This is a genomic window from Actinoplanes sp. NBRC 103695 (assembly GCF_030269485.1).
GTDB lineage: Bacteria > Actinomycetota > Actinomycetes > Mycobacteriales > Micromonosporaceae > Actinoplanes.
This window is the reverse complement of the sequence record NZ_BSTL01000010.1, coordinates 1-209,343: the sequence shown is the minus strand read 5'-3', so window position 1 is coordinate 209,343 and position 209,343 is coordinate 1. Positions and strand designations below refer to the sequence as shown.

The window sequence follows — 209,343 nt, the reverse complement described above, 5'->3', positions numbered from 1 at the left end:
CGCGCCCGGAGGGTGACCACGCACGCAGAACGAAGGGTGCGCTCGGCCGTTCTGGACGCGCCAGCGGCCAGGCTGAGTGGGCCCGGCCTCGGCGGGAGCGACGGTCAGCACCACCCACCCAGGCACGACATCGATCTTCCGAACTTGATCTCGAACTTGATCTCGATCTTGATCTACACCCAGTCGACCGTGGGCGTCCGATGGAAGGCGATGCCCGCCTCCTGCCAGCGCGGGGCGTAGGTGGCGACGCGGCGGCGGAACGACTGCCAGTCGCGCGCCGACCTCGGTGACCAGCCGATCTCGGCGATCGCCGGCAGCCTCGGGAACGTCATCGTCTGCACGTCGGCCAAACTGCGCAACGTCTCCGACCACAACGCCGCCTCAACCCCGAGCAGGGCGTGCTCCGGTACGCCGGGCAGCCGGTCGGCCGGATCCCAGTCGTAGGCACGGTCCAGCTCGACACAGCCGGCCCAGTCGAGGCCCAGGCGGAAGTCCGGGTCGTACTTCATGTCCAGGTAGGTGCGGTCGGCGGGCGACATGATCACCTGGCTGCCGGAGGCGACGGCTCGGGCGGTGCCCTCGTCGGCTGCTTCGGTACGCCAGAACTGCGGCACCGCCGTGTCGGGCAGATCCACCGCGGCCATCTCGTGCCAGCCGACGGCCCGCTTGCCGTACTTGCCGACCAGGGGCAGGACCCGCGTCATGAAGGTGCGGTAGTCCTCGGCGGCGGTGGCCTGCGCCTCGTCGCCGCCGATGTGCAGGAACGGGCCGGGGGTCAGGGCCGCCACCTCGCGGATGACGTCCTCGACGAAGGCGTACGTGGTCTCCGACCCGGCGACCAGGGAGCTGTAGCCGACCTCGGTGTCGGTGCGCTGCGCGATCGGCTGCCCGTCGGCGGTCAGCGACGGGTACGCGAACTGCGCGGCGTTGACATGCCCCGGCATGTCGATCTCGGGGACGATCGTCACGAAGCGCTCGGCGGCGTAGCGGACCAGTTCGGTGTAGTGGTCGCCGGTGTAGAAGCCGGGCCCTTCGCCGTCGACGCCGGTGCCGGACTGCCCGCTGACCTCGGTGAGGCGCGGCCAGCCCGCGATCTCGAGGCGCCAGCCCTGGTCGTCGCTGAGGTGCAGGTGCAGATGGTTGATCTTGAAGGCGACGATCGCGTCGATGTACGCCTTGACCTCGTCGACGGTGAAGAAGTGCCGGGCCACGTCGAGCATCACGCCGCGGTAGGCGAACCGCGGCCGGTCGGCGATGCGGCCGCCGGGCAGCGTGCCGTCGTCCCCGCGCAACTGCTTGATCGTCTGGACGGCGTTGAAGAGACCCGCGGGGGCGGGCGCCGTGACAGCCACCCCGCCCGCCGTGATGTCCAGTTCGTAGGACTCGTCGGGGCCGTCCCCGCCGAGCGCGAACCGTACGACGCCGTCCTCCGACAGCGGCAGGCCGAGGAAGGCGGCAACCTCGGCAGCACCGGGGCCCGCCTGGACACGCGTGTCCGCGGTGATCGTGAAGTCCGCGCCGTCGGCGGGAGTCACGGAGACGGGCGCTGGGATGACGTCATCGAGTCGTCGCACGAGCACGACTCTAAATGCTGTTTCCAGTTAATGGCGTACCGCGAGGTCGTGACGTGTGTCGCGGCGGGGCCTGTCCTAGGCTTCGCGGACATGGGGATCGAGATCCGCCGCGCGGCGGTGAGCGACACGGCCGAGTTGCACGACGTGGCGGCCAGGACGTTCGCACTGGCCTGCCCACCGGAGACGACGCAGGCCGACGTCGACGAGTTCGTGGCCGCGCACCTGTCCGTGGCGCGCTTCGAGGAGTACCTGAAGGACGACCTCCGGGTCCTGCTGATCGCCGAGTCGGACGGCGAACCGGTCGGCTACGCGATGCTGGTGAGCGGCCCGATCGCGGACGAGGACGTGCGCCGGGTCGTCGAGCAGGACGGCAGTGTCGAGCTGAGCAAGTTCTACGTGCTGCAGGACCGGCACGGCTCGGGCATCGCGCGGGAGCTGATGGCCGCCACGCTGGAGGCGGCCGCCGCGACCGGCGCGACGCTCTGCTGGCTGGGCGTCAACCAGCTCAACGCGCGGGCGGCCAGGTTCTACGAGAAGAACGGATTCACCGTCCGCGGCACCAAGCACTTCCGGGTCGGCGCGCAGTGGCACGACGACCACGTGCGCGCCCGCCCGCTGGGACACGGCCCACACTAGAAACTCTTCGCAGTGGAGGTCTGGTGAGGGCTCGCTTTGCCGGATCTTTCCGGTGCGCGCGCTTGCTGCCGACGCTTCCGCCGGGCATGGGGTCGGCCGGATTGCCAGGGTCCGGAGTGCCAGGGTCCGGTCGCCAGGGTCCGGGTTGCCAGGGTTCGGTTGCCAGGCGGCCGGGCTGCCCGCTCACCGTCGCTGCCGCGCTCGCGGTGGTAGGACCGGGCGCTATCCCGCCTGACTGACCGCTCCTGGCTACCACGCGCGCGGACAGTGGTAGCTCAGCGCGGCATTTCGGGCCGAATACCGCCCTGGCCCACCACTGCGTGCCTGGTCCTACCACTCACGCCTGCTCCTACCACCGACCGCGCCCCGCCACGGCCACGAGCGGCGGCAACAACAGCGACCAGGCAACCCCGGCGCCTGGCAAACCCGACCGAACCCCGCACCGGCCAAGCGGCACCAAACGGCGACCGGACACCCCCGGACGCCCGGCGGAACCGTCAGAGAGCGCACCCAAGGATGGCCCGACCTACCCCCGAACCCCGAAGGCCCTCAGACCCCGGCGTCGGAGAACCAGGTGCCGGGCTGGAGCGCGCACTCGATGCGGTGCTTGCCCAGATCGCACAGCGGCGGCAGGTCGTCGAGCGCGAACCACCCGACGGCCAGCGACTCGTCGTCGTTGACCCGGGCCTCGCCGCCGACCGCCCGGCACCGGAACGTGATGTCCACGTACTGGACCTGGTCGTCGTTGGGGTAGGTGGTCGCCGGCTGGGTGAGCACGCTGGTGATCCGTTCCGGGACGATGCGCACCGCGGTCTCCTCGTAGACCTCGCGCACGATCGTCTCGGCCGGCTGCTCCCCCGGCTCCATCACCCCGGCCGGCAGCGCCCACCGCCCGTTGTCGGCCCGCTCGCCGAGCAGGATGCGCCCGGCGTCGTCGAACACGACCGCGGTCACGCCCGGCAGGAGCAGCAGCCGGTGCCCGATGTCGTTGCGCAGGTCCTTGATGAACGGCGAAATCGGCATGTCGGACAAGATACGTGAATCAGTCAACCAACGGGCGGACCTCCTCGGCGACGAACCGCAGGAAGGCGTGCAGGTCGGGCTCGTCGGCATCCGGCTCGATGATCACCGAGGTGGCGCCCGCCTCGACATACTCCCGGACGCCGTCGGCCACCGCCTTGGCGTCGCCGGTGCGCCCGCGCGGGTGCGGCGCGAACATGATGATCTTGTGGGCCGGGTCGCCGATCAGCTCCCGCGCCTCGCGGACGCCGTCGGGCGTGACGCTGCTGACCAGGATCGTCGCGTCGGCCAGCTCGCCGGCCAGCTTGAGCGTCTTGGGCCCCATCGCGCCGACCACGATGGGCGGCGGGGTGGCCGGCGGCCAGTCCAGCTTGACCCGGTCGAGCGAGACGTACTTGCCGGTGACCGTGACCTCCTCACCGGCGAGCAGCGGGCGCAGGGCGGAGAGCCACTCGCGCAACAGCGTCAGCGGGGACGCCGCGCGGGCGCCGACCTGACCCATCCACTCCTGCACGCCGTGGCCGACCGCGACGATCGCCCGGTCGCCGAACATGCGGCTGAGCGTGGCGATCTCCATGGCCTCGGCGGCGACGTTGCGGAACGGCACCGGGGTGAGACCGACGCCAACCCGGACGCGCTCGCTCCAGGCCAGCGCGGCGGCGGTCGCGGAGATGCCGCCGTTGAGGAAGCAGTCCTCCCACAACCAGAGCTCCTCGATGCCGAGCGCGTCGGCGAGCTTGACGGCGGCGCGGAGGTCCTCGGGAGGGTTCTGCGGGCGGAAGGTGGCACCGAGCACTGTCATGGTGAACATCCTGCCCGGCGCCTACGACAAAATTCCGCGCAGGATCACGGCGAGTGGGTGGTCCAGCTCTTCCAGATGCGTACGCGGATCCCGCGCGTAGACGACCGCGTCGGCGGGTGCCCCGTCCACCAGTCCGGCCAGTCCGAGGAATTTCCGGGCCACCCAGGAGGCGGCGCCCAGCGCGGTGTGCGCCGGCACCCCCGCGGCCACCAGCGCCCGTACCTCGCCCGCGATCCCGCCGTGCGGGCGCGAGTCGGTGCCGGCCAGCAGCGTCACGCCGGCCTCGGCGGCCGCCGCCACCAGGGGCGGGTGCGCGGCGACCCCGTCGAGGTACCAGGTGCGCATCGGGCTGTTCGGGCGTTCCCGGGCCCGGGCGCCGCCGCCCTCCAGGACGGACAGGGTCGGGGTGAAGGCGACCCGGTTGGCCACCATGCGGTCGAGCGCCGACGCGTCCAGGCCCATCCCGTGCTCCACCGAGTCGACGCCGGCGTCCACCGCGGCCGTACCCCCGGCAAGGTGCTGGGAATGCACCGCCACGCGGCCGCCGACGGCATGGACCCGCTCGGTGACCGCGCGCAACGTCTCGAACGAGAGCGGCTCGGACTCCAGCGTCCAGTCGGCGATGATCTTCGCCCAGCCGGAGCGGGCGGCCTGTGCGGCGGCCAGCTCGGGCAGCTCGGACGGCTCGGCGCGACGGCCCCAGCCGTCGAAGAAGGCGCCGTGCCGGGCGATCCACGGACCGGCGTGCACCGCCCGCGGCACGTCGTCGTCGCGGCCGAACCACGCCGGCGGGTCACCGGCCAGCCCGGGCGAGCGGATCAGCGTGACGCCGCTCGCCACGTGCCGGCGCAGATCGTCGCGCAGCACCGCCTCGTCGAGCGGATCGCCGGGCTGGACCGCGCCGGGATGAGTGTGCACATCGACCAGTCCGGGCAGGACCCAGCCCTCGGCGACCAGTTCGGCGCCGCGGACCGGCTCGGTCGTCCAGCGGTCCCCGTCGGCGTAGAGGTCGATCGTCTCGCCGTCGGGCAGCCCGATCCCGCGTACTCGAAGCACCGTCATGGCCCCACAACCTAGCCCGAAAATGTCGTACCCCGCCGGTAGGTTTTGGGTGCGGATGGGCGCCACGGGGGCGCCCATCCGTCCAATCACGACGGCGCGATCCCCCTGAGCAGCGCCTCGCCCGCGCGCCGCACGGCGTCGGTCAGCTGCGGCGGCGACTCCACGGTGAAGGGCGCGGCGATCGTGCCGAGCACCATCACCGGCCAGTGGAGGTCGTCCACACTCATCCGCAGCCGGCACGATGCCTCCCCGGTCTCCTCGACCGTTCCCCAATAGCCGACGGTCGCCCGCAGCCGCTCGGCCGGCGCCTCGATGAGCACCGACACCTCGTGCCGGGTCTGCACCGACGCGATCCGCGAGCGCAGCCACGTCACCGGGTCGCCACCGGGGATGTCGCGCGGCCGGAACCGCGCTCCGGTCAGCGTCGGCTCGCTCATCCGGTCGACCCGGAAGCTGCGCCAGTCGCCGCGCTCCAGGTCCCACGCCATCAGGTACCAGCGCCGGCCGAGTGACACCAGCCGGTGCGGCTCGACGTGCCGCCGGGTCTCCTCGCCCTCCCGGGCGGTGTACGCGAAACGCATCCGCTCCTCGCCCCGGCAGCCCATCGCGATGGTGGTCAGCGCCGTCGCGTCCAGGGTCGGTCCACCGCCGAAGACGCCCGGGCTGGTCATCGCCTGCAACGCGTCGATGCGCCGGCGCAGGCGGGGCGGCAGCAGCTGGATCACCTTGGCGAGCGCGCGTACCGAAGTCTCCTCGAAGCCGGACACCGCACCCGCCGCCGCCGTCCGCAGGCCGATCGCGATGGCGACGGCCTCCTCGTCGTCGAGCAGCAGGGGCGGCATCGCCGCACCCGCCTGGAGTTGATAGCCGCCGGCGACCCCGCGCGAGGCGTCCACCGGGTAGCCCAGCTCGCGCAGCCGGTCGACGTCCCGGCGCAGCGTCCGCGAGCTGACCTCGAGCCGGTCCGCGAGCTCGCCGCCCGGCCAGTAGCGATGCGTCTGCAGCAGGGAGAGCAGCCGCAGCATCCGCGCACTCGTGTTCGCCATGACCTCAGACTCCCCGCGATTGCGGCCAGGAAATGACCGGAAGCCACCCTAGCTTGGGTCCCATGATTCAGACGAACGGACTGACCAAGCACCTCACGATCATCATCAGCATGGTGCGGCCGCTGGTGTTCCTGGGGCTCTTCGCGCCGCTGCTCCCCGACGTCGAGGGAGGTTCGGCGCTGCAGACCGCTGCCAAGTTCAACCCTTTGACGTACGTGGTGGACGCCGAGCGCGCGCTCTTCAACGGCGACATCTGGGCGAGCACCACGGTGACCGGGGCCGTGTCGGCCGTGCTGGTCGCCGCGCTCGGCCTGGCGGTGGGCGTGCGTGCGATGCAGAAGGACGCCTGACCGCTACGTTCTTCTCCCATGATGTACCGGTGGTTGCGGGACCTGGTCGGGCCCGGGCGTGCTGCGGTGTCCGCCCAGGTCCGGCTGTCCGCGAACGATGTCGTGGACTGCGCGGTGTACACGCAGGGCCGCCGCCGCCCGGGTGAGCTGACCTTCGTCCAGGCCGCGCGGGAGATCCGCCGCCGCGGCGACGGTTTCGTCTGGCTGGGCCTGCACGAGCCCGACGTGGTCACGATGACCGCCGTCGGGCAGGCGTTCGGGCTGCACGAGCTGACCGTCGAGCAGGCGATGACCGGCGGGCACCGGCCGGCCGTCGAGATCATCGGCGACGTGGTGCGGATGGTGCTGCGGACCGCCGGGTACGTGGAGCACGAGGAGCTCACCGAGACCTCCGAGGTGGTCGACACCGGCGACGTGACGTTGCTGGTAGGCGAGCGGTTCGTGATCTCGGTCCGGCACGGCTCGCCGGGCGCTCTCAAGGACGTGCGCAAGGAGCTCGAGCAGCGGCCGGCGCTGCTCGGGCTCGGCCCGTGGGCGGTCGCCCATGCCGTGTGCGCGGCGATGGTGGACGGTTACCTGGAGGTCGCCGGCCACGTCGAGCGGGACATGGAACGCCTGGAGGAGACCGCCTTCACCCACGACCGCAAGCCCGGGATCTCGCACATGTACCAGCTGAAGCGGGAGATGGTCGAGTTCAAGCGGGCGGTGCTGCCGCTGCAGGAGCCGCTGCACCGGATCCTCGACTCGGACCGGCTGCCGGCGGGCATCCGGCCCTACTTCGTCGACGTGCGTGGCCGGCTGGCCCGCACCGTGGAGCGGGTGGCCGGGTTCGACGACCTGCTGAACTCGATCATGCAGGCGCGGCTGGCGCAGGTCTCCATCGACCAGAACAACGACATGCGCAAGATCGCCTCGTGGGCGGCGATCGCGGCGGTGCAGACCGCGATCGCCGGCATCTACGGCATGAACTTCGAGCACATGCCGGAGCTGGGCTGGACGTACGGTTATCCCGCGGTGATCGCCCTGATGCTGGGCGCCGCGGTCCTGCTGTACCGCCGGTTGAAGCGCGTCGGCTGGCTGTGAAGGTCGCTGACACCGTCCGTCACGTCGGAGAGACAAATCACACACGAAACCGGCGATAGCGTTGTGACCAGGCAAAACGCATGGGACCTCAGGCCTACCAAAGGTCGGCCGAACGGGCCACCATGATCGCTCGTCGGTGCGCTTTCTCGGACCGCTTCGCGGTACCGCCCCATTACTTCCAGTAACTACCTTTTGCTGGTCGATCATTTGGGGGAACGAGTGACCGCAACCGAGGCCGTGCCTCAGAGCGCAGCACACCAGCCGTCCACGCCGCGGCGCGGGATCGTCGGCAGGCTGCGCGGGCACATCGATCTCTTCCTGAACGCCGGCTCGCTGATGGCCACCACCGCGATCACGTCGCTGTTCGGGTTCGCGTACTGGTGGGTGGCGGCCCGTACCGCGCCCGCCGAGGCCGTCGGCGAGGCCTCCGCCGCGATCTCCGCGATGACCCTGATCGGCACCATCGGCATGTTCGGCATGGGCACCATGCTGATCTCCGACCTGCCGCGGCTGACCGGCCGCAGGTGGGAGCTCATCTCCACCTGCCTGCTGGTCGCGGGCAGCGCCGCCACGGCCGGCGGCCTGATCTACGTGGCGCTCGCGCACCTGGCCATCCCCGGTCTGAAGGACGCACTCGGCACCACGACCGCGACCGTGCTGCTGGTCTTCGGCATCGCCCTGAACGCGATGACGCTGGTCCTGGACGAGGCGCTGGTCGGGCTGCTCGCCGGGCCGTTGCAGCTGATGCGCAACGCCTGGTTCTCGGTGATCAAGCTGATCCTGCTCGGCCTGCTGGTGGTGCTGCCGCTCAACATGACCGGCGGCACGATCCTGCTCACCTGGCTGGCCGGCATGGTGCTGTCGGTCGCCATCCTCGGCCGGGCGCTGCGCCGGCGCGGCATGATCGACTCGGCCCGGCCCCGGTTGAGCCTGATGCGCGGCCGCGGCCAGGCCACGTTCGACCACAACCTGCTCAACCTCGCCACCTACCTGCCGCGCGCCGCGCTGCCTCTGGTGGTCGTGGCCACGCTGTCCGCCGAGGCCAACGCGTCCTTCTACACCGCGTTCATGGTCACGTCGTTCCTGGCCATGGTCCCCGGCAACGTGGCGCTCACGCTCTTCGCCGTGGCCAGCGGCGACCGTGCCGCGCTGCGCTCCAAGGTTCGCGTCGGGCTGCTCATCTGCCTGGTCGTCGGCCTGCCGGTGTCGATCTTCGTCGCGGTGTTCGCCGACTGGGTGATGAGTCTCTTCGGTTCCGGGTACGCCGCGACCGCCGGTCCCGCCTTGACGATCCTGGCGCTGACCTACATCCCGTTCGTGTTCCACCACTTCTTCCTGGCCATCTCCCGGGTCCAGGGCAAGGTCCGCGGCGCCGGCATCTTCTCGGTGTTCGCCGGCGTCGCCGAACTGGTCGCCGCCTGGTACGGCGGCTCCCGCGGCAGCCTGACCGAGCTGGTCGCCTGGGTCGCCGCCGTGATGGCCCTGGAGATGATCATCGTCGCGCCCATCGTGCTGCGCGTCGTCCTGCCGTCCCGGCGGGACGACGCCGCCGAGCTCCCGGAAGGAACCATGTCCGCCACTCGCCTCACCCTGCATGAACGCGCCTGGCTGCCGCTCGAGTACATCCGTACCGTCGGCCCTCTGACCGGGGTCACCGCCGAGCGGGTCCGGGCCGCCCTGATCGGGTTGCACGCGGCCGATCCCACCCACCGTGCCGTCTCCCGGCTGGACCGGGCCGGCGGCCGCTGGCTGCACCTGGACGCGCCGACGTTCGCCGGGTTCGTGACCGAGGCCGTCACCGACCTGGGCGATCGCCCGGCCGACTTCGACGCGATGACCCGCGAGCTGCAGTCCGAGCAGCGGGCGGACCACCCGGTGCGGTTCCTGGTCGGCGGCGGCTACGTGGCGATGAAGGTGGCGCACTCGTACGGCGACGCCGGGCCGGTGAACACGCTGCTGCGCGAGGTCGTGCGGGCGGCCGGCGAGGAGCGGGCGGCCGCGATCGAGCCCATGCCACGCCGGTTCGCGCTGCCGGGCGCCTGGTGGAACACGTTCGGCAAGCACCCGGGCAGGTGGCGCGACGCGCTGAAGATGGCCCGCACGCCGCACTTCGAGACCGGCGCCGAACGGCCGTGGACGGCGAACCTGACCGTGCAGACCGCGCGCTCGGCCGACGTGCTCGGCAAGATGCGGGTGTGGCGTGACCAGCACGCGCCCGGCGTCACCACGTCGGCGATCACGTTCGCGGCGTTCACCGCGGCGCTGCACGAGCTGGGCTTCCGCCCCGACCTCTCGGGCGCCACGTTCCTCGCCGACGCCCGGCGCTACCTGCCCGAGGGCGTGACGGTGGGGAGCAACTTCTGCTTCGGGCCGTACCTGTCGCCGGCGTCGCTGACCGACCCGGTGGCGATCCACAAGACGTTGAAGGGCGAACTGGCCACCGGCGGGATGCTCACGATGATGCTGCTGCGCGAGACCAAGCTCGCGGCGACCGGCGCGCCCGGGCTGCCCGATCCGTACCCCGCGTCGGCGCCGGCCGATCCGCTGGTCCGGCTCACCTTCAGCAACCAGGGGCGGCACGACGTGCTGGCCGACCTGCCCTGGGCGACCGATCCGGCGCACCGGGTGAATCAGAGCGTGCCGACGCTGAACGGCCCGGAGGGCATCACGTTGACCACGTCGGAGATGGGCGGGGTGCTGCACCTGGAGGCGACGTTCCACGCCTCGACGTACGACCCGGCGATGGTGGGCCGGGCGCTCGATCTGGTCTGCACCGACCCGGCCGCGCTGATCATGGCGGCGGCGGGTCGCTGAGGAGACGTGCGCGCGGCCGGACGCCCCCGCCGGCCGCGCGCATCTCGTTCAGATCAACGGTTCGGACGACCGCCGCCGTTGGGACGACCGTCCTGGCCGCCACCGTTCGGGCGACCGTCCTGGCCACCGTTGGGGCGACCGTCCTGGCCACCGTTCGGGCGACCGTTGGTGTTACGGACCGTCAGGATGACGTCCTGCGTCTTGTGCTGGACCCGCCGGGCCGGACCGAACCGGCAGTTGTCGTAGACGATGTGCGCCTTCAGGAAGCGCCACCCCGTCTGCATGGTCGGGCCGGTCCGGACCCAGAACGAGGCGTAGTCGGTCTCGCCCCGCCAGAGGGTGGCGTCCTCGCTCAGTGAGGTGAAGTGCCCGTTGCGCGGGTACGAGACGTTGACGCCGCGACCCGAGTCGAACCACAGCTTGAAGTTGCACGCCGTCCGGTCGGTCTTGAACCAGAGGCTCTGCCGAGCCACAGACTGCTCGTTCTGCGTCAGGAACGGCCAGACCGCCTTCGGTCCCTGGTCCCTCGGCTGGGCGGCGGCGGCGGGAGCTGCGCTCGCCGTCATCGCCATGCCGGTGGCTGCCACCGTCGCCAGTACCATCGCACCGATCCGCCGGAACTTGTTCATGCCGAAGCCTCCTGTGAATGTGCGGCCACCCCCGTGAGCGACCGACAAGAAACAGGCTATTCGGACTTTAGGGATTTTTGGGGATTTTGGCCCCTTCTACAGTTTCTTGTACATTACGTGGAGCCCCACTAGGCCGTTCGTAGGATGCCGGAACGACTCGGGAACCGTGCCGATGATCTTGAAACCCAGCGCTTGCCAGAGGCGTACGGCCGCCGCGTTCGTCTCGACCACCGCGTTGAACTGAATCGCGTGATATCCCGCCACGCCGAGCCACCGCACCACGTAGTCACCGAGCGCCCGGCCCACACCTCTGCCCTGCGCGGCGGGATCCACCATGAAGCTGGCCGTGCCGACGTGCGCGCCGCGCCCGGGCCGGTTGGGGCCCATCTTGGCGCTGCCCAGCACCCGGTCGCCCTCGACGGCGACGACGACGTGGCTCGGCGGTCCCTCCATCCACAAAGCCTCGGCGTGATCGCGGCTCAGCGCCTCGGGATAGGCGTAGGTCTCCCCCTCGTCCACGATGCGCGCCCAGAACGGATAGATCTGCGGCCAATCCACGGCCGCCGCTTCCCTGATCTCCACCCGCCCACCCTAGATAAGCCCGCGCTTTGCTCTGCTTACCAATAGGAAGCGCATTGCGGATCGCAAGATCATCTTTAGGGAATGGGCGCGATCCGGTCGTTGCGGAGGTGTTCGTAGACGACCGAGGTGCGGACGTCGGCGACGTGCGCGTGCTCGGTGAGACGGTCGATGACGAAGGCGTAGAGGGCGTCGTTGTCCGGGACCGCAACGTGCAGGAGGAAGTCCTCCGAGCCGGAGGTGACGAAGACGCCCAGCGTGTCGGGGAGGGCGCCGGCCCAGTTGCGGAAGGCCTCGATGTTGCGGCGCGACGGCGGGCGGATGCGGACCGCGATCAGGGCCTGGACCGGGCGGCCGATGGCGTGCAGGTCGACCCTGAGGCTCGCGCCCTGGATCACCCCTCGGTCGCGCAGCGCCCGGGTGCGGTCCAGGGCGGTGGTCGGCGACACCCCGACGGCGGCGGCGATGTCGCGGTTGGTCCGCCGTGCATCGTGCTGCAACTCGCGCAGGATGGCCGTATCAAGTTCGTCCAGATCCGCCATATAAGCATGCTAGCCGAATTAAGTACGGATCTGTTGCTGCCAAGTCGTCACAATGCCTAGCGTTCCAGAGCATGAGCGCACCTCGTCAGGTCGGCTTCGAGCCGGCGGAGATCCGTACCGAAGAATCCACCCGGACCGCCCGCCTCAAGTGGGTGATCGTCGTCGACGAGCGGCTGCCGAAGGGCCGGGCCGCGAACGCGGCCGTCTGCGTCGCCGCCGCGACCAGCGCGGCAGTGCCCGGGCTGCTCGGGCCGGACGGCAAGGACGCCACCGGCAGCGTGCATCCCGGCATGCCCTGGATCGGGTGCAGCATCCTCGGCGCGACAGCGGATCAGCTCGCGGAGATCCGGGCCAAGGCCGGCGAGGACGTCCACGTCGCCGACATGCCGGAGGTCGCGCAGGCCACCCGGGTGTACGACGACTACCTGCGGCAACTCGGCGAGGACGAGGCTCCGGCGTACCTGGCGATCAGTCTCGTCGGGCCGCGGAACCGGATCGACAAGCTGGTCAAGCGCCTGCCTCTCCTGCAGTAAATTCGCATTCAATCACCCCGAACCCTCCGAAGAGCGACGATAGGCATGTAGCTCGAGGACGGAGGGAAGCGGCATGTCGCTCAGCGGCGCACACCGGGCGGCGTTCCGGCGCGAAGCACCCCAGGAAGGGCGGGTCTTCTCGATCCGGGACGCGGGTGGCTTCCCGGTGGCGAAGGACCCGGACGGGACGATGACGCTCCCGTTCTGGTCGAAGTCGTCGCGTGCCCAGAAGGTGGTCGGACAGGTCGCCGCCTACCGGAAGTTCGACGTGGTGGAGATCGACCTGGCCGACTGGCTGAACCGCTGGTTGCCGGACCTCACGCGGGAAGGTTTTCTGGTCGGTGTCAACTGGGCCGGGCCCAAGGCCACCGGCTACGACATATCCCCTGGTCAGGTGGCCGGGTGGTTCTCCGAGACTCCATGACGCCGCAGCCAAAACCTTTAGTGGCTCTCCGCGGGACCGATACACATTGCGACAGGCCGACCATGCCGGCGCAATCAATCGCGGCTTCCCAGAAGGAGATCACGGATGCTCATCACCCTTCTGCACGCGATGGCAACGCGCGTCTCCTCGCGCCGTGCCGAGGGCTGTGCCGTCGACGACGAGGGCGCGACCGCGGTCGAGTACGCGCTGCTCGTGGGTCTCATCGCGGTCATCATCATCTCCTCGGTGACGCTGCTGGGCGGCAACATCGACGCCATGTTCGACGACATCGCGAACCAGCTGGGTGGCGGCGCCAGCACCACCTAGGCCGGCAGGAGGGTGCGGCCGCCGTCGAGATGGCGATCGTCCTGCCCCTGCTCCTGCTGATCCTGTTCGGGATCATCGACTTCGGGATGCTGCTGAACCGGCAGATCCTGCTCACCGAGGCGGCCCAGGCCGGCGCCCGGGCCGCCGCGTTCGGCGAGCCCGACGTGACCGGCCGCGCCGCGTCGGTGCTCGGTGACCAGCCCACCTCCGTCTCCGTCACGTCCTGCCCGGCGAACGCGGACACGAGCGCGGACGCCCGCGTCACCCTGACCTACCGCTACCAGGCGAAGACGCCGCTGGGCAGCCTGATGCTGCTGTTCGGCCAGAACGCCGCGGACAGCTTCGAGCTGCGCTCCACGGGTGTGATGGCATGCGTCGGCTAGACGACGAGGGCGCCGTCGCGGTTCTCGTCGCCATCCTGTTCGGCGGCGGCGTGCTGCTGGGCATGGGCGCCCTGGTCATCGACGTCGGGCTGATCGCACACGAGCGCGAACAGCTTCAGGGCGGTGCGGATGCGGCCGCGTGGGTGGTCGCTGATTCCTGCACGCGTACGCCTGCCACGTGCGCCGGCCAGGCCCCCCTCGCGCAGCGTCAAGCCGACGGCAACGCCCGCGACGGCCGGTCCGCCGCGACGCTGACCGTGTGCACCACCGGCTGCGGCACCGTGGCGCGCGCCCGTACCGAACCCTGCCCTGCTCTGCCCCCCGCCCTGACCTCGCCCTTCGCCGAGGTCCGCACCACCACCCGGGAGGCGGACGGCGGCACGCTGCTGCCCCCGGTGCTGGCGCAGGCCCTGATCGGCGGCTACGCGGGCACGCCGGTGACCGCCTGCGCCCAGGTGGCGTGGGGCAGCCCGGCGACCGGAACCGTGCTCGCCCTCGGTGTCTCGCACTGCGCCTGGGCCGCGGCCACCTCCGGCGGCGCGGACTACCCGTCGCCCTCGGGAGTTCTGCTGCCGGGCGCCACCCAGCCGGACACCTGCGGCGCCGCCGTGCCCGCGGGCTGGGAGGCACCGACCGGCTACACCTCGTTCGCCGTGGACCCGAGCTGCGAGCGGACCTTCGGCACCGCCGGCACCGTGCCGAAGCCCGCGACTTCGCCGAGCTGCACCGCCGCGCTGTCCGCGGCCCGCGTCCAGGGCGAACCGGTCCTGCTGCCGGTCACCGACGCGGTACGCGGCGACCAGTACCGGGTCAGCGGCTTCGCGGCGTTCGTGGTCGAGGACGACGACCCGTTGACCGGGCACTTCGTCCGGCGGATCACGCCGGTGAACGGCCAGTCGCCCGGGGACGGGCAGGACTACGGCGCCACCTACATCACCCGGATCGGATAAGGAGGATTCCCATGCGCCGACGGGTTCTCATCGTGGTGTTCGCCCTGTTCCTGGGCGGGCTGAGCGCGATGGCCGTGGTGGTCTACGCGCGCGGCGCGGACCGCCGGGCGGTGGCCGACCGCGAGGGCGTGTGGGTGCTGCTCGCCCAGGACCGGATCCCCCGCGGCACCACCGGCGCGCAGATCCGCTCCGGCAACCTCGCCGAACGGGTGCTGATGCCGGCCGCGACGGTGCCCGAGGGCGCGCTGGACGCCATCGACGGCAAGCTGATCGGCCTCCGGCTGAGCGCCGACCTGGCGCCCGACCAGATGCTGATGCGGGGCCTGTTCGCCGACGAGGACGACATGTCCGCCGCCCGGGCCGGTGTCCCGGACGGCAAGCTGGCCGTCAGCGTCGAGGTGACCATGGCGCCGGGCGTGGCGGAGAAGGTCACCGCCGGGGACACGGTCACCGTCTTCGTCACGTACCCGAAGGACTACCCGCCGAGCTCGCAGAAGACCCGGGTGCTGCTGCCCGAGGCGACCGTGATCAGCATCGCGACCGGGCCCCCGAGCGACGTCACGCCCAGCCCGGCCACGAGCTCGCGGCTCTCGTTCTCCGGGCGGAGCAACCGGCAGGCCGCGTCGTACCCGGCCACGCTGGCGGTCGACCAGGGCCAGGCGACCGGGCTGGTGCACGCCGCGCAGACCGGCTCGATCTACCTGGGCCTGGTCGGCGTGGACGCGACGGTCGGCCCGTCCGCGGCCGTCGACTACGACAACATCTGGCCGAAGGCGGCGACCCGGTGACCTATTACGTCTACGTGGAGCCGGATCCGGAACGGCGCACCGCCGCCGGCGCGGCCTACGCCGACGACAGCTTCGACGTCGTGCACCAGATGTCCGACCTGGACGAGCACCTGCAGCGGAACCCGGAGACGCTGCTGGTGGTCATCGGCGCCACGGTCGACCTGGAGGAGGCGCTGAGCTTCGCCGCGTACCAGCGGGTGCAGCGGCCTCTGCTCGGCGCCCTGCTGCTGCGCCCGTCGGTGGAGCCGGACGTGCTGGCCCGGGCGATGCGCTCGGGGATCCGCGAGGTGATCCAGGAGCTGGACATCGAGGGCATCCGCGCCTCGGCGGCCCGATCGGTGGACCTGTCCAAGGCGCTGAGCACGACGATGCGCGGCACCGACGGCACACTCAACGCCAAAGTGATCACGGTGTTCGCCGGCAAGGGCGGCTGCGGCAAGAGCGTGGTGGCCACCAACCTGGCCGCGGCGCTGTCCGCCCAGGGCACCCGCCGGGTCCTCCTGGTCGACCTGGACCTGCAGTTCGGCGACGTGGCGATCATGCTGCAGCTGCCGCCGGCGCGGAGCATCACGGACGCGATCGGGATGGCCGGCCGGCTGGACGAGACCGGGCTGCGCTCGGTGCTGACCGCGTACCGGCCCAACTTCGACGTGCTGCTCGCCCCGGCCAGCCCCGCCGAAGGCGAGCACGTGAGCCGCGAGCTGGTCAGCGAGGTGCTCGAGGTGGCCCGCGGCATGTACGACTTCGTCGTGGTGGACACCCCGCCGTTCGTCACCGACCAGGTGCTTGCCGCGCTCGACCTGTCCGACTGGTTCGTGCCGATCGTGACGCCCGACCTGCCCACCCTGAAGAGCATCCGGCTCACCGTGGAGATGTTCGACCTGCTGGAGTACCCGCGGGAGCGTCGCCTGGTGGTGTTCAACCGCGCCGACTCGCAGGTCGGCCTGACCGTGAAGGACGTCGAGGAGGCGGTCGGCGCCCATCTGTCGGTGCACATGCCGTCGTCCCGGGACGTGCCGGTGTCGGTGAACAAGGGCATCCCGATCACCCTGGACGACCCGACCCACCCGGTGAGCCTGGCGATGCGCCGGCTGGCCGACCGCTGCGCCGGCACGGCCGCCGCCGAGCCCCCGCCCAAGCGGCGGATGTTCGCCTTCGGGCGGAAGCGGTGAGCCTGGCGGCGCGGATCGGCAGCCGCGCCAGGACACCCGAGGCCGCCCCGCCGCTGGACGAGACGCCGGTCTCGGTGACCACCGAGCGGTACCGCACGGCCGGCCTGTACGCCGGGGACAACGTCACCGAGGTACGGCTGCGGATCCAGCGCCGGCTCGCCGACGAACTCGGGCCCACCCTCTACTCGGCCAACGCGCCCGCCGAGGAACTGGAGGCCCGGGTCCGCACCACGCTGGCCGAGCTCATCTCCCGCGAGGAGACCCCGCTGGCCGGCGCCGACAAGGCCCGGATCATCCGCGAGGTCACCGACGACGTGCTCGGCCACGGCCCGATCGAGTCGCTGCTGCGCGACCCGTCGGTCAGCGAGGTCATGGTCAACGGCCACGACCACGTCTGGGTGGAGCGGTACGGCCGGTTGGAACGCGCCGAGGTCGAGTTCGACGACGAGGCTCACCTGCGCCGGATCATCGACCGGATCTGCTCCCGGGTGGGCCGCCGGGTGGACGAGGCGAGCCCGATGGTGGACGCCCGCCTGCCCGACGGCAGCCGGGTCAACGCGGTGGTCCCGCCGATCGCGCTGGACGGTTCCTCTTTGACCGTACGCAAATTTGCGGTCTCGCCCTTGACCGTCGCCGACCTGATCGGGTTCGAGACGCTGACCCGCAACACCGCCGACTTCCTGGAGGCCTGCGTCCGCGGCCGGCGCAACGTGGTGGTCAGCGGCGGCACCGGCTCCGGCAAGACCACGATGCTGAACATCCTGTCCAGCTTCATCCCGGACGACGAGCGGATCGTCACCATCGAGGACGCGGCCGAGCTCCAGCTGCGTCAGGACCACATCGTGCGGATGGAGTCCCGCCCGATCAACTCCGAGGGCCGCGGCCTGATCGCGATCCGCGACCTGGTCCGCAACGCGCTGCGGATGCGCCCCGACCGGATCGTCGTCGGCGAGGTCCGGGACGCCGCCGCGCTGGACATGCTGCAGGCGATGAACACCGGCCACGACGGCTCGCTGACCACGCTGCACGCGAACGCGCCGCGGGACGCCATCTCCCGGATGGAGACGATGGTGCTGATGGGCGGCATGGAGCTGCCGGTCCGCGCCATCCGCGACCAGATCGCCTCCGCGGTCGACCTGATCATCCAGGTCAGCCGGCTCAAGGACGGCAGCCGGCGGATCACCCACATCAGCGAGGTGGTCGGCATGGAGGCCGACGTGGTGAGCCTGCAGGACCTGTTCCTCTACGACTTCAAGTCGGCCAAGGGCGGGCTCAAGCCGACCGGGCTGCGGCCCCGGTTCACCGACGACCTGGCCATCTACGGCGTGACCGTGCCGCCGTCGCTGTTCACCGCGAGGCCCCGATGACCTTGGACGGCTTGGTGCTGGCCATCGGGCTCGTCGCCCTGGCGGCCGCGGTGGCCGCGGTGGCCTGGGTGCTGCTCGACAGCCTGCTCGGCCGGACCGCGTTCCAGCGCCGGCTGACCATCCTGACCCGCTTCTTCGTCCAGCGCCCCGAACGCAAGGGCCGCCTGCTGGCCGCGGTCCGGGCCGCCGCCACCCGGGCCGGCGGGGGCCTGACCCGGCTCACCCGGCTGGACAACCAGGACCTGCTGGACGCCGCCGCGGTGCCGATCCGGCCGAGCGAGTGGCTGGTGATCCGGGCCGGCTCGGCGCTCGGCCTGGCCCTGCCGCTGTCCCTGCCGCTGCCCTGGTGGCTGGGCCTGCCGGTCGGCCTGCTCGCCGGGTTCCTGGTACCGAACGCGTGGCTCACCGTCCGGATCGACCGGCGCAAGCGGACCTTCGCGCAGGACCTGCCGGACACCCTGCAGATGGTGGTCAGCTCGCTGCGCGCCGGGTTCACCCTGCAGCACGGGATCGAGGCCGCGGTGCGGGACAGCACCGGGCCGGTCGCCGCCGAGCTGCGCCGGGCGCTGTCCGAGACGCGGATCGGCGGTGAGCTGGAGGAGGCGCTGGTGCGGGTCGGTGTGCGTACCGGCAACGCCGACATGAAGTGGCTGACCATGGCCATCAAGCTGCAGCGTGAGGTCGGCGGCAACCTGTCCGAGGTGCTGCAGACCACCGCCGACACCATGCGCGAGCGGGAGCAGCTGCGGCGCAGCATGCGGGCGCTGAGCGCGGAAGGCCGTCTGTCGGCGACCATCCTGGTCGCGATGCCGGTGCTGATCGGGGCGTGGATGTTCCTCTTCCGCCGGGAGTACATGCGCCCGCTCTACACCGAGCCGCTGGGTGTGGTGATGCTCGGTAGCGGCGGACTGCTGATGGTCGTCGGCATCCTCTGGCTGCGCCGCGTGATCCGGGTCGAGGTCTGACATGGTCACGCTGGTCGTGCTCGTCATCGCCGCTGTCGCGGCAGCGGCCTCGGTGAGCCTGCTGGCGCTCGCGGTGGCGCTGCCGCCGACGCGCGGCGAGCGGTTGCTGCGGACGCTCGCGGAGTTCGGGCGTACGCACGGGAAGCTGATCGACGACCGCGGCCCGCGCTGGGACGAGCGTGTGCGCCTGGCCTGGGTGGACGGGATGAACCGGCTGGGCCGGGCGGTCACGCCGCCGGGGGCGCGGGCCCGTCTGAGCCGCCTGCTGGACTACGCCGGCAACCCGGACGACCGCCCGATCGAGGTGGTGATCCGCCGCCGCGGCCTGCTGCTGATCGGGGTCGGCGCGGTCGGCGCGCTGTTCGGCACGATCCTGGCCGGACCGGTCGGCGCGCTGCTCGGCGGACCGGCCGGCGCGGTGCTCGGCCTGTTCGTGACCGATCTGGCCATCCACGAGCTGGGCGTGAAACGGCAGCGGGAACTGGCCGCCTCGCTCCCGGACGTGCTGGACGCCATGGTGATCGGGGTGGAGGCCGGGCTCAGCCTGGACGCGGCGATGCAGCAGGTGGCCGAGAGCCTGTCCGGGCCGATGCCCAGCGAGGTGAACCGGGTGCTCCAGGAGATGCGGATCGGCATTTCACGTACGGAGGCACTCCACGCGCTGTCCACCCGCACCACGATCCGGCCGCTGCGGAGCTTCGTCACCGCCCTGGTGCAGGCCGGCGAGCTGGGCGTGCCGATCGCGAACGTGCTCCGGGAGCACGCTCGCGACCAGCGGATGAAGCGCCGTCAGGCGGCCGAGGAGAAGGCCCATAAGGTGCCGATCAAGCTCCTGTTTCCGGTGCTTTTTTGTCTTTTTCCCGCAATTTTTGTAGTGATCCTGGGTCCGGGGGTGCTTCGCTTGCTGGCGGCGCTGGCTCGCTGAACTGCGGCTTCGGTTTTTCCTGCTCCTGGTGGACTTCCGGCAACGGCCGCGTGTCGACCGTCTTCTCCGGCAGGTCGAACTTCCAGCCGTCGTCGATCAGCTCCGGGATCAGCTTCTTCAGCGCCGCGACGGTCTGGCCGCGGTCGCCGCCGCCGTCGTGGACCAGCACCACCGCGCGCTCGGTCAGCTGCTCGTCGATGCGGTCGCGGATCACCCCGGCGCCGGGCATCGTCCAGTCGTCCGGGTCGACCACCCAGCCCAGCGGCGTCATGTGCATCGCCACGCCGGCCTTCGCCGACGCGCCCCAGCTGCCGAACGGCGCCCGGAACCAGGTGACGGTCTCCCCCGGCACCGCCTTCGCCAGCGCGTCCTGCGTCCGCTGGATGTCGGCCCTGGCCTCGGACTGGGACATCACACCCAGGTCGTCGTGCTTCCACGAGTGGTTGCACAGCTTGTGGCCCCCGGCGACGACCCGGCGGACCATCTCCGGATTCTCCGTCACCTCCTCGCCGACCATGCAGAAGACCGCCTTGATGTCGTACTCGGCGAGCAGGTCCAACACCTCCCCGGTGTACGCGGACGGGCCGTCGTCGAAGGTCAGCGCCAGCCGCTTGCCCTGGTGGGCGGTGTGGACCACCGGGGACGACGGGCCGAGCGGCTTGGCCGCCATGCCGCCCTTGGTCCCGGTGCCCGGCTTGGTCCTGCCCGCGTCGCCGTTGTCGGTGCGGCCCACGTTCGCCGGACGTGGCAGCGGTTCGACCGGCTTCCCGTCCAGCGCCGCGGCGGTGAACGACTGCCACAGCTTCGCCGGGAGTGTGTCGCCCTGGATCGGCTGGCCGGCCGCGTCCCGGATCGGGCCGGGCTTCTCCTTGCCCAGCCAGATCGTCGTTGCCAGCTCCGGGGTGTAGCCGGCCATCCAGGCGTCCTGGTTCTCCTTGGTGTTGCCCCACGCCTGGGTGCCGGTCTTGCCGGCGGCGGGCCGGGAGGACGGGACCACGCCGTCCCGCTTGACCACCGAGCTGAGCACGGTGCTGATGTCGGCGGCCACCCTCGGGCTCAGCACGAGCCGGCCCCGCGGCACGGTCCGGTGCAGCACCTTGCCGTCGGCGGCGGTGGCCGACTCGACGAAGTAGCGCTCGTACCGGGTGCCGCCGGAGGCGAACGTGGCGTACACGGTGGCCAGGTCGACCGGGGCGACGGCGTACCGGCCGATGGCGATGTCCGGCCGGGTCTTGCCGGGCGCCGGGTCACCCTTGACGTCGACCATCGAGACCTGGTCGCCGTACTTGTCCGGGATGCCCAGCCGGACCGCCATGTCCCGGACGCTGGCCGCGCCGAGCTGCTCGGTGACCGCGTAGAACGGCGTGTTCAGCGACTCCACCATCGCCGTCTCCAGCGTGCAGTTCGGGCATTGCAGATCGCCGTGGTTCTTCAGCGGCACGCCGTTGCGTCCCGGGAAGATCCGCGGCGAGCTGCCGTCCCACCGGGAGTTGTAGCCGATGTCGTGCTCCAGCGCGACGCCCAGCACGATCGGCTTGAACGTGGAGGCCGCCGGATGCAGGGCGGTCGCGTAGTCGTAGTAGCCGCGGCCCTGGTCGCTGCCGAAGTAGGCACGTACCGCGCCGCTCCGCGGGTCCAGCCCGACCAGCGCCGCGCGCAGCCCGGCCGGCTGGATGTTGAGCTGCTGGGTGACCTGCTGCACCGCGGCCGGCTGGGCGACCGGGTCGAGAGTGGTGACGATGGACAGACCCTTGGTGTGCAGGTCCTGCGGGCTGATCCCGCGCGCCTTCAGCTCGTTCTCCACCTGGTCGACGACCACGCCGTTCTTGCCGCCGACGTTGGTCCGGGAGAGATTCACCGCCGGGTACGCGAGGTCGGCCGGCAGCCACTTCACCTCGGCGGCGGCGTTGACGATCCACCGGAACCGGTTCTTCGCGCCCCGGGCGTCGACCGCCGGGTCGAAGTGGTACGGGTCCTTGATGACGGCGGCGAGCACCACGCCCTGCGCCCCGGTCAGCTGGTCGGTGCGCACCCCGAAGTACGCGTTCGCCGCCGCCGCGATCCCGTACGCGCCCCGGCCGAAGTAGATCGTGTTCAGATAGCGCTCGAGGATCTCGTCCTTGCTGAACCTGCGCTCCAGCTTGACCGCGATGGCCATCTCCCGCGCCTTGCGGTCGACCGAGAAGTCCTGGGTGAGGTACGCGTTCCGGGCGAACTGCTGGGTGATCGTGGACGCGCCCTCACGGTTGCCCTTGAGGTCGGAGACCAGCGCCCGCAGCACACCGCGCACCGAGACGCCGCCGTGGTCGTCGAAGTCGCGGTCCTCCGCGGCCAGCACCGCGTGCCGCACGTCCATGGGCACCGCGGACAGTGGCACCTCGTTGTGGTCGGCGGTGCCGACCCGGGCCAGGATCGTCTTGCCGTCGCGGTAGTAGAGCACTGAGGCCTGCGGTCCCGGTGGGACATCCGTCATCGGGACGCTCGAGATGTACGCCTCCACGGCACCCCAACCGGCGCCACTGAGGAGCAGCACGACCACCAGCGTGCGGATCATGACCCGCTTCCAGCGAGGTAGTCCTTTCAGGCGCAAACGTCGGATGAGGTGAGGGATGGGGGGAGTTCGTCTCACGTGACCCAGGACGTGAACGGCGTTCGTTTCGGTGGCCTCCGCAGTGCGACTACCGCCGGCGACCACCCGAACACGCTCGATCGGTCACTGTTGAGCTGCTGTTACACGTTCGTTGCACGCGGGGCATATGAAACATGTCTCGATCCGCGCACCGCCACGGACCGGTGACAAGGCGACGGGTGGCGATGGAAGCGGGCCCCGGCGGAGCCCTATGCTTGCGCCACTGCAAACAAGGGAGAAGTCGGGTGCGGAGCCTCCAGATCCTCGTCGTCGACGATGACGACGCCGACGCGCTCATGATCGAGGAGGCACTCGACGCCGCCGGCCGCAACACCACGGTCGCCCGCGTGGCGGACGGTCGCGAGGCGCTCGACTACCTGCACCGTGAGGGCCCGTACGTCGACGCGCTCCGTCCCGACCTGATCCTGCTCGACCTCAACATGCCCCGGATGGACGGCCGCGAGACGCTCGCCGCGATCAAGAGCGACGAGGAACTCAAGGCGATCCCGGTGGTCATCCTGACCACGTCGGGCGCCGCGCCGGACATCGTGTCGAGCTACCAGCACCGGGCCAACGCCTACGTGACCAAGCCCTTCGGCCTGGACGACTTCGAGGCCACGGTCCGTCAGATCGACCGGTTCTACCGCGAGGTCGCCGTCCTCCCCCACAAGGACTGACTCATACGCGGGCTCAGCCTTGCCAGCGCAGGACCGAGGCGCCGACCGCCATGCCGCCGCCGAATCCGGCCAGCAGCACCAGCTCGCCCTCGTGCACCGCGCCGGACCGGACAGCCACGTCCAGCGCGACCGGCACCGAGGCGCTGCCGACGTTGCCGTAGCGGCCCAGGGTCAGGTGCGTGGTCGCGCCGTCCAGCGAGGCTAGGTCGACCAGCTCGCGCAGCATCACGCCGTTGGCCTGGTGCGGCACGAAGTGGTCGACGTCCTTGGCGTGCAGCCCGGCCCGCTCCAGCATCGCGGCCAGCACCGGCGGCACGTGCTCGGCGACGAACTCGCGTACGCCCCGGCCGTCCATCCGGAAGAAGTGCTCGCCGTTGTCCACGGTCTCGTGCGACGCCGGCTTGCGGCTGCCGCCCGCCTCGACCCGGATGAGCTGGTGCGCGGCGCCGCGGCTGACCAGCTCGGTGTCCAGAATGCCGTAGCCCTCGGGCACCGCGCCGACCACCGCCGCTCCGGCGCCGTCGCCGAAGAGGACGGCCGTGCGCCGGTCGGAGAAGTCCAGGATGCGCGAGTACACGTCCGAGGCAATCACCAGAACCTTGGCGCCCGGCTGCACGGCCACCAGGCTGCGCGCCATGGAGAGCGCGAAGACGAAGCCGGCGCAGACGACGTTGATGTCGAAGCAGGCGGCCCGGTCGGCGCCGATCAGCTCCTGCACGAGGGTCGCCGTCGGAGGTTGCGGAGAGTCACCGGTCGACGTGGAGACGATCACGTAGTCGAGGTCGGACGCGGTGATGCCGGCGGCCTCCAGGGCCGGGAACGCGGCCTTGGCGGCGAGGTCCGAGGCGGCCTCGTCCGGTGCCGCGAACCGGCGCGCCTCGATCAGCGTCTTGCGCGCGACCCACTCCGGGTCAGCGCCTGGGACCAGGGTGGCAAGTTCGGCATTGGTCACCTCCCGGGACGGGAGGTACGAACCGGTGCCGAGGATTCCGACGCCTTTGGGCATGCCCACCACCTACGCGACAAGGACGGCAGTCCACCGAACGCTGCCGTCCCTTCGATCGTCGATCAATGGTCACCCAGAGTCATCACCCGCAAGGTCATCCCGGTCGTCCGGACGGTTCCCGGTTCACGACGACGGGGCGGCCGGGATAGACCCGCGACCAGCGGAATTCGGAGAAGGAGCCAGCGGCAACCCTCCGGTCGCACGCCGGAAACACAACGCCTCCGCTGACCATCTGGTCAGCGGAGGCGTGTTCTACGTTCGGCTACTTCTCGGCGCGATCGCGGAACGTCCAGCTGCTGTCCGGGTTCGGCATCCGGCGTGGGGCCGGCTGCCCGCCGAGCCGCCGGGTCTCCTCGTCGCCGTCCGCCCGGGCCTGGGCCGCCGCCTGGGCCTGCTCCCGCTGCAGCGAGCCGAGCCGTTCGCCGAGCGACGGCGCCGAGCCGACCTGCTGCTGCTGTGGAGGCCTCTGCGGCTGGCGCTGTTGTGGCGGCGCCTGCCGAGCGGCCGGCGGCATCGGGCGCTGCGGCTGCGGCGCAGGTGCCGGCGCCGAGCGCTGCTGGGGCACTCCGCCGAAGGTGGGCCGGGCCGGTGCGGGCGCCGGGACGTCGTCGACCTCCTGCCGCGCGGCCAGGTACGCCAGCCCGGCACGGTCCTCCTCGGTCGGCGCCGCCATCAGCGCGTAGACCAGGCCGAGCACGCCGAACACCACGGCCAGCCCGATCGGGAGGAGCAACTGCGACGCGGTGGCGCCGTTGAGCGCGGTGACCGGCTGTTCGAGGCGTACCGACATGGCCGACATTCCGGTGAAGTGCATGCCGTTCACGGCCACGCCCATGATCAGGGCGGCGGCCAGGATGGCCAGTGGCTTGCGGACGGTCACGGCCAGCCAGAGCGCGACGGCCGCGGCGACCACGGCGATGCCGACCGACATGCCGACCCGGGTGGCGCTGTAGTCGATGGTGCCGTCCAGCCGCATCGCGGCCATGCCGGTGTAGTGCATCCCGGCCACACCGAGGCCGGCCAGCACCCCGCCGCCGATGATGCGCAGCTGCTGGGCCGCGGTGCCGTTGAGCGCGATCGCCAGGCCGATGCCGACCGCCACCACGGCCAGGAGCGCGCTGGCCGCGGTCAGGCCGACGTCGTAGCGGATCGGGCTGCCGACCACGTCGAACCCGAGCATCGCCACGAAGTGCATGGTCCAGATGCCGGTGCCGCCGATCGCGACCGCCGCCAGGATCAGCCAGAAGTTGCGGGCACCGCGACTGTTCGCAGTCCGGAACCGGACCGCGCAGGTGAGGCCCAGCAAGGAGCCGAGCACCGAGAGCACATAACTAACGGTGGGCGTCACCCATCCATGAGCCAGGTGATGGATCTCCGCCATGATCCAGCTTCCCCTTCGTTCGTCAACCGGATGCATGATGCCTGCACCGGCCCCCATCTGCACAACTGTGGGATGCATCCAGATCAGAATCAAGACTTTGGGCCAGGTACGAACCACCGTTCGCATGGGTCAGGGCATCGTTATATAAGGCAGCCTTGATACGGTCGGACCATGCACGCGTTCGACGTCCTCGGTGATCCGGTCCGGCGCCGGATCCTCGAACTGCTGGCCGACGGCGAGCAGTCCTCGGGGGCGGTCACCACGGTCGTCCGGGCCGAGTTCGGCATCACCCAGCCGGCGGTCTCCCAGCATCTGCGGGTGTTGCGGGACAACGGATTCGCCACCGTACGCGCGGAGGGCACCCGCCGCCTCTACACCGTCGACGACAGCGCGCTGCGCGTGGCGGACGAGTGGCTCGGCCGTTTCCGCAGGCTCTGGACGCCGCACCTCGACGCGCTCGCCACCGAGGTCGCCCGGGGTAAGCGAGAGCGGCGCCTGGCGGCGGATCCCGGCGATCCCGCACCGGGCTGACCGGCAACTCGCCCCGCGAGAATTCACCTGCGATTTACCGGCCCCGAACATCGCACCAGGTCATCACCCGGTCACTGGGGATTACCAAGACCGCGCCGAGGACGTATGGTCACCGGCGTGAGCAAGGCCGAGGGTGCGCTCCTCCGGCACGTGCATGTGGCCGGGCCGCTCACCCGTGCCGCGCTCGCCGAGCGGATGGGCGTCAACCGCAGCACAGTCCTGGCACTGACCTCCCGCCTGGCCCGGGCCGGCCTGGTCCACGAGCATGCGCCGCCGGCGAACCGTCGCGTCGGCCGCCCCTCGCTGGTGGTCGCCCCGGCCGCCGAGCGGGTGTACGCGCTGGCCTTCGACGTCGCGGTCGACCGGCTGACCGCGGCGCGGGTCGCGCTGGGCGGGCAGGTGCTGGCCCGGCGCGCCGTGCCGCGGCCCCGGGCCGGCGCGGACCTCGAGGTGGTGGTCGAGGCGCTGGCAAGCATGGGTACGGAACTCCATCGCACCGCCCCGCCCGGTTCAGTCTGCGCCGGGGTGGGCGCGTCCTACTGCGGCATGATCCGGCGCGCCGACGGCATGGTCCGGTACGGCCCCGACCTGGGCTGGGTCGACCAGGCCTTCGGCGCCGCGCTGGGCGCCCGCCTCGGTCTCGGCCTGCCGGTGACGGTCGGCAACGAGGCGCACCTGGGCGCGATGGCCGAACACGTCCGCGGCGCCGGCGCCGGCCTGCGGAACCTGATCTACCTGCACGGCGACGTCGGTGTCGGCGGCGGCATCATCGTCGGCGGCGAGTTGCTGGACGGCGACGGCGGCTACGGCTGCGAGCTCGGGCACATGCTGGTCAACCCGTACGACGGCCGGGTCTGCTCGTGCGGGTCGCGGGGCTGCCTGGAGGCCGAGGTGGGCGAGCGGGCGCTGCTGGACGCGGCCGGCCGCCCGGCGGACCGCATCGGCCGCGACGAGGTGCGGTCGGTCATCGCGGACGCCGCCGCCGGTGACCGGCAGGCGGCCGCCGCGGTCCGCTCGATCGGCGACTGGCTGGGCATCGGCGTGGCCACCCTGATCAACCTCTTCAACCCCGGCCTGCTGATCTTCGGCGGCATGATGAGCGACGTCTACCTGGCCGCCGCCGACCGGGTCCGGGCGCGCATCGCGATCAACGTGCTGCCGGTGTCCCGCGAACGCGTCCGCCTCTGCACCCCGGTCCTCGGCGACGACACCACCCTGGCCGGCGCGGCCGAGCTCGCCTTCGCCGACCTGCTCGCCGACCCGCTCGGCCAGGGCGCCCTCGCCCCGACGGCATAGCCGCCCGCACCTCACCTCAGCATCCGCATCGACCCACCACCGCTTTGCTCTGCTTACCCGTACGCATCGGCTGCCCAGCCCTGTGGACAGTTCACTTTTCCGCCACAGTTCCTCGCTACGGTTGCCGCCCACCCAGTGACTGGGTGGGGGCGGTGGCGGCGCCGCGCAAAATCTCGAAATGCGCGACGTCGATGCGTGGGTGTAAGCAGAGCAAAGGGTCAGTCGGAGCGGCGGCCGAACTCGACGTTGTCGAGGTCGCCGTGGAACTGGTCGGTGTCGACGTCGGACTGGGCGGCGTTGATCCGCTTGCCGCCGATGACCACGTTCCCGGTGGGCAGGATGCCGGCCATCTGCACGGTCTGGATCCGGGGCAGCGCCAGCGGCCGCCCGGTGGCGGGGTCCTCCACCCGGGTCGAGAAGAAGACGCGTGCCTTCCGGCTGCACGTGACCCGGTACCAGCGGCCGACGGTCATCTGCCAGCCCTCGGGACCGGCCGGGAGCAGCACCACCTGCGTCCCGTCGGACCACCGGCAGGACGGGCGGCCGTAGTCGACCTGCAGCTTCCACTGGCTGAGCCCGGCGCCGGCCGCCCCGAACTGGAACACGTTCTGTCCGGCGTCCGGTGACGGCGGCGCGGTCAGCCGGATGTCCGCGCCGTACACGAACCGCCCCTCCCCCTCGTTGCCGGGCACCAGCGTGACCGTGCTGGTCGGGCGGATGATCCCCTGCGGGCAGGGCGCCGTGGTGCAGCTGCCGCCCGGGAAGCGCAGGAACTGGCGGCCGTTCTCGGTCACCGGCGTCACGGTGCCGCCCCCGCCGGTCAGGACGGCGCCGTGCACCTCGTTGCCGCTGCTGTCCCTGACCAGCGCCGGCGCCTGCAACTCGCCGGTGTAGCGCAACTCCAGCCGGAGCCAGGGGAAGGTGGCCGAGGCGGGCTGGGCCGTGGTGAGGACAAGGACGGCGGCGCTCGCGGCGCCGATCAGGACGGTACGTAAAGACCTCATGTGAGGAGTGCAGTCCACGACGGCCTCGACGCGACGACAATTTGTGCGCTTGACACCACTCCATACTGCATACAGGATACTGAAATGACGGACGCGCTGTGGTCGTACGACGTCAATCTGTCGATGCTCTTCACCGAGGTGCCCCTGCTCGAACGGCCCGCGGCAGCGCGTGCCGCCGGCTTCGAGGCGGTCGAGTTCTGGTGGCCGTTCGCCACCGCCACCCCCGCGGAGGCCGAGGTCGACCGCTTCGTCGACGCCATCGGCGAGGCCGGTGTGCGGCTGGTCGGGCTCAACTTCTTCGCCGGCGACATGGCCGCTGGCGATCGGGGGCTGGTCTCCTGGCCGGAACGCACCCGCGAGTTCCTGGACGGCGTCGACGTCGCCGTGGCGATCGGCGTGCGGACCGGGTGCCGCTCGTTCAACGCGCTCTACGGCAACCGGCTGCCCGGCGTCGACCCCGGCCGGCAGGACGACATCGCGATCGAGGCGCTGGCGCACGCCGCGCACTACGCCGCCCGGATCGACGCGCAGGTGGTGATCGAGCCGCTCAGCGGCGTGCCGCTCTACCCGCTGCGTAAGGCCGCCGACGCGCTCGCCGTGATCGACCGCCTCCCTCGCCGGGACAACCTGCGGCTGCTCGCCGACCTCTACCACCTGGCGGTCAACGGCGACGACCTGAGCACGTTGCACCAGCTCACCCAGCGGATCGGCCACGTGCAGATCGCCGACGCGCCCGGCCGGCACGAGCCCGGCACCGGCGAGCTCGATCTGATCGGCGTGGTCGAGCGCCTCATCGCGCACGGCTACCGAGGCCACATCGGACTGGAGTACGCCCCCAGCACCACCACCGCCGACACCTTCGGCTGGCTCACCAGGGAGGCCGTTTCATGACCGACATCGGGTTCATCGGGCTGGGCATCATGGGGTCGCCCATGGCCAGCCACCTGATCGCGGCCGGGCACCGGGTGGCCGGGTTCGACGTGCAGCAGGAGGCCCGGCAGCAACTGGCGGCGATCGGCGGGCGCGTCGCGGAGAGCGTGGCCGACGCGGTGGCCGGCGCCGAGGTCGTGATCACCATGCTGCCCGACCATCCGCAGGTCGAGCAGGTCGCGTACGGCGACGACGGGATCCTGGCCCGGGCCAAGCCGGGCACGCTGCTGATCGACATGAGCACGATCCGCCCGGAGACGTCGATCGCGGTGGCCCGCGCCGCCGCGGAACGCGGCATCCGGGTGCTGGACGCACCCGTCTCCGGCGGCGAGGTGGGCGCCAAGCAGGCGGCTCTGTCCATCATGGTCGGGGGTACGAAGGACGACGTCGCCGCCGCGCGCCCGGTCCTGGAGGTCCTCGGCCGCACCGTCGTGCACGTCGGGGCGCACGGCGCGGGTCAGGTCGTGAAGGCCGCCAACCAGCTCGTGGTGGCCGGGATCTACGCCCTGGTCGGCGAGGCGATCGTGCTGCTCGAGGCGTCCGGAGTGGACCCGGCGAAGGGCCTGGACGTGCTCGCCGGCGGGCTGGCCGCGAGCCGCGTCCTCGACCTCAAGCGCGAGTCGATGATCGCCCGGGAGTTCGCGCCCGGCTTCCGGATCGACCTGCACCACAAGGACATGGGCATCGTGCTGGACGCCGCCCGCCGCGCCGGGGTGGCCCTGCCGCTCTCCGGGCTGACCGCGCAACTCGTCGCCGCGGCGCGCGCGATGGGCCACGGCGGCGACGACCATTCCGCCCTGCTGACCGTGACGACAACGCTCTCCGGAAGGGAATGACCCCATGCCTCGAATCCCCGCCATGCAGGCCGTCGTCGAGGTGCTCCGCTCGGAGGGCGTCACCACGGTCTTCGGCTGTCCCGGCGCCGCCATCCTCCCGCTCTACGAGGCGATGGAGACGGACGGCCGGATCGAGCACCTGATCGTGCGCCACGAGGAGGGCGCCACCCACATGGCCGACGGCTGGTCGCGCACCACCGGCGACGTGGGCGTGGCGATCGGCACCTCCGGCCCGGCCGGCACCAACATGATCACCGGGCTGTACACGGCGCAGGCCGACTCGGTGCCGATCATCTGCATCACCGGCCAGGCGGTCTCGTCGAAGCTGCACCAGGAGGCGTTCCAGGCGGTCGACATCGTGGCGATCGCCCAGCCCGTCACCAAGTGGGCGGTGCAGGTCAAAGAGGCCGCGCAGGCGCCGTGGATCCTGCGGAAGGCGTTCCAGGTGGCGCGGTCCGGCCGGCCCGGCCCGGTACTCGTCGACCTGCCGCTGGACGTGCAGAAGCAGCTGATCGAGTGGGATGCGTCAGTGGACGCGCGGCTGCCCGTCACACCCGTACGCCCGCATCTGCCCCGGGTTGAAAAAGCTCTTGATCTGCTCCTGGCCGCGGAACGCCCGCTGATCCTGGCCGGTGGCGGCGTGATCCTGGCCGACGCGGCGGTCGAACTCCGCGACCTGGCCGAGCATCTGCGGGTTCCGGTGCAGGTCACCCTGATGGGCAAGGGCGCGCTCGACGACGACCATCCGCTGCACGCCGGGATGACCGGGATCCAGACCTCGCAGCGGTACGGCAACGCGTCGTTCCTGGAGTCCGACCTGGTGCTGGCGGTCGGGGCACGGTTCGGCGACCGGCACACCGGGGCGCTCGACGTCTACCGCGGCGACCGGAAGTTCATCCACGTCGACGTCGAGCCCACCCAGATCGGCAAGGTGTTCGGCCCCGACCTGGGCGTGGTGTCGGACGCCCGGATCTTCCTGCGCGAGTTGCTCGCCGCGGCCCGCCGCCGCCAGGCGTCCTGCGGCACGAAGGCGTGGCTGGCCCGCATCGACGACCTGAAGAAGCAGCTCACCCGGCGCGAGGACTACGACGACGTGCCGGTCAAGGCGCCGCGCGTCTACAAGGAGATCAACGAGATCTTCGGCCCGGACACCTACTTCGTCACCGCGATCGGCCTCTACCAGATCTGGGGCGGCCAGCATCAGAAGGTGCACGAGCCGCGCCGTTACCAGGTGTGCGGGCAAGCCGGGCCGCTCGGCTGGGAGATCCCCGCCGCGATCGGCGTGAAGAAGGCGGCGCCGTCGGCCGAGGTCGTCGGCGTGGTCGGCGACTACGGCTTCCAGTTCCTGGTCGAGGAACTCGCGGTGGCCGCCCAGTACGACATCCCGTTCGTCCTCATCATGCTGAACAACGAGTACCTCGGGCTGATCCGGCAGGCCGAACTCCCGTACGGCATCAACTACGAGGTCGACATCCACTACGACACCTACGGCACCGACAACGTCAAGATCATGGAGGCGTACGGCTGTTCCGGCCGCCGCGTCGTCGACCCCGGCGACATCCGTGACGCCATCGAGTGGGCCCGCAAGGAGGCCGCCCGCACCAGCCGCCCCGCCCTGGTCGAGATCATGATCGAACGTGAGGCGAACACCCCGCACGGCCCGTCCATCGACGCGGTCAAGGAGTACTCGTGAGGTAGCTGGTCAGCATCCGCACCATCTCGTCCTCCAGCCGCGCCGTGTCGACCGGCTCCGGCCCGGCGGCCAGCAGGTGCACCACCATCTCGACGGTGGCCACGACCAGCTGGGCCGCGATGCCGGTGTCGGCGACGCGTACCTCCGGGTGGCTCTCCAACAGCTCCCGCATCTCACCGACGCGTTCCCTGTGGTGACGGTCGAGCCGCCCGACGATCTCCTGCGACCACGGAGCCCGCTCGATCAGCATGCGCAGCAGCTGCGGATCGTCGCGGTGGTTGTCGATCACGGCCCGGACCCGCTGCCGGACGATGTCGCCCAGCTTTTCCGGATGCTTGCCCTGCTTCGTGGCCATGCCCGCGTCCAGGTGCCGGACCAGCAGGCTGGCCAGGATCGCGTCCTTGTTCGGGAAGTACTGGTACAGCGACCCGATCGACACGCGGGCCCGCTCGGCGATCCGGTTGGTGGTGCCGGCGGCGTACCCGTACTCGGCGAAAACGTGAGCAGCCGCCGTCAGGATGCGTTCCCGGGTGAGCTCCGCCCGCACCTGTCGTGGCTGCTTACGAGGCTCCAGCTGCCGCACGCTCCCACTCCCGTCAAAAGCGAGTTTCCAAGAAGGCGAGTAATTGCTCAGAATTTTGCCATGAGCTGGGACATCTTGCCGAAGGTGCAGTTGCCTTCCACACGCCGCATGATCACCTTGACGGTCCGGCGAACGGAGCAGACCACCCCCGCCTTCCGCACCGTCACGCTCGGCGGCCCCGACCTCGACAACCTGACACCGACCGGCTTCGACCACACGGTGCGTCTGTTCTTCCCCCGCGAGGGCCAGCCCGCGCTGCGCATGCCGACCCTCAACAGCGAGGCTTGGATGGCCCAGACCTTGCTGCTGCCCAAATCGGTGCGCCCTTGGGTACGCAACTACACGATCCGCCGCACCCGCCTCGACGTGAACGAGGTCGACATCGAGTTCGCCCTGCACGCCGACGGCCCCGCGTCGAGGTGGGCTTCACACGCCCGCCCCGGCGACCCGGCCGGCATCTGGGACATGGGTATCAGTTACCTGCCGCCCGCCGAAGCCGAGTGGCATCTGCTGGTAGGCGAGGAGTCAGCCGTGCCGGCAATCCTGTCCATCCTGGAGCACGCTCCGTCATCCCTGGCAGCGGAGGTCTTCCTGGAGGTCCCGTCGTCCGCCGACATCCGCACCGACGTCACGGCCCCACCCGGCGCGCGCATCCACTGGCTCCCCCGCAGGGACGGCCCCGGCCTGCCCGGCGCGCTGGCCCTGGCCACGGTGAAGGAGGCCGCACTCCCGCCGGGCCGCTTCTACACGTGGGTGGCCGGCGAGTCCAAGCTCCCGACGGGCCTGCGCCGCCACCTGGTCAACGACCGCGGCATCGCCAAGTCCGACATAGCCTTCTTCGGCTACTGGCGGAACGGCCGCTCCAGCCCCGGCTGACTCCCTGGCCGCCGCTGATCGTGGGCAGGTACTGATCCACCTGGGCCAGGCCGAAATCGGCGGCGGGTGACCACCGGATCCGGTTGACTCTCGTGGGTGGAGATGCGACCCAGTGAACGATGGCGGGAACTGCTCGACGAGCGGGTGGCTGAGGCCGCCCGGCTGCTCGGATCGGCCGGCGGCGTGCACGGGCTGATCGTCGGCGGGAGTGTCGGGCGGGGTGAGCCGTGGCCCATGTCCGACATCGACCTGCTGCCGATCTACCTCAGGTCGCGGGACGACGACGCACAGCTCGAGGCTCGCCGGGCCGAGCTGGTCGACTGGTGGACCGGGTCCGGCCGGGCGCAGGCCCTCGATGTCGGCAAGCTCGCCTTCACCGTCGGCGAGGTGCGGGACGCCATGCGCCGCACGCCGGAGCAGGTCGTCGGGCTGCTCGGTGATCAGCGGTGGTTCCACGGGCTGGACAAGGCCTACGGTGGCCGCGCCGCTGACCTGGGCGATGAGCTGACCTCGGGATTCGTCGCCTGGATCAATGTTGTTCGCTTCCACCCGGCGATCGTCGCGGCCCGGCGGGAGACCTGGCGCACGACAGCCGCCGAGGCCGTCGCCACCGCGGCGACGGCCGAGCCGGCGCAGGCGACCTACCTGGTACGGGAGGCAGCCCGCGCCCTGCGCATGGACCTGTTGGAGAGCTGGGGTGAGCGCCTCGGCTCGATGGGGCGGGAGTGGACACGGTTCGAGCGGATGGCCCGCCGGCACGGGCAGCAGGAGGCGGCGCGGCGGCTGGCGGTGCTGGCCGGTGCTGATGTCGAGACGGCCTCGCGGCGGGCCGAGGTGGCGCCGGTCTGGTTGCGGGAGCGCATCGACCTCTGCCTGCGCGCCCGCCTGGCCGTCGGTGAGGAGGTCACCGCGGCGGAGAACGCCCGGGACCAGTTGGTCGCGTACACGTTGCATGTGGTCCGTAAACGGCCGGACCTGGACGGGCCCTGGACCGGGTCGCCCGAGCCGCGGCTCGACCGGTTCTTGACCGAGCTCGGCCGGTAGCGGCCGCGCCGCGCACCCACCCCCGGCGATCCGCGCGCCATCGGGGGGCGATCGCGAAACCTGCGAGACCACCCTGTGGTGGACGAACGCTACAGCGACCCGATGACCGCCCGCATCAGCCGGGCGGTCTCCGACGGCGTGCGTCCGACCCGCACGCCGGCCGCCTCGAGGGCGGCCTTCTTGGCCTCCGCCGTGCCGGACGAGCCGGAGACGATCGCGCCCGCGTGGCCCATGGTCTTGCCGGGCGGGGCGGTGAATCCGGCGATGTAGCCCACCACCGGCTTGGTCACGTGCGAGGCGATGAAGGCCGCGGCCCTCTCCTCCGCGTCGCCGCCGATCTCGCCGATCAGCACGATCGCCTTCGTCGCGGGGTCGGCCTCGAAGGCGGCCAGGCAGTCGATGTGCGTGGTACCGATGATCGGGTCGCCGCCGATGCCGACGCAGGTGGAGAAGCCGATGTCGCGCAGCTCATGCATCAGCTGGTAGGTCAGGGTGCCCGACTTCGACACCAGCCCGATGGGGCCGGCGCCGGTGATGTCGGAGGGGATGATGCCGGCGTTGGCCCGGCCGGGGCTGATCAGGCCGGGGCAGTTCGGGCCGATGATGCGGGTCGCGCTGTTGCGGGCGCGCGCCCACACCGTGGCCGTGTCGAGCACCGGCACGCCCTCGGTGATGACCACGGCCAGCGGAATTTCGGCGTCGACCGCCTCGAGGACGGCCGATTTCGTGTGCGCCGGCGGCACGAAGATGACGGACACGTCCGCGCCGGTCTCCTTCACTGCCTCACCCACCGAGGCGAAGACCGGCAAGGACGTGTCCTTGACCTGGACCAACGTCCCAGCCTTGCGTGGGTTCACGCCGCCGGCCACGTCGGTGCCGGCGGCCAGCATCCGGCGGGTGTGTTTGAGGCCCTCGGCGCCGGTCATGCCCTGCACGACGACGCGGGATTTCTCGGTCAGCCAGATCGCCATCTCGTCACGCTCCCAATCCGGCGGCCCGCGCTGCGGCACCGTCCATCGTGTCCACCTGTTCGACCATCGGGTGTGCGGCCTCGGCCAGCAGTGACCGCCCGGCCGCCGCGTTGTTGCCGTCCAGCCGGACCACGATCGGCCTGGTCACGGCGTCGCCGAGCAGTTCCAGCGCCTGGATGATGCCGGTGGCCACGGCGTCACAGGCCGTGATGCCGCCGAAGACGTTCACCAGCACCGATTTCACGGCGGGATCTTCGAGTACGACGGACAGCGCGTCGGCCATGACCTGTGCGCCGGCTCCTCCCCCGATGTCCAGGAAGTTGGCGGGCCGAGCACCCGCTCCGGCCACCACGTCGAGCGTCGACATGACCAGCCCGGCGCCATTGCCGATGATGCCGACCGTCCCGTCGAGCTTCACGTAGTTGAGGCCGAGTGCGGCCGCCCGCTGCTCCAAAGGATCTTCAGCCTCGGTGGAATAGTCCGAAAGGTCCTGACGGAAGAACGCGTTGTCGTCCAGCGTCACCTTGCCGTCGACCGCCAGCACCTTCCCCGATCGGTCCACGATCAGGGGGTTGACCTCGACCAGGGTGGCGTCCGACGCGACGAACACCTCCCACAGTTTCGCCGCGACCGGCTGCAGGGCCTCGGGAAACGCCTCGGGCGGCAGGCCGGCGGCGGGGTCGATGGGTGTGCGGACGATGGCGGAGGCGGGCACCTGCTCGATGTCCATGCCGCCGGACGCCGAGAACATCGCGAGGATGCCCCGGTCGGCCCGGTCGATCAGGAAGGCGAGGTAGTACTCCTCGACGATGTCGGACGCCTCGGCCACCAGCACCTGGCGTACCCGATGGCCTTTGATCTCCATTCCCAGGATCTCCCCGGCGAGAGCGGAGGCGGCCTCCGGGGAAGGAGCCAGTCGCACCCCGCCGGCCTTGCCCCGGCCACCGGCCTTGACCTGAGCCTTGATCACGGTGGGCCGGCCGATGCGGGCGGCGATCGCGGCGGCGGCGGACGGGCTGGCAGCGACATCACCGGCGGGGACCGGCACCTGATGCGCGGCGAACAGACGCATGGCTTGGTGCTCGTACAGATCCATGCTCGGAGCATACTGTATGCAATATGTGGTCTACCATAGTCTGGACAAGCCAAAGTGAACCGGCGAGGATGGACGGCATACGGTATGCAGTCTTCACCTGGAGGGACCATGACCCAGACCACCACCGAGTCATCCACGGAGAAGATCCTGCGTAAGCCCAGCGAGGATCCCGACACCGTCTCCGGCGGCCATCTCGTCGCCAAAGCGCTCAAGGCGGAGGGCGTGGACGTCATCTTCACCCTCTGCGGCGGCCACATCATCGACATCTACGACGGCTGCGTCGACGAGGGCATCGCGGTGGTCGACGTACGCCACGAGCAGGTCGCCGCGCACGCCGCCGACGGCTACGCCCGGATCACCGGCAAACCCGGCGTGGCCGTGGTGACCGCCGGCCCGGGCACCACCGACGCGATCACCGGGGTGGCCAACGCGTTCCGGGCGGAGAGCCCGATGCTGCTGATCGGCGGCCAGGGCGCGCTCAGCCAGCACAAGATGGGCTCACTGCAGGATCTGCCGCACGTCGACATGATGCAGCCGATCACCAAGTTCGCCGCCACCGTCCCGCACACGTCACGCAGCGCCGACATGGTCTCGATGGCGTTCCGCGAGTGCTACAACGGCGCGCCCGGACCGTCCTTCCTGGAGATCCCGCGCGACGTGCTGGACGCCGAGGTCAAGTTGGCCGACTGCACGATCCCCGCACCCGGCCGATATCGCGCGAGCACGAAGAGCGCCGGCGACCCCGCGGCCATCGAGGCGCTGGCGGCCCTGATCGCGCGGTCGGAGAAACCGGCCATCCTGCTCGGCACCCAGGTGTGGACCGGCCGCGGCACCGACGCCGCGATCGACATGGTCCGCAGGCTCAACGTGCCGGCGTTCATGAACGGCGCCGCCCGGGGCACCCTGCCGCCCGGCGACCCGCACCACTTCCACCTGTCGCGGCGCTACGCGTTCAACAACGCCGACCTGATCATCATCGTGGGGACGCCGTTCGACTTCCGGATGGGGTACGGCCGCCGCCTGCCGAAAACCGCGAAGGTGGTCCAGATCGACATGGACTACCGGACGGTCGGCAAGAACCGCGACATCGACCTGGGGATCGTCGGTGACCCGGGCGCGGTGCTGGCGGCGGTGACACGGGCGGGTTCTCGGAAGGACCGCAAGGCGTGGTTCGACGAGCTGCGCGCCGAGGAGACCGGGGCGTACGAGAAGCGTCTCCCCCGCCAGCTCTCCGACGCCGACCCGATCCACCCGCTGCGCCTGGCCCACGAGATCAACGAGTTCCTCACCGAGGACTCGATCTTCATCGGCGACGGCGGCGACATCGTCACGTTCTCCGGCGGCGTGGTGCAGCCCAAGGCGCCGGGCCACTGGATGGACCCGGGCCCGCTGGGCACGCTCGGCGTCGGTGTCCCGTTCGCGATGGCCGCCAAGTACGCCCGTCCCGACAGCGAGGTGGTCTGCCTCTTCGGCGACGGCGCGTTCAGCCTCACCGGCTGGGACTTCGAGACGATGGTGCGCTTCAACCTGCCGTTCGTCGGCGTGGTCGGCAACAACTCGTCGATGAACCAGATCCGCTACGGCCAGAAGCGCAAGTACGGCGAGGCGCGCGAGCGGGTCGGCAACACCCTGGGCGACGTGCACTACGACAAGTTCGCCGAGATGCTCGGCGGGTACGGCGAGGAGGTGCGCGACCCGAAGGACATCGGGCCGGCGCTGCAGCGGGCCCGCGAGTCGGGGCTGCCGTCGCTGATCAACGTCTGGGTGGACCCGGACGCCTACGCCCCGGGCACGATGAACCAGACGATGTACAAGTAGTTACGCAGAGAACGAACGGTCTTTCTCCGGAGACTGACCGTTCGTTCTCGCCAGTGCCCACCGCGCGGGCGGCGGCTCACTCCGGGCTTGCCGCCCGCTGCTCGTAGATCTTCCGGGTCCGCTCGGTGTGCTTGCGCATCAGCTCGCCGGCCCGGCGCCCGTTCCCGCTCGCGATCGTCTCGATCAGCTCGCGGTGCTCGTCCCAGGCTTCCTTGCCGCGGGCCCGGGCGATCGGACGGTAGTACCACCGCACCCGCCGGTCGACCATGCCGATCAGCTCGGCCATGATCTTGTTGCCGGACATCGTCAGGATGTGCTGGTGCAGCGCCGCGTTGGCGGCCACCATGCCGGCCTCGTCGTCCTTGGCGACCGCCTGCTCGCCGGTGGCCTGGAGCTTCCACAGCTGCTCGACCGTCTCCGGCGTCGCGTTGACCGCGGCCAGCCGGGCCGACTCCGCCTCCAGCAGCGTGCGCGCGCCGAGCAGCTCGTCCGCCTCCTTGGGCGTCGGGCTGTGCACGAACGCGCCCAGCGCCGGTCGCAGGTCGACCCAGCCCTCGGCGTGCAGCCGCTGCAACGCCTCGCGGACGGGCTGGCGGCTGACCCCGAGCTGCGCGGCGAGCTCCTGCTCGACGAGGTGCTCGCCGGGCTGGAGCTCGCCGTTGATGATCATGTCGGAGATGACGTCGGTGACCGCCTGGCGCAGCGGCACAGGCCGCTCCAGCGGCTGCCGCACCGCCCTGGTCCGCCGCGTGGTGCTGTCGGGCATCGAGTTCCTCTTCAGTGAGACTGCTTTTAGCATACAGTCGCCCAAATACAGGCTTGTTTTCAGGCTGGCGGATAGCTCGAGTAGGACGGGAAGTTCCCGTAGAGCGGAGCCTCCCCCACCGTCACCGAGTGGACGAGCAGCGAACCGCCCACGAAGGCCCCGCGCCACGATGCGCCGCGTCCGCCGAACACCTCGTCCCGGTCCCCGCGCGACCGCGGCCGGTTGATGCCCACCTTGAACGCCTGCACGTCAGCGGCGAGACGAGTCGCCAGCCGAATGTCGTCGCAGGCGAGTGACGCCACCAGCGAGCCGTTCGAGGCGTTCATCGCGGCCAGCAGCTCGGCCTCGGTGTCCACCAGCACGATCGTGTCCACCGGCCCGAACGGTTCGGCGTGGTGCAGCGGCGACGACCGGGGCGGCGCCAGCAGGGTCACCGGCGGCAGGTACGCGTCCGTCGGCTGCCCCGGCAGAAAGTGCCCGTCGGCGAGCGAGCCCCGATGCAGCGGCACGCCGCCCCGGGCGATCGCCACCTCGACGATGTCGTTCAGTTCCTTCGCCTTGGCGTGGTTGATCAGCGGGCCGTACTCGAGATCGGGCAACTCGGAGGACGGCGACGAGACCGCGAGCGGATGCCCGAACCGGACCTCACGGACCGCGGGCAGATACGCCGCCAGGAACGCGTCGAAGAGCTTCCGCTGCACGACGTAACGCGGGTAGGCGGTGCAGCGCTGTTTCCCGTACTCGAAAGACTTGCGCACCAGACCGCCCAGCAGCTCCCACTGGCTGAACTCCCACACACCCCAGCAGTTGAGTCCCTCCTGCTCGAGCACGTGCCGCTTGTCCGAGTCGAGCAGCCGGGCCGCGACCTGGCCGCCGACATCACGCCCGCCGACGAACGACACGCACCCCACCTCGGGCGCGCCGACCAGCACCGACGACAGTTTCGCGCCGCTGCCGCTGATCAGGGTGAGCGGCAGTCCCTCGCGGGCGGCCAGCGCGACGGCCAGGGTCAGGCAGCTCACACCGCCGTCGGTGGGCGCCTTGCCGATCGCCGCGTTGCCGGCCAGCACCTGCACCAGCATCGCGTGCATCAGGACGCTCATCGGGTAGTTCCAGCTGGCGATGTTGCTCACCGGCCCGGGCAGCGGCGCCCGCCCGTCGAGCATGCCGTCGATCTCCTCGGCGTACCACCGAACCCCGTCGATGCACCGGTCGACGTCGGCGGTGGCCAGCCGCCACGGCTTGCCGATCTCCCAGACCAGCAGCAGGGACAGCAGTTCGCGATGCTCCTGCAGAGCGTCGAGAGCGGCGAGCACGCGCGCTTTTCGTTCGCTCAGAGATTGGTCACCCCAGGCGCGATGCTGGTCGTACGCCGCCCGCACGGCGGCCGTGGCCGTCAGCTGGTCGACGGCCGGCGCCCCGGCGATCTCGGTGCCGTCCACCGGGGACACTCCCGTCGTGACGGCACCGCCGGAGCGCCAGAGCCCGCCCCAGTAGTTGGCGAGCCCGTCGGGCAGGAAGGCTTGGGGCGCCACCGAGCGGCAGCGCGCGTAGAGAGTTGGCCAGTCAGTTCCGGACTTGAGCAGCATGTCACTCCCGAAGTGGGGTGGAGTGGTAGCCCAGCGCGGCATCCGGGCATCGGATGCCGCTCTGGGCTACCACTGCGCGAAGCTCAGCCGACGAGGCGAGCGGCCTCGGCGGCGAGCGGGTCCAGGGGCGCCGCCTGATCGGCGAGCGCCTGCAACCGGGCCCGCATGCGCGGATCCCAGAACCGGCGGACGTGCGAGGCGATGGCCTCGGCAGCCTCGCCGGGTGGCAGATGGCGGAACTGCCGGGCGATGTCGTTGATCATCCGCAGTTCCGCCGGGACGGTGCCGGTCATGTCAGGCCTGGCCGCTGATCGCGTAGGTCTCCTCGGTGGCGTGGCGCACCAGGGGTTGGGCGAGCGAGACCTGGACCGCGGTCACCTTGTACTCCGGGCAGTTGGTGGCCCAGTCGGAGTTCTCGGTGGTCACCACGTTCGCGCCGGTGACCGGGTGATGGAAGGTCGTGTAGACCACACCGACCGGCATGCGGTCCGCCACGCGAACGTGCAGCGTCGTCTCCCCGACCCGGCTGGCCAGCGTGACCAGGTCCCCGTCGGAGATGCCGCGGTCCTCGGCGTCGTGCGGGTGCACCTCGAGCACGTCCTCGGGGTGCCAGGCGACGTTGCCGGTGCGCCGGGTCTGCGCGCCGACGTTGTACTGGCTCAGGATCCGGCCGGTGGTCAGCACCAGCGGGAAGCGCCGGGTGGTGCGCTCCTCCGTCGGGACGTACTCGGTCCGGACGAACTTGCCCTTGCCCCGGACGAACTCGCCGATGTGCATGACCGGGGTGCCCGCCGGCGCGTTCTCGTTGCACGGCCACTGGACGCTGCCCAGCTTGTCGAGCAGCTCGAAGGAGACGCCGGTGAAGGTGGGTGTCACCGAGGCGATCTCGTCCATGATCTCGCTGGGGTGGGTGTAGGACATCGGGTAGCCCATCGCGGTGGCGATGTCGCAGATGATCTCCCACTCGTGCTTGCCGGACCGGGGCGGCATGACCGAGCGGACCCGGTTGATCCGCCGCTCGGCGTTGGTGAACGTGCCGTCCTTCTCCAGGAAGGACGCGCCGGGCAGGAAGACGTGCGCGAACTTGGCGGTCTCGTTGAGGAAGAGGTCCTGCACGACGACCAGTTCCATCGAGCGCAGCGCCGCGAAGACGTGCTGCGTGTTGGGGTCGGACTGGGCGATGTCCTCGCCGTGCACGAACAGGCCGCGGAAGCTGCCGTCGATCGCGGCGTCGAACATGTTGGGGATGCGCAGGCCGGGCTCCTTTTCGATGGTGCGGCCCCAGAGCCCTTCGAACAGGCCGCGGACGGCCTCGTCGGACACGTGCCGGTACCCGGGCAGCTCGTGCGGGAACGAGCCCATGTCGCAGGAGCCCTGCACGTTGTTCTGCCCGCGCAGCGGGTTCACGCCGACGCCGTCGCGGCCGATGTTGCCGCATGCCATCGCGAGGTTGGCCATGCCCATCACCATCGTGGAGCCCTGGCTGTGCTCGGTGACGCCCAGGCCGTAGTAGATGGCGCCGTTGCCGGCCGTGGCGTAGAGCCGGGCCGCCGCGCGCAGGTCGGCAGCCGGCACGCCGGTGATCTCCTCGACCGCCTCCGGGCTGTGCTCGGGCTGTGCGATGAACGTCGCCCAGGTGTCGAAGTCCTCGCAGCGCTCGGCGACGAAGTCCCGGTCGACCAGCCCCTCGGTGACCGCGACATGCGACATCGCGTTGACCACGGCCACGTTCGTTCCCGGCCGTACCGGCAGGTGGTAGGCCGCCTCGATGTGCGGCGAGCGGACCAGGTCGATCCGGCGCGGGTCGACCACGATCAGCTGGGCGCCCTCGCGCAGGCGGCGCTTCATCCGGGACGCGAAGACCGGGTGCCCGTCGGTCGGGTTGGCGCCGATCACCACGATCACGTCGGCCTGGGCCACCGACTTGAAGTCCTGGGTGCCGGCCGACTCGCCGAAGGTCTGCTTGAGGCCGTACCCGGTCGGCGAGTGGCAGACCCGGGCGCAGGTGTCGATGTTGTTGTTGCCGAAGGCGGCCCGCACCATCTTCTGCACCACGAAGACCTCCTCGTTGGTGCAGCGCGACGACGAGATGGCGCCGATCGAGGCGGCGCCGTGCCGCTGCTGGATGTCCAGCATCCGGCTCGCGACCGTGCCGATCGCCTCGTCCCACTCCACCTCGCGCCACTCGTCGTCGATGGTGTCGCGCACCATCGGCTTGAGCTTGCGGTCCGGGTGGCTGGCGTAGCCGAACGCGAACCGGCCCTTCACGCACGAGTGGCCCTCGTTCGCGCCGCCGTCCTTGTGCGGCACCATCCGCACCAGCTCGTTGCCGCGCAGCTCCGCCTTGAACGAGCAGCCCACCCCGCAGTACGCGCAGGTGGTGATGACCGTGCGGTTCGGCATGCCCAGCTGTACGACGGACTTCTCCTGCAGCGTGGCCGTCGGGCAGGCCTGCACGCACGAGCCGCAGGAGACGCACTCGGACTCCATGAACGAGCCGCCGGCGCCGGGCGACACCTTGGACTCGAAGCCGCGGCCCTCGATGGTCAGCGCGAACGTGCCCTGCACCTCGTCGCACGCGCGGACACAGCGGGAGCAGGCGATGCACTTGGAGGCGTCGAAGTCGAAGTACGGGTTGCTGGTGTCGGTCGGCGCGTCCAGGTGGTTCGCGCCCTCGTACCCGTAGCGGACCTGGCGCAGGCCCACCGCGCCGGACATGTCCTGCAGCTCGCAGTCGCCGTTGGCCGAGCAGGTCAGGCAGTCCAGCGGATGGTCGGAGATGTAGAGCTCCATGACACCGCGGCGCAGCCGTTGCAGGCGGGGTGTCTCGGTGGCGACCCGCATGCCCTCGGTGACCGGCGTCGTGCACGACGCGGGGGTGCCGCGCCGGCCGTCGATCTCCACCAGGCACAGCCGGCACGAACCGAACGCCTCCAGGCTGTCCGTCGCGCACAGCTTGGGAATGCCGATGCCCGCTTCGCCGGCCGCGCGCAGGACCGAGGTGCCCTCAGGCACGGTGACCGGCAGGCCGTCCACTTCCACGGTGACGGTTGCCGGGCCGGGACGCCGGGGCGTTCCGTGGTCGGGTTCCTTCAGCAGAGTCATGGCTGCCTCGCCTCGAAGTCCTCAGAGAAGTGGTTTATCGCGCTACGCACGGGCATCGGGGTGAGCCCGCCCATCGCGCAGAGGGATCCGTCGGTCATCAGCTCGCACAGGTCCTCGAGCACGGCCAGGTTCTCGTCGCGGTCCACGCCGGTACGGATCCGGTCGATCACCTCGACGCCGCGCACCGCGCCGACCCGGCACGGCGTGCACTTGCCGCAGGACTCGGCCGCGCAGAACTCGAAGGCGAACCGGGCCTGGGCGGCCATGTCCACGGACTCGTCGAACACCACGATGCCGCCGTGGCCGACCATCGCATTCGCCTTGGCGAACGCCTCGTAGTCCATCGGCAGGTCGAACTGCGACGTCGGCACGTACGCCCCGAGCGGCCCACCGACCTGCACCGCACGTACCGGGCGGCCGGTGCGCGTGCCGCCGCCGTACCCCTCGACCAGCTCCCCCAGCGTGATGCCGAACGCGGTCTCGACGATGCCGCCACGCGCGACGTTCCCGCCCAGCTGGAACACCTGGGTGCCACGCGAGCGCTCGACGCCGAGCGACTGATAGGCGTCCGCGCCGCCGGCCAGGATCGTCGGCACGGTCGCCAGGGTGAGCACGTTGTTGATCACGGTCGGCTTGCCGAAGAGCCCCTCGAACGCCGGGATCGGCGGCTTCGCGCGGACCATGCCGCGCTTGCCCTCCAGGCTCTCCAGCATCGAGGTCTCTTCACCGCAGATGTACGCCCCGGCGCCGACCCGGGTCTCCAGGTTGAAGCCGTCCAGCCAGGGCTCAGCCCTCTTGATGGCCTCGCGCATCGTCGCGATGCCGTCCGGATATTCCGAGCGGATGTAGATGTAGCCTTCGGTCGCCCCGACCGCGTAGGCCGCGATGGCCATGCCCTCGATCAGCATGAACGGGTCGCCTTCCAGGACCATCCGGTCGGCGTACGTCCCGCTGTCGCCCTCGTCGGCGTTGCAGCAGACGAACTTCAGGCCGTCCGGGCAGTCCATGACCGTCTTCCACTTGATGCCGGCCGGGAAGCCCGCGCCGCCACGGCCGCGCAGTCCCGACTCGGTCACCTCGGCGACCACCTCGGCCCGCGTCATCGTGCGCGCCCGGCGCAGCCCCGCCATTCCGCCGTTCGCCAGATAGTCGTCCACCGACAACGGATCGGTGCGGCCCATCCGCGCGAACGTCACCCGCTGCTGCGAGGCCAGCCACGGGTGTTCGTCCACCACGCCGATGCTCTCGGCGGTGCCCGCGAGGATGCCCGGCACGTCGGCCGGGGTCACCGAGCCGTAGCCGATCCGGCCTTCGGAAGAGGAGATCTCGACCAGGGGTTCGAGCCACAGCATGCCGCGCGAGCCGTTGCGCACGATGGTCAGCGACGGGTCCGCCTCGGCGAAGGCGGCGGCCACCTCGTCGGCCCCGACCGAGCGGGCCGCCGAGTCCCGGGGGACGTAGACCGTGGTCATGCCAGCACCTCACGCAGTCGTGACGCGGTCATCCGGCCATACACCCGGCCGTCGATCGCGACCGACGGACCCAGCGCGCAGTTGCCCAGGCAGAACACCTGCTCGACGGTGCCGCAGAGGCCCGGCGCCGCGGCGAAGAGCTCCTCCGCGCCGACCGCCTGACAGGCCTCCGCCCGGCACACCTGCACCTTGGGGCCGAGAACCGGCGACGGCTTGAAGTCGTGATAGAAGGTGATCACGCCGTGCACCTCGGCGCGGGAGAGGTTGAGCTCCTCGGCCAGCACCGGCACCGCGTCCTCGGGCACGTGCCCGAGCGTCCGCTGGATCTCGTGCAGGATCGGGATCAGGTTGCCGCGCTGCTCGCGGCAGGCCGCCACCGCGGCGCGTACGGGCGCGGCGATCGCGGGGTCGACCAGTGAGGCGGGGCTGGGCGCCGCGGCCTCCCGGCGCTTGCGACGGGGACGGTCCGGCTCTGACGTCGGCGGCTCTGACATGGGCGGCACCTCCGGTGGCGAAGTCGTCATCGCGCGCCCACCGGGGACGGACCGGTGACCGTGCGAGCGAGCAGGTCCACAGCGGCGTACACGTTGCGCAGCGTGGGTGCCGGGACGCCGGTCATGTCGGCCAGCTCGACCACCGCGCCGATGATCGCTTCGAGTTCCAGCTCCTTCCCCGCCTCCAGGTCCTGCAACGTCGATGTCTTATGGTGCCCCACCTTGGCGGCCCCGTCGATGCGCCGCTCGACCGAGATGGAGGGCCGGCACCCGGCGGCCGTGGCCACCGCGACGGTCTCCCGCATCATCTCGGCGACCAGCTCACGAGCGCCCGGGTGGCCGCACATGTCGGCGAGGGTCGCCCGGGTCAGCGCGCTCAGCGGGTTGAACGCGACATTGCCCATCAGTTTGATCCAGATGTCGTCGCGGATGTCCGTCTCCACCGGGCATTTCAACCCGCCGGCCACCATCGCCTCGCTGAACGCCCGGCAGCGCTCGGAGCAGGAGCAGTCCGGCTCTCCGATGGAGAACCGGGTGCCCTCGAGATGCCGGATCACGCCGGGGCTCTCGATCTCGGTGGAGCAGTAGACGACGCAGCCGATCGCCCGGTCCACCGGCAGGACGGCGGTGGTGGCGCCGCCCGGGTCGACCGACTCGATCCGCCGGTCGGCGAGCGGGTGGCCGGCCAGCCCGTGGAAGTACCACCAGGGGATGCCGTTCTGCGCGGCCACGACCGCGGTCCGCGGGCCGAGCAGCGGGGCGACCAGGTCGCCTGCCGTCGCGTACGAGTGAGCCTTGAGCCCGAGGAAGACGTAGTCGACGGGGCCCACCTCGCGGGGGTCGTCGGTGGCCCGGGCCCGGGCGATGAAGTCGCCACGCGGGCTGTGCACCCGGACGCCGTCGCGCCGGATCGCCGCGAGGTGCGGGCCGCGGGCGATCAGGTGGACCTCGACACCGGCCCGATGCAGTGCCGCGCCGACATACGCGCCGATGGCGCCGGCGCCGAGAACCGCGATTCGCACGCCGTCTCCTCTCGTCGTGTGTTCTGTATACAGTATGGCGTGAGAGTAGGACAAGCGGCCGGACCACCTGGGCTGTCGCCTTATCTCACATTCACTTCCGAGGCGCTTCATCGCGAGGTGAATGTGGAATGGGGCGTCGGCGGTCCGACCGCTTGCGGAGACGTCGACGGGACTAACCCACGGTGGCGCGGGTCATCGGGACCGCATCGACGTCGGGGCCCGATCCGGATCGGCCGGGCTGCTTGAGCATGAAGGACAGCGCACCGGTGAAGAGTCCGATGCAACCGGCCAGCACGAACGCCCCGCCGTAGCCCCAGACCCCCACGACCACCGCGCCGAGGCCGGAGCCGACCAGGCCGGAGACCAGCTTGGAGCTGTACACCATGCCGTAGTTGGAGGCGTTGTTGTTCTCCCCGAAGAAGTCCGCGGTCATCGCCGCGAACAGCGGGAAGATCGCGCCGCCGCCGAAGCCGGAGATCATCGACGCGAGCAGGAACAGCGGCATGTTGCCGAGTGAGCCGGACAGGAAGACGGCGAACTGGGCCAGGCCGAGCACCCAGCAGACGATGGTCAGCGTCTGGCGGCGGCCGTACCGGTCGGAGATCCAGCCGATCACCCCGCGGCCGGTGCCGTTGACGATCGCCTTGAGGCTCATGGCCAGGGCCACGATCCCGCCGGCGAAGCCCATCTCCTTGCCGAACGGCACCTGGAACGCGATGCCGAAGATGTTCACGCCGGCCGTCATCAACAGGCAGACCCACATCAGATAGAGCACGGGAGTACGCGCGGCTTCCCGAGGCGTGTACTGCTTGACCGCGGGCGGGTTCTTCGAGAGCGAGCGCCGCACCTTCGGGTCGTCGGCCACCTTCAGCGGGTCGACGTGCGCCGGCCACCAGTTCTTCGGCGGGTCCTTGAAGAAGAAGCCGGTCGCCGCGACGGCCACGGCCAGGAAGATGCCGACGCCCACCAGGACGGGGCCGTAGTTACCGACGTCCATGTAGTTGGTGAAGATGAAGATGAAGGGCACCGAGCCGTACGCGAAGCCGCCGTTGACGAAGCCGGTCTTGCCACCCTTGCGTTCCGGGTACCACTTGCCGACCATGTTCACGCAGGTGGCGTAGACCATGCCGGCGCCGAGCCCGCCGAAGACCGAGAAGCCGAGGTAGGCGACCAGGACGTGCGGCGCGTAGGCCAGGGCGAGGTACCCGATGATCGTGCCGGCGGCGCCGCACATCATCGCGGCCTTGGCCGACAGGCGCCCGCTCTCCCGCAGCTTCCCGGTCGGGAACGCGATCGCCGCCTGGAAGAAGACCCAGACACCGAGCAGCCAGAAGATGTGTGCGCCATGCCAGCCGTGCGCCTCGGAAAGCGTGTCCTCGGCGGAGGTGAAGGCGTACTCCGACGAGCTGATCGCCATCATCGCGGCCCACGGGAGGAACACCATCCAGCGGCGGGATCGGCCCATCAGCTGACGGTCGGTCTCGCCGAGCCGATACAGCCGGCCGTTTCCGTCGATGATCTCCCGGTATCCGGTCACTGTGGTGTTTGTCGCGTTGCCGGAATCATTATCCGGGATAGAATTCCGGGCAGGTGGACGGTCAGGTGTCGAGACCATGACTGGACCTCCTTGAAAAGGGCAGAGTTGCGTGGTCTGCGACGGGCTGGTCCAGACCTGGCTGTTCTTGCTGTGGCTGCCGTCCGACGTTGGCGCGTCGGGCGGCAGCCACTCCTCATCTAGGGCTTGACCAGGCCCGCGGCGCGGGCCCAGCGGTACTTCGCACCGAGTACCGCCACCGGCTTCTCCGTGGTGTACGGGTAGGCGACAATGCCGTGGCGATAGAGGTGTTCACTCGCCTCCTCGACCTCCACGTCGCCGGAAAGACTGGCGACGATCGGCTTTTCGATGCCCTTGGCGCGGAATTCCTCGACGACGTCGACGACCAGTTCGGCAAAGGTCATCGGCGGCGTCACGATCGTGTGCCAATAGCCGAGGATCAGGCTGTGCACCCGGTCGTCGGAAAGACCGAGCGCGATCGTGTTGCGATAGGTGGACGGGGGCTCGCCGCCGGTGATGTCGACCGGGTTGCCGGCCGCGCCGAACGGCGGGATGTAGGCGCGGAACGCGGTGTCCAGATCCGGCGGGATCGCCATCAGGTTCAGGCCGTTGTCCACACAGGCGTCCGACAGCAGCACGCCCGAGCCTCCGGCGCCGGTGATGATGACGACGTTCTCACCCTTCGGCGTGGGCAGCAGGGGCACGCCCCGGGCGTACTCGAGAAGGTCGTTGAGACCCGGCGCCCGGATCACCCCGCTCTCGCGCAGGATGTCGTCGTAGACCTTGTCGTTGCCGGCCAGCGCGCCGGTGTGCGAACCCGCCGCCTTCGCACCCTGGTCGGTGCGGCCGGCCTTGAGCACCACGACCGGTTTACGGGCCGAGACCCGCTTGGCGACCTCGGCGAACGCCCGGCCGTCCTTGAGGTCCTCCAGGTGCATCGCGATCAGGTTGGTGTTGTCGTCCTGCTCGAAGAAGGTGAGCAGGTCGTCCTCGTCGATGTCGGCCTTGTTGCCGACGCCCACGATGGCCGACACACCCATGCCCGCCGAGCGGCTGAAGCCCAGGATCGCCATGCCGATGCCGCCGCTCTGCGACGACAGCGCCACTCCCCCGCGCACGTCGTACGGCGTGCAGAAGGTCGCCGACAGGTTCTCCGGCGTGTAGTAGTAGCCGTAGATGTTCGGGCCGAGGATCCGCACGCCGTGCCGCCGGGCGATGGCCAGCACCTCGTCCTGCAGTTCCTGGTTGCCGGTCTCGGCGAACCCGGACGGGATCAGGATCGCGCCGGCCACCCCCTTGGCGCCGGCCTCGTCCAGCGCCCGCGCGACGAACTTCGCCGGGATCGCGAAGACCGCCACGTCCACGTCGCCCGGCACGTCCGCGATGGACTTGAACGCCTTCAGGCCTCCGATTTCGTCGGCCTTCGGGTTGATCGGGAAGATCTGGCCGGCGTACCCGCCGTTGACCAGGTTCTTCATCACCGAGTTGCCGATCTTGCCGGCTTCCGCGGACGCCCCGATGACCGCGATCGCGGCCGGCTTCATGATCCGGTTCATCGAGGCGAGGATCTGCTCGGTGGTGAAGGTGTCGGGCCGCTTGGGCGCGGCCCGGTCGATCAGGATGCGTACGTCCACCGCGATGGCCGAGTCCCCGGTGGCGAGCACCGGGTTGAGGTCCACCTCGGCCAGCTGCGGGAAGTCGGTGACCAGCTGCGACACCCGCACGATCAGGTCGGTGAGCAGGTCGCGGTTCGCCGGTTCGGCACCGCGTACGCCCTTGAGGATCTCCGCCGCGGCGATGCCGTCGAGCATGGACGCCGCGGTCTCCGGCGTCACCGGCGCCAGCCGGAACGTGACGTCCTTGAGCACCTCGACGAGCACACCACCCAGCCCGAACGCGACGATCTTGCCGAAGCTGGGGTCGGTCACCGCCCCGACGATGACCTCGTGACCGCCGCTGAGCTGCTTCTGGATCTGCACGCCGCGCACGTCGGCGCCGGGCACGTGCGCCAGGACCGAGGACATGATCTTCTCGTACGCCCAGCCGACCTCGGCCACGCTGCCGACCCCGACGATCACGCCGCCGGCCTCGGTCTTGTGCAGCACGTCGGGCGACACGATCTTCATGACGACCGGGAAGCCGATCGCCTGCGCCAGCCTCTCCGCCTCGTCCGGGCCGGTGGCCAGGCCTTCGGCGGGGGTGCTGATCCCGTACGCCTCAGCGACAGCCCTGCCCTCCGGCGCCGTGAGCGCCGAACGGCCGTCCGCGATCGCCTGGTCGAGAATCTCCCGCACCTTGCTCTTGTTCATCGGGCCTCCCCTAGATGGCGCCGGCGGCGCGCAGTTCGGCGGCCCGGCCTTCGAAGCCGATCTCCGCGAGAATCTCTTCGGTGTGCTCGCCCAGCAGCGGCGAGCGCTCGATGTCGACGGGCGAGTCGGAGAGCTTGATGGGGCAGCCCACCGTCTTGAACGTGCCGCGTTCCGGGTGCTCGACCGAGACCACCGAGCCGAGCTTCTGCAGGGTGTCGTCCTCGATCAGCTCCCGGGTGGACAGCACCGGCCCGCAGGGGATGTTGTGCGAGTTCAGCTCCTCCATCACGGTCCACTTGGTGTGCTTGGAGGTCCACTCCTCGATCAGCTGGAACGCCTTGCCCAGCTTGTCGAGCCGGGCCTTCGGCGTGTTCCACTCGGGGTCGTCGGCGAGCTCCGGACGGCCGATCAGCTCGGCGATCGGGGCCCAGCCGGTGGGCTGGATGATCACGTAGATGTAGTCGTTGGGTCCGCCGGGCGCGCACCTGACCGCCCAGCCGGGCTGGCCGCCGCCGGAGGCGTTGCCGGACCGCGGGACCTCGTCGCCGAAGTTCTCGTTCGGGTACTCGCCGAGCGGGCCGTGTGCCAGTCGCTGCTGGTCGCGCAGCTTCACCCGGCACAGGTTGAGGACCGCGTCCTGCATGGCGACCTGCACCCGCTGTCCCTTGCCGGAGCGGGTCCGGTGCAGCAGGGCCGCGAGGATGCCGGCGACCAGGTGGATGCCGGTGCCCGAGTCGCCGATCTGCGCGCCGGTCGCGGTGGGCGGCCCGTCCTCGAAGCCGGTGGTGCTCATCGCGCCGCCCATGGCCTGGGCGACCACCTCGTACGCCTTGAAGCCCGCGTACCGGCCGGGGCCGAAACCCTTGATCGACGCGTACACCAGACCGGGGTTGATCTCCTGCATCCGCTCCCACGAGAAGCCGAAGCGGTCGACGACACCCGGTCCGAAGTTCTCGACCAGCACGTCCACCTCGGACAGCAGCTTGGTGAAGACCTCCTTGCCCTGGTCATTCTTCATGTTCAGCGTGATACTGCGCTTGTTGCAGTTGAGCATCGTGAAATAGAGGCTGTCCACGTCGGGCAGATCGCGGAGCTGGCTCCGGGTGATGTCGCCGTGGCCGGGAGCCTCCAGCTTGATCACGTCCGCACCGAGCCATGCGAGCAACTGGGTGGCGGACGGGCCGGACTGGACGTGTGTCATGTCGAGAACGCGGATGCCCTCGAGCGCCTTTGTCATCGTGATCCTCCTGTACGACGCTGAACCGGTCGCGGAGACGAAAGCGGTGCTCCAACGACGGACCTGAGTAGCGGTTGGATTGCATACCGTATTTCGTAGTCAGTATGTTGTCGCATGTAACAGCCATGTGTCCAGAGCGTGCTCCAAAGACATTGATAGGGATGCTGAATGGCCGCGTTTCCGCAGGCCAGCGATGCTGTGCGGCCGCCGGTCAGCGCGGCAGGGTGAGCAGCGGGCGGCCCGGCTGGCGCAGACGATAGGCCAACAGAGCACCAACCAGGCCGACGAGACCGGCGACCGCCTCCGGCGCCGCGGCCGCGGCCAGGCCGATGCCGAGGACGCCACCGACCGCCTTGCCGGTGTAGACGACGGCATAGTTGGACAGGGTGGCCTCGTCCCCGAACCAGTCGCGGACCAGGCTGACGAGCAGCGAGTAGCCGGCCCCGGTGCCGACGCCGGCGAGCACGACGGCGATCGGGTTCTCCACCGTCACGATCAACGCGAACTGCGCCAGCGCGCCGATCATCAACGCGTACGCCAGGGTGCGGCGGCGGCCCAGCCGGTCGGACAGCCGGCTGCTCGCCCAGCGCCCCAGCCCGGTCGACAGAGCCAGCACGGCGATGAGCACGGCCGGCCACCTGCTCGTGGCGAGCAGGGCGATATCGAAGAACGCCATCACCGCCGTGAGCACCACGACGACGAACAGGACGGGCAGCACGCCGGTGCGGACGGCCGCCCGGAACGAGAAGTGCCGCAGGGCGGGCTGGTTGTTGGGGATGCTGGTGTTCAGGGTGCGGTCGACCGCCCAATGGTGCGGATCCAGGTGGGACGGCCACCAGTGCGCGGGCGGGCGGCGGATGAGCAGGGCGGCCGTCACGAGCACGCCGGCGACGACGACGGCGGTGACGTCGAGCAGGGCGCCGTTCAGGAACAGACCCGTGAGGAGCACGAACGGCAGGGCGCCGTAGCCGAACGCGCCACTGACCGCACCGGCGGCCGGCGCGATCCGTTCCGGGAACCACTCCGTCACGACGCCGATGCTGACCACGTACGCCAGACCGGTGCCCAGACCGCCGTAGATCGCGTACCCGAAACCGCTGGACTCGTGGGCGAGCGAGACGAGTCCGGCGGCACAGAGCGCGGCCGCCACCAGGAGCAGGAGCTCCGGGTTGCGGCCGGATCGGCGGTACAGCCATGCCGCCGGGGCGGCCGAGCCAGCCTGGCAGAGCACCCAGACCGCGAGGACGAGCAGGGCGTGGCGGGCGGTCCAGCCGTTCATCTCGATGAAGGCCGGGAGGGCGGCGGCGTACCCGTACTGGAAGAGACTCACCGCGGCCATCACGGCCCAGGCCGCCCGTTTCATCCAGACGCGTGGCCGGCCCAGCAGCTCGACATCCGACTCGCCCACCCGGTATCGACGCCCGTAAACATCCGTGGATATCTGTGACACGAGACACCTCCTGGTGGTCTACTGTATGCAGTATGTCACAGACGGTGCTGTTGAGAGAGCTCGAATATCTCGTCGCGCTGGCCCGTGAACGCCACTTCGCCCGGGCGGCCGCCGCCTGCCACGTCTCCCAGCCGTCGCTGTCCACCGCGATCCGCAAACTGGAACGCGAGCTCGACGTGCAGATCGTCCTGCGTGGTCACCGCTTCGCCGGCCTGACACCGGAGGGCGAACGGGTGCTGCTCTGGGCGCGGCGCATCCTGGCCGGCGCCACCGCCCTCCAGCAGGACCTCGCGTCGATGCGCGGCGAACTCTCCGGCACCCTCCGCCTCGGCGCCGTCCCCACCGCCCTGACCGCGGCGTCCCTGCTGATCACGCCCCTCTGCACCAGGCACCCCGAGGTGCACGTGACGCTGACCTCGCTGACCTCCCGCGAGGTGGCCGCGCAACTGGCCGGCTTCGAGCTCGACGCCGCCCTCACCTACCTCGACGACGACGCCCTCGTCGGGATGAAGACCTTCCCGCTGTACGAGGAGCGCTACCTGCTCCTCACCCCGGCCGAGGGCCCGCTCGCCGACCGGCCGTCGGTGTCCTGGGCCGAGGTGGCCAAGCTGCCGCTCGTCCTGCTCACCCCGCGCATGCGCAACCGCCGCATCATCGACGGCCTGTTCGCCGCGCACGGCCCGGTGCCCGCCCCCGCCGTCGAGACCGACACCGTCGACGCCCTGTACGCCCACATCGCCACCCGGCGCTGGTCCAGCATCATCGCCCACGCGTGGCTGCACACCTTCGGCGTCCCCGACGGCATGCGCGTGCTCCCGCTGACCGGGCGCTCCGGCGGATCCCGCATCGGCCTGGTCGTGGCCGGCCGTGAGCCCGAGCCGTACATCGTCAAAGCCCTGCTCGATCTCCTCCCCGCCATCGACGTCCGCGGCGTCCTCCACCGGCTCCTCCGCGATCACCTCTCAAATCCCGGTGCGACCCGCCGAACAGTCCGGTGACCGGCGTCATGGACTGAGGAGTCGTGGTGGGAGCGTTTCGGACTGGTCTGCTACCTCATGTCCGTTTATCGGATGCCCAGTTCCGGTCCCGGCACCAGGCACTCCGGCTGATCCTGTGGATGCAGATCCCGATCCTGGCCACCGTCGGCGTGCTCAACGACCCCTTCGGTCAGGAAGCCGTGCACCACGCGACGTGGGCGCTCCCGGTGATGGGCATCGCCCACATGGCCTGTGCGATCGGCAGTCTCTTCGTCCGCTCCCGCCGGGCCGGGTCCTTCCTGGTGTCCCTGGGACTGCTGTTGTCCGCGGCGCTGCTGGTGTCGCTCGGCGGCGGGCGCACCGAGCTGCACTTCGCCTTCTTCCTGACCGTCGGGCTGATCAGCCTCTACCAGGACTGGCTGCCACTGGCCCTGTCGGTGGCGCTCGTGGTGGGCCACCACCTGCTGGTCGGACACGTCGCGTCGGCACTGCTCTACTCCGACCCGCCCAGCACGGTGCGGTTCATCCAGTACGCGCTCATCCACGGCGGCTTCGTCCTCGGCGGCTGCGCGGTGCAGATCGTCTACTGGCGGTTCACCGAACAGGCGCAGAACGAGTCCGCCCGGATCCGTGCCGAGGCCGAGCAGGCCCTGCGGCGCAGCGCCGAACGGTACGAGGCGCTGGTGCAGGACTCGTCCGACGTGACCGTCGTGGTCGGCGGCGACGGACTGGTGCTCTCGGTCAGCGCCGCCATGGAACGGGTGCTCGGCCACCGCCCCGACGACCTGGTCGACACCGATTACAACCAGCTGATCCACCCCGGCGACGTCGCCCGCCTGCGCTCGGCGCTGGGTGACGGCCGGGAAGAACACCGGACCGAGGTACGCGTCCGGCACGCCGACGGCGACTGGCGCTGGCACGAGATGGCGCTGCGCGACATGACCGGGCACACCGCGGTGTCCGGCTGGGTGATCAACCACCGCGACGTCACCGAGCGGCGGCTGGCACAGGACCGGCTCGCGTACGAGGCCTCGCACGACGCCCTGACCGGGCTCGCCAACCGCGCCGAACTGCTCCGCGCCCTCGAACGCGAGGGCGCCGCGGCGGTCTCCGGAAACACCGGGATGGCCGTCCTCTACCTCGACCTCGACCGCTTCAAACAGGTCAATGACATGTACGGGCACGAGGCCGGCGACGTCCTCCTGGCCTCGGTCGCCCGCAGCCTGCACCGCTGCGTGCTCGGATCGGACACCGTCGGCCGGCTGGGCGGCGACGAGTTCGCCGTGGTGCTCAGCCAGATCGCCGAGCCGGACGACGCGGTCACGGTCGCCACCCGGATCCTTGCCGAGCTCTCCCTGCCGGTCGACGTGGACGGCGTCCGGATCGTCCCGGGCGCCAGCATCGGCATCGCGCTGTCCACCCCCGGCCACCGGGCGGACGACCTGCTGCGCCGGGCGGACACCGCGATGTACCACGCCAAGCGGGACAGGAGCGGCTGGCGGGCGTACGTGGAGGGAATGCACGACCCCAGCACACCCACCGCGACCCTCGAGGACGATCTCCGCGGGGCCGTCGCCGACGGCCGTCTGCGGCTGGTCTACCAGCCGGTCCTCTCCCTGATCACCGGCGAGGTGACCGCGGTCGAGGCGCTGGTCCGCTGGGACCACCCGGACCACGGCCTGCTGCTGCCCGACGCGTTCGTGCCGCTCGCCGAACAGTCCGGGCTGATCGAGTCGATCGGCGAATGGGTGCTCACCGAGGCGTGCCGGGAGATGCGGGCCTGGCCCGGGGTGCGCCTCTCGGTCAACCTGTCGCCGCGCCAGCTGGACACGCCGGAGTCGGCCGACCGGCTGCTCGCGGTGCTGGCCCGGACCGGCTTCGACCCCGGCGACCTGACCGTGGAGATCGCCGAGAGCGCGTGCATCGACGCGCCCGAGATGGTGGAGCGGCTCGCGGAACTGCGCGAGGAGGGCGTACGCATCGCGCTCGACGACTTCGGCACCGGCCACTCGTCGCTGCGCCACCTCACCCGGCTGCCGGTCGACATGCTCAAGCTCGACCAGTGCTTCGTCTCCGAGCTGAACGGCACGCAGGCCGGGTCGGCGGTGGCCGAGGCGGTCATCCGGCTCGGCCGCATCCTCGAGCTGGAGACGGTCGCCGAAGGGGTGGAGACCGCCGCGCAGGCCGCCGAGCTCACCCTGCTGGGCTGCCGCTCCGGCCAGGGCCACCTCTACGCGCACCCGATGGCGGCCACCCCATTGGCGGAATTCCTCCGAGCGCATCACGTGGCCGCGAAAATGTCGTAGGGCTGCGCGATGATGCCTCGTGTTACTCAACTCGTATCACTCAACGAGGAGGGATCATGAGCCGCGTCCGACTACTCGTGGGCACCCGCAAGGGCGCCTTCACCCTGACCGCCGACGGCGCCCGCAAAGACTGGACGGTCGAGGGACCGTTCTTCGGCGGGTGGGAGGTCTACCACGTGGCCGGTTCGCCGGCCGCGCCCGACCGGCTCTGGGCCTCCGCCTCCGGCGGCTGGTTCGGCCAGGTCATCCACCGCTCCGACGACGGCGGCCGGTCGTGGGGGGCGGTGGGCAACGACTTCGACTACCGCGGCGCCGTCGGCGAGCACCTCTGGTACGACGGCACGCCCCGCAAGTGGGAGTTCAAGCGCATCTGGCACCTGGAGCCGTCGCGCACCGACCCCGACACCGTCTACGCCGGCGGCGAGGATGCCGCGCTCTACCGCTCCACCGACGGCGGCCGGGAGTGGACCGAGCTGAGCGCGCTGCGCAACCACCCCACCGGCCCGCAGTGGCAGCCCGGCGCCGGCGGCATGTGCCTGCACACGATCATCCTCGACCCGGCCGACCCACGCCGGATCTACGTGGCCATCTCCGCGGCCGGCGCCTTCCGCACCGACGACGGCGGCGACTCCTGGCAGCCGATCAACCGCGGCCTGCGCAGCGGCGGCATCCCCGACGAGGACGCCGAGGTCGGCCACTGCGTGCACCGCCTGGCCCAGCACCCCACCCGCCCCGACACCCTCTTCATGCAGAAACACTGGGACGTGCTGCGCACCGACGACGCCGGCGGCCAGTGGCGCGAGATCAGCGGCAACCTGCCCACAGACTTCGGCTTCCCGATCGCGGTCCACGCCCACGAGCCCGAGACGATCTACGTCGTCCCGATCACCAGCGACTCCGAGCACTACGTTCCCGAGGGCAAGCTGCGCGTCTACCGCAGCCGCACCGGCGGCGACGAGTGGGAGCCGCTGACCGAGGGCCTCCCCCAGCAGCACTGCTACGTCAACGTCCTCCGCGACGCGATGTCCGTCGACACCCTCGACGACTGCGGCATCTACTTCGGCACGTCGGGCGGCCAGGTCTACGGCTCATCCGACAGCGGCAACACGTGGACCGCGATCGTCCGCGACCTCCCGGCGGTCCTCTCGGTCGAGGCCCAGGTCCTGCCGTGAGTCCCACCGACCCAAGCCGCCGCTCCACCTCCAGCCACCCACGCCGCCGCTCCACCTCCGACGGGCCGCACCACCGCTCCACCTCCGGCCGGCCACACCACCGCTCCACCTCCGGCCGGCCGCACCACCGCTCCACCTCCGGCCGGCCACACCACCGCTCCACCTCCGGCCGGCCGCACCACCGCTCCACCGCCGGCCGGCCGCACCACCGCTCCACCTCCGGCCGGCCACACCACCGCTCCACCGCCGGCCGGCCACACCACCACTTCACCGCCGGCCGGCCACACCACCGCTCCACCGCCGGCCGGCCACACCACCACTTCACTGTCGAGGGGCGGCTGTCGTGACGGTTCGCGTGATCTTGCCGCCGCACCTGCGGACGCTCGCCGGGGTGACCGGTGAGGTCGAGGTGGAGGTCGACGGGCCGGCGACGCAGCGAACCGTGCTGGACGCGGTCGAGCAGCGTTTCCCCATGCTGGTCGGCACGATGCGCGACCGGCAGACCGGAAAGCGCCGGCCGCTGGTCCGCTTCTTCGCCTGCGAGGAGGACCTCTCCAACGACTCCCCCGACGCCCCTCTTCCCGAAGCTGTCACTACCGGAAAGGAGCCCTATCTGGTCGTCGGCGCCATGGCCGGCGGCTAAGTCCTGGCATCGGCACGCCCGTGGCACTCGCGCCGATACTGCCACGGGCTTCAGGCTGAAGGTCTGGCCTCACCGGCGCGGCCACTTCTGCCGGGCCGCCGCGGCCACTTCTGCCGGGCCGGGGATTGGGCCTGGTTGCCGGGTCGGTGTCCACTCATGGGTCGCGGCAGCCGACATCGCCGGCAGCAAGGGCACGCACCACAAAGGCCTGGCGATGCGAGCCGATGTCAGACCCTCACCGCGACAGTTCCGGCGACGGCGAGCAACGCGGGGTGGTTCGGAAATCGAGAGTGGGCGTTCGCGAGATGGGATAGATGAACGTCCATGATCGACGACGGTCGTTGGTAGCGTCCGATCCGTTACACGGACATTACAGATCGTCTATATCGGAGACGCCATGACCCGTTCCAGCGCCGTCGTCAGAAGAGCAGTCGCCGGGCTGCTGGTCGCCTCGATCGCCATGGTCACGCCCGCCTCGCCCGGCGCCGCCGCCTCCACACAAGCCGCCTCGCAAATCGCCTCCGCGCAAACCCGCTTAACGCAAGCCGCTCGCGCCTCGCAAGCCCCCTCCACGCAAGCCCCCTCCACGCAAGCCCCCTCCACGCAAGCCCCCTCCACGCAAGCCCCCTCCACGCAAGCCGCTGCGGTCGGGCGCGCCTCGCCGGCGGGTGCGGCTGAGCCCGACTACACGATCACCGTCGGGCCGGAAGCGGACGGGCCGGAGATCTCCGATCGCATGTACGGCGTGTTCTTCGAGGACATCAACAACGCGGCGGACGGGGGGCTGTACGCCGAGATGGTGCGGAACCGGTCGTTCGAGTTTCGGCCGGTGGACAACGCCTCGTACACGGCGATGACCGGGTGGGCTCGGAGCGGCGGCGTGGGCACGGTCGGGGCGGTCGACGACGACGGGCGACTGAACGCGCGTAACCGTACGTACCTCAGGATGGGTCTGGACAGTGAACCGCTCAGGGTGACCAACGGCGGGTTTGCCGCAGGGATGGCGGTTCACCAGGGCGGACGGTACGACTTCTCGGTGTGGGCCCGCAGCGACGCGGCCGGCGGGACGCCACTGACCGTGACGCTGCACGACGCCGCGGGGCGGGCGCTGGCCAGACCGCTCGCGGTGACCGCGGCCGGGGACACCTGGACCAAGTACGCGGGCGTGTTGCGGGCCACCGGGTCGAGCGACGCGGGACGGCTGAGCGTGACGGCGGCAGGCGCGGGGACGCTGCGGCTGGACATGATCTCGCTGTTCCCGCGGGACACGTTCCACGGCCGGCCCAACGGGCTTCGGGCCGACCTCGCGCGGAAGGTCGCGGACCTGCGGCCGTCGTTCGTGCGGTTCCCGGGCGGGTGCCTGGTCAACACCGGCAGCATGTACCCCTACGACGAGGCGAACGGGTTCCCGCGTGCGCGCGCCTACCAGTGGAAGGACACCGTCGGGCCGGTCGAGACGCGGGCCACGAACGCCAACTTCTGGGGCTACAACCAGAGCTACGGGCTGGGCTACTACGAATACTTCCAGTTCAGCGAGGATATCGGGGCGATGCCGTTGCCGGTCGTTCCGGCGCTGGTCACCGGCTGTGGGCAGAACCGGGCCACCGATGATGAGGCGCTGCTGCGGCGGCACATTCAGGACACACTGGACCTGATCGAGTTCGCCAACGGGCCCCAGACGTCGACGTGGGGGTCGCTGCGGGCGCGGATGGGGCACCCGCGGCCGTTCGGGCTGACCGCGCTGGCCGTCGGCAACGAGGAGAATCTGCCGGACCAGTATTTCGCGAACTTCCAGCGGTTCCGGGCGGCGATCGAGTCCGCGTACCCGGAAATCACCGTGATCGGCAACACCGGGCCGGACGATCAGGGTGTCACGTTCGACCGGCTGTGGGCGCTGAACCGGGCGGCCGGCACCGAGATGGTCGACGAGCACTACTACAACAGCCCGGCCTGGTTCCTGCAGAACAACAGGCGCTACGACTCGTACGACCGCGGCGGCCCCCAGGTGTTCCTCGGCGAGTACGCGTCGCAGAACAACCGGCTGTTCAACGCGCTCAGTGAGGCCGCGTTCATGACCGGGCTGGAACGCAACGCCGACGTGGTGCGGCAGGCGTCGTACGCGCCGCTGCTGGCCAGCGTGGACAGCACGCAGTGGACGCCGGACATGATCTGGTTCGACAACGATGACTCGTGGGGCTCGACCAGCTACGAGGTGCAGAAACTCTTCATGAACAACGTCGGGGACCGGGTGGTGCCGAGCCGCGCCACCGGCCGTGTCGTCGAACCGCAGCCGATCACCGGCGCCATCGGCCTGTCCACGTGGGCGACCGCCGCGCGCTACGACGACGTCAAGGTGACCGCCCCGGACGGCACCGTGCTGTTCGCCGACGACTTCTCGGCCGGCGCCGGCAACTGGACCCCGCTCGCCGGGCGCGGCACCTGGTCGGTGATCGACGGCGCCTACGCCCAGACCGATGTCACGGCCGAGAACACGCTGGTCAAGGGCGGTCCGACGCTGCCTTCAGAATATGACCTGACGCTCACCGCGACGAAGACGGCAGGCAACGAGGGTTTCCTGGTCGCGTTCGGCCTGAAGGACGTCGACAACTGGTACTGGTGGAATCTCGGCGGCTGGAACAACACGCAGGGCGCCGTGGAGAAGGCCAGCGGCGGCGCCAAGGAGCAGCTGCTCACCCGCCCGGACCGCATCGAGACGGGCAAGACCTACAACCTCAGGGCAGAGGTACGCGGTACGCGCGTGCGCCTGTTCGTCGACGGCGAACTCTGGGGCTCGATTGCCGACGATCGCGCCACCGAGCCGTTCGCGCAGGTCGTCACGCAGGATGGCCGCGACCTGATCGTCAAGGTGGTGAACGCCCAGGACACCCCGGCCACCACCACCATCGACCTGTCCGGCCGCGACGTCGCGCCCCGCGCCCGGATGACCGTGATCACCGGCGACCCGCAGGCTCAGAACACCGGCACCGCCCACCCGATCGCTCCCGTGACAACGACCCTGAAGGGCGTCGCGTCAACGTTCACCCACACCTTCCTGCCCAACTCGGTCACTTTCCTGCGCATCCGGCAGCGGTGACGCCCCGCGAAGCCGAAGCAGCGCGGCCGCGAGCCGGCGGCCGTGCTGCGTGGTCAGGACGTTGCGGACCATGAACTTGGACCAGCGACCGGTCCTCTCCTCGGCCGCCACCCTGGTCTCCGAGGGAGTGGGCACACCGGCGTCGTTGAGCAGGTTGGCAACTCCCTGCAACGACTCGCCGCCGCTGACCAGAAGCACGATCGCCCGGACCGTCCGAGCCGCGACGAGACGCGGCCGCCCCCGGCGTCGCCGCTCAGCACCCGAGTTGTCCGGCGAAGCGACGGCCGGCGGCTCTTCCTCCTGGCGACTCCGCCGACGGTCGGACTTGGGTGAGACGGCGTGGGCGCTGCTGCGAGGTGCGCCGGCGGGTCGCTGCCGAGGACGTTTGCCCGAGTTGTGACAAGGCCCTGACCTACCTGCTGGACGGTCCACCTCAGGCGGCGATCCGGGTCCGCCTGATGACCCGGCGGCCTGCGGACGCGGCCCGTCGTCGAACGGGCCGCTCAGCCACGCGACCCGTCTCAGCTCGTCCCCCGAGCCGGGCCGGTCGCCCATCGGCAGTGGCCCGGCGGCCACCAGCCCGGTGGACGACGGAAGCAGAACGATGCGCTGCGTGATCCCGTTCATGCGACTCACCCTGCCCGGCGGCCGCCGGGGTGCGCTATTTCATGTCTGGAATTTCGCTCAGGGCGTGCGGCGGACGACCGCCCTCTGGAGGAGGACGAAGACGAACAGCAGGCCGCCGATGAAGATGCGGGTCCACCAGCTGCTCAGGTTGCCCTGGAAGGTGATGATCGTCTGGATCAGCCCGAGCACCGTGATGCCCAGGACGGTTCCCAGCACGTAGCCCGACCCGCCGGTCAGCAGCGTGCCGCCGATGACCACCGCGGCGATCGCGTCGAGTTCCATGCCGATCGCGTGCAGCGGGTCGCCCGAGCTCATGTAGAAGCTGAGCAGCAGGCCGCCGATCGCCGAGCACAACCCGCTGATCGTGTAGACCCCGATCCGGGTACGCCCGACGCCCAGCCCCATGAGCATCGCCGAGTTCGCGTTGCCACCGATGGCGTAGACCGTGCGGCCGAACCGGGTCCACGCCAGCACCACCGCCGCGATGACCACGACCAGCCCCGCGATCACCACGCTCGGGGTGATCGTGAACGTGCCGACGCCGATGCGTTCCTGGGCCGTCGTCTTCCAGAACGGCGCGTCGATGGAGATCGACGACGTGCTGATCACGTAGCAGAGGCCGCGCGCCAGGAACATGCCGGCGAGCGTCACGATGAACGGCTGGATCTCGAAGAAGTGGATCACGCAGCCCATCAGGAAGCCGAGCAGAGCGCCCATCACCAGGACGGCGATCATCGCGGCCGGCGCCGGCCAGCCGTCGTTCAGCAGCGTCGCGCACACCATCGTGGTCAGGGCCACCACCGAGCCGACCGACAGGTCGATGCCGCCGGTCAGGATCACGAAGGTCATGCCCACCGCGACGACCAGCAGGAACGAGTTGTCGATGAAGATGTTGAGCAGGATCTGGGTGTTGTAGAAGCCCTCGTAGTTGACGATCCCGATGCCGTACATGATCACCAGCAGCACGAGCGTGCCGAGGATCGGTACGTACTTGCGGATCGTCCAGGCCCGGCGCCGGGGAGCGAGAACAGAGGTCATGCGGGAACCGTCCTCAACACCTTGCGCCGGAAGGCCGGCGACTGGATCAGGCAGATGACGATCACCACGACCGCCTTGAAGAGCTGGGTGGTCTGTGCCGGTACGCCGGTCGTGTAGATCGTCGTGTCCAGCGCCTGGATGAGCAGCGCCCCGATGACCGTGCCGGCGATCGAGAACCGGCCGCCGGCCAGGGAGGTGCCGCCGATGACGACGGCGAGGATGGCGTTCAGCTCGATCAGGCTGCCGACCGCGTTGCCGTCCGCGCTGGACACGTTGGCGGTGGCCATCAGGCCGGCGATGCCCGCGGCGACACCGGTGAAGGCGTACACGCCCCAGATGAGCCGCCGCGAGTGGATGCCGGAGAGCCGGCTGGCCCGCGGGTTGCCGCCGACCGACTCGACCAGCATGCCCAGCGCCGTACGCCGGGTCAGCAGCGCGGTGAACGCGACCACCACCGCCGCGATGATCACCGCGAACGGGAAGGTCAGCAGATAGCCGGCGCCGATGAACCGGTAGGGCGGCGAGTTCACGGTGATGATCTGGCCCTCGGTGATCAGCTGGGCGAGCCCGCGCCCGGCGACCATCAGGATCAGCGTGGCGATGATCGGTTGCAGCCCGACGACCGAGACGAGGAAGCCGTTCCAGAGGCCGAGGACCAACGCCAACGTCACCGCGGCGACACAGGCCAGCAGGACGCCCGACAGGCCCGGATTGTCCACAACGATCAGACAGGCCAGGGCACCGGCCACCGCCATCACGGAACCGACGGACAGGTCGATGCCCCCGGTGGCGATCACCAGGGTCATGCCGAGAGCCACCAGGATCAACGGCGCCGACAGGCGGAGGATGTCGATCAGGCTGCCGTAGAGCTGCCCGTTGCGAATCTCGATGGAGAAGAAGTGCGGCGTGAAGATCAGGTTGCCGAGCAGCAGCACGATCAGCGCCGCCGACGGCCAGAAGAGGCGGTGCTTCAGAACCCCGGTCACGCGGTCACCCCGGTGGCGATCGTGTTCATGATGCTGTTGGCGTCCACCGCGTCGGTGTTCTCGACCTGGGCCACGACCGCCCGGTCGCGGAGCACCACGATGGTGTGGCTGAGCCGCAGCACCTCTTCCAGCTCGGCGCTGATGAACAGCACGGCGAGCCCGTCACCGGCGAGGCTGACCACCAGCCGCTGGATGTCGGCCTTGGCGCCGACGTCGATGCCGCGGGTGGGCTCGTCCAGGATGAGCAGCCGCGGCTCGGTGATCAGCCAGCGGGCCAGCAGCACCTTCTGCTGGTTGCCGCCGGACAGGTTGCGCACCACGGTCTGCGGGTCCGCGGGCCGGATGCGCAGCGCCTCGACGTACTTCGCGACCAGCTCGTCCTGCTGCCGGCGTGGCACCGGACGCGCCCAGCCGCGGTTCGCCTGCAAAGCCAAAATGATGTTCTCGCGTACGGTGAGCTCCTCGATCAAGCCCTCCGTGCGGCGGTTCTCGGAGAGGTAGGCGATGTCCCGTTCCATCGCGGAGCGTGGCCCGCGCATCGTGACGGGCCGGCCGTCCACCCGTAGCTCGCCGGAGTCGGCCTTGTCCGCGCCGAACAGCAGCCGGGCCAGCTCGCTGCGACCGGACCCGAGCAGTCCGGCCAGCCCGACGACCTCGCCGGCGTGGATGGTCAGGCTGAACGGCGCGATCGCCCCGGTCCGCCCGACCCCCTCGGCCACGAGCAGCGGCGAAGGGTCGCGCAGCTGAGGTTTGGCCTGTTCCTCGATGCTCTCCAGCGCGGAGAGCTCCTTGCCGATCATCTTCTCGACCAGGTCGCGCTGGGACAGCTCGGCGGTGCGGAACTCGCCGACGAGCCGCCCGTTGCGCAGCACCGTGATCCGGTCCGAGATCTCGTAGACCTGGTCGAGGAAGTGCGTGACGAAGACGATCGCCAGGCCTTGTTCGCGCAGATCGCGGATGACCCGGAAGAGCTGGGCCACCTCACCGGCGTCCAGGCTGGACGTCGGCTCGTCGAGGATGAGCACCCGCGCCGAGATGTCCACGGCGCGGGCGATCGCGACCATCTGCTGCACCGCGATCGAGTGCCCGGCCAGCACCGAGCCGGGGTCGATGTCGATGCCGAGCGAACCCAGCAGTTCGGCGGCCTTCGCCCGCATGGCGCGGAACGAGATCATGCCGAACCGCCGGGGTTCGCGGCCGATGTAGATGTTCTCCGCCACCGACAGGTTGGGGCAGAGGTTGATCTCCTGGTAGACCGTGCTGACGCCGGCGTGCTGCGCCTGCTGGGGGCCGGAGAACAGCACCGGTTCGCCGTCCAGCTCGATCGCGCCGTCGTCGATGTCGTAGACGCCGGTCAGGATCTTGATCAGCGTGGACTTGCCGGCGCCGTTCTCCCCCATCAGGGCGTGCACCTCGCCGGGGTGGAGGCGGAAGTCCACGCCGTCGAGCGCGGTCACTCCGGGGAACCTCTTGCCGATGCCCCGCATCTCGAGGATCGGCGTGGTCTCCGCCATCGTCAGTACTTCCGGTTGGGCAGGGCTTCCTTAGCCTGCGCCTGGGTGAACGTGGTCTCCTCGGTGAGGATGCGCGGCTCGACGGTCTCGCCGGCCTTCACCTTCTTGACCAGCTCCATCAGCTGTGGGCCGAGCAGCGGGCTGCACTCCACGATGAAGTTGATCTTCCCGTCGGCCAGGGCCTGCATGCCGTCCTTGACCGCGTCCACAGTGATGATCTTGATGTCGACGCCGGGCTTCTTGCCGGCCGCCTCGATGGCCTCGATCGCACCGAGCCCCATGTCGTCGTTGTGCGCGTACAGCACATCGATCTTGGGGTTGGCCTTGAGGAAGGCCTCCATCACCTCTTTGCCGTCGGCGCGGGTGAACTTGCCCGTCTGCGAAGCGATGATCTTGAACTTGGGGTCGGCCTTGATCTTCTCCTCGAAGCCGGACTTGCGGTCGTTCGCCGGCGCCGAGCCCGTCGTGCCCTCGAGCTGCACGATGTTCACCGGGGCGGTCTTACCCTCGTACTCCTTGACCAGCCATTCGCCGGCCTTCTGACCCTCGACCACGAAGTCCGAGCCGATGAAGGTCTTGTACAGCGTCTTGTCCTGCGAGTCCACGGCGCGGTCGGTCAGGATCACCGGGATGTTGGCGGCCTTGGCCTCCTGCAGCACGGCGTCCCAGCCGGTCTCCACCACCGGCGAGAAGGCGATCACGTCGACCTTCTGCGTGATGTAGGACCGGATCGCCTTGATCTGGTTCTCCTGCTTCTGCTGCGCGTCGGCGAACTTGAGGTCGATGCCCGCACTGGCGGCGGACTCCTGGATCGACTTGGTGTTCGCGGTGCGCCAGCCACTCTCGGCGCCGACCTGAGAGAAGCCGAGCGTGATCTTGCCGTCGTCCGTGCCCGAGGCACCGCCCACTTCATTGCCATTGCCGCAACCGGCGGTCATGGCGGCGAGCAGTACGACGCCCGCGGCGGCGGCGGACATCCTATGCAGAATCATTTTTCCTCCTGGCGAAGAGATTCCGATGACGTCCCGACGCAGCCACAAGCCGCCGGAGAGGGGTGTCTACCGGCGCCCGGACGTTGTGGATGGCGGGGTGAAGGCGTGATGAGTTTCGATAGTGTTAACGCTCTCATGCCGGTGCGTCAAGGCTCAGTCACGCAACGCGGACGACTGAGGCGGAAAATGTTATCGCTCACAACACGCCCTCACCCAGAGTGAGCAATGTCGATCTTGGTGAGGACGCCGGCCGGCCGGTCCGGAAGTAGCAATCGCACTAATAGAAATGGTCCCCTAGGGCTGTTGCCGCCACTTCCCCTAATCCCCTAATCCGGTCACCCGCCGAGATCCCCCGGCAGCCCCCATTGCCTGGTCACAGCGCTTTCCCGCCGACATGTCGCGGCGTCCGGGAAAAGGGGTGATTGGACATTGACGAAGCACCAATTAAAGTGGCGTCGCCTCTACTCCGGACATTGCCGCAACGCCATGAGTCTGCCCGCCGAACGAGGATGCCCATGACCGAGACAGCACCTTCCGACACGCGACGGGATCCTGACGCCAACCCGCTGCCAGGCCAGCTGGCCTGGCTGATCGCCCTGCCCTCGGTGGCCACGGTCACGCTGTACGCCGTCACGATCGGTTATCTGCGCGGCGACGCCAGGACGTCAACCCTGGTCCTGCCGTACCTGATCGCCATCGGCGCCATCATGATCGCCGCGGCGTACGCCATCGGGCTGATCCGGCGCACCGGGGTCCGGACCGCCGCACTGCGGGCGTCCACCGTCGATGCCCGGGCCGCTCTCGCCGAGCGCCACGCGGAGCTGGCCGAGGCCCGGTCCGAGCGGGACCGCATCGCCGAGCTGCTGCTCGAGGCGCAGACGCGCCCCGCGGCCGCCGCGGCCTCGGAGGCGCACGCGGCCGGTCGCCAGGTGGAGGTCTTCGTCAACCTCTCCCGGCGGCTCCAGTCGCTGGTGCACCGTGAGATCAAGCTGCTCGACGCGCTGGAGAACGAGGTCGAGGATCCCGACCTGCTGAAGGGCCTGTTCCAGGTGGACCACCTGGCGACCCGGATCCGGCGGCACGCGGAGAACCTCGCCGTGCTCGGCGGCTCGGTGTCCCGCCGGCAGTGGAGCCGCCCGGTCGCCCTGATCGAGGTGCTGCGGTCCGCGATCGCCGAGGTCGAGCACTACTCCCGGGTCAAGCTGGTGCCACCGATCGAGGGCACCGTGCCGGGGCACGTCGTCGCCAGCGTGATCCACCTGGTCGCCGAGCTGATCGAGAACGCGACCATGTTCGCGCCGCCGCAGACCCACGTCATCCTGCGCGCGCAGCAGGTGGCGGCCGGCGTGGCCATCGAGGTGGAGGACCGCGGCCTCGGCGTGCAGCGCCCCGACCAGGACCGCCTCAACAAGCTGCTCGCCAACCCGGAGGACATCAACCTCGACGACCTGCTGCGGGACGGCCGCATCGGGCTCTTCGTGGTGTCCATGATCGCCCGCCAGCACGGCATCCTCGTGCGGCTTCAGACCAACATCTACGGGGGTACGCAGGCAGTCGTCATCCTGCCGCAGGTGCTGATCGCACCCCCCGTGGAACCCGAGCGGCACGCCCGGCCGGAGACCCTCGCCCAGCACACGATCGAGTTCGCGCAACCCGCGAGCTGGTCGGCCTTCACACCGCGAGGCGAGGCGACCCGGCCGGGCGTGCATAACGGCCAGAACGGCCACAACAGCCCGAACGGCCAGAGCAGCCACAACGGCCACAGCGGCCAGATCAGCCAGAACGGCGACCACCCGGATCCGCCGGCCCTCCGGCCGACCGCCCCGGCCATGGCGGACGTGCCGCCCACGACTGAACGTCCGCCACTCCCCCGGCGCCGCAGTCAGACCCACATGGCGCCGCAGCTCCAGCTCGGTCCGTCCGCGCCGCCCGACGATCCCGCAGGCGAGCACGACACGGGCCTGATGGCGTCGTTCATGCACGGCGTGTCCATGGGTGAGAAGGACCAGCGCACCCCAGCACAACAGGAAGGGCCCCGCCCCCATGTCGAGCATTGATCCGGCACGTTCGTCCCAGGACCTCGTCTGGCTCCTGTCCGGCCTCGTCGACCGCGTCCCCGACACCCGCAGCGCGCTGCTCCTGTCCTCCGACGGGCTACGCAAGGCGGCTCACGGCCTCGACACCGACGGCGCGGACCACCTCTCCGCGGTCGCCTCCGGCATGTTCTCGCTGGCCCGCAGCGCCGGCGCCCGGTTCGGCGGCAGCGAGGTGGTCCGCCAGGTGGTGGCCGAGCTCGACGACTCGCTGCTGTTCGTGTCGGCGGCCGGCTCCGGCGCCGTGCTCGCGGTCATCGCGGCCAAGACGGCCGACCCCGGCGTGCTCGGGTACGAGATGGCGCAGCTGGTGAAGAGCGTGCGGCCGTATCTCTCCACGCCCACCCGGCGCGAGGCTGATTTCCCGGTTCTCAACGGCCGCTGACCATGCCCGGCACCCCTCCTCGCGGGACGCCCGACGACGAACACTGGTTCGACGACGCCGCGGGCAAACTGATCCGGCCGTACACGGTGAGCGGCGGCCGCACCGAGCCGACCATGCGGATGGAGCTGCTGTCGATGGTGATGGCCACCGGGCGGCCCGTGCACAACCAGCTCGGACCGGATCACTCGATGGCCCTCGGGCTCTGCGCCGAGGCCACCACCGTCGCCGAGATCGCCGCCCGGCTGAGGTTGCCGGCCGTGGTCACCAAGATCCTGCTGTGCGACCTCGTCGACTGCGGCGCCGTGGACACCCGCGCGCCCGACCCGTTGGCCGACCCCACCAATCCGGCGGTACTGGAGACCATCCTCAATGCCCTACAAAGAAGGCTCTGAGTTCTTCTCGACCGCGCTCAAGCTGCTGATCGCCGGCGGCTTCGGGGTCGGCAAGACGACGTTCGTGGGTACGGTCAGCGAGATCGCGCCGCTGCGTACCGAAGAGATCCTGACCACCGCGAGCATCGGCACCGACGACCTGTCCGGCGTCGAGCGCAAGTCCACCACCACCGTGGCCATGGACTTCGGCCGAATCACGATCAGCAGCGAGTACGTGCTGTACCTGTTCGGCACGCCGGGGCAGGAACGGTTCTGGTTCATGTGGGACGAGCTGTCCAACGGCGCGATCGGCGCGGTGGTGCTGGCCGACACTCGGCGCCTGGAGGACTGCTTCGCGGCGGTGGACTTCTTCGAGTCCCGCGGCATCGACTTCCTCGTCGCGGTGAACGAGTTCGACCCCGACTACCGGTACGAGCCCGGCGACGTCCGTGGCGCGCTCGACCTCAAGCCGGAGATCCCGGTGATCTTCTGCGACGCCCGCGACCGCAAGTCCGCCACCGGCGTGCTGATCAGCCTGATCAAGTACCTGCTCGAGACCCACGTCGACAGCCCCTCGCTCGAGAACGGAGCCCCGGCATGATCTACGACTTCTCCGGCCACCACCCCCTGACGCCGACCGACCCGGAGGTGGGCGGCCGGATGCGCCGGCTGACCGAACTCGGGCTGGGCGAGCAGCCGGTCCCGGAGTTCGACGAGTTCGCGCGCAAGCTCAGCGAGGTGACCCGGGCGCCGTACGCGATGGTGAACTTCATCAGCGAGGACCGGCAGTACTTCGCCGGGCTGCACGTCGCCGCCGCACCCTCCGGCGCCGCGGCCACCGCTCAGCCCGGCCGGGTGATGGATCGCGACCACGGGTACTGCCCGCACGTCGTGGTTCGCCGCAAGGCGCTGGTGCTGGACGACGTCTGCGACTACCCGCGGTTCGCCGGCAACCCGGTGGTCGACGAGATCGGCATCCGCTCCTACCTGGGTGCGCCGCTGATCGACCGGACCGGCACCGCGCTCGGCACGATCTGCGTGGTGGACGTCGAGCCGCGCCCGTGGGGCCGGCCCGGCCTGGAGACCATCAAGTCACTGGCCGCCGAGCTGATCAACCAGATCCACAGCCGGGAACGGTGAGCGTCTCAGCCAAGGCCCGCGGTGATCTGCGGGCCCAGCTGCTCGGACCACTGCCGCTTGGCCGTACCCAGAGCCACCTCGGCCAGGCGGAGCAGTTGCACGTCGGAGGTGCCGGCCGGGGCGTAGATGTGGTGCGCGTCCCGCAGGTAGCGCTCGACCTGGCGGCTGGGGTCGAGCCCGCACGCGCCGTGCACCTCCATCGCGTTGCGGGCCGTGTCCAGCGCGTACTCGACGTTGATGAACTTGGCGTTCATCAGCTCGGCGTCGCACGGCAGGCCCTCATCGAGCAGATGCACCGCGTGGTAGGCGGCCAGGCGTGCGGTCATCAGCCGGGACTGCATCAGCCCGAGCTTCAGCTTGATCGACGACAGGTCGGCCAGCGGACCGCCGTACCGCTGGCGCTTCGCGGCGAACGCGGTGGTCTCCTCGACCAGGGCCTGGTGGATGCCGAGCGCGACGGCCGTCAGGTTGGGCCGGCCGTAGAGGACGCTCGACGAGTACGCGACCGCCAGGCCCTGCCCCTCGGCGCCGAGCCGGTTGGCCGCCGGGACGCGGCAGTCCTCCATGACCAGTTCGCCGAAGCTGAACCCGTGCAGGCCCAGCGCCGGCCGGTGCTCGCCCAGGGAGAAGCCGGACCGGTCGGCCTCCACGAGGAACGCGGACAGGCCGGTCGAGCCCGGCCCGGTGCGCACCACCACCCCGTGCACGTCGCCGACGTGGCTGTTGCCGACATAGACCTTGCGCCCGTTGAGGATGTAGTCGTCACCGTCCCGGACGGCGGACGCGGACAGGCCGAGGACGTGCCCGCCGGACTCCTCCTCGGTCACCGCGATGGTCGGCAGGCTCCGGCCGCCGGCGATCGGCGGGAGCCACCGCGCCTTCTGCTCCTCGGTGCCGAAGTGCAGGATCTTGGCGACGCCGAGCTGGGACGCCTGCACCATGGCGCCCATCGCGCCGCTGACCCGGGCGAGCTCCTCGATGATGATCGTCTTCGCCAGGTGACCCAGGCCCATGCCGCCGAACTCCGGGCCGACGGTCACCCCGATCCATCCCTGGGCGGCGATCAGCCGGGACAGCTCGCTCTGGACGGCGCGCGACCGCTCCATCTCCTCGAGTCGCCGCCGCACCTCGGACTCGGCGAACGTCCGCACTTCCCGGCGCAACTTCTCGTGCCGATCGGTCATGAAGTACGCGTCCACACCATCTCCCCATCCGATGCCGTCCACTGAGGACAGTACCGGAATGGGAAGTATATTCACTATTGACCGGCTTATTACGATTTGGCCGCATGACTGAACAGGACACCGAGGAGATGGGCGTACCCCCGGGCGTCGTCGATCGCGCGGTGGGTGTGCTCGATGTCGCCCAGCCACTCCGGCGGCAGGGTCTGCGACGTCACCTCGGCCGGCGGGCGGCCCAGGACCGCCGCGGCATAGCTGCGCAGACACAGCCCTGAGGAGTGGAAGAGCAGATCCTTCTCGTACGGGCCCTGCGAGGCGGCGTAACGCGTGAAGCGGCGGAGGTAGTAGTCGATCCAGACGCCGTCGAAGGCGAGCGGGTGCGCGGCGAACATCCGCGGGGCGGGCAGCTCCTTCACCCACGTGACGAACCGCGCCAGGACCGCGTCGACCGGCTCGGGGTTCTCCGTCGCGGCCGCCCAGACCTCGGCGGGCTGCGACCGGAACCACGCGTACGTGTCCGGGTTCGGCGCCGCGCCGGGCAGCGGCTCCAGGACGGCCTCGAAGACACCGAGCTCCTCGCCGGCCGCGGTGACGGCGACCGAGGCGAACGACCGCATCGAGTTAGGCCCGGGCCACGGACCGTCGACCTCGATATCGGTGACGACGTAGACCCATTGCTGTTCTGCCACGGTGGCTCCCTCGACAATCGTCAGACGGCGGCTCGTTTGCTCTGGTACATGGCCGCATCGGCGGCGCGGAGCAAAGACCCGGTCCCCGCGGCCACACCGGCGCTGGCCCGAGCGGTCAAGACGAGGTCGTCCACCAGGACCGGTTCGGTCAGGCGGGCCAGGAAGTCGTCGGCCAGGCGCCGGGCGGCCGCCTCGTCCATGCCGGGCAGGATCACGGCGAACTCGTCGCCGCCCAGCCGGGCCGCGGTCGCGTCCGGCGGCACACAGTCGTGGAGGCGGGCGCCCACGGTGGTGAGGACCACGTCGCCGGCATGATGGCCGTACGTGTCGTTAATGGCCTTGAAGCCGTCCAGGTCGATCAGCAGGATCGCGGCGGGACCCTCGACTGACCGCAGCCGCTCGTCGAAGAGGGCGCGGTTCGCCATGCCGGTGAGGGCGTCGTGGGTCGCCTGATGCCGCAGTTGCCCCTGCAGCAGGCGGGCCTCCTGGAGGCTGGCGTCCAGCTCGACGAGCAGGCGGCCGTTCTCCCGGAAGGCGAGCAACTGCCGCACCACGACCAGCAACGTGGTGAGGAACAGCCCGGCGATCACGAACCAGAAGTCGAAGCCGATGCCGTGCCGGACCGCGATCGGGATCAGCCCGAAACCGATCAGCAGCGTGCAGTACGGCAGGACGCTGTACGCCCGGCGCGGACCGCCGTGCGCCCGCACGGGCGGGCCGACCTGATGCAGGCGAGCGCCCAACAGGAGCAGGGCGGAGGTGAGGGTCAGCAGGGTCAGCGTCACGCTGACCCGGTGCCCGGTCCCCAGCAACCCGCCGGCCCAGCCCTGCAGCAGGATTCCCGAGCCCATCATCAGCGCGGCCGGCCGGCTCACCGGGAGCACCCCGGCCAGCACCAGGTTGCACACGGCGAACGCGATGACCCCGAGGATCACCGCGCCGAACAGCCAGGTGAGCCGGTTGCGATCGGCGCCGCTGGACGCGATCAGGAAATACATCAGGGCGCTGATGCCGACCCCGACGGTGGCCGAGTCGAGCAGATATCGGCGCCGGACGTGCCGGTCGCCGATGTTCGTGTGATAGGTCAGCAGCACCCACAGGCCGGGCATCACCCCGATCAGGTTGCACAGATCGGTGACCGGGCCGATTGCCATCGCGGCGGCGGAATTCGCACGCCACACGGTGATCGCCTGCCAGCTGTCACCGGCCATGATGATCATGAATTCGGCGGAGATCGCGCGCCACAGCCGCCGTTCGCCGAGGGAGGCGCCGGGCCGCCGGCTCACCGCCCTGGCGACCAGCACGATGGCGAGGTCGACGAACGGCATCTGCGTCCAGAAGACGCGGAGCTGGGTGGCCTCGCCGTTCAGGTCGAGCAGCAGGTACGCGACGACGATGGTGAACACGACGCAGCCACCCACCAGCAGCGGATCCCACCGCCGAAGCCACGTCATGACCTCCATTCGACCCGTGGCCGGGTGTGATCCCGGCGCGACCTAGTTGCCAGATGGTTGTACCGGCAACCGATCGCCCCACCGGGCGAAGTCCGCGGCGAGATCCGGTGGCAGACGTGCCGTGTGGTCGTCCAGGAACGCGCGGTAGAGCGGCGTGAGCCCCGCGGCCAGCTCGGTCGCGGCTTCCTCCGGATCCAGGGGCACACCGGCCCGGACCCGCGCGGCCAGGCGGACCAGACCGGCCCCGGCCGGATCGGGCCGGCCGAGGTACCAGCCGATCGCCTCGTCGTTGGTCGACGACCGCCCGGACCCCTCCGCCGCGGTACGCAGCAGCCGGACCGGGAAGAGCACCGCCTTGGTGAACCACACCGGATCCACCAGCAGCCGGCGCGGGCGGTGGAACTCGGCGATCACCTCGTCGGTCGCCAGCACGCCGAGCGCGAACCGGGCGCTCTCCACCAGCAGGTCCGGCCCGGACACCAGGGCGATCCGGCCGGCCACGTCGGTGCCCAGCAGCAGGCGGCCGTGCTCGGCGAGCTGCACCCGGTCGATCGCCGGGAAGCGCCCGTCGGACTCGCCGGCGCGCAGGGCGGGCAGGGAACTCCAGAACACCGAGAGCTTGCCGTGCAGCGGGGTCCGCTCGCGCAGGGCGTCGACGGTGGCCGTGACCGTGTCCGGGTCGTCGGGGCGGCGGTCGGTGAGCACGGCGGCCACGTCGATGTCGCTCACGGCGGGGGCGTAGCCGCCGTACGCGAGGCTGCCGAGCAGATAGACGGCGGTCAGGCGCTCGCCGAACGCGCCGGCGAGCGCCTGGGTGGTCTCCGCGGCGACCGCACGCGCCGCGGAGACCGGCTCGGTCATCGTCATGCGGAGGTGTCGCGGCGGGCACACTCGGCGATCCGGTCGGAGACCACGCCGATCACCTGCCAGCCACGGTCCAGCACCTCGGTGACCTCGTCAGCCGTCCAGTCGTCGCGCTCGCGCAGCAGCTCGTAGCCCATCTCGAGGTGCCCGACGTCGGCCTCGTCGTGCAGGTCGAAGTACTCGTCGTCCGGGAACGCCTTCGCGCCCGCCTGGCTGAACACCAGGCTGCCGGCCTCGAGCGCCAGGTGGGCGAGCGCCGCCTTCCGCACGCCGGGCTGGATGGCGAACTGGTCGACGAACCACGACGCGCCGGACTCGATCACCGGATCCCAGACCACCCGCTGGTCGTCCGCCCGGCTGCGGCGCAGGATCTTGTCGTGCCCGATCTCCTCCTCCTGATGTTCCAGGGCGAGCTGGTAGAGGGCGGGATCGGACTCGAAGGTCACCCGGGCGCTGATCATCCGCTGGAAGGCGTTGGACCAGGGCTGCAGATAGGTGAGCACCGCCTTCTTCGTCTCCGGGCGGGTGCTCTCGTCGGTCAGCAGCCGGATCAGCGCCGACTCGCCGTACTCGCGCTGCCGCTCCTCATTGAACCGGGCGACACGCTCCACGTCCTGTGTGGTCACGGGGATCCTTTCAGGAGAGATCGAACACGGGGAACCGGAAGTACGTGGTGACGTCTCCCGGCCGGCCGGCCGCGCGGAAGCTGACGAGCTCCAGCACGCCGGTGCTGTGTGCCAGCGACCGCGGCGCGACCGCGGCGGAGAGGGCGCGGAACCGGCCGGGATCGACACCCTCGCTGCTGAGCAGCGCGCTGGTACGGTCCACGGCCTCCTGGTCGGTCGCCGTCAGGGTGGACAGCCGCAGGTACGTCGTCGACTCGACCGCGGACGCGACGCCGGACCGGAAGGCCAGGCAGGTCAGGGCGGCTTGCCCGGCGGCGGCGCGCTCGCCGGTCAGCGCCCGGTAGGCGGCGGTCGCGGCGGCGGCGTTGTGGTTGCGTGCCACGGCGGCGACCCGGGCCACCTCGGCGAGGTCGGCGTCGTGGTTGCGGTAGTAGATCTTCACCCGTGCGTCACGGCCGTCGAGCAGGTCCACGGCGAAGAACTCGACCTCCCGCCGGCCGTCGAAGGCCTCCACGCGGGTACGGGCGTCGTCCCACGCCGCGGTCAGGTCGAGCCGGGCCATCGCCTCGCCGACCGCCGCGAGTCGTTCCGCCTCGGGCCACTCGTACAGTCCGAAGTAGGTCTTGTGCACCACCCGCGCCGGCGGACGCCAGGCGATGGCGTGCCACACCGGCGCCGGCGACGACCGACCGGTCTCGGGGGTGAAGAGGGTGGCGAGAGCGTCGGCGGGCTCGTCCGGGAAGACCCGGTGGCCCAGGCTGTCGAAGAGCATGCGCAGCTCAGGGCGCCGCCCGGACCAGTTGACCGAGAGCTCGGCGGGGAAACCGTCGTCCGCGACGTAGGACCGCTGGACCGGCGCCAGGCCGATCGGCTCCTCGCTCCACGCGGGAAGCAGCGAGCGGACCATCCGGGTGCTGCGGAGCGTCTGGCTGTACGGCACCTCGAGCGCCCCGCAGGCCACAGCCCACAGCCCACCTAGGAACGCGCCGAACGAGAGACCCTCCGCTTGGTAGTTTTCCCTGGTTAATTCAGGAAATCCCGCAATACGGACGGTCATGATGACGATCATATCCGTCGAACTAATCACGGACCAGAGTGGACTGATCACTTACCGCAGCGAGGGCGCCCGACCTGCGCGAAGTCCGATCAGCCGACCGGCTCGGTGTCCGGTAGGCGGGACAGCGCGTGCCGGACGAGCCGTACCAGCGTCTCGCGGACGGACTCCCTGTTACGCGCGTCGGTCCACAGCAGCGGCGCTTCCGCGGAGAGATGCAGCGCCCCGCGGATCTCCTCCTCGGTGTACACCCGCTCCCCGTGGAACATGTTCACCGCCACCAGGAACGGGATCTTGCGCCGCTCGAAGTAGTCGATCGCCGCGAAGCTGGAGTCCAGCCGCCGCGTGTCGATCAGCACGATCGCACCGACCGCGCCCTGCGCCAGCTCGTCCCACATGAACCAGAAGCGGTCCTGCCCGGGCGTACCGAACAGGTAGAGCACCACCTCGTGGTTGATGGTGATCCGGCCGAAGTCGAGGGCCACCGTGGTGCTGTGCTTGTCCTCCAGCCCGGCCAGGTCGTCCACCCCGACGCTGGCCTCGGTCAGCACCTCCTCGGTGGTCAGCGGGTCGATCTCGCTGATGGACCTGACCAGCGTGGTCTTGCCCGTGCCGAACCCGCCGGCCACCACGATCTTGACCGATGTCCGTTTCACAAATCCGTCCTTCGAGTTCACAGTCTCTGCAGCCCGTCGAGCAGCGTCTCGAGCAGCCCGCGGTTGACCACGGTCTGCTGGGCCGGCGCGCCGATCGCGAGCAGACCCTGCTCCAGCAGCACGTCGACGAGGATCTTCACCACGGTCAGGGGGCGGCCCAGGTGAGCGGCCACCTCGGCGATGGAGACCCAGTCGCCGCAGCTGAGCACGATCTGCCGGTACTGCGGTTCCAGGGCCGCCGTGTCAGCCGGGTACGCGATGATCTGCGTCGCCAGGTCCAGAGTGGTGTTTCGCGGAGTAGTACGCCCCCCGACAAGGACGTAGAGGGGGACGAGCTTGCCGAGCTCGTCCTCGTCGCCGGACCAATAGGTCACCCGTCAGCCACCCGCGTGCCCGTTGCCCGCCGCGGCCGTGGCTCTGGCCACCGAACCGAGGTACTGACCGATCCGGGTGACCAGCCGGCCCATCTCGTACGCGATCGCACCCATGTCCACGTCCTCGCCGCAGAGCACGGCCAGCCGCGCGTTCTCACCGGCCGCGGCGATGAACAGCGTGTGGTCCTCGTACTCGATGACCACCTGGTGCACCGGACCGCTCCGGAAGCGTCGCCCGGTGCCCGCGGCGACGCTGTAGAGCGACGAGGCCGCGGCCGCCATCAGGTCCGCCGCGTCCTGCGGGAGCGAGCTGGACTTCTGGATGATCAGGCCGTCGGTGGAGAGCACGGCGGCGTTCAGGACGCTGGGGAAGGCGGCCAGCTCGTCCAGCATCCACGTCAGGTCGTTGGTCGACTCCATCATCTTCCCTGTCTCGAGGTAACCGGTGGTCAGCTGCCGGGCGGCGGCGGCTGATCGGGATCCGTGGCGGCGTGCTTACCGGCACGCCACCCGTGCTGATAGCGGGCGAAGCGGTCGCGGGCCTGGTCCGGGGTCCGGGTCGGCGCGGTGGGCGCGGCGAAGGCGCCGGACGGCTCCTCCTCGCGCAGCAACGGGTTGAGGTGCTCCTGGGGGCGGCGCACGGGAAGCTGCGGACGCCCGGCCGGCGCCTGCTGCAGTGGGGCGGCGACCGCGACCGACGCCGGCGCGGGCACGGGTGGCGCGCTCCGTGGCGCCGCCTGTGGGACCGCGGGCGGAGCCGGATGCGCCATGGGCGGAGCACCCTGTTTCATGACGTCGCCGGTGATCTCCATCGTCGGGGTCTCGCCGTACGGCGAGATCGTCGGAGTCTCGCCGTACGGGGACGCGGCCCGTTCCGGCAGCAGCACGACCGCGAGCACCCCGCCGTACGCGGAGGTCCGCAACGTCACCTGGATGCCCTCCCGCCGGGCCAGCTCGGCGACCACCCAGAGACCGATCTGCGCGCCGTCCTTCAGCGCCGTCACGTCCGGGGTCGGCGCGGTAGCCAGCAGCTCGTTGACCGTGGCCAGCTGGTCGGCGGGCATGCCGACGCCGCCGTCCTCGATCTCGATGACGATGCCGCGCTCGACCCGGGTGCTGCTGATCCACACCGGAGAGTTGGGCGGCGAGAAGGTCAGCGCGTTGTCCACCAGCTCGGCGAGCAGGTGGATGGTGCCCGCGACGGCCGAGCCGACCACCGCCACGTCCGCCGTCTGCCGCAGGGTGACCCGCTGGTACTGCTGGGTCTCGGCGGTCGCGGCGAGCAGCACCCGGCGCATCGGCACCGGCTTGTGGAACCGGCGGCCGGTCTGCCCGCCCGCGAGGATGATCAGGTTCTCCAGGAAGCGCCGGGTCTGCGCCATCTGGTGGTTGATGTCGAACAGGTTCGCGAGCAGCTGCTCGTCGCCGATCCGCTCCTGCAGGTCCTCGACCACCTTCAGGCCGCGCTGCAGCGGACGCTGCGGCCGGCGGGCGACGCCCATCAGCATCGCGGTGCCGGCGGCGCGGGCGTTGGCCTCGTCCACCGCGGCGCCGACCGCGGCGTGCAGCGACCGGTTGAGCACCTGGGCCAGCTGGCCGATCTCGTCCCGGCCGTAGTCCTGGCTGAGCAGGTCGGTGTCGCGGTCGACGCGTTCACGCCGGCGCAGCTTGCGCATCATCTCCGGCAGCAGGTCGTCGACCACCGCGGCGGCGTCCTTGCCCAGCTGGGAGAGGCGGACCGACAGCGCGCTGTTGACCAGGATCTGCGACTGGCGCACGGCCCAGACGATGGCGATGACCGCGATGATCAGCGCGGCGAGACTGCCCAGCGAGGCGATCAGGAGCTGGTTGTTGCCGGCGTGCAGCGTCCGCAGGGACGTGGCGTCGGCCTGGGCCACGCTCAGGTTGGTCAGGGCGTCCGACACGCGGGCGCTGGTGCGTTCCCACCCGGCCTCGTCCAGCTGCAGCGCCTTCGGCGCGCCGCTGCGCCACGGCCCCTCGGTGAGCAGCGTGTTCTCGGCGGCCACCAGGCTGCGCCACTCCGGGGTGGCGAGCAGGGCGCCGTACAGCTCGCGGGCCCGCGGCTCCAGGTTCTGCGAGACCTTGTTCAGCTCGCTGCGGTACGCGCCGACCATGGCCGTGAACTGGAGATAGTCCGCCTGGCTGAGCGTGCCGGCCCCGAGCGAACCGGAGATGATCGAACCGCTGCGCGACATCAGGTCGCTGGCCTCGAAGGCGTCGGTCGCCGCGATGCCGCCCTGGGTGGCCGCCGCCGAACGGACCGCGCGGGCCTGGGTGTCGAAGAGGGCCGTCGCGGCGTCCAGCACGCCGTTGTAGAAGTCGTACACCTGCTGGCGGCCGGCCGACCCGGAGTCGATCGTGCTCCGGATGCCCGGCATGCCCTCCAGCTTGTCGGAGAGGGCCGACCACTTGACCGCGATCGACCCCGGCGCGCTCGCCAGGATCGGCTCGGCGGTGTCCCGCAGCGTGGCGAGCTGGTCGTCGGTGAGCCGGCGCTGCTCGATCAGCTGGCGCATGTCCGAGGTCGGCCGGGTGACGTACGCGATGCTCATCCGGCGTTCCCGCTGGATGGACACCAGCGCCGTGACCGCCGGGATGGACACCTGCCGCACGCCGACCGCGACGGCACGCTCGTAGAAGCCGTTGAAGACCAGGTAGCCGGAGGCGACCAGCCAGAGAACCATGGCCGCGGCACCGGGAATCAGCACCAGCCGGATCACCCGGCGTTTGATGGACTGTTTCGCGACCGGCTGCTGCCCGGCGTCCTTTTCAGTACTCACGTCTGGGTGATCGTCCTAGCCGCTCGGAGGGGGTCCGATAATCAGAATCAGACCGGCGTCTATGCGGAGCCACCATACCGGTATGTCCTCTGTAGTACTACTCGTAGCCGAACTTCACTCGGAGAGCAGAACGCTTTCGGACACGAATGGTCGATCGTCCCAGGTCGGCGATCTTTCCGTACCTCGACGGGATGCCCCGACCGGTTCCGGGACTCATCGAGGCGGACGGTCAACCCGCGCGACGCCGGATATCGGGCCGGCTCGACCGTGACCCTGCACGTGCTGCCGCCGGCCACCGGCTCGGCGGCCGGCCCGCCCGGAGACGCCCGGGAAACGGCTGCTAGCCGCGGACGGGCAGCTGCTCGCCGTGGACCGGGTGCGGGTGCGTGCACACCCCGCGTGGGTGGAGGCGTGGGTCCCGTTCCCGGTGGTGCTGCTGCTTCACCCGGTACATGTCGGCGTCCGCCGCGTTCAGCAGCGGGCCGACCTCACCGGCGCCGAACGCCTGCCCGATGCTCACACCCACCCGCTGCGGCCCGCGACGCGTCGGGATCGGCTCGGCGATCGCCTCGGCCATCCGTTCCGCCAGACCGGCCAGCGTCGCCGGGCCCTCCGGACCGGCCAGCACCACGATGAACTCGTCGCCGCCGATCCGCGCCAGCATGTCCTCCGTACGGACCAGGCGGCGCATCCGCTCGGCCACCACCCGGAGCACCTCGTCGCCGACCTCGTGCCCGCCCTCGTCGTTGACCCGCTTGAAACCGTCCAGGTCGACGACCAGCGCCCCGAACGTCGTCACCGTCCGGCTTCCCTTCGCATCGCCGCCGTGCGCGTCGATGAACGTCCGCAGCCGCGCCCGGTTGGCCAGGCCGGTCAGCGGATCGTGGTTCGCCGCGTGGTCCAGCTGACGACGGCTCTCCTCCAGCTCCTTGTGCAGATTCGCGTGCTGGATGGCGATCGCGGCGTGCTCGGCGAACATCTCGAGCGTCTCCCGCTGACCCAGGCCCGGTCGTCGGCCGTCCTGCGGCAGGTCGACGCTGAGCACCCCGAGCAGGTCGCCGCCCGGCCCGGTCAGCGGAGCGAACAGGCAGTCCTCCGGATGCCAGCCCAGCGGGTCCTCGGGCACCGGGGTGTCCGGCGTCCACAAGGTGATCACGTCGGAGAGCGTCACGCTGTGCGGCACGTACACGAGGGCGCCCCACCGCTCGCCCTGGCCGAAGATCTCGTCCCAGGCCGCCGGCGTCGTCCTGGTCCCGAGCAGCGCGTCCTTGGCGTCGTCGGTGCCCTCGATGGAGACCACCTCGAAGTCGCCGTCCGGCATGCGCAGGTTGATCAGCGCGACCTGGAAGCCGCTGGCCTTGGTCACGCCGCGCACCACGGCGTCCAGGGTGCGGCCCAGATCGAGGCTGGCGTGGACCGCCTTGCTCACCTCATGCAGGGTGCGCAGGGCGTTCAAGTGCGCGGTCAGACGCTCGATGCTGGTCAAGACCGCTCCTCCCGCTCGCCCGGCGCAACCCATCGGCCCTAACGAATCGGACATGAGGAGTTTTCCCTACCGCGCGTGAGCGGTCCACCCCATGGTGTCGGATTTCGGCGGTGGGGCATGACGCCACCCTGACACCGCCTCTGTTCCATCAGGGTCATCGCCCCTTTGAGGAGGAACAGCAGATGAGTGTTGCCACGGTGCTGGCCGGTGGACTGATCGCGGGAGTGCTGGCCACCCCCGGAGGATGGTCGCCGGAACGGGAGTCGGACACCAGCGTGTTCGGGCCGCAGCAGGTCAAGACGGCGACCGCCACATGCACGTCCGGCACCCGGTACGCCGGTGGCGGAGTGATCAATTACGGAATGCCCGGCGCCGGCGGGGTGGCGATCACCGGGATCCTGCCCGACGAGGAAGGCGACTCGGTCACGGTGACCGCGCGGGCGCCGGCCGGGCGGGTGGGCAACTGGTCGGTCACCGCGTACGTCATGTGCCAGGACTCGGCCCTTCCGGAGCGCGAGATCGAGACCGGGGCGGGCATCGCCGAAGCCGAATGCTCCGACACCACCGCGCTGTTCGGGCTCGGCTTCCACGTCGAGGGCGGGGTGGTCAAGGAGGTCACGATGGATGCGGCTCTTCATCGCGTACGGGTGGTCGCCGGCGACTGGGGCACCCAGGTGACGGCGATCGCGCTGTGCCGGCCCGCGGCGAGCGAGATGCGCCGGGCGCAGGCCACGACGACGTCCGAGAGCTGGCCGATCGTCGCCAGTGGCTCGCCTGCCGACCCCGACGTGGACGTCTACCCGGTCGGCGCAGCGGTGACCGGGCCGCCGTCGGCGACGCTGGACGCGCTCGTACCCGGGCCGTTGACCTGGGCCCGCGGAACCCTGCTCGGAGGATCGGGACAGCGGGCGTTCGCCGACGAGGGCGGCAGCGTCACCGTGGAGGCGGGGCTGATCGGGACGTTCCACTGAGCAGGGCGGGGTCCGGCGGGCGTACGCCGATCGACCGCATCGCCTCGGCGTAGCGCTCGAACGCCCGCCGGGCCTCGCCGTGCCGGCCCGCCCGGACCAGGCGGCGCACCAGCCCCCGGTGCGCCGCCTCGTCGTACGGGTCCTGCTCCAGCACCCGCAGCAGCAGACCGGCCGCCGCGTCCACGTTGTCCGCCACCTGCACCGACATCCGGAGCATCCGCAGGTGGGCGGCGCGCGCCTCCTCCCGCAGGCCGGCCGACCAGAGCGCGTACGGCTCGTCCTCGAACGCCGCCTCGCCGCCCTGGTGCCGGTCGATCGTCGCCAGCAGGGCGCGCGCGGCGGCGGTGTCGCCCGCCTCGACGAGACGCCGGGCCTGCGCGACGTACGCCAGGAAGTCCTCCACGTCGACCCGGAGCCGGGTCACGTCCAGGGCGACGCTCGCGAGGTCGGCCACCAGGTAGTGGTCCGGCGGGAGCGCCTTGGCCGGGTCCAGGACGCCGCGCAGGATCGACAGCAGCACCGACAGCCGGTGGCCCGCCTTCCCCCGGCCATCCCCCCTTTTGTCGCCCGGGCCGTCGGCCGGATTATCGGCCGGCTCGTCGCTCGGCCAGAGCAGCTCGCACAGCTCGTCGCGCGGGATCGGCCGGCCTCGCCGGGCGACCAGGATCCGCAGCAGGTCACGAGCCTTCTTCGACTGCCACCGGGAAGCGGGCACCACCTCCCCGCCGACCAGCACCTCGAACCGCCCGAACGCCCGCACCACCACCTCCGCACCGGCCTCACCCTGCTCGGCTCCACCCGCACCGGCGTCCCGCAGCCGTTCCGCCGCGACCAGCCCACGCAGTCGTTCCTCCGGACCGGCACCGGGCAGCCGCGCCAGCACCACCTCGAGCCGCGCCGCCTCCACCACGGCGCCCGCCTCGACCCAGATCCCGTGGCACTCCCTCAGCGCGACCCGCCCCTCTTCCCCCCTTTTGACCTTCCGCGCTGAGCCGGCTTTCGCTTCTACGGCCGCCTTCTCCTTCGCGTTGCGCACCCGCGCCGCCCCGCTCGTCGTCTCGGCGGTCGTGGACGGGCCGGCGCAGAGGGCCATGCCCCGCAGTTCCAGCGCATCGGCCAGCCCCACCCGGTCGCCCTCGTCGCGGGCGGCGTCGCAACACGCGCCGGCCACCGCCGCGGCCCGGTCGTGGTCACCGTCGCGCAGGGCGACCCATCCTTCCGCGAGGCTGCCCGGCGCGACGATCGCGGCGGCGCGTTCCGGTTCGTCGCCGAGCAGCACGAGGGCCAGGCCGTTCCGGGCCGGCCCGAGCACACGCGGGTTGCCGGCCTCGGTAGCGACCCGGATCGCCTCCTCGAAGGCCGCCCGCGCCTGCTGCCGCCAGCCCCGCCGCCGGTACACCTCACCGAGCCCGAGCTGAGCACCCGCCACCCGCCGCGACCCGGTCCGGTGATATCCGGCGATCGCGATCTCGTAGCACCGCACCGCCTCGTCGAACCGCCCGAGCATGGCGAGCGCGTCGCCTTCGTTGCAGGCGGCGATCGCCTGCAGGCTCGGCTGACCGGAGGCGGCGGCGTACTTCGCGCAGGTCCGCCCCGAGACCAGCGCCGCGTCGAAGCGTGCCGCCGTGAGCAGCCGGTAGGTGCGGTTGATGTGGATCCGGGTCAGCAGCACGACGTCGCCGCTGCGCTCGGCCGCGGGCAGCGCCAGGCCGTAGTGCTCTTCGCTCCCGGCGTCGTCGCCCACCGCGGCGAGGCAGAGCGCAGCGCTCACATGCGCGACGGCCAGCGCCGCCGTCACCCGCTGCGCGTCACATTCAACAATTTCGAAACCTGCCGCCACCTCCCCCACCCCGTCACCGGGTGGGCACGAATCTAGCCCCCGGCCCGGACGATTTCGGTCGGTTGTCCACAGGCCTGACGCCAGCGCGATCGCTCGGCGAGCATCGGCCAGAGCCGCGTCGGCCGCGCCGGCCAGCAGCCGAGCGTTGGCCCTCCAGGCAGCCAGCTGCACACCATCGGCCGCAGACGAGAATTCCGGCACGGCCGCCGAGAGACCCTGCGCGCCCGACAACAAGTCCGGCTCAGCCGCCGCGAAGGCCGCCAGCGCCCCCGGCGCATCCCCCCGCTGATAGTGGATCCGCCCGGCCCGCCAGGCCAGCGCCGGACTACTGGCCGGCACCCCACTGGCCGCATACGCCTGCGCCGCCGCGTCCAACGCCCCTTCGGCCCGCCGAGCGTCACCGAGCAGCAGCCACAGACCAGCGCTACGCGACGGCAGCGCCGACACCAGCTCGGTAACGCCGGCCGCCTGACCCGCCGCGACCATCGATTCACCGTGCTGCGAGAGCACCCGCGCGCAGGACGAGAAGTCGCCTTCCCGGAGGTATTCGCGAGCGGCGGCCACCGGCGGCCCGTGCTTGTCGTAGAAGACGGCCGCCGAGGGGCCCGGCCCGGCGACGACGGCCGCCACCACGGGCACGACCCGCAGCCACGGCGCCGGCCCGCCCGGTACGACCGGCGGCGACCCGGCCGTGGTGAGCAGCCCGCAGCGGACCAGGTGCCGCAGAGCCGAGGGGTCGTGTCCGAGCGTGACGCACAGCGCCGTGCCGACGGGCGCGAGGTCGCCGAGGTGGGCGAGCAGTCTGCGGGCGGGGTCGGGCAGCGACGGCAGCACCTCCTCGGCCAGGTAGGCGGCGATCGGGCCGTCCGGTTGGGCCAGCACGGGCAGCAGCGAGCCGTGCGGCACCCCGGATTCGCGGAGCGTCGCGGCGGCGAGATGCGCCAGCACCGGCCATCCGGCCGTGTCCGCGTGGACCCGGTTCGCGGCATCGTCGAGCCCGTCGACGGACAGCAGGGCGGCTACCTCGGTGACGGTCAGCGCGAGCGCCGACGGTCCCACGTCGGCGTGGGCTCCGGGCCAGCGGGAGGCGAGCGCCACTTCGGCCGTACCCTCCACCAGCTTTGCCACCGCGCCCGCGGTCCCGGGCGGCAGCGACGGCAGGTCGTCGAAGACGACCCGGCGGGCACCGGCGCGCGCCTCTTCCAGAGCGATGCCGGCGAGCAACGAGGCCACCGGGCCGGCGCCGGAGGGCAGGCCGCGGTGCCAGCGGGCATCGGGATAGCGGTCGCGCAGCTCGGTGGTCTTGCCGTAGCCGGCCGCCGCCGCCACCGCCACCACGGAAGGACCCACGCGCAAAGGATCTGCACCTGGGGCGAGCAGCACAACAGCTGTGTCGTCTACGCGTCCCGTGACTTTGCCGTGAGCCGTCCGTGACGCCCGTGCCGAGGCTGGTGTCACATCGAGCGAAAGGAACCACCCATGAAGATCACCCGTACGCTGCTCGGCCTCGTCGTGGCGGCCGCCGCGATCGTCGGCACCGCCGCTCCGGCCGCGGCCGCCGACACCTGCGACTTCTCCATGACGTCGCTGAAGGCGCGCAACCTCGACAAGGACAACGGCCGGCAGACGGACTTCGTCTGGCTGCAGGTGGAGCAGCGCTGGTTCCCGTCGGGCGGGGACGGCGTCGAGTTCGAGCTCGGCGACACCCGGACCGCGGCGTCGTTCGGCCATCCGGCCGCCGGTTTCGGCTCCGACGGGCTGGAGGTGCGGCTGGTGCTGGACAAGTCGCCGCTGAACGTGACCGTCGACCGCATCGTCATCGCCTGCGACGCGGTGTCGGACCGCAAGGTCACGTTCGACGACGGCGACGCGGTCTACGACCTGGTGTACGACGTCACCGGCTGACCGGGTTGTCCAGGTAGCGCAGGACCGCCGTGACCCGGCGGTCCGCGCGGTCGTCGGGCGACAGGTCGAGCTTCGCGAAGATGCTGCGGATGTGCTTGTGCACCGCGCCCTCGGTGACGAAGAGCCGCTCGGCGATCGCGGTGTTGCCCAGCCCCTCGGCCATCAGCGCGAGCACGTCGAGCTCCCGCGGGCTGAGCCTTTCCAGCGCGTCGTCCTGCCGCGGACGCGCCAGCAGCTGGCCGACCACCTCCGGGTCGATCGCCGTGCCACCGTCGGCGACCCGCTGCAACGCCCGCAGGAACTCCTCGACCCGGCCGACCCGCTCCTTCAGCATGTAGCCCAGGCGCACCGCACCCCCGGCGAGAAGATCAGTGGCAAAAGCCTGTTCCACGTACGCCGAGAGCACCAGAACCGCCAGCCCGGGCTGCCGGCGCCGCGCCTCCACCGCCGCGCGGATGCCCTCGTCGGTGTGGGTCGGCGGCATCCGCACGTCGACGATCGCGATGTCCGGGGCGTGCTCGTCGATCGCCTCCAGGAAGGAGACGGGATTGTCGGTGGTGGCAACCACGTCCAGCGACTCGGCCCGCAGCAGCGCGGCGAGTCCCTCCCGCAGCAGGGGGTCGTCCTCGGCGATCACGATCCGCACGGCAGCTCCACCAGCAATCTCGTCGGCCCACCCGGTGGGCTGGTCAGGATCATCTTCCCGTCGTACGCCTCGATCCGCCGGCGGATGCCGGTCAGGCCCGAGCCGCTGTTCTCGTCGGCGCCGCCGTGCCCGTCGTCCTCGATCCGCAGCACCAGCCGGTCGCCGTCGCGCCGCACACCGACCGTGGCCCGGGAGGCCCCACTGTGTTTGGTCACGTTGGTGAGCGCCTCCGCGACAACGTAGTAGGCGGTCGCCTCCACCGAGGCGGGGGCGCGGGCCTCGGGCGAGACGTCGAGCTGGGTGGGCACGGCGCTGTTGGTGGCCAGGCCGGCCAGCGCGCCGGGCAGCCCGCGGTCGGTCAGCACCGGCGGCAGGATGCCGCGGACCACCGTACGCAGTTCCGCCAGCGCCTGCTCGGTTGCCTCCTGCGCCCGGTCCAGCGCGGCCTCGGCGGCGGCCGGATCCCTGGTCATGGCCCGCCGGGCGGCGCCGATCAGCATGTTCACGGCGACCAGGCGGTTCTGGGTGCCGTCGTGCAGGGACCGTTCGATGCGGCGCAGCTCCATGGCGTGGGCGTCGAGGGCGGCGGCGCGGGTGGCGGTCAGGTGCGCGATGCGTACGGACGTGTCGGCGTCGGTGCGCGTCAGCAGCAGGCGCCCGGGCCAGGCCTGCGCCTTCGCCAGCAGCGGGCCGAGGAAGATCACGGCGAGCACCCAGAGCAGCCCGAGCAGGAAGACGGCGAAGATCTCCAGCGGCCCGTCCATCCGCCAGATCGCGATGCCCGGGCCACCGTCCTCCGGGTTCATGAGCCAGAACCACAGCGGGAACGTGAGGCTCTGCAGGGCGTACAGCGGAAGGGTCAGCCCGATCAGCCCGAGCACGAAGCCGACGGTGGCGTGGACGAGCGTCCAGGCGAGCTCGCGGCGCACCGCGGAGTCGCGTACCCAGGTCCATCTGCCTTGCGGCAGGGGGTTGGGCCCGGCGATCTCCGGCCCCATGCGGGAGAGGCGGGAACGCTCGCGATCGGCGGCGAGGCGCACGGCCGGCAGCGCGAGTTGCGGCGCGGGGATCAGGGCAAGGATGGTCCAGAGTACGGAGGTGAGCGCGAGAACCGCCGTGCCGATGCCGAGGACCAGGTGCTCCAGCGCGTACACGGCGGCCCGGACGCGACGCGACACGTGCAGGGACATGACCGCAATCCTGCCCTGCGCCCGCCCCGGACGGAGTACAGCAGGCTGTACTTTCCCTCGGTAGTCAGCGGGATCGATCCGTCGCCCCGGAGTTCGTAGCGTTCTGGGCATCCGGGCCGGGGCTCTGAGGGGGGCGCCCGGCCCGGACCCTGAAATCGGGCTTGCCATTCACATCGGGCCGGTTCTATTCTCCTTTCAGTCGCCAATAACCGAGCAGGGAGCTTTCGATGACACGGGAACGACGGACCAGCGAGCAGCGGCCGACGCTGCGCGTTGAGACGCCCGTGCGATCCACTCCGGGGCGACGTCGAGGCTGATCAGCAGCCGTTCGGCCGCCTCACTCCCGTACGGGAGAGGCGGTTTTTTCTTTTCCCATTCATTGCTATTGGCATGCCCTTTTATTAATGGGCCGTTGGAGCAGCGGGACGCTCGCCTGACTCTCCATCAGGAGATCACCGGTTCGATCCCGGTACGGCCTACGCAAGAAAAACAAGCCCTGATGGCGCAGTGGATAGCGCACCTGATTACGGATCAGGGGGTCGCAGGTTCGAATCCTGCTCGGGGCACGTAACAGGAACGGTCTTGCGGGGTTCGATGCTTCTCGATCTCATGGACGGATGAGAAGACAGCTCACCGCCGCCGCCGTCGCCACCGCGACGGGCCTGGCATCCTTCCTCGCCGCATCGACGAGTCCCGCCACCGCAGCCACCCCGATCGAGTACGTCGTTGTCGCCGAGGACGGCGTCGCACCGGCCGCCGCGATCGCCGCCATCCAGGGCGCCGGCGGATCAGTCGTCGCCCGCAACGACGCCGCCGGCATGTACACCGTGAAGTCGGGCAGGGGCGACTTCAGGTCGAAGGCCACCGCCGACGCCCAGCTCATCGGCGTCACCCAGAAGAAGGCCATGGGGTACGCGCCGAGCACCCCCAAGCTGGAACAGCCCCACCAGGGTCCGATCGGCAGCAACAAGCAGAACGCGGGCCTGAAGGCCGACCCCCTGGACGACAAGCTCTGGGGTCTCGAGATGATCCACGCCGACCAGGCGCACGCCATCGAGTCGGGTGACCGTGGCGTCACCGTCGGTGTGCTGGACACCGGCCTGGACGCGTCCAACCCCGATCTCGCCCCGCACTTCAGCCAGCGCCTCAGCCGCAACTTCGCCCCGGACATGACCGACATCGACGGTCCGTGCGAGGTGGCGGGCTGCCTCGACCCGGTCGGCACCGACGACGGCGGTCACGGCACCCACGTCGCCGGGACGATCGGCGCCGCGGCCAACGGCGTCGGTGTCTCCGGTGTCGCCCCGAACGTCACCCTGGTCGAGCTCAAGGGCGGGCAGGACTCCGGCTACTTCTTCCTCGAGCCGGTGGTCAACGCCCTGGTGTACGCGGGCGACGCCGGCATCGACGTGGTCAACATGTCGTTCTACGTGGACCCGTGGCTCTACGACTGCCGCGCCAACCCGGCCGACTCGCCGGAGCAGCAGGCCGAACAGCGGGCCATCATCGCCGGCATGCGCCGCGCCCTCAACTACGCCCACAACAACGGCGTCACCCTCTTCGCCGCGCTCGGCAACGCCAACCAGGACCTCGGCAAGCCGCCGGTGGACAGGTCCAGCCCGGACTACCCGGAGGGCGTCAGCTACCCGCGGACGATCGACAACGACACCTGCTGGGATCTGCCGGTCGAGGGCCCGCACGTGATCGGCGTCTCGGCGGTCGGTCCGTCCGGGAACCGTTCGTACTTCTCGAACTACGGCGTCGAGCAGATCTCGGTGGCCGCGCCCGGCGGCGCCTTCACCGACGGCTCGTCGGCCAGCATCACCAACGAGATCCTGTCCACCTTCCCGAAGAACGTGCTGCAGTCCCGGGGCTGGGTGGACGCGGACGGCAACGTGGTTCCGGCGCGTGCCGACTCGGTGTTCAAGTCGTGCACCAAGGCCGGCGTGTGCGGCTACTACACGTACCTGCAGGGCACCTCGATGGCTTCGCCGCACGCGGCCGGGGTGGCGGCGCTGATCGCCAGCCGGTTCGGCGAGTTCGACGGGGAGCACGGCGGCAAGACGATGAAGCCGAACGCGGTGGAGCGCAAGCTCATCACCAGCGCCGCGGAACGCCCCTGCCCCGCCGCCACTCCGGCATGTGAGGGGACGACGGAGTTCAACGGCTTCTACGGCAACGGCATCGTGGACGCCTACCGAGCGGTCCGGTAACGGCCGCACCGGCATTGTGGGCCCCGGCCTGAGGCCGGGGCCCCTGTGTTGCGGCGGCACGCGGTCCGGGATGGACTGGACGGACCGGCGGAGGAGGGGTTTCATGCGGGTTGCGGTGATCGGGCTGGGCGGGACGATCGCGATGACCGGGCCACCGGAGGGCGGGGCCATACCGGCGTTGTCCGCCGAGCAGCTGGTCGCGGCGATTCCCGGGCTCAGCGGGCTCGGACTGGACATCGTCATCGAGAGCCGGCTGCAGTTGCCCGGGGCATCGCTGTCCATCGCGGATGTCGTCGGCACGCTCGAGGCGATCGAGCAACACCTGGACGCCGGGGCCGAAGGGGTCGTCGTCATGCAGGGCACCGACACCATCGAGGAGACCTCGTACCTGTTGGATCTGCTGCACCGGCGGCCGGAGCCGATCGTCGTCACCGGCGCGATGCGCAACCCGTCGCTGGCGGGCGCGGACGGGCCGGGCAACCTGCTCGCGGCGCTCGTCACCGCGGCCAGCCCGGAGGCGCGCGAGCTGGGCTGCCTGGTCGTCATGTCGGACGAGATCCATGCCGCGAGCCGGGTACGCAAGGCGCACAGCTCCAGCGTGTCCGCCTTCACGTCGCCGACCGGAGGACCGCTGGGTTACGTGACCGAGCGGCGGGCGTACCTCATGAACAAACCACCGCGACGGCTCACCCTGCCGGCGCCGGCACGCGAACCGCGGGTCGGGATCTATCACGCCTCGCTCGGTGACGACGGCGATCTGCTGGCGGCGTTCGCCGAGCGGCTGGACGGGCTGGTGGTCGCGGCGTTCGGCGTGGGTCACGTGGCGGAGAGCTGGGTGCCGCATCTGGAGGCGGCGGCGCGGCGGATCCCGGTGGTGCTCGCGTCGCGGACGGGCGCCGGGTCGACCGCGGTCAGCACGTACGCGTTCCCGGGCTCGGAGAGTGACCTGATCGGGCGGCGCCTGATCCCGGCCGGGCACCTGGATCCGTTCAAGTCCCGCCTCCTGCTCCACGTCGCCCTGGCCTCCGGCGTCGCCCGCGAGGAACTGGACAACATCTTCGCGCTGATGGGTTGAACCCGGCCGTCAGGACAGGCGGTGGGCACCCTCGCCGCCGAAGATGAGTTGTCCGCCGACCGTGGGGATCACCTCGCGACCGGCGCCGATCCAGCCGCCGGTCTGATAGTCGGCCAGCTTGTCGCTGACGTAGAGCAGACCGAACCGGCGGGCCGCCAGCGCCGTCGCGTCCGCCTCGGCGACCTGCCCGGCGATCCGGCGCAGCGCGTCCACGTCGGCCTCGTCCGGGTGCGTGACCACCAGGGCGGCGTCCGGTTCGAGTGCCTCGCACGCCCGCTCGAACGCCTCGACCAGGGCGTTCTCGTCGAAGTCGCGGAAGAACGTGAGCACCAGCATGGTCTCGTGGAGGTAGGCGCGGCAGGTCATGCCGGCCCAGCGGCACATCGGCGGGTCGATGTCGGTCGCGCCCGCGGCTGCCAGCAGTTCCTCGAGAGGCCGGCCGGACCTCAGGTAGAACGCGGCGGCCAGATGCTTGTCGGTCAACGCTGCTTGTCCTTGTCACGATCGGGTGCCTGGAGCGGCACCGGTACGGGCTCGACGGTCGGGCCCGCCACCTCGACGCCCATCGCCTCCAGCGCCGCCCGTACGTCTCGGGTCACGCCCTTGGTGAACTTGAACCGCACCTTCGGGGCCGCGGCACCCACCGGGCTCTGCTGCGCGGCCCGGAGCATCTCCTCGGCCTGCACCCGGAGCCCCTGATGGCCCTCCTTGCCGGTCCACGCGTTGCTCTCGGTGGTGAACGGCTCGGTCGACTTCACGTCGGTCCAGGTGCGGCCGCCGTCCGACACCACGTCCACCTCGACCGCGTCCGGCCGCCCGTCCAGCGGGAACTTCCGGCTCACCCCGGTCAGCCCGGAAGCCTCGCGAGCCTCGGCGAACTCGTCCCGGATGCCATCGGAATTCGACCGTTTGCTGGTCACCTGTTCGGGTGACGCCTCGACCCGGCCGTCCAGCATCCGGTTGAGCCCCTCGATCTCCGCCTCGAGCGCCTTGATCCGCTCGGCCATGCCGGGGATCTCCGGGTGCGCCTCGCGGAACGCGACCATCTCGTCGAGCAACGCCTGGGCCCGCGCCTTGAGCTCGGGCACCTGGTCGAGGGCGTCGCCGCGCGGCGGTTCGGGTACCGGGTTCTTCGCCTCCCAGTCCTTGATCAGGCGTTCCTCGATCGGGCCCTTCTTGGCGAACCCGTCGAGGATCCGTTCCAGCTTGGCCGCGTCGCCCTTGAGCGCCCCGAACATGCCGTCGAACTGCTCGATCGCCCGCGGGTCGGACAGCCCGGCGCGGATCGCCTCCAGCTTCGCCGTCAGCCCGGCCGGCGCGACCTTGCTCGGGTTGGCCCGCGGCTCGGGGCGGGCGGCCGGCCCGTCCACCACCTTCGGCTTCGCGCGCAGGAAGTTCTTCGCCGAGACCAGCGTGGCGCCGAAGAACACCAGGCCCATGCCGAGGCGCTCGTTCGCCTCGAAGCGGTCCATCTCGGCACCGAACGCGCGCTGCCCGACCACTCCCTCGACGATGAACGGGATGCCGGTCAGGTCGGCGACGCCCAGCCCGACCAGGCCCAGGCCGCGCCAGAACCCGGCGTCCTGGCCCGGGTTGTCGGCGTAGAACTCCTGGAACCGGTTGTAGATGTTCAGCCCGACGCCGGCCACCACCATGATCGCCAGGGTGACGATCGCGGCGACCTCGGCAGCGGCGATGAAGAAGCCGACCACCGCACCGACCGCCCAGCCGACCAGCAGCCCGACGCCGACCATGATCAGTCCCTCGAGGATGCCGAGGAGCAGCCCGCCGAGCCAGTCGCCGAACGTGTCGGCGAACCACTTCTTCGCGCTGTCGTGCAGGTCGGAGACCCAGCCGGTGATCGACGACCAGATGCCGCGCTGGATCGGGGTGCTCGCGGCCTGGCCCTTCAGCCCGGCGTACTTGGCGTCCACCCGGCCGGGCACCGTGGCGAGTTCGGCGCGCGCCCTGGCCAGCAGCGAGTCCTCACCGGCCAGGCCGTCGTCGACCAGCCGCGCGAAGCCGCGCAGCGCCTTGTCGTGCACGGTCCGCAGCCCGGAGCGGAATTCCTCGGCGCCGCGCGCGAGCGTGGCCTCGGCGTCGGTCTCGGCCAAACCTCGGGTCATGCTCTCGGTGATCGCGGCCATCGCCTGGACCGCGCTGTCCGCCCCTGCCTGCGCGGCTGCGGCGAATCGCGCTCCGCTTGCTTCGATTTCGGTACGCCGTTCCGCGGCGTGGCCGGCCGACCCTTCCTCGCCGTCCAGCAGGTCGGCCTCGGCCACCGCGGTCGCCTTCTCCCTGGTCAGAGACGCGGTTGCGTGCTCGCCCACGGTCCGCAGGGCCTGTGTTGCCTCCGCCGCGGTCTGGTCGACCCTGGCCAGGGCGGTCTGCACGAACGCGGCGATGGACTGCTCCGACGCGGGGCGCGACTCCTCCACCTTGGTCAGGAAGTCGCGCAGCATCGGGTCGTAGTTGGTCGCGACGTGGTGGGCGGCCTCCTGCCGGACCATCGAGGCAAGCTTCGCGCCGGTCTGGCGGACCTGGTCGGCGGCCCGGTCGGCGATCCTGCTCGCCGCCTTGACCTGCGCCTCGGCGGACGGCGGCTCCCCCGAACCACCCACGCCGCGGCCCTCGGCCAGGATCGCCGCGGCGCGCTCCTCGCTACCCGCGATCGCGCGTGCGGCCTCGGTCTCGGCGGCGCCCAGTGCCTGCGCCTTGAGCCCGTCGACGTGCGCGATCGCGTCCGTCCGGGCCTTGTCGTGCGCGGCGGCCAGGCGCTGCCGGTGGGCGTCGGCCGCGGTGATGATCGCGGTCCGTTCCCGGGCTGCGGCCTCGGCGACGGCGGCCAAGCCGGCGGCGACGCTCGCACCGACCGCCTGGATCTGCTCGTCGAAGGCGGCGGCCAGCTCAGCCCCGACGTCAGTGGTGGCCGTCGGAGCCTCGATCGACGGCGGCGCCGGCGCATCCTGCACGGTGACCGATATTTCAGGAGTTTTCGGTTGGACCATCGGTGTGTCACGCACCGTCGACCCTGGCAGCGGCGCGCCCTCTGGGACCCTCGGCTCTTGCCGCGGTACCGGCGGGAGGACCTGATCGTCCGGCTTCTCGCCCGCTGTCTCCCCCATCGGCATCGTTGTCGGCGCGGTGATCGGAGTCGCGTCGGCCGTCGACGCCGCCGCCGCGTCGGCCGCCACGCCGGTCTCGGCCGCGTAGGCCTCCCGCTCCAACGGATCCGTCGGCGACGACACGGCGGCGTCCCGGTGCTGCCGGCCGTCCACCCGGCCCTCGTCGTGCTGGACGACGTGGATCAGCTCGTGGCTCAGCTTGCGGTCGCCGTCCGGGGTGCCCGGCGCGTACTGACCGGACCGGAAGTAGACGTGGCTGCCGACCGTGAACGCATCCGCACCCACCGACCGTGCGGCCGCGTCGTCGGCGGCGCCGTCGTGCACCCGTACGTGACCCAGCGGGTGATCCAGAGCCTGCTCGAAGGAGGCCCGCGGCGCGTCCGGCAACGGCGCGCCGCCACCGTCACGCAACAGCGCCAGCAGCGACTCGCTGTCGTCACCGGACTCGGCGCGGCGCAGCAGCGCCCCGACGGCCCTGTTCCCGGCGGTGAGCAGCCCCGGCGTGGCGGGCTGGGTGTGCCGCGGCGTGTCCTCGACCGGCGACCGCTGAGGCGGCGCGTGCTCGGCGTCGGGTGCCGCGCCTCTCTCCATGCCCACCACGCTAGGGGTGGTGTCAACGCTCTCCCGAGGCCTGTCCTTCGGCCGATTCGTCGTCCTTCTTCTGCTCGATGGCCGCCTGCGCGCCGGGCGTCTCCTCGACCTGCGGCTCGTCCACCCACAGCGCCCTGAGCTGGGCCTGCATGAAGGACATCAGCCGGGCCCGGTACTCCCGGTCGAACGTCTCCAGCGCCTCGATCTGCTGCTGGAGGGCCTCCCGCTTGGCGCTCAGGCCGCCGACGAAGTCGTCGTACCGTTGCTGCGCCCGCGCGCCGAGCTGCTGGGCCTCACCGCGCGCGTCGCTGGTGATCGCCGTGGCCTTGGTGCGCGCCTCCTGCACGATCTTGTCGGCCTGCCGGCGGGCCTCGTCCACCGCCTTCTGCGCGTCCCGGTTGGCCTGGTCGGTCGCCGTACGCGAGTCGGCCATCGCCTTCTCGGCGTCCCGGCGCGCCTTGTCGGCGTGCTCCTGCGCCTCCCGGCCGGCCTTGTCCGCGGCCTGCTGAGCCGCCTCGCGGATCTTGGCGGCGTCCCGGTTCGCGTCCGCCACGTGCTGTTCGGCGGTGCGCTGCGCCATGGTCAGCACCTGCAGCGCCTGGTTGGGTTTCACTCCCGCCGAGACCACCGGGTGTTCGGAGGTCTTGCCGTCCGCGGACACCGCGGCCAGAAGCCGCTTCACGCGTTCGTCGATCAGGTTCTCACTCACCGCTTTGTCTCCCGAGGGTCGGCCCGTCCCCTGTCACAACGACGCCGCGGTCGGTTGGTTCCCAGATCCTTTCAGCCGCTCCTCGGCCGCTCCTCGGCCGCTCCTCGGCCGCTCCTCGGCCGCTCCACTGTGTCGGGTATCCGGTTACCCGTGGGTACATCGTTTCCGGTATCGACAACTCATCTGCCAGTGGAGTAACGTCCAGTTCCAGGACCGGCGCCTTCCCCCGTGGGCGCCGGTCCTTTTACGTGCCGCTCGCCCTTGTTCCGCTGGGCGGATGGTGCGGATGCGGTGGTACGGCGCAGCTATTAGGTTCAGGCCAAGAGATCGACGGCTCTGGATCTGGATGGTTGCCATGGACCCGTTCAAGATCGTTACCGACCCGGTGGGCGACTCCGTCGCCCTCTCCGCGATCTTCGCGGTGCTGCCTCTGCTCACCCTGTTCGTCCTGCTCGGAGCCCTACGGGTCCGGGCCTGGCTGGCCGGGGTCATCTCGCTGGCAGTCGCCCTGATCGTGGCGATCGCGGTGTACGCCATGCCGGTCGGCACCGCCCTGCTCTCGGCCACCGAGGGCGCCGCGTTCGGGTTCTTCCCGATCCTGTGGATCGTCGTCAACGCCATCTGGGTCTACAACCTGACCGTGGTCAGCGGCCACTTCGACGTGCTGCGCCGCTCCATGGAACGGGTCAGCCCCGACATGCGCATCCAGGCCGTCATCGTCGCCTTCTGCTTCGGCGCGCTGCTGGAGGCACTGGCCGGCTTCGGCACGCCCGTCGCGGTCACCGTCGTCATGCTGATGGCGCTCGGCTTCCCGCCCCTGCGGGCCGCGGCGGTGGCGCTGATCGCCAACACGGCGCCCGTTGCCTTCGGCGCCCTCGCCACCCCGATCACCACGCTGGGCACGGTCGCCGCCGGCGCCGGCGACGACCCGCGGCTCAACGCCGACACGCTCGGCGCGATGGTCGGCCGGCAGACCCCGCTGCTCGCGGTGGTGGTCCCGCTGGTGCTGGTGCTGGTCATCGACGGCAGACGAGGCGTACGCCAGACCTGGCCGGCCGCCCTCGTCGCCGGGGTGGTCTTCGCCCTGGGCCAGTTCGTCGCCTCGAACTACATCTCGGTCCCGCTCACCGACATCATCGCGTCACTGGCCGCGGCCGCGGCGGTGATCCTGCTCCTGCGGGTGTGGCGCCCGGTCGAGTCGCCTGATCTCAAGGAGCCGCCGTCTTCGGCCGCGCCTTCCCCGGCCGGCGTCTCCTCGACGCCCTCCGCGCCTTCCTCGCCGCCCTCCGCGCCTTCCTCGCCGCCCTCCGCGCCTTCCTCGCCGCCCTCCGCGCCTTCCTCGCCGCCCTCCGCGCTCTCCTCGCCGTCCTCCGCGCCCTCCTCGGCGCCATCCGCGCCATCCACCTCGCCCTCGTCGGGGTCGGCTGTGGGCACGGTGACTCAGCGAGATGCTCCCGTCGAGGTCGCGCGCGCTTACGCTCCGTACCTCATCATCATCGTGATTTTCTCGATCATCAGCATCGGGCCGATCAAGGCGGCGCTCGCGAAGGCCCCGTGGACCGTGAGCTTCCCCTGGCCCGGGCTGGACGTCCTCAACGCCGCCGGCAAACCGCTGTCCTCGACCACGTTCGCGTTCGGCTGGCTGCCCGCCGCCGGGACCCTGATGATCCTGGCCGGCCTCATCACCGCCGTCGTCCTGCGGGTCCGCCCTCGCGAGGCGGTCCGCGCCTACGGCCGCACCTACGTGGAGCTCCGCCACGCGATCGTCACCGTGATGGCCGTCCTGGCCCTGGCCTACGTCCTCAACCAGTCCGGCCAGACCAACACGCTCGGCGAGTTCCTGGCGCAGACCGGCGGCCTGTTCGTCTTCCTGTCCTCGATCCTCGGCTGGATCGGCGTGGCCGTAACGGGTTCCGACACCTCGGCCAACGCGCTGTTCGGCGCCCTGCAGGTGCAGACGGCTGCCAAGGCAGGCTTGGATCCGGTCCTGCTGGCCGCGGCCAACTCCTCAGGCGGCGTCCTCGGCAAGATGATCAGCCCGCAGAACCTGGCGATCGCCGCCTCAGCGGTGGGCATGGCCGGCCGAGAGGGCGACATCTTCCGCCGCGTGGTCGGCTGGAGCCTGCTGCTCCTGCTGGTCATGTGCATCCTGGTGACGCTCCAGGGCACCCCGGTCCTGAGCTGGATGGTCCCCTGACTCAGAGGAGTAGACACCTTCCCTCAGCCTCAGGAGAGTTCCTTCGTTCACCATCCGCATGCAGGCGTCACCGATCCGCTCGATCGGTGGAACAGCCTCGACGAACTCCTCGAAAGAGAACCGGACGTCGTCAGCCGTGAAGCAGTCGGCTCCCTCTTCGCTCCGATGTACTGATCGAGGTGTTTGTGCTTGACGACAACGAGGTGTGACGCTCGCGTGATAAGTTCGGCGCCGCTGTGCAAGTGTGCGCGAACTGAGGAGGTGAGACCGATCAACGCTATGACAGGTCGGGACTCCCTTCCCCGCATCGCTTAGGGAGTGCCCGCGGCAGGCACCTCGAAAGGCTTCTTGCTATGCGCTTTCTTTCCGAGACGGCGGTCGACGGCGTCTCTGAACGGCTCCTTGCCCTGGGTGACATTCCCGGCGTGCTCTGGACACCTTCTGACGCGACGGGGGCTCGGCCGCTTGTCCTGATGGGACACGGTGGTGGGCGGCACAAGTTGGACCCGGACATCGCCGAACCGGCCCGGCGGCTCGTCCGGGAGTGCGGCTTCGCCGTGGTGGCGGTTGACGTGCCCGGGCACGGTGGGCGGCCGGTGGACGAACGGTATGACCGCATCGCCACTGAGAATCAGGTGCGCGTCGCCGCGGGGGCGGAACCGGCGCCGCTGATGGCCCGGTTCCAGGCGCTTGTGGCCGAGCAGACCGTGCCGGAGTGGCGGGCGGTCCTCGACGCGGTGCAGCGGCTCGATCATGTCGGGGCGGGACCTGTCGGCTACTGGGGCATTTCGCTGGGCTGTGGGCTCGGGGTTCCGTTCGTTGCGGCGGAGCCCCGGGTGCGGGCGGCTGTGCTGGGGCACGGCGGGGGCTACGCGTCGGGTGAAGCGGCCGGGCGGATCGGTGTGCCGGTGCGGTTTCTGGTGCAGTGGGACGACGAGCGGGTGCCGCGGGACGCGAGCCTCGGGTTGTTCGACGCGCTGGGGTCGGTCGACAAGTCGCTGCATGCCAACCCGGGCGGGCACGGCGAGGTGCCGGCCGTCGAGTGGGACGACACTGTGCGGTTCTTCGACCGGCATCTGACGACCGTCTGAGCCGTTGCGCGAACACGTCGGCCCCACGGGGGACCACCCGGGACAACCCGGCGGTGGGGCACGGACGGTGACCTACGACGGCCCGGCGGGTGTGTCACGCCGGGTCTTACGTCGGCGTACGCATAGACGGTTTTGATCTTTTCGCACGTCGGAGTGGGCGGGATCGGGGCATCTATGGCTATCGTTGGGCGCGAAGCATCTTTCATGTTCTACGGGGGTCGGGGTCATGTCGGCAGCTCAGCGGTTTGCGGCCATCACGTCGTCCGCGGCGCCCAGTGGGCAGCGGGTGCTGTTCGAGCGGGCCATCGTGCTCGGCGGGAGTGTCGCGGGGCTGATGGCGGCGCGGGTGCTCAGCGACCACGCCCGCGAGGTGCTGATCGTCGAGCGGGACGATCTCGCGGCGCTGGATGTGCCCGACGAGGAGATCGCGAAGGATCCGGTGGGCGCCGTCGGGCCGCGGCCCGGTGTGCCGCAGGGCAGCCAGGTGCACGCGCTGCTGCCGTCGGGGCAGATTCAGCTGGAGCGCTGGTTCCCGGGATTCGTGGACGCGGCGCTGGCGGCCGGCGCGGTCAACCCGCCGCCGACCGCGGGACGGTTCTACATCGACGGTGAGCTGCGGCAGGACCCGCCGTTCGGGCAGGACATGCAGGGGTTGATCTCCAGCCGGCCGTTCCTCGAGGCGCTGCTGCGGCACCGCGTGCTGGCCCTGCCGAACGTGCGCAGCCTGCACGGCCGGGTCGACGGACTGACCATCACGGACGGTGCGGTGACCGGCGTGCGCTACGTGCCGGCCGGCGCCGACGAGGCGGTCGAGGAGCCGGCGGACTTCGTCGCCGACGGCACTGGTCGCTCCAGCCGGCTCGGTGATTGGGTCGAGGGGTACGGGTTCCCGCGCCCGCCGATGCAGCGGATGGGCATCAAGCTCAACTACGCCACCGCGTTCTACCGCCGCCCGGCCGACGCCGAGGTGTGGACGACGATCTCGATCGACAACCCGGGGCCGGGCAAGGTGGCGCGGATCGCCGGGTTCACACCGGTCGAGGGCGACCGCTGGACGATGCTGGTCGCCGGCTACAACGACGACCGTCCCAGCCGAGACCCGGCGGACTACGAGCGGCGCTGCACCGACGACTTCCCGTCCGAGTTCGGCCACGTCGCCACCACCGCCGAGCGGACCAGCGACGTCATCACCTACCACCAGGCCGACAGCCGCCGCCGCGACTACCACCGGCTGGATCGCTTCCCGGCCCGGCTGATCGCCGCGGGTGACGCCGTGGCCTCGTTCAACCCGGTCTACGGCCAGGGCATGACGTCGGCGATGCTGCACGCGAGTTGCCTGTCGGAATACCTGCGCGGCAACCCCGACCTGTCGAAGCCGGCCCTGTCCTACTTCGCCGACGTCCGGGTCGTCGTGGACGCCGCCTGGCAGGTGTCCACCCTGTCCGACCTGGCGCTGCCGCACGTGGACGGGCCTTATCCGCGCGGCTACAAGTTCATCCAGTGGGCCAGCGGGCTGGTGTTCAAGGCCTCCATGCGCGACAACGAGATCAACGGAATTGTCGCCCGGGTGACGACGATGCTCGCTCATCCGAGTGAGTTGTCGCGGCCGGGGGTTGTGTTCCGGGCGCTGGCGGCCAGCACTCGCGGCTGACTAGTCGTCGTCATTGCTCTTGCCGGGCTTGTCCTCGCCGGGCTTGTCCTCGCTGGACTTGCCCTCGCCGGACTTGCCCTCGCCGGACTTGCCGGTGCCGGACTTGCCCTCGCCGGACTTGCCGGTGCCAGACTTGCCCTTGCCAGAGCCGCCGTTGTCGTCGGACTGCTCGCCGTCGCCGTCGCCGCCCTTGCCCTTGTTGCCGCTGCCCGTTCCGCCGGAGGTCTTGGTCGGGGTCGGGTTGGTGGCGGACCTCGGCGAAGGGCCGCGGCCCGTGCCGCCGTCGTCACCGGCCTCGCGGGCCGCGCCGCCACCCGATGACCGGTCGGGCGATCCGTTCGGCTTGGGCGCGGTCGCTGCCACGTCGGCGCGAGCCGGCTCCGGCTTGACCGGCGTGGTGGGAGCAGCCTCCGGCTTGGCGGGGGCGGCCGGCGTGACCTCGGCCGGTGGCGTGTACCAGAGCGGTGACGGCCCATCGGCCCGCGGGCTCCCGCTGGCCGCCGTCATGATGCTCCAGCCACCGGCGGCGACCGCCCCGGCGGCGAGCACCGCGGCGATGGCCATCCCGAGCACCGCCCGCGCTGCGCGCCCGCGGCGGCGTCGATCGCCCGACCTCAGCGGCCCGGTGTCGAGCACGACCGGCCGGTTACGCACATCGGGCCCCACCGGCCGGTCGCGCGCCTCGGGCGCCGGGCGCTCCCGCGCATCGGGCGCTACCGGGCGGTCCCGCGCATCGGGCGCTACCGGGCGGTCCCGCGCATCGGGCACCGGGCGCTCCCGCGCATCGGGGCCCCGCCGGTTCCGCGCATCAGGCCCCACCGGCCGGTCGCGCGCATCGGGCGCTACCGGGCGGTCCCGAGAATCGGGGCCCCGCCGGTTCCGCGCATCGGGCGTGGCCATCCGGACATTCTCCACACTCCGATCTTCAACCTTCTGCGTCCGCGGCGCCATTGTCCGTTGGTCCTAGTACCTCGGCCTGCCGCTGCGCCCACAGCGCCGCCTGGGTCCGGTCGGTGACCCCGAGCTGCTGAAAGATGCTGGTCAGATGGGCCTTGACGGTCCGCTCGCTGATGCCGAGCCGGCGGGCGATCAACTTGTTCGGAAGGCCCTCGCCGACCAGCAGCAGCACCTCGCGCTCACGGCTGGTCAACGTCAGTGCCGTACGCGGCGCACGGCGACTGGTGAGCAACACCCGGGCGGCCTTCGGGTCGAGCGGCGACCCACCGGCCACCACCTCCCGGATGCCGGACAGGATGGTCTCCGGCTCGGCGTGCTTGAGCAGGTAGCCCTCGGCGCCGGCCTGCAGCGCGTCGAGGATCCGCTGCTGGTCGCTGAACGAGGTCAGCACGAGCACGTGGGCGTCCGGGTTGGCGGTCACGATCACGCCGATCGCCTTGACCCCGTCCATCTTCGGCATGGACAGGTCCATCAGCACCACGTCGGGGTTGAGCGACGCCGCCAGGGTGATGGCGTCCTCGCCGTTCGAGGCCTCACCGGCCAGCCGCAGGTCATCGGTCGTCTCCAGGAGCTGCGCCAACCCCCGCCGGACGACGGCGTGATCGTCGACGATCAGCACCCGGATCATGGACCGGCACCTCCGCTTCCACCCTGGTCCCGGCCGCCGCGGCAGACCGGATGACCAGTCTGCCCTGCGCGCCGGAGATCAGGTCGCTCAACGCACGCAACCCGAAATGTCCACCCTCGGCCCGTTCGGCGAAGAGGTCGCCGTCGAACCCTCGTCCGTCATCATCTATCACGAGACGAACCATTCCTCCTTCTTCGGTGACCTTGATGTCGACCTGCGAAGCCCCGCTGTGCGCGGTGACGTTTCGCAGGGCCTCCTGTGTGGTGCGGAAGAGCAGGCCGGCCGTGACCGGCGTGAGGTGCTCGGTGTCCGTGACATCGAGGGAGACCCGCACGCCCGCGCGCTCCAGCCCGGCCGCGAGCTCGGCCAGCGCCGAGGAGAGGCCCTCCTCGTCGAGGTTCGGCGGATAGATGTCGACCAGCAGCGACCGCAACTGGCCGATGCCCGTACGCAGATCGGTCGCCGCCTGGCTGATCACCTCGGCCCGCTGGGTCTCGTCCGGTTTGCCGAGCCGGGCCGCGTCCAGCGCGTAGGTGATGCCGGTGAGCTGCTGCACCACCCCGTCGTGCAGCTCGCCCGCGATCCGCCGGCGCTCGGCGTCGGACGCGTCGACCGCATGCCGCAGCAGCCGTTCCCGCTCGCCGCGCTGGCGTTGCACCCGCCGGGCCAGCGACCAGGCCAGCGGGATCTGCACGAGCTGCAGCGCGAGCAGCGCACCCAGTGCGATCGGCGCGAACTTGTGCCACGCCGCCTGACCGGCCTGGTCCACCGCGTCGTACCGGAAGTAGACCTCGAACAGCAGGTGCTCGCCGGTCACCGCTCGGACGCCGACGTAGACCTCGAGCAGCTTGCCGTAGCGGGCCTCGAACCTGTTCTCCGGCCGGGACAGGTCGCTCACCTCGGAGTCGCTGCGCAGCTCCCGCAGGGCCTCGAGCTCCTCCTCCTCGAGCTCCCACCGGGTGCCGTCGAGCCCGGGCTGGTCGGAGTAGATGACCCGGCCGGACTCGTCCCAGAGCTTCACCCGGACCAGCGAGCCGGCCAGCACGTACTGCCGCATGGCCCGGTCGAACGCCGCCCGGGCGGCCGGGTCGCCGTCGATCAGCGCCTCGTCGAGCCGGGGCTCCACCACACCCTTGGCGGTCACGAACGCGACCTCGCTCGCCGACTCGGTGGCCTGCTCGACGCCGGCCTGCCGGGCGGCCACAGCGAGCAGCGCCGCCAGCCCGGCCAGCACGGCCACGCCGACCGCGGTGAACCGGGCGACCAGCCCGACGGTTGAGGTCATGGGGAAAAGCGTAGGCAGCGGGACGCCGTTCCGCGTCGGACCACGGTCATAGGACCAAAGTGCAATAGCGGATGCGACCCCTCCCGGACGACAGTTCTCGGCATGCCAGCACCGCTCGCCGTCACCGTCGCCAGGCCCGCCGTCCGGGCCGAGGCGTCGTCGCTGGCGGCCGGGGCCGGGCTCAACGTCCTCCAGGTGGGTGTCACGCTGGCCCGCCCCTGGCCGCTGGCGTTCGCCGTCGATCACGTGATCGGCGCCGAGCATCCGCGACTGCTCTTCCTCGCGCTGGCCGCGCTCGCCACGGTCGCCCTGAGCGGGGTGGCCGGCCTGCTGGACATGGCCGGGGTGATGGCGGTGGAGCGGGCGGCCGAGCGGATCGGCGCCCGGATGCGGACGCAGGTCTTCGACCACGCGGTGGCCCGCTCGCTGCGCTGGCACGACCGGCTGCGCAGCGGCGAGCTCGTCTCCCGGCTCACCACCGACGTCGGGCGGATCCTGGACGCCGTCGTGGCGCTGGTCGAGACCCTCGTGCCCGACCTGATCATGCTGGTCGCCGTCCTCGTCATCCTGGTGCTCTTCGACCCGGGCCTCGCCCTGGTGGGGCTCGCGGTGCTGCCGGTGCTCGCGGTGCTCGCGGTGCGGCAACGGCGCAAGGTGCGGGCCAACCAGGCGGAGGCCCGGGCACAGTCCGGCAAGCTGGCGGCGACAACCACCGACCTTCTGCGCAACGTACGCGCGGTGCAGGCGTTCGGCCGCACCGACCGTGCATCCCGCTCGTTCAACGCCCGCAACCGTGCCCTGCTCGACGCCGAGCTGCGCGCCATCGGCACCGCCGCGAGATGGACGCCGCTGGCCGACGTGGTGCTCGCCGTCGGCGCCGGCCTGGTGCTGCTGGTCGGCGGCCGGGAGGTGCTGGCCGGCCGGTTGAGCACCGGCGGGCTGCTGGTGGTCATCGCCTACCTGCGGCACCTCTACTCGCCGGTGCGTGCCCTGACCCGGCTGTCCACCACGCTGGCGAAAGCCGGTGCGAGCGCGGCTCGGGTGGCCGAGGTGCTGGACAGCACGGACGCCGTACCCGAAACTCCCGGCGCCGGGCCCGCTCCCCTGCTCCGCCACGGGGTGCGCTTCGAGCGCGTGGGCTTCGGCTACGACCGGGAACGGCCCGTGCTGCACGACTTCGACCTGCGGGTGGGCGCCGGTGAGACGGTCGCGCTGATCGGGCCTAGTGGCGCCGGCAAGAGCACGGTACTGCACCTGCTGCTTCGCCTCTACGACGTCGAGGCCGGCGCCGTGCTGGTCGACGGCGTGGACGTGCGGGCCATCCGGCAGCTCAGCCTGCGCGAGCGGATCGCGTTCGTGCCGCAGGATCCGTGGTTGCTGGACGGCACCCTGGCCGAGAACATCGCGTTCGGGTCGGCCACCGCCACCCGCGCCGACGTGCTCGCCGCCGGTCGCGCCGCCCTGGTCGACGAGTTCGCACAGACGTTGCCGCTCGGCTACGACACCCCGTTGGGAGAGGCGGGGGTACGCCTGTCCGGCGGTCAACGCCGCCGGGTGGCGATCGCCCGCGCCGCCGTGTCGAACGCGCCCCTGGTCCTGCTGGACGAGCCGACCGCCTCACTGGACCCGGCGTCCGCCGCGGAGATCATGCGGTCCATCCGCTCCGCCACGGCCGAGCGAACGGTCCTGCTCGTCACCCATGATCTCGACCTGGCGGCCATCGCCGACCGGGTCGTGACCCTCCAGCAGACCTCCGTCGACTCCACCCTCGTCGCCCGGGGAGGAGGTGATCACCATGGCTGGTCGTCGCATCCAGTCGCCGCTGCAGCACCGCGGTGGACGTAAGCAGACCCGCACCCGCACCCGCACGCGGACCCGCACCCGCACGCGCGGCTGAAGAACGTTCGCGGCCCTCATTCCGGGGGTCCGCGGCGGACGGACGTAATTCCGGCGTCCGTCGGCAGTGAAGCGGAGACCCGCCCGGTTGCCTCACCGAACATCCGGGCGGGTCTCCGACCATTCGAGGAGACCCGCATGATTGACGAACTCGTGCCGGCCACGCCACTCGACGACGAGGACGGCGAGCCGATCTGGTCGTTCGCCGAGGGCGCGCCGATGCCCGGCAGCTTCCGCGCGTGGGAACGGCTGGCCGTCGGCGTGCGCTGCGAGACCTGGCTGGTCTGGTCGCCGCGGCTCTGGGGGCCGGCGGTTCTCAAGCTGCCCCGCCCGCACCAGGTGGGCAACCCGCGGGCGGCCCGGTCGCTGGCCCGCGAGGTGGCCGCGCTGGGCGACAACCCGCACCCCGTGCTGCCGCGGCTCTACGAGGACGGCATCGGCGAGGAGATCCCGTACGCGGCTCTCGAGTATGTGGACGGTCCGACGCTCGCCGACGAGATCGACGAGACCGGTCCGCTCGGGGCGGCGGATGTCGCGCTGCTCGGCATCCAGGTGCTCAGCGGGCTGCGTGCGCTGCATCAGCACGGGGTCGCGCACGTCGACGTGAAGCCGGAGAACATCGTGCTCCGCGACGGCCGCCCGATCCTCATCGACTTCGGCTCGGCACGTCAGATCGGCGCCAAGCAGCCGGCGGGCCGCCCGGTGGGCACGCAGGGTTACGCGCCGCCGGAGATGGAGGCGTGCGAGCCGATCACACCCCGGATGGATGTGTACGCCTTGGGCGTGACGTTGCGCGAGGCGCTGACCGGCTCCCGGACCGCCGCCCTGCCGCCGACGCTCGACGGGATGGCCGACGTGATCTCCCGCCTGTGCGAGACGGACCCGTCCAGCCGCCCGACCACCGAGGGGGCGCTGGCGTTGCTCGGTGCCACTCTCGACGAGGACGAACGTCCCTGGCCGGGCTGGGTGCGGCCCTACTCCGGCCGATGATCACCATGTTGGAGCACTTCACCCCCGAGGTGCACGAGGCGCTCGCGTCGTCCGGCGACTGGGCCACCTGGCTGGCGCACGACGAGGTCCGGCCCGCGCACCTGGTGCTCGCCCTGGCGGCGGACTGGGCGTCGCCGTTCCCCGCGCTGGTCACGGCGGTCCGGCAGGCGTACCCGCAGCTGACGCCGCCCGGCGACAGGCCGCTGACGTTCAGCCGCGAGCTGCGCGCCGCGATGGCCGAGCTGGCCGGCTTCCACGCCGGCGCCACGGTCCAGGCGACGCAGCTGCTCGACCGCCTCCGCGACGACCCGGTGACCGCCGCGGCCCTCACCCGCGCCGGAATGGTCCTGCCCGAGCCGGCTCCGGCCCCCACCCCACGCCCGGCGACGCACATCTCCCCCAGGCGCCGCTGGCAGTGACAGTCGCCCGGCGCCGCCAGCAGTGACAATCGCCCGGCGCCGCCAGCAGTGACAATCGTCCGGTCACAACAGGTGGTGTCAGCTCGAAAGACCACGCCCGGCGGATTTCACCATCGGGCCCCTAGCTCCATGTCAGCGCACGGCGACGCGCGTCCGGGTAGGAACGGCTCAGGCGGCGATGGCGAAGCAGATGAACGCCAGCACCGCGGCGGATGAGCGGAAGACGTCGATGCGCTCCCAGCGGCGGACGGTTGCGCGCCAGTCCGCGGGTGGGTTGTCGGCGTGCCAGTCGATGACCTTCATGTTGATCGGGACGGTGCCGAGGAACGAGAAGAGCAGGAACGCGGCCAGCAGCGCCGCACCGGCCCAGCGGACGGTGGTCGCGTCGGTGATCAGGACGGCGGCCGCGGCGATGACCGTCGGCAGCATGAGCATCGGGACGGCGATCCGCAGCGTGCGCACCAGCGCCACCCGGGCCTCGACGTGCGCCCGGTCGCCCAGGGTGCGCAGGGCCGGCTGTACGCCCCAGCGGACGATCAGTTCCTCGCCCGCCAGGAGGCCGGCGAGCACCACACTCAGCACTTGCAGCACGGCCATCGTCGGCTCCTCTGCCTAAAAAGTTCAGTCACAGTAAGTTTACTGTAGCAGCACTATGCTGAGGTCGTGGCTGGTGACGACGGTGTGGGGTTGCGGGAGCGCAAGAAGCGGCTGATGCGCTCGCAGCTGTCTTCGACGGCGACCGGGATGTTCCTGGAGCGGGGCTTCGACGCGGTCCGGGTGGCCGAGGTCGCGGCGGCCTGCGGGGTGTCGGAGAAGACGGTCTTCAACTACTTCCCGGTCAAGGAAGCGCTGCTGCTGGACCGTTTCGAGGACACGCTGACCGCGATGCGGGCGGCGCTGGCCGACCCGGACATGTCACCGGTCGAAGCGGCCCTGCAGGTGCTGGCCGGGGAGCTCAACGGCCTGATCGCCTGGATCGGCACGCAGGACGACCCGGCGACTGCGGTCACGGAGCTGCGGCGGTTCCGTGAGCTCAGCACGAGCACGGCGAGCCTGCGCGGCTACCGGCACGAGATGGTCGACCGGCTCACCACCGCCGTAACGGAGAGCTTCGCCGAGCGCGCCGGTCTGCGGCCGGACGCTCCCGAGCCGCAGATCGCCGCGATCGCCCTGGTCGGCCTCTGGCACGTGCACGCCGCCAGCCTGAACCGGCACCTTCCCACCGTGCACAATCCGGCCCGGCTGCGGAAGACGGTGTCGGCCGACGCCCGCCGCGCCGCCGACGCCATCGCCCCGGCGCTGGCCCGGTTCACCCGATGACGGTCCCGGACTACACCGCGACGTTGCCGCGGAAACGGATGGGCGCCGGTGTGCTGCTGACCCACCCGGACGGGCGGGTGCTGCTGGTCGAGCCGACCTACAAGGATCACTGGGAGGTGCCGGGCGGCACGCCGGATCAGCGCGGCGACGCGAGCTCGCGCGGCCGGCGCCACGGCCGATCTGGAGGACGGCCGCCCTACTTCCCGGTGAACGCCTCCGCGACCGCGGCCATGTCGCTGTCGCCGTGGCCGGCCTCCGCCGTACGCGTGTAGAGCCGCAGCACCGTGTCGAGCAGTTCGGGCGGGAAGCCGGTCTCGGCCGCCGCCTCCACCATCAGCCCGACGTCCTTGACCACGCCGTCCACCGCGAACGACGTCGTGTAGTCGCCGGCCAGGATCGCCTTGCCTTTGAGCTGGGCGTACGGGGCGCCGGTCGGGCCGCCGTCGATCGCTGCGAGGAACAGTTCCGGGTCGATGCCGAGCGCGCGGGAGAACTGCACCGACTGGCCGATGCCGGCCATCAGCAGCGCCACCCACGCGTTGCACACCAGCTTGAGCCGGGTCGCCGTGCCGACCGTGGTGCCGGCGACAAGGGTGCGCGACCCGATCGCCTCGAACACCGGCGTGGCCCGCTCGATCATGGCGGGGTCGCCCGAGGCCAGGATGACCAGCATGCCGTCCTCGGCGGGCTTCTTCGTCCCGAGCACCGGCGCGTCGACGATCGCGGTCACCCCGTCGGCGACCTCGTCGATGCCGGCGAGGCCGACCGTGGCGGCCTGGATCCACACCGCGTCCGGCCCCAGCGCCTCGACGATCGCCGGCTTGGCCGCCAGCGTCGCGGCGGCGTCGAAGAGCACCGACAGGACGGCATCGGCGCCGGTGACCGCCTCGCCCACCGTGTTCGCGGCGACGGCGCCGTCGGCCTCCAGCAGCGCGGCCTTCGACGGCGTCCGGTTCCACACCGTCACCTCGTGCCCCGCCCGCAGCAACGAATGCACCATGCCGGCGCCCATCACGCCCGCACCCAGAACCGCAACCCGCATCGACGACCGCCTTCGTGAAAAGGCCAAGCCTAATCGCTCAGTGCGGCACCAGCGCCACGAACACCGTCTCCGGGGCGGCGTACTTCTCCTCGAACCGCGACCGCACCTCCACCGCCTCGTCATCGCCGTCCACCAGCACGGACACCCGGAACGACCGGTCCGGCGCGTGATGCAGCACCGCCCGCAGCCCGTCCCCGCCGGCCCGGGCGATGTGCGCCACCACCTCGGGGTCGGCCAGGTAGTAGCGCTCCCCGACCAGCAGGAACCGGGGCGTGTAGCTGGCGTCGGCGATGGTGACCCGGGTACGCCAGTAGTCGTCCACCGGCGTGCTCCGGTCCCACAGTTCCTCGAACCGTTCGGTGACGAACCCGCCCAGCGGCGAGTCCTCCGACACCTCCAGCTGCGCATGGTCCCCGGACAGCCGCCCGATCGGCAGGAACGACGCCAGCAGCCGGTCGTCCCAGCAGTACACGTGCAGCGACGGCGAGCTCGCGTACAGCCGCACCTCGAACCGTTGCCGCAGAGCCGGATCCAGCGCGCGGTGGAAGACGTCCAGCGTCTGCAGGTTCCGCCGCGACTGGGAGGCGACGTCGCCACGGCCGGCCAGTTCGGCGGTGCGCTGGGCGGCGGCCACCGAGTCCGGGTGCATGAGCAGGATCCGGGCGGTGCCGCCGCGCCGCAGCAGGTCGGTGGCCGCGGCGAGGAACCGCTGGTCGTGCGGGGGCAGCAGCAGCCGGGAGAAGGTGTGCAGGATCCGGATGCTCATGGTGGCCGTCTTGACCCGCCCGATGTACCACCCGAAGTCGAGGTGCCGATGCTCACGGACGCGGCCACGCTCGGCCCGCCTGATGATCGGGGTCAACGCGAAGATCACCACGAGCGTGCCGACGAATTCAGAGCCGAGATTCAGAGCCAGATTCGATCCGTACGCGTCGCCGCCGCGCGCCAGCCACAGCAGGAAGACCGACACCGCCCCGAAGACGACGACCACCGGCAATGTCCGCGACCGTGCCGCCTGCCCCAGCCAGACGCGCAGCATCCTCATGGATGCAGCGTAGGTCCACAGTGCCTGCTTCCTCTGGGCTCAGTTTCCGGCCGACTCATATCTGCGGAGGCCGCGCTTGAAGACGGTCAGCGCGACCGCCGCGCAGTACACCGCGACCAGCGGCGTGAGCAGGCCGATCCAGCGGTTCGAGCCCTCGTCGAGCAGGTACGCGACCGGGAAGAAGCTGACGAACGCGAACGGCAGCACGATGCCCAGCCCGGCCTTCAACGCCGCCGGGTAGATCGACAGCGGGAACCGGGCGAGGTCGCCGACCTGGTGCACCGCGAACGCGAAAATGGGGCTGGGGCTGGACAGCCAGAACGACACGCTGTTGGTGGCCAGGTTGATCGAGAGCTTGATGACGATCGCGCTGATCAGCAGCAGCACACCCACCGCGACCCGCCACGGCGACCAGGCGATCTCGCTGTGCGCGATCGCGGCGCCGATCATCGCGCCGCCGACCACGATGTTGCTCAGGCCGTTGATGCCGATCAGAGCGCTGGACGACTGCAGCACCACCGGGTACGGCCGGACCAGGAAGTAGTCCAGCTCGCCCATGTTGATCTGCCAGGCCAGCCGCCACATGCCCTCGAAGAACAGCGACCCGACCCCCTCGGCCAGCGCCACCGCCCCGAACATCATCACCACGGCCCAGAACGTCCAACCGTTCAGTGACGGAACCTTGGCGAACAGGGCGGCGAGGAAGACGATGTTGACCACCTGCATGAGGACGGTCGCCGCGGCCAGGATCCAGAAGTCCGCCTCGTACTCCAGCAGGGCGCGCAGGTGTGCGCCGAGCAGCCGGCAATAGATCCGCACGTCAGCCCCCGTTGACCGTGAGTTGCCGCACGGCCGCCCGCCACAGCAGCCGCGCCCCGAACCACAGCACGATCACCCAGCCGAGCTCCACCGCGACAAGCATCATGCCGTCACCGAACCCGACCCGGCCGATGTAGATCAGCGCCGGCGTCGACGTGAGACCGGCGAACGGCGACCACTGCGCGATCGTGCCCAGCCATCCCGGCAGATAGGCGAGCGGGATCAGCGCGCCGGACAGCAGGCTCATCACGGCGATCCGCGCCCACTGCACCCCCATGTAGCTCTGCGTCCAGAAACACGCGAGCGTGCCCACATAGACGATCAAAAACTTGAGGGGTACGACCAGAAGCATGCTGATCGCGAACAGTGCCAGCGCCGGTCCCGCCGGGACGGTCAGCCCGCCCAGCAGCGCGGCGGCGCTCGTGACCACGATCAGGATGAGCACCACCTCCAGCCACAGGCCGCCGAGCGCCTCCGCGAACCGTGACCGCTGATAGTCGACCGGCTTGACCAGATCGAGGGCGACCAGCCCGCTCTGGATCCGGAACGCCATCCGGAAGTCGCTGTTGGTCGACACCAGCGCACCGCACGCGAACGTCACCAGCAGGTAGGCCTGCATCTGTGGCCAGGTGAACCCCTGCACCGGCGAGTCGGCGAGCAGCACCTGCCACACCGCCAGCAGGGCGACCAGTTGCATCAGCGTCGCGACGATCCCGAGCAGCACGTTCACCCGGTATTCGAGGATGCCCAGGGCGACGCCGCGGGCCTGTGCCGTGTAGGCGCCCATCACGCGGACTTCGCGTCGAACAGGATCTCGCCGGAGTAGACGCGGCGGATCACGTCCTCGATGCTCGGCTCGTCCACCCGGAAGTCGACCAGGGTGGCGAGGCCGGCCAGCGCGGTGACGGCATGACCGGCAGTGAGAACGAACCGGTCGAAGCGTACGGAAATCTGGTTGGGGGTCTCGCCCTCGGTGATCACCGCGCCGGGCAGCGCGAGCCGCACCGCCTCGACCGGGACGGGTTGCTCGGTCTCGACGTGCAGGATCCGCTCGCGGGCGTACTGGTCCTTCACCGCGCCGAGGTCACCGTCGAAGATGATGCGGCCCTCGTCGATGATCACCAGCCGGCGGCAGAAGCCTTCGATGTCGGCCAGGTCGTGGCTGGTCAGCATGACCGTGGTGCCCTCGTCGCGCAGCGTACGGAAGAACTCTCTGACCTTGTCCTTGACCTGAAGATCCAGACCGATGGTCGGCTCGTCGAGGTAGACCACCCGCGGCCCGTGCAACATCGCGGCGGCCAGGTCGGCCCGCATGCGCTGGCCGAGGGACAGTTTGCGGCCCAGCGTGGGCAGGATCTCACCGAGGTCGAGCACCTCGTCGAAGCGTGCCAGGCGTTTGCGGTAGGTGGCCGCGTCGAGGCCGTAGATGTCGCGCAGCACCGCGAACGACTCGCGGACCGGCAGGTCCCACCACAACTGGGTGCGCTGCCCGAAGAGGACACCGATGCGGTGCGCGATCGCGGTCCGGTCGTGCTGCGGGTGCAGGCCGTCGATGCGCACCTCGCCGGTGGTGGGCACCAGGATGCCGCTGAGCAGCTTCACCGTGGTCGACTTGCCGGCGCCGTTCGGCCCCACGTACGCGACCGCCTCGCCCGCCTCGATGGACAGATCGATGTGGTCGACCGCCACCTTGTCGGTGAACCGCCGCCGGACCAGGTGCTTCAGCGACCCGGCGAGTCCCGGATCCTTCTCCGGCCGTCGGAACACCTTGGTGAGATCACGCGCTTCGACGATCGGGGGCATGCCGGGACCATACGGTTTTCGATGCCTTTCAGAAACCGGATAACGACGGCCGGGCATCCTCGCGGCCCCACAGCACGATGCCCGGGAAGAGCTCCCGGAAGTCACGCCGCTCGTCCGCGTCCACCTGAAGCTCGACCTCGACGTCCCGGTCCAGTTCCAGCGTGTCCGCCGCCTCCGAACTGAGCCGCAGGACCAGCCGCCGATCCTCCAGCGCCACCGACTCCAGCCCGCCGTAGTAGGTCAGCCCCTCGGCCGTGGTCAGGCAGTAGCTGTCCCAGCCCATCCGCACATCGTCGTGGTCCGGCTCGTCCGCCGACCGCATCACGATGAACGCGAACCCGGTGCCGTTCCCGTTGCCCGCGAAGCCGGCCTCGAGCACGTCCAGTTCCTCGTCCCGGACAGCACTCATCACCCGCGCGATCAACCGTGTCGTCATCGGTCGTGGCCTCCCGTGTGAGCAAAACCCGATTCCACCGTGGACGGTGTGCCGCCTAGGATCGTCGCACATGACGGTAACGTTTTTCCTGCGTACGGCGCTGGCCGGAGCGGTCGCCACAGCCCTGGCCGTGACGGCGGCGCCGACCTCGGCCGAGGCCGCCCGCAACCACCGCCCCGACCGGCCCACCGGCCTGACCACCAGCCCCGCCACCGACTGCGCGGCCACCCCGCCATCGTTCGCCCCCGACGGCGACGTGAGCCTCCACGCCGACGGCACCACCAAGATCGGCAAGCCGGTCGAGATCGTGATCGCCAAGGGCGCCGGCGGAGTGGTCCCGACGGGCTATCGCTACAGCCTCAACCGTTCGGAACACCGCGCCGCGACGGCCGACACTGAGGGCCGGGCCACGATCACGGTGACTCCGCAGCGGTTCCTCAACACCCTGGAGGTGTACGGCCTGTCCCCGGCCGGAAACATCGGCGACAGCACCACCATCACCTTCAACTCCGACGCCGGCGACCTGGCCGACGAGGGTGACCTCACCGGCGACGGGCACACCGACCTGGCGGTCGTCGGCGGCGCCAACGGCCTTTCGTCCGGGCTGTGGCTGGCCGCCGGCAACGGTTCCGGCGGGCTCGGTGCGAACGCCGTGAACCTCACGCCCGCGGGCATCGGGGCGGGCGGGGGTCCCGCCGAGGTCGACGGCGCTCAGGTCGTCACCGGCCGCTTCACCGGGGGAACCTTCCAGGACGTGCTGATCTACTACCCGGCCGGGGACCGCGCGGGCATGGCCGCCATCCTGCGCGGCAACGGCGACGGTTCCCCGATCCGCGCCGACATCAGCGGGAACGCCGTCTATCTGCCGGCCGGCCTGCTCTCCGACAACCGGGGCAACGACCCGGTCCAGCTGGTCCGTGCCGCGCACACCGCCGACAACGTGCTCCCCGATCTGATCGGCATCGCGGGCAACCGCCTCACCTACATCGCGAACTCCGGCTTCACCGGCGGCTACCTGTCCCGGCCGCTGCCCCAGCAGACCACTCCCACCGGCGACCTGGCCTGGAACACCTGGACCCTGGCCGGCACGGCCACCGCCGACGGCCGGGCAACCCTGTTCCTCTGGCAGAAGACCACCGGTCAGCTGTACGCGTGGCGAGACGTCACGTTCGACCCGGCCACGAAGACGATCTCCTACACCGAGCAGCACCTGAGCGACTCCTGGTACCCCGCTCAGTCCATCACCCCGTCCGCCGCCGACATCAACGGCGACGACGTGGCCGACCTGTGGGCCGTCGGTCCCACGGCCACCGCCACCCCGTGGACGGTCACGCCTTCCGGCACGATCACGGCCGGCCCGGCCCAGCCGATCACCCCCGCGCCGTAAGGGGCGGTCCCCTCCCGTATACGCATCTGTCGCCGGACGGCTAGCCGGATGCCACGGGAGGGGACCAGGGTGGGCTCATACCCAGCCGACGCAACCTCCTGATCAGTGGTGCGGTCAGCCCATGGCGGTGCGCCTCGTTCAAGGCGCAGCGCAACAGCGCGGTGACCGGTGAATTTCCTCAGTACCGCACGGCTCGCCGCTGGAAAAGCGGGCGACGCGGGTGGGCTGGTACTGCCCGCGTGAGGACACCACGGCCCGGCGCATCAAGGGCGCCTGGCTGCGACGCGTTCAGTCAGCACCGTCTCCATGTCGGCGGGTCGAGGGTCGTCGTGATGAGACTCGCGGTGTTCGACGAGGCCTCGGCAACTCGAACCGTTTCGGCGATAGCCAGGTTGACCGATTGGCCACAGGGGGCCCACGTCGGCCGCTCGGGCGCGGTGCTGGTACTCCAATAGTTGCTGAGTGGGCCGGCGACCTGTTTGGCGTCCTTCACGGTCCAGGCGAAACCAGTGAACCACATGCTTGTCCCGAGTCTGACGGTTCCGCCCGCGTCGAGTTCCACCCACATGCGGTTTTCCACCGAGGGAATCGTGTAGGTCCAGTCAGCCGTCGTCGCCATGTTCACGACGACAACACAGGTCCGGTAGTCGCCACCGGAGACCACGAAGTTCCCATATCTCACCGCAACCGCCCCGGTGGGCAGCACGTTCGCCCCGACGGGCGGGGCCGAGCCGCGCGGGCAGCCGCTGCCGTTCGCGCTCAGCAGCTTGACGGTGAGGTCGGGTCGCCCCTCCGCCTTGCCTGCAGCCGTCGAGGCGGACGGCACGAGCAGGGAGACTCCGACGACCATGGCCATCATGATCCTCGATCCAGGCATGAGAACCCCTTCGTTTCCGAGTCCGGCGGACGACGGCCGTCGTCCGCCGGACTGGCAAATGGCCGGACGGTCTACAGTCAGCAATTCCCATCACATGTTCCGTCGCCCAACACAGGGATGGCGGATTGGCATGAGCTGCCACCGGCGGGCCACCTGCCATTGGCATATCATCGTTGGCCGATGGGATTGACGCCCCATGTCTGGCTGTCAGCACCTCCTCCATACCAGGTTGAAGATCGTTGAAGCGCGCACGTCCGTATCGATCAGCTCTGCGGAGTTCGAAACTGGTCCGCTGATTCTCAGCGTGTCATTGACATTCAGGTCGAACGATTCGTTGCACGGCGCGTACGTCAACACACCGGCATTGCTGGCCGAGGTCCAGAGGGTGGTCCGCGGCCCGTAGATCGAATTGTCGTCCGACGCGTTCCACGGGTACCCAGTGAACCACGCGTTCATCTGCAGTCTCGCGGACCCGCTGTAGCTCAGGTTCGGTGTCACCCGGTTGATGACCGAGTAGACCGCATAGGTCCAGCCCTGCGGTACGGCCACCCGGATCACCACCCGGCAGCTCTTGTAGTCACCGCCGTACACCCTGAACTGGCTGTAAGCCAGGCTGAAGGCGGTGTTGTCGGCGTTGGGAACCACATCGGTCGTGCCGGCCGGGCAGCCACCGCCGAAGGCGCTGAGAACCCTTAGAGTGATCTTGGGCGCCATCGCCGTCGATGCGTGGGCCGCCGTCGGAGCGAGCGGCCCCAGCAGCGACATCCCTACGATGGCCGCCGCCACCATTCTTACTCGGAACATGGAACTCCCTTTCGCTTTGGCGGAGAGTTTCCTGCGGGCCCTAGGACCGCCGGCACTCTCCTGAAAAGTAGCTTTCCTGGTACGGGTGAGTCGGCAGCCTTAGGCCCGAATAGCCGAATCGTCAGCATCGTCTCCACTCCAGGTGATAGACAATCGACGCTCGCACATCAGACGCGAAAAGCTCATGGAACTCGTGGTCGGGCCCGCCACGCGGACCGTGCTGTTGTTGTTCAGGTTGACGGAACGGCTGCAGGGCGCGAAAAGCAGTGGCCCACTGTCGGTCGTCTGCCAGAAGTCGTCGTACGGGCCGTCGACGGTGCTGTTGGTGGTCAACGTCCAGGAGAAACCCGTGAACCAGGAGTTGTTCTGAATTCTGGCTCGGGCACCCTCATCGAGCACACCGAATCCCCTGTTGTCGACCGAGTAGACGGCGTATGTCCAGCCCTTGGGCGGCGTCACCTGGATGGTCACCAAACAGTTCTTGTAGTCGCCGCCGACCACCTTGAACTGGTTGTAACTGACCGTGAACGCCTCTTGTGACGGAACGGTCGCCGAGACGGACGAGCCGACTGGGCAGCCACTGCCGTTCGCGCTGAGGATCCGGAGCGTCACCACAGGGTCGGCGGCCGCCGCCGCGGGTGCCGCGGGTAATACCAGCGGTAGGTTCAGCGCCATTCCGAGGACCGCGGCAATCATGATCCGGTGGTTGGCCACGCGAGTTCCCTCCGTCTGTGATCTCATCGTCTGCTGAAGGGTTGGAGTTCCGCTAGCACTGTCTCCATTGCAGGCGGAAGATGGTCGACACGCGCAGATCCTGCGCGAACAACTCCATGGAACTCGTGGTTGCCCCGGTCACCCGGAGAGTGTTGTTGAGGGTCAGGTTGGTGGACGCCCCACAAGGTGCATAGGTCAATGAGGGAGCAGCGCTGGTCGTCTGCCAGAAGTCGTCAAACGGTCCGCGGAACGTCTGGTCAGCGCGCAACGTCCACGGAAACCCGGTGAACCACGAATTCATCACGAGTCGGCCGGACGCGCCGGAGTCAAGGACGCCGAAGCCACGGTTGTTGACCTCGTACACCGCATAGGTCCAGCCCGCCGGCACCGATACTCTGACCGAGACGACGCAGTTCTTGTAACTGCCGCCGGTCACTCTGAACTGACTGAAACTCACGGTGAACGCCGTCTGGTCCGGCACGCTGGTCACCACGCTCGAACCGACCGGACAACCGCTGCCATTGACGCTACTGACACGGACGGTGACATAAGGGACTGCCACCCGCGTTGTCGCCTGTGCTGCTGACGGGGCTAACGGCGCGAGTAGCGACACCCCGACAACAGCGGCCATCATCAGCCTCAACCTGGACATGAAGACCCCTTTGCTCAAATGACGTATCGAGGTGCCTCCATTGCCAGGCACCACGAGCTTGCCGGATGCCTTGCCGTCTCGCCCTGGACTCGGCGATCAAGCAGGACAGTTGCGTCGTTATCCTAGGATCCGAAATCTGGCCTCGACGGCTAAACCAAAATTTCGATCGTGAATTCAGCTCATGTGACGGTCGAGGCGTAGAAAGCTGTATCACGAACGGACCATTGTGCGGCCGGACTAATCGTCTGACACGCTTGGCCGGCCTGGTGGATCAACGGATTCCCACGGGCAGAGAAGAGACGCGGTAACGTGCAGGTCGTCCTCTGTCCCGGGAGTATCGGCCGAATCACCGCCACATCGCCGGTAACCCCGCACGTCGACCACAACAGCACAACATGATCACCCAACGCCACCAGCCGTTACTCGGAATGACTTGCTAATAGCGGTTGCCAAATTGCCGAAACGAAATACTCGTCGAGGCGACGTCCCCATCGACGTTCTTACAACACCACCACGCGTAATTCACCGTCCAGCTCGACGAAGAATCCCGATACGTCGTCGGCGACGCCCCGTCCAGGTCACGCTCACCGTCTCGGGCGCACCCGGCGCGATCGACCGCCTCATCACCGACCAGGGCGTCCGCGTCTCGGCCCCACTCCCCGCCGACGCCACCGGCACCGTCACGTGGCAAACGGTCCCGCGCAACTCCCGCTACGTCCGCGCCGAGGTCCGCCGCACCGACACGACGATGGTCGCCCTCACCAATCCCCTCTTCCTGGGGTCTCTTGGAAGGTCACCAGGGCGTCGTCCGCCGATGTGACAGGGAATATGCTCGTTCCCTGTCACATCGGCGGATCGACGTAGGGGCGAAGGACCACAACGAGAACGGAGAACGACATGCGCTTCCTGATGATGTCGATGGCGACCGACGAGCCGGCCGACGAGCAGCTGTACGCGGAGATGGGCAAGTTCATCCAGGAGATGACCGCCAAGGGTGTGCTGCTGGCGACCGGCGGCCTCGCCCCGGAGGCCGTGGTGATCACGTCGGTGGGCGACGAGGTGACGGTGACCGACGGGCCGTTCGCCGAGGCGCGGGAGGCGGTCGGCGGGTTCGCTCTGGTCGAGGTCGGTTCCAAGGAGGAGGCGATCGAGCTGGGCCGGCGCTTCCGGCGGATCGTCGGCGACGGCAGGAGCGTGATCCAGCAGGTGTTCGGGCCGTAATCCGATGCCCTACATCCGTGCCACCGTCGACGCGGTCTGGCGGCTGGAGTCCGCCCGGATCGTCGCGGCGCTGATGCGGCTGCTGCACGACGTCGGGCCGGCCGAGGAGATCGCCCAGGACGCGCTGGTCGCCGCCCTGGAGCAGTGGCCCGCGACCGGCGTACCGGACAATCCCGGCGCTTGGCTGACGACCATCGCCAAGCGCCGGGCGGTCGACCACATCCGCCGCGCGCGCCGGTTCGAGGAGCTGGCGCCGCGGCTGGCCGTGGACGCGCTGGAGGAACAGCCGGATGACGTGCTCCGGCTGATGTTCATCTCCTGTCATCCGGCTCTGCCGCCGCGCACCCGGGCGGCGCTGACCCTGCGCATGGTGGCCGGTCTGAGCGCGGCCGAGATCGCGCGCGCCTTCCTCACCACGGAACAGGTGATCCTGCGGCGGATCGCGGAGGCCAAGCGCGTCCTGGCCGAGGCGGGCGCGCGGTTCGAGCTGCCGCCGCCGGAGGAGCTGGCCGCGCGGCTCTCGTCGGTGCTCGAGGTGCTGTACCTGATCTTCAACGAGGGTTATGCGGCCACGGCCGGCGACGATCTGCTGCGGCCGGAGCTGACCCGCGAGGCGTTGCGGCTGGGACGGATCCTGGCCGAACTCGCGCCGGACGAGGCGGAGGCGCATGGCCTGGTCGCGCTGATGGAGATCCAGGCGTCGCGGTCGGCGGCACGGACCGGTCCGGACGGCGTGCCGGTGCAGCTTCACGACCAGGACCGCGGGCTGTGGGATCCGTTGCTCATCCGGCGCGGCTTCACCGCGCTGCTGCGTGCGCGCGAGTTGGGGGGTACGCCCGGACCGTACGTGTTGCAGGCTGCCATCGCCGTCTGTCACGCCCAGGCCCGCACCGCCGCCGACACCGACTGGGCGCAGATCGCCACCCTCTACGAGTTGCTCGAACAGCGGGTGCCCACGCCGGTCGTCCGCCTCAACCGGGCCGTGGCGGTGGGGTTCGCCCGGGGCCCGCAGGCCGGCCTGGACCTGGTCGATCCGCTGCTGACCGACCCGGCCCTGCGGGATTTCCACCTGCTGCCGGGTGTCCGCGCCGACCTGCTGCTGCGCCTCGGCCGCACCGCGGAGGCCCGCCGGGAGTTCGAGCGGGCAGCCGGCCTGGCCACCAACACCGCCGAGCGCGCCTTCCTGCTGAAACGCGCCGAAAGCACGAACACCGCCAACCGCGACGCTCTGAGCACATATACGCATCACCCCGCCGGGACAGCGCCGGGCGAGACCACGGCGGCCGGGGCGACGCTGGGCGAGGCGGCGGACGCTTTCCTGGCGCGGGACGATCTCGAGGCGGCGACGCTCCGTTCGTACCGTCAGACGATGCGACGCCTGCGCCGCACTCTCGGTGACCGTCTGCCGCTCAGCGCGATCACCGCCGACGACGTGGCGCGCACCTTCGCGACGGCGTGGGGCGGCGCGGCCCCGGCGACCTGGAACCGGCATGTGGCCGCGGCCCGCACCTTCGCCGCCTGGTCCGGCAGTCCGGCGCTGACCGGGCAACTGTCCAAGAAGGACCTGCCGGACCGGCCTCCGAAGCAAGGCGTGGCGTGGGATACCGGGAATGCCCCGCTGCGCGAGAGTGCCCCGCTACGCGAGAGTGCGTTGTGGACCCTGATCGGCGAGTCCGGCGCGCCCATCCACCACGTTCTGTCACTGAACGTCGAGGACCTCGATCTGGAGGACCGCCGGGCCCGTGCCGGGCGCCGATGGATCACCTGGCGGTCGGGCACCGCGCGGCTGCTGCCACGGCTGCTCGCCGGGCGTACCCGAGGACCGGTCTTTCTCGCGGACCGCCGGCCGGTCCCGTCGCGTCCCCTGGCCGACGCCGATCGCTGCCCCGAGACCGGCCGGCGCCGCCTCTCCTACGAGCGCGCCGAGTACCTCTGCAAGCAGCTCACCGGGCGGACGCTGAGCGAGCTCAAGCATCCTCCGAACGGACAGCTCTGATCACCGATCTTCGGCGTAGCGTGTCGGTTACGTGCCCGTAACGAAGCGAGGTGCCCCGATGAAGAAGCTCATCAACGACCCGGCGAACGTGGTGCCCGACGCGCTCCGCGGGATCGCCGCGGCCCACCCGGAACTGCGTGTCGATCATGAAAATCGGCTGATCATCCGCGGTGACGCCCCGGTGCGGGGGAAGGTCGGGCTGGTGTCCGGCGGCGGGTCGGGGCACGAGCCCCTGCACGGCGGGTTCGTCGGGCCGGGCATGCTCGACGCGGCGTGCGCGGGTGAGGTCTTCACCTCCCCGGTGCCGGACCAGATGCTCGCCGCCACCAAGGCCGTCGACGGTGGCGCCGGCGTGCTGCACATCGTCAAGAACTACACCGGCGACGTGATGAACTTCGAGATGGCGGCCGAGCTGGCCGAGGCGGAGACCGGCGTCCAGGTGGTCTCGGTGGTCACCGACGATGACGTGGCCGTGCAGGACAGCCTCTACACCGCGGGCCGCCGGGGCGTCGGCGTGACCGTGCTGGTGGAGAAGATCGCCGGCGCCGGCGCCGACCAGGGGCGCTCGCTGAGCGAGGTCGCCGACCTGGCGAAGAAGGTCAACGACAACGGCCGGAGCATGGGCCTCGCGCTGACCTCGTGCACGGTGCCGGCGGCCGGCAAGCCCACGTTCGACCTGCCGGACGACCAGATGGAGATCGGCATCGGCATCCACGGCGAGCCGGGCCGCCGACGGGTGCCGCTCGCGCCCGCCTCCGAGGTCGCCGAGATGCTGGTCAGCCCGATCCTCGCCGACCTGGACTTCACCGGCGGCGACGGGGTGATCGCGTTCGTCAACAGCATGGGCGCCACCCCGCTGATCGAGCTGTACGTGATGTACAACGAGATCGCCGCGATCCTGGCCAAGGCGGGCGTCACGGTCGCGCGGTCGCTGGTCGGGCCGTACATCACCAGCCTCGACATGGCCGGCTGCTCGGTGACGCTGCTCAAGGTCGACGACGAGCTGCTGCGGCTGTGGGACGCGCCGGTGAACACGGCCGGGTTGCGGTGGGGGGCCTGAGCGTGAACGCCGCCGTTCTGACCGCCTGGCTGACCGAGTTCGCCCGGCTCGTCTCGTCCCATCGCGACCTGCTCACCGAGCTGGACTCGGCGATCGGCGACGCGGACCACGGCTCGAACCTGGACCGCGGCATGACCGCGGTGCTGGCGACCCTGGAGAAGGAGAGCCCGCCCACCCCGGCCGCGGTGCTGAAGCGGACCGGCATGACGCTGGTCAGCACGGTCGGCGGGGCGAGCGGGCCGCTCTACGGCACGGCGTTCTTGCGGATGGCCACGGCGGCCGGCGACGACGACACGCTGGACGGGCCGGGCTTCGCGAAGGCTCTGCGGGCCGCACTCGACGGGGTGGTGGCGCGCGGCAAGGCGGTGGCCGGCGACAAGACGATGTACGACGCGCTGGCGCCCGCCGTGGACGCGCTGGACGCGGCGCTCGCCGACGGTCAGCCGTTCGACGAGGCGATCGACGCCGCCCTGCGCGCCGCCGAGCAGGGCCGGGAGGCGACCACGCCGATGGTCGCCCGCAAGGGCCGGGCCAGTTATCTCGGCGAACGCAGCGCCGGCCACCAGGACCCGGGCGCGACCTCGGTGACGTTCCTCATCGCGGCCGCCGCGGCCACCCTGAGCGGGTGACGACCGGGCTGGTCGTGGTCAGCCACAGCCGCGCGCTCGCCGACGCCGCGGTGGCCCTGGCCGCGGAGATGGTGCACGGCAAGGACCTCGCGCTGGAGGTGGCCGCCGGGCTGGACGCCGAGACGTTCGGCACCGACGCGGTGGCCATCGCCTCGGCCATCGCGGCGGCGGATCGCGGGGACGGGGTCGTGGTCCTGATGGACCTGGGCAGCGCGGTGCTCTCCGCCGAGCTGGCGCTGGACCTGCTGGAGGACCCGGACCAGCGCGACCGGGTGCTGCTCTGCCCGGCGCCGCTGGTGGAGGGCCTGGTCGCGGCGGTCGTGGCGGCGGCGTCCGGCGCGGGCCGCGACGAGGTGGCGGCGGAGGCGGTGGCCGGCCTGGCCGGCAAGGAGTCGCACCTCGGCGTCGCCGCCCCTGTTGCGGTCACGGAAACTTCGGCGGCGGACGTCACGGCGTCTTTCACCGTGACCAACCCCCATGGTCTCCACGCGCGCCCCGCCGCTCGGTTGGTCTCCGAGGCCCGCGACGCCGAGGCCGCGATGGAGATCCGTAACCGCACCACCGGGTCGGCCTGGGTGCCGGCGTCCAGCCTCACCAAGGTGGCCACTCTGGGCGCACTTCAAGGTCATGAGATTGAGGTACGAGCTTCCGGCGCGCACGCCCGCCAGGCGGTGGACCGGATGATCACCTTGGCAGCGCGCGCCTTCGACGAGACGGCACCACCGGCCGCCGCCCAGGAAACGGGTGCGCGAGAGGCAGGGGCGCAGCCGGCGTCGCCCGGGATCGGGATCGGGCCCGCCTGGCATCTGCGGGACTCCATACCGGACATTCCGGACGTGCCGTCGCAGGGGCCGGATGCCGAGCGGCGGCGGCTGGATCAGGCGCTGGACGACGTGCGCGCCGAGGTGCGGCGGCTACGGACGAGCACCGGCGGCGGCGAGGCGGGGATCTTCGACGCGCATCTGCTGCTGCTGGACGACGACGATCTGCTGGACGACGCGCGTACCCGCATCGCCGAAGGCACCCCCGCACCGCAAGCCTGGGAAGCCGCCTCGAGCCGGGTCGCGGCGGAGTTCGCCGCGCTCGGCGACCCCTACCTGCAGGCCCGGGCCGCCGACGTCCGTGCCGTGTCCGGCCAGGTGCTGCGGTCACTGCTGGGCGTCACGGCAACCCCGTCGTCGGGTACGGGTGTGCTGATCGCTCACGACCTCACCCCCGCGGAGGCGGCCGGCCTGGATCCGGCAACGGTCGCCGGGATCGTGCTGGCGGCGGGCAGCCCCACCGCACACGGCGCGATCCTGGCACGGGCCCGCGGCATCCCGGCGGTGGTCGGCGCGGGCGCGGCGGTGCTCGAGGTGGCCACCGGCACCACGATCGCGCTGGACGGGCGTACCGGAGAAACGGTTGTCTCGCCCTCCCCCGCGACCCTGGCCGCCTTTGCCGGCCGGGCCACCGAGCAGGCCGGGCGCCGGGAACGCGCGCTGTCGGCCGCGACCGGACCGGCCGTCACACCCGGCGGCGTCACGATCGGGGTCGGCGCCAACGTGGGCTCGGCCGACGACGCCCTGGCCGCCGCGGCGAACGGCGCCGACCACGCCGGCCTGGTGCGCACCGAGTTCCTCTTCCTCGGCCGCGACGAGGCGCCCGGCGTCGACGAGCAGGTGGCGGCCTACCGGGCGGTCGCCGCGGCGCTGGGCGGCCGCCGGATCACCCTGCGCACCCTCGACGTCGGCGGGGACAAGCCGCTGCCCTACCTCCCGTCCCCGCACGAGGACAACCCGTTCCTCGGCGTACGCGGCCTGCGGCACTCCCTGGCCCACCCCGCTCTGCTGGCCGACCAGCTGACCGCCATCGCGACGGTGGCCCGGGAGACCCCGGTCAGCGTGATGTTCCCGATGGTCAGCACCCTCGCCGAGTTGCACGCCGCCCGCCGCGCCCTGGACGAGGCGATCGCCCGCACCGGCCCCGGCCGGCCGCCCGGCTTGCAGGTCGGCATCATGGTCGAGGTCCCGGCGGCGGCGTTGAAGGCGGCCACGTTCGCCCCGCACATCGACTTCGCCAGCATCGGCACCAACGACCTGACCCAGTACGCCTTGGCCGCCGAACGCGGCAACCCGGCCGTGGCGGCGTTGTCCGACGCCCTCGACCCGGGCGTGCTCCGCCTGATCGACGCCACCTGCCGCGGGGTGGGTTCTCGGGCGACGGTGGCGGTCTGCGGGGAGCTGGCCGCCGACGAGATGGCGGTGCCGGTGCTGGTCGGGCTGGGGGTGCGGTCGCTGAGCGTGGCACCACCGGCGGTGCCCGCGGTCAAGGAGGCCGTCCGTGGGGCGTCCCCGGACGGCCTCGCTCGCCACCTGCTGGACCTGCCGGACGCCGCAGCCGTCCGAGCCGCCCTTCGTCAGCCGGGCAGGGTGTCCGCGGTCTCCACGGCGAGGGTGAGCTCGTAGCTGTAGAGCACCCCGGCCTCGAGCCACGCCGTGCTCCCGCCGGGCTTGACCACCCGCGACTCACGGGCCAGCCCCTGACCGTTCGCCGGGTCGATGATCAGGCGTTCCTCGATGGCGCCGTTCGCACCGAACGAGCGGGTGAAGGCCACCGCCTCCCCCGCGCGACCGCGCTGGTCGCGCACGGTGCCCAGGGCGCGCACGCCGGGCAGGGAGGCGATCATCCGGTACGCCGCGGCGCGCACCTGACCACTGACCGGGAACCCGGTCACGACGCTGCTGCCGACGACCAGCAGCCACTCGTCGCGGTCGGTGGGCAGGTCGCCGCCGCCACCGCGGAAGTGGCGCAGCAGCTCGGCGCGCAACTTCGCCGGATCGGTGGGGAGTTTCTCCAGGTCGGCGACGGTCACGTTGTCGGCGCCGATGGCGTAGACCTCGGATCCGCCGAACCGCTCCTCGAACGGCTCCCCCGGGCCGGTACCCACCGGGCTGGTCGGGCCCTTCTTGCCGGGCACCGGCTTGATCACCATGACCTGCCGGGGCGAGCCGTGCCGCTGGTGGGCGGCCGCGTCCGCCGGGGTCGCCGGGGTCAGACCCAGGCGCTGCGACGACGCCCAGTTGGGGTCCTTGCCGGAGCGGGAGAGCCAGGTGGCGTAGCTGGTCTTCTCCAGCATCGCGTAGGTGTCGGTGCCGCCGTCGATCTGGAGCAGCACGCCACTTTCGTTGCGCTGCACCAGATAGCGCCCCGGCCCGAAGGTGGTCGCGCCGCTGCGTTCGGCGGCGGCGAGGAGGATCTGGCCGGCGGTCAGCACGCGCGGGGCGGCGGATGGCCCCGCGGAGGTCCCGGGAGTGGGAACGGTCCCGCTGGTCACGACGACGGCGACCCCGGTGATGGCCGCCGCCGCGGTGAGACCGGCCGAGGCGAGGACGGCGACGCGCCGCCGTGAGCGGACGGGAGGCGCCGCCGCGTGGAAGGAATGCGGCGCGGCGTGGACGATCGCGGCGACGGCTCCCTCGACGTCGGCGGGCGGAGGGTCGAGGCGGGCCGGGCGGGCGGCGGCGAGCTGGTCGAGAACGTCACGGCTCATCGGAGGGTCTCCCGGATCACGTTGCGGGCGGTACCGAGCAGCCACGGGAGCGGGGCGCCGCGGGGCAGGACGGCGAAGCGGCGCCACGCGACCAGGAAGGTCTCGGCGACCACCTCGTCGGCCAGGTCCCGGCCGGCGCGTGTCACGGCGTACGCGAAGACCTGGTTGTGGTGTCGGGCGTAGAGCGCGGTGAACCGCTGGATGGGGTCGGTCTCGGTCACTGGGTCTGGGCCTCCTCGGCGAGGTCGTCCGTCACCAGGTAATGCGCGGTCGGCCGGAATTCTTACACCGTGACCGAGGGTAGATTCTGAGTTGACCATACGTCACGGCGAGGGGAACGCATGTCGATGCTGCCGCCGGGCTCCCGGCTTCCGGCCCTGGTGCAGAGCGTGCACGCCGGCCGCGACCCGCTCGGCTCGGTGCACGGATTACGCCGGGCGTACGGTCCGATCTTCACCCGCCGCCTGATCACCGAGCCGCCGCAGGTCGTCGTCGGCGACCTGGAAGCGGCGCGGCAGGTCTTCGCCGACCCGCACGGCGCGACCCTGGTCGGATGCCCGCGGCGGCGCCTGTTCGAGCCGATGGTCGGCGAGCATTCGCTGTTCACCATGGACGGTCCGGAGTGGCAGCGGCACCATCGGATGCTCGCGCCGGCGTTGCGGGGCCGCTCGATCGACGGGTGGCGGGACACCATCGCCGAGATCGCCGACCGGGAGATCGCGGGCTGGCCGGTGGGCCGGCCGTTCCCGGTGCACGCGGCGATGCGGCGGATCGCGCTCGAAGTGATCCTCCGCCTGGTCTGGGGGTCGCGGCCGACCGGTCACCATGATCGGCCGGCCGGCCGTCACGATCGGCTCCGCGCTCTGGCGCCCCGGTTGCTCGAGCGGGTGCCACTGGCCGCGCTGGTGATGCCGCCGCCGGTGCGCGACCGGCTGCTCACCGCGACCGGCTTCATCAGGATGCGCCGAGAGCTCGACACTCTGCTGTACGCCGAGATCCGCGACCGCCGCGCCGATCCCGGCCCGGGCACCGGTGACGTGCTGTCGATGCTGCTCACGGCCGATGGCCAGGCGCTCTCCGATCGGGAGGTGCGCGACGAGATGGTCACCCTGCTGCAGGCCGGGCACGAGACCACCGCGGTCGGCCTGGCCTGGGCGTTCGAGCGGCTGCTGCGCACGCCGCGGGCCTGGGACCGGCTCCGCGACGACCCGTCCGACGAGGTCTTCCTGCAGGCGGTGGCGAGGGAGACGGTGCGGGTCAGGCCGGTCGCGCTGACCGGCGCTCGGCGGGTGGTCGCGCCGATGGAGATTCAGGGGTACGACGTGCCGGCCGGCTGGTCGGTCCTCCCGATGATCCGCCTCATCCACCAGGACCCGGCCGTGTTCGAAGATCCCGCCGCGTTCCGCCCGGAGCGTTTCCTGGGCGAGGAGGCCGGCGCCGCCATGCGCGCCTGGCTGCCGTTCGGGCACGGCGCCCGCTACTGCATCGGGGCCCGGCTGGCGATGCTGACCATGCGTACCGTCATCTCCCGGGTCGCCGCGACCACCGACCTGGCCGCACCGGACCCGCGACCGGAACGCCCGCGCCTGAGGCAGGTGACCGTGTCACCCGCCTCGGGCACGACCGCCGTCGCCTGTCCCCGTCGCCGGGTCAGTGCGCCAGGTTGACGTGAGCCCGGTGGTACTTGCCCTCTTCGATGAGGTCGACCACCCCGAGCGCGTAGTCCGGGCCGGAGATCGCGCCGCCGCCTTCGGGCTGGACGGCGATGTCCTCGCCGACCCGGTACTTGCCCAGCCGCTCGCCGGGCACGTACGAGCCGAAGTTCGCCGCCGGGCTCACGAACACCCAGTCGAGCGTCGCCGGAGTGGCCGGCAGGTCCTCGATGACGAGCGCGGCCCCGGCGCGGATCTCGTCGTGGAACTCGGCCGGGGCGTGGGTGAGGTCCTCCACGAAGCGCGGCGCCCCGGGCGCCGGACGCAGCGAGGAGAAGCCGCCGACGAGGAACAGCCGGGCCCCCGCGGCGTCGGCGAGGCGCGCCGTCGTGCGGTACACCTCGCGGAACGTGCCGGCGTCGAGCGGACCACGCGGCGCGAGCGCGCCCACCACGACGTCCGCACCGGAGACGACCGATGACAGCGCCGCCTCGTCGGTGGCGTCGCCCTGGACGTAGTTCACGCCCGCGACTGGTTCGGTGGGAAGCGAACGGCTGAGCGAGGTGACGTCGTGACCGCGGGAGGCGGCCTCCGCGACGATGGCCGAGCCGGCGTATCCGGTGCCGCCGATGACGGTGATGCGGGACATGGGTGCCCTTCTCTCCAGGTAACCAAGGACCCGCGTTCGGGTCCTTGGTTACCGTAAGAGAGCAGGTCTCTGTGGAGAAGTACGCACTTTCAAGTAACTGGTCCTGCTTTCAAGTAACTGGCCCTGTCAGAACGGCCAGTCGGCGTTGCGGCCCGCCTCGAGCAGTGGGATCATCCGGAACGTCGCGTCGGTCAGCCCGCCGAACTCGAGCCGGTTCGGCGTGCCGGCGTCGAACGCCGTCCGGGCGTACCCGCCGAGGTTGAAGCCGTACAGCGGCACGGTCCGCGGCACCACGTCGGTGACGTTGCGCCCGCCGTGCACCGGGGCGAAGGTCTGCATGTCGGAGATGACGAACACGCGGTCGTGGCCGTCGAACGTCCGGCTCAGCGAGTCGGCGATGCGGGTGCCGTGCCCGACCTCGCCCACCCGGCCCACGAAGCGGTCCACCTCGCGGATCACCGACGCGCCCCGGCGTACCTCGTGCGGGAAGACACCGTCGGCGAACCCGTACAGGTCGACTCGCGCCCCGCGCGCGGCCAGCGCGACGCCGAAGACCGCCGCGGCCTTGACCGGGCTGATCGTCGACCGCCGCGAGAACCCGGCGCTGGACATCGACGCGGACGTGTCCACCAGGATCAGCGACCGGCCGGGCAACGCCGGCAGGTTCGCCAGCGAGGACCGCAGCGCCCGGTCCAGTGCCTGACCCCAGCGCAGCGACGGCGCGTTCTGGTACGCCGCGAGGAACCGGAACGGGAACTGCCGCGACCGGGCCACCGCGGCCGGGTCGGCCAGCCGCGCGCAGACCCGCGAAGCCACGTCGTCGCCGACCCCGGCCTCGTCGAAATTGCGCAGGTTGCGAAGCAACGCCATGAAACCCATCGTCGGGATGAGCGCGGTCCACAGGCGGCCCTTGTCGACCGTGCCGCCCGCCAGCGAGAGCACGTCCTCCCAGGTCATGCCGGCCTCGGCCAGGGCGTCCGGGTCGAGCAGCACCGACGGGTCGGACGCGGACGCCGCACGCAGCGCCGCGTTCGCGGACAGCATGCGCAGCGTCTCGCCCGGCGCCCCGCCCGACTCCCAGCCCCGGCCGTGCCGGCGGTTCAGCGCGTACGCGAAAAGCTCGCCCTGCCAGGCTGCCTTGTCCGCGGCCGGCGTCGGGTGGGTGAGGTCCACGACGTCGCCGAAGCGGAAGCCGTGCGACGCGCTGTCGTACTTGAGCAGCGCGCGCTCGGTGTAGAGCCGTGCCGCCGCGTCCGCCACGCCACGCTTCACCGGCTTGGGCACGGCGCGGCCGTAGGTGGACATCCAGTACGCGAGCGCCTCGCCCGGCTCGTCCGGCCGCTGCAGCACCGAGTCGACGATCGCGCGCCCGCCCGGGATCCCGTGGTCGAGCATCGCCTTCGCCGCCTCGAGCGCGCCGGCCAGCGACGCCGAGCGCATGTTCGCCTTCGTCCGCAGCCAGCGCAGGAACCGTGCCGTCCACTGCGGGTCGGCCACGGCCACCCGCCGCACGAGCTCGGCGTACCGGCGGTCGCGGTCGCCGGCCTTCTCGTAGAAGGTGTCCTCGCCGACGAAGTTCGCCACGGCGAGCAGGAAGAGCTCACCCTTGGCGTCGTGCGCGTAACCGGCGCCGCCCTCGTGGGTACGCCCGTTCGCGGTCGCGGTGATCGGTCCGCGGCCGTTGGCGGCCGAGACGGTGCTGGTGTTGAACTTGCTCATGGTCGGCCGCCCTCCACGGTGAGAATGAGACGTGAGAATGAGAAATGCCCGAGATCAGAATCGGTGACGGAACAAAGGCGCTCTATCCCCTGAGCTACGGCGGCACGAGTGCCGCCGGCGGGACTCGAACCCGCGACCACCCCGTTATCAGCGGAAGTAACCGTCACCTGCGCACCGGGCATCCAAACCGTACGAGCGCCGATCATCCGAGGCAACGCATTTAGGTCGTGGCACGTTTCCGGGATTCGCCCTGTCCCGCGGTCCGCCAGGCTGTTGACCATGACCTACGGATACGCGCCGCACCCCATGTACGTGCAGCAGCAGCCCCCCGCGCATCGCTCGGCCCCGGTCAGCGTGCACTTCATCGCGATCCTCCACTACCTGGGTGGCGCGATCTACCTGCTCACCGCCGCGGGCGCCGGGCTGCTGGCCGCCACCGGCGGGCTGGACCATCTGGACACCAGCCGGATCCAGATCAGCCAGGACGAGCAACTGGTGGCGACCGTGACCACTGTTGCGGTGCTCGCCGTGCTCGGCCTGATCACCATCTGGTTCGGCCGCCGGCTGCAGCTCGGCCGCCAGTGGGCCCGTGTCCTGCTGATGACGTTGCTCCTGCTGACGGTGGCCGCGATCGCCGCCGGGACCTGGGTGGCGCAGGATCCGACGGTGCTGATCGCCCTGGTCCAGCCCGCCTTCTACCTGATGCTGCTGAACACCCGCGCGGCCCGCTCGTGGTTCAAGAACCACACCTGGTGATTCGTAAACTTTAATTTCAGGAAAGCAACCTCGCTATACAAACAATGGCAACACCTTGACCGTCATCAATGCGTGCGCACACGATCGAGGGCATGGCCGTCCTCCGGAAAGTCGCCGTCGTCGTGGTTGCCCTCGTCGTTCTCGTCGCCACCGGCGGCGCCGCCTACCCCCATCCCGGGCGGGTCACGGGAGACGTGGGGGTGCACGACCCGACCGTGGTCAAGCGGCCGGACGGCAGCTATCTGGTGGCGCACACCGGTGACAACATCACCCTGAAGACGTCCAGCGACCGGACCGCGTTCCGCAACGCCGGGCAGGCCTTTCCCAACGGCGCGCCCTGGACCACCACCTACACCGGTGGGAGCCGGAATCTGTGGGCGCCGGATCTGTCCTATCAGGGCGGCCGCTACCTGATGTACTACTCGGCCTCGACGTTCGGCTCGAACCGGTCGGCGATCTTCCTGGCCACCAGCAGCACCGGGGCGGCCGGCAGCTGGACGAACCAGGGCCTGGTGATCGAGTCGCGGACCAGCGACAACTTCAACGCGATCGACCCGAACCTGGTCGTCGACGCGAGCGGGCGCTGGTGGCTCAGCTTCGGCTCGTTCTGGTCGGGGATCAAGCTGGTCGCGCTGGACCCGGCCACCGGCAAGCGGTCGGACTCCACCGTGCGGGCGATCGCCGGCCGCAACGGCGGGGCGATCGAGGCGCCGGTCATCGTGCGCCGGGGCGCCTACTACTACCTGTGGGTGTCGTTCGACCTGTGCTGCCGGGGCGCGTCCAGCACGTACCGGGTGACGGTGGGCCGGTCGGCGAGCGTCACCGGGCCCTATGTGGACCGCAGCGGCACGGCGATGACCTCGGGCGGCGGGACCGAGATGCTCGCGGGTCACGGCAGCATCCACGGTCCGGGGCACCAGGCGGTACTGGCCGACGCGGACTCAGACGCGCTGTTCTACCACTACTACGCCGACAACGGGCAGGCGTTGCTCGGCATCAACCTGGTCGCCTACGACTCGGCGGGCTGGCCGTACGTGTACTGAGCCGATCACCGCTGCGACAATGGACACATGCGGATCGCCGCGTACAACGTGGAGAACCTGTTCAACCGGGCGCGCGCCCTCGACCAGGCGACCTGGGCGGCCGGGCGGCCGGTGCTCGAGGCGTACCAGAGGGTCTGCACCCTGCTCGAGGAAACCGCCTACACCGACCCGATCAAGCACGAGATCCTGCGTGAGCTGCGCAAACTGGGTCTCCGTAACGGGGACACGGCGAAGTTCGCGCGGCTGCGGCAGAACCGCGGCCGGCTGCTCCGCCGGTCCCGTGACGGCCGGGTCACGGTCATCGCGGACGGTCGCGCTTCCTGGATCGGCTGGGTGGAGCTGACCACCGACCGGGTCGACGAGCTGGCGCTGACCAACACCGCGCGGGTGCTGGACGACGTGGGCGGCGACATCGTCGGGGTGATCGAGGCGGAGAGCCGGATCGCGCTCAAGCGGTTCGCCGACGCCGGGGTGATCGCCGAGGGCCGGCCGCGTTACCCGCACGTCATGGTGGTCGACGGCAACGACGAGCGCGGCATCGACGTCGGCGTGCTGTCCGGCCCCGGCTACCCGCTGATCCGCCAGGTCAGCCACGTGGACGACACCGACGCGCGCGGCCGGATCTTCAGCCGCGACTGCGCCGAGTTCGTCTTCCGCACCCCGCGCGGCGTGCCCGTGGCGATCTTGGTCAACCACTTCAAGAGCAAGGGGTACGGCGGAAAGCTCGCGTCCGACGCGACCCGCCGCCGCCAGGCCGTCCGGGTGGCGGACATCTACCGTGAGCTGGTCGCCGACGGGCTGACGCACGTCGCCGTGGTCGGCGACCTGAACGACACCCCGGACAGCGAGCCGCTCGCGCCCCTGCTCACCGGCACCGACCTGCGCGACATCAGCACCCACCCGGGCTTCGACGACGACGGCCGCCCCGGCACCTACGGATACTGCACTGCCCGCAACAAGCTCGACTACGTCCTGCTCAGCCCGCCGCTGTTCGCCGCGGCCACCGGCGGCGGCATCCATCGCCGCGGGGTGTGGGGCGGCAAGCGCGGCAGGCTGTGGCCGATCTACGACACGATGACCGCGGCGGTGCACGCCGGCTCGGACCATGCCGCCATCTACGCGGACATCGCGCTGGACTGACCGGCGGGCTGGCCAGCGGGCTGACCAGCGGGCTGATCGCGGCGTAGCAGCTCATCGGCGTCGGTGCCAGAGCAGCGCCAGCACCACGATCAGGCCGGCGCTCTTCACCACGCTCCGCCCGATCGACATTCGGGCACCCGACATGAGGTAGCACCACGTGTCCCGCCGCACATGAAGGCCTCGTGAAGAGATTGCGCGCGCTCGACGGGTTGCGTCTGGTCTGCGCCCTGGCGGTGGCCGGATTCCATTACGGGGTCTCGTGGCGGCTGGACGGGGTGCACCCGCCGGCGTACAACATGCCGGACGCCGCGCCGGTGCTGATCTACGGCTTCCTCGGGGTGGAGACGTTCTTCCTGATCAGCGGATTCGTGATCATGATGAGCGCCTGGAACCGGACGGTCCGCGAGTTCTTCGCCTCCCGTGCCGCGCGGCTCTACCCGGCCTTCTGGGTGTGCGTGCTGCTGACCACCGTCGTGGCCGGGCTGCTGCCGATCAGCGGCGGGCTGCCGTTCGCCCGGGTGGCCGAGGGCACCGACGTGCTGGTCAACCTGACCATGCTGGCCGAGCCGCTGAACAGGCCGCTGGCGGACACCGTGTACTGGACGCTCTGGTACGAGTTCCGCTTCTACCTGATCGTCGCGTGCCTGCTCGCCGGCGGGCTGACCGACCGCCGGGTGAAGATCTTCGGGGCCGGCTGGCTGGTGGCCGCCCTGGCGATGCCGTTGTTCCCCGGCGCGCTGCTGGGCGAGGTCGTGATGCCAGGCTTCGCGCCGTACTTCATCGCCGGGATGACGATGTTCCTGCTGCGCCGCAACCGCCGCGACCCGTGGCTGTGGCTGCTGCTGGCCGGCTGCTATCTGGTCAGCTTGCAGCGGGTGGAGGCGCGCGTGCTCGATCTGCGGCCCGGCTTCGCGGTGCCGGTGTGGCCGGCGTTGATCATGTTGACCGTCGCGTACGTGATCCTGCTCGCCATCGCCCTCGGCGCGACCGACAACTTGCGCCTGCGGTGGCTGGGAACGGCCGGCGCCCTGACGTACCCCTTCTATCTCCTGCACCAGCGGATCGGATACAGCCTGATCCGGACCGTGCGGGGCGAAACCGGATGGGACGCCGGGGTCCTGGCCGCCGGCGCTGTGCTGATCCTGCTGGCCACCGCCTGGCTGATCCACCGCTTCGTCGAGCGGCCACTGGCGCCGATGGTGGACGCTGCCCTGCGAGGACGCCGGCAACGACATGTAGCAGGCGGGCCCGCGCTGCACATGAGGGGTGTATGAGAAGACCGGACGCCGAGAACGCCTTCCGCGAGCTGTTCGTGGCGGCGTACGACGACCTGCTGTGCTTCGTCGAACGCCGGACACCGTTCGCCATCGCCGACGACGTGGTGGCCGAGGTGTTCCTCACCGCCTGGCGTCGCTTCGACGACGTGCCGGACCCGCTCGACGACGCCCGCGCCTGGCTGTTCACCGCCGCGCACAACGTGCTGCGCAACCGGAACCGCAGCCAGCAACGGCAGCAGAGCCTGGCGCTGCGCATCCTGCGGGAGCCGGGTGACGCCGGCGGCGCCGAGGCCGACTCGGTGGCCGCCCGCGTCGACCTGGTGCGCTCCTGGCATCAGCTGTCCGCCGCCGACCAGGAGGTACTCACGCTCACCGTGTTCGAAGGCCTGACCGGGACGCAGGCGGCCCGCCTGCTCGGCATCTCCCGGCCCGCGTTCAGCCTGCGCCTGCTGCGCGCACGCCGCCGCCTGCACCAACTGCTCCGCCCGCACCCCACCGCCCACCCCACCACGACCGGAGCCACGACATGAATTCTGACCTCGACCAGGCGCTCCGCCGCGCGGCCGAGCCCGTCCCCAGCCGCGTCGCGCAGCCGCGCGCCCAGAACCTGCTCGACGAAGTCCTGCGCAGCGGTCCCACCCCCGCGGCGCGGCCCGTGCACCGCCGGCGGCCCCGTCTCGTCCTGGCGGGAGCGGCTTTGGCCGTCGCCGCCGTCGCCCTCGTCACCGTGAACGGTCTCGGCACCGGCCGCGCGTACGCGTCGTGGACGGCGAGCCCCAGCCCACTCCCCGCCGCCGAGGCCCAGGAGATCGCCGGGAAGTGCGCGTCCGGCAGCCGCGTCACCATCGCGGAAACGCGCGGGAAGTACGCCTACGCCAACGTCCGCACGGCCGAGTACAGCCTGACCTGCTTCCGGGACGCCGACGGCCGGGTGCTGGAGTCCAGCATCTACGCCGCCGACGCCATCGCCGCCGACCTCGACGCCAAGGGGGTCGAGCTGCACGCCTGGTCGCAGCTGCGCACCGACGAAGGCTATGTCCGCCTGATGGCCGGGCGGGTCGGCTCGGAGGTCGCGGGCGTCGACATCACCGTCCGGCCCGCCGGTCGCGTGGTGCACGCCTCGGTGCGTGACGGCTACTTCATCGCCTGGTATCCGGAAGGGCTGGAGGAGTCCAGCAGCAACACCACGACGGTGACGCTGCGGCTCGTCGGCGGTGGCTCGGTCAACGATCTGTCCGCCCGCGACCTCATGGAGTGACCCCAGAAAATCTATGTCCGAGTTACTAGACATGCTCGCCGTCGTCGGTTAACGTTCTTCTGGTCGAGAGCGAAGCAACGATAAAGACGCAGACGGAGATACCGCCCGGACCGGGCGAAGGAGCTGGACCGACACCGACCCGGCTCACGTTTTGCAGCACCAAGTTTCCCAGCACCAGGTGGCGAGGCCGATGTCAGCTTCGGGGCTTCGCCGCAGGTAAGAGAAGTTCGTCGCACGTGTTCGGGGCCAAGAAGTCGCGTGGGGTTCCGGCACCGGCGGACAGCACGAGGTAAGAGACAGAGGAAGTCAGAGGAAAGGGAGGGTCTTACACCGTTGGATCGCCCGCCGCCGGCCGCATTGCTGGGTCAGGCGCGGACACCGCAGTTTCCATCGAACGAGAGGTGGTCTCCGGTCACGCTTATGCGGTCCTCGCACCCGAATCCCTGGTACAGGGCTGGTGTGGATACGACAATCCGACGAACCTGTCGGCAGATGGTGTATTTAGTCCCGTAACCCTTGGGCCCCGGCGCTTCTACAGCGCCGGGGCCCTCGTTCTGGAGGTGACATGGCTCAACCCGACGACATGCTCGACGACGATGACTACCCCGCCTACACCATGGGCCGGGCCGCGGAGATCATCGGCTGCTCACCGGATTTCCTGCGCCGGCTCGGGGACGCGAAACTGATCGACCCGTTCCGTTCCGGGGGCGGGCACCGCCGTTACTCCCGCTATCAGATCCGCCTCGCCGCCCGCGCCCGCGAACTGTGCGATCAGGGCACCGACATGGGGTCGGCCTGCCGCATCATCATCCTCGAAGACCAGCTCGAAGAAGCTCTCCGGCACAACCGGGAGCACGAACACCCCTGACCACACTCCCCGCGGTGCAAGCCGCACCGGCATCTCCGTCTACGGTCCCTCCCCCCTCAGGGCAGGGGCCGTTCGCCGTTTCTGACGCACTGCCGCGCCTCCGCCGAGCACGATCAGCCGCGCGGGCGCGTCAACCGGACCACGCGACTTCCCGCCTGCCAGATGCCGTCACTTCGCGGCGGCATCGCGGCCGCCGGTGGTGTTGCCGGGCTGATGCGGGCGCCGCTGCCGGATCTGGTCGGTGCGGGCGGTGACGGTGTCGATCTGACCGGCCAGGCCGGGATGCTGGTGGAGGTGCTGCTGGGCCGCGGCGAGCAGGGCGGGCAACGCCGAGGCGTCCGGGTCGCCGAGCGCGTCGTGCAGCCGGGTGAGCGCCTCGCCGGCCGCCTCGTCGAGGTCGGTCAGCGCGGTGACCTGCCCGGCCAGCCTGCGCAGGTCGGAGGTGTTGTCGTTGGCCCACCTGGTGACGGCCCGGTTTCCGGCACGGCGGTCGCGCTCGGCCTGCACCCGTTCGTCGCGGGTCGCCGGCGGCTGCCCCGTCGGGGCGGAGACGCCGCGCAGGTAGCGGCGTTCGGCGGCCTGCCGGCTCGCGACGCCCAACGCGGGCGCCAGAGCCTGCCAGGAGACCCCGGCGGCGCGGGCGGCGGCGATCAGGACCGGCTCGAGGTCCGCCAGTTCGCTCTGCGTCCGCCGCAGCAACACGAGGGCATCGAGCAACTCGGCGGGACTCACCGCGGTGTCGCCGGGGACGTCACGCCCCGACCTCGCGGCGGTGGCAGCGAGCGCAGCCACGGCAGCACTGAGATCCACGACATCCCCTTGTCATCGTTTCGTTGACATCCCGCTTGTCATCGCAACGATGACGTGTTAGAAAGACGGTATCGCGCATTGACTGTCAAGTCGAGTCAGCAGGAGGTGGGATCATGTTGATGCGCAGCGAACCCTTCACCGAGGTCAACCGGCTCGCTCAGCAGCTGTTCGGAGCCACGACCGCAGGGACGTGGTCGCGGCCGACGGGGATGCCCGTCGACGCGTTCCGCAACGGCGACGAGTTCGTGATCGCGTTCGACCTGCCCGGGGTCGACGCCGACGCGATCGACATCGACGTGGAACGCAACGTGCTCACCGTGCGTGCCGAGCGACGCCCGATCGACCTGGGCGAGCAGGCCACGGCGCAGCTCACCGAACGCCCGCTCGGGGTGTTCTCCCGGCAACTGTTCCTCGGCGACGCCCTGGACACCGAGCGCATCGACGCCGCGTACGAGAACGGCGTGCTGGTGTTGCGCATCCCCATCGCCGAGAAGGCCAAGCCTCGCAAGATCAACGTGGCGGCGCGTCAGCACGACGACCACAAGGTGATCTCGAGCTGACCCGACGATTCGTCAGCTCGAATTCTTCGCAGGACCAGGATGCGGAGGGTGGTGACCGGAGTGATCAACAACTTCGCGGCACAGGCCAGGACGGCGTTGTCCCCGGAATGGGACCGCGGGTTCGACGAGGCGTTCTCCGAACTCGTCACCAGCGACCCGGACTGGGTCCGCGACGAGTTCGACGAGCTCATCGGCGCGAACTGGACCGAGCCTCCCGAACCACCGGCACCACCGGCACCACCCGCCCCGTCCACCGACCGGCCGGAACCCCACCGATCCCGCCCCGCCGACCGGAAGACCGAGCCGGCCCGGACAACTGATCAGATCCCCGCCGATCGCAGCGCCACCCAGCGATCGCCTCCCTGACACCGCGCACCCAGGAGTCCGCCACCCGGTTCGGGTGGCGGACTTCGCCATCGGCCGCCGCAGGGCGGCCTGCGGACGGTATCGGCGCCGGGAGACCGGTTCGACCAAGAGGCCACGACCGCCGCCGACCCGGACAGCCACCGCGATCGGATCATCCTGAACGACGGCGGCGTCATCCTCTACGACCCCCGCACCGAGCCGTGGGCGGTCAGCAGCATGGAAGAGGTCGCCGTCTCGGACCAGCGCCGCCGGACCTTGATCTGAGACACGTGCGCATCACGACGATGATGCCGCCGGCGGTCAGGTGGCCGGGCCGCGCCGCCGGCAGGCCTTCAACTGGCAGAAGTGCGCCGAGGGGCTTTACTGCCGTAGCAGTGCGGCCATTTCGGGGAGTTTGAAGAATTCCGCCGTGGCTACCGCGGAAGGGGTGCCGCCGTCCGGGTCGGCACCGGCGGCGAGTAGCGCCTTCACCGTCCCGGCGTTCTGCCGGAAGACGGCGGCGGAGAGCGCCGACTGACCCCGGTCGTTGATCCGGTTCGGGTCGGCGCCTTTGTCCAGCAGGCCGGCCACCGTTTCGACGTGGTCGTGGTACGCCGCGAGGATCAGCAACGTGTCACCTTTGTCGTTGGTGAGGTCGGCCGGCAACCCCGCCGTGACGTTGCCGAGCAGTTCCTCGGTACCACCGGTACGCGCCAGGTCGAACATGCGGTGCGCGAAGGCGATCGTCTCGTCGTCCAGCTCGGTCACTCAGGCACGCTACCCGCGATTTGGGTCGTTCAATCCGTTTGACGCTGCCGGGCCGGACTCGCTCGCGACGGTCTCCCGCAGACCACCTTGGCCGACGAGATGACCAAACGCCCCGGTCAGCAGCCGAAATCATGTGAGCGCAGACGGTATCCCGTACGAAAACAAGGCATGTTCCGCTACCGCCCACCGGCCTCGAGCCGGCGGACGCCGCCACCGATGTCATGGCCAGGCCGTGAGCGCCCTCACCTCGATGAGTGACGGCGGCCAGCCCCCAGGGTCGGTCGCGTTCCGCCTGTGACGGGTGGTGTCAGCGTCTCGGGATCACGCTTGGATCACGCGTTCATCCACAGGGGACAGTAGGTGTTGCGGGATCATGGCGGGCCGTCCACCTGGTGCCGTAACCGCCGACCGGCGCCCGCATGGGTCACCCATCGGAACGGGTTGATCGTACGTCGATCAAGCCGTGGTCAAACAGACGCTTGACTTGGTGGCGGACAAGGAGCCCCGGACCTGTACGGCAAACGTGGCTCGGCCTTCGTCAGCGCATTGATCTGCCGATGTGAGGGCACTGCACAGCACTTTTTCGCACGACTAGATGGAGATTTCCAGGCATACGCACTGAGCGTTAGTCTCGAATTATCGTCAACCTTTTCGACGTGCAATTACACGATTCGATCGCGATCGGTCAGGGCGCAGATAACGGAGCCTTCGCGCGGATTGATGATCGATTCGCCGGAGGCCCCATGTGGCGCCGAATCAGATTTCTGACCTGCAACTCGAGATCATGTTGTTCCGCCTTGGCGGCGGTGTTTGATCTTGACTGCCCGCTATTCATGATCAGCCTTCGCCGGTATGGTTTTTGTATGCGTCGATACATCGCGCTATTGGCGGCTCTGGCGTGCGTCGCGCCGGCGGCCTGTTCGGACAGCGAGCCTGGGCGAGGGACGCCGACGCCGACGTCGCCGGTCACGGAAGCCTCGGCGGCGCAGCCCGCACCGCTCGCCTACGACCCTCCCCGATCCTTCGACACGACCAACCGACTGGGGCTGGGCAGCGTGCCCAGAGGCTACCTGCACGCCAGCAAGGACGGCGTCTATGCCGTCCACGCCCTCGAAACGACCCATATCGCCGCGACGAACCCGGCCGAAGCCGAGGTGCGCGACCCGGTCACCGCACGGGCGGTCCGGACATTCTCCTTCGACGCCATCCCCAACAAGCCCGAGCAGGTCCGGTTCGTCGAGCTGGACGGTGAGCTGCAGCTGATCGCGGCCTACCGCTTCGACCAGCAGGGCGCGGGCACCGCGGACGACCAGCAGTTCCTGCGGGTGCGCCGGTACTCGTTCAGCGATGGCACGGTGCGCTGGTCGGTCGACGTGAGCCTGCCGTCGGTGGCGGCGCTGGGCAACGTCTTCGTCACCGGGGTCACCGACCAGCATGTGGTCCTGTCGGCCCGCGAGCGGGGCACGCCCGGCGCGGAGATCAGCCGCAACTCGGTGGCGGTCGTGCTCGACGCCGCCACCGGCGCGAAGCGCTGGATCAGGGAGCGGTTCATCCCGTACGCCGTGCACGGCGACGTGATCGTGGGGACGACGCCGAAGCCGGACCGCAGCGAGGAGCAGAACCGGGTGGAGGCGCGGCACGCCCGCACCGGCGCGGTGGTGTGGCGGTTCGCCGGCTACAACATCGACCGGGGTGACGAGTTCGGCTACCCGGTCGGCGACCGGCTGGTGCAGGTCAACACCCGCCGCCCCGGCGATAGCCTGTCCAGCCAGGTCTTCACCGCGCATCTGGTCGACATCGCGACCGGCAAGACCGTCATCAAGCTGGAGCACGACCACAGCTTCGCCTGCGTTCACGACCGGGCCAGCCTGATCGTGTGCCACGTGGAGCTCTCGCAGAACCCCACGATCGCGGCGTACGATGCGACCTCGTACAAGGGGCTATGGGTGCTGAACGCGCGCACGCCCGGCCGGACGGTGCCGCGGATGCTCGTCGCCTATCACGGCCTGGTTTACGTCGGCCTGGGCGGCGGGACCCTCCTCCGCCCGGACCGTGCCGCGACCTTGGACGGGCAGACCGGTGCGGACGCCAACCCGGATCTGGGCTTCGTCCCTGACCAGGTCGGGCCCGGCTACGCCGTCGGCTACGCAGACGAGGGCCTGAGCCTCTATCGGGCAAAGAGTTGACTCACCCCGCCCTATCAGGTCCGGCGTTGAGCGGGGAAGCATTGCGTCCCACCGCCGGTCCAGCCCGGTCGGACACCTTATTCGTACGATCGGGCCGGAGCGTAAGAATTTAGTTATCGCGGTTTTGCGGTTACGGATAGACATTGCAACGGGTAAAGATCGGCTGCGCTCATCTGCCGCGTGGCGTGCGCGCTGACCGCGCGGTGACTGTCACCGGCCACTCTCAGCCTGTCTGCAACCGGTTAGCAACCCGATTGTCGGACGATCGCAACCGCTGCGGGGCCTTTTCGTCGGAGGTCGCTGGGGCAAAGGGCGCAGCCGCCCGCGAACTCCTTCAGTTCCCTGCCGTACCGCCGATAAGCCGCCCGACGATGACTCCGCGACGGAACGGAACTCAGGTGGACAGCTGGTGGCGCCGGTTCGGCTGGCTGACGAACGTCGGCCTGGCCCTGGTCGCGCTCAACGTGCTCCACGCGTTCGGGCTGGCCGCCCAGGGAACCATCGGGCTGCTCGACCTCGTCCTCGTCGCGTCCGGCGTCGCCCAGCATCCGAGGGTGGAGCACTGGCTGAAGGGCGGAGACCAGCAGTCCCGAGCGGCGATGTGGCGCCAGGCGGCCGTCGGCGCCGTCCTCACCTCGTCGGCGTCGTACCTCACCGGCTGGGGGCCGCTCCTCGGCATCGGCTTCGTCATCTTCGCCAGCAACATGATGCGCATCGCCGGTGCTCGGTCCTGGCGGGCGATCCTGTGCACCAGCGTCGTCACCGCGGCCGCCGGGCAGGCCGGCATCGCGCTCGGCTGGGTGCCGACCTACGTGTCGCCGGTGACCGCGCAGACGGTGGGAACGCTCGGTACCCTTGCCGCCGCGCTCACCATCCGCATCCTCGGCCTGACGACCGCCGACCGCGAACGGGCCACGGCCGAACGGATCCACGTCGAACGGGAGCTCCGGATCAGCGCCGAGCGGGCCAGCCGGACAGAGAACCGGTTCCGCGTCCTCGTCCAGGACTCAGCCGACGTCATCAGCGTCACCGACGCCTCAGGCCACGTCGGCTACGTCAGCGGTGCCGTCGAGCACGTCCTCGGCTACCCGGTCGAGGACTACTCCCGCCTCGCCGGCATCGACCTGATCCACCCGGACGACCGGCCGGCCAGTTTCGCGTTGCACCGCGCACTGCTGAGCGGCATCCCGCAGGACCGCGCCGAGCTGCGCCTGCGGCACGCCGACGGCTCGTGGCGCTGGCACGAGGTCGTCGCCCGCAACATGCTCGACAACCCGGCCGTCGAGGGCATCGTGTGGAACCACCGCGACATCACCGACCGGAAGCACTACCAGGAGCGACTCGCGTACGACGCGACCCACGACGCACTCACCGGCCTGGCCAACCGCAGCGCCTTCCTGCAGGCCTTGGAACGGGCGTGTGCCGCCGACCGGCCCGGTCAGGGCGCGGTGCTCTACCTCGACCTCGACGGCTTCAAGCCGATCAACGACCGGCTCGGGCACGCCGTCGGCGACGCGTCGCTGGTCGCCGCCGCCCGGGCGCTACAGACCTGCGCACCGGCCGGGGCCTTGGTGGCCCGGCTCGGCGGCGACGAGTTCGCGGTGCTCCTCGCCGACGTCCGCACCGCCGACGACGCCGTCGCGGTCGCGGCGCGGGTCACCGACTGGCTCGCCGAACCGGTGCCGATCGACGGTCACCTGGTGCAGATCGGCGCGAGCATCGGCATCGCCATGCGGCTCGGCGACCACGCCGATGCCGACGAGACGCTCCGGCACGCCGACCTCGCCATGTACCGGGCCAAACGCGAACGGCAGCGCTGGCATCTGTATGCCGCCGAGCCCCGCCTACCGGTCTAGCTACTTCGACCTGAAAAAGTAGATCGATGGTCGTCGGTGTGTCCGACCGTGCTTGGGGCGATCCACTCGACATGTTGGCCGCGCGTGGTCCACTCGCTGAGTGGGCGGCCGCACCCGAGCGGGACCTCATGCGGGCCCCTCCCTATGCCAGAACTCGCCGCGCGGACGAGTTTCGGCTTCGTGCTCGTTGGCCCCGCCTGGCTGGCCCGCCCGTCGACGGCCACTCTCCGTCAATAACATCCGCGCGAAGTGCGAGACTCGGCGCACTATTCTGCCGAGAAGAGGACGTTACACTCCGCCTGCGCCGAAGGCGCAGTAGGTCAAGCAGAACTGTCAACCGCAGCTGGTTCTGCGTGCCACCAAAAACCGCAAATTCCGCAAAGAATGCGGGTTACCGGCGAACAGTAAAGTCGGCGCGGCCGCACTCCTGGATTCGCCGTAGTGACTTTCTTTAGCGATGTGCCTCCTCGCGAGATGAACGCAGTCTCCGGCCCGACGAGCGCTTGTCGTCGGGCCGGAGATCGGTTTCCTGTCCCTACAACTGTATCCAACCCCAACGCTTCAGAGACGGAACATACACCTTCGTGTAGCCTTTCCGCTCCTCGCTGGTCGGGAGAACCAGCCATCCCCTCATCACGTTGGAAATGACGAACTCATTCGGTCGGTCACGCAGGGTGGCATTGTGCGTCATCTTGTGCCGTGTCCGCGGCGCCGTTGTGCTCTTCGGTTGCCAATCCACTTTGTTCCAGTAGTGGGACTTTTTACTTTGGCTGCGCCCGTAGAGCCGATGAGATTTGTAGCCGGGGTGATTGGTCACCTTTGGCATCGGCTGGCCTGCTGGAATCGCAGGCGTCTCGTGCCGAACCCAACCCCTCTTGCCGTTACCTCGCTTCTGGTATCGCCAGTAGTGGCCGCGCTGTCCGACCGTCGCACCGATGCAGTCGCTGTTGGTAACGACGCCCCAGTGCGGGAACTGGGCCACGTTTGGATCGGACACCATCGCGGCGTCGGCAGTGATGTTGTACCGCCAAGCGACCGTTGAGCCGGGATTGATCGTCCAGGTCTTCCGACCGCTGCCCGGGTTTCGAGGATAGTTCCGCTGGACGTGGCAGGGCTTTACCACGGTGAATTTCACGATGAGGATCCGCGTGTGTCCGCAGATCTTCCCCAGTCTGGGATTCTTGCAGGAGGCCGGGACAGCGGTGGCCTCAGTCGTCGCGGATGCCGACGACGGTCCGACGGCCATCGTGACGACCATCGGGGCCACGGCCAACATTGCGATCTTGGCGATTGCGATTCTACGTCGATTCAACCTTGTCTCCTTAGCTTTCTCGTTCGTACCCGTCGTGCCCAGCAGCAGACCGTGTCTTCTGGACCGTGGTGGCTTGCCCGGCCGCGACGGGTGATAGAGACAAGTAGCGGGGAGCCCAACCTGGGCCGGAAGGCGCCCAACCAGGGCGCCCAAGGAACTCACTCGATCGTGTTGCGCCGGGTAGAGGATCCGCATGAGGTCGTCTATAAACGGAGTCATGAGTCCACGTCGGTCCGGTCCTTCGATCGATCCGCCGAAGCCCGGCCCCGTAGAGGTCTTGCGTCTTGACCTCTACGTCCGTCTCCTGCTCGACCGCAATGGGCTTGGTTGGGTAGACGTTGTCCGTTTCATGGGCGCGCGGGCCACGGAGCGGAGAAAGGTGTCGCGCGCATTCGAAGGCGGGAGACGAATTCCGGACTGGAAATTTGTCGAAGCGCTAGTTCGGTGCAGCGTCGGCGTGACCGAGGCGGAGATTCACTTGTCTCGCTGCCGGAGCCTGCACCAAGCAGCCCAGTCAGGACAGCGTGGGCCAGTGGTCAATCCCGACGAGGTGACCGTTGAATTGGCCAAGGGGGATCACGAGGTCCATAGCGAAAACGCGTTGTCGGCCCCTTTGGAAGAAGGCGCAGACACTGTCCTGGAGCGCAGTTGTCGTATTCTGGACTCGCCGACCGAATTTCAGCCGCCTGGTCGACCGCGCGTCGAGGAAGGCGGACAAGCGTTCGTTGTTCCAGCCGGTCGTAGGACCAGGTGGCTGGAACCTTTGCTCCCCAGCGGATACGGTTTTACTAGTAGAGATGAAACAAGTCTTGGCGTATCTCACAGGCGCCGCCGCCAACCCTCAATTGTGGTCGCTCTAATAAGTGTGTTCCTCGCGGGCTACGTCAGCCACGGCATCGGCCCTATGGGAGTTGACTCTCTCGCCGAGAGGCCCTGTAGCAAGGGAACCGTCGCGGCTCGTGACCTATGGTTGCGCGATCAATACGGTGCCACTCTAAGTGAGGTAACGCGCGGGCAGCAGGTCACGATCGACAGCCAGCCCAATCCGAATGGCCTGGATTATCGGCTCGTCACAGCAGACGACGGTCGCACCGGATGGGCAGACGCCCGCTGGATCGAACCCTACTGCTTCTAATTGCGATACGCGTCCCTGCGCGCTGCTTTGAACCCGAGCTATTTCGAAGACGTATGTGCCCCCATCGGCAACACCCTCCGGGGAGACTGCCGCCGCCCGGAGGGCAGTCGCTGATACGACACAGGCACACAAACCGAAGTTGTATGTATTGACGCACTCACATAGCCGCGATCCGGGCGCCATCTCACGTCCGCCGATTACTCATCGTGAGTGGCGGACGTAGGCGCCGGGCCCGCCGCCGTCGCGGCGTCCCGAGCGCTTCGCGTCCCGGACCTCTGCGCATTTGGCGTACCCGCCTCTGCACTGGCACCCGTACGCCGACACGCCATGACGGTCAGGATGGTGCTCGTTTTGCTCACCACAGGCAAAGTTGTTCTTCCACGATGTCAGCGGGATGGGCCGTTCCGGGCCACACGCCGCCTGGATGCGATGCAGCCCTAGAGTGTTGAAGCCGAATTCGATCATGAGGGCGGCGGCCTCGCTCGTGTGGCCTTTTCCCCAGTCGGCCCGGCGGATGGCGTAGCCGAGTTCTCCGCTTCGGTCTCGGCCGAAGCCGATACGGACGAAGCCGATTAGGAGGCCGTCGCGGTTCGCGATGGCGAGGTAGTAGTCCGGCCGTGGCTCGATCTGGGCGCGGGCGATGTCCGCTGCGAGGCGTTCGGTTTGGTCGTCTCGGCTGCGTGTGTCGAAGCTCAGGGACCGGGTGACGTCGGGGTCACCGACTACCGCCATCGACGCGTCCAGATCGTCGGCTCGGAACTCGCGCAAGCGTGACGCGCGTGCCGGTGATCTCAATAGGAAACACAGCGATGCCGGTAGCCTCCGGCGTGGCGGTCTGATCAGGCGGGGAGAGCGGCTGCGGGCACCCGCGTGAACGATTCGATCTCTTCACGCAGTGCTCGGGCGTCGGCCGATCCGGCGTAGCGGCGCTCGCGGAGGGCCTGGTGGACGCGGCCGGCGCTGGTAACGACTCCGCCGATTCGCCGCTCGGGCTCCAGTGCCAGCAGTGCAGTGAGTGCCTCGCGTGCGCCCTCGACCTGGCCCATGTTCACGCGGGCAAGGGCTAGCTCGGCGCGGGCGCCTGCTTCGTCGCTGAATGCTCGGTCCGTGGGGTTTCCATGCTCATACAGGTCGAGCAGGTCTGGGCAGAGCTGTCGGACGAGGTTTCGAGCTGCTGGTAGTTGGTGGCCAGAACGGCGTCGAGGTCGGTGATGGTCTGCGCGAGAATCTGTAGCTGCTGCAGACGGATGCGTTCCTCGACGTCGGCGGTGGTGGGCTCGGGCAGGGTGAGCACGGTGCGGACCTGGGCCGCAGTGGGCAGTCGGCGTAGCTGTTCGCGCAGCTCAGTGGCACCGAAGATGACCGATTTGAAGACGTTGATCGTGGCGGTGCGCGTCGTGGAGTAGTGCTGGCGGGTCGTGACCAGCAGACGCAGAGCTTCGCGGGGGCCGTCCGCGCGAGGTGCGGCGGGATGGTCGTTGACCAGCGCTGTGCGGGCGGCGTGGATCGCGTCGAGCCGGTCGGACTTGCCGCCCCGGCGGCGGCTGCCCCGCACGGGTGGCACGGCTTCGATGACCTGGTGCCCGGCTGCTTGCAGCACTCGGGTCAGGCCGTGTCCGTGCGCGCGGGTGCCTTCGACGGCCCAGAACGTTCGCTGTCCGGCGGGAAGGTGTTCGCCGGCCCAGGCCAGCAGCCCTGTGTAGCCGTCCGGGTCGGCGCTGACCTCGATCTGGGCATGGACGTCGCCGAGGGCGTCGACCAGTGCGGCGGCATGGGTGTCGGTGTGGGTATCGACTCCGACGACCCAGCGGCGCCGATCATGGGGGGAACCGGCGGGCTGGCCCGCCTCGATTGACATGACGATAGGTGTCCTTCCTGACGGCGATGCCGGTCAACGGCGTCGGCCCGGGAAGGTCCACCCGACGGCAGATCTGTGATGGGTCACGCCGACGTGGCCGGCGGACATGCTTCTGATCAGGCCAGCAAGGGTGGCGGCCGAGGCCGGCTGCGACGGTGGACAGGTCGACTACACGACACATACGTCGATGGTCAGATTGCTGTGGGGTCACACCGTCACGGCCAGCGCCGAACCTAGTGGATCACGAATCCCCGGACTCGATCACCACGCATATAGAAGCGTCTGTGACTTGGTCTTATTGGCATTCAGCCAACGTGGCCTGGTGGCCGGGGTCGCAGTCTGTGGGCCGCCGATGTGACGCCCGATCCGTCCCGTGACGCCTGATGACGGGCGGTGTCGAAAGCTCCAGAGCACACATGGATCACACAAACGTCCACAAGGGACAGAAAATGGCCCTGATCAGACGCGAAACGCCTGATCAGGGCCATGATCAACTGTACGCCGCGTAGGACTTGAACCTACAACCCGCGGATTAAGAGTCCGCTTCTATTCATGTCAGCCAATGTTAAGAACTGTTGCGCTGTGTCAAAATATGCCACCTCATCTGCGCATACGCAATTCCCGAATGCCGGTTAATGCTGTCGGGTGACGCCCCACGCCAGGACTGTCGATCACGCATGGATCACGCATCGATCGCACAATCGATGGCAGCGGGGACCGTAGGCCCACACCGGACTGGGTCCTAGCATCACCACTGGGGTGAACCGACGCCGGGATCGTCGGTGTGCCTGGCTCGCGGCTGGGGGCTGTCGCATCCGGCCGAGGTGCTGTACTAGGCGGCTGGATTGCAGAGGCATCAGTGGCCTTGGTGGCTGATCACTACCACGAGTACCGCGGAAGATGTCGCTCATCAGATCCTCGAACATGTCGAGAGCAATGGGTTGAAGCGGTGACTGGCTGTCCACCGTCGATGGCGAGCTGGTCGCGGTCGCCGTCCGGGCCGTTATCCCCGCGGCCTACACCGCCGAGATCGGGCTTCTGATCGCCGGGCTGACGTTGGCAGCGCGTCTCCAGCAGCAGCACGGCCGTAAGGTCGCCGAGAGAGTCGCCGCAGGTGTCCTGCTGGTGACCGTCGCCGCTTTGACCGCTAAAGCCTCCTTGGGTAGGTCCTGAGCCGACAGTTTCACGGCGTCAACACTTGCCCCCGGGACCCCTTCGGACGGGGTCAATGACCACGGAGGTTTCCGCTTCTTGATCGTGCTGGCTGACGACGGATTCTTCGGGTTGACCCGCTGCTCACCTCCGAACCGAGTAGAGCGTTGACAGCCCCACTGACGGAGGAGCTTGACATTGGATGGACCCGAGGCGTCGCTGCGACGATTCTGGCAGCATGGCGGCGAGTCTGGCTGCGGTAGAGCCCACGGGCCGGGTCGGAGCCAGAGCCACGACCCCGACCGACCGGCACTAACCGCCGCCGGGAGCGCAATCGCTTCTCAACAAGAGCCGTAGCGGCTAACTTAAATCCGTGGCCGAGATTCAGTCCTGGGCTCCGCTGAGCCGACGGGATGCCGGTCTGCCCACCGACGACACGCTCTACGACGAGGTTCCATCGCACCTCGCTGGCCCCCTTGGCTCGTGGGCCCAGCGGTTCGACGAAGCCCTTCGCCGATCGCTTGCCCATGGCACCGACGACGGTGGCCGAGCTGTTGAGAAGTGGTGGACCGGCCTGCTCCTTCGGCTTCGCATGGAGGAGAATACCTTCGAAAATCGACCGGCCTCTGATCAGCTCGACCTCATCGATGCCATCTTGAGGTGGTGCCCAGCATCGGATACGGGCCTACTTCGCCACATCGATGCACTTGACGAGCTCTTGTTGCTGGGCGGCTCGGCCTGGTGCGTACGGTCGTCGCTTGACGGCCTCGAACGCCGCCTCGATCCGACCGTGACCATGGCTGCGCGCACTGCTGTCGAGGCGAGCGCCGGTGACGCCGGCCAGCATCTCGCAGCAGCGTGGATTGCCGCCTACGGTCGTCATCCTGACCCCGACAAGGTCATGAACGAATCCATTCGGGCAATCGAGGCTGTCGCGTGCCCACTCGTCGAACCCGCCCGAGCCACCAGGGGCAAGGCAACGCTCGGTACCGTGATAGGAGAACTTAGGAATTCCGGACACCGCTGGGAGCTCGCGCTGCCCGGTCCAGAAGGAGCCCCGGCAGACGTATCGGCGGTTGTTGCCATGCTTGGCCTTCTATGGCAAAGCCAACTGTCGAGACACGCAGGCGCTCCCAAGTCACGCCGCCAGGAGCAACCGGAGGCAGAAGCTGCCGTACACCTCGCTGCCGCCCTGGTGCATTGGTTGCAAAGCGGAGTTCTTCGTCGAAAGGCGCCCTGAGGTAACCCCGCACGTCGAGCAGCCAGACAGTCTAGTGAGCCAGACCATGATTCGTCACGATCCGAAATGATCAAGTTGCAAAGAGTGACTCTTTCGATTGGCTGCTCTACTGATCATTCCTAGGCATCCACCTAGAGTGCGGCATGGCGGGTGCACAGAAGAGGACTCGAGCCAGGCCCGGACCAGACGGCAGGTCGTCAACATCGCAGCTTCGCTGGGGCGATGGGCGCGGCCTACAACCATTCTTCTCGGAAATCCTTCACCCCGGTCGGCGAGTCACTGACAGCACCCTACTGAGCTCAGTGCGCGGTCTACTCCTGAATGGCGACTTCGGCCTAGTTGAGCAAGATGTTGAAACCGCCAACTCTGAGCTTCCATTCAATCGACGCTACATTGATGTGGAGTCGGCAGCAGTCATGATCGGCGTAAAGGTCAATCTTGGCATTGAGGCCGTGGCTCGAGAATCGGAGCGACTGCTCACCCGTTCCCTAGACATAAGGGGTCGCGAAACTGGCCAGCGCTATGTGGGTGTACTTACTGATGGAAGGCAGTGGCACGCCTATCAACAGACAACAGGTGCCCTGCAACGCGTAGCCAGTCATGAAATTGATCTTAAGCGCCCCGACCCGATGGCCTTGTTTTACTGGCTGGATGGCGTTCTAGCTATGTGTCGTGGGATTCCGGCGACGGCATTCGAAGTCGATCGAAGGCTCGGGGCTTCGAGTACGTCACACATCATCGACTTCGCGACACTAGCCAATCTTTACCATGAGCACAAAGAATCGCCAACAGTAAAGATTAAGCGACAACTCTGGGCACAGCTCCTAAAAAGCGCGCTCGGAACCCAATTCATAGAGGACGACGAGCTGTTCATAGAACACACACTTCTTATGAACAGTGCCGATATTATCGCTCATCTGATCCTCGGCATCGATGTTCTGGACCTTCAGCCCGCAACGTTGCTCAGTGGTCAGAGATTCGATCAAGCCGGCATATTTGGTGTCGTCGAGCAGGACTTTTTCAATTGGACCGTCGAGGTACCCGGCGGTACGGCCTTCGTACAGGCCATCGCCCGACGCTTAGCGCGGTTCGATTGGGGAGAAGTAGAACAAGATATCCTCAAGACGCTTTATGAATCATTTATCGGTACCGAAACAAGGAGGCGGTTGGGCGAATACTACACGCCCGACTGGCTTGCCGAACACGTTGTAGATACGGCAGTTTCCGCACCTCTGAACCAGCGCGTCCTCGATCCGGCGTGTGGATCTGGAACTTTCCTCTTCCATGCCGTTAGAAAGTATCTGAGGGCAGCAGACGAGGCAGCCTTGCCCGCAAGCGTCGCCCTATCAAACTTGGCCACCCAGATCATCGGAGTCGATCTGCACCCCGTCGCTGTAGCGCTGGCCCGAGTCACGTACCTGCTAGCCATAGGCAGGCGCCGGCTTCTTGACGCGAGCCGGGAAGCAATCAATATACCGGTGTATCTTGGCGACAGTATTCAGTGGCGCGAGCGCTTAGACCTCTTCACTGATGAACACTTAAGAATTAGCGCTGGGCACGGCGCAAGTCTTCTGGAGGACGTCCTGCGGTTCCCGCAAAGCATGCTAGACGATCCCGCCCGGTTTGACCGACTAGTGTCCAATCTAGCAAATTTGGCGGCGAAGCCTAGGGACAGAAATACGAAGCTGTCGCTCACCGCACTCCTCAACCGCATGGCCATCTCCGAAGACGATCGAGTCCTGGTTGGAGAGACATTCGACGCGATGTGCCGCCTACACGAGGAAGGCAGGAATCATATCTGGAGTTATTATCTCCGAAACTTGGCTCGGCCACTTTGGCTTGCCATGCCAGAAAATCGCGTGGACGTTCTTGTAGGCAATCCACCATGGCTTTCGTATCGTCACATGCCGGTCGACATGCAAGTTCTATTCAAGAATCTCTCGACAGGACGCGGCCTTTGGCACGGCGGCGGCGTGGCGTCGCACCAAGACCTTTCAGGGCTGTTCTCAGCTCGGGCGATACAGCAGTATTTGCGTATTGGTGGGACTTTTGCGTTCGTGTTACCAAACGCGGTGCTCGATCGGGCCTATTTCAGGGGATTCAGGTCAGGGCGCTATAGCGATCCCGTAGAACCAACCTTTGTACATTTCAAAAGATCATGGGATCTTCGCCGGCTCCGGCCTCACATCTTCTTGCGTGGAAGCTGTGTGATTTTCGGGATGCGCGTCGGATTGCATGGAAAAACTCCGCCCGGTATCGATACGGAGCAGTGGACAGGCAAGATCCCTCCGGAGCAAACTTCCTGGAAATCCGTTGAACCTCATTTGACGAGGGCATCTAGCGACCCAGGAGAAGTTCGAGCCGTATCACCCTACAAGAGACGCTTTTATGAAGGCGCCACGATTACACCTCGGGCACTGTTCTTGGTTGACGCGGAGTCATCCGACCCTCTCGGCCTTGGTAAGGGAAGAGTTCGGGTGAAGGCATCGCGAAGCAATTACGAAAATCCACCGTGGAGAGATCTTGAGCGCATGGAGGGCGTCGTCGAGGTCGAGTTTGTTCGACGAGTATATCTCGGTGAGAGCCTCATCCCATACAGGCTCTTATCTCCTCGCCATGCCATCCTTCCGATCCTGAGCAACGAATTACTTAGCAGTGATGAGCCTGAACTACACATGTACAACGGAGTAGCTGATTGGTGGAGTAGAGCAGAGGCCCTGTGGGAGCAACATCGGACCAGCCTTCGCTTCAACATCCGCGACCGCCTAGATTTCCAGCGCGGCTTGACGAGGCAACTGCCCGCCGCGCCGCTGAGATTGGTATATTGCAAGGCAGGCATGCATGTCGCCGCCGCCGTTGTCGCTGATCCGTATGCCATCATTGACCACAAGCTTTACTGGGCGACCATCTCCTCCGTCGAAGAGGGGGACTACCTAAGCGCGATGCTGAATAGCCCCCACTTGACCGCGTTGGTTCGCCCGTTCATGTCATACAGCAAGGATGAACGCGACATCGACAAAAGTGTCTGGAATCTTCCGGTTCCAATTTACGATGCCGATGCCCCAGACCATCGACGTCTTGCTCAGATTGGAAAAGCTCAGCGACTCATGGTAGCCGGAATGTCTTTACCAGAAGGGAATTTCATTGCCCTGCGGCGTCGACTACGAGCCGCGCTCCTCGATCACCCTTTCAGAGATGAGGTGCCCCGACTCATATCGAAAGTTACTAATACTTTACCGGCAGGATAGGGCAGCATTTCGTCGACGGAACGTCAGTGCCAACTGCCGCGTGGCCACCGGTCATCACGTCCGCGCGCCGCTTGCTCGTTAGGGTTAGTGCGAGACTTGGCCGCGCCAACTAGCCATGGTTCGCTGACCGGAGCGGTGCTACTCCCCTGCCCTGCCCTTCCGCTCGGGGCAGTTGTGCACAGCATTGGCTTATCGGTGTTTTCTTGCACCCTTCAGGCGCGCAAGTTCAGCTTCCAGGACGGCGACGCGATGTTCTAGCTCGGACCGAGTCGGCTGAGGCGGTGCCTGGTTAGGCGCCGGTGAGGCTTCCGCCGCGGTCGGTGGGACCAACCAGCCGATCCGTTGAAAGGCGATGATCGGCTGCTCGTACGAGCAGGTCTCACACGTGGTCATCGGGTCCGGCTCAAGCCGGCCTTGCTCGATCTGCAGGATCCAGTGCTCGTAATCGAGAGCACCGACAGAGTCCTTGATCGCCTCAAGGCGGGACTTTCGCTCGGCGACTTCCCGCGGATCGTTAGGCTGCGTTTGCCGATGGCCGTCACGCGGATGCCAGCGCAGGGGGGTGATCTGGTGTTCCCTGTGTCCGCAGGCCAGTTCGACCGTCCAGTAGCCGACGGTCTCTGGCCCACGCTCGAGCTTCTCGTCGGCCTCAAGGTGCAGCGTGCTCCGGCGAAGGTAGCGGCGCACCTGCTGGTACGGCGTCTCGGCGGCCCGGTGCCCGCCGCAGCCGTAGGTACCCTCCCGCATAGGGCTGCCAGCCCAGGACCAAGACATCGCCGATGGCACCCGCTCGGTTCCGCAGGTGAGGAGCTCGACGATGTCTCCGCAGTCCAGCTGTATCCGCCAGCGGAACATCAGTTCAGCCTCAGGAATCGACGCCGCCATCAAGTCTCGTTCGCCGACATCCACAGCGTCCAACGTCGCGGCGCGGGATTGCCGGTACTCTCGGAGCACTAGGGCGGCGGGCCGGGCCCGGCCGGGCAGGCGGCGTTCCAGCTCATGTGGGTCCCCCTTTGTTCCGTCGCGGCGGGCCTGCTGCACGCGATGGTCCCTCGCCCCAGTGAGCAGCTGGGAGATCTGACGCCATTTGCCCGGGCTCAGCGGCGCCGGCGGGCAACACCGCGCGCAGTGGGTGACACCGCTACCCTGCATTCTCCAACGCAGCGCGTGGCAGAACGGGTGCCGCTGCTTGAACGCCCGCTCGGCTGCGTCATGCGCCGCACGCTCGTCGTCGGTGTAGAACAGGCTGCCTTTGCCAACCCACGACGGCGGCTCACCCCCGGCGAGCAGTTCCTGCCCGCAGCCCCGGCACGGCTCCCCGGCCACCATCTGCTCATACGTCAACCGGTCCGATTCGGCATACACCGGTAACGACCAAGCCACACACTCGCCGTCACCCGTCGAACCGGCCGCTGCCATCATCAGGTTCAGCTCACCGTACGTGCGGCACTTCGGGCAATAGGGCGTCCCGTCCGCCGCCGTCATGGGCAACTTCTTGAGCGCGGACTTCGACACCAACACCCGGTCAGCCATGATGCCGGCCTTCCATGCGAATCCTGACGCGAGCCTATTCAGGCCTTCCTATGTGGCCCCATCCCTCGTCCGGGTGACGGCCCCGCACGGCGAGTGAACCTCATCCGGCGTCGGCCCAGAGTTGTCCCGGCCGCCGCCAATAACGGTTCGGCGCGATAGCGTCAGGCATGGTCTTCGATGCCACGCGATTCATCGTGGGAGACGAGTGGGCCTACCGCCCACGCGACGACGCGCCATCGGAACGCGTCAAGATCCGGTCGGTCAAGCCCAAGAAGAGCAGCGCCCGCGTCGAAATCCTCTTCCTGGATGATCCAGACAGCCGCGTCGAGAACCAGCCCGCCGCACGCCTGCGAGTGCCATGGACCGATGTCGCCGCCTACGACCTACTGATGGCGAACTGGCAGCGCATCGACGACCACGTCCTGGACGACGTCGAGGACACCTGCGTAGAAGAGGTGTTCCAGCTACTGATCCCCGACGACGTGGCCACCGTCGAATGGAACCCGGTCCGCAACGCCACCAAGGTCCACGACCGGGCCCGGCTCGCCACCATTCTCGGAGCACCGGTTGACGAGATCCTCCACGGCGTCCAGAGGTTCGAGCACAAAGAATCGCTGATGGTGTCACCGGTAGGGACCCTGCTCATCGCACGGGCAGCGTGCCGAGAGCATCCGATACCCGTGCTCGACGTGGTGGTCGAGCAAGAGAAAGCAGCGCGACAGAAGTGCAAGCATGGCTTCTCACGAGACAGCATCCGGTCCCGAGCCAAGGAAGACACCTCGCCGGAGTACGAGTACCACTGGTACCGACGTTACGACCGACCCCGCCACGAGCTGCTGCGCCAATGGTGCGGCCATCGGTCCGTCACGGTCCATGAACGGCTCCTCGCCGCGGAAGCCGAGACGGAGCGGCTGGATATCCTGCTGGCCCGCGTGATCGAGGCACTGGAGAAGGCCGGCGACGACATGTCCGCCCGCATCTTCGCGGAGGAACACGAACGCGACCGGGTCACCCCGTGGACCGTCCGGCCCGTGATCGACCGGCCATTGCACCCATCCGAAATCCCGGTCCGCGAGATCCGTGTCCGCGGCGGCCGCTGGTGGCATTAGCCGACGGGCAGACAGGCGCGGGCGGGCTGGTTCCCGACGTTATAGGCGATGACGGGGCTACTCGCGGTGAGGGCTTCCACCCCGACGATGGCGAACGTCGCGGCCAGTGACGGCACAATGGGTCCACGCTGGTTTCGCTGAGCCAGCCAACGGGTTCATCCCAGGCCAGGCTGTCAGACACGGTGGTGCCGGCGCTGCGACCCGGGCAACGCATGACCAGCGCTGCCGCATGGTTTGGTGTGGAGCAGCCCTGCTGGATCCAGACGGGGCTGCTCCACACAGAACTACCAGCGCGAGGAGACAGCCGAACGGGTCTTGTCGACGATTTCCGCGGAGCTGGCGTGGTACTTGACGGAGTCGGCTGCCGCCTGTGCTCCAGCCTGGTTCACGTACGTCTCCGACGCGGACACGACAACGTGGTTGTTCGCGGCCAGGACTCGCCAAGTCCAGGGCTGGGATCCGTTGTTGGACCGGAAGACCTGGAAGAGCAGGCTCGTCGCCGACGACTTGACGAACTGAGCCATCCGGAGCGTGTGGTCCTTCGACGTAAGCGTCTCGGACTTGGCGAGGGTGTCGTAGCCGTTCCGGCCGATGATCTTCCAGTAGTACGGCTGGGCCGGGTTGTTCGAGTCGTGGATCTCGAACTTGAGGTTGGTGCTCATGATGTCCTTCCGTACGTCAGCGTTCGTGACGCACATCGAGGCACCCTCACGACTACACGGACGCGCCCGCCTGATACCCCAGTGGGGAAGCCCGGTGTATGGTCATCCATGCAGCCCGCCAAAGTTGCATGGAGCCCCGTTCGGATGCCGAGCCTCGGTATTTGACCGGGGCTCTGCTCGTTTCAACACAAAAAGTAATGGTTGAGTCGGGTGGAGTCAAGTCCAAACTACAGCCATGTAATACAAAATCTGGGTTGTCACTGCGACATCTTGTCCACATGTTGTGGATAACGATCCACAACATGTGGATAGACTCCTTCGTGACCGTCAGGGACATAACGTTGTGTGAAGTTGGCGATGAGGGTCGATCCGCCGTCATCTACTCGCGCCCGACCCGGGCCCGGGGCCAGGTTGCGGAGTCTGGCCGCAACCGTGTGTGCGTACTAGGCAAGCCTTTTGATCGCGTAGGCAGTGCCGGCAACGAGGGCCGAGACGGTCAGGGCCGGTACGCCGAGTCTCATGCCGTACTGGCGCGTGGCGTTCATGGCGACTGCCGCGACGACGATCAGGATGCCGAAGGTCAAGTGCTGGCTGGTCATTGATTCACCTCCATCCCTGCTTCGATACGGCTCGTGCGCTCTAGGCGATGGTCACGAATAGCGCGTCGGCGGGAGCCCCGCGAGCGGCAAGGACGGCGTCGTGTCTCCGTCGGGAAGCTTGCTGCTGCCCTCCTTGCGGGGCGCAAGAGCGGGTTAGCCCTTCGACTCTCGAGGGTCGCGGCTGCGGGGGTAGGTGTTGCGCTCGCCGATGGTGCCGTCCTGCTTGTGGATGACGTGCTCGACCCCGCGTTCGATCGCCATTTCACGGCCCACAGCCTGGGCTTCAGCCTTGGTTGGAGCGCTGTTGGAGGCACGTTCATTGCCTTCCGCCTTGTTGACCCACTTGTCCCCATGCTTACTGGTATGGATGTCACCCTTGGCCATTTTCTTCCTTATCGTGTCATTTGTTAGGAGTGGATTCGCGTTGACAGGCCCACAAGCACCGAGGGTCGATTCGTGCGATCCCCCGCCTTATCGGTGGCGTCAGCCCCGCTCGGTGATGTTGGTACGAGGGTGCCGCGCCGCCGCCGCGCCGTTGATGTAGCGGCCGGTGATGGCGCCACGGCTCCGTGCCATGGCAGACTCCTCCTCATCATTACGTGCAACGGCGTTGCACTAATGAGACGGTAGATCAAGAGAGGATTCCGTTGCAAGAACGAGACGAGGTTTCATGCCTGAAACGAGCATGACGGGGGATGGAGGTCGCGACTCGCCCCTACGCATTGCCGAACTCGCCGCACTCCTGGACAACCGACTGGCACGCGACGGCTTGAAGTTGCGTGAGGCGGCCCGGGAGGCGGGCGTGAGCGCGGCCACGCTGTCCCGGGTCCTAAACGGCAAAGTGCCGGATACGGCCACTTTCGCCGCATTGGTGCGATGGCTCGGGGTGTCAGCGGACTTATTCATCGACCGAGAACGGCAGGTAAGTGGCGCGGAGGCTATCGAGGCGCACCTGCGTGCGGATCGCACACTGCCACCTGCGACCGCCAAGGCGCTGGCGGCTCTCGTGAGGGCTGCATACGCGGACTTTGGTCATGCCGCTGCGGACAAGGAGTGAATCGTGCCGGCAGCAACATCGTCGCTGGTGTATGGGTTCAAAGCACGGTCGCAGCGCATCGCGGCCGAGCAACGCGGGTTGATATCGCTGGCGGCCCACGAGCCAGTGAATCCTCGTGCGCTGGCGGCGCACCATGGCGTCAGGATCCTCACCCCTGCGGATCTACCGTCACTGGAAGCCGAGGATCGAGAGGAACTGCTGAGCCACCACCCGCGTGAGTGGTCGGCTGTCAGCGTCACGCTTCCGACCGGGACGCTTGTCGTCTACAACCCGACTCACGACACCGGCAGAATCAACAACTCGCTATGTCACGAGTTGAGCCATCTGATCTTGGGCCATGAGCACGGTCAGCTGCTTACGTTTGCCGACTGCGTGATGCGCGACTTCAACGACCGACAGGAGGAAGAAGCGAACTGGCTCGCCGGATCCCTCTTAGCGCCCGAGGCCGCACTCAAGCACGCCAAGCGTGCTGGCTTCGACCACGCTGAAACCGCCCGCCGTCTCGGCGCGTCGGAAGACCTGGTGCGTTGGCGTTGGCGCATGAGCGGAATCGACCGCTACGTAGGCAAGGGCCGACGCTGACTCGTTGCCAACACAAGCCAGGTTGACGGCGGCAAGGGCGGGATCTGCCTCCCGCGGTGGCCGGTGCGATCGGGTTCACTAAGGTTCCTTATAAGCTCAATAAGAAGCGTTGTCGATGTCAAGTTTGATAGCAAGATCGAGGCGGCCGAGCTCAAGGGATGGTTTGAGGGGTGACGCTCGCCCGAATACGCTGAGGCTGGGTTAGCCACCACCCCGCCGCGGTCGACACTGCTGCGGGCAGATTCGGCGTTTGCGCGAGTCGCCGTATCAGCGACCACTCACGGGCCATACCTAGCGCATACACCAGTCGGTCGAGGGTTGACGCGTGGTCAGCGGCCTGCGTCGTCTGCCACAGCCGCAGGTGGTGACCGATGGTGCGTTGCCACACTTCGTAAGAGGTGTGTCCGCCGATGTGCCCCAGTGCGTACGCGGCGTTGTCGTTGACCTCTTGCGAGATGCCGGTGGCGACAACGTACTGCTCGATCGTCGGACGCTGCCTTGCTGTACCTACGACGCGCAACGCTTCAAATAGCGTGGTGACCCACGCAGAGCCAGCTCGGAGATCGGCGCGGGCCACTTCCGAGGTCAGCGCTGCGGCGACTCCGTCGCGGTAGGGACTGGCCTGCAGTAGGAACGCGGCGTATAGCCGGGAGTCGAACACTGGGTCGAACAGCATATCGTGGATGATCCGCGCCAGCTCGAGGTCACGGTACCCGTCGACATCATGACTTAGCTGGGAAAGCGTGCCGTCGAGGACTCGCGACGTGAGTAGTGATGCCATCGCGGGAGAGACGATCGTTCTCTCGGCGTCCGGGGGCGTCGCCACAGTACGTAGAATCGATGCCGCAAGGCTACGCGTCTCCTCGTTCACGGTCGAGTCGGCGGCCACTTCCGTGGAATACCACGCGATGGTTCCAAGCTGGGCTTCGGTAAAATGCCGGTAGCGGATCTTTCGGACGCACGCCATTAACGCACCCTTGAAGACGCGGTCGTCTCCCGGATCATGTAGGAGCCGCAGGACGCTACGCGCGGCGTCGGGATGGCCGCTGCCGTCGAGCAGGCACGCCGTGCCGACTAGGCTTTGAGTTCCGCGGTCGGCAATGATGGAGGAAATTGTCCCGATCGCCGCCTCCTGCGAGTCGGGGTGCGAGAGCAGTATGTTGATCGTCTCGAATCGCTGCATCCACGCAACACCGTCCGAGACCATCACCTCGGCGAGCAACCGATCGACGATCTCCTCCCATAGGCGACGGGGAGCAAGCAGCGGCACCGCCGAGCTGATCATAACTGTCGACAGGGTCTGCCAATCCGTCCCACTAACAGCGTCGTCGGAACACACCTTATCCAGGACGGCCGCTAGCTGTCGGGTAGCGAGGGCGGCCTCAGGCGCCGGGCGGCGTACGGCCGGCAGCGGAGTCAACCTCTTGGCGTGATAGCGCAAGATCGTGTCAATGACGGATACCAGGGAGAACGGCGGTCGCGCTAGCAGCGTTTCATAACGCCGTATCGCGGGGAACGTCGGCAGCGTCGCGCCGGTCTCCCACCGAGAGACCGTACTGACGCTTACGTTAGATCGCCACCCGGTGCAGGGAAGCGCGGCGGCGAAAGGCTCGATGTTTCGCCAGCCCTCTGGACCGTGGCGCCGACAGGCTCGCAGCAGCCAGCCCACGCGGCGGCGCTGAATGGCGAGGCTAACCACCGTAGGCACGTACCTTTCCGCCATAACATCCGACTTGCCTCCTTACCACACTCTACCGGAAGTCGGCGATCCGCTTGCAACGAAATTTCCCGGATGCAAGCCGTTCGGCATAGCCCTCCCGGCTGCCGAACCGTAGTGACAGCGGCTCATTTGAGGAGAGAACGTGGAACTGGACAAGAATTCATTGACCTTGGAACTCGACGAGATCGAGCGGGCTCAAATTGGCCAGCTTGCCGACGGGCTTGCCGGGCTGGATCCTGTCAGCGACCCGGACCGTTTCGTGCTCGAGGCGCAGATGCTCGCCGCGGAAGTACCGGCCCGGATACGCCGCCGGCTCCTACAGTTCCGGCGGTTTGGCAGCGACTCAGGCGGCTTTCTCCTTCGAGGCTTGCCACTCGGCGAGGTTCCGCCCACCCCGCAGCACGGCGACCTCGGCAGCGGCGTGCGCCTAACGGCCGCCGCCGCGTTGAGCATCGTCGCTGCCCATCTTGGTGAGCAGTTCGGGTTCCGGCCCGAACTGTCTGGGCTGATGGTGCAGGACATCGTGCCGGTCGATGGTTTCGAGGACACGCAGCAGTCCATCTCAAGCCGATCGCTGCTCGAACTGCACACCGAGACGGCCTTCACCGAGTACCGCGCCGACTTCATCGGGCTGCTGTGCGTCCGCGCCGACCCGGACGCGATGGCTGGCACCCTCCTCAGCCCCATCGGTACTGTCCTGACCCGGCTCGATCCGGCCGATGTCGAGATCCTTCGCCAACCGCAGTTCAGCACAACCGTGGACGCCTCGTTTTTGCGCGGCTGCGGCGCCGATGGCCCTATCGTCGTGCAGCCGATCCGCGTCCTGACGGGCAGCTCGGCCCAACCGCGACTGCGGTGCGACTTCGCCGAGGTGCGTGGCCTCGACGCCCGGTCGGACCATGCAGTACGCCGACTGCACGAGGCTGCGAGCGAGACCGCGACCGAAGTTCGGCTCCGCGACGGCGATCTGCTGTTCGTGGACAACCATCAGGCGTTTCACGGCCGCACTCCGTTCGCTCGGCACGGTGACGGTACCGACCGGTGGCTGTTGCGTAGCTTCATCGCGCGCGACCTGGCACGTAGCGTCGCCGACCGGCCCGGCGACGGACGAATCATCGATATTGACTACTCATCGGCGGAGTGATCCCCCAACACATCAAATGGCGCCGGATCTTGCTCACTGCAGCAGTTGCCGGGTCACTTCGCGCAGGCCGGCGCCAGTTACTCCTCGACCGCTACAGGACAGTATGGCGAAAATCCCCGGCCGATCGTCCGGATAGGCCGATCGTTTCCCTTCCGGGAACCTCGTTCTCCTCGGCCGAAAACGCCGCGCGTCCTATAGATGGACTGGCTGATGGCGGCATTCGCCTAGCGGCACCGGCCTGCTTACGATACGGTCGAAGCTCCGCTCAGATAGTCAGTCCAACCTGCAAGGACGTGACGCCATGTCCGCCATCAGCAAAGACTCAGGTGACGTCGACGGCTCACACTGGGCTAAGGCAGCGCACCTTACCCGTCAGTGGCTAAACGTAGATCTTTCATCTATTGACGCGTACACAGTGACTTCCAAGGCGATTACGCTGCTGCAGGCTGTGATTGTTCACCTTTCGCTAACAGAGGCGCAAGAGGTGGAGATAATTGATAGCTGTCGCATATTTCTGGAAGACGAAATTAGGCATCCGGGTAGCCGCCTTGATCAACTCACCACGTCTGACGACTCAGGCGTGAGGGCAGTCAGCGCCGCCACACTTAAATATGGAGGCGCCTGGGTGAAGCTCACTGAGCCGCGAAATTTGATCGTCATGACAGCACTGCTAGGATTGCCCGGCTCCCTGCGCTTGCCGAGTGCGTAATCCCGATCGGATGCGCCGCATGAAATAAGGACCTGCAGGAGCCCGGTGTAATCCCCTCCGACGCCGTCCTACATCCATCCGTAGCAATGGCGAGCCGGGCGGTCACCTGCCCCTCACACTCAGGACCATGACTGAACCGAGAAATGGAAGTCTCGGCGAATTATACGGACATAGATAGCCATTGCGACGGCCGTACATATGTTGTGCTGACGTGTCGACTTGGGCGGCCTGCGTATTTAACATGTCGCCCGTTCGTGGTCATGAGAGTACCTGTATGCTCGCCCGCATCATCGGACTCCTGGCGAGGTGACGTGAGCCGCGAAATTGAGGTTAAATACCGCGTCCCGGATGTGGACGACCTCCTGGCTGTATTGGATCGGCACGGGGTGGTCCTGTCCGCACCGGTCGTACAGGACGACCAGGCGTACGCGCCGGCTTCATGGCGCGACGGTGACCCTCGCATCGGCGTGACGTTCGTGCGGCTCCGGAAACAGGACGGCGTGTGCACCTTCACCACGAAGACACCTGTGGACAACGTGCTGGCGTGCCGAGAGTTCGAGACCGTCGTGGACGACCCGGAGCAGATGCACCAGGCAATCTTGGCGATGGGCTACCGCGAGACGGTGCAGGTGGTCAAGAAGCGACGGACCGGGAGGATCGGCGCATGGTCTCTGTGCCTGGATGATCTCGATGGTGCGGGTGCTTTCCTGGAGGTCGAAGCGATGGCCGACGGCGACACCGACATGGTTCAGGTGCAGGCCGAGCTCGATCAGTGGGTGCAGAACCTCGGCGTGGGCGTGCAACGCACCGGCGCGACGTATGACCAGGTGGTGTCCGAGGCTTCGGCCTAGCGGTCGAGTTCCAGCACCAGGGCGACTAGCGCGCGGGTGACTTCACTGGGGTCGTCCTGACCGATGTCGTGCACGACGGTGCGGTGCCCGGCCGCGGTCAACAACTGGGCTGCGCGGCGGAAGCGGTCGGGCTCGTCGATGACGGTCTGGTGAAACCGGCTGTAGGTACCGCGGTTAGCGGCGCGGGCACGGCATGTTTCCGGGTCGCCGACAAGCACGATGGTTAGGTCTGGAACGTCGGCCTGCTGGTTGAGGAGCCACACCGCCTGCTGAGGTACTCCGTCCGCTGTCTGCAAGACCAGCGAAGACGCTAGGTACCGGTCGCACACGACGGTCCGGCCGGCGGCGAGCGCCGGTCGGACCGTCACGACCAGATGGTGGTAGCGGTCGGCGGCCACCAGGCACGCCAAGGCCATGCCGCGATAGTCATGCGTGCCGGCGCGGGCCAGCGTGCCAATTGGCCCGTCGGACGGCTCGCGGGTCAGCAGCGTCGGGTAGCCGAGCTCCGCGAGCCGTTCCGCCAGTAGCCGCGCCACGGTGGACTTGCCCACCCCGGACGGGCCGTCGACCGCCACGAACGTGCCGGTCACACTGACACGAGCCTGGCGTGCTGCGCCCGGGACAAGTCGGCGAGATGGTGGCGTACCTGCTCCACAGGGACGTCTCCGAACTGGATCCCGACGCTGAAGTTGAATTCGTCGCGGCCACGCATGGCCTCGTCGACGCCGTCGCTGGTGAGGTCTACGGCGCCGTAGGCGAGAAGCTGCTCGGGGGTGTAGCGGCCGGTGGCCATGAGCCGGTCCCATTCCGGGGTGCCGGGGTAGGGGCGGAACTCGAAGACGCTGGCACGGAATCGGCCTGGCGTGGGATCGGTCATGTCCCACAGCTCGTGCACGAGCCGGACCGTGTCGGCGAGCTCGTCGGCGGTCTCGCCCGGGAACCCGAGTATGAAGTAGCCCTTGACGTTGATGCCTCGTGCCGTGAGCCGCTGCACGACCCTACGGATCATGTCGGGCTCGATCCGCTTGTCGATGTGCTCGAGCACTCGCGGGTTCCCGGATTCGATGCCGAGCGCCACTTCACGCAGGCCGTTGCGGACGAGTTGGTCGAGCAGGTCGTCGGGGCATCGGTCAAGCACGTTGATGCGGCCGGTGGCATCCCAGACCGCCCAGTCCCCTGTCCGCGCGTCGGTGAAGGCGGTGGCCATGGTCTGGACCACCCGGCGGGCACCGAGGAACAGGTCATCGACGAAGCGGAACGCGGTGACGTTGTACTGGTCGCGCAGCAGCTCCATCTCGCGCAGGATGTTGGCCGGCGTGCGGACGCGGATGCTGATGTCGGGGTTGGCGCTGACGGCGGCTCCGCAGAATGAGCAGTCGTACGGGCAGCCGCGAGCGCCGACCATGTTCGCTTCGACTCGGCCGTCCTCGGCGACCCGAGGATCTTGGACGAGGTAGCGGCGGTCGACGAACGGCAGCTCGTCGATCTTCGGCGCAAGGTGGTGCTGGCTGCCAGGCTTGCCGCCGCTGACCGGCGCCTTCAGCACCGGGTCGATCCACATGACGCCGGGCAGATCGGCCCGGTTGCGGTGATCGTGCAGCAGCTCGACGACGCGAGTTTCCCCTTCACCGAGGACCAGCGCGGCAGTGTTGCGCATGCGGGGATCAGTCAGGATCTCGGCGGGCATGGCCTTGGCCTCGTGGCCGCCGAGCATCACCTTGATAGTGGGGTCGAGGGCCGCCGCGATCGTGGCGCTGATCTCATAGGTCGGGGCGAGCAGGTTGAAGCCGGCCCACCGCGGGCTGGCCGCGTTCACCACGGCAATAGTCACGTCCAGCGGGAGCCCGTAGGATTCGGCGTCGAGGACTCCCGCGTTGAACCCGTGATTGGCTGCGTAGGTGGCGATGTAGGCCATGCCCAGGACCGGCAGGGTGAAGTCGTTGACTCGTGGCCGGATGCTGTAGTCGCGCAGCGGCGCGTTGATCAGGAGCAGGTCGAGCGGCCGGGCGGGGTCGGAACAGGTGATTCGCGCGTCAAGGGGCGCGGACATGGTGGTCTCCCCAAGCGAGGGTGAGCAAGGTCAGATCCGACAGGTCGGGCCCGCAGGCATTGCGCCAGTGAGCGGCGAAGTCGGGTTCGTTGTCGGGCCACACCGTGTCGGGGGCGGCTCGGCGGGCCCAGGTGCGTACGGCCAAGTCGCCGTACGGGTAGCAGGCGAAGTCGTTGGTGTGGTCGGCTACCGCGGCTCCTGCGGTCCACGGGCCGACGCGGGACACCTGTTGGAGGGCTTCGGACAGCGCGGCGGGACCGAGCGTCGTCCAGCGGTCGCCGTGGGCCAAGTACGCCGCGGCGGCGGCCACGAGCGCCGGTCCCTTGAATGCCATGCCGAGGTCGGCGAAAGCAGCGGCCGGTAGACCCGCGACGGTTTCGGCGGGCGGAAACAGGTGGTGCTCACCGTTGTCCGTAGCGATCGCCGGGCCGTGGGCCTGGCAGAACCTGCCGTACATCTCCCGTGCCTGGCCGGCGCGGATGACCTGCCGGATGATCGCCGTGCCGACCGCGTCCCAGAGATCTCCATTGCGAACGCGCAGCACCGCTCCCTGCTGGTCCAGGACAGCGCCCAACTGGCCGACGACGCCAGCAGGGGGCGTGATCAGATCAGTCCGGGGTGCAGCAGAATGCGGTGCCTGGTCATGCACGCTCGTGACGAGCAGCGTGTCGCCGCCGGCTATCCAGGAGAGCAGCCAGGAGCTGGGTCCCTCCCGCATCACCCGGGTGGCGCCGGAAGGGTTCGAGCGCCAGCTGGGGTGGTCTCGCATCAGCAAGGCCATGATGTGCTTCTCCTTGTCGCCGGTGGATGAGCGTTGGGCTATCCGATCACGCCCTTAGCGCTCAACTGCTCACGCCCTAACGAGCGGTGCCGCGACCCCGTTCTGCAGATGCCTCACCCCCTTTGCGGGCGGTCAGCGAACAGGCAGGTGGGTCAGCAGTCGCGTCGGTCCAGACATGGGCGATGAGCGCGATCGTTGATCACCAGTGCCAGCACGATGATGAACAGCCAGGTTTTGGAGACCTGTGTCAGGTTCGCGGCCGATCCGGCGGCTGGTTACCGGTCGCCGCGACGGCGTGCAACCGGTACCGCGTGGCCAGCCCGGCATCGACGTGCGGCCACGCGACCGGGCTGGACGCGAGGGAGAACGTCGCCTCGACGAGACGGTGGTCGCTGTCCCAGCGGCCGTCGTGTTGTTCTGTCGGCACGTGGACGCGGTACGTGCCGGGGACGTAGAGCTGCGGCCGGGTGACCAGGCAATGGTCGATGATCTGTCCGCCGCCGGCATCGATGTCGCGGTTGACTGTCGCCATGAACGCCTCGCCGGCCGGTGTACCGGTGGCGTACGCGACTTCGGGCATGGCCCAGAACCCGCAGCCGTCGGTGCGCCTGCCTTGTTTGCCGAACTCGTCCCACTCCCATTCGCCGATGAGGTGGTGGATCGCGTCGGTGGCGTCCACCCAGGCGCCGTCCGGCATGCGGATGGCCTTCGCGTCTCGTGCGATGTAAGGCGCCTTGGTCCAGTCACGCCGCGGCCAATGCGATCCAGTCGCCGTCGCGTTGAGATCGCCCATGACGAAAACCGGGTCGGGAAAGCCGTCGCCGTAGCTGCCTAGGAGCCGGGCTTCCTCGAGGCGGATTTGCGGTGATCGGGGGTTCCAGTGCCGGACGATGACGACCAAATGCTGGTCGGTGTGCACCGTCCGGAACCGGATGACGCCGGCCTTGTCGTCGAAGTCGGGGTAGCCGCCGCCGTGCCAGGCGACTGGAGCGACCAGCGTGGGGTCGTAGAAGAGCGCCGGCCCGATGGGGCCGCGGTCGAACGGCAGCATCTTGGCGGCGTATGGGCGGCCGAGCGTCGCCGAGAGCACGTCCGACGCCGCGAGCAGGCCGTGGTTGGCGTCTGCTGCCCATCCCTTGGCCTCGCACAGCGCAAATATGGCCACTGGCATCGACGCCGCTGGGCTCAGCTGCGGTTCGACGAGCGGTGCAGCCAGCCGGTGCAGCCGGGTGAAGTCGTAGTCCAGCTTGCCGGAGGTTCTTGCGCCGCCGCTCTGGAAGTTCAGCCAGGTGAAGCGGAGCGCGTTCGTGGCGGTCGCGTCGCTGAACCGTGCGGGTTGCTGATCAATATGCATGAGCATCTGCCCTTCCAAGCGGACGTCTTGTTGGCCTAGGACGGCCTCGTTCAGTAATTGGGCGAGCCGGATACGTGGCGTGGCCGGCGGGTCCGGTAGATCCAGCAGGCGACGACCCAGGCGTCCCCGTCACGGAGCCGGTCGGCCAGGAAGTCGAGCCGGTCCGACTCGCCGGCGGTGATCTGGACGCCGGTCGCGAGGAGTGCGCATCGAAGGGCGACGCGTGCGTCACGCCCGGCGCCCTTGTGGGCCAGGGCCTGGGTTTGCGCCTGGATCGCGTCGATGCAGTGTTCATCTGCTGCGGCGAGGTCGCTCGACCGCAGGAGCAGGTCGGCAATCAGCCGCGCGTCGTCTTTGCTCAGTCGCTCGGCCAGGATGGCCAGGTGCTCCCACTCGCGGCGGCTCAACGCGGTTCGCGCCATGACATGGGCCGCGCGGAGCGTCCTGAATGTGGCGCGGTTCTCGTTGTTGCCCGCGACGTCGGCCGTGGCGTGCTGCGGAAGTGTCATCGGCTGTCCAGGTTGTTGGTGCAGGGAGCTGGCTTGAATCGAGTTCTGGCGGTCGACGACGAGCGGTCCGGCGGTGGTAGCGCCACGTCTCGATGTGGTTCGGCAGCATCACCAGAACCGCGTAGCAGGCCGCGATCGGTAGGGCCGTGAGCGGGCTCCACAGTCGAATGGGTCGTGTCGACCTCATTTCGAGCGGTCGCAGGCGTATACACGTGGGTTGGTTGGCCACCACGGCGGGTCGAGCGGCTGCGATACGCCCGGCCGCAAGGTGAAGCCCTCGCCGTACGTCCATGCAAGAACGCCTAGGCCGGCGAGTGCCATCAGAGATTCTGCGATCACGACGACGAGGAGCCCGACCAGGACGGGGCTTCGACGGTTCATCCGGTACTCCCGGTTCGGCGATGGGGTGCGACCGCAGTTGGGACTCGGCTGCGGAACGCGCCCGGGTCGGGGGGCGTGGGCGCGGCGTGACCGTTTGGCGGAGATCCGCCACGCCCTCACCCGATGGGCCGATCGAGGCTCTTGGGGACCTGACCGGCCCGGGTCCCGGTAACGCCCCGTCGCCGGGGTGGTGGAGCTACCGGGACCGGCTTACGCGCCGGATCGTGTTAGCTGCCGGCGGGCTGGAGCACGGAGCCGAGCTGCGGGACGCGGCCGTGGGCGGTAGCCCGCTTCGGCGCCGCGGTGGTACGGCTGGGCGGGCAGGCGCCAGCCGCCATCCCCTTCGGCGTGCACGCCGCCTTGGCGAGCAACCAGTCGCTGAAGTAAGGGATGCTGGTGCCGATGATCGGGTGGTCGCACGGGGTGGCCGAGTCGGTCTCCCGGCTGAACACCGCGACTGCCGTCACCCGGCTCGCGTCCGGGTTCTCCTTCAGGACCGGCGTACCCGAGTCGCCGAAGCAGCCTCCCTTGGTCATGCAGACATCACCCTCGGTCATCACACCGACCTCGGTGCCGCAGTAGCGGTCCTGCAGCTGGGATCCGTGACGCTCTTGGAGGTTCTCCGGCAGCGGGTTAGCGTCGTCCGGGTCCGGCGGGTACGCGGTCAGTCCCCACCCGACGAGCTGGAGCTGGCTGCCGGGCTTCGACGGCGCCGCGGCCACCTTCAGCACCGGCCCGTCCAGCGGTCGGTCGAGCGCGAGCTGGGCGATGTCACTGACCGGCTTGCCGCTGGTGGGGTCGACCCAGGACCAGTCCGGGTGCAGTGTCACCTGCGTCCCGTTGGCGGTCTGGCCGCCTGTGGTGCGGTCGAGGGAGCCGCCGCGAACGTGCACTCGCGAGGGCTGCACCGGCACGACGGTGGGAGCGGTCAGCTGGTCCGACAGGCAATGCGCGGCGGTGACGACGTGGTAGCGGTCGGGGTAGAGCCCGGCTCCGCAGGCCAGCGTCCTGCCGATCTCGGGATAGTCCACGGTCAGGTGGAGGATCCCGGCGGGGAGCCGGCCGGCGTCGTGCCCGTCGACGATCGCGCTGGCCGGAGTTGCCGCCGCCATCGTGAATGCGGCGACGGCCGCGGTCGTGGCGAGCGCTCTTTTGGTGTGTTTCATCGGTTCCGTTCTTCGAGGGGTTGGCCCGGCGCCGGATGCGCCAGGTGGCTCAGGGGTGGGTGGGACCGCGGCCAGCACGACAAGTGGCCGGCGGCGTGCTGGCCGGGTCCGCGAGGGAAGACCAGGGCGCTCGGTTCGAGGGGCACCCGTTCCATGTCCGAGTCGCCGTGCCGTTCGTCGTCAGCCGCGTCGAAGAGCGGCTTGGATCGGCCTCACGCTCTCGGCCGTTCTCACCTTGGCTTGGGAACGGGTACCGGCTGCAACGGCGGCGACGGGTCTTTCGGCGTCTCGCTGGACGGGCAGGTGTGCTTGGCACCTTTGTAGAAATGGCCGCACATAATGCATCGATTCAGTTCCTCTGCCATCAGGCTGGCTCTCAGTTCGCTAGGGGGATGCCGGGCCGGCGGTACGGCGGATGTCTTAGAGGCGCTCGAATCCGCGGCGTAGCTCCCAGTCGGTGACCGCCGCGTCGAAGGCGGCCAGCTCGATCGCGGCTGTCGTGGCGTAGTGGGCTTGAACGTCGGGGCCGAAGGCCAGCTGGGCGGCCTTGCTGGCATTCCACAGCTCGACTGCCTCGCGGAGGGTCGCCGGCGGCCGCGTTGCGGTGTTGTCGCCGTAGGCGTCACCGGTGAATACGTCCTCGAGGAACAGCTCTTCCTCGATGCCGTGCAGGGCGCCTGCGATGAGCGCGGCGATCGCGAGGTACGGGTTGACGTCGCCGCCGGGCACGCGGTTCTCCACCCGCTTGCTCGGGCCGTCACCGACGACCCGTAGCGCGCAGGTGCGGTTGTCCACGCCCCAGCGCAGCGCGGTGGGCGCGAACGAGCCGGGCTGGTACCGCTTATAGGAGTTGATGTTCGGGGCATTGAACAGGCTGAACTCGCGCATGGTGGCGAGCACGCCGGCCAGGGCGCGTTGCCCGGTGAGGGAGAGGTTGCCGATGCCGTCGCCGGCCATGACGGAACTGCCGGTGTCGTCGCGCAGCGAGAAGTGGATGTGGCAGGAGTTGCCCTCTCGCTCGTTGGGCTTGGCCATGAAGGTCAGGGCCATGCCCTCTTGCGCCGCGATCTCCTTGGCGCCGTTCTTGTAGATGACGTGGTGGTCCGCGGCGGTCAGCGCATCTGCGTAGCGGAACGTCACTTCGTACTGGCCGAGGTTGCATTCGCCCTTGGCGCTTTCTGGGCTCAGGCCGGCGCCGTACATGTCGTTGCGGAGCCGGCGCAGCAGCGGCTCCACCTGGGCCGTATCAAGTAGCGAGTAGTCGCCGTTGTACCGGGTGGCCGGCGTCAGCCACCGATAGCCGGTGACCGCCGCCTGCTCGTAGGTTCCCCGGAACAGGACGAACTCCAGCTCTGTCCCGGCGTGCGCGGTCAAGCCGTGCGCCGCCAGCCGGTCGAGTTGATGGCGCAGGATCTGCCGCGGCGCCACAGAGACCGGCTCGCCGGTGGTGGTTTCCAGGTCGGCGAGGACCAGGGCGGTCGCCGGGTGCCACGGGACCAGCCGAAGAGTGCCCAAGTCCGGCGTCACGTGGTAGTCGCCGTACCCGCCGTGCCATTGGGGTCCGGCGAAGTCGCCGAGGGTTGCCATCTCGACATCAGCGGCGAGCAGGTAATTGCACACCTCGGCGCCGCGCTCCGCCACCTCCTCGACGAAGTGGCGGGCGTGCAGGCGCTTGCCCTGCAAACGGCCTTGCATGTCGGTGATGGCGAGCAGCACGGTGTCGACGGTTCCGTCCTTGACTGCCGCGGCAAGTTCTTCGAGATCCACAGCGGTTCTTCTCCTTCGCACGGTCAGGCCGAGACCGCGGCGGTGCGGCGGTTGACTAGCTCGGCGGCATGCGTGGCAATCAGCTCGACCACGTGTTCGATGTCGGACCTGGCCGTGAGCGGGTTGAGCAGAGTGACCTTCAGGAAGTGGCGGCCGTCGATCGTGGTGCTGGCGATGACGGCCTCGCCGGACGCGGCCAGCGCCTCGCGTGCGTGCAGGTTGGCGGCGTCGGCGTGCGGGTGGCCCGCGCCGGTGGGCAGGTAGCGGAACACGACCGTGCTCAGGTCGGAGCGGGTGACCACCTCGAACCGCGGGTCCTCGGCCAGCAGGTCGTATGTCTCGGTGGCCCGGTCGACCACCTCGTCGAACAGCTCACCGATCGCGTCCGCGCCCATGATTCGCAGCGTCATCCACAGCTTGAGCGCGTCGAACCGGCGGGTGGTCTGCAGGCTCTTGTCGACCTGGTTGGGGATGCTCGCCTCGGCCATCCGCTTCGGGTTGAGGTAGTCGGCGTGGAACGTCGCGTGTCGCAGCGTCGCGCCGTCGCGCACCAGCAGGGCGCTGGAGCTGACCGGCTGGAAGAACGACTTGTGGTAGTCGACGGTCACCGAGTCGGCCCGCTCGATGCCCTCCAGCAGGTGCCGGCGGGTGGGCGAGGCGAGCAGGCCGCAGCCGTACGCGGCATCCACGTGCAGCCATGTCCCGAAGGCTTCGCACAGGTCCGCGATGGCCGGCAGCGGGTCGATGGTGCCGAAGTCGGTGGTCCCGGCGGTGGCCACGACGGCCATGACGGCGTCGCCTCGATCGGCGCAGCTGTGCAGCGCGGCCTTGAGCGCGTCCACCGACATCCGGCGTCGCGCGTCGGTGGGCACGGTGATGACCGCGTCGGCGCCGAGGCCGAGCAGCTTGGCCGCCTTCTGCACGCTGAAATGCCCGGCCTCCGAGGTCAGGATGCGTTTGCGTCCGGGGCCGGCCTGTTCGCGGGCGAGGAACAGCGCCTGCACATTGGACTGGGTTCCACCGCTGGTGAACACACCATCGGCGTGCTGGCCCAGGCCGACGCGGCCGGCGGTCCAGTCGATGAGGCGGCGTTCGATGAGCGTGGCGCCGGCGCTTTGGTCCCATGTGTCCATCGACGAGTTGACCGCGCTCAGGACCACCTCCCCGAGCAGCGCCGGGATCACGACCGGACAGTTCAGATGGGCGAGATAGCGTGGGTGGTGAAACCAGACCGCGTCGCGCAAGTAGAGATCGCGCAGCTCGTCGAGCACCGCGGCCGCCGCGCCGAGCGGCGCACGGAGGTCGACGTCCTGCACCTGGACGGCGAGGCGTTGCGGGTCCATGCCGGTGAACGGCCGGTCGGTGCCGGCCACGCGCGCCGCGACCAGGTCGACGCCGGCACCGAGGGTGCTGCGGTAGGCGTCTGCCGTGCCGTTGGCCAGCAGATGCGCATAGGGGTGTCTTAAGGGGCGCACGGTAATCCTCGAGGTCGAGCGGGCGGGAGTCATGGTTTGCGAGCGACCGCGGCGTACACGCTGGCGGCCGCGGCCGTAACGCCGTCCTGCGGCTGGGGGTCCAGTTCGGGGTGCCAGTCGACGGACGCGACGATGCCGGGATCTACGAGCTCAAGCCCGGAGAGGAAGGCAGCGACCTCGTCCTTGGTGCGCGGCCGCAGCGTGCCCTGGCGAGGGTCGCGCAGCACCGTCGCGATCTTGGCGAGTTGCTCCGGGGTGAGGAAGTCGGTGGTGCCGTGAGTGATGCCGACGCAACTGCCCGACGGCAACGCCTCGATAAGCGTTCGGACCGCTCCCAGGGCGCGTTCGTCGTCGTCGATGAAGTGCAGGACTGCGAAGATCAGCAGGGCTGCCGGTTCAGCCGGTTTAATCAGACCGCGGTATTTGGTGCTGGTCAGGATGGCAGCAGGGTCGAGGATGTCGCCCTCGAGGAAGTCGACTTGCCCCTCCGGGTTGCTGGTCAGCAGGGCACGCCCATGGGTGAGCACCTGCGGGGAGTGGTCGATGTAGAGCACCCGGGCCGCGGGGTGGACGGCCTGCGCGATCTCATGAACACCCACGCCCGTCGGCAAGCCGAAGCCGACGTCGATGAACTGGCGTATGCCGCAGGCTGTGGCGAGGTGGCGTACCGCGCGCAAGACGAACTTCCGGTTCTCGATGCCCGCTTTGGAAAGGTCGGGGAACGCCTTACGCATGGCTTCGGCCGCTTCCCGGTCGACAGCGAAGTTGTCCTTGCCGCCGATCATGTAGTCGTAGCGGCGCGCAGGGTCGACAACCGAAGCGTCGAGCTGCGGGGCTTCGTCGGGATCGGCCATCGGTAGGCCCTTCGTGAGGATGCGAACGTGGGGTGGTTGGTGGGGCGCGGCGCCCGTTTGTCTCGGGAGGCGCCGCGCCCCAGGGCGGGGGCCGAGCCAGGACTGGAACCGGGGGGCAGCTCGGCCCGCGCTATCCCAGGCGATGTCTTCGCGGAGGACCCGACATGCCCGGGATCGGGGTTACGTCATTGCGGGTCGCGCATCATCGGCCGCAGCCGTGGCGCGTCGTCGCCGGCGTCGACCGGGAACGAGAGCAGTGACCGGTAGCCGAGCCGCTGGTAGAGCGCCTCGTTGCGGTCGCCGGTCGCCTCGAGGTAGACCGGCAGGCCGATGCCGCCCTCGCCGTCGAGCTGGGCGTGGTGGTGCCTGATCAGGGCGGTGCCGTACCCGCGGTTGTGCCACTGCGGATGAACCACCACCCACGCCAGGTAGTGGTGCGGCTCCTGCGGGTGCCTCGCGGTCGTGGAGGAGTCGAGCGCCAGGAAGTGGTCGTGGTACGGGCCGGTGATCTCCTTGAGCCGCTCGTCGTAGCCCGGTGTGGAGTCCGGGATGTCGCGGCCGTCGTAGGGGTACCAGATCGCGACGCCACCCAGGTCGTCCGTGACCTCGATCAGCGCGTGAGCGAAGGCGCGCTCCATGCACAGCTCGAAATACGCGGGGTAGATCCGCTCCCGGTCGGCGAGGTCGGAGACCAGCCAGGGGGCGAAGTCGCCGTGCAGGAAGCCCTCGGCCAGCACCGCGATGATGGTCTTGTGGTCGTGGGCGCCGGCCGGGCGGATCGGCGGAACGGACGGGGCGCTCCGCAGGCCGTTCACGCGGTCACGCTCCGGTTGGCGCCGAGGCCGATCTGCTCGTAGACGTCCGGGCGGCGTTGACGCAGGATCAGCGCCCACACCATCCCGACCACGGCGGCCAGCGCGTACCCGGCCGGGAGCATCCACCGGACGGGGTCGTCCTCGTCGACGCCGATGAGCTGGTGGAACTCGGCGAGGGTGTAGACCACGATGGTGCCCAGGACCAAGGCGGCGATGGACGGGGCGACGGTGCCGCGCCACCGCCCGACGCCGGGGCGGTTGGCGCGGTTCGAGAAGTACCGCACGACCGCGATCGAGGTGATGGTCATCAGCAGCAGGACGCCGAACCCGCCGAGCACGGTCAGCCAGAAGAACATCTGGGTGAACGGGTCCCAGCCGTTGATCACGAACAGGGCGATGCCGGTGAAGCCGATCAGGGACTGCAACACCGAGCCGTAGATCGGCGCGCCGGTCCGCCGGCTGGTGCGGCCGAGGAACCGCCAGAAGACGCCCTCGCGGCCGAGCGCGAAGTGGTAGCGGGCAGCGGTGTGGTGGAACGACAGCAGCGCCGCGAACAGGCTGGTCGCGAACAGCAGCCGGCCGGCAATGATCACCGCGAGTGGCAGGTAGCCGCTGGACAGGGTGAAGGTGAGTTCGGAGCTCTCGTCGATGGACCGCTGCACGATGGCGTCCGGTCCTGTGGCCACGGACATCGCCCACGAGCAGAAGGCGTAGAGGATGCCGATGAAAGCGATCCCGAGGTAGGTGGCGCGGGGTACGGTGCGGCCGGGTTGGCGGGCTTCCTCGCTGTAGACGGTGTTGATCTCGACACCGACGAACCCGGCGATCGCGACAACGGCGCCGAGGACGATGTCTCCGATCGAGCTGCCCGGGGTGAGCGTCTCGACGGTGACCACGCCGCCGGCCGGGTGGCGCAGCTGGACCCACGCGAAGACGAGCGCGATCACGATCTCGCCGACGACCAGAGCGGCCAGCACCCAGGCGTTGAAGTCGATGCGCAGCCAGCCGAGCACGGCGATGACCGCCCAGGCTCCGCCCGCGCACACCCACCACAGGGCGCCGATCTCGAACTGGGAGAAGAAGCTCTTGGCGGCGGGACCGAAGCCGCCGTAGAGGCCGACCTGCATCACGTTGTAAGCGGCGACGGCGACGAAAGCTGCACCGACTCCAGCGACCTTGCCCAAACCGTGGGAGACGTAGGTGTAAAACGCTCCAGCATTGACGATCTTGCGGGCCATCGCCAGGAAGCCCACCGCGAACAGCGCGAGCACAGCGGCGACGGCGAGGTACGCGAACGGGATGACCTTGGCGCCGGTGATGGCGAACCCGGCTGTCGCCCCGCCTGCGATCACCGTCAACGGGGCCGCGGCGGACATGGTGTTGAAGATCATCGGCAGGACGCCGAGCTTGGCCTTACCGAGCGCCTGTTCGATGCCGCCCGTGGGCGGCAGAGACGCCTTCAGCGTGGTCATGCGAGGGGAAGCCCTTTCGGTGGGGTGGCCCGGGCCCGGGGTAAGGCCTGGGAGCTCAGGGGTGCACGTCTAAGGCGTTCGAATTGCTCAGGCCGACGTAATGGCGGAGTTGCCGACGACGATTTCCGTCGTGTGAACAAGTCGCTGCACCGCCGGGGGTGTCAGATCTAGCTGCTTACGCAGCTCGGCCTCCACGTTGAACCCGTCGGCGAGGATGACGTGCCGGTGAAGGTCGGTGGCCAGCAGCAGGTTCCCGAACAGCGCTTCTCGGGGGATCAGTCGCTGGCTCGGGTCACCGGACTGCCGGATGCGCCGTAGCGAGTCGGAGACTCGCGACCACGCCCACCCAGAGACGTTGGAGCTGATGGGCACATAGCGCGTCCTGCGCAGGATGTCCCTCTCGCTGACCACGAGCTGCTGGTCGGTCAGGCGGCGGCCGACGTGGTCGTAGACGCTGTGACCTTCCAAATCTTGGGTCGCAACGTAGCGAAGCCAATCCTTGAGGGAAGAGCTGTGCGGCTGTTGCTGGATTAGGGCGTTGATCCCGGCCGCGACCCGGTCATCGGGTAAGCCATGTCGCTTATGGACCAACCCGTTCACGTCGATCGTGACCTGGTGGTGGAGGATCAGTTCCCCCATCAGCGCAGCCGCCAACCCGAGGTTGACGGTCCGGCGATGCGCCTGGCGCTTACCCCGGACGTCGTGCAACGCGAAGAACATGTCGTCTCCGACGCGCACCCACGGCGAGTTCTCCGGCACCGGCTCTTTCCTAACGAGCTGCGAGGGCGAAAGCCCCAGATGGGAACTCGGTCTCTCGGGGGCCGACGGCTGATCTGTCTCGGGGCCGGATTGGGAGCCTGGCAGCCCCGCATGCCGCGGTACGTGCGATGGCTGAGCGGCGTCGTTCTCCGGCCAGTACGAGCCGCTGAGGCCCGTCCGATAGACGCCACCAGTCCTGTCGAGGGCTTCGCCCTCTGGGTTCATTGCCATACACAGGTCACCTCTTCGGGAACAGGACCGACACGGACCTGCTCAAGGCGCTGGAAATAAACGTGGAGGGCGAAACGCGCTGGCTCTCCGAAACGGCGCACGGCAGCAGCCGAGACAGCACATTCGAGGGCTGTGGCGGAAACTGGCCGAAGTCGGCAGCCGCACAACGCGCGGTATGCCGTTTCACCGCTCGGCTGGTCGATCAGGAACATCAGGCAATCGCAGGCGTCACAGATGGCCGGCAGACGAGGTCGGTCGACCGTCACGATCATCGTTCAGGCTCCCTTCCTGTTGCCGCGTTCCGCCGGTCACCAAAGTCGAGACTGCCGACAATGGGCACCCAACATGGTTGGACCGGTACGCCCCGTTTAGCGCAGAAGTCTGACTTTCCGGGTGATGCCGTCATAAGCGCGCCTCGTAGCCGCTAGGGCCAGCTCCTGACATCGGTGTGGATCAGTTTCTTCGCTCACCGATGTGCCGTCTTGGTGTTTCGAGATCCAATGCTCGCCCGTACTCTGTGTCGCGCGGAAGACACTCCTTGTCCGGGACGTGTCCTGGACTATCCGGACAGACGCACATAGTGGATGCGGGAGCCGACATGATTGATCGGGCCGAGACCTTCGCTGACGCGATGCGTCGATTGATGGCGGAGAGAGGGCTAAGCCTGCGTGCACTCGAAGCTAGAGTGCCGATGTCGAGATCGAAGTTGTCCGACCTGCGTAAGCCTGGAGCGACGGTCACGGACGAAGATGCATCGATCTTGGATGTTGCGCTGCAATCAGGCTTAACCTTGACGACAGCAGCCAGGCGAGATCGTGAGGCTGCCGTTGCGAAGGTTCTGCTGGGACCGAACGGGTACACCGACGCTGTTGTCCTTGTTGGCCGCGGCGCCGCACGGCAAGGAGATAGTGACGTGAACCGACGTGGATTTCTGCAGACCGGAGTTGGTGCAGCCTCGCTGCTGCTTGAGCTTGGCCGGCTCGGGCTGAGCGATGCGATGTCGTCGCGCGGTGACCTCTCGGCAGCAGAGTGGGAAGCGATCGTCATGGAGCACGGCTTCGGCTACATGACAACACCGCCGCACGAGTTGCTCACGGCCCTGATGGTCGATGTTGTGGCCATCCAGTACGCCGCGGAAGGGGAGCCCGATGACAGTATCCGCGCGAAGGACCTGCAACGGTGCGCGGCGCTGCTTGCCGCGTTAACGGCGATGACCGTGGCGAACTTGGGGGAGCTGCGGGAAGGTCAGCGTTGGTGGCGCACGGCCAGGGATCTGGCTGACCGTTCGACGGATCCTGAAACCAGGGCGTGGGTGCGGGGCCGGGAGATCGTTCGGGCGATGTACGAGCAGCGGCCCATCGGGATGATCCTGCATCTGGCGGAGACCTACGAGGGTGAGTTGGTCGGTGCGCCGCAGGGCGCCATGCCTGAGTTCCTCGGCGGCAAGGCCCAAGCGCTGGCGCTGGCCGGCCGGACCAGCGAGTCGGACGCCCTGCTTCCGCGGTTTGCGACCATCTGCGCTGCGCTCCCGGATCGGATCACTGCTCTGGGCGCCTCTGTCTTTGGCTGGTCAGAAGACCGTCAGAGGTTCACCGAGTCGTTTGTCCACTCATTCAACGGCAACTTCGCCAGGGCAGCAGCTGCGCAGGACGCCGCTGTGGCGCTCTACCCGGCCGAGTATGTGCGCGGACCTGCACAGATCGAGCTGCAGCGGGCACTTTGCCTTGCGCGGATGGGGGACTCCGCAGCAGCTGCATCCCATGCCCTAAGCGAGCTATCGCAACTACCGTCGGCCGACCACATCAGGCCAATCGTAGACCTGGCGCATCGTGTGGACAGGTCGATCAAAAAGGCTGACAAGCACCTTTCGGAGGTTTGCGCATATCGCGAATACCTTACGACGACCCGGCAGATCGAGGCTTGAGCATGACGTCGATGACCGGCCGACTCGCGCTTCGCCACCATGGGCCTGACGACACATTGACCATGCGCGACCTGCTCGTTCCCATCTATAGTGCGACCCACGCGCCCTTGATCGGCGTCGATCCGTGGAACGCTCCGGAGAAGTGGTGGCAGCGCCTGACTGACACCTATTCCAAGACTCGCGATTTCGATCTAGTCACGGGGTGGGATGGTGATGAAGTCGCCGGGTACGCGTTTGGCAGCCCGAACGACAGCGCACGGCTTTGGCCGTCAATTCACCCAGTGTTTCCACACCTGAACGCGGCGGGACCCGTATACATCTTCCGGGAGTTCGCCGTCCGACCGGATGTTCAACGCCGGGGCTATGGAATGTTGATACACGACGAATTGCTATCCGGCCGACCAGAGCAGGTCGCTCACCTGCTCCTGCGGAAGGACAACCTGCCTGCGCGGGCCGCCTACGTGTCATGGGGATGGAAAGCTGCTGGTGAAGTAAAGCCCTTTCCCGACTCGCAGACCTTCGACGCTATGGCACTCGATCTCACCAGCCGCCGTTGACCGCTGGTCGGCGTTTGTGCACGTCATCGCCGGGGTGCACGCCAGTGGCGGCCTGCGCGGAGCCGACGGTCCGGGGAAAGTTCTACCGAACCCCGATCCGGGTCGCCAGCTCGCGCAGTCCCGCTGATGTTGGCGAGGGGGCTAGCAGCAGCGTGGTGACCAGTTCGCGTACGGATGCGCGGTTCACCTCGCCGGGTGCGTGGCGGGCGGCGGCGACCACGGCGTGCGCGGCTCGGTCGTGGTGGCCGTGGCGCTCGGCCGCGCGGGCGGTGTCGATCAGGTAGCGGCCGTACCGTTCGGCGGAGGGGAGCTCAGCGGTGTTCACGCTGTCGGCGTGGCGCAGCGCCGTGCCGGTAGCGCCGAGGGCGGTGTAGACGCCGATCTTGTAGATGGCGACCGTGGAAGGGCTGAACGGGACCACGCCGGTGGTGACAGGCGCGTCGAGCCGTTCAGCGGCTGCGGTTGCCTCGGCAAGGTAGGTAGCGGTGTCGGCGGGCTTGCCCGCTTGCGCGCTGGCGTACGCCGCGGTGCACAGCAGATTGCCGTAGGCGCCGAGCATGTCTGGTGGCGGGTCACGGCGATCGGCGTCGAGCTCGGCCGCCGTTGTGGTCAGGAGTTCGAGAGCGGGCTGGTGCAGCCCGTCGCGGCGCATCGCGATCGCGATGACGTGGGTAGCGGCGGCCACCGCGATGCCGTCACCGGAATCTCGCGCGGCGGTGAGCCCCCGGTCGGCCATGGCCATGGCTATCGCGTCATCACCCCATTTGGTCGCCAGCGACGACGCCAGCGCGTACGCACGGCCGAGTACCCGCGCGAAGGTCTCCCGGCAGCTGCCGGTCGCCTGGTCGTGGGATGCATGCAGGTGTGCCAGCAGGCCGGGCAGGGCCTTCGCCAAAGAGGCGTACCGGCTATCCCGGTAGGCGCGAGCAGCGGCGGCCAGACCAGCCCTGGCCTGGTCGGTGCTCAAGTGCTGGCCCGGTATGCTGCCGGTGAGCAGCAGCCGTTCCAGACCGGCGCCCGCGCCCGGTTCGACGCCGGCCAGCCCTGCGACGGCGGCGCCGGCCGTGCCGGCGAGCAGAGTTCGTCGCTTCATCGGATCACCGCCTCCCGCTCGCAGGCTATCGGCAGTTGAACCTGTCCGGTCCGATTCGCCCCTTCGTGGACGCGTGTGTCGCTGTGCTGATGGTGACAGCCCAAGGAACTCTCCCGGGATGCCGAGCAGGTCGGCGAGGCTACGGCGGACCGCGACCTGGTCCAGAGGCGGGCCGCCACGCTCGATGCGCGACACCGTGGAGGTGGAGTACCCGCAGATGGCTCCGAGCTTTCCCTGATTCAGGTTGGCCGCGCGGCGTGCCAGCCGGACGACCATGCCCGGCCGCTCATCGCGTACCGCCTGCACCATCGCTGCCGACGTCCACACCGGATCTGTAGGGCTGAGCAATGGACGCTTGTCGGCCATGCCCGGCACGGTAGCGCTGCGTGCTCGCCGAGTCACCCAGGGGATTTTCAAGCTGTGCAAATCGTTGCCAGTCTCCGCGAAACACCTGTACCCCTTCTCGTCGATGCGGGTTGATGGATGCACGCCGCTACCGAGCCCGCGACCAGCAATCCTGCGGCGACGCCCACCGATCTAGGAGGATCCGATGACCGACACACTCGCCGTCCCGACCGCCGTCAAGACCGGCCGGTCCCTCATCCACACCGACCTGTTCGACCGGCTGACCGCCCGGATCAGCACTGAACACCCTGAGCTGGGCGCCGACATGCCGGCCCGCATCGTGGACCAGGCCCTGGTCTTCCTCGGCGCGTGCGCGGTTGCCACGCGTCCGATCGGCCCGTCCGAGCTGGTCGACATCGGCTGGCACACGTTCGTCCTCTACACGGTCGAGTACCGGCAGTTCTGCGACGAGATCGCGGGACGGTTCATCGAGCACGTCCCCGACGACGACCGGCCGGCCAAGCCGGTGCCGCCGTCGATGCCGGTGACCCTGGCCGACACCGTCGCCGCGATCCGCACCGCCGGGTACCGCGTCGACCCGCAGCTGTGGCACGGCGATGGCGCCGACTGCAACAGCAAGTGCAACCAGTGCCACGCCGGCTGCCACGACAGCCCGCGCGGATGACCTCCATCCGTCTGTAACCGCGACCGGGCCCTAAAGTAGGGGGCCCGGTCGTGGCGTGTGGAGGCACCGTGAGCCAGCACCAGTGGCATGACCTTCCGCCGCAGGTCAGAACCGAGATTGCCCGCAAGACGGGCGATGTGCGCAGCGTGCAGGTCACTTCGGCGGGCTCCGTAGCCGCGTTCACCGCCACTATCGACGCCGGCCACGGCACATACTTCTGCAAGGGCGCACCTACCACCGCTGGACCCGCACTTCGGGCCGCGCGGATCGAGGCGCGACTCAACCCCCACCTGCCGGAGGCACTGGTTCCTCGGCTGCGGTGGACTATCGAAGCGGCCGGCTGGGTCGTCCTCGGGTTCGACGTCTGTCCCGGCCGCCATGCCGACCTGCGGCCCGGCTCATCCGACCTGCCAGCAGTGGCTGCCACGCTGACCAAGTTAGCCGCCGCGCTGACACCATGCCCGCTGCAAGTGCAACCGGCTACGGCGCGGTGGGGCGCGTGGATCAATCCCGACCTCGTCGACGGGGACACCCTGGCACACACCGACGTCACGTCCAAGAACTTCCTGGTCGTCGACAGAGTTGTGCACGTGGTGGATTGGGCGATGCCCGTACGCGGAGCGGCGTGGATCGACACCGCCCGGATGATTGTGCGGCTCATCCGCGCCGGGCACAGCCCGGGCCAGGCGGAGCAGTGGGCCCGCGGCGTGCCTGCGTACTCCGCCGCACCAGCGCCGACGATCACCGCGTTCGCGCACGCCGCGGCAAAGCTCAACGCCCACCGTCGAAGGCAGAGGGCCGCCGAGCACGTCAATCAGCTTGCGTCGGCCGCCGCAGCGTGGTCGGCATTCCGGTCGGCAGGCGAAACAGAGACCTACACCCTCCGCTACTGAGATCCGATGCCTCCGTCATGGCGGCTGGCGGACATCACCGCGACGCCGCGTACATGAAGATCCGCCTATTCTCTAGGCACGCTCGCATGCTTCCAGTCGCCGTCGCGGGCGGGTTTAGCGTCACCGACCACGCTGCAAAGCACAGCACGTTGTGGGACATCCTGGTGGTGGGACGGAGCGTGACTGACGCCCTAGATCCAGCCAAGGCAGCGCGTCATTTAGTCAACTACATCGTCGGAGGAGAGGAGCACTAACGATGGAGGTCAAGCCTCTTCAAATCGAGCACATCGCTAGGGTCGAAGAGCTTCTGGCACTCGGAGCTCCGTACATATCCGTCCGAACTCGCTCCGACTATTGGCTGTATGCAACACTCTTCTCAACCAGTTGCCCCGTGGTCACTGAAGGCGACGAGGTGATCGGGGTGCTTATCGCCTTCCAGAGCCAAGACGATCCCGATGATGTTTATATCCAAGACGTTATGGTCCATCCTGACCATAGGCGCCGTGGCGTCGCGCGCCGGATGATTGAGGTCGTTCACACGCAGGCAGCCACATGGAACTGCCGACGGATGTACCTCACTTCCGAACCGGACAACGCAGCAGCGCATGCAGCTTGGCTGAAACACGGGTTCACCAATGCAGCGGGAGACCGTATCGTCGATGGCGTCTCAGTAATATCCCACTTCAAAGGGCCGGGAAAACATCGTGCAGTCTACGAGTTTCTCATCGAGTGAAAGCCGGCGTTGCAACGACGCGACGGCGTGGTGATGATCGGCTCTCCGAGGCGCAGCGGCTTGGAGACGGTGGAGGCCGGGCACCGGCGGGCCCGCGGGGCCGACGGTAACCATCCGCAGTTGTCGCACCCTACCGATAGCATGATCACGTCGTCCCCCCGATAGCCACATGCATACGCAGAGGCTGTCGGGAGGACTCGTGACATTGGACATCATCAGCCGCGCCGGATGACGCGCCCGCGCACCTCGAAGCCGTGACACCGTTTCATGGTCAAAGCGCACCGGGTTCATGGGGCACTACAGCGCCGCCCAGACAGTCCGCGAGATCCAGAACTTCCACATGGACACCCGCGGCTGGTCCGACATCGGCTACAACTTCCTCATCAACTCGATCACCGGCAAGGTGTACGAGGGCCGCGGCTGGACGGTGCTCGGCGCGCACGGCGCCGGCCACAACACCGAGGACACCGGCGTCTGCATTATCGGCAAGGACAAGGCCGGCGTGCAGGACGTCTCCGACGCCGCCCGCCGCAGCTTCAGGGCACTCTACGAAGACGCGAAGCGCCGCAAGGGCGGCAACCTCAAGCTGCTCGGCCACCGCGACCGCGGATCGACCACCTGCCCCCGGCGACGAGATCTACAACTTGCTGCATGCCGGTCTACCAATCGTCGGCACGTCGCCGCCAGACGCGCCGAAGCCTTCCCGCGGCCGACGACGGGTGAGCGGGGTCTCGCTGGGGTGATGTGAGCCGAGCAGCGTTGTCGGACAGCCTGCAGGTCACATCGAACTAAATAGCGTGCCCGGCGATCTGCTGCTGGATTTTTGCGTTGTAGGGGTCGATGACGGCGGCTCGCTGGAGCCAAGTGATGGCTTGCTTGGGGTCTTTTCTGGCGAGGTGTAGGCATGCGTCCAAGGCGTCGCGTCGTGCGGCTTCGCGTGTGGGGGCAATCCATGGCCATTGCTGGCCCGGCGCTATTTCTCCTCGGTAGAGCTGGACGATCCTGCGGCATGCGTCGCTGCGAGTGGTGTGGCTTATGGCGGTCGCCGCGACGGCCGTGGTGGTGCGCCATTCGCCTAGGTCGGCGTCGATGGCATCGGGGTTGAGTTGGTAGATGTCGCCGAGCCGGTTGACCGGGTCGCCGGTGGTTGGGCGTAGTCGTCGGCGAAGGTCGCTGAGGGTGGTATGCAGTCGTTGGGTGACCGAGGCTGGTGGCAGATGGGGCCAGATTGCACTGATCAGGGTGTTGCGGCTGGCCCCTTCGGGATGGACCGCGAGGTAGGCGAGGATTTGCAGGCTGGCTGAGCGGGATAGATGTACCGGCTGGCCGTCGAGGGTGAGCGCGCAAGAACCGATCAGGATCAGTTTTGCCAGGGGCGACGTTTGGGGAGTCGCAACGTGCTGGCGGGATGCGGCTGGTGCGGGGACAGGTAGGCCCTGGCTGTCGGTGTTGTTGTGATGCTGGACGAGGGTGAGTAGGTCGATCGCGGCGTTGTGGTCGAGGACGCAAAGTCGTCTGTCGCTGCTGGTTGTTGTGCCGTCGGTGTTCACGTACCAGTGAGTCGCTGCCAAGGTGGTGCTGTCGAGGGCGAGCAGGGTGGGTGCAGCAGGACCTTCTCCAGGCTGTTGCCGGGCTAGGGGTTCCGTGCTGTGGATGAAGGTGGCTAGCGATCCGGTGGGCTTGAGGCCGGGCAGTAAGTGCTTCCAATCATCCGGCCGGATGGTGACGGCGGGGCGGTCTGCAGGGTGGATGGCAGTGGACAGCGCGGCGGCGACAAGCAGGCCGCGGGCGGCGCTGTGTGCACCAGGGCCGTCAAGGTGAAGGATGCCGGCTGGTAGCCGGGCCAGTACGAGGGCGTCGACAGCGGCTGGTTTGGTGGGTGGCTGGTCGGCGAAGGCCGTGGCGATCGTGTTGGCGGTTGGCGGTGGGGTTCGCAGATCACGGTCTTGATGGTGAGTGCCTATCCGATGAGGGTCAGGTTGGTATTCGCGGCGACGGTGGGTCCAGGTGAGGGCTATCAGCGCGGTGACGGCCAAGGCTATGGGGTATGGGATCCAGCCTCCGCCTGGCAAGGCGATACCCGCAGCCTCAGGTTGTTCGATGGATTTCGGTGCGGGTTGGCCGCTGGTGTCGGGGTCTGCCGGCGGCGGCGCGGCGGCTACCGATGTTGGGGTTGTCGCCGCTTGGGTAGTTGCGGCGGGCATGGTGAGGGCGGCGACACCGGCCAGCGATCCTGCCGTCACCTGCGCCGGGCTGGGCAGTGGCAGCTGGGTGACCTTCCGCCACCCTCGCATTTGGGAGGGCACGACGTGGCGGGCGAGGTAGTAGATGAGGAGAAGCCAGAGCCCGGCGGCGATGAGCAGACCTACGATGACCAGGTCGGCCGGTTGGCGAGGCTGTTGAAGCCACTGTTTAAGCGCGGTGAGACTGAGTTGCGGCGGTCGGTGCTGCGCCAACCAGAGTCCTGCTGCTACGGGCGGCCCAGCGATGAATGCGACCAGGATCAGGGCGGTGGCGGCGCGGGATATGAGTCGCATGGCGTCAGTTCCCGACGGGTTGCCGATGCCTGGTGAACAGCGCATACATGCGGGTGATGAGCCAGGCGGCGACGGCGGTGGCGTAGATGACGCCGAGTGCTTTGTAGCCGGTGTAGGTCCGCGCGAAGACCATCAGGGGGATGGCGAGGATCAGGCCCAGGACGGCTCGCACGATGAGGTGTCTGGTGATCGCGGCGGCGGCACCGACGGCGGTGAGTAGTCCACCGGCGTAGCTGAGCCCTGGCCCCCACCCGTTCAGCCAAACGGGCATGCCTTCCACCATCGGCAGCGACACGATCACGATGCCCAGGGTCACCGCGATCAGCGACGAGCCGGGGAAGGCGAGGAACCCGTCCCATCCTTCGGCCGGGGTGAGGTTGCGTCGCCAAGACAGCAGGGCGAGCAGGGCAGCGCTGACGGCGATGGGAAGGGCGTACCAGACGGCGTACCGGATCGGCCACGAGTAGCTGGGGATGTTGAAGTAGGCGCCCGCGGTCATCGCGTAGAGGACCCCGACTACCAGGCCGCTGGCGGCGGCGATCCCGAGCCCGGCGGTGATGCGGCTGGCCGGCTGGCGACCGGGCGAGCGTTGGCTGTTCTGGTCGAGCAGCGCGGCGAACACCGACGCGAACTGCACCAAGCACACCTGAGCGAGCACCACCGCCACGGTCAGTTTGGGCCACGAGGCGGACAGCTCGTAGACCACGCCGCGGTACTGGCCGAAGGGCTGACTGCCAAAAATGTCGGCGGCGAGCACAAAGTGCCAGAACAGCAACAGTGATGCCGCCCCGGGCACTCCCAGCCACAGCAGCCGCCGCATCGGAGGCAGCAGTAGCGGAGCCTGCGCAGGTCCGGTCGTGCGGGCGGCCACAACGACCGGGTCGGAGTCGGCCGCCGCAGCTACCGCTATCAGAGCCGGTTGCACCGCCGGTTGCGGCGCGGTCCCGAGCTTCGCGGCGATCATCGCGGGCGCGCCCGGCGTGGCGGCCAGGCCGCCGATCAGGTGGACGCCGTGCACGTCGGCCAGGGTCAGGTCGGCGGCGGCGACCGCCTCCGCCGCGAGTTCCCCGGCCCTTTCCAGGACAGGTTGTGCGGCCTGCGCGACCTGCGTCGCGTTGACCACCACCGGCGGCTGGCCGTCCGGCAACGGCATCGTCACCGCGACCTGCTCGCTGAGCGCCTGACGGGCGGTACGCACGTTGGCCAGCGCCAGCCACCGCGCACCGCCCGCCACCTCGCTGAGCTCCGCACCGATAGTCGCCGCGGCCAGCAACTCGTCGATGCGGTCACCGCCGGCCCGTGGGTCGGCGACCGTGGCCAACACTTCGTAGCCGTTCGCGCCCTGGTGCAGCACGGTGGCCTCACAACCGGCACCGATGTCGACGACCAACAGGAGCCTGCCGGGTCCTGCTGGCGCTGCGGGAGCGAGCCAGCCGGCAGCGGCCACGGGCGCCTCGATGATCGCGGTCACCGCGAGCCCGGCGCTGCGAGCTGCGTGACGCAGCCACGTCCGGCGGCGCGGCCCCCACCCCGCTGGGACCACCATCCGCACCTGCGATACCGGCTCCCCCGCCGTCCGCGTTGCCTCCGAGGCAGCCTGCCGCAGGCTGGCTGCGACCAGATCGGACACCGGCACGCTCGTCCCGCGCACGGTGACCTCACCTGTGCCCGCGCGCAGCGGGGACAACACGAACCCGTCGGGGTCCACGGTCGCTTTCTGCCACGCCTGCGCCCCGACCAGTACCTCGCCGCCTGCGACGTGTATCGATGACGACCATTGCCAGCCACCGTCACCTTGCAATACCAGCCAGGAGCCATCCGCCCGGATCAGCGCCGCCTTGGTGGTGGCGGCGCCGTAATCGATCACCAGCGATGCAGGCATCTCGCCAATAAACCAGAAGATCGACGATCAGTCACTCGATAAAGACCTTTTGTGACGAGCCGCCCAGCGCTGTCACGCCCGGCCTTCCGGCTGTGTCCGCGAGGCCATTAAGGAGTTCCGTCGCGCCTGTCTTGGTCGTCGGGGAACGGCTGGTGCCGCTCACTGCTCTGTCCCGACTGGCCAGAGCTCGCTCCCCTCGCAGCGCTGTGACCTGCGGTTGTAAGTCCGTGTAATTAGTTGTGAGTGACTGTGAGTCGCCAACATGGGCCCCAGCCACCGCCGTGTGCCTAGCCTGAGCTCAGCACGACACCGCTGATTGTCCTGAGTCAACAAATTCTGCCAGCGCCGGCTTCACGCCCGGCCCTGAGGGCCCCGCCGCGCAAGTCGGATCAGCAAGCAGAAGGCGATAGAAGGGGGAACGGGTCGAGATGATTCGTGTCATTGCCGCGGTTCGCGCAGCGATAGCGACGGCTGCATGGCTGGGTGGCACGCCAGTTCTCCTGCTGATCCTCGGCGGCAGTCCGATACCGGCATCACTGCCCTCCACAACGGAGGTGCGGGTGTGGCTGGACAACCCGTTCCTGCCCGATTACGCGCCAGGAACCGTTAAGGCCACGGCCTGGGCCGTCTGGGCGGTGATCGCTGTCGCCGTGATCGCCGTGGGTCTGCGGCGGGCACGCCGCTGGCCGTGGGCGCGCCTGACCGCCTACCTCCCTGGGCCCGTCCAGGGGCTGGCCGCGACGTTGCTGGGCGCCGCCGCAGCCACCACCGCATCCGTCGGAGTACCGGCCGCCCACGCCGCCGCACCGGCAACCACCGCCGACGACCCCCTCGGCCACGGACACCCCACCCACGCCGACCCGGCTCGCAGCCACCTCGTCACGTCCCCCCGCGCCGCAGTGCGGCCGCACACCCACACGGTCGAGCTCGGCGAGACCCTGTGGGGCATCGCCGACGACGCACTCGGTGACCCGCACCGCTGGCGCGATATCTACGCCCTTAACCGAGGCCACGAGCAGGCTGACGGCCACGCCCTCACCGACCCCGACGAGATCGACGTTGACTGGGTACTCACCCTGCCCGCCCGCGACGCCACGCCCGCACCATCGAACACGGCGACGCCTTCGACGCCAGCGGACCGGCCAGCCGACGACAGCGCGGCCCAACCCAGCCCCACCGCGTCGGCCGCCGCAACGCCGCCGCCAGCAACGGGCAACCCGAGCACACCGGCGACCACCGCCGCCGCCCCGTCGTCAGATGCCTGCCTCACCGCCACGCCCGCCGAGCAATTGCCGTCCGAGACTGAGACGGCAGCGCCCGGCACCGGGGAACGAGCCGACGGGCAGGGAATCCGCCTTCCCTCACAGGCATGGGTCAGCCTCGGACTGGCCGGCCTGATCACCACCATCGCCTCTCTGCTACGCCTACAACGACGCCGCCGCGCCCGGCTGACCTATCCCATCCCGTCCAGAATCGGCCCGCAGCCTGCGCCGGTACCCGACACCCTCACCCTCGTCGACGTGGCCGGTGCACGCCACCAAACCACCGACGACGAACCTCTCCGGCCCGCCGCCCCAGCCGTGCCCGCCCCGATCGGCGTCGACCCCACCGGAAGCGAGGTCAGCCTGTTCGACCTGCCCGGCCCCGGCCTCGCCCTCACCGGTGACGGCGCCGAACCGGCCGCCCGCGCAGCGCTGGCCGCCGCGCTCGCCACCGGCGCCACGCAGAGCGCCGAGACGCGGCCGGTGGTGGTCACCACGACCGAGATCCTCGCCCGGCTCCTACCCGCCGGTACTGCACTGGTCGGCCTGGACCCCGACGGCACCAGCTACGACGGAGAACGCCTCATCGTGCTCTCCGACGCCGCCGCAGCCACCACCCACGCCGAAGAAGAGATGATCGTGCGGCGCCGGCTACTGGACACCTTCGACCTCGACACGGTCACCGCCCTGAACGAGCGCACCGACCACGCCGAAATGCAACCGCCGTACGTGCTGCTCATCGAGGCCACCACCCGGCACGCCGCCCGCCTACGCGCGGTCGGCGCGCACCGCCCGGCCCTGCACCTGCACCCAGTCGTCCTCGGCGGACTCGACGGCCTGCCCACCGTCGAGATCGCCGCCGACGGCACCACCCGTGACGGGGCCGCTGGGCTGGCGCGGCTGTCCACCCTCACGGCGAACGACCTCGCCGCCGTCCTCGCCATGCTCACCGACGCCGCCCCGCCCCCAGAGCCCGGCCACGACATCAACCTCGACCCGAGCGACCCGGCCGCGGCCGAACACGAGGCTCCCACCGAACAGACGGAACCGGTTCCCGCCCAACGGCGCGAGGCGGCGGCCCCGGTACGGCTGCGCGTCCTCGGCCCGGTCCGGCTTGAAACACCGGCGGGGCCGGTCGTGACCGGGATGCGCAGCGGCTCCTACACCGTCCTGGCCTCGTTGGCCGTGCACCCTTCCGGGCGCACCCTCGACCAGCTCGCCGCCGACCTGCACCCCGACACCGACCCGGGCACCGCAGGCAAACGCATCCGGACCGACATCAGCACCACCCGCCGGGTGCTGCGCGCCGCTACCGGCGACTCGGAGGCGATGTTCGTCGTCTACGACCCGGCAACCGGCCGCTACCGCCTCGACGCGGAGCTCATCGCTGTGGACCTGTGGCAGATGCTCACCGCCATCGAGGCCGCGAATACCGCCGACGACGACACCCAGGCCCTGGCCCTGCTGCGCGAGGTGATCGCACTGTATGGCGGGGACTTCGCCGACGGCACCGACCAGACCTGGATCACCGACTACGCCACCACCTACCGCCACCAGATCCTCTCCGTGTTCGCCCGCATCGCCGAGATCCTCGAACCCGACCACCCCGACCAGGCCGTCGCCGCACTCGAACGCGCCCTGGAATTCGACCCGGTCAACGAGGAGCTGTACCAGCGCGTCATGCGGATCCACGGCCGCGCCGGACGCCCGGACGCGGTCCGGCGCACCCTGCGCCGTCTCGAGGAACGCCTGGCCGACCTCGGCGACGCCGAACCGTCGCAGGCCACCCGCCGCGTCGCTGCCCGTCAGCTCCGGCCCGCAACCGCCGCCGCCAGCGGAGGTCCCCGATGACCGACACCTCAAGGAAGGACGGTCAGGCCATCAGCAACACCGCCGCACTCCTCAACAGCAGCCCACAGCCGAGCGCGAGCCGCGCAGGATGGTCGCCGGCACGGTGGGCGTCCTCGTTCTACGCCGTGGCCGCCAGCGGCGCCGTAATCGGTCAGAGCTGGGTCGCCCTCGACCACCTCCCATTGCCGCCCGCAGTGCCGATCGCGGTCCGCGTGCTGGCCGTGCTGCCGTTCGCGCTCTGCCTGGAGCTGCTGGCCATGGCCCTCGCCGCGATGGCCGACGAACGGATGCGCCTCGGTGAACGCGCCTACGGCCTGCGCGTCTTCTCCACCGTGGTCGCCGTCGTCGCCGTCGGTCTCCAGGTGGCCGGGCACTGGCCGGACCTGTACTGGTCGAGTGTCTTCGGGTTGCTGTCCGGCTCGGCGTACGCGCTGTGGCTGCTGCACGCCGCCGCCCGCCGCCGAGACGCCCTGCGCGCGGCGGGCAAACTCGCCGACACCGCCCCCGACTACGGCCTGTGGCGGCGGCTCCGTCACCCCATCTTCACCGCCCGCGCGGCGGAGCTGGCCCGCGAAGGCCGCCACGACCCCGCCACCGGGACGGGGCGTCCGCTCGGCTTGTACGAGTCCCTGCGCGCCGCCGAGCTGGCCATCGGCGACGAGAAACGCCGCCCGGCCGTTGCCCGCGCCGTCGAGCAGGTCGTACGCGCCGACCAGCACGATCCGCACCTGGCCGAGGTAGCCGTCCACACACTGGATTTGGATCGGCTGGCCGCCGAGCTGGCCGCCCGCGTCGACTACCCCGCCTGGGCTGACCGGCTCGCCCTCGCCATCACCGCACCCGCCCCTCTCCCGGCGGGCGGCGACCCCGACGCCCCCACCACCCAGCAAAGCGGCGCAGCGGTGCCCGAGCAGCCCCACCACCGCCCGACCGACCCAGATCCGGAAGTCACCGACACCATCGGCCCGGCACCCGCACCTCAGCCCGAACTCGGACCCGACCCCTATGACCACGACGACCGTGACGACGAGGACATCGAGCACGACGGCGACGGCGACGGCGACGGCGACGGCGACGGCGACGGCGACGGCGACGGCGACGGCGACGGCGAGAAGTTCAACGCGGACAACGGTGTCGACCTCGCCCCCGATCTCGTCCCGCTGCTGCCCGCTGCCCGTACGGCCCGCGACGAGCTGATCCGCGAGGGTCGCCGCCCGGTCAGCCGGGACGCCCTCGCGCAACGTCTTCGCCGCAACGGCACTGCCATCCGCAACAACCGCGTATCGGAGCTGCTCAACGCGCTGCGCCGGGAAGAGGCAAGCCTCGACAGTGCGCGCCCGAAGGTGCCGGCGTGACTGGCGCACCGGCCCCGCTCCCCCGCCGCTCGATGGATTTGAGGAGACCGCACATGGACGAGTCCGCTCCCGCGATCGGCGCCGTCCTGCCCCGGCCACGTCCGGTGTCCTGCCCGCCGTGGTGCACCGATGGCCCTCACGGCGACCTCGACCCGCCCGGCACCGCGCTGCACCGTAGCCCGCCTGCCACGGTGGCCGTGTACGACGAGGCTTGTGAACTGGTCGCCGCGCACGTACGGGCCGCGTTCTGGGACAAGGCACCGGAGTGGATCGGCACCGACCCGGCCGACCTGGAACGCCCCCACGTCGAGGTCGGCGCCCCCGCAGCAGGCGGCGATGTGCCGATGTATCTCACCCCCGGGCAAGCCCGCAGCTTCGCCGCCGCCCTCGTGCGCGCCGCCGACGCCGCCGACACCGAAGCCTTCTACCGCACACCGGTACCGCCCGGCGTCCCCTCGACCGCTGTGCCCGCCAGTGCGCCGTTACCGCAGGCTTGATGCCTCGGCACCGGTCGGCATGGATGGGTTGCGGGTGCCCGACCGTCAGGCACCCCTCCATGATCATCGGGAGGAACCGACATGGCATCACCCGCGCCCGCTGCCCGCACGATCGAGGTCGATGAGCAGGTCTACGACGTGCTCGCCCGCACCGCCCAGTCGAGGGACACCGACATCAACGGCGTTCTGAAATACCTGCTCGAAGCCCCCGCGGTCACCGCCGCATCCGTGCAGGGCGACGACGAGGAGTGAACTTACACGCGGGGCGTCGTCGGACGGGGACCGGCGGCGCCCCGTGGGCTTCGACTTCGGGCAACGCGTCCAGGCGGCGGCTCCCGTCGTTCAGGTGCCCGTCGCCACCCAATCGGGGCTGGTGGGAGTCGAGTGTCATCGGTCTCGCCGTCGTTGCTGGACACGTATGGTGGGAGCCCCACCAACGTTTCGATCCACCGGAGTTGCACTGTTGCGAACCGTCTTCGTGCTGGGTGCCGGTTTGTCGCTCGCGATCTCCGACAAGATGCCCTTGACCGACACGCTGGGCAACCTCGTGCGCGACCGCGTTCCCGCGGCGGCGGCACGATCCCCGCGCGGATTCAAAGGCGGCTATTTCGAGGCGTGGCTGTCTCGGCTCGCCGAACCGCAGCCCGACCTACTCGATCACGAAAACCAGAGCAATCACGGGCTGTTTCTGCACGTCACTGACAATATCCACACGATCGTCGCGCAGTGCCAATTGGAGGTGCTCGCCGGGCAACCGGACTGGTGGCTGCAACGCCTTGTCGGCCTGATGCACACCGGTCATTCCGACGTGATCACGTTTAACTACGACACGTTGATCGAGCACACCATTGAGTACCTGCATCCGGGGCAGTGGCCGGGCGGCGGCATCGCACGCGCGTTCAGGCTGGTGCGCGACGTCCCACCGTTCTACCGCTCGCCTGGCTTCATCCGGGCCAGCAGCGCGGATACGTTCCGACTGCTCAAGCTGCATGGCTCGTTGGACACGTACTGGGTGCCTGGTGACATCTCCGGCGCCACGATCCAACGCTGGGAGTTGCCGGGTAGCTGGGGCGACCCACAGGATGTCGACGAGGACCTCCGCCGGCAGGCTCTGCCCGGCCGGAGTCCGTTCATCGTGCCGCCTGCCGCCGCGAAGTCCGCCTTCTACAACAACCCCGTCACCCGCGAGCTGTGGCGCTCGGCCGCCGAGGCGTTGCGCGCGGCCGACCGGGTCGCCCTGATCGGCTACTCGCTGCCGCCCACCGACCTGGTCACCTCCGGCATGCTCATCGACGCTCTCAGCGGCTCCGACACCCTGGTCGACGTGGTCAATCCCTACCCTGACGGCATCGCGGACCGGCTCATCAACCTCGGCGTCCCGGATGGCAACGTCCGCCGGATCAGCGGCGCCGACCCGGTGGTCGACTACACCGACCTGCTCGAGGACGAAGCCGCTCGCACCATCACCACCCAGCTTGCAACGGCAGACCCGTCGCGGCTGCTGGTGGTCGCGACGTCGGCCAACCGGGCGGCCCGGGTCACTGGGCTGCGCCGCACGGGCGACACCGTGGCCCTGACCATCGAACCGGTCACGTCGCTGTGGACCACCACCCGCAAGCTGCCCCATCTCGCACAAGAGCAGGTCGCGACCGACATCTTGCTCGGGCACCTGGACGGCGGCAGCCGCATCACGGTCAACTACGCCGACGGCACCGGGGCAGCCATCATCGCGGTCGGTGAATGGCATACCGACACCGGCCTCGGCGACGGGCACTGGACCGTGCTGGTCCCCTCAGCAATGCCCACGCCCGAACCCTGACGACGCTGCGCCGTCACGGTCGGCGGGCCGTCCTGAAAGAACACGGCTCGACCCGCCGCAAGCGGCACAATCTTCCCCCTGCCGTGGCGGTAGTCTTGCGCCGACACCGAAGGAGCAACATGCCGCGCATCACCGAAGCGGGCAACGGCCCGCAGGGCCGCACGACCTCGGGTCGCTCGACCAACGAGTCAGAGCGCAGCCAAAAGCTGGACGGGGCCGGAGCGGCCTCCGTACCCCCGCCGGCCTCCAGCGCGCCGCCGCCCCCTCCGCCGCCATCGGGAGCGACGTCGAAGGACTGACCGTCAGATGGTCCCGTCCTCCCTGCTCGGGCTGATCCTGTTCGTCGTGCTGCTCGCCCCGGGCCTCGTGTTCGTCCTGCGCTACGAAAAGGCAGTGCCGTCCGGTCCCCGCTCGGCGTTCCGCGAGACATTACGGGTCGTGTTCGTCAGTGTCGTGAGCCTGACGGTGACCCTGGTGCTCGCCACGCTACTCCGGTGGATCATGCCGGGGCGCACGGTCAACGTCAGGGCGCTAATACGTGATCCTGTGCCGTTCGCTCGTGAGCATCACGTTCACCTCGCCTGGTGGGCCTTCGGGCTGCTTTTGTTCGCCACCGTGCTCGCCTGGGCCGCGGCCGACCCCCGCATCGTCCGCTGGTCCCAGAACGTCGAGTCGAAGGCGCCGGTGCGCTGGATCACCGGCAAGCAGCTCACTGACATCACCGAAGTCTCAACCTGGTGGCGGGCGTTCTCCGAACAGAAGAAGACCAGCGGTAAGACTGTCGTCGGTGTGCTGCAGGACAACGGATCCTACGTGCAGGGCACCCTGCTGTCGTGGAGCACCGGAACCGTTGACTACGACAAACGCGAGCTGATCCTGACCGTCCCGCTGACCTACATAACCGCCGACGGTGACACTCACGACTTGCAGGTACACATGATCGTGATCGCGGCGCGCAACATCGTTCGCCTCGACGTCACCCACCTGCTGCCCGACGCCACGCCGCAGCACCCCGCTCCGCCGCAGGTCGAGGCATCTGCATCGGGCGACGGCGCGTCACCGCAAGAGAACCTTTCTCAGCCGTGATGCGCCTTCCGATCCTGCGGGACACGATCCGCAAGCCGTATTGGATTCGGGCAACGAATGCGCGTTCCCCGGCTGTCGCGCCGCGGCTGTTCAACGAGGACGGCGTGCACATCGCTGAGCTCGCGCATATCGAGGCCGCCAAGCCAGGCCTGCTCCCAGCAGGTGCTGCGCTGGACGGGAGGCGTAGCGGGGCATCGCGGTACAGATGCCACCCTTGGGAGGGTGGCGCCCTACTTGTCGGTGGGCGCGATGTGGTCCAGTTCCGGATACCCTGTGACGCAGCCCCGGCCGTGCCGCGAAGACTGCCCGGCAGACTCTTTCGCGGAGTGGTCGATCGGTCGGTCCAACCAGTGCGAGGAGTTACATATGCCGCCGGTCAGTCGCCTGACATTGTCCTGGATCGGTAAGGACAAGGCGCTACTCGGCACGCCAGGGGGCGGTTATGAATGGGTAGAAAGAGACGATCCCCGAGTCGTGGAAGTGCGCCTGCTGCATGAAGCAAGCGCAAAGGGGTCTCTCGGCATGGTTGCCGCTGCGGATAATTTGCTGATCAACGGTGACTCACATGATGCGCTTCGCGCCTTGGCCTACACCCCGGAATACGCGGCCGAGTATCGCGGTAAAGTCCGGCAGGTTTATATCGATCCGCCGTTCAATACAGGGCAGGCTTTCGCTGACTATGACGACGCCCTAGAGCATTCGGTCTGGCTTACGATGATGCGTGATCGCCTCAAGGCCATCCATGAGCTGCTAGCTCCGAACGGCACCGTGTGGGTGCATCTTGACAGCACCGAGGTTCACCGTTGCCGCTGCTTGATGGACGACGAGTTCGGCCAGGACAATTACTTGGGGACGGTGGTGTGGCAACGCACGACGGCGAAGAGCCTGGCACGCCGGACCATGGGCACAATGCATGAACAGATCCTCGTGTACGGAGCTTCCGAATCAGCTGAGCTGTATCCGTTGTTTCGGCCCCTGGACGAGGATTACCAAGCGAGCCGCTTCTCGAACTCTGACAGCCGAGGTCAGTACGACACAGGCGATTTGACCGCCGGTAGCCACCGCCCGCACTTGGATAGTGGTCAACCATGGCGGGGGTTCGATCCGGGAACCAGACGCCGTTGCTGGGCCGTGCCGACCAACATCCTCTTGGAGCTCGGGCTCACCGCAACAGAGATCAATAGGCTCACGATGCGCGAAAAGCTCGACGCGCTGGACGAAGCAGGATTCATCCACTGGCCGAGCAAGGCCGACGGGTTCCCGCGGTACAAGAAGTACCTGCACCGCATCAAAGGGCGCGCTATCGGCGACCTGTGGACGGACGTCAACGTCATTAACTCCCAGGCGGGAGAACGAACCGGATTCTCGACACAGAAGCCCGAGGCATTGCTGAAACGCGTCTTTGAGATGGGTTCATCCCCTGGGGACATCGTCCTCGACTGTTTCGCCGGATCTGGCACCACCGCCGCCGTGGCACACAAGATGCAGCGCCGCTGGGTGACCATCGAGCGAGAGACCTCGACCGTCGAAGGGGTCATCGCTCCCCGGCTGGAGCGTGTGGTCAACGGCGACGATGCCGGCGGTGTCACCGAAGCCGTCGGCTGGGAGAAGGGCGGCGGCTTCCGAGTACTCACCGTCGGCGCCCCCATGTACGAGATGGTTGACGGACGGGTGTTCCTGGCGGAGTGGGCCACTGGGGAGGCTTTCGCAAGAGCGGTCTGTGCGCAACTTGGCTTCCTCGTGCAGGACGAGCCGCCGTTCGCCGGCCGAAAGGGTAAGTCACGCCTCGCGGTTGTCGACGGCGTCGCTGACACCGAGACGGTCCGGGCATTGGCCTCGCGCCTCGGCGATGGTGAGCGGGTCGTTATCGTGGCGAAGGCGTTCAGCCCCGATGCGGAGATACTCCTGCGGGATCTGAGCCCCGGATCGCGCCTTCGTAAGGCACCACGTGACCTGCTACAGCAGAGGGTTGTCCGATGACTTGGCTGACGCACGACTCCGGATTGATCGCTGAGATCTCGTCGCGGCTCGATCTTCGTACGCCCAACAGAGCTGCCGTCTCCAAGATCATCAGCCGCATCGCGGTCGACGACGACTACAGCGAGGTCGTATGCGACCTCGCCACCGGCGTCGGGAAGACCTACATCATGGTGGCGCTCATTGACTACCTGGCCGCTCAAGGCGTCCGCAACATCTTGGTGGTCACGCCGGGCAAAACCATCCAAGACAAGACCATTGCCAACTTCACTCCCGGCAACCCGAAGTACGTTCCGGGTGCGGACGTCAACCCGCTACTGATTACCGGGGAGAACTTCGCCCGCGGTCAGGTCGGTGATGCCCTGCATGAGCCGGACGTCGTGAAATTGTTCGTCTTCAACGTGCAGCAGTTGATTCGCCCGTCCGTCAAGGTGTCGCGCCGGGTACGGACGCTGGACGAGTTCATCGGCAGCGATTTGTACAGCCACCTCCAGAGCGCCGGCGACCTCGTGGTCATTGCCGATGAGCATCACGTCTACCGCTCACAAGCCGAGAAGTTTTCCTCAGCCGTGCGTGATCTTCACCCTCGGGCCCTGGTGGGTCTGACGGCGACACCCGATCCCGCCGACGACCCCAAGATCATCTACCGGTACAGCCTGGCGGAAGCCATCGCCGACGGGCTGGTCAAGATCCCGGTGATCGTGTACCGGCAAGACGGCCACAAAGACATCCAGACTCAGCTCGCCGACGCATGCCACCTGCTGCGCATCAAGGCCGCCGCGTATCGGGCATGGGCGGAGGGCGAGGGCGTAGCGCCGGTCAAACCGGTGCTGTTCGTCGTCTGCCAGACCGTCGAAGATGCCAAGGATGTCGCCAACCGCCTTGCAGCGGCCGAGATGATCGGCGACCCGAACGCCATCCTTGAGATCACCTCTCAGTCGTCGGACGAGGCGCTGGTGGCTCTCGCCAAAGTCGAGGAGCCGGATTCGCCGATCCAGGCGGTCGTCAGCGTCGACAAACTGAAGGAGGGCTGGGACGTCAAGAATATCGGCGTCATCATCGCGCTCCGGAAACTGGCCTCGCAGTCGCTCACCGAGCAGATCCTCGGACGCGGTCTGCGACTGCCGTATGGCCGACGCGTCGGCGTACCCATGATCGACCAGGTCGACCTCGTCGCACACGACTCGTACAAGAAGCTGCTCGACCAGAAAGACGCGCTGATCGAGCGAATCGTGCCGACCGGTGAATCGGCCACCACCGGGGAGCCCCTCAACGCCGCTGCCGAGCGGCAAGCGGTCACACAGGCCGCCGCAGGGGTCACTGAGCATGCGGAGCAGGGAACCCTCCGGCTCGTCACACCGGCGCGCGTCTTGGACGGCGAACTCGTCGACGGCACGGCCGGTCTCATCCTCCAGGAGTTCGGCGCCGCTGCGGAGCAGGGCGAACGTGACGTCCGCTACCGCGTCCTTCAGCGCGTGCCGGGAGCACCTCAGATCCCGTTTCCGCGCCGCGAGCAGGAAGTCCTGCCGGTCCAGTTCTCGCTGTCGCTGGTGTCGGACGCCGACGCACGTGCGGCGGGGGCAGGCTTCGCCGCAGAGATCGAAATCCCGCTCGTGCGGGAAGCCCTGAACGTGCACCGCACCGTCGAAGGCGGGGTGAGCGTGCGCCGAGAGGCTCAGCAATCCGCAACGGCGACCCAGCAGTGGGTTCCGCTGAGCCAGGTGCAAAGCGATCTGGAGTCGCGCATTCTCGGCCTTGGCCTGGTAGCCGAGACGATCCCCGAGTGGAACGCCAACAGGCGAGTAGTGGCAGCCTTCCTCGCTGGTGCCGGCGCCACCGGAGACGACCAGGTGCAGTGGGGCGCCGAACGCGCTCACCAGGCACTACAGGGCATTGACGCCCTGATTCGTCAGAAGTACAACACCCGGAGACTGCAACCCCGGTACGTCTTCCGGACGGTCACCCTCCCTGCCGAGCCGCGTCCGATGCCCACCGACGTCCTCGACCGCTACGACAACTTCGAGCGGGGGCGCTGGTACTCGGGATGGACGAAGTCCATGCTTCCGGTGGCATCGTTCGATGCCAAAACAACCGAGTACCGGCTCGCGAACATCATGGACAGCAGCCCCAAGATCGACTGGTGGTTGAGGCTGCGGCTTGACGACAACGCGTACGTCGAGCTCGACACCGGGGGCAAGTACTACCCCGACTTCGTCGCCGTTGACGTCGACGGCGTTCATTGGCTCATCGAAGGCAAGTCTGACGACAACGCGCAGCGTCAAGACGTCCAGGCCAAGAAGGCTGCAGCCGAGGAATGGGCGCGGTTCGTCAACGACGACGGACGATTCGGCACCTGGCGATACCTGTTCTGCACGGAGACCGCCATCAAGAACTCTCGCGGGGGCTGGGACGGGCTCCTCGTTGCTGCTGGCGGCGCGGCCGGTAACTGATCTGCGGTTGACCGCATCGGTCACGCCTGCGGCAACAGGCTTTCTCGAGTCACTCCGGCGTGCCGCGGACGCTACGAGGTCACGGGCTTGCACACGGAACCGAGTCCGTGCCGGGGCCGTCGTTGGGCTCTGCGGCGGTCAGCAGTCGCTGCGCGGTGCGCTGTGGCACGCCGAGGCGGCGGGCCAGCTCGACGCCAAGGCCGCGCCGGTCCCGGCCGGCGGCGTCCGCCTCGACCAGCAGGTCGACGGCGACCTGCAGGCGAGGGTCATCAGCGTACGGGTGTGGTTTGTGCGCGCCAGTCGTGCCCGGTGTGCGCCCGGTGGACTGGCGGCCGGTGCGGGCATCCGCGATGGCCCACACCGTGCGCCGGTACCAGCGGCGCCGCAGCCTGCCGTCGGACAGGATCTCGACGTCGTCCGGGTGGTCGCGTAGCTCGTCGGGCAGGTTGCGATACGAGCCGTACCGCAGGATCTTCGCCGCCTCGCCGGAGCCGACGAGTTCGTGGGGGTCGCCGCTGCGGTCGACGCGGGTCAACACGGCGAGTTTCGCCGTGCGGTGCGCGGCATGGAAGGCGTCGACCTCGTCCTGCCAGAACCACTCGCCGCCCGTGTCGTCGGTGAAGGCACCAGGAAAGCCGGTGCGCTCGCGGTTCCGATGCCAGTGGTTAACCGTCGAACGGGAGGCGCCGGTGTGTGCGGCCACGCCCGCCCGGTCGAGGGCCACCCGGATGCCGAAGGTACGTCGAGCCACGCCGGTCATCCTCCCTCGTCCTGTCGCCGCGTGAGTCCTGGTGGTCCGAACTCTGTTCGCAGACGCCCGATGGTGCCGCGTCCCCGGTTACCATCGGCGCACGCCCGCTCCGGGAAGATACGGCCTTTGGTACGCCGTGGGTGGCCTGGAGCTTGGGCGAGGTGGCCGGTCGGGGTTGCGCTCGCCCCCCGCGCGGGGGCGTGCCCGCCCGGCCGCCGTTGAGACTCGGGGCGGCGGTGAACCTGACTGATTTCGCAGGTTCACCGGCCGCCAATTCCGAGGACATCCAATCGCCGTTGAACGTCAGCTCTCGAACGGCAGGGCTTCACCGGTCGCGGACGAAGTGGAATCGTGCGGCGTCCACAGTCCGAGGGGATGCTGCGGGGTGATGCGTCCTCGGCCGGGCCGCAGGGTGGCCAGGACGGTGCCGTAGTTGCCGTGCAGCCGCCCGCGCACAGCGGCAAGGCGTTTGCCTCGTGTGTATTTGCTGGGCAGGGCGTCGGTGACTCGGCTGATCAAGGCGTAGAGATCCCGGTTCTCGATCAGCGTGGCGCACCCGTCGCACGCGCTCCAGCGTTCGCCCCAGATATGCACCGGCCCGGAGGTGGTTTCGACGCTGCGGGTCCGAGCGGCATGATGTCGGCGCTGATAGTCACCGGCGCCGATGGTTCTCGCCGTGACGATCCTCATCTCGGATTCTTGGTCAGCGCACACGTAGATCCAATCGGCGTCCGGGCGGGAACAGAAGTCGCACTCGATGATCGGGCTCTCGACCTCGGTGACCGGGGCCGGCTGAGCCGTGTGCTCGACGGTGCCCCCGCGGACCTCGGCCGGGTGCAGGAACGTGACGACTCCGTTGGAGGTTTGGCTGCGGTGCAATGCTCGGCGGCAGACGCGGCAGTGAAACGGCACCTCGTCCGGTGACGGAGACGTCCAGGCGAGGCCGGTCATCGCGGACCCTCCCTTTCGGAATCGGCGCGCAGGATGTTCCAGGCCAGCGAGGTCATCACTGTCAGGGGCAGCCCGGCGATCTTCGCCTTGGTCTTCGGGGTGGCGGCGTTGTAGACGGTCAGGATGGCGTGCGCGGTGGTGGCGTCCACGACCACGCCGCTGATCTTGCGGGTATGTCCGTTTCGGGCGTCCCGCAGCATGTCGATCACGTTCGGGTCACCGGTGGTGGCGTCGTCCGGGATGGTCTCGATCTCGGCGGCGTTGGGACAGTCGGGACAGGTCACCAGGTGCGGCTCGTCGGAGATGCGAGTGCGCGGTCCGTCGTCGGCTCCACAGACGGCTCCCTGGTGTCGCGTGGAGCGGCCATGGGTCCAGTGGGCGGTCACGAGGTCGCCTGCTCGGGGTCGGCCGGCGCGTCGAGGGTGGCGGGGTCGAGGGTGGCGGGGTCGAGGGTGATCCCGAGGCGTGTCTTCACGGTGCCGTGGATGGCCAGCAGGAGGCCGATGATGTCGGTGTTGATCTGTTCGTCGTAGTCGTGGGCGATGCGGCAGGCGTCGCGCAGTGACCGGCACGCGTCGGTGAAGGCCGCGACGAGGGCGGCGTGATCGTCGGTGCGGGTGCACGCGACGATTTCGGCCGGGGTGTAGGTGCAGTTCTCGCCGGTCGGGAAGCTCAGGCGAAGGTCGCGGATGTGGGTGGTGTGCGGAGTCGAGTAGGTGATGTCGGTGATCGTGGCGAGGCGGTACTCGACCGGGTCGCGGGGCTGGCGTACCCGGGCAGTGTCGTTCAGGTCCATCGGAGTCTCCATTGGCGAGTTCGGCTCGAGGTGGCGGGGCCTGCGGGCCGAGACCGCCGGGACGCGGAGCCGGTGGCGACGGTCTCGGCCCTTGCCGGTCAGGCGGCGGGGGCGGCAGCCGGGATCAGGGTGTCGAGGTTGCCGCCGAGGTAGGTGTTCGCGGTGGCGCTGAGGGCGTCGAAGATCTCGCCGAGCTTGGTGTGCAGCACGTCGTGTTGTTCAGCGGTGGTGATGGCGTGGTGCAGGATCGTGCGCACGGCGGCCAGGTCGGTGAGCACGATGCCGCGCTCGTCCGCCCACAGGTGCACGGTCAGCTCGTCGCGCCAGAACCACTCGTTGACGCCGCCGCGAAACTCGACGCGGTACCGGTCGCCGTCAGTGATACGCGACTGCCTAAAGATGTCGATCACGACGCCGGGATGGCTGTGCGCGGGCTCAAGGGAGTGCCGGGTGGACACCACGTCGCGCAAGGTCGGCGCAGCCGGGGCGGGCGCAGGGTCGGTGCTGGTCATCGCAGGCTCCTTCGCCGCTATCGGGTGGGGCGGTCGTGTTCGCCGAGCCCATTGACCTCGAACGCGATGACGCGGTCGGGAGTCTCGCTGGTGTCGGCGTGCAGGTAGAAGTCGTGTTCGCGGCGGCGGGCGCCGATGGAGACGCCGTGCAGGTCGAGCACGATGTAGTCGCTGCGGTCTCCGTCGCCCGGCTGACCGGGGTAGACCCGCAAATGCATGTTTCGCAGAACGTCAGCGATGACCGGATCGAGGTCACCGATCAGCGTCAACACGGCGAGCAGGCGCGAACCGGCGAGGGCGTGCTGCCCGTCGCTCATGCCGTCGGGCCGTGCGGTGAGGTCCGGGTTGTTGGTCATGACTCGGTGCCCTTCGTGCTGGGGCCGGCCGCGGTCGAGTCGTGGCCGAGGTCACCGGTGGGAAAAGGCGAAAGGATCGGGGTGAGGGTGCCGCCGGTGTCTCGGTCGGCGAGGGCGGCGCAGGCGATCAACGCGGCTCCGGCGGCGATGGCCTGCCCGGGGGTGTAGCGCACCCGCACGCTGCGCGTGGCGTCCGGCACGACGCCGCGCGCCTCCACCACGCCCTTCTGCCACGTGCACACGGGCAGCCGCTCGTCCGCGATGGCGCGCACGGTGGTGCGGGTCAGCCCGTCGTAGGCGGTCATGAGCTGCGCGTGGGAGGTGGTGGAGGCGAGTTCGTACTCCGCGATCTTCGTCATGAAGAAGCCGTCGTTGTCGTCGACGAGGCATTCCAGCAGGGCGCGGCGGCGTTCGGCGCCCGCGCGGGCGGTGGCGTAGGCGTGTACGAGGGTGATCAGGTCTTCCACAGCGAATCCTTCGAGTCGAGGGGTTGCGGTGCGGGCCGCGCGACCGGGTCTGGCCGCGCGGCGGGGCCCACCGGGCTAGCGAAGGTGCGCGGGGGCGGGCGGGCCGGGCACGACAGGCGGTATCGGAGAAGTGCCGACGGCCGGACCTTCGGCGACCGGCTTCAGTTCGGTGTCGGCTTTGACGCCGATGCGGTCGAGGGCGACGGCTCCGCAGACAGTCAGCCGGCCGCCGAGGTTGAGCGCCTCGGTCCCGGTGAAGACCACCGCGACGGGCCGCGAGGCGGCGTCTGTCGCGCGGAGTTCGACCCTGCCGCCCGGCAGCGGCCGGACCGGCATGAACTCCTCGATGGTGGCCTTCGCGGGAAGGGCCGCCCGGACCGCTCGTTCCACCTCGCGGTACCGGTGCGCGCCGATCTCGTCCCATTGCTTTTGGTTGGCCTGTTGCACGCCCTGCTCGTCGTAGTCGGTCTCGTACGAGGCGGCTACACGATGCGCAGTGCTGTTCTGGTACGCCTCTACCAGGTGGCCGATGAGGTTCATCAGCTCGTCGGATGTCATGGCGGGTACCTCCGTCGGCGCAAGGCCGGATCGAGATTGAACAGGTGAAGTCGCAGGCAGGCCCGGGGCGGCCGGTCGCAACCGCGCCGGTGCGGGTGCCGGGCCGCCGCCGATCGGGCCGGGCGGGCGGCGTGAGCCGGACGGGCTCGGCGGTCGGACGGCAGCCGGGCCGCGTGCGGGACGCCGGGCGGTGATGTCCGCCGGTGCGAGGGCCGGGGCCGCCGTGCGCCACCAGCGGCGGCGGTGGCGGCCCCGGTGCCGCTGGCCCATCAGACAGCCAGCAGATCGAACGCGCGGGCCTTCAACTCCGCGCCCGCACCGGTCAGCGCCCGCGTCGCCCGGACCGCGTCGGTCTTGGCAGGGGCGAAGTGGTCGACGTACTCAATGATGGCCTGGAACCCCGCCCACCGGGTGCCCTTGATCGCCTTCTGCGTGTCCGCGTCCCGGATCAGGTACCGCAACGTGCTCGTCCGCTGCTTCGCGTTGTTCTTCGCCATGTCGGAGGCGTCATCCTCCACCGGCCACGCCTGGGCGACGATCTTCTCGAACTCGCCCATGGTCAACGCCTCGTTCAGCATCTTCTCGGCCTCGGACTGCCAGTCCCCGAAGTGCTTGAACACCAGACCCAGCGCCTCGCGCGCCTCACTGATCTGCGCGTGCACATTGGAGGTGTGCCGGAAGGTGTAGGAGCCCTGCGAACGGGCGTAGGCCATGCGTTGGGTGTTCGCGCACACGATCCGCACCGGCGTCGCATCCAAGCGCAGCGAGGCGGTCCCGTCGTGCGAGGTGGTGGCGGCCAGGTAGAGATCCATCCGGTCGACTCCGGCGATCTCCATCGCGTTCGGCAGCTTCATCGTGACGAAGACGCTCTTGCCTTTACGCATCGAGCCGGCCGTCTCGAAGTGCGCCCCGGACTCGTCGACCAGGAGGTTGAGCATCTCGGCGACCTGCTCGTTTTGCACGGTGGCGTAGTCGTCGCCGACCACGCCGAGATACTCGGTCACCTTGGTCTGCGGGTTGGTCCGCACGGTCATGAACTTGTCGGGGCAGTCGACCTTCGTGACCCCGGCGTCGGTGACCTCCATGCCATACAGCGGGATCTTGCGGACCTCCCAGCCGCCGAGCCACGCCTTGCTCATGATCTCCTCGGCGGTCATGCAGTCGTCGGTGATCTGCCCGAGCTGGTGCCAGGCCGACAGGCGGGCGGAGGCGAAGGCGGTCTGACCGTTCGCGAGGGTTTCGAGTTCGTGTGCCATGACGGGTGTTCCTCTCGTTTGGTACGTCGGGTGGGTAGCGCCGCCGGGGTTGCGTCCCGGCGACGCCGTCACAAGCAATGTTTCCTACCTCCACGGGCCGATCAAGGCGATCGTCCCGAGTCGATGGAGGTTTCTGTCGCCAATCTGGCCGCGCGAAATCGGCGGGGTCACCGGGTTTCCGGGTGGCGGGTCAGCTGCCCGTCCGGGCCGTACCGGTAGGCGTCCACGGTGCGGAACGGGGCCGGTAGGTACACGGTGAACCCGTGCGTAGGCAGGAACATCGACCGGTAGGACCGGGTGATACCCAGGGTCCATCCGTCGGGTTTGTCGCCGTGCGCCCCGGGCGGCATGACACCGGCGCTCGGCCGGTCAGCGCGGGCACGCCGGTGCCGGGCAACGGCGATGTGCGGGCACAACGTCAGAGCTGCGCGAAGGCACTCGGGGTGTCCGGGCGGGTCGGTATAGCGCAACAGCTCAGCCGCGCGAGGCGTGCCGAGAAACGCCACCCAATACTCCATCGACTCGCCGCACAGCGAGCACCGGCGGCCGGCCGCGAGCTGACTCGATGTCGAGGTGTTGATGGTCGTGAAGTCGACGTGCGTGCCGGTGCCGCCCTCCGGGTCGGGGTGCACGTTGACCGGTGGGATCGGCAGGCCGCGCCGCGCGTCGCGGGGACGCGCGGCCAGCGACGCGGGCATGTCGCCGGACGGGGCGACGTGCGGGCCGGTCATGACGTCGGCCCGGTGGCGTCGTGCCGGGCATCGGTGATGACGAGTTCCGGGTGCTCCGCGCGCAGGATGGCCCGAGCGGTGTCCCATTGCGCCGGGGTCATCACGGAGGCGATGGTGTCTAGGTTGGCGGCCTGCATGACTGTGCGCTGGATTCCGGCGGCGTCGGGGTTGTCGAACACCGCGACCATGTCGCCTCCGGCGACGACGTACACGCGGTCCTCGCCGGTGACCCCCGGCGGCACGGTCAGCCGGGCCGTGCGGCGGTGTTCTGCCAGCCATCGGCCGATCACCTCGTCCGGGTCGCCGTCGATGAGGTCGGTGTCGTAACCCTCGCCGTCGAGCCACGCCAGATGATCGGCGCTTGTCCAATCGGGATGGGTGAGCCAGCTTTGGCGGACGGCCTGCCACGTGGTGAGCCGGGCCGGTGCGCCGACCGGTTCGGCCGGTTGCGCGCCGTGCGGGCCGTACACCGGGCACAACGGCGTCCCGTCGAGGTGCGACGCACCGGGACGCGCGGCGAACCCGGCGAGGGGCCAGTCACGCGGGGGAACGGGCCGGGCCGCCGCGCGGCATTCGGGACAGCGCAACGAGCCGGGCTCGTCGGGGCGGTCGTGGCCGTTGTCGTGATCGTGCGGTGGGGTGGTCATCGTTCTGCCTTCCGTCAGGGGGTGGGCGTGCCGGTGCCGGGGCCGGGCGTGGTGCCCGGCCCCGGCAGGGGTGGTGTCAGGCCGCGATGGCTGCGGCGGGGGCCTCGTCGGTGGCCGGGGTGCCGGTCTCGTCGTCACCGGTCGCGGTGGCGTCATCGGCGGTGGCCTCGGCGGCGGCGTCCGTGGTGGTCGCGTCGTCCGTGGTGTCGGCGGTGCCCGCGTCCGTGCCGGTGGTGCCCGCGTCGGTGCCGGGGGTGGGCTCGTCGGCCGAGGTGTCGGCGGTGCCCGCGTCGGTGCCGGTAGCGGGCTCGCCGTCGGTCAACGGCCGGGTCATGTACGTCCGGACATCGGCGGTCGGGGCGGGGGCGGTCTCGGCCAGCGCGTACCGCACGGGGGCCTCGCTGGTCATCACCAGCACACCGCGACCGGTCAGCTTGCTCATGGCGTTGCCGCACGCGCCCGAGCTACGCCCACCCAGCTCCCGCCCCACCGTGACCGGGCTGACGTCGTGGCCGGTGCCCAGGTCGCGCATGAACGCCTCCACCATGCGCTCCAACTCACCCTTACCCAGCTTCGCCGACCCATCGGTGTTGACCTCACCGGTGCTGCGGCCGGTGCTGGTGGCGGGTGCGCGCCGCGCGGAGGGACGGCGGATCTTGCGGGTGTGCCCGCACGTCGGGCACGTGGTGTGCGTCGGCGCGTTCGCCGGGTCCACCTTCGCCAGATCGGCGTCCGCGACCGGCACCCACAACTCAGTACCATCGGGCTCGGTGGGCAGCCGACGCGCGGCCCCGCTAACCTCCATCGCGGCGAGGATCGTGTCACCCATCGCCACCGACAGGCCGCTCTCGTTGATCGCCGCATCGGCCGTGATGCCCTCCGGGTGCCCACCCAGCACACCGGCCATGATCAGCACCTTCAAGTCCGGCTGACGCGGGCCGACCGGCGCACCGGACACCGGAGCAACCGCCCCCGCGTCCGCCGGGCTGGCGTCCGCCGGGGTCTCGTCCGCCGGGCTGGCGTCCGCCGGGGTGACGTCCGCCGGGCTGGCGTCCGCCGGGCTGGCGTCGGCCGGGGTCTCGTCGGCCGGGCTGGCGTCCGCCGGGCTGGCGTCCGCCGGGGTCTCGTCGGCCGGGGCAGCGTCGGCCGGGCTGGCGTCCGCCGGGCTGGCGTCGGTCGGTGTGACGGGGTGCCAGATGTCGGCGCTCTTGCGGTTGCCGTTGGCGGGGCCGGGGGTGCGGGTGGCGGTGCCGTCGGCCTCCATCGCGGTGAGGGTTTTCGCCACGGTGGAGGCGCTGACGCCGGAGGCGTCGGCCAGTGCGCGGGTGGTGATGCCGTCGGGGTGGGCGGTCAGGGTCGCGGCGACGGTGAGGGCGGCGGGCGTGGTGGGCGCAGTCATGGCAGTAATACCTCCGTGAATAGGGATGGCAATAGCGTTCCGCGTTAATGCGGCGCGCTTATCCGGTGGTGTTCCGGCGGGGCGCTTGTTGTTGCCCACGTCCATGGACCCTCTGCACGCATTGTTTGTCAACCCGCATTTTCATGACTCTTTACGGCGGGTGGCCGGGGTCGTGTTTTGCCTCGTGTCGCGGGGTGCCGCGCCGGGCGCATGGGGCCCGTTAGCGCGGTTGTATTGCCCGCTCGGCGCGTTATGGCGTGCGCCGGCGTTACCGGGTAGGGATTGCGCGCCACGCGCGCATATGGCGTTGTGGTGGCTCGCTGCCATTCGGGCCAGACACGGGCGGCGTGTCCGGCCCGGCGGCCGGACACGCCTCCTGCTGACGGGATTTCAATGCGCGCCTGTCGTTGCTCGGAAACGTCGTGAAGTCAAGTCGACGTATTGAGCTCAATGTCACTTCATTGGCCGGCGTCACGAGCGCTCGATTCCTCAGATATGTCAAGTGCCACCTCGGCGCGATACGACTATTTGCCGCTATGCGAAATGAAGCATTAGAGGGGCGCGCCGTGCTCGATCATGAACGGCACGGGATTTATCGCATTGGTGCTTGACGCCGGGTTACTAGTGTGGATCTCGAAATGCAGGTGCGGGCCGGACGAGTTGCCGGAGGTCCCGACGAATCCGATCGGGGTACCGGGTGCGACTGTTTGGCCGACTCGCACCGAGGGTTGCCGGACCATGTGGCAGTAGCGCGACACGATGTCGCCAGCGTGCCGGATCTCGGCATACCACCCGCACCCACCGAGCCCGGGGTACCCGTCGCGGTCGCACGGCATAGGAGAGCTGAACGGGCCGTCCCACGAGTTGCCAGCGATGTTGCATCGGACCCTCACGACGACACCGCCGGACGCGGCATGGATCACGGTGCCCCGTGCGGCCATGATGTCGACCCCGTCGTGACCGGGACGGTCGGCGGTACGG

General features: G+C 69.4%; 191 protein-coding genes, 3 tRNA genes and 2 pseudogenes. 88 read left to right on the top strand and 108 right to left on the bottom strand.

Annotated features, from left to right (window positions below):
* Positions 1-173: 173 nt before the first annotated feature.
* On the bottom strand, positions 174-1,574 hold the full coding sequence (locus QSK31_RS19680; protein ID WP_285685632.1) for a beta-N-acetylhexosaminidase: 1,401 nt from the start codon (positions 1,572-1,574) through the stop codon (positions 174-176).
* A 90-nt stretch (positions 1,575-1,664) separates the two neighbouring features.
* Here QSK31_RS19680 and QSK31_RS19675 point away from each other — a divergent pair, with 90 nt between their 5' ends.
* A complete protein-coding gene (locus tag QSK31_RS19675) occupies positions 1,665-2,210 on the top strand; it encodes a GNAT family N-acetyltransferase (protein WP_285685631.1) in 546 nt (181 codons plus the stop codon).
* Between the two features lie 549 nt (positions 2,211-2,759).
* Here the strand turns inward: QSK31_RS19675 and QSK31_RS19670 are convergent.
* The 4 genes from QSK31_RS19670 to QSK31_RS19655 all read right to left on the bottom strand — a co-directional run bounded on the left by QSK31_RS19670 (position 2,760) and on the right by QSK31_RS19655 (position 6,140).
* Positions 2,760-3,233 carry an NUDIX hydrolase gene (locus tag QSK31_RS19670; RefSeq protein ID WP_285685630.1) on the bottom strand — a complete coding sequence of 158 codons (474 nt, stop codon included), beginning with the start codon at positions 3,231-3,233 and terminating at the stop codon, positions 2,760-2,762.
* A gap of 19 nt (positions 3,234-3,252) precedes the next feature.
* Complete coding sequence (locus QSK31_RS19665; RefSeq protein ID WP_285685629.1) at positions 3,253-4,032, bottom strand: LLM class flavin-dependent oxidoreductase; 780 nt, start codon at positions 4,030-4,032, stop codon at positions 3,253-3,255.
* 21 nt (positions 4,033-4,053) lie between these two features.
* Positions 4,054-5,094 carry an amidohydrolase family protein gene (locus QSK31_RS19660; RefSeq protein WP_285685628.1) on the bottom strand — a complete coding sequence of 347 codons (1,041 nt, stop codon included), beginning with the start codon at positions 5,092-5,094 and terminating at the stop codon, positions 4,054-4,056.
* Positions 5,095-5,180: 86 nt separating this feature from the next.
* Entirely contained in the window at positions 5,181-6,140 is a 960-nt protein-coding gene (locus tag QSK31_RS19655) for a helix-turn-helix transcriptional regulator (protein WP_285685627.1), read from the bottom strand.
* A gap of 62 nt (positions 6,141-6,202) precedes the next feature.
* Here QSK31_RS19655 and QSK31_RS19650 point away from each other — a divergent pair, with 62 nt between their 5' ends.
* The 3 genes from QSK31_RS19650 to QSK31_RS19640 all read left to right on the top strand — a co-directional run bounded on the left by QSK31_RS19650 (position 6,203) and on the right by QSK31_RS19640 (position 10,387).
* A complete protein-coding gene (locus QSK31_RS19650; RefSeq protein WP_285685626.1) occupies positions 6,203-6,490 on the top strand; it encodes a hypothetical protein in 288 nt (95 codons plus the stop codon).
* Between the two features lie 18 nt (positions 6,491-6,508).
* Entirely contained in the window at positions 6,509-7,573 is a 1,065-nt protein-coding gene (locus QSK31_RS19645; protein WP_285685625.1) for a magnesium and cobalt transport protein CorA, read from the top strand.
* 219 nt (positions 7,574-7,792) lie between these two features.
* Complete coding sequence (locus QSK31_RS19640) at positions 7,793-10,387, top strand: lipopolysaccharide biosynthesis protein (RefSeq protein ID WP_285685624.1); 2,595 nt, start codon at positions 7,793-7,795, stop codon at positions 10,385-10,387.
* A 53-nt stretch (positions 10,388-10,440) separates the two neighbouring features.
* Here QSK31_RS19640 and QSK31_RS19635 read toward each other — a convergent pair whose 3' ends face one another.
* The 3 genes from QSK31_RS19635 to QSK31_RS19625 all read right to left on the bottom strand — a co-directional run bounded on the left by QSK31_RS19635 (position 10,441) and on the right by QSK31_RS19625 (position 12,137).
* Positions 10,441-11,016: a hypothetical protein gene (locus QSK31_RS19635; protein WP_285685623.1), complete on the bottom strand. Its 576-nt coding sequence runs from the start codon at positions 11,014-11,016 to the stop codon at positions 10,441-10,443.
* 96 nt (positions 11,017-11,112) lie between these two features.
* Positions 11,113-11,598 carry a GNAT family N-acetyltransferase gene (locus QSK31_RS19630; protein WP_285685622.1) on the bottom strand — a complete coding sequence of 162 codons (486 nt, stop codon included), beginning with the start codon at positions 11,596-11,598 and terminating at the stop codon, positions 11,113-11,115.
* Between the two features lie 74 nt (positions 11,599-11,672).
* Positions 11,673-12,137: an Lrp/AsnC family transcriptional regulator gene (locus tag QSK31_RS19625; RefSeq protein ID WP_285685620.1), complete on the bottom strand. Its 465-nt coding sequence runs from the start codon at positions 12,135-12,137 to the stop codon at positions 11,673-11,675.
* Between the two features lie 71 nt (positions 12,138-12,208).
* Here QSK31_RS19625 and QSK31_RS19620 point away from each other — a divergent pair, with 71 nt between their 5' ends.
* From QSK31_RS19620 to QSK31_RS19575, 10 genes and pseudogenes are all read left to right on the top strand, one after another.
* The gene (locus QSK31_RS19620) at positions 12,209-12,670 is read left to right on the top strand and encodes a DUF2000 domain-containing protein (RefSeq protein ID WP_285685618.1); all 462 of its coding nucleotides are present in this window, start codon (positions 12,209-12,211) and stop codon (positions 12,668-12,670) included.
* 73 nt (positions 12,671-12,743) lie between these two features.
* Positions 12,744-13,094 (top strand): DUF2750 domain-containing protein, encoded by a 351-nt coding sequence (locus QSK31_RS19615; RefSeq protein WP_285685617.1) that lies wholly within the window; start codon positions 12,744-12,746, stop codon positions 13,092-13,094.
* 105 nt (positions 13,095-13,199) lie between these two features.
* Positions 13,200-13,421: a Flp family type IVb pilin gene (locus tag QSK31_RS19610; protein WP_285685616.1), complete on the top strand. Its 222-nt coding sequence runs from the start codon at positions 13,200-13,202 to the stop codon at positions 13,419-13,421.
* A gap of 23 nt (positions 13,422-13,444) precedes the next feature.
* Positions 13,445-13,804 (top strand): annotated as a pseudogene (locus QSK31_RS19605) (TadE/TadG family type IV pilus assembly protein); the annotation flags it as partial.
* On the top strand, positions 13,792-14,754 hold the full coding sequence (locus QSK31_RS19600) for a pilus assembly protein TadG-related protein (protein ID WP_285685613.1): 963 nt from the start codon (positions 13,792-13,794) through the stop codon (positions 14,752-14,754). The pseudogene QSK31_RS19605 and the gene QSK31_RS19600, both read left to right, overlap by 13 nt.
* Before the next feature lie 11 nt (positions 14,755-14,765).
* On the top strand, positions 14,766-15,542 hold the full coding sequence (cpaB, locus tag QSK31_RS19595) for a Flp pilus assembly protein CpaB (protein ID WP_285685612.1): 777 nt from the start codon (positions 14,766-14,768) through the stop codon (positions 15,540-15,542).
* Entirely contained in the window at positions 15,539-16,714 is a 1,176-nt protein-coding gene (locus QSK31_RS19590) for a CpaE/TadZ family protein (RefSeq protein WP_285685610.1), read from the top strand. The genes cpaB and QSK31_RS19590 overlap by 4 nt, the downstream gene beginning before the upstream one ends.
* The gene (locus tag QSK31_RS19585; protein WP_285685608.1) at positions 16,711-18,081 is read left to right on the top strand and encodes a TadA family conjugal transfer-associated ATPase; all 1,371 of its coding nucleotides are present in this window, start codon (positions 16,711-16,713) and stop codon (positions 18,079-18,081) included. Before QSK31_RS19590 ends, QSK31_RS19585 begins: the two co-directional genes overlap by 4 nt.
* Positions 18,078-19,046 (top strand): type II secretion system F family protein, encoded by a 969-nt coding sequence (locus QSK31_RS19580; RefSeq protein ID WP_285685606.1) that lies wholly within the window; start codon positions 18,078-18,080, stop codon positions 19,044-19,046. The genes QSK31_RS19585 and QSK31_RS19580 overlap by 4 nt, the downstream gene beginning before the upstream one ends.
* 1 nt (position 19,047) lies before the next feature.
* Positions 19,048-19,971 (top strand): type II secretion system F family protein, encoded by a 924-nt coding sequence (locus QSK31_RS19575; RefSeq protein WP_285685605.1) that lies wholly within the window; start codon positions 19,048-19,050, stop codon positions 19,969-19,971.
* Here QSK31_RS19575 and QSK31_RS19570 read toward each other — a convergent pair.
* Positions 19,871-22,525, bottom strand: coding sequence for a transglycosylase domain-containing protein (locus QSK31_RS19570; RefSeq protein WP_285685604.1), 2,655 nt, complete (start codon positions 22,523-22,525; stop codon positions 19,871-19,873). The two genes, QSK31_RS19575 and QSK31_RS19570, sit on opposite strands and share 101 nt — an antisense overlap.
* A 320-nt stretch (positions 22,526-22,845) precedes the next feature.
* Here QSK31_RS19570 and QSK31_RS19565 point away from each other — a divergent pair, with 320 nt between their 5' ends.
* A complete protein-coding gene (locus QSK31_RS19565) occupies positions 22,846-23,277 on the top strand; it encodes a response regulator (protein ID WP_285685602.1) in 432 nt (143 codons plus the stop codon).
* Positions 23,278-23,290: 13 nt separating this feature from the next.
* Here QSK31_RS19565 and QSK31_RS19560 read toward each other — a convergent pair whose 3' ends face one another.
* Both QSK31_RS19560 and QSK31_RS19555 read right to left on the bottom strand, forming a co-directional pair.
* Positions 23,291-24,283, bottom strand: coding sequence for a 3-oxoacyl-ACP synthase III family protein (locus QSK31_RS19560; RefSeq protein WP_285685601.1), 993 nt, complete (start codon positions 24,281-24,283; stop codon positions 23,291-23,293).
* 262 nt (positions 24,284-24,545) lie between these two features.
* Positions 24,546-25,631, bottom strand: coding sequence for an MHYT domain-containing protein (locus QSK31_RS19555; RefSeq protein WP_352244458.1), 1,086 nt, complete (start codon positions 25,629-25,631; stop codon positions 24,546-24,548).
* A 204-nt stretch (positions 25,632-25,835) separates the two neighbouring features.
* On the opposite strand from QSK31_RS19555, the gene QSK31_RS19550 reads away from it, so the two are divergent.
* On the top strand, positions 25,836-26,195 hold the full coding sequence (locus tag QSK31_RS19550; RefSeq protein WP_285685600.1) for an ArsR/SmtB family transcription factor: 360 nt from the start codon (positions 25,836-25,838) through the stop codon (positions 26,193-26,195).
* A 117-nt stretch (positions 26,196-26,312) separates the two neighbouring features.
* Positions 26,313-27,491: an ROK family transcriptional regulator gene (locus tag QSK31_RS19545; RefSeq protein ID WP_285685599.1), complete on the top strand. Its 1,179-nt coding sequence runs from the start codon at positions 26,313-26,315 to the stop codon at positions 27,489-27,491.
* Between the two features lie 218 nt (positions 27,492-27,709).
* On the opposite strand, the gene QSK31_RS19540 is transcribed toward QSK31_RS19545, so the two are convergent.
* Positions 27,710-28,495 (bottom strand): hypothetical protein, encoded by a 786-nt coding sequence (locus QSK31_RS19540; protein WP_285685598.1) that lies wholly within the window; start codon positions 28,493-28,495, stop codon positions 27,710-27,712.
* Between the two features lie 84 nt (positions 28,496-28,579).
* Between QSK31_RS19540 and QSK31_RS19535 the strand changes: the two genes are divergently transcribed.
* From QSK31_RS19535 to gcl, 3 genes are read left to right on the top strand one after another with little or no spacing between them, the layout of a single operon-like run.
* Entirely contained in the window at positions 28,580-29,386 is an 807-nt protein-coding gene (locus QSK31_RS19535; protein ID WP_285685597.1) for a hydroxypyruvate isomerase family protein, read from the top strand.
* Positions 29,383-30,261, top strand: coding sequence for a 2-hydroxy-3-oxopropionate reductase (locus tag QSK31_RS19530; protein ID WP_285685596.1), 879 nt, complete (start codon positions 29,383-29,385; stop codon positions 30,259-30,261). Before QSK31_RS19535 ends, QSK31_RS19530 begins: the two co-directional genes overlap by 4 nt.
* A 4-nt stretch (positions 30,262-30,265) precedes the next feature.
* Positions 30,266-31,954, top strand: coding sequence for a glyoxylate carboligase (gene gcl, locus QSK31_RS19525; protein ID WP_285685595.1), 1,689 nt, complete (start codon positions 30,266-30,268; stop codon positions 31,952-31,954).
* Here gcl and QSK31_RS19520 read toward each other — a convergent pair.
* Positions 31,938-32,537 (bottom strand): TetR/AcrR family transcriptional regulator, encoded by a 600-nt coding sequence (locus QSK31_RS19520; RefSeq protein WP_285685594.1) that lies wholly within the window; start codon positions 32,535-32,537, stop codon positions 31,938-31,940. The two genes, gcl and QSK31_RS19520, sit on opposite strands and share 17 nt — an antisense overlap.
* A gap of 60 nt (positions 32,538-32,597) precedes the next feature.
* Here QSK31_RS19520 and QSK31_RS19515 point away from each other — a divergent pair, with 60 nt between their 5' ends.
* Positions 32,598-33,413, top strand: coding sequence for a siderophore-interacting protein (locus QSK31_RS19515; RefSeq protein ID WP_285685593.1), 816 nt, complete (start codon positions 32,598-32,600; stop codon positions 33,411-33,413).
* Between the two features lie 102 nt (positions 33,414-33,515).
* Positions 33,516-34,457, top strand: a complete 942-nt coding sequence (locus tag QSK31_RS19510) for a nucleotidyltransferase domain-containing protein (protein ID WP_285685820.1) — start codon at positions 33,516-33,518, stop codon at positions 34,455-34,457.
* 89 nt (positions 34,458-34,546) lie between these two features.
* Here QSK31_RS19510 and sucD read toward each other — a convergent pair whose 3' ends face one another.
* The gene (gene sucD / locus QSK31_RS19505) at positions 34,547-35,428 is read right to left on the bottom strand and encodes a succinate--CoA ligase subunit alpha (protein ID WP_285685592.1); all 882 of its coding nucleotides are present in this window, start codon (positions 35,426-35,428) and stop codon (positions 34,547-34,549) included.
* A 4-nt stretch (positions 35,429-35,432) separates the two neighbouring features.
* On the bottom strand, positions 35,433-36,524 hold the full coding sequence (gene sucC, locus QSK31_RS19500) for an ADP-forming succinate--CoA ligase subunit beta (RefSeq protein ID WP_285685591.1): 1,092 nt from the start codon (positions 36,522-36,524) through the stop codon (positions 35,433-35,435).
* A 108-nt stretch (positions 36,525-36,632) separates the two neighbouring features.
* Between sucC and QSK31_RS19495 the strand changes: the two genes are divergently transcribed.
* The gene (locus tag QSK31_RS19495) at positions 36,633-38,342 is read left to right on the top strand and encodes a thiamine pyrophosphate-binding protein (RefSeq protein WP_285685590.1); all 1,710 of its coding nucleotides are present in this window, start codon (positions 36,633-36,635) and stop codon (positions 38,340-38,342) included.
* A gap of 76 nt (positions 38,343-38,418) precedes the next feature.
* Here the strand turns inward: QSK31_RS19495 and QSK31_RS19490 are convergent, their stop codons facing one another.
* The 11 genes from QSK31_RS19490 to QSK31_RS19440 all read right to left on the bottom strand — a co-directional run bounded on the left by QSK31_RS19490 (position 38,419) and on the right by QSK31_RS19440 (position 53,341).
* Positions 38,419-39,108 (bottom strand): GntR family transcriptional regulator, encoded by a 690-nt coding sequence (locus tag QSK31_RS19490; RefSeq protein WP_285685589.1) that lies wholly within the window; start codon positions 39,106-39,108, stop codon positions 38,419-38,421.
* Positions 39,109-39,167: 59 nt separating this feature from the next.
* Positions 39,168-40,697, bottom strand: coding sequence for an aldehyde dehydrogenase family protein (locus QSK31_RS19485; protein ID WP_352244457.1), 1,530 nt, complete (start codon positions 40,695-40,697; stop codon positions 39,168-39,170).
* An 83-nt stretch (positions 40,698-40,780) separates the two neighbouring features.
* Entirely contained in the window at positions 40,781-40,990 is a 210-nt protein-coding gene (locus QSK31_RS19480) for a formate dehydrogenase subunit delta (RefSeq protein WP_285685588.1), read from the bottom strand.
* A 1-nt stretch (position 40,991) separates the two neighbouring features.
* Complete coding sequence (fdhF, locus tag QSK31_RS19475; protein ID WP_285685587.1) at positions 40,992-43,802, bottom strand: formate dehydrogenase subunit alpha; 2,811 nt, start codon at positions 43,800-43,802, stop codon at positions 40,992-40,994.
* Complete coding sequence (locus QSK31_RS19470; RefSeq protein WP_285685586.1) at positions 43,799-45,274, bottom strand: formate dehydrogenase beta subunit; 1,476 nt, start codon at positions 45,272-45,274, stop codon at positions 43,799-43,801. Before QSK31_RS19470 ends, fdhF begins: the two co-directional genes overlap by 4 nt.
* A complete protein-coding gene (locus tag QSK31_RS19465) occupies positions 45,271-45,768 on the bottom strand; it encodes an NAD(P)H-dependent oxidoreductase subunit E (protein WP_285685585.1) in 498 nt (165 codons plus the stop codon). The genes QSK31_RS19470 and QSK31_RS19465 overlap by 4 nt, the downstream gene beginning before the upstream one ends.
* A 26-nt stretch (positions 45,769-45,794) precedes the next feature.
* Positions 45,795-46,790 carry a 2-dehydropantoate 2-reductase gene (locus tag QSK31_RS19460; RefSeq protein WP_285685584.1) on the bottom strand — a complete coding sequence of 332 codons (996 nt, stop codon included), beginning with the start codon at positions 46,788-46,790 and terminating at the stop codon, positions 45,795-45,797.
* A 172-nt stretch (positions 46,791-46,962) separates the two neighbouring features.
* Positions 46,963-48,327: an OFA family MFS transporter gene (locus tag QSK31_RS19455; RefSeq protein ID WP_285685583.1), complete on the bottom strand. Its 1,365-nt coding sequence runs from the start codon at positions 48,325-48,327 to the stop codon at positions 46,963-46,965.
* Between the two features lie 197 nt (positions 48,328-48,524).
* The gene (locus QSK31_RS19450; protein WP_285685581.1) at positions 48,525-50,654 is read right to left on the bottom strand and encodes an acetate--CoA ligase family protein; all 2,130 of its coding nucleotides are present in this window, start codon (positions 50,652-50,654) and stop codon (positions 48,525-48,527) included.
* A 10-nt stretch (positions 50,655-50,664) separates the two neighbouring features.
* Entirely contained in the window at positions 50,665-51,891 is a 1,227-nt protein-coding gene (frc, locus tag QSK31_RS19445) for a formyl-CoA transferase (RefSeq protein WP_285685580.1), read from the bottom strand.
* 211 nt (positions 51,892-52,102) lie between these two features.
* On the bottom strand, positions 52,103-53,341 hold the full coding sequence (locus QSK31_RS19440) for an MFS transporter (protein WP_285685578.1): 1,239 nt from the start codon (positions 53,339-53,341) through the stop codon (positions 52,103-52,105).
* 32 nt (positions 53,342-53,373) lie between these two features.
* Between QSK31_RS19440 and QSK31_RS19435 the strand changes: the two genes are divergently transcribed.
* From QSK31_RS19435 to QSK31_RS19410, 6 genes are all read left to right on the top strand, one after another.
* The gene (locus QSK31_RS19435) at positions 53,374-54,339 is read left to right on the top strand and encodes a LysR family transcriptional regulator (RefSeq protein ID WP_285685577.1); all 966 of its coding nucleotides are present in this window, start codon (positions 53,374-53,376) and stop codon (positions 54,337-54,339) included.
* A gap of 119 nt (positions 54,340-54,458) precedes the next feature.
* Positions 54,459-56,624: a putative bifunctional diguanylate cyclase/phosphodiesterase gene (locus QSK31_RS19430; RefSeq protein ID WP_285685576.1), complete on the top strand. Its 2,166-nt coding sequence runs from the start codon at positions 54,459-54,461 to the stop codon at positions 56,622-56,624.
* Between the two features lie 56 nt (positions 56,625-56,680).
* Positions 56,681-57,796 carry a WD40/YVTN/BNR-like repeat-containing protein gene (locus QSK31_RS19425; RefSeq protein WP_285685575.1) on the top strand — a complete coding sequence of 372 codons (1,116 nt, stop codon included), beginning with the start codon at positions 56,681-56,683 and terminating at the stop codon, positions 57,794-57,796.
* Positions 57,793-58,143, top strand: a complete 351-nt coding sequence (locus tag QSK31_RS19420) for a hypothetical protein (RefSeq protein ID WP_285685574.1) — start codon at positions 57,793-57,795, stop codon at positions 58,141-58,143. Before QSK31_RS19425 ends, QSK31_RS19420 begins: the two co-directional genes overlap by 4 nt.
* Entirely contained in the window at positions 58,140-58,439 is a 300-nt protein-coding gene (locus QSK31_RS19415; RefSeq protein WP_285685573.1) for a MoaD/ThiS family protein, read from the top strand. The genes QSK31_RS19420 and QSK31_RS19415 overlap by 4 nt, the downstream gene beginning before the upstream one ends.
* 736 nt (positions 58,440-59,175) lie before the next feature.
* Entirely contained in the window at positions 59,176-61,533 is a 2,358-nt protein-coding gene (locus QSK31_RS19410; protein WP_285685572.1) for an alpha-L-arabinofuranosidase family protein, read from the top strand.
* On the opposite strand, the gene QSK31_RS48835 is transcribed toward QSK31_RS19410, so the two are convergent.
* The 5 genes from QSK31_RS48835 to QSK31_RS19390 all read right to left on the bottom strand — a co-directional run bounded on the left by QSK31_RS48835 (position 61,471) and on the right by QSK31_RS19390 (position 66,690).
* Positions 61,471-62,088: a recombinase family protein gene (locus tag QSK31_RS48835; protein ID WP_352244466.1), complete on the bottom strand. Its 618-nt coding sequence runs from the start codon at positions 62,086-62,088 to the stop codon at positions 61,471-61,473. The genes QSK31_RS19410 and QSK31_RS48835 overlap by 63 nt on opposite strands.
* Before the next feature lie 129 nt (positions 62,089-62,217).
* Entirely contained in the window at positions 62,218-63,198 is a 981-nt protein-coding gene (gene yjfF / locus QSK31_RS19405) for a galactofuranose ABC transporter, permease protein YjfF (protein ID WP_285685571.1), read from the bottom strand.
* Positions 63,195-64,184, bottom strand: coding sequence for an ABC transporter permease (locus QSK31_RS19400; protein WP_285685569.1), 990 nt, complete (start codon positions 64,182-64,184; stop codon positions 63,195-63,197). Before QSK31_RS19400 ends, yjfF begins: the two co-directional genes overlap by 4 nt.
* Positions 64,181-65,698, bottom strand: coding sequence for a sugar ABC transporter ATP-binding protein (locus tag QSK31_RS19395; RefSeq protein WP_285685568.1), 1,518 nt, complete (start codon positions 65,696-65,698; stop codon positions 64,181-64,183). The genes QSK31_RS19400 and QSK31_RS19395 overlap by 4 nt, the downstream gene beginning before the upstream one ends.
* Before the next feature lie 2 nt (positions 65,699-65,700).
* Entirely contained in the window at positions 65,701-66,690 is a 990-nt protein-coding gene (locus QSK31_RS19390) for an ABC transporter substrate-binding protein (protein ID WP_285685567.1), read from the bottom strand.
* Positions 66,691-67,205: 515 nt separating this feature from the next.
* Between QSK31_RS19390 and QSK31_RS19385 the strand changes: the two genes are divergently transcribed.
* From QSK31_RS19385 to QSK31_RS19365, 5 genes are read left to right on the top strand one after another with little or no spacing between them, the layout of a single operon-like run.
* A complete protein-coding gene (locus QSK31_RS19385; protein ID WP_285685566.1) occupies positions 67,206-68,747 on the top strand; it encodes a sensor histidine kinase in 1,542 nt (513 codons plus the stop codon).
* Complete coding sequence (locus tag QSK31_RS19380) at positions 68,734-69,168, top strand: roadblock/LC7 domain-containing protein (protein WP_285685565.1); 435 nt, start codon at positions 68,734-68,736, stop codon at positions 69,166-69,168. Before QSK31_RS19385 ends, QSK31_RS19380 begins: the two co-directional genes overlap by 14 nt.
* A gap of 2 nt (positions 69,169-69,170) precedes the next feature.
* The gene (locus QSK31_RS19375) at positions 69,171-69,560 is read left to right on the top strand and encodes a DUF742 domain-containing protein (protein WP_285685564.1); all 390 of its coding nucleotides are present in this window, start codon (positions 69,171-69,173) and stop codon (positions 69,558-69,560) included.
* Complete coding sequence (locus tag QSK31_RS19370; RefSeq protein WP_285685563.1) at positions 69,538-70,140, top strand: GTP-binding protein; 603 nt, start codon at positions 69,538-69,540, stop codon at positions 70,138-70,140. Before QSK31_RS19375 ends, QSK31_RS19370 begins: the two co-directional genes overlap by 23 nt.
* Positions 70,137-70,679 (top strand): GAF domain-containing protein, encoded by a 543-nt coding sequence (locus QSK31_RS19365; RefSeq protein WP_285685562.1) that lies wholly within the window; start codon positions 70,137-70,139, stop codon positions 70,677-70,679. The genes QSK31_RS19370 and QSK31_RS19365 overlap by 4 nt, the downstream gene beginning before the upstream one ends.
* Before the next feature lie 5 nt (positions 70,680-70,684).
* Here QSK31_RS19365 and QSK31_RS19360 read toward each other — a convergent pair whose 3' ends face one another.
* From QSK31_RS19360 to QSK31_RS19310, 11 genes are all read right to left on the bottom strand, one after another.
* Complete coding sequence (locus tag QSK31_RS19360) at positions 70,685-71,878, bottom strand: acyl-CoA dehydrogenase family protein (RefSeq protein ID WP_285685561.1); 1,194 nt, start codon at positions 71,876-71,878, stop codon at positions 70,685-70,687.
* 74 nt (positions 71,879-71,952) lie between these two features.
* A complete protein-coding gene (locus QSK31_RS19355) occupies positions 71,953-72,549 on the bottom strand; it encodes a 3'-5' exonuclease family protein (protein ID WP_285685560.1) in 597 nt (198 codons plus the stop codon).
* A 20-nt stretch (positions 72,550-72,569) separates the two neighbouring features.
* Positions 72,570-74,003 (bottom strand): GGDEF domain-containing protein, encoded by a 1,434-nt coding sequence (locus QSK31_RS19350; protein ID WP_285685558.1) that lies wholly within the window; start codon positions 74,001-74,003, stop codon positions 72,570-72,572.
* Between the two features lie 42 nt (positions 74,004-74,045).
* Positions 74,046-74,870 (bottom strand): hypothetical protein, encoded by an 825-nt coding sequence (locus tag QSK31_RS19345; protein WP_285685557.1) that lies wholly within the window; start codon positions 74,868-74,870, stop codon positions 74,046-74,048.
* Positions 74,867-75,493 (bottom strand): hypothetical protein, encoded by a 627-nt coding sequence (locus QSK31_RS19340; RefSeq protein ID WP_285685556.1) that lies wholly within the window; start codon positions 75,491-75,493, stop codon positions 74,867-74,869. Before QSK31_RS19340 ends, QSK31_RS19345 begins: the two co-directional genes overlap by 4 nt.
* A gap of 10 nt (positions 75,494-75,503) precedes the next feature.
* Entirely contained in the window at positions 75,504-76,550 is a 1,047-nt protein-coding gene (locus QSK31_RS19335) for a hypothetical protein (protein ID WP_285685555.1), read from the bottom strand.
* 89 nt (positions 76,551-76,639) lie between these two features.
* Entirely contained in the window at positions 76,640-77,203 is a 564-nt protein-coding gene (locus tag QSK31_RS19330) for a GTP-binding protein (protein ID WP_285685554.1), read from the bottom strand.
* 17 nt (positions 77,204-77,220) lie between these two features.
* Positions 77,221-77,577 (bottom strand): DUF742 domain-containing protein, encoded by a 357-nt coding sequence (locus tag QSK31_RS19325; RefSeq protein ID WP_285685553.1) that lies wholly within the window; start codon positions 77,575-77,577, stop codon positions 77,221-77,223.
* 3 nt (positions 77,578-77,580) lie between these two features.
* On the bottom strand, positions 77,581-78,000 hold the full coding sequence (locus tag QSK31_RS19320; RefSeq protein WP_285685552.1) for a roadblock/LC7 domain-containing protein: 420 nt from the start codon (positions 77,998-78,000) through the stop codon (positions 77,581-77,583).
* Positions 78,001-78,026: 26 nt separating this feature from the next.
* Positions 78,027-80,378, bottom strand: a complete 2,352-nt coding sequence (locus tag QSK31_RS19315) for a sensor histidine kinase (protein WP_285685551.1) — start codon at positions 80,376-80,378, stop codon at positions 78,027-78,029.
* A 340-nt stretch (positions 80,379-80,718) separates the two neighbouring features.
* On the bottom strand, positions 80,719-81,864 hold the full coding sequence (locus tag QSK31_RS19310; protein WP_285685550.1) for a GGDEF domain-containing protein: 1,146 nt from the start codon (positions 81,862-81,864) through the stop codon (positions 80,719-80,721).
* Between the two features lie 182 nt (positions 81,865-82,046).
* Between QSK31_RS19310 and QSK31_RS19305 the strand changes: the two genes are divergently transcribed.
* Positions 82,047-82,835, top strand: a complete 789-nt coding sequence (locus QSK31_RS19305; RefSeq protein WP_285685549.1) for a hypothetical protein — start codon at positions 82,047-82,049, stop codon at positions 82,833-82,835.
* Here the strand turns inward: QSK31_RS19305 and QSK31_RS19300 are convergent.
* The gene (locus QSK31_RS19300; protein ID WP_285685548.1) at positions 82,798-86,025 is read right to left on the bottom strand and encodes a tetratricopeptide repeat protein; all 3,228 of its coding nucleotides are present in this window, start codon (positions 86,023-86,025) and stop codon (positions 82,798-82,800) included. The genes QSK31_RS19305 and QSK31_RS19300 overlap by 38 nt on opposite strands.
* Before the next feature lie 129 nt (positions 86,026-86,154).
* Here QSK31_RS19300 and QSK31_RS19295 point away from each other — a divergent pair, with 129 nt between their 5' ends.
* Entirely contained in the window at positions 86,155-86,580 is a 426-nt protein-coding gene (locus QSK31_RS19295; RefSeq protein ID WP_285685547.1) for a hypothetical protein, read from the top strand.
* On the opposite strand, the gene QSK31_RS19290 is transcribed toward QSK31_RS19295, so the two are convergent.
* A complete protein-coding gene (locus tag QSK31_RS19290) occupies positions 86,570-87,226 on the bottom strand; it encodes a response regulator transcription factor (RefSeq protein WP_285685546.1) in 657 nt (218 codons plus the stop codon). The two genes, QSK31_RS19295 and QSK31_RS19290, sit on opposite strands and share 11 nt — an antisense overlap.
* Positions 87,214-88,416: a sensor histidine kinase gene (locus QSK31_RS19285; RefSeq protein WP_285685545.1), complete on the bottom strand. Its 1,203-nt coding sequence runs from the start codon at positions 88,414-88,416 to the stop codon at positions 87,214-87,216. The genes QSK31_RS19290 and QSK31_RS19285 overlap by 13 nt, the downstream gene beginning before the upstream one ends.
* A 406-nt stretch (positions 88,417-88,822) precedes the next feature.
* Here QSK31_RS19285 and QSK31_RS19280 point away from each other — a divergent pair.
* From QSK31_RS19280 to QSK31_RS19265, 4 genes are all read left to right on the top strand, one after another.
* Positions 88,823-88,895 (top strand) — tRNA-Glu (locus QSK31_RS19280).
* Positions 88,896-88,909: 14 nt separating this feature from the next.
* A tRNA-Arg gene (locus QSK31_RS19275) sits at positions 88,910-88,982 on the top strand.
* 51 nt (positions 88,983-89,033) lie between these two features.
* Positions 89,034-90,629: a S8 family serine peptidase gene (locus tag QSK31_RS19270; RefSeq protein ID WP_285685544.1), complete on the top strand. Its 1,596-nt coding sequence runs from the start codon at positions 89,034-89,036 to the stop codon at positions 90,627-90,629.
* Between the two features lie 103 nt (positions 90,630-90,732).
* Positions 90,733-91,704, top strand: a complete 972-nt coding sequence (locus QSK31_RS19265; protein ID WP_285685543.1) for an asparaginase — start codon at positions 90,733-90,735, stop codon at positions 91,702-91,704.
* Positions 91,705-91,713: 9 nt separating this feature from the next.
* Here the strand turns inward: QSK31_RS19265 and QSK31_RS19260 are convergent, their stop codons facing one another.
* From QSK31_RS19260 to QSK31_RS19250, 3 genes are read right to left on the bottom strand one after another with little or no spacing between them, the layout of a single operon-like run.
* Positions 91,714-92,187 (bottom strand): hypothetical protein, encoded by a 474-nt coding sequence (locus QSK31_RS19260; RefSeq protein ID WP_285685542.1) that lies wholly within the window; start codon positions 92,185-92,187, stop codon positions 91,714-91,716.
* Entirely contained in the window at positions 92,184-95,420 is a 3,237-nt protein-coding gene (locus QSK31_RS19255) for an eCIS core domain-containing protein (RefSeq protein ID WP_285685541.1), read from the bottom strand. Before QSK31_RS19255 ends, QSK31_RS19260 begins: the two co-directional genes overlap by 4 nt.
* A 22-nt stretch (positions 95,421-95,442) precedes the next feature.
* A complete protein-coding gene (locus QSK31_RS19250; RefSeq protein ID WP_285685540.1) occupies positions 95,443-96,129 on the bottom strand; it encodes a hypothetical protein in 687 nt (228 codons plus the stop codon).
* A 346-nt stretch (positions 96,130-96,475) separates the two neighbouring features.
* Here QSK31_RS19250 and QSK31_RS19245 point away from each other — a divergent pair, with 346 nt between their 5' ends.
* The 3 genes from QSK31_RS19245 (at position 96,476) to QSK31_RS19235 (ending at position 101,068) form a co-directional block, all read left to right on the top strand.
* Positions 96,476-98,326 (top strand): L-lactate permease, encoded by a 1,851-nt coding sequence (locus tag QSK31_RS19245; RefSeq protein WP_285685539.1) that lies wholly within the window; start codon positions 96,476-96,478, stop codon positions 98,324-98,326.
* A gap of 353 nt (positions 98,327-98,679) precedes the next feature.
* Complete coding sequence (locus QSK31_RS19240; RefSeq protein ID WP_285685538.1) at positions 98,680-99,417, top strand: dienelactone hydrolase family protein; 738 nt, start codon at positions 98,680-98,682, stop codon at positions 99,415-99,417.
* Between the two features lie 226 nt (positions 99,418-99,643).
* The gene (locus QSK31_RS19235; RefSeq protein WP_285685536.1) at positions 99,644-101,068 is read left to right on the top strand and encodes an FAD-dependent oxidoreductase; all 1,425 of its coding nucleotides are present in this window, start codon (positions 99,644-99,646) and stop codon (positions 101,066-101,068) included.
* Here the strand turns inward: QSK31_RS19235 and QSK31_RS19230 are convergent, their stop codons facing one another.
* The 3 genes from QSK31_RS19230 to QSK31_RS19220 all read right to left on the bottom strand — a co-directional run bounded on the left by QSK31_RS19230 (position 101,069) and on the right by QSK31_RS19220 (position 103,938).
* Positions 101,069-101,836 carry a hypothetical protein gene (locus QSK31_RS19230; protein ID WP_285685533.1) on the bottom strand — a complete coding sequence of 256 codons (768 nt, stop codon included), beginning with the start codon at positions 101,834-101,836 and terminating at the stop codon, positions 101,069-101,071.
* A gap of 157 nt (positions 101,837-101,993) precedes the next feature.
* A complete protein-coding gene (locus QSK31_RS19225) occupies positions 101,994-102,653 on the bottom strand; it encodes a response regulator (RefSeq protein WP_285685532.1) in 660 nt (219 codons plus the stop codon).
* Positions 102,577-103,938, bottom strand: a complete 1,362-nt coding sequence (locus QSK31_RS19220; RefSeq protein WP_285685531.1) for a sensor histidine kinase — start codon at positions 103,936-103,938, stop codon at positions 102,577-102,579. Before QSK31_RS19220 ends, QSK31_RS19225 begins: the two co-directional genes overlap by 77 nt.
* Positions 103,939-104,040: 102 nt before the next feature.
* Here QSK31_RS19220 and QSK31_RS19215 point away from each other — a divergent pair, with 102 nt between their 5' ends.
* From QSK31_RS19215 to QSK31_RS19205, 3 genes are all read left to right on the top strand, one after another.
* Complete coding sequence (locus QSK31_RS19215) at positions 104,041-105,783, top strand: ABC transporter ATP-binding protein (RefSeq protein ID WP_285685530.1); 1,743 nt, start codon at positions 104,041-104,043, stop codon at positions 105,781-105,783.
* 189 nt (positions 105,784-105,972) lie between these two features.
* A complete protein-coding gene (locus QSK31_RS19210) occupies positions 105,973-106,824 on the top strand; it encodes a serine/threonine-protein kinase (protein WP_285685528.1) in 852 nt (283 codons plus the stop codon).
* Positions 106,821-107,243: a hypothetical protein gene (locus QSK31_RS19205; RefSeq protein ID WP_285685526.1), complete on the top strand. Its 423-nt coding sequence runs from the start codon at positions 106,821-106,823 to the stop codon at positions 107,241-107,243. The genes QSK31_RS19210 and QSK31_RS19205 overlap by 4 nt, the downstream gene beginning before the upstream one ends.
* Before the next feature lie 168 nt (positions 107,244-107,411).
* Here the strand turns inward: QSK31_RS19205 and QSK31_RS19200 are convergent, their stop codons facing one another.
* Entirely contained in the window at positions 107,412-107,840 is a 429-nt protein-coding gene (locus QSK31_RS19200; protein WP_285685524.1) for an anthrone oxygenase family protein, read from the bottom strand.
* 66 nt (positions 107,841-107,906) lie between these two features.
* On the opposite strand from QSK31_RS19200, the gene QSK31_RS19195 reads away from it, so the two are divergent.
* Together QSK31_RS19195 and QSK31_RS48830 are read left to right on the top strand one after the other, a co-directional pair.
* Positions 107,907-108,563 carry a TetR family transcriptional regulator gene (locus QSK31_RS19195; protein WP_285685523.1) on the top strand — a complete coding sequence of 219 codons (657 nt, stop codon included), beginning with the start codon at positions 107,907-107,909 and terminating at the stop codon, positions 108,561-108,563.
* A complete protein-coding gene (locus QSK31_RS48830) occupies positions 108,560-108,835 on the top strand; it encodes an NUDIX hydrolase (RefSeq protein WP_352244455.1) in 276 nt (91 codons plus the stop codon). Before QSK31_RS19195 ends, QSK31_RS48830 begins: the two co-directional genes overlap by 4 nt.
* Here QSK31_RS48830 and QSK31_RS19185 read toward each other — a convergent pair.
* Genes QSK31_RS19185 through QSK31_RS19160 form a run of 6 tightly spaced genes read right to left on the bottom strand, consistent with a single transcriptional unit; the run spans position 108,760 to position 113,708 of the window.
* Positions 108,760-109,605 carry an NAD(P)-dependent oxidoreductase gene (locus tag QSK31_RS19185; protein ID WP_285685522.1) on the bottom strand — a complete coding sequence of 282 codons (846 nt, stop codon included), beginning with the start codon at positions 109,603-109,605 and terminating at the stop codon, positions 108,760-108,762. The two genes, QSK31_RS48830 and QSK31_RS19185, sit on opposite strands and share 76 nt — an antisense overlap.
* A 37-nt stretch (positions 109,606-109,642) precedes the next feature.
* Entirely contained in the window at positions 109,643-110,650 is a 1,008-nt protein-coding gene (locus QSK31_RS19180) for a hypothetical protein (RefSeq protein ID WP_285685521.1), read from the bottom strand.
* Between the two features lie 39 nt (positions 110,651-110,689).
* Complete coding sequence (locus QSK31_RS19175) at positions 110,690-111,469, bottom strand: ABC transporter permease (protein WP_285685520.1); 780 nt, start codon at positions 111,467-111,469, stop codon at positions 110,690-110,692.
* 1 nt (position 111,470) lies between these two features.
* Positions 111,471-112,256, bottom strand: a complete 786-nt coding sequence (locus QSK31_RS19170; RefSeq protein WP_285685519.1) for an ABC transporter permease — start codon at positions 112,254-112,256, stop codon at positions 111,471-111,473.
* Positions 112,256-113,272 carry an ABC transporter ATP-binding protein gene (locus QSK31_RS19165; protein WP_285685518.1) on the bottom strand — a complete coding sequence of 339 codons (1,017 nt, stop codon included), beginning with the start codon at positions 113,270-113,272 and terminating at the stop codon, positions 112,256-112,258. The genes QSK31_RS19170 and QSK31_RS19165 overlap by 1 nt, the downstream gene beginning before the upstream one ends.
* A gap of 28 nt (positions 113,273-113,300) precedes the next feature.
* Positions 113,301-113,708, bottom strand: a complete 408-nt coding sequence (locus tag QSK31_RS19160; protein WP_285685517.1) for an Imm10 family immunity protein — start codon at positions 113,706-113,708, stop codon at positions 113,301-113,303.
* 70 nt (positions 113,709-113,778) lie between these two features.
* Between QSK31_RS19160 and QSK31_RS19155 the strand changes: the two genes are divergently transcribed.
* Positions 113,779-115,095 (top strand): hypothetical protein, encoded by a 1,317-nt coding sequence (locus tag QSK31_RS19155; protein ID WP_285685516.1) that lies wholly within the window; start codon positions 113,779-113,781, stop codon positions 115,093-115,095.
* 292 nt (positions 115,096-115,387) lie between these two features.
* Here the strand turns inward: QSK31_RS19155 and QSK31_RS19150 are convergent, their stop codons facing one another.
* The 4 genes from QSK31_RS19150 to QSK31_RS19135 all read right to left on the bottom strand — a co-directional run bounded on the left by QSK31_RS19150 (position 115,388) and on the right by QSK31_RS19135 (position 118,142).
* Positions 115,388-115,945: a DUF4360 domain-containing protein gene (locus QSK31_RS19150; protein WP_285685514.1), complete on the bottom strand. Its 558-nt coding sequence runs from the start codon at positions 115,943-115,945 to the stop codon at positions 115,388-115,390.
* 234 nt (positions 115,946-116,179) lie between these two features.
* Positions 116,180-116,761 carry a DUF4360 domain-containing protein gene (locus tag QSK31_RS19145; protein WP_285685513.1) on the bottom strand — a complete coding sequence of 194 codons (582 nt, stop codon included), beginning with the start codon at positions 116,759-116,761 and terminating at the stop codon, positions 116,180-116,182.
* A 114-nt stretch (positions 116,762-116,875) separates the two neighbouring features.
* Positions 116,876-117,490, bottom strand: coding sequence for a DUF4360 domain-containing protein (locus QSK31_RS19140; protein ID WP_285685511.1), 615 nt, complete (start codon positions 117,488-117,490; stop codon positions 116,876-116,878).
* A gap of 52 nt (positions 117,491-117,542) precedes the next feature.
* Positions 117,543-118,142, bottom strand: coding sequence for a DUF4360 domain-containing protein (locus QSK31_RS19135; protein WP_285685509.1), 600 nt, complete (start codon positions 118,140-118,142; stop codon positions 117,543-117,545).
* 897 nt (positions 118,143-119,039) lie between these two features.
* On the opposite strand from QSK31_RS19135, the gene QSK31_RS19130 reads away from it, so the two are divergent.
* The 5 genes from QSK31_RS19130 to ptsP are packed head-to-tail and all read left to right on the top strand — an operon-like array spanning position 119,040 to position 125,495.
* Positions 119,040-119,363, top strand: coding sequence for a YciI family protein (locus QSK31_RS19130; RefSeq protein ID WP_285685507.1), 324 nt, complete (start codon positions 119,040-119,042; stop codon positions 119,361-119,363).
* A gap of 4 nt (positions 119,364-119,367) precedes the next feature.
* The gene (locus QSK31_RS48825; RefSeq protein WP_352244454.1) at positions 119,368-121,359 is read left to right on the top strand and encodes an RNA polymerase sigma factor; all 1,992 of its coding nucleotides are present in this window, start codon (positions 119,368-119,370) and stop codon (positions 121,357-121,359) included.
* Positions 121,360-121,417: 58 nt separating this feature from the next.
* Positions 121,418-122,419, top strand: a complete 1,002-nt coding sequence (dhaK, locus tag QSK31_RS19120) for a dihydroxyacetone kinase subunit DhaK (protein WP_285685506.1) — start codon at positions 121,418-121,420, stop codon at positions 122,417-122,419.
* Positions 122,420-122,421: 2 nt separating this feature from the next.
* Positions 122,422-123,048: a dihydroxyacetone kinase subunit DhaL gene (gene dhaL / locus QSK31_RS19115; protein ID WP_285685505.1), complete on the top strand. Its 627-nt coding sequence runs from the start codon at positions 122,422-122,424 to the stop codon at positions 123,046-123,048.
* Positions 123,045-125,495, top strand: a complete 2,451-nt coding sequence (ptsP, locus tag QSK31_RS19110; RefSeq protein WP_285685504.1) for a phosphoenolpyruvate--protein phosphotransferase — start codon at positions 123,045-123,047, stop codon at positions 125,493-125,495. The genes dhaL and ptsP overlap by 4 nt, the downstream gene beginning before the upstream one ends.
* Here the strand turns inward: ptsP and QSK31_RS19105 are convergent.
* Both QSK31_RS19105 and QSK31_RS19100 read right to left on the bottom strand, forming a co-directional pair.
* A complete protein-coding gene (locus QSK31_RS19105; RefSeq protein ID WP_285685502.1) occupies positions 125,447-126,580 on the bottom strand; it encodes a CU044_5270 family protein in 1,134 nt (377 codons plus the stop codon). The two genes, ptsP and QSK31_RS19105, sit on opposite strands and share 49 nt — an antisense overlap.
* Complete coding sequence (locus QSK31_RS19100) at positions 126,577-126,801, bottom strand: RNA polymerase sigma factor (RefSeq protein ID WP_285685500.1); 225 nt, start codon at positions 126,799-126,801, stop codon at positions 126,577-126,579. The genes QSK31_RS19105 and QSK31_RS19100 overlap by 4 nt, the downstream gene beginning before the upstream one ends.
* A gap of 120 nt (positions 126,802-126,921) precedes the next feature.
* On the opposite strand from QSK31_RS19100, the gene QSK31_RS19095 reads away from it, so the two are divergent.
* A complete protein-coding gene (locus QSK31_RS19095; RefSeq protein ID WP_285685499.1) occupies positions 126,922-128,247 on the top strand; it encodes a cytochrome P450 in 1,326 nt (441 codons plus the stop codon).
* Here the strand turns inward: QSK31_RS19095 and QSK31_RS19090 are convergent.
* Both QSK31_RS19090 and QSK31_RS19085 read right to left on the bottom strand, forming a co-directional pair.
* Complete coding sequence (locus QSK31_RS19090) at positions 128,231-128,881, bottom strand: NAD(P)-dependent oxidoreductase (protein WP_285685498.1); 651 nt, start codon at positions 128,879-128,881, stop codon at positions 128,231-128,233. The two genes, QSK31_RS19095 and QSK31_RS19090, sit on opposite strands and share 17 nt — an antisense overlap.
* A gap of 126 nt (positions 128,882-129,007) precedes the next feature.
* Entirely contained in the window at positions 129,008-130,600 is a 1,593-nt protein-coding gene (locus QSK31_RS19085; RefSeq protein WP_285685496.1) for a TROVE domain-containing protein, read from the bottom strand.
* A gap of 279 nt (positions 130,601-130,879) precedes the next feature.
* Between QSK31_RS19085 and QSK31_RS19080 the strand changes: the two genes are divergently transcribed.
* The 7 genes from QSK31_RS19080 to QSK31_RS19050 all read left to right on the top strand — a co-directional run bounded on the left by QSK31_RS19080 (position 130,880) and on the right by QSK31_RS19050 (position 136,942).
* Positions 130,880-131,356, top strand: a complete 477-nt coding sequence (locus tag QSK31_RS19080; protein ID WP_285685495.1) for a hypothetical protein — start codon at positions 130,880-130,882, stop codon at positions 131,354-131,356.
* Between the two features lie 92 nt (positions 131,357-131,448).
* A complete protein-coding gene (locus tag QSK31_RS19075; protein WP_285685494.1) occupies positions 131,449-132,399 on the top strand; it encodes an arabinan endo-1,5-alpha-L-arabinosidase in 951 nt (316 codons plus the stop codon).
* A 27-nt stretch (positions 132,400-132,426) separates the two neighbouring features.
* Positions 132,427-133,539, top strand: a complete 1,113-nt coding sequence (locus QSK31_RS19070) for an endonuclease/exonuclease/phosphatase family protein (protein WP_285685493.1) — start codon at positions 132,427-132,429, stop codon at positions 133,537-133,539.
* Between the two features lie 182 nt (positions 133,540-133,721).
* Positions 133,722-134,813: an acyltransferase family protein gene (locus QSK31_RS19065; RefSeq protein ID WP_285685492.1), complete on the top strand. Its 1,092-nt coding sequence runs from the start codon at positions 133,722-133,724 to the stop codon at positions 134,811-134,813.
* A complete protein-coding gene (locus tag QSK31_RS19060) occupies positions 134,810-135,346 on the top strand; it encodes an RNA polymerase sigma factor (protein ID WP_285685491.1) in 537 nt (178 codons plus the stop codon). Before QSK31_RS19065 ends, QSK31_RS19060 begins: the two co-directional genes overlap by 4 nt.
* Positions 135,343-136,074, top strand: coding sequence for a hypothetical protein (locus QSK31_RS19055; protein WP_285685490.1), 732 nt, complete (start codon positions 135,343-135,345; stop codon positions 136,072-136,074). Before QSK31_RS19060 ends, QSK31_RS19055 begins: the two co-directional genes overlap by 4 nt.
* Positions 136,075-136,639: 565 nt before the next feature.
* Positions 136,640-136,942: a MerR family transcriptional regulator gene (locus tag QSK31_RS19050; protein ID WP_285685488.1), complete on the top strand. Its 303-nt coding sequence runs from the start codon at positions 136,640-136,642 to the stop codon at positions 136,940-136,942.
* 168 nt (positions 136,943-137,110) lie between these two features.
* Here QSK31_RS19050 and QSK31_RS19045 read toward each other — a convergent pair whose 3' ends face one another.
* The gene (locus tag QSK31_RS19045; RefSeq protein WP_285685487.1) at positions 137,111-137,752 is read right to left on the bottom strand and encodes a hypothetical protein; all 642 of its coding nucleotides are present in this window, start codon (positions 137,750-137,752) and stop codon (positions 137,111-137,113) included.
* Positions 137,753-137,865: 113 nt separating this feature from the next.
* Between QSK31_RS19045 and QSK31_RS19040 the strand changes: the two genes are divergently transcribed.
* Together QSK31_RS19040 and QSK31_RS19035 are read left to right on the top strand one after the other, a co-directional pair.
* Positions 137,866-138,312 (top strand): Hsp20/alpha crystallin family protein, encoded by a 447-nt coding sequence (locus tag QSK31_RS19040; protein WP_285685486.1) that lies wholly within the window; start codon positions 137,866-137,868, stop codon positions 138,310-138,312.
* A 48-nt stretch (positions 138,313-138,360) separates the two neighbouring features.
* Positions 138,361-138,678: a hypothetical protein gene (locus QSK31_RS19035; RefSeq protein WP_285685485.1), complete on the top strand. Its 318-nt coding sequence runs from the start codon at positions 138,361-138,363 to the stop codon at positions 138,676-138,678.
* Positions 138,679-139,038: 360 nt separating this feature from the next.
* Here the strand turns inward: QSK31_RS19035 and QSK31_RS19030 are convergent, their stop codons facing one another.
* Positions 139,039-139,383, bottom strand: coding sequence for an ankyrin repeat domain-containing protein (locus QSK31_RS19030; protein WP_352244465.1), 345 nt, complete (start codon positions 139,381-139,383; stop codon positions 139,039-139,041).
* Between the two features lie 905 nt (positions 139,384-140,288).
* On the opposite strand from QSK31_RS19030, the gene QSK31_RS19025 reads away from it, so the two are divergent.
* Together QSK31_RS19025 and QSK31_RS19020 are read left to right on the top strand one after the other, a co-directional pair.
* The gene (locus QSK31_RS19025; protein WP_285685483.1) at positions 140,289-141,611 is read left to right on the top strand and encodes a PQQ-binding-like beta-propeller repeat protein; all 1,323 of its coding nucleotides are present in this window, start codon (positions 140,289-140,291) and stop codon (positions 141,609-141,611) included.
* 398 nt (positions 141,612-142,009) lie between these two features.
* On the top strand, positions 142,010-143,467 hold the full coding sequence (locus QSK31_RS19020) for a sensor domain-containing diguanylate cyclase (RefSeq protein ID WP_285685482.1): 1,458 nt from the start codon (positions 142,010-142,012) through the stop codon (positions 143,465-143,467).
* A gap of 535 nt (positions 143,468-144,002) precedes the next feature.
* On the opposite strand, the gene QSK31_RS19015 is transcribed toward QSK31_RS19020, so the two are convergent.
* The 5 genes from QSK31_RS19015 to QSK31_RS18995 form a co-directional block, all read right to left on the bottom strand.
* The gene (locus QSK31_RS19015) at positions 144,003-144,602 is read right to left on the bottom strand and encodes a hypothetical protein (protein ID WP_285685481.1); all 600 of its coding nucleotides are present in this window, start codon (positions 144,600-144,602) and stop codon (positions 144,003-144,005) included.
* Between the two features lie 1,513 nt (positions 144,603-146,115).
* Positions 146,116-146,682, bottom strand: coding sequence for a GNAT family N-acetyltransferase (locus tag QSK31_RS19010; protein ID WP_285685480.1), 567 nt, complete (start codon positions 146,680-146,682; stop codon positions 146,116-146,118).
* 71 nt (positions 146,683-146,753) lie between these two features.
* A complete protein-coding gene (locus QSK31_RS19005) occupies positions 146,754-146,966 on the bottom strand; it encodes a hypothetical protein (protein WP_285685478.1) in 213 nt (70 codons plus the stop codon).
* Positions 146,967-146,977: 11 nt separating this feature from the next.
* On the bottom strand, positions 146,978-147,772 hold the full coding sequence (locus QSK31_RS19000) for an IS110 family transposase (RefSeq protein WP_285685477.1): 795 nt from the start codon (positions 147,770-147,772) through the stop codon (positions 146,978-146,980).
* A 497-nt stretch (positions 147,773-148,269) separates the two neighbouring features.
* Positions 148,270-148,353, bottom strand: a tRNA-Leu gene (locus QSK31_RS18995).
* A gap of 944 nt (positions 148,354-149,297) precedes the next feature.
* Between QSK31_RS18995 and QSK31_RS18990 the strand changes: the two genes are divergently transcribed.
* Both QSK31_RS18990 and QSK31_RS18985 read left to right on the top strand, forming a co-directional pair.
* A complete protein-coding gene (locus QSK31_RS18990) occupies positions 149,298-150,164 on the top strand; it encodes a hypothetical protein (RefSeq protein ID WP_285685476.1) in 867 nt (288 codons plus the stop codon).
* 302 nt (positions 150,165-150,466) lie between these two features.
* Positions 150,467-153,412: an N-6 DNA methylase gene (locus QSK31_RS18985; protein ID WP_285685475.1), complete on the top strand. Its 2,946-nt coding sequence runs from the start codon at positions 150,467-150,469 to the stop codon at positions 153,410-153,412.
* Between the two features lie 189 nt (positions 153,413-153,601).
* Here QSK31_RS18985 and QSK31_RS18980 read toward each other — a convergent pair whose 3' ends face one another.
* Entirely contained in the window at positions 153,602-154,945 is a 1,344-nt protein-coding gene (locus QSK31_RS18980; RefSeq protein ID WP_285685474.1) for a hypothetical protein, read from the bottom strand.
* 167 nt (positions 154,946-155,112) lie between these two features.
* On the opposite strand from QSK31_RS18980, the gene QSK31_RS18975 reads away from it, so the two are divergent.
* Positions 155,113-156,054, top strand: a complete 942-nt coding sequence (locus QSK31_RS18975; RefSeq protein WP_285685473.1) for a hypothetical protein — start codon at positions 155,113-155,115, stop codon at positions 156,052-156,054.
* Positions 156,055-156,338: 284 nt separating this feature from the next.
* Here the strand turns inward: QSK31_RS18975 and QSK31_RS18970 are convergent, their stop codons facing one another.
* From QSK31_RS18970 to QSK31_RS18960, 3 genes are all read right to left on the bottom strand, one after another.
* Positions 156,339-156,716: a YegP family protein gene (locus QSK31_RS18970; protein ID WP_285685471.1), complete on the bottom strand. Its 378-nt coding sequence runs from the start codon at positions 156,714-156,716 to the stop codon at positions 156,339-156,341.
* 443 nt (positions 156,717-157,159) lie between these two features.
* Positions 157,160-157,315, bottom strand: a complete 156-nt coding sequence (locus QSK31_RS18965; RefSeq protein ID WP_285685470.1) for a hypothetical protein — start codon at positions 157,313-157,315, stop codon at positions 157,160-157,162.
* A gap of 153 nt (positions 157,316-157,468) precedes the next feature.
* A complete protein-coding gene (locus QSK31_RS18960) occupies positions 157,469-157,699 on the bottom strand; it encodes a DUF2188 domain-containing protein (RefSeq protein WP_285685469.1) in 231 nt (76 codons plus the stop codon).
* A gap of 286 nt (positions 157,700-157,985) precedes the next feature.
* On the opposite strand from QSK31_RS18960, the gene QSK31_RS18955 reads away from it, so the two are divergent.
* Positions 157,986-158,372, top strand: a complete 387-nt coding sequence (locus QSK31_RS18955; RefSeq protein WP_285685468.1) for a helix-turn-helix transcriptional regulator — start codon at positions 157,986-157,988, stop codon at positions 158,370-158,372.
* A gap of 3 nt (positions 158,373-158,375) precedes the next feature.
* Complete coding sequence (locus QSK31_RS18950; RefSeq protein WP_285685467.1) at positions 158,376-158,954, top strand: ImmA/IrrE family metallo-endopeptidase; 579 nt, start codon at positions 158,376-158,378, stop codon at positions 158,952-158,954.
* Between the two features lie 151 nt (positions 158,955-159,105).
* Here QSK31_RS18950 and QSK31_RS18945 read toward each other — a convergent pair whose 3' ends face one another.
* Complete coding sequence (locus QSK31_RS18945) at positions 159,106-160,239, bottom strand: hypothetical protein (protein ID WP_285685466.1); 1,134 nt, start codon at positions 160,237-160,239, stop codon at positions 159,106-159,108.
* 577 nt (positions 160,240-160,816) lie between these two features.
* On the opposite strand from QSK31_RS18945, the gene QSK31_RS18940 reads away from it, so the two are divergent.
* From QSK31_RS18940 to QSK31_RS18930, 3 genes are all read left to right on the top strand, one after another.
* A complete protein-coding gene (locus QSK31_RS18940) occupies positions 160,817-161,818 on the top strand; it encodes a TauD/TfdA family dioxygenase (RefSeq protein ID WP_285685464.1) in 1,002 nt (333 codons plus the stop codon).
* Between the two features lie 301 nt (positions 161,819-162,119).
* Entirely contained in the window at positions 162,120-162,527 is a 408-nt protein-coding gene (locus QSK31_RS18935; protein ID WP_285685463.1) for a hypothetical protein, read from the top strand.
* Positions 162,528-162,838: 311 nt separating this feature from the next.
* The gene (locus QSK31_RS18930; protein ID WP_285685462.1) at positions 162,839-163,378 is read left to right on the top strand and encodes a class IV adenylate cyclase; all 540 of its coding nucleotides are present in this window, start codon (positions 162,839-162,841) and stop codon (positions 163,376-163,378) included.
* Here the strand turns inward: QSK31_RS18930 and tmk are convergent.
* The 13 genes from tmk to QSK31_RS18865 form a co-directional block, all read right to left on the bottom strand.
* Entirely contained in the window at positions 163,375-163,968 is a 594-nt protein-coding gene (gene tmk, locus QSK31_RS18925; protein ID WP_285685460.1) for a dTMP kinase, read from the bottom strand. The genes QSK31_RS18930 and tmk overlap by 4 nt on opposite strands.
* Positions 163,965-165,428, bottom strand: coding sequence for a B12-binding domain-containing radical SAM protein (locus tag QSK31_RS18920; RefSeq protein WP_285685459.1), 1,464 nt, complete (start codon positions 165,426-165,428; stop codon positions 163,965-163,967). The genes tmk and QSK31_RS18920 overlap by 4 nt, the downstream gene beginning before the upstream one ends.
* Positions 165,412-166,209, bottom strand: a complete 798-nt coding sequence (locus QSK31_RS18915; protein ID WP_285685458.1) for a DNA glycosylase family protein — start codon at positions 166,207-166,209, stop codon at positions 165,412-165,414. The genes QSK31_RS18920 and QSK31_RS18915 overlap by 17 nt, the downstream gene beginning before the upstream one ends.
* A gap of 247 nt (positions 166,210-166,456) precedes the next feature.
* On the bottom strand, positions 166,457-167,563 hold the full coding sequence (locus QSK31_RS18910) for an endonuclease/exonuclease/phosphatase family protein (RefSeq protein ID WP_285685457.1): 1,107 nt from the start codon (positions 167,561-167,563) through the stop codon (positions 166,457-166,459).
* Positions 167,564-167,613: 50 nt separating this feature from the next.
* The gene (locus tag QSK31_RS18905; RefSeq protein ID WP_285685456.1) at positions 167,614-168,072 is read right to left on the bottom strand and encodes a hypothetical protein; all 459 of its coding nucleotides are present in this window, start codon (positions 168,070-168,072) and stop codon (positions 167,614-167,616) included.
* Between the two features lie 608 nt (positions 168,073-168,680).
* A complete protein-coding gene (locus QSK31_RS18900; RefSeq protein ID WP_285685455.1) occupies positions 168,681-169,619 on the bottom strand; it encodes a S1 family peptidase in 939 nt (312 codons plus the stop codon).
* A gap of 420 nt (positions 169,620-170,039) precedes the next feature.
* Positions 170,040-171,386 (bottom strand): glutamine synthetase family protein, encoded by a 1,347-nt coding sequence (locus QSK31_RS18895; RefSeq protein ID WP_285685454.1) that lies wholly within the window; start codon positions 171,384-171,386, stop codon positions 170,040-170,042.
* 23 nt (positions 171,387-171,409) lie between these two features.
* Positions 171,410-172,894, bottom strand: coding sequence for a pyridoxal phosphate-dependent decarboxylase family protein (locus QSK31_RS18890; protein ID WP_502872981.1), 1,485 nt, complete (start codon positions 172,892-172,894; stop codon positions 171,410-171,412).
* Positions 172,891-173,715, bottom strand: a complete 825-nt coding sequence (locus tag QSK31_RS18885) for an SAM-dependent methyltransferase (protein WP_285685451.1) — start codon at positions 173,713-173,715, stop codon at positions 172,891-172,893. Before QSK31_RS18885 ends, QSK31_RS18890 begins: the two co-directional genes overlap by 4 nt.
* Before the next feature lie 185 nt (positions 173,716-173,900).
* The gene (locus tag QSK31_RS18880) at positions 173,901-174,530 is read right to left on the bottom strand and encodes a GNAT family N-acetyltransferase (protein ID WP_285685450.1); all 630 of its coding nucleotides are present in this window, start codon (positions 174,528-174,530) and stop codon (positions 173,901-173,903) included.
* Positions 174,527-176,002, bottom strand: a complete 1,476-nt coding sequence (locus QSK31_RS18875; RefSeq protein ID WP_285685449.1) for an APC family permease — start codon at positions 176,000-176,002, stop codon at positions 174,527-174,529. The genes QSK31_RS18880 and QSK31_RS18875 overlap by 4 nt, the downstream gene beginning before the upstream one ends.
* Before the next feature lie 87 nt (positions 176,003-176,089).
* On the bottom strand, positions 176,090-176,722 hold the full coding sequence (locus QSK31_RS18870; protein WP_285685448.1) for a GOLPH3/VPS74 family protein: 633 nt from the start codon (positions 176,720-176,722) through the stop codon (positions 176,090-176,092).
* Between the two features lie 260 nt (positions 176,723-176,982).
* Positions 176,983-177,264: a hypothetical protein gene (locus QSK31_RS18865; RefSeq protein ID WP_285685447.1), complete on the bottom strand. Its 282-nt coding sequence runs from the start codon at positions 177,262-177,264 to the stop codon at positions 176,983-176,985.
* 326 nt (positions 177,265-177,590) lie between these two features.
* On the opposite strand from QSK31_RS18865, the gene QSK31_RS18860 reads away from it, so the two are divergent.
* Positions 177,591-178,916, top strand: a complete 1,326-nt coding sequence (locus QSK31_RS18860) for a hypothetical protein (protein WP_285685446.1) — start codon at positions 177,591-177,593, stop codon at positions 178,914-178,916.
* Positions 178,917-178,927: 11 nt separating this feature from the next.
* Positions 178,928-179,473 (top strand): GNAT family N-acetyltransferase, encoded by a 546-nt coding sequence (locus tag QSK31_RS18855; protein ID WP_285685445.1) that lies wholly within the window; start codon positions 178,928-178,930, stop codon positions 179,471-179,473.
* A gap of 82 nt (positions 179,474-179,555) precedes the next feature.
* Here the strand turns inward: QSK31_RS18855 and QSK31_RS18850 are convergent, their stop codons facing one another.
* Positions 179,556-180,566: a hypothetical protein gene (locus QSK31_RS18850; RefSeq protein ID WP_285685444.1), complete on the bottom strand. Its 1,011-nt coding sequence runs from the start codon at positions 180,564-180,566 to the stop codon at positions 179,556-179,558.
* 120 nt (positions 180,567-180,686) lie between these two features.
* Positions 180,687-180,842, bottom strand: a pseudogene (locus QSK31_RS48820) (helix-turn-helix domain-containing protein); the annotation flags it as partial.
* Positions 180,843-181,116: 274 nt separating this feature from the next.
* On the opposite strand from QSK31_RS48820, the gene QSK31_RS18845 reads away from it, so the two are divergent.
* The 4 genes from QSK31_RS18845 (at position 181,117) to QSK31_RS18830 (ending at position 183,970) form a co-directional block, all read left to right on the top strand.
* Positions 181,117-181,596: a glycine-rich domain-containing protein gene (locus tag QSK31_RS18845; protein ID WP_285685443.1), complete on the top strand. Its 480-nt coding sequence runs from the start codon at positions 181,117-181,119 to the stop codon at positions 181,594-181,596.
* Between the two features lie 68 nt (positions 181,597-181,664).
* Positions 181,665-182,489 (top strand): hypothetical protein, encoded by an 825-nt coding sequence (locus QSK31_RS18840; RefSeq protein WP_285685442.1) that lies wholly within the window; start codon positions 181,665-181,667, stop codon positions 182,487-182,489.
* A gap of 256 nt (positions 182,490-182,745) precedes the next feature.
* The gene (locus QSK31_RS18835; RefSeq protein ID WP_285685441.1) at positions 182,746-183,222 is read left to right on the top strand and encodes a GNAT family N-acetyltransferase; all 477 of its coding nucleotides are present in this window, start codon (positions 182,746-182,748) and stop codon (positions 183,220-183,222) included.
* A 289-nt stretch (positions 183,223-183,511) separates the two neighbouring features.
* Positions 183,512-183,970 carry a peptidoglycan recognition protein family protein gene (locus QSK31_RS18830; protein WP_285685440.1) on the top strand — a complete coding sequence of 153 codons (459 nt, stop codon included), beginning with the start codon at positions 183,512-183,514 and terminating at the stop codon, positions 183,968-183,970.
* A gap of 40 nt (positions 183,971-184,010) precedes the next feature.
* On the opposite strand, the gene QSK31_RS18825 is transcribed toward QSK31_RS18830, so the two are convergent.
* On the bottom strand, positions 184,011-185,759 hold the full coding sequence (locus QSK31_RS18825) for an AfsR/SARP family transcriptional regulator (protein WP_285685439.1): 1,749 nt from the start codon (positions 185,757-185,759) through the stop codon (positions 184,011-184,013).
* Positions 185,760-185,763: 4 nt separating this feature from the next.
* Positions 185,764-187,641, bottom strand: coding sequence for an Hsp70 family protein (locus QSK31_RS18820; RefSeq protein ID WP_285685438.1), 1,878 nt, complete (start codon positions 187,639-187,641; stop codon positions 185,764-185,766).
* Between the two features lie 428 nt (positions 187,642-188,069).
* Between QSK31_RS18820 and QSK31_RS18815 the strand changes: the two genes are divergently transcribed.
* The 8 genes from QSK31_RS18815 to QSK31_RS18780 all read left to right on the top strand — a co-directional run bounded on the left by QSK31_RS18815 (position 188,070) and on the right by QSK31_RS18780 (position 199,938).
* Complete coding sequence (locus QSK31_RS18815) at positions 188,070-190,754, top strand: BTAD domain-containing putative transcriptional regulator (protein WP_502872980.1); 2,685 nt, start codon at positions 188,070-188,072, stop codon at positions 190,752-190,754.
* On the top strand, positions 190,751-192,109 hold the full coding sequence (locus QSK31_RS18810; protein WP_285685436.1) for an amino acid adenylation domain-containing protein: 1,359 nt from the start codon (positions 190,751-190,753) through the stop codon (positions 192,107-192,109). The genes QSK31_RS18815 and QSK31_RS18810 overlap by 4 nt, the downstream gene beginning before the upstream one ends.
* A 53-nt stretch (positions 192,110-192,162) precedes the next feature.
* Positions 192,163-192,606 (top strand): DUF6907 domain-containing protein, encoded by a 444-nt coding sequence (locus tag QSK31_RS18805; RefSeq protein WP_285685435.1) that lies wholly within the window; start codon positions 192,163-192,165, stop codon positions 192,604-192,606.
* A gap of 81 nt (positions 192,607-192,687) precedes the next feature.
* A complete protein-coding gene (locus QSK31_RS18800) occupies positions 192,688-192,858 on the top strand; it encodes a hypothetical protein (protein WP_285685434.1) in 171 nt (56 codons plus the stop codon).
* Between the two features lie 211 nt (positions 192,859-193,069).
* Positions 193,070-194,425, top strand: a complete 1,356-nt coding sequence (locus tag QSK31_RS18795; protein ID WP_285685433.1) for a hypothetical protein — start codon at positions 193,070-193,072, stop codon at positions 194,423-194,425.
* A gap of 306 nt (positions 194,426-194,731) precedes the next feature.
* Entirely contained in the window at positions 194,732-195,511 is a 780-nt protein-coding gene (locus QSK31_RS18790) for a DUF6338 family protein (protein WP_285685432.1), read from the top strand.
* Between the two features lie 366 nt (positions 195,512-195,877).
* A complete protein-coding gene (locus QSK31_RS18785; RefSeq protein ID WP_285685431.1) occupies positions 195,878-197,491 on the top strand; it encodes a site-specific DNA-methyltransferase in 1,614 nt (537 codons plus the stop codon).
* Positions 197,488-199,938, top strand: coding sequence for a DEAD/DEAH box helicase (locus tag QSK31_RS18780; RefSeq protein ID WP_285685430.1), 2,451 nt, complete (start codon positions 197,488-197,490; stop codon positions 199,936-199,938). Before QSK31_RS18785 ends, QSK31_RS18780 begins: the two co-directional genes overlap by 4 nt.
* A gap of 79 nt (positions 199,939-200,017) precedes the next feature.
* Here QSK31_RS18780 and QSK31_RS18775 read toward each other — a convergent pair whose 3' ends face one another.
* From QSK31_RS18775 to QSK31_RS18715, 13 genes are all read right to left on the bottom strand, one after another.
* A complete protein-coding gene (locus QSK31_RS18775; RefSeq protein ID WP_285685429.1) occupies positions 200,018-200,698 on the bottom strand; it encodes a hypothetical protein in 681 nt (226 codons plus the stop codon).
* 294 nt (positions 200,699-200,992) lie between these two features.
* Positions 200,993-201,379, bottom strand: a complete 387-nt coding sequence (locus tag QSK31_RS18770; RefSeq protein ID WP_285685428.1) for a hypothetical protein — start codon at positions 201,377-201,379, stop codon at positions 200,993-200,995.
* Positions 201,380-201,636: 257 nt separating this feature from the next.
* Entirely contained in the window at positions 201,637-202,026 is a 390-nt protein-coding gene (locus QSK31_RS18765; RefSeq protein ID WP_285685427.1) for a hypothetical protein, read from the bottom strand.
* On the bottom strand, positions 202,023-202,436 hold the full coding sequence (locus QSK31_RS18760) for a hypothetical protein (RefSeq protein ID WP_285685426.1): 414 nt from the start codon (positions 202,434-202,436) through the stop codon (positions 202,023-202,025). Before QSK31_RS18760 ends, QSK31_RS18765 begins: the two co-directional genes overlap by 4 nt.
* A 98-nt stretch (positions 202,437-202,534) precedes the next feature.
* Entirely contained in the window at positions 202,535-202,948 is a 414-nt protein-coding gene (locus QSK31_RS18755) for a hypothetical protein (protein ID WP_285685425.1), read from the bottom strand.
* 17 nt (positions 202,949-202,965) lie between these two features.
* Positions 202,966-203,304, bottom strand: coding sequence for a hypothetical protein (locus QSK31_RS18750; protein ID WP_285685424.1), 339 nt, complete (start codon positions 203,302-203,304; stop codon positions 202,966-202,968).
* A complete protein-coding gene (locus QSK31_RS18745) occupies positions 203,301-203,771 on the bottom strand; it encodes a hypothetical protein (protein ID WP_285685423.1) in 471 nt (156 codons plus the stop codon). Before QSK31_RS18745 ends, QSK31_RS18750 begins: the two co-directional genes overlap by 4 nt.
* Before the next feature lie 75 nt (positions 203,772-203,846).
* Positions 203,847-204,329, bottom strand: coding sequence for a hypothetical protein (locus QSK31_RS18740; RefSeq protein ID WP_285685422.1), 483 nt, complete (start codon positions 204,327-204,329; stop codon positions 203,847-203,849).
* A 269-nt stretch (positions 204,330-204,598) separates the two neighbouring features.
* On the bottom strand, positions 204,599-205,585 hold the full coding sequence (locus QSK31_RS18735) for a DUF932 domain-containing protein (RefSeq protein ID WP_285685421.1): 987 nt from the start codon (positions 205,583-205,585) through the stop codon (positions 204,599-204,601).
* Positions 205,586-205,752: 167 nt separating this feature from the next.
* Positions 205,753-206,316, bottom strand: coding sequence for a hypothetical protein (locus QSK31_RS18730; protein WP_285685420.1), 564 nt, complete (start codon positions 206,314-206,316; stop codon positions 205,753-205,755).
* Complete coding sequence (locus tag QSK31_RS18725; protein WP_285685419.1) at positions 206,313-206,963, bottom strand: hypothetical protein; 651 nt, start codon at positions 206,961-206,963, stop codon at positions 206,313-206,315. The genes QSK31_RS18730 and QSK31_RS18725 overlap by 4 nt, the downstream gene beginning before the upstream one ends.
* Positions 206,964-207,039: 76 nt before the next feature.
* Positions 207,040-208,362, bottom strand: a complete 1,323-nt coding sequence (locus tag QSK31_RS18720; protein WP_285685418.1) for a MarR family transcriptional regulator — start codon at positions 208,360-208,362, stop codon at positions 207,040-207,042.
* Between the two features lie 551 nt (positions 208,363-208,913).
* Positions 208,914-209,343: M23 family metallopeptidase (locus QSK31_RS18715; RefSeq protein ID WP_285685417.1), on the bottom strand; the 430-nt coding region annotated here is incomplete at its 5' end.

Excerpts from the sequence above, each read along its gene's own strand:
- QSK31_RS19645 (WP_285685625.1), top strand. The coding sequence starts at position 6,509 with ATGATGTACCGGTGGTTGCGGGACCTGGTCGGGCCCGGGCGTGCTGCG.
- QSK31_RS19150 (WP_285685514.1), bottom strand. The coding sequence starts at position 115,945 with ATGGTCGTCGGAGTCTCCCTGCTCGTGCCGTCCGCCTCGACGGCTGCA.
- QSK31_RS18815 (WP_502872980.1), top strand. The coding sequence starts at position 188,070 with ATGATTCGTGTCATTGCCGCGGTTCGCGCAGCGATAGCGACGGCTGCA.
- QSK31_RS18835 (WP_285685441.1), top strand. The coding sequence starts at position 182,746 with ATGGAGGTCAAGCCTCTTCAAATCGAGCACATCGCTAGGGTCGAAGAG.
- QSK31_RS19655 (WP_285685627.1), bottom strand. The coding sequence starts at position 6,140 with ATGGCGAACACGAGTGCGCGGATGCTGCGGCTGCTCTCCCTGCTGCAG.
- QSK31_RS18790 (WP_285685432.1), top strand. The coding sequence starts at position 194,732 with ATGGTCCCGTCCTCCCTGCTCGGGCTGATCCTGTTCGTCGTGCTGCTC.
- QSK31_RS19025 (WP_285685483.1), top strand. The coding sequence starts at position 140,289 with ATGCGTCGATACATCGCGCTATTGGCGGCTCTGGCGTGCGTCGCGCCG.
- QSK31_RS19225 (WP_285685532.1), bottom strand. The coding sequence starts at position 102,653 with ATGATCCGGGTGCTGATCGTCGACGATCACGCCGTCGTCCGGCGGGGG.
- QSK31_RS19395 (WP_285685568.1), bottom strand. The coding sequence starts at position 65,698 with ATGGCGGAGACCACGCCGATCCTCGAGATGCGGGGCATCGGCAAGAGG.
- QSK31_RS19350 (WP_285685558.1), bottom strand. The coding sequence starts at position 74,003 with ATGACGTGGCTTCGGCGGTGGGATCCGCTGCTGGTGGGTGGCTGCGTC.
- QSK31_RS18980 (WP_285685474.1), bottom strand. The coding sequence starts at position 154,945 with ATGGCTGACCGGGTGTTGGTGTCGAAGTCCGCGCTCAAGAAGTTGCCC.
- QSK31_RS18720 (WP_285685418.1), bottom strand. The coding sequence starts at position 208,362 with ATGACTGCGCCCACCACGCCCGCCGCCCTCACCGTCGCCGCGACCCTG.
- QSK31_RS19070 (WP_285685493.1), top strand. The coding sequence starts at position 132,427 with ATGCGGATCGCCGCGTACAACGTGGAGAACCTGTTCAACCGGGCGCGC.
- QSK31_RS19435 (WP_285685577.1), top strand. The coding sequence starts at position 53,374 with ATGTCACAGACGGTGCTGTTGAGAGAGCTCGAATATCTCGTCGCGCTG.
- QSK31_RS18965 (WP_285685470.1), bottom strand. The coding sequence starts at position 157,315 with ATGACCAGCCAGCACTTGACCTTCGGCATCCTGATCGTCGTCGCGGCA.
- QSK31_RS19385 (WP_285685566.1), top strand. The coding sequence starts at position 67,206 with ATGACCGAGACAGCACCTTCCGACACGCGACGGGATCCTGACGCCAAC.
- QSK31_RS19675 (WP_285685631.1), top strand. The coding sequence starts at position 1,665 with ATGGGGATCGAGATCCGCCGCGCGGCGGTGAGCGACACGGCCGAGTTG.
- QSK31_RS19610 (WP_285685616.1), top strand. The coding sequence starts at position 13,200 with ATGCTCATCACCCTTCTGCACGCGATGGCAACGCGCGTCTCCTCGCGC.
- QSK31_RS19670 (WP_285685630.1), bottom strand. The coding sequence starts at position 3,233 with ATGCCGATTTCGCCGTTCATCAAGGACCTGCGCAACGACATCGGGCAC.
- sucD (WP_285685592.1), bottom strand. The coding sequence starts at position 35,428 with ATGGCGATCTGGCTGACCGAGAAATCCCGCGTCGTCGTGCAGGGCATG.
- yjfF (WP_285685571.1), bottom strand. The coding sequence starts at position 63,198 with ATGACCTCTGTTCTCGCTCCCCGGCGCCGGGCCTGGACGATCCGCAAG.
- QSK31_RS48825 (WP_352244454.1), top strand. The coding sequence starts at position 119,368 with ATGCCCTACATCCGTGCCACCGTCGACGCGGTCTGGCGGCTGGAGTCC.
- sucC (WP_285685591.1), bottom strand. The coding sequence starts at position 36,524 with ATGGATCTGTACGAGCACCAAGCCATGCGTCTGTTCGCCGCGCATCAG.
- QSK31_RS19130 (WP_285685507.1), top strand. The coding sequence starts at position 119,040 with ATGCGCTTCCTGATGATGTCGATGGCGACCGACGAGCCGGCCGACGAG.
- QSK31_RS19515 (WP_285685593.1), top strand. The coding sequence starts at position 32,598 with ATGAGCTGGGACATCTTGCCGAAGGTGCAGTTGCCTTCCACACGCCGC.
- QSK31_RS19145 (WP_285685513.1), bottom strand. The coding sequence starts at position 116,761 with ATGGTGGCGGCGGCCATCGTAGGGATGTCGCTGCTGGGGCCGCTCGCT.
- QSK31_RS18755 (WP_285685425.1), bottom strand. The coding sequence starts at position 202,948 with ATGACCAGCACCGACCCTGCGCCCGCCCCGGCTGCGCCGACCTTGCGC.
- QSK31_RS19095 (WP_285685499.1), top strand. The coding sequence starts at position 126,922 with ATGTCGATGCTGCCGCCGGGCTCCCGGCTTCCGGCCCTGGTGCAGAGC.
- QSK31_RS18735 (WP_285685421.1), bottom strand. The coding sequence starts at position 205,585 with ATGGCACACGAACTCGAAACCCTCGCGAACGGTCAGACCGCCTTCGCC.
- QSK31_RS48830 (WP_352244455.1), top strand. The coding sequence starts at position 108,560 with ATGACGGTCCCGGACTACACCGCGACGTTGCCGCGGAAACGGATGGGC.
- cpaB (WP_285685612.1), top strand. The coding sequence starts at position 14,766 with ATGCGCCGACGGGTTCTCATCGTGGTGTTCGCCCTGTTCCTGGGCGGG.
- QSK31_RS18865 (WP_285685447.1), bottom strand. The coding sequence starts at position 177,264 with ATGATCGTGACGGTCGACCGACCTCGTCTGCCGGCCATCTGTGACGCC.
- QSK31_RS19530 (WP_285685596.1), top strand. The coding sequence starts at position 29,383 with ATGACCGACATCGGGTTCATCGGGCTGGGCATCATGGGGTCGCCCATG.
- QSK31_RS18800 (WP_285685434.1), top strand. The coding sequence starts at position 192,688 with ATGGCATCACCCGCGCCCGCTGCCCGCACGATCGAGGTCGATGAGCAG.
- QSK31_RS19235 (WP_285685536.1), top strand. The coding sequence starts at position 99,644 with ATGTCGGCAGCTCAGCGGTTTGCGGCCATCACGTCGTCCGCGGCGCCC.
- QSK31_RS19635 (WP_285685623.1), bottom strand. The coding sequence starts at position 11,016 with ATGAACAAGTTCCGGCGGATCGGTGCGATGGTACTGGCGACGGTGGCA.
- QSK31_RS18825 (WP_285685439.1), bottom strand. The coding sequence starts at position 185,759 with ATGCGACTCATATCCCGCGCCGCCACCGCCCTGATCCTGGTCGCATTC.
- QSK31_RS19615 (WP_285685617.1), top strand. The coding sequence starts at position 12,744 with ATGTCGCTCAGCGGCGCACACCGGGCGGCGTTCCGGCGCGAAGCACCC.
- QSK31_RS19320 (WP_285685552.1), bottom strand. The coding sequence starts at position 78,000 with ATGATGGAGTCGACCAACGACCTGACGTGGATGCTGGACGAGCTGGCC.
- QSK31_RS19165 (WP_285685518.1), bottom strand. The coding sequence starts at position 113,272 with ATGCCCCCGATCGTCGAAGCGCGTGATCTCACCAAGGTGTTCCGACGG.
- QSK31_RS18900 (WP_285685455.1), bottom strand. The coding sequence starts at position 169,619 with ATGAAACACACCAAAAGAGCGCTCGCCACGACCGCGGCCGTCGCCGCA.
- QSK31_RS18935 (WP_285685463.1), top strand. The coding sequence starts at position 162,120 with ATGTCCGCCATCAGCAAAGACTCAGGTGACGTCGACGGCTCACACTGG.
- QSK31_RS18760 (WP_285685426.1), bottom strand. The coding sequence starts at position 202,436 with ATGGACCTGAACGACACTGCCCGGGTACGCCAGCCCCGCGACCCGGTC.
- QSK31_RS19425 (WP_285685575.1), top strand. The coding sequence starts at position 56,681 with ATGAGCCGCGTCCGACTACTCGTGGGCACCCGCAAGGGCGCCTTCACC.
- QSK31_RS19665 (WP_285685629.1), bottom strand. The coding sequence starts at position 4,032 with ATGACAGTGCTCGGTGCCACCTTCCGCCCGCAGAACCCTCCCGAGGAC.
- QSK31_RS19550 (WP_285685600.1), top strand. The coding sequence starts at position 25,836 with ATGCACGCGTTCGACGTCCTCGGTGATCCGGTCCGGCGCCGGATCCTC.
- QSK31_RS19185 (WP_285685522.1), bottom strand. The coding sequence starts at position 109,605 with ATGCGGGTTGCGGTTCTGGGTGCGGGCGTGATGGGCGCCGGCATGGTG.
- QSK31_RS18955 (WP_285685468.1), top strand. The coding sequence starts at position 157,986 with ATGCCTGAAACGAGCATGACGGGGGATGGAGGTCGCGACTCGCCCCTA.
- QSK31_RS19575 (WP_285685605.1), top strand. The coding sequence starts at position 19,048 with ATGGTCACGCTGGTCGTGCTCGTCATCGCCGCTGTCGCGGCAGCGGCC.
- QSK31_RS19200 (WP_285685524.1), bottom strand. The coding sequence starts at position 107,840 with ATGGCCGTGCTGCAAGTGCTGAGTGTGGTGCTCGCCGGCCTCCTGGCG.
- QSK31_RS18910 (WP_285685457.1), bottom strand. The coding sequence starts at position 167,563 with ATGCATATTGATCAGCAACCCGCACGGTTCAGCGACGCGACCGCCACG.
- QSK31_RS19050 (WP_285685488.1), top strand. The coding sequence starts at position 136,640 with ATGGCTCAACCCGACGACATGCTCGACGACGATGACTACCCCGCCTAC.
- QSK31_RS19135 (WP_285685509.1), bottom strand. The coding sequence starts at position 118,142 with ATGTCCAGGTTGAGGCTGATGATGGCCGCTGTTGTCGGGGTGTCGCTA.
- QSK31_RS19470 (WP_285685586.1), bottom strand. The coding sequence starts at position 45,274 with ATGACCACGGTCTACGTCCCCCGGGACTCGGCGGCCCGCTCGGTCGGG.
- QSK31_RS18875 (WP_285685449.1), bottom strand. The coding sequence starts at position 176,002 with ATGACCACGCTGAAGGCGTCTCTGCCGCCCACGGGCGGCATCGAACAG.
- QSK31_RS19090 (WP_285685498.1), bottom strand. The coding sequence starts at position 128,881 with ATGTCCCGCATCACCGTCATCGGCGGCACCGGATACGCCGGCTCGGCC.
- QSK31_RS19180 (WP_285685521.1), bottom strand. The coding sequence starts at position 110,650 with ATGAGGATGCTGCGCGTCTGGCTGGGGCAGGCGGCACGGTCGCGGACA.
- QSK31_RS19270 (WP_285685544.1), top strand. The coding sequence starts at position 89,034 with ATGAGAAGACAGCTCACCGCCGCCGCCGTCGCCACCGCGACGGGCCTG.
- QSK31_RS18850 (WP_285685444.1), bottom strand. The coding sequence starts at position 180,566 with ATGAAGCGACGAACTCTGCTCGCCGGCACGGCCGGCGCCGCCGTCGCA.
- QSK31_RS19265 (WP_285685543.1), top strand. The coding sequence starts at position 90,733 with ATGCGGGTTGCGGTGATCGGGCTGGGCGGGACGATCGCGATGACCGGG.
- QSK31_RS19305 (WP_285685549.1), top strand. The coding sequence starts at position 82,047 with ATGAGTGTTGCCACGGTGCTGGCCGGTGGACTGATCGCGGGAGTGCTG.
- QSK31_RS19060 (WP_285685491.1), top strand. The coding sequence starts at position 134,810 with ATGAGAAGACCGGACGCCGAGAACGCCTTCCGCGAGCTGTTCGTGGCG.
- QSK31_RS18820 (WP_285685438.1), bottom strand. The coding sequence starts at position 187,641 with ATGCCTGCATCGCTGGTGATCGATTACGGCGCCGCCACCACCAAGGCG.
- QSK31_RS19365 (WP_285685562.1), top strand. The coding sequence starts at position 70,137 with ATGATCTACGACTTCTCCGGCCACCACCCCCTGACGCCGACCGACCCG.
- QSK31_RS19205 (WP_285685526.1), top strand. The coding sequence starts at position 106,821 with ATGATCACCATGTTGGAGCACTTCACCCCCGAGGTGCACGAGGCGCTC.
- QSK31_RS18905 (WP_285685456.1), bottom strand. The coding sequence starts at position 168,072 with ATGACACTTCCGCAGCACGCCACGGCCGACGTCGCGGGCAACAACGAG.
- frc (WP_285685580.1), bottom strand. The coding sequence starts at position 51,891 with ATGACAAAGGCGCTCGAGGGCATCCGCGTTCTCGACATGACACACGTC.
- QSK31_RS18805 (WP_285685435.1), top strand. The coding sequence starts at position 192,163 with ATGGACGAGTCCGCTCCCGCGATCGGCGCCGTCCTGCCCCGGCCACGT.
- QSK31_RS19370 (WP_285685563.1), top strand. The coding sequence starts at position 69,538 with ATGCCCTACAAAGAAGGCTCTGAGTTCTTCTCGACCGCGCTCAAGCTG.
- QSK31_RS19335 (WP_285685555.1), bottom strand. The coding sequence starts at position 76,550 with ATGACCGTCCGTATTGCGGGATTTCCTGAATTAACCAGGGAAAACTAC.
- QSK31_RS19240 (WP_285685538.1), top strand. The coding sequence starts at position 98,680 with ATGCGCTTTCTTTCCGAGACGGCGGTCGACGGCGTCTCTGAACGGCTC.
- QSK31_RS19510 (WP_285685820.1), top strand. The coding sequence starts at position 33,516 with ATGCGACCCAGTGAACGATGGCGGGAACTGCTCGACGAGCGGGTGGCT.
- QSK31_RS19375 (WP_285685564.1), top strand. The coding sequence starts at position 69,171 with ATGCCCGGCACCCCTCCTCGCGGGACGCCCGACGACGAACACTGGTTC.
- QSK31_RS18775 (WP_285685429.1), bottom strand. The coding sequence starts at position 200,698 with ATGACCGGCGTGGCTCGACGTACCTTCGGCATCCGGGTGGCCCTCGAC.
- QSK31_RS18960 (WP_285685469.1), bottom strand. The coding sequence starts at position 157,699 with ATGGCCAAGGGTGACATCCATACCAGTAAGCATGGGGACAAGTGGGTC.
- QSK31_RS19085 (WP_285685496.1), bottom strand. The coding sequence starts at position 130,600 with ATGAGCAAGTTCAACACCAGCACCGTCTCGGCCGCCAACGGCCGCGGA.
- gcl (WP_285685595.1), top strand. The coding sequence starts at position 30,266 with ATGCCTCGAATCCCCGCCATGCAGGCCGTCGTCGAGGTGCTCCGCTCG.
- QSK31_RS48835 (WP_352244466.1), bottom strand. The coding sequence starts at position 62,088 with ATGGGCGACCGGCCCGGCTCGGGGGACGAGCTGAGACGGGTCGCGTGG.
- QSK31_RS19560 (WP_285685601.1), bottom strand. The coding sequence starts at position 24,283 with ATGCCCAAAGGCGTCGGAATCCTCGGCACCGGTTCGTACCTCCCGTCC.
- QSK31_RS19105 (WP_285685502.1), bottom strand. The coding sequence starts at position 126,580 with ATGAGCCGTGACGTTCTCGACCAGCTCGCCGCCGCCCGCCCGGCCCGC.
- QSK31_RS19160 (WP_285685517.1), bottom strand. The coding sequence starts at position 113,708 with ATGACGACACGGTTGATCGCGCGGGTGATGAGTGCTGTCCGGGACGAG.
- QSK31_RS19000 (WP_285685477.1), bottom strand. The coding sequence starts at position 147,772 with ATGTCAATCGAGGCGGGCCAGCCCGCCGGTTCCCCCCATGATCGGCGC.
- QSK31_RS19040 (WP_285685486.1), top strand. The coding sequence starts at position 137,866 with ATGTTGATGCGCAGCGAACCCTTCACCGAGGTCAACCGGCTCGCTCAG.
- QSK31_RS19430 (WP_285685576.1), top strand. The coding sequence starts at position 54,459 with ATGCAGATCCCGATCCTGGCCACCGTCGGCGTGCTCAACGACCCCTTC.
- QSK31_RS18740 (WP_285685422.1), bottom strand. The coding sequence starts at position 204,329 with ATGACATCCGACGAGCTGATGAACCTCATCGGCCACCTGGTAGAGGCG.
- dhaK (WP_285685506.1), top strand. The coding sequence starts at position 121,418 with ATGAAGAAGCTCATCAACGACCCGGCGAACGTGGTGCCCGACGCGCTC.
- QSK31_RS19625 (WP_285685620.1), bottom strand. The coding sequence starts at position 12,137 with ATGGCGGATCTGGACGAACTTGATACGGCCATCCTGCGCGAGTTGCAG.
- QSK31_RS19170 (WP_285685519.1), bottom strand. The coding sequence starts at position 112,256 with ATGGGCGCCTACACGGCACAGGCCCGCGGCGTCGCCCTGGGCATCCTC.
- QSK31_RS19245 (WP_285685539.1), top strand. The coding sequence starts at position 96,476 with ATGGTTGCCATGGACCCGTTCAAGATCGTTACCGACCCGGTGGGCGAC.
- QSK31_RS18945 (WP_285685466.1), bottom strand. The coding sequence starts at position 160,239 with ATGATCAGCTCGGCGGTGCCGCTGCTTGCTCCCCGTCGCCTATGGGAG.
- QSK31_RS19620 (WP_285685618.1), top strand. The coding sequence starts at position 12,209 with ATGAGCGCACCTCGTCAGGTCGGCTTCGAGCCGGCGGAGATCCGTACC.
- QSK31_RS18780 (WP_285685430.1), top strand. The coding sequence starts at position 197,488 with ATGACTTGGCTGACGCACGACTCCGGATTGATCGCTGAGATCTCGTCG.
- QSK31_RS18845 (WP_285685443.1), top strand. The coding sequence starts at position 181,117 with ATGACCGACACACTCGCCGTCCCGACCGCCGTCAAGACCGGCCGGTCC.
- QSK31_RS19295 (WP_285685547.1), top strand. The coding sequence starts at position 86,155 with ATGAAGATCACCCGTACGCTGCTCGGCCTCGTCGTGGCGGCCGCCGCG.
- QSK31_RS18870 (WP_285685448.1), bottom strand. The coding sequence starts at position 176,722 with ATGTTCTTCGCGTTGCACGACGTCCGGGGTAAGCGCCAGGCGCATCGC.
- QSK31_RS19220 (WP_285685531.1), bottom strand. The coding sequence starts at position 103,938 with ATGACCTCAACCGTCGGGCTGGTCGCCCGGTTCACCGCGGTCGGCGTG.
- QSK31_RS19450 (WP_285685581.1), bottom strand. The coding sequence starts at position 50,654 with ATGAACAAGAGCAAGGTGCGGGAGATTCTCGACCAGGCGATCGCGGAC.
- QSK31_RS19650 (WP_285685626.1), top strand. The coding sequence starts at position 6,203 with ATGATTCAGACGAACGGACTGACCAAGCACCTCACGATCATCATCAGC.
- QSK31_RS19255 (WP_285685541.1), bottom strand. The coding sequence starts at position 95,420 with ATGGAGAGAGGCGCGGCACCCGACGCCGAGCACGCGCCGCCTCAGCGG.
- QSK31_RS19480 (WP_285685588.1), bottom strand. The coding sequence starts at position 40,990 with ATGACCGGCACCGTCCCGGCGGAACTGCGGATGATCAACGACATCGCC.
- QSK31_RS19660 (WP_285685628.1), bottom strand. The coding sequence starts at position 5,094 with ATGACGGTGCTTCGAGTACGCGGGATCGGGCTGCCCGACGGCGAGACG.
- QSK31_RS18830 (WP_285685440.1), top strand. The coding sequence starts at position 183,512 with ATGGGGCACTACAGCGCCGCCCAGACAGTCCGCGAGATCCAGAACTTC.
- QSK31_RS19570 (WP_285685604.1), bottom strand. The coding sequence starts at position 22,525 with ATGATCCGCACGCTGGTGGTCGTGCTGCTCCTCAGTGGCGCCGGTTGG.
- QSK31_RS18915 (WP_285685458.1), bottom strand. The coding sequence starts at position 166,209 with ATGGCCTTGCTGATGCGAGACCACCCCAGCTGGCGCTCGAACCCTTCC.
- QSK31_RS18975 (WP_285685473.1), top strand. The coding sequence starts at position 155,113 with ATGGTCTTCGATGCCACGCGATTCATCGTGGGAGACGAGTGGGCCTAC.
- QSK31_RS19490 (WP_285685589.1), bottom strand. The coding sequence starts at position 39,108 with ATGCCCGACAGCACCACGCGGCGGACCAGGGCGGTGCGGCAGCCGCTG.
- QSK31_RS19055 (WP_285685490.1), top strand. The coding sequence starts at position 135,343 with ATGAATTCTGACCTCGACCAGGCGCTCCGCCGCGCGGCCGAGCCCGTC.
- QSK31_RS19600 (WP_285685613.1), top strand. The coding sequence starts at position 13,792 with ATGCGTCGGCTAGACGACGAGGGCGCCGTCGCGGTTCTCGTCGCCATC.
- QSK31_RS19345 (WP_285685557.1), bottom strand. The coding sequence starts at position 74,870 with ATGACGATGACCGAGCCGGTCTCCGCGGCGCGTGCGGTCGCCGCGGAG.
- QSK31_RS18860 (WP_285685446.1), top strand. The coding sequence starts at position 177,591 with ATGATTGATCGGGCCGAGACCTTCGCTGACGCGATGCGTCGATTGATG.
- QSK31_RS19215 (WP_285685530.1), top strand. The coding sequence starts at position 104,041 with ATGCCAGCACCGCTCGCCGTCACCGTCGCCAGGCCCGCCGTCCGGGCC.
- QSK31_RS19285 (WP_285685545.1), bottom strand. The coding sequence starts at position 88,416 with ATGTCCCTGCACGTGTCGCGTCGCGTCCGGGCCGCCGTGTACGCGCTG.
- QSK31_RS18785 (WP_285685431.1), top strand. The coding sequence starts at position 195,878 with ATGCCGCCGGTCAGTCGCCTGACATTGTCCTGGATCGGTAAGGACAAG.
- QSK31_RS19210 (WP_285685528.1), top strand. The coding sequence starts at position 105,973 with ATGATTGACGAACTCGTGCCGGCCACGCCACTCGACGACGAGGACGGC.
- QSK31_RS19380 (WP_285685565.1), top strand. The coding sequence starts at position 68,734 with ATGTCGAGCATTGATCCGGCACGTTCGTCCCAGGACCTCGTCTGGCTC.
- QSK31_RS18970 (WP_285685471.1), bottom strand. The coding sequence starts at position 156,716 with ATGAGCACCAACCTCAAGTTCGAGATCCACGACTCGAACAACCCGGCC.
- QSK31_RS18890 (WP_502872981.1), bottom strand. The coding sequence starts at position 172,894 with ATGACTCCCGCCCGCTCGACCTCGAGGATTACCGTGCGCCCCTTAAGA.
- QSK31_RS19495 (WP_285685590.1), top strand. The coding sequence starts at position 36,633 with ATGACCCAGACCACCACCGAGTCATCCACGGAGAAGATCCTGCGTAAG.
- QSK31_RS19030 (WP_352244465.1), bottom strand. The coding sequence starts at position 139,383 with ATGTTCGACCTGGCGCGTACCGGTGGTACCGAGGAACTGCTCGGCAAC.
- QSK31_RS18810 (WP_285685436.1), top strand. The coding sequence starts at position 190,751 with ATGACCGACACCTCAAGGAAGGACGGTCAGGCCATCAGCAACACCGCC.
- QSK31_RS19390 (WP_285685567.1), bottom strand. The coding sequence starts at position 66,690 with ATGATTCTGCATAGGATGTCCGCCGCCGCCGCGGGCGTCGTACTGCTC.
- QSK31_RS19465 (WP_285685585.1), bottom strand. The coding sequence starts at position 45,768 with ATGTCAGAGCCGCCGACGTCAGAGCCGGACCGTCCCCGTCGCAAGCGC.
- QSK31_RS19155 (WP_285685516.1), top strand. The coding sequence starts at position 113,779 with ATGACGGTAACGTTTTTCCTGCGTACGGCGCTGGCCGGAGCGGTCGCC.
- QSK31_RS19485 (WP_352244457.1), bottom strand. The coding sequence starts at position 40,697 with ATGCTGCTCAAGTCCGGAACTGACTGGCCAACTCTCTACGCGCGCTGC.
- QSK31_RS18750 (WP_285685424.1), bottom strand. The coding sequence starts at position 203,304 with ATGACCAACAACCCGGACCTCACCGCACGGCCCGACGGCATGAGCGAC.
- QSK31_RS18855 (WP_285685445.1), top strand. The coding sequence starts at position 178,928 with ATGACCGGCCGACTCGCGCTTCGCCACCATGGGCCTGACGACACATTG.
- QSK31_RS18920 (WP_285685459.1), bottom strand. The coding sequence starts at position 165,428 with ATGTCCGCGCCCCTTGACGCGCGAATCACCTGTTCCGACCCCGCCCGG.
- QSK31_RS19075 (WP_285685494.1), top strand. The coding sequence starts at position 131,449 with ATGGCCGTCCTCCGGAAAGTCGCCGTCGTCGTGGTTGCCCTCGTCGTT.
- QSK31_RS19410 (WP_285685572.1), top strand. The coding sequence starts at position 59,176 with ATGTACGGCGTGTTCTTCGAGGACATCAACAACGCGGCGGACGGGGGG.
- QSK31_RS19580 (WP_285685606.1), top strand. The coding sequence starts at position 18,078 with ATGACCTTGGACGGCTTGGTGCTGGCCATCGGGCTCGTCGCCCTGGCG.
- QSK31_RS19540 (WP_285685598.1), bottom strand. The coding sequence starts at position 28,495 with ATGAGGTCTTTACGTACCGTCCTGATCGGCGCCGCGAGCGCCGCCGTC.
- fdhF (WP_285685587.1), bottom strand. The coding sequence starts at position 43,802 with ATGACTCTGCTGAAGGAACCCGACCACGGAACGCCCCGGCGTCCCGGC.
- QSK31_RS18770 (WP_285685428.1), bottom strand. The coding sequence starts at position 201,379 with ATGAGGATCGTCACGGCGAGAACCATCGGCGCCGGTGACTATCAGCGC.
- QSK31_RS19080 (WP_285685495.1), top strand. The coding sequence starts at position 130,880 with ATGACCTACGGATACGCGCCGCACCCCATGTACGTGCAGCAGCAGCCC.
- QSK31_RS18730 (WP_285685420.1), bottom strand. The coding sequence starts at position 206,316 with ATGACCGGCCCGCACGTCGCCCCGTCCGGCGACATGCCCGCGTCGCTG.
- QSK31_RS18885 (WP_285685451.1), bottom strand. The coding sequence starts at position 173,715 with ATGGCCGATCCCGACGAAGCCCCGCAGCTCGACGCTTCGGTTGTCGAC.
- QSK31_RS19535 (WP_285685597.1), top strand. The coding sequence starts at position 28,580 with ATGACGGACGCGCTGTGGTCGTACGACGTCAATCTGTCGATGCTCTTC.
- QSK31_RS18725 (WP_285685419.1), bottom strand. The coding sequence starts at position 206,963 with ATGACCACCCCACCGCACGATCACGACAACGGCCACGACCGCCCCGAC.